This is a genomic window from Rugamonas apoptosis (genome assembly GCF_014042355.1).
Taxonomy (GTDB): Bacteria; Pseudomonadota; Gammaproteobacteria; order Burkholderiales; family Burkholderiaceae_D; genus Rugamonas; species Rugamonas apoptosis.
The window spans coordinates 280,205-509,237 of sequence record NZ_JACEZU010000003.1; the positions used below are offsets into that span (position 1 = coordinate 280,205).

Below are 229,033 nucleotides of genomic sequence, written 5' to 3' on the forward strand. Positions count from 1 at the left end.
TGCGGCTTGTGCTGCTGTCGTCGGGCCGGCCGTGCGCCGTGCTGCTGGACTGGTGCCGCCCTTGATGCGCGCGCCCAACTTGGCGATTGCCTGGTCGAAGGTGCAAACGCCATCGATCAGGCCAGCCTTCAATGCCTCGTCAGCCAGCAGGCAACGCCCTTGACCATAACCGGCCTTGACTGCAGCCGTCGTGGTGCCGCGCCCGCGCGCTACGTCGCCCGTGAACGCGTTGTAGAAGCTGTCAATTTGGCCTTGGATGTGGGCGCGACCTTCGGGATTCAGCGGGCCGTTTGAATTGCCCTCGGTCTTGTACTTGCCGGCGCTGATGAACTCCTGCGCGAGCCCAGCCTTTTCCATCGCCTTACTGGCGTCGGTGTGGGTGCAGTACACGCCGATGCTGCCGGCGCTGCCGCTGGGCGTCGAGTAGATGGCCTCGCAGGAGCTGGCCACCCAGTAGCATGCCGATGCGGCCAGGCCGTTCACAAACGCATACACGGGCTTGACGCCGCGCGCCTTCATAACCTCGGCCGCCAGTTCGGGCGTGCCGGTGACGGAGCCGCCCGGGCTGTCACAGTCGATGAGGATGCCGGCCACTGAGGGATCGGCCATCGCGTCACGGAACGCTTGCGTGAAGGCTTGTGTTGATGTGCCGCCGCCACCGGAGATTTCATTCACCAGGTTGGCCTTCTGAGTCATCACGCCCCAGAGGTTCAGCACCTGGATATTGCCGGTGGCCTTGGCCGGCGTTGCCGCCTTGCGCGCCGCACGGGCTTCCTGTGCCGCCTGTACATCGGCCATGACATCGGCGCCAGCCGATTCACCAGCAGACCAGCGCTGCAGCACTGCGGCGAGGTTGGTCAGATAATCGGGATGCATCGCCCATGCCTGGCTGGCCAGATGGCCGAGTAGGATTTGCTTTTTCATGGTCAAGTCCTCACGGCGTCAGAGTGGCGATTTGTTTCGAGCGGCGGACATTGGCGCGGTGCGCAGCAGCCTCCACTTTGTCGTCCTTGTCCTTTGGCTTGCGGCGCTCGGTCCATTCCTGCTTCGAAACACCCAGCGCGAATGCTTGCGCTTTCGCGGCTTCAACCAACCTCTCCGTCTCGGCTTGGCTTTCCTCGAACGGCGCGGACTCCAACATCATCGCCAGCAGGCGCTTCTGCGCGTCGGCAATGGTGGTCCGGCAGGCCAACATCGCGTCGCCGTTGCTGGTGGTGACGGTGCGGCGTCCACCGAACCAACCGTCGGCGACCGACTCATGCTCGTAACGGAATTGACCCTGCACATGCCCGTCGAGAATCGCCAAGTCTTCGTACGCGTCCCGCATGAATTGCGGCGACAGTTCGCGAGCCCGTAGTTCCAGGCTGTTGCGGGCGCCGTCGAATTTCAGCTGCGCACCGTACACCTGCATGGAGCTTTCCTTGTACGCACGGTCGGCCGCCATGTATGCTTCCTGTGCCAGTTCGAGCGCACGGCGGGCCTTGGTGGCGGCCTCAGTCAACGCTGGCAGACCGGCTTGTTCGGCGCTTGGTAATGAGGCCAGTTCAGCGATGACGGCCAAGCGTTCTTCGTTTTTGCGCAGTTCCAATTCGCGGTCCATCTCTTCGATCAGGCCGAACTCACGAGCCTTGCGCATGAATTCTTCGGTGTCGTGGCGAAGCATGTTTTTTCCTTTGTCGGGTTGGGTGAAAATGGTTTTCAAGTAAGCCCATCATGGAGCACTTGCGTCCGTTTTTTTTCGCGCTTCCCGGACAGTTGTAGCGCGGCCTCGATGGCGCTGTAGGCGACGGATCGGCAGATGTCGAAGCGCACCATCAGGCGGTCACGGATGGTCGACCTGGGCTCGCCGGCATCGAGCAAGCGTCGCGCGAACTGGACACGTGCCGCTCGGTCAACGGCTTTGATGCCGGCCGCCTGGCATTGCTCGGTGATGAAGCGGGCGAGTGCATAGCGGGCATGCTGCGGCGCTTCCATGGATTCGACAGCGGCCAGGATGTTAAGGACCAGCGCAGCGGTTTGACGGCTCATGATGCCTCCGCTGGTTCGTGGTCGCAGTCGGCATTGCCCTGGTCTGCGGATTTAAGTTCACCGGCACATGGTGAAGCTAGAAGGAATCTCTGAGAGAGAGTAGAGGCCGAATCAAAAGTGGCCTTGATAGCTCTCTCTCCGAGAGTAGACGGTACGTCTTCTACTCCTTCTGAGAGAGCTATGCACCGTTCGCCTACTCCCTCGGAGGGAGTAAGGGGCTCAATTTTTTCTGGCTTGAAATTGCGATATTCGCCACGTATGAAGGCAGCTTTCACACCTGGGTCATATGCCGGATTTGGAGAGAGCGCGTACCAGGTCACGGCGAACCATGATGCTTTGTTCGGCCGATGGCCCTGCACAGTCTGGAAGACAAGTCCTTTCGCCAGCAGGTCTTTCTTCGCGCGGTCAATCACTCCATCCGAATTCCATCCACGCTTGGCTAAGTAGGCGCTGGACAATAGCAACCGCCCGTTGTTGTCCTTGCCTAACTGACGCCCGAGCTCCCACAACAGACTGCGCGCCGGATGCGACAGGGACCGAAAGGCTAGGCTATCAAGCACTGACCAAGGGAGCGCGACGAAGCCGCCGCCGTCGCGCCCTGAGTCGCCTTTTTTGCGCTTGCTGGCGTGGTCGATGCCCATACTATTCGACCGCCTTCCGGTCGCGCATGCGCAGCCACACCATGACAGCGCGACGGCCGGCGTTGGTCAGGCTATAAACGCCACGCTTGATCTTGCGGCCGTCGCGGTCGGTGTCATCGATCAACGTGCACGCGAGTCCGGCCTTGCCCAAGCCCAGCTCACGGATGTTCAGCACTAAGTCGGGACCGTTGGCGCAGCCGGCTACCTCGTCGAGGTGGGAACGGGACATCGGGCGCGTCAGCAGTGCTTGCAGAGCGCGCAGGTAGCGCGGATTGTCGGTACCGAAAAACCGGGCGGAAGGTGTAGAATGCGGCTCAGATATAGCATTCCCGAAAAGGTCAGGGCGCTCCCCAGCATCCCCTGACTTTTTCTTTTTTGAGTCCTGTGGTGGGCGCTTCATTATGCACCGCCGTTCAGAACTTGGGCGATGCCAGCCACCGGCCACAACAAGAACTTGCCCCGTTTGACGGGGCGGATGCCGTAGCATTCGCCAGTGAGGCAGTGATTCTTCAGGATGGTCTGAGTGGCCAGGCTGACAGCATGGGCGAACTCAGAAGTTTTGATGTGGTCGCGACCTTGGGCGACTGCTGCCAAAGCGGGTGGAATAGCAACGGACGCTGCTATCTGCAGTTTCGGAACGTTTTGCATCATCTTTCCTTTCATGGATTTGATGATGCAGAAATCTACGCACGGCAACCATGCAACCTGGTTGCAGCAACCGCGCAACCCAGCAACCATGCGGGTTTCAGGCCGGTTTATGCAACCATGCAACGCAACCTATTTTTTTCTGCTGGGCGTTCCAAGAGCGGCAAAAGGATCTGCCTTCTTAGGCCCGAATTCCTCTTTTGCCTTTTTTAACGATTTTTCAATAGACTGACGAGTAATGCCGTATTGGTCGGATAGATTTTTGATACTCGCGCCAGGTGCCAGGCTCTCGTCCCATAATTTTCGAAGGGCGTGCTTATCCCAAGTATACGGTTGACGCTTCTGTGGCATTGCCGTCGTGGTGGCCGGGGCGGAATTGTGGTCAGGGAGTGGTATCACGGTCTGCTTGCTTGATGTAGCATCCCTAATTGTCTCCTCAAAGGCTTCAATATCCTCCCGCCGGAAGACGACTTCATGCCTTTTTGGGAAATGGAAGAAGTCCGAAATCCCTTTGCTTGCTTCGTCATATAGTTCCCATGTCACGCCCTCTTCATCGATGACAAGGGGGCCGCACATGTCGCCACCTTCACCACCCAGCCCAATAAAGGTAAGTATCCACCAGCCCCAGGACGGACACCAATCGACGGGAAGCGAATAGATTCCCGCCAACGATTCACCCCATGATTCACCGTTTGCGTCATACACAGGTTCAGAATAGATAAGAAAGCGCGGATTACGAGGATAGGCACAATAGGCTGTTGCGCGCCGCGCAAAATGAGCGCCGTTAAGAAGCCAGCCGCACTTAAGTTTTCCTTCTGCGGCAAGTTGAATGACGTCCTTGTCGGTAACGACTTCGCCTAGTGTCTGCGAAAGCCGTGCCGCAGTCTCCTCGAACGAGTACCAGCTCTTAAGTTGATGCAACTTGCTCACGTTGCGCTCCTTCAAGCGCCTTCATAAATTGGGGCGCCAGCCAGGCGGGTGAAGGTCTCCCGCTCTTCGGTTCGCGGGCCTAGGCTGACGCTTTGAACTAGTTATTCAGCATGCGATGCGGGGCTTGCTCCTGCATCTAGTCGAGCGGTGCTTATACTTCACCCGCTTTTTTCAGCGTGTCGAAGGCAAGCGCCGGTATCCGTTTTCCTTGCGCTGTGGCTGAAATTGTCCGCAGCGCTAGGATCATTTCTCCGTATGAATTGACAGCATTGACAAGGTATTCAGCGGTCCTGACGCCGTTGGCACACAAAGGGCTATTGTGTGCGTCTGCGACTGATATTCCTGTGACGATTCCAAACAGTTCACCAATGATTTCGCCGCGCGCGTCCACGAGCAAATGCGCATTGCTACCGTCGGTCATGCCGAATCGTATTGGAAGAGCCGGCGGTGCATTATTTGTCGATTTTTTCATGTGTTGGCCACCACGTGCAATACTGCTGGCGCTGGTTGAAATTCGATGCCGGCCTGTTCTAGCATCCATGCCTCAATCTGATCATGGAACTTTCGGAGTAGGTCCAGCGGCCGGCGCCGGTAGTGCTTTTCAGCCAGAGCGCTGGGTTTGTGGCCCATGATCTGCGCGGACACGCCGCTCGGTACCTCGACCCACTCGCACAGTGTACCGAACGACCGACGCAGGCCATGTAGCGACACGTGCGGCAGGCCGGCCGCGATCAGTGCATCGGTGTGGGCTATGCGCGGCTCGGTAATGTGGCCGCTTTCCGACGTGGTGCTCCCGAAGACCCAAGGGGAGGGCGCCCATTCGCGACCGGTTTTCTCCAGCGTGCGCAGCCGGCGGACCTTGGGTGGCGTGTCGTTGATGCCCTTCAGTTCCAGCAGCAGGCTGGCCAGGTATGGAGTCAGCGGGATGATGCGCGTACCCTCAACCTTGTCCCGGATTTTCATACTACGCCACTGGAAATCCACATCTTCCCAGCGAAGCGCGGCTAGTTCTTCCCGGCGCGCGCCGGTCAACAGTAGGCCTTGCAGGTAGTTGCGAATGGTCGGATTGGCTATCTTGTGCATGGCGTCAAACCAGTCCTTCAACTGCTCGCGCTGCAGGCAGTCGCCATCTTTGGCCCGGCTCTTTGGCACCACGTCGCGCACGCGACTGGCGCTGTATGACTGGGCGGGGAATAATCCGCGATACGCCGACTGGTCGTCCGCCCAGCGGATGAACGCGCGCAAGATGCGATAGCTTTGCGCCGCGTTGGTGGGACGGGCCGCCGCCTCGCGCTCAAGCCACTCGGCAATCTTGGTGGCCGTGAGCTCTGATAGCAGCAGTTTCATCAGCGGCGCAAGCGGGCCGGCGACCGTCTCTCCCTTGCCGCGTTTCTTCGCCTGGCCACCTTCGGCCGCCAAGTTAATGTGATTCTGGTAGTGGCGTTCGCCCCAGCGTGCGCGCCGCGCCTCAAGGTATAGGGGCCAGACGTCGCCAAGCTTAAGATCCTGGCGCTTTGCTTCTGCGCGCGCTGCCTCTGCCTCGGCGGCTTGGTCAACGCGCAACTGGCGCGGGTCAATGCCTTGGTCGGTTAGCGCCTTGTAACGGGTGGCTTCTGCTTGAGCTTTTGCCACTGTCCATGTCAGGTGATTGCCGATGGTGATGCGGATGGTCTTGCCATTTAACCGCGACTCGAAGATGTAGGATCGAACGCCCCCGGCTGTCACGCGCAGCCCCAAGCCGGGCGCCTTGGCGTCCCAGAATATGGATTGCTGCTTGCCGGCTTCGCACTGGAAGCTTGCCACGCGGTCCGCCGTGAAGTTGAGCTTTGCCACTGTCTGCCTCTCCCGTGTAGGCACCGTGTAGGCACCATGTAGGCAAATTTTAGCAAATTAAGGGTAACCATGGGAAAACGTCGAGGCGGAAAAGAGGGCGTAAAACGTGATTTCTCCTATGAGAGCGCGCGTTTTTGGCATCAAAGGGAAACTATCGAAAATCGTTTTTGGTCAGCCTTCTAAGCTGAGGGTCGCAGGTTCGATTCCTGCTGGGCAGGCCAATAAAATCAAACACCTACCATCGTCGGCTCGTGCCGATTTTTCTACCGGGTTATGCCTGGCTTGCACCAGGTTTGACGCACGCATTGCACCGCGCATGGACCAGCGCCGGCAGGGGGCTGGCATGAAGACGGGGGCGCGCGCGCTGGGCCAGGACGATCTCGTTTGCCCGTCCTTGTACGTCAGCTCCAGCAAGCCCGCTGGGCAGGGGGCTGATGCACGCTGTGAGGGGCGTGCCCCTGTGTTGTTAAAGCCGGGGTTTGACGGGCCTGCCGACGGCCCGATCCACCATTGTGACAATGTGTGAGTATTTCAGTTTTCGTGAAATGTTATTGTGTCCACTCAATTGTTGAAAAGCACGACACGGAGTGGCGATGATTCCGCCGCACTGCGCCATGTGACCAAGATGGGCCTCACCCCGCCTCCGGATGTTCAGCGCGGTGAATATCGGATTGTTCCCTAAGCTGCGAGAGGAATGGCCATGCCGCAACAAGTGATCGTGCTCGACGGTGAACTGACCATCCAGTACGCCGGCAGCGTCAAGCCGCTGCTGGCCCAGGCCTTCAGTAGCGCCGCCCCGGCAGCGCCGGTGCTCGACCTGTCCGGCGTCACCGACATGGATGGCGCCGGCCTGCAGTTGCTGCTCGCTTTTGCCCAGGCCGTCGCGCGCGCTGGCGGCCAGCTGACGCTGCAGGGCGTACCGGCGGTGGTGGCGGCCGTGCTGGAGCGCTACCGGGTGGCGGACCAGTTTGCGGGAGTGGCGCCATGAGTGGCCTGGATGCCCGTTTCGACGACGCTTTGCTGCTATTCTATAGCGAGGCACGCGACCTGCTGCAGCAAATCGAGGACGCGCTGCTCTGGCTCGAGGAGAGCCCGGGTGACAGCGAGGCCATCAATGCGCTGTTCCGCGCGGCCCACACCATCAAGGGGACGGCCGGGGTGTTCAACATCGGACCGGTGGTCAGCTTTACCCATCAGGTCGAGAGTGTGCTTGAGCGCGTGCGCCAGGGCCAGGTGCCGTTCGATGCCACGCTCGGCGCGCTGATGCTCACCTGTTGCGACCAGATCGCGGCCCTGCTGGCCGATGCCGAGCAGGGGGGCAGCGCGGCGCCGCCGGCCGAGGACCTGCTGGCCCGGCTGGCCGCTTACCTGGAGCAGCAACCGCCGGCGCCGCCGGCCGCCGACCCCAGGATAGGCACTTGGCACTTGTCGCTGCGCTTTCGCGACGACACCTTCCGCAACGGCTTCGATCCGCTCAGCGTGATCGACTACCTGGCCACCCTGGGCCGCGTCACCATCCTCGCCACCATCGTCGAACGGCTGCCAGCCTGGGACGCGTTCGACCCCGAAAGCTGCTTTCTGGGCTTTGAGCTGCGCCTTGAGACCGAGGCGATGCGCGCCGACATCGAGGCCGCGTTTGAATTCCTGACCGACGACTGCGTCGTGCATATCCTCGCCCCGACCCGGCGCGCGGCCGACTTTATCGCCCTGATCGAAGAACTGGACCATGAGCAGCGGCTCGGTGAGATCCTGGTCGGTTGCGGCGCGCTCAGCGCGGAAGCATTGGCCGCCGCGCTGGCCCGGCAGCAACAAACTACGCACCCCGCGCCCATGCTCGGCGAGATCCTGGTGGACCAGAACCACGTGGCCCCGGAAGTGCTCGACGCCGCCCTCAAGCGCCAGGCCCGCGCGCCCGTCCCGCAAGGCAGGCCGGACGCCGGCCTGTTCGTCCGGGTCGCCGCCGACAAGCTCGACGACCTGATCAACCTGGTTGGCGAACTGGTCATCTGCGGCGCCAGCGCGACGCTCCAGGCCCAGGGTTCGCGCAACCCGGACCTGATCGGCACCACCGCTCACCTGGGCCGCCTGGTCGATGAGATCCGCAATGGCGCGCTGGCCCTGCGCATGGTCAGGATAGGCGAAACCTTCGTGCGCTACCGGCGCGTGGTGCATGACATTTCGACCGAACTGGGCAAGGAAGTGCGGCTGGAAATCGACGGCGCCGACACCGAGTTGGACAAGTCGGTGGTCGAACGCATCGGCGATCCCCTGATGCACCTGGTGCGCAATGCCCTGGACCATGGCATCGAGCCGGCGGCGCAACGCGAGGCCAGGGGCAAGAGCGCGGTCGGCACCATCACCCTGGCGGCGCGCCACGACTCGGGCAGCATCGTCATCGAGGTCGGCGACGATGGCCGCGGCCTGGACGGCGAAGTGCTGCTGGCCAAGGCGCGCGAACGGGGCCAGGTGGCGCCGGGCCAGGTGTTGAGCGAGGCGGAAAAACTGGAGCTGATCTTCGCGCCCGGCTTTTCGACGGCGGCCGAAGTGACCAATTTGTCCGGACGCGGAGTCGGCATGGATGTGGTGCGCCAGAACATCGAGGCGCTGCGCGGCTCGATCAAGCTGAGCAGTGTGGTCGGACTCGGCACCCGGGTCGAGATCCGCTTGCCGCTGACGCTGGCCATCATCGATGGTTTCCTGGTCAAGGTCGGCGACGGCGCCTTTGTCATCCCCCTGCAGGCGGTGACCGAGTGCCTCGACGCGAACGGTACCCGCTTGCAGGGCATGGCGGGCGCGGCCGGCTACATCGACTTGCGCGGCGATGTGCTGGCGGTGCTCGACCTGCGCGCCGTGTTCGACGTGCCGGGCCCGGCGCCGTCACGCCGGCGTATTGTCGTGGTGCGGACCGGCGGCGGCGCGATGGCCGGTCTGATGGTCGATGAACTGCTGGGCGAATACCAGACCGTGATCAAGCCGCTCGGCAAGCTGTTCCGGCAGCTGCGCGGCATCAGCGGTTCGACCGTGCTCGGATCGGGTGATGTCGCCCTGATCCTCGACGTGGGGGTGTTGGTCAAGATGACGGCGGGACAGGCACGGGATGGATGGCGTCCGCAGATCGCGGGCATGGGAACAGGCGCAACTTCACAGGAGATGAGCAATGGGTAATCGGCTCGGCATGGCGCAACAAACAGGTTTGGTGATCGCAGCGCTGGTGGCAATTGGCCTGCTGTTGCCGTCGATGGCACAGGCGGGGCTGGCATCGCCCCTGCCCCAGTTGTTGTTCGTGGCGGCCGGTGCGCTGCTCGGCTACTGGTTGTGCGCGGCGGGCCAGGCGCGCGCGCTGGCGTACGCGGGTCAGGCCCGGGCGCTGGCGCGGGGCGAGTTCGACGCTGCCGCGGGCGGCGACGACGCGCTGGGCAGTGCGCTGGGCGAGCTGGGTAAGCAGTTACGCCAGTTCCACGCGGCCCACACCGAGATGGCCAACAAGCACACGGAAGGCTGGATCGACGAGGGCATCGACGCCAGCCGTTTTGGCGGCAGCCTGGCCGAACTGGCGACCGGCATCAACCAGCTGGTGCGCGCGCACATCGCCGTCAAGATGCAGATCGTCGAGCTGGTGACGGCCTACGCGGGCGGCGACTTCTCGCGCGCCATTGATCGCCTGCCGGGCAAGAAGGCCGCCATCACCACCGCCATCGACCTGGTGCGTGAGCGCCTGCAACAGGCGGCCCAGGCGGCTGTCGCCAACGAGATCGTCAAGCAAGCCCTGAGCGCGACCTCGACCTCGGTGATGATCGCCGACGCCGATGGCACCATCACCTATATGAACCAGTCGGTCAAGACCCTGCTGCAGGAGGCCGAGAGCGACATCCGCAAGGACTTGCCGCAGTTCAAGGCCGACGACATCATCGGCGGCAGCTTTGACCGCTTCCACAAGAACGTGGCGCACCAGCGCAACCTGCTCGGCGCGCTGCGCAACACCTACCGTGCCGACATCCAGGTCGGCGGGCGCGCTTTCGGGCTGGTCGCCACGCCCATGTTCGGCGGCGCCGGCGAGCGCCTGGGCACCGTGGTCGAGTGGAAGGACCGCATGGCCGAACTGCAAGCCGAACAGGTGGCGCGCGCCAACGCCCGCCTGAAGCAAGCGCTGGACCGCTGCTCGACCTCGGTGATGATCGCCGATGTCGACGGCCAGATCATTTACCTCAACGAGTCGGTGAGCAAGATGATGGCGGCGGCCGAGGCCGACCTGCGCAAGGACTTGCCGCACTTCCGCGCCCATGACATCCTGGGCAAGAACTTCGACAGCTTCCACAAAAACCCGTCGCACCAGCGCAACCTGCTCGGTAGCCTGAACTCGACCTATCGCACCCAGATCAAGGTGGGCGGCCGCACCATGTCGCTGTTGGCCAGCCCCGTGTCGGACGAACAAGGCGCGCGCCTGGGCACGGTGGTGGAGTGGAATGACCGCACCGCCGAGGTGGCGATCGAGGCCGAGATCGCGGACATCGTGTCCGGCGCCAGCGAGGGCGACTTCACGCGCCGCATCGACCCGAGCGGCAAGACCGATTTCTTCGGCACCCTGGCCGGCGGCATGAACCGCCTGCTCGACACCAGCGAGACCGGCTTGAACGAAGTGGTGCGCATGCTCAAGGCGCTGTCCACGGGCGACCTGACCCAGCGTATCACCAACGAGTACCAGGGCACTTTCGGCGTGCTCAAGCAATACTCCAATTCGACCAGCGAACAGCTGGCCAACATCATCGGCGAGGTGCGCGGCGCCGCCAACGCGCTGACCTCGGCCTCGCAGCAGGTCAGTTCGACCGCGCAGAGCCTGTCGCAGGCGGCGTCCGAGCAAGCCAGCGGCGTCGAGCGCACCAGCGAGGCCCTCGAGCAGCTGTCCGGCTCGGTGGCCCAGAACGCGGAAAACGCCCGCGTCACCGACACCATGGCCGCCAAGTCGGCCACCGACGCGGGCCAGGGGGGCGACGCCGTCAACCGTACGGCCGAAGCGATGAAGCAGATCGCCGGCAAGATCGGCATCATCGACGACATCGCCGACCAGACCAACTTGCTGGCCCTGAACGCGGCCATCGAGGCGGCCCGCGCCGGCGCCTCCGGCAAGGGCTTCGCCGTGGTCGCGGCCGAGGTGCGCAAGCTGGCCGAACGCAGCCAGATCGCCTCCAAGGAAATCAGCGAACTGGCCAGCAGCAGCGTGAGTACGTCCGAACTGGCCGGCAAGCTGCTCGACATGATGATCCCCTCGATCCGCAAGACCTCCGACCTGGTGCAGGAAATCACGGCCGCGTCGGAAGAGCAGACCTCGGGCCTGGCCCAGATCAGTACGGCCATGGGGCAGTTGAACCAGGCCACCCAGCAGAACGCGGCCGCTTCCGAAGAACTGGCCGCGACGGCCGAGGAAATGTCGGGCCAGGCCGGCTCCTTGCAGGAATTGATGGCTTACTTCACCGTCGAGACCACAACGGACGAGCATGAAGGCGTGCCGCACAAGGTCGCCATCAAGCGGGCGCTGGGCGGTCCGCGCAAGGTGGTCGGGGCCGTGCCCGACGAGAGCTATTTCAAACGCTTCTGAGGAGGACGCATGCAAGCCGATCTGACGCATGGCGGGCGCGGTGCCGACGAGGAGGATGCCGAAAGCCACCAGTTCCTGACCTTTTCGCTGGCCCAGGATTGCTTTGCGCTGGGCATCGCCAACATCCGCGAGATCATCCGCAACGCCAGCCTGGCCAACGTGCCCCTGATGCCGCAGCACATCAGGGGCGTGCTGAACCTGCGCGGGGCGGTGGTGCCGGTGATCGACCTGGCCGTGCTGTTCGAGCGGGCCCCGATCGCGATCAACAAGCGCACCTCGATCATCGTCATCGAAATCGTCGATGCGGGTGAACCGATGGAGATCGGGATCATGGTCGAAGCGGTGGCCGCCGTGATCGATATCGCGCCCGAGCGGATCGAGGCGGCGCCCAGTTTCGGCACCCCGGTGCGGGCCGAATTCATCGATGGCATCGGCAAGCTCGATGATGGCTTCGTGATCATCCTGAACGCCCAGGCCACGTTTTCACTGAGCAGGATGGCGCCGGCCGAAGACACGGCCGGGGTGGCTTGATGCTATGGAGCTGCACGGCATTTCCGACTATGAGTTTGTGTCGATCCGGGACTGGTTGTTCAAACAGACCGGCATCAGCCTGACGCCAGCCAAGAAGACCCTGGTCTGCAGCCGCCTGCACAAGCGGCTGCGGGCGCTCAGCCTGTCTTCCTACGGCGATTATTTCTCGCTGCTCAGTTCCAACCGCGACCAGGATGAAGCGCAGACGGCGATCGATTTGTTGACTACCAATGAAACCTATTTCTTTCGCGAAGCCGAGCATTTCCAGCTGCTCGGTGAGCTGGCCCAGAAGGCGCGCCGCGACCAGCCGTTCCGGGTCTGGAGCGCGGCCTGTTCCAGCGGCGAAGAAGTGTATACGATCGCCATGACGCTGGCCGAACACGAGCGCAGAGGGGCCGGTCCGGCCTGGGAGGTGCGTGGCTCGGACGTGAGCGCCCGCGTGCTCGACATGGCGCGCTCGGCCCATTATCCGATGGACCGCGCCACCGACATCCCGCCCGCGCTGCTCAAACGCTACTGCCTGAGCGGAACCGGACCGTACCATGACACGCTGCTCGTCGAGCGCAGCCTGCGCGAGAAGATCGAATTTGCCCAGATCAACCTGATCGAGCCGCTGCCGGAGCTGGTGCCGTTCGATGCGATCTTCCTGCGCAATGTGCTGATCTACTTCGACCCGCCCGTCAAGCGCAAGGTGGTGGGCCAGCTGCTGTCGCGGCTGACCGGCGATGGCGTGCTGTTCGTCAGCATGGCCGAATCGCTGCACGGCCTGTTCGACAAACTGGTGAGCGTCGCCCCCGGCGCCTACCGCTTCGACCGACGCCGATGAAACACGATTATGTCCATGAATTGGCCGCGCGCGAGATCCTGCTCCATCCGGGCGATCTGGGCAGTGGCGAAGCGGGCCAGGTGTTCGGTACCGTGCTCGGTTCCTGCGTGGCCATCACGCTGTGGCACCCGCAGCGGCAGTTCGGCTGCATCTGCCACTTCCTGCTGCCGATGCAGCCCGCCTCGGGCGGCGACGGGCGCTATGCGCCGACCGCCTTCGCCATGATGCAGCGCGAGCTGGCGGCGCGCCAGGTGCCGCTGCGGCAGTGCGTCGCCAAAGTGTTCGGCGGCGGACGCATGTTTGACCAATCGCCGGTGCTCGACATTGGCGCGCGCAATGTCGCGGCGGCCCGCGCGCTGCTGGCGCAGGCCGGCCTCGTGCCGGCGGCCACGCATGTGGGCGGTGGTTACCGGCACCTGTATTTCGACGTGGACAGCGGCGATGTGTGGGTCAAGGGCGATGGCAACGGCGACGATGAGGGGGACAGCTTCCTGTGAGCGCACCGATCAAGGTCTTGATCGTCGACGACTCGGCCGTGGTGCGCCAGGTGCTGTCGGTCATGCTGGGCGCCGACCCGGCGCTGCAGGTGATCGGTGTCGCGCCCGACCCCATCGTCGCCTGGGACCGGATGGCCAACGACTGGCCGGACGTGATCGTGCTCGACATTGAAATGCCGCGCATGGATGGCCTGACCTTCCTGCGCAAGATCATGGCCGAGCGCCCGACCCGGGTGCTGATCTGCTCCACCCTGGCCGGGCAAGGCGCCGAAGTGACGATGCAAGCCCTGGCGGCCGGCGCCATCGGCTATGTGACCAAGCCCACGCTGGGCTTGAAGGACTTCCTGTCCGCCTCGGCCCAGGAGATGATCAAGACCATCAAACAGGCGGCCCGGGCCACGCCGCGCCGTATTGCGGCCGCCGCCGCGCAGGCCGTTGCCGCCTCGCCGGTGCCGCTCGCCGCGCGCTCCGACAAGGTGATCGCGATCGGCACCTCGACCGGCGGCACCCAGGCGCTCGAGGCCTTGCTCACAAGCCTGCCGCGCTCCACACCCGGGATCGTGATCGTCCAGCACATGCCGGAAAAATTTACCGCCATGTTCGCCCAGCGGTTGAACGGCCTGTGCGGTATGGAGGTCCGCGAAGCGCGCCACGGCGACCGGGTGCTGCTGGGACGGGTGCTGATCGCACCGGGCGGCAAGCACATGCGCCTGGCCAGCGACGGCGCCTACTACACGGTCGAGGTGCTCGACGGCCCGCCCGTCAACTGCCACAAGCCCTCGGTGGACGTGCTGTTCAAGTCCGTGGCCCAGGTGGCACGCGATGCGGCGCTGGGCATCATCCTGACCGGCATGGGCGATGACGGCGCGCGCGGCCTGCGCGACATGCACCGGATGGGCGCGCGTACCCTGGCCCAGGACGAAGCCACCTGCGTGGTGTATGGCATGCCCAAGGAGGCGGTCAAGCTGGGCGCGGTCGACCGCGAGTTGCCGCTCGAACAGATCGGCCCGGAACTGCTGCGCTATTGCGGGAACGCCTAGCGCCGGTTGGCTGGCCATACGGTATGTTGTTGGCGACAAACAAGTATTTCCTGTATTACTATAGTGCCCATGGACATCAATCTGGCACGTACTTTTCTGCAAGTGGCCGCCAACGGCAGTTTTATCGAGACGGCGCAGCGCATGCATTTGACCCAAACGGCCGTCAGCGCCCGCATCCGCACGCTGGAGGAGCAACTGGGTCAGCGCCTGTTCGTGCGCAACAAGGCCGGCGCCCGGCTGACCGCGGCGGGTGAGCAATTCATGAGCCACGCCCATGCGCTGGTGCAAGTGTGGGAGCGGGCCCGGCGCCAGATCGCTTTGCCGGCCGGCAGGGCAGTGGGGATCAGCGTGGGCACGGAACTGAGCTTGTGGCATCCCTTCCTGGCCGACTGGCTGGTCTGGATGAACCGCAACCATCCGGAAGTGTCGATCCGCTCCGAAGTGGCCATGGCCGGGCGCCTGCTGGACCGGGTGCAGGATGGTTCGCTCGACATCGCCGTGCTGTACAACCCGCGCCCCCGCGCCGGCCTCGTGTCGGAGCTGCTGCTGGAAGAAAAGCTGATCATGGTCACCACGGCAGCGGATGGCGCGGTTGATCCCGAGCGCTACATCTACGTTGACTGGGGGCCGCAGTTCTCCATCAACCATGAGGCGGCCCACCCGGAATTGAGCATGCCGCCCATGTCGATCTCGCTGGGGCCGTTGGCCATGACGTATATGCTGAGCGTGGGTGGGGCAGGGTATTTCCGTGCCAGTACGGCGCAGCAGTTCATCGCCGATGGCCGCCTGCGCCGGGTCCAGGACACGCCGGAGTTCTCCCACTCGGCCTATGTCGTGTACGCCACCCAGCGGGGCAGCGCCACGCTCGACCGGGTGCGCCAGGCAATGCGCACCGTGGCCGAGAGCACGGATCGCTCCAGTCTCCAGCACAGCATCGCCGCGCGCCCGGCGTCGCTCCCTTCCGGCGACACCCTGGACGACGCCTGAGCAGGGCCGCCCGCGCCAGGCGGGCCGGTGGCACCCGGCGCCGGCAATTTCAAACACATTTTTTTGCTATGAATTGCCAGAATTTTTCATTGGCCATGCCACAGCGCGGGATGCGACACTGGTTCCTCCTGTTCTGGCTGGTTCGTGATGCGGCCAGTGTGCTCACGTAAAGGTCTTGCTGTGTCCCTGGTTAGAAATTGCTTACGCCGATTTGCCCCCGCCGCCATCCATCTCAACAACAAGGAACGCCTGCGCAGCTGTCTCGGCGCGCTGATCGGCATCGCCCTGACGGCCGGCCTGACCCGGCTGGCCGTCGGTTCCAACAGCAGCCTGCCCTTGCTGCTGGCCCCCATGGGCGCCTCGGCCGTGCTGCTGTTCGCCGTGCCGGCCAGCCCGCTGTCCCAGCCCTGGTCCATCATTGGCGGCAATCTGGTATCGGCGCTGGTGGGCGTGGCGTGCGTGCGCGCGGTCGGCGATTCCATGGTCGCGGCCACGATGGCCGTGCCGCTCGCGATCGCGGCCATGTTTTACCTGCGCTGCGTGCATCCGCCATCGGGCGCCGTCGCGCTCACGGCGGTGCTGGGCGGGACCACCGTCCATGGCTTGGGCTATGGTTTCGTGCTGGCGCCGGTCGGCCTCAATACCGTGGCCTTGCTGGCCAGTGCCCTGGTGTATCACCGCCTGACTGGCCACCGCTATCCCCATCGGGCCGCCGCCAGCGCGGCGCCGGCGCGCCGCACCGGCTTCACGCGGGCCGACCTGGAGGAAGCCTTGGCGCAGCACGGCGAGATGCTCGACGTGGAGGCGGAGGACTTGCAGGCGCTGTTCAGCGAAGTGGAGATCCGCGCCTATCGCCGCCACATGGAAAACCTGTTCTGCGCCGACGTCATGTCGGCGGCGGTGCGCACGGTGCGGCCGGATATGACGGCCGACGCGGCCTGGAACCTGTTGCGCGAACACCAGATCAAGGCGCTGCCCGTCGTCGACGATGCGCAGCGCGTGATCGGCATCGTCACCCAGATGGACTTCGTGGTGCATGCCCACGCCCAAGTCCAGGCCAATGCCGGCGCCGAGTTGCCGGGCACGGTGCGGCTGCGGCCCCGCGTGCTGGTGCGCGATATCATGAGCGGCGAGGTCAAGACGGCCCGGCTGCTGCAACCGATTTCCGAACTGGTGCCCATGTTCGCCAGCTATGGACACCACCACCTGCCCGTGGTCGACACGGCCAACCGGCTGCGGGGCATGGTCACCCAGGCCAACCTGGTGGCCGGCCTGTATCAGAAATCGCTGGACCAGATAACCGCCCGCGCCGCTTAGTCAGAGTGAGTTTTCGCCGCCGGGCTGGTACAGTGTGGGATACCGCGCGGCGGTGTTCTGGGTCTGGATAAGGGTAGGCAGGTGGTGCAAGAAGAGCAGGGATTTGTGTTGACCCGGCACTGGCGCGATACGGCGGCCGGTACCGAGGTGGAATTTTGGCTGGCCACCGACCAGGGTCCGCGCCAGTTGCGCCTGCCCGTGCAGCGGGCGGTGGCGTTCGTGCCGGCCGAGCAGCGCGCGCAGGCCGAATTGCTGCTGCAGGCTGAACGCGGCTGCGAACTGCGCGAATTAGCCCTGAACGATTTCCACAGCCGTCCGGTGCTGGGCCTGTACTGCCGCCAGTACCGGCAACTGCTTAAGGTGGAAAAGCGCTTGCGCGCGCACGGCGTGGACGTGTACGAGGCCGATATCCGGCCGCCGGAACGCTACCTGATGGAGCGCTTCATCACGGCGCCCGTCGCCTTCAGCGGCCAGCCCGGTCCCGCCGATGCCGGCGCCGGGCCGCTGCTTGACTGTATATTGAAACCGGTGCCCGGCTACCGTCCCACATTACGGTTGGTGTCGCTCGATATCGAAACGACGGCGCGCGGCGACCTGTATTCCATCGCGCTGGAAGGCTGTGGCCAGCGCCAGGTCTACATGCTGGGGCCACCGAACGGAGACGCAGCCGCGGTCGATTTCGCATTGGAATACTGCGACAGCCGCGCCCAGATGCTGGAACGCCTGAACACCTGGCTGGCCGTGCACGACCCGGACGCCATCATCGGCTGGAACCTGGTGCAGTTCGACTTGCGCGTGCTGCGCGAGCACGCGGAGCGCTTGCAGGTGCCGCTGCTGTTCGGGCGCGACGGCAGTGCCATGGAGTGGCGTGAACATGGCGGCGGCCAGCAGCACTATTTCGCGGCGGCGGCTGGCCGCCTCATCATCGACGGCATCGAGGCGCTCAAGTCGGCCACCTGGAGTTTCCCGTCCTTCAGCCTGGAATACGTGGCGCAAACGCTGCTGGGCGAAGGCAAGGATATCGACAATCCTTACCAGCGCATGGCAGAAATCGAGCGCCGCTTCGCCGAGGACAAGCCGGCCCTGGCCCGCTACAACCTGCACGACTGCGAACTGGTCACGCGCATCTTCGCCCACACCGAGCTGCTCACCTTCCTGCTGGAGCGGGCCAGCGTGACGGGGCTGGCGGCCGACCGCAGCGGCGGTTCCGTGGCCGCCTTCGAGCACCTGTACCTGCCCATGATGCACCGCCAGGGCTACGTGGCGCCCAACCTGGGCGACGTGGTGGGCGAGAACAGCCCCGGTGGTTTCGTCATGGATTCCCAGTCCGGCCTGTACGACTCGGTGCTGGTGCTCGACTACAAAAGCCTGTATCCCTCCATCATCCGCACTTTCCTGATCGATCCGGTGGGACTGGTGGAGGGCATGCGCGCGCCGGCAGACGCGGACACCGTGCCCGGCTTTCGCGGCGCCCGCTTCGCGCGCGAACGGCACTGCCTGCCGGCCATCGTCAGCCAGATCTGGCAGGGCAGGGAGGCCGCCAAGCGCGAGCACAATAAGCCCTTGTCGCAGGCGCTCAAGATCATCATGAACGCCTTCTACGGCGTGCTCGGTTCCAGCGGCTGCCGCTTCTTCGATCCGCGCCTGGCCTCGTCGATCACCTTGCGGGGCCACGAGATCATGCACCGCACCCGCCAGCTGATTGAGGCGCAGGGCTACCAGGTCATCTACGGCGACACGGATTCCACCTTCGTCTGGCTGGGCAAGGCCCACGACGACGCGCGCGCGGGCGAGATCGGGCGCGCCCTCGTCAGCCACGTCAACCAGTGGTGGAGCGCCCACTTGCGGGAGCAGTTCGGCCTGGACAGCGCGCTGGAGCTGCAGTTCGAAACCCATTACCGGCGCTTCCTCATGCCCACCATCCGCGGCTCCGACCTGGGCAGCAAGAAACGCTACGCCGGCCTGGTGACGGACGCCGGCGGCGACGACAAGATGGTCTACAAGGGCCTGGAGACGGTGCGCACGGACTGGACCCCGCTGGCGCAGCAATTCCAGCAGGGACTGTACGAGCGCATCTTCAAGGGCCAGCCTTACCGCGACTACGTGCGCGATTACGCGCGCCGCACCGCCAGCGGCGAATACGACCACCTGCTGGTGTATCGCAAGCGTTTGCGCCGCCCGCTGGAGGACTACCAGCGCAACGTGCCGCCCCACGTGCGCGCGGCCCGCAGCGCCGACGATTACAACCGCCGGCACGGCCGCCCGCTGCAATACCAGCGCGGCGGCTGGATCCGTTACGTGATGACGGTGGCCGGCCCGGAACCGCTGGAGGCGCGGCGCGCGGCCATCGATTACGAGCATTATCTGACGCGCCAGTTGCAGCCGGTGGCCGACGCCATCCTGCCTTTCCTCGACGACGATTTCAGCGCCCTGACCAGCCGCCAGCAAACCCTGTTCTGAGGCGGCGCGGTTGACGCGGCGCCGGCCGGCGCGGATACTGCCGGACATCGGCGCCCGCCGGGGCGCGCCACGCCAACCCGCCAGCAGGAGAACACCATGCCATCACCGATACGCCGCATCGCCATCAACACCGGCGGTGGCGACGCGCCCGGCCTGAACGCCGTGATCCGCGCCACCGTGCTGGCGGCGCTGGAGCGGGGCTGGGAATGCTACGGCATCCGCGACGGCTACAACGGCATCCTGTGCCCGGAACGCTATCGCGACGGCGGCGTGCTGCGCCTGACGGCCGAGCACGTGCGCGGCATCGCCCACCTGGGCGGCACCATGCTGGGCACCACCAACCGCGGCAATCCGCTCAGCTTCCCCACCACCCAGGCCGATGGCAGCGTGCGCGACGTGGACCGCAGCGACGAGTTGCTGGCCTGGTTCGCGCGCGAGGGCATCGACGCGTTGGTGGCCGTGGGCGGCGACGGTTCGCTCACCATCGCCGACGCGCTGGCGCGCAAGGGCTTGCGCGTGGTGGGCGTGCCCAAGACCATCGACAACGATCTGGACCAGACCACCACCACCTTCGGCTTCGACACCGCCGTCGCCTTCGCCACGGAATGCGTGGACCGGCTGCACAGCACGGCCGAGAGCCACCAGCGCGTGATGGTGGTGGAGGTGATGGGGCGTTACGCCGGCTGGATCGCGCTGCACACCGGCATCGCCGGCGGCGCGCACGCCATCCTGCTGCCCGAGATTCCGTACGACCTGGAGAAGGTGGCGGCCGCCATCACGGCCCGCGAACAGGCTGGCCACAGTTACTCGATCGTGGTGGTGGCCGAGGGCGCGCTGGCGGCCGGCGGCGCGCGCGACGTGCTGGCGCCGGCCGCCGGCGGCCATGTGGAACGGCTGGGCGGGGCCGGCGAGCACGTGGCGCGCGAACTGGCGGCGCGCACCGGCAAGGACGCGCGGGCCGTGGTGCTGGGGCATCTGCTGCGCGGCGGCAGTCCCAGCGCGTTCGACCGGCTGGCGGCGCTGCGCTTCGGCGCGGCGGCCGTGCGGGCGCTGGACGCGGGGCAGTCCGGCGTGATGGTGTCGCTGGCTTATCCCAACATGCAATACGTGCCGCTGGCGCAGGTGGCCGGCCGCATGAAGAACGTGGCGCTCGACGGCGACACGGTGCGCACCGCGCGCGACCTGGGCATCTGCCTGGGCGATTAAGGGGCGTATCGGGGATCAGGGCTGGTTCGTATGCGAAAATGCGATAGTTTGCTTCCTCGATCCTATCCCCATCACCGATGACGCCTCCGGATTCCCCTCATTTTTACCAGCCCGCACTGGGCCACGGCCTGCCGCACGACCCCTTCAACGCCATCGTGGGCCCCCGTCCGATCGGCTGGATCGCCAGCCAGAGCGCCAGCGGCCAGCGCAACCTGGCGCCTTACAGCTTTTTCAACGCCTTCAACTACACGCCGCCCATCATCGGTTTCGCCAGCATCGGGCGCAAGGACACGTTGCGCAATATTGAGCAGACGGGCGAATTCGTGTGGAACCTGGCCACGCGGCCCCTGGCCGAGGCCATGAACGCCAGTTGCGCGCCGGCGCCGGCGGAAGTGGACGAATTCGGACTGGCGGGCCTGACGCCGGCCCCGTCGCGGCTGGTGCAAGTGCCGCGCGTGGCGCAAAGCCCGGTGGCGTTCGAGTGCCGCAAGACGCAGATCATCCAGCTGCAAGGGGCCGATGGCGGCGCCGTGCCAACCTGGCTGGTACTGGGGGAGGTGGTGGGCGTGCATATCGCGCGCCACCTGCTGGTCGATGGCGTCTACGATACGGCCGCGGCGCGGCCTATCCTGCGTGGCGGTGGTCCCGCCGATTACTTTGAAATTGGCGCCGATGCGTTGTTCCGCATGGCGCGTCCGGCCTGGCCTTGAAGCATCAAGGCACTCAGGCCTTGAGCGGTAGGGGCGCCGCGAGACGGCGCCCCGGGCGCGATCAGTAGGTGTAGAAGATGCGCTGGATTTCCTTGCTGTCGGTGGTGCGCGTCAGGGCCAGCATCAGCAGGATGCGTGCCTTCTGCGGGTTCAGCGTGTCGGACACCACGAAGTCCAGTTCATCGTCGTTGGCTTCGCCGTTGCGGGCCACGATGCCCTGGCCTACGCGGCTGGAGCGCACGATCAGCACGCCCTGCTTGCGGGCCGCCACCAGGGATGGCTTGACCTTGTTGGCCAGGCTGCCGTCGCCCACGCCGGCGTGGACGATGCCCTTGGCGCCGCCGGCCACGAAGGCGTTCAGCGCGGCAGGACCCATGTTGGCGTAGCCGTAGACGATGTCCACTTGCGGGAGGCTTTGCAGTTGGCTGATGTCAAATTCCGTATCGGCCGTGTGCTTGCGCATGGCGCGGTGGTAGAAGTAGGGATGGTTGCCCTGGATGTAGCCCAGCATGCCCAGTTCCGTGGTCTTGAAGGTGTCCAGCGTCGAGGTGTTGGTCTTGCTGACGTCGCGCGCGGCCTGGATCTGGTCATTCAAGGCCACCAGTACGCCCTGGCCTACGGCTTCACGGCTGGCTGCCAGCAGCACGGCGTTGTACAGGTTGATGGGGCCGTCGGCCGACAGGGCCGTGCTGGGACGCATGGCGCCCACCACTACCACCGGCTTGCGGCTCTTGACCACCAGGTCGAGGAAGTAGGCCGTCTCTTCCAGGGTGTCGGTGCCGTGGGTGATGACGATGCCGTCCACATCCGAGCGTGCCAGCAGTTCGTTGACGCGCTTGCCCAGCGTGAGCCAGTGCTCGTTGCTCATGTTCTCGCTGGCGATCTGGAATACCTGTTCGCCCGTCACGTGGGCCACCTTGGCCAGTTCCGGTACCGCCTGGATCAGGCTGTTCACGCCCACGGTGGCGGCCGTATAGCCGATGGTGGTGGTGCTGCTGCTGCCCGAGCCGGCGATGGTGCCGCCGGTGGCGAGGATGGTGACGTTGGCCAGCTTGGGCGCGGCGGTGTCAGCCTGGGCGTTGCCGGCCAGCAGGACGACAAAGGCGAAGATGGCGGTAATAAAGGGGGCAGGTTTGCGATACAGCATTCGATCTCCAATTTGTAGTAGATGGTAACAAATTCACATTCTGGGAAGCGATTTCGTTCATGTCAACAACGCGCGTCGCTGGCGCGTTATGGACAGGCCGGGGAAACGCCACCGTATGTTTTTTGCTATCGGCCGGTGGCATGGCGCCCCGGACCGGTTGTCTAGTTAGCAAACGGCGTGCCCGTTATGGGCTGAATGACAACTCCCTGTAATTAAACGGTTTTATCGGGTCGCTGGTGGCCAGTGTCGCACAGATAGTCCAATTTGTTGGATGTGGCCGCGCGTGCGCGTCTGAATAATTGGATGGGTGAGGTGTGGTGCTTGTGTATTCAATCAGGATTACAATTTGATAATTAATTCATGCAAGCGACGCGGTTTTGACCGATAATGGCTAAAAGCAACACATCAGGATGGAAGATTATGAACAAGCTATCGGCCCTGTGGCTGGCCGTGCTCGTGTGTGCGACCCTGGCCGCTTGCGGCAAGTCTGAAGCGCAACGTCAGCGGGAATCGGCGGCGACGCTGACCAGTCTGGGCGAGAAATATGTAAAGGAAAAGATACTGGAGCCTTCGTCGGCCCAGTTCCGCAACCAGTTCATCGGCAAGAAAGGCGCGCCCTGTGGCGAAGTGAATGCCAAGGATGCGTTTGGCGCTTATATCGGTTTCCAGCGCTATATCTCCGTCGCGCGCGACCTGACCTTGCTGGCCCAGGATGTGGCGCCGGCTGAATTCGAGGCGTCCTGGGTACAGTTGTGCCGCTGAGGCGGCGCCGTGCCAATTCATCAAAATAGAAAGGCGCCAAGCCCGATTTATCGACAATCGCGATAAATGGGCGTGGCGCCTGATGCCGCTGGCGGCGCTTACGCTTGTTTCTTGCGGCGCGCGACGAAGGCCAGCAGGCCCAGGCCGGCGGCCAGCATGGCGTAGCTTTCCGGTTCCGGCACGGGTGGCGGGGTGGCGCTGTCAACGCCGCTCAGGTGCACGCTCCAATTCGGGCCCATGCCAACGTGGTTGGCCGGTTGGTCCCAGCTGGCCAATGGGATGGCGGCCTGGCTGTCATAGCGGAAACCGTCGTTCAGATGGGTGCCGTTGGCGAAGTTGTTGAAGGTCGCGATGGTGAACAGGTAATTGCCGGCCGACAGATTGGCGAAGCGCAGGCCGGAGTCGTAGTAGGTCTGGCCCAATGCGATGGTGCTGTCGTCGTCGTTCTCGCCGACGATCACGCCGTTTTTCCAGACCGCCGTGATCGGGTCGAAATTGCCGCCGCTGTGGAACGAGTCGGTCCACACGCGCACGTCGGTGGCGTCCTGCAGCAGCGTGAACGGAATCTTGATCACATCTTTCTGGTACTGGATGGTGCCGCTGAAGCTGAAGTCGGCGGCGTGGCTGGGGGCTGCGGCCACGGCGGCCAGCAGGGCGCTGCCCAGCAGAATCTTAAATTTCCTCATGTCATATCCCTAAAATTAATTTTAAAACAATGTCAAAATGACAGCGCATTATGGCAAAAAATGACGATATTGTCATGCCTTTTTGATATTGTTTTATATGGGTCGTGGGATAGGGCGGGACTTCAGGCGCCGCGCCGCGCCTCCGTGTGGCGGTTGCTGCGGCGGAAAGCCGTTGGCGCGCCGGGCGGCCGGGCATAGGCCTCCATGGCGCGCTCATAGCCGTATTGCCATTGGTCGTTCATATGCTGGACGAAGGTCGCGTAGTCGCGCGGCATGACGAGGCGAATGCGGTTGCGGCGCCAATCGAGTTTTTTCTGCATCTGCTGGCGCGCCAGCACCCGCGACACGTCCGAGGCGTCGATGCGCACGTCGGCCGGATGGCTGTTGGCGTAGCGCAGCCGCTCGTTGCCGTCCAGGCCCAGCACGGCGCGCCAGGCGGGAATGGCGAACGCCTGGTCGAACGCTTCCTTGTATTCGATGGTCACATGGCCGGCCAGGCGGCGCGCGAGTTCGATCGGGAACAGGTCCAGCACGCCGCCGATGTAGTGGTGCCCGCCGTGCTGCTGGCAGCGGAAATAGACCATGTCGGCGATCGACAGCCGGGCCGCCTCCGTCAACGGCACCGTGCTGTCCGTTTGCAGCGTGTCGGCCACGGCATGTTCGCCCCAGCGCGGGTCGCTCAGGGGCGAGGCCATGCCGGCCAGCAGGGCCGCCGCGCGCGGGCCGCAGAACACGGTTTCGGCGAACAGCTTGCGCTGGCCGCGCGGCTGGCCCACGTCCTCGGGGCCGAACAACAGGCGCCCGCCGATGATGGCCACGTCCACCTCGGGCGTGCCGGTGACGGGCGGGAAGGGTAGCGCGGGCGGGATTTCGAACAGGTAATCACGGAACAGGTCGGGAATGACGGGCGCCCGGGCCGGCGACAGCTTGCGCCTGGCCGCGTCCAGCAGCGTGCCCACCATGCCCGCGTGCTGGGCCGACCTGAGCTCGCACCAGAAACGGTACATGGCGCGCGAGGTGAGCCAGGCGCGCCGGGCGGTGTCGTCCGGCAACTGGTGAATGATGGTGGCGGCGATCGAGCCGCCGCAACTGGCCAGCAGCAGGTCGGGTGCGCGGCCGGCCTGGCGCGCGGCCGCGTACATGCCCAGGTAGATACCGAAACGGAAACCGCCGCCGGCCATCACCATGCAGCGCTGATAGGGAGTCGCTTGCGTCATGGGAGCACCATATCATATCGTCCAGGCGCAATGATTTTTTTATATTGTCGATAAAGTTGTAACATTTCTTCTCGCCAACAAAGTGCTGTGCTAGGATTGCGTTTTTACCAATGTTCGTCCTGGTATTGTGCGGGTAGTGGAGGGCCACTAAAGCGGGCTTGAACCTACATCATGTCAAGGCGGCGCGGCGGGCGGCGGGCTAGAATGTCCGTTGTCGCCGCACGCCTTGCGGCCCTCGTCCGCATTGGAACCGGTTCATGTACTACGGAGAACGCTTCAACAGCATCACCCACAGCGTGGGCACCGCGCTGGCCGTGATCGGCGGCACGCTGCTGATCGTCATGGCGGTGCGCGGCGGCGATCCCTGGAAGGTGGTCAGCTTCAGCGTGTATGCGGCCTCGCTGGTGACGCTGTACCTGGCTTCGACCCTGTACCACAGTGTACGCGGTCCGGCCAAGCAATGGCTGCGCCGGCTCGACCACTGCGCCATCTACCTGCTGATCGCGGGCAGCTACACGCCGTTCACGCTGGTGAGTTTGCGCGGGCCGTGGGGCTGGTGGTTGTTCGGCGCCGTGTGGGCGCTGGCCGCGATCGGCATCGTGCAGGAGCTGTGGTTCGCGCGCGGGGCGCGGGTGCTGTCGCTGGTGATCTACGTGCTGATGGGCTGGCTGAGCGTGCTCGGCGTGCGGCCGCTGATTGCCGCGCTGGGCTGGCACGGTTTCCTGTGGCTGGCCGCCGGCGGCCTGCTGTACACGGGCGGCATTGGATTTTATGCCACCGACCACAAGCTGCGCCATGGGCACGGCGTCTGGCACCTGTTCGTGCTGGGCGGCAGCATCTGTCACTTCGGCGCGGTGCTGCTGTATGTAGCGTGACGGCGGTTTGTTTTACGAATTTACCACGCGGGACTATTTTGGATATCCATTCCGACGATTTGAAAACCTTCGTCGCCGTGATCGACAGCGGCACCCTGAGCGCCGCCTCGGTTCACCTGGGGCAGACCACCTCCGGCGTCAGCCGCGCGCTGTCGCGCCTCGAAGATAAACTGGCCACCTCGCTGCTCACGCGCACCACGCGCCGCATGGAGCTGACGGAGGAGGGCGAGCTGTTCCTGAACCGGGCGCGCCACATCCTGGCCGCCATGGAGGAGGCGGAGGAGGCGATCCGCATCCGCCAGCAAAAGCCGGCCGGGCGCCTGTGCGTGGACGCCGCTTCGCCGTTCATGCTCCATTGCGTGGTGCCGCACGTGGCCGAATTTCGCGCCATGTACCCGGAGATCCGGCTGCAATTGAGCAGCAACGACCAGATCGAGGACGTGATCGAGCAGCGCACCGACATCGCCATTCGCGTCGGCGCCGTGACCGATTCTACGCTGCACGCCCATGCGCTCGGTTCCAGTCCGCTGCACCTGCTGGCCAGCCCGGCCTACCTGAACGCGCATGGCATTCCGTCCACGCCCGAGGAACTGGCCCGCCACGTGCTGCTGGGCTATGCGCATGACGAGGCCGGCAACCATTGGCCGCTGCGCCACGCTGGCGGTAACAGCCTGGCCATCACGCCCACCATGACGGCCACCAGCGGCGAGACGCTGCGCCAGCTGGCGCTGGCCGGCCAGGGCATCGCCTGCCTGGCCGAGTTCATGACCCGCGCCGACATCGAGGCCGGGCGCCTGGTCAAGGTGCTGGTGGGCAGCAGCACGGGGAGCCGCCAGCAGATCCACGCCGTCTACTACCGCAACACCCGGTTGTCGCAGCGCATACGCTGCTTCCTCGACTTCCTGCAGCAAAAACTGTGATGGCCGCGTGCGCTGTGGCGTATGTGCGTGAGCGTACAGTGTGCGGGCGGGGCGCGGGCATATGATGGATTTGCCTGATGGGGCCATGTCCGAACAAGACCAGGCACCACCGGCGGGTAGGCCGGGCGCCCCGAGTTCCCGGCACCAACAGCAATGCTAGCTATGCGAGGGCATCATGGTCCATTCCAACCATCCATCCAAATACCTCGTACGGGCCTATCTGGAGCGCCGCTCCCATGACGTCAAGCCACCGCCTTCGCCGGACGAAATCCGGCGCCAGCTTGGCTGGGGGCTGCTCCTGTGCGGCTGGCCATACGGGAGCGCCGCCCGCTCCTAGGCGTGACGCATACCACTCCTGGCGCTGCATGTTCGCAGCGCATCCACGGCGCACTCAGTGCGCCGCCCATGCTTTCCTCCCCCCTTCGATGTGCCACCAGCCAGGCAGCAGGGCCTGGATTTCCGGCCGGCCGAAGCGGTCGTCGATCAGGAATACGGTGCCCTGGTCGGTCTGGGTGCGGATCACACGTCCGGCCGCCTGCACCACTTTCTGGATGCCGGGGTAAAGATAGGTGTAGTCGTAGCCGGCACCGAAAATGGTTTGCATGCGCGCGCGTATCTGCTCGTTGACGGGATTGATCTGCGGCAGGCCCAGGGTGGCGATGAAGGCGCCGATCAGGCGCGCGCCCGGCAAGTCCACCCCTTCGCCGAACGCGCCGCCCAGCACGGCGAAACCGATGCCCACGCTGTCGGGCGTGAAGCGCGCCAGGAACTGCGCCCGTTCCGCTTCGTCCATGCGGCGCGCCTGGCGCCATTGCGGCACCTCCGGACAGCGTTGCGCGAACAGCGTGGCCGCCTGCTCCATGTAGTCGAAGCTGCTGAAAAAGGCCAGGTAGTTGCCGGGCTGGCGCCGGTATTGTGCCTCCATCAGTGCCGCGATGGGGGCCAGCGACTGGTGCCGGTGCTGGTAGCGGGTGGAGATGTGGCCGGCCACCTGCACCGACAACTGCTCGGCCGCGAACGGTGATTCCACGTCCACCCAGGCCGTGTTGGCGGGCATCCCCAGCATGTCGCTGAAATAGTTCCAGGGGCTGAGCGTGGCCGAAAACAGGGCCACGGTGTGGGCCGCCTCGAAGCGCGGCTTGAGGAAGGGCGCCGGGACGATGTTGCGGATGCAGAGCTGGGAATTGCTGTGGCTCGCGTTGCGGCCGGCAGGGCCGCTTTGGTCGATGTCGAACAGCGAATGGTCGCCGAAGCTGTCGGCCAGCCGCGTGAATTGCAGCAGGTCGAAGTAGAACGCCTGCAGCTCCGGGTCCACCTGGCCGGGGTGCTCGGCCATGTAGTCGGTGATGGCGCCGGCCGCGCCTTGCAGGGCCGCCATGAATTTGTCGGGCAGGGCGGGATAGGCCTGGTAGCCGGCCTGCTGCTCCTTCTCCAGCGCGTTCCACTGGCGGTGCACGCGGTCCAGCGGCTTTTTCAGTTGCTCCGGTGCGAACTTGCGCAGGATACGCAGGGACGCGTGTTCCAGTTCGGCCGAATACATGGACCGGGCACGCGACACCATGTTGTGCGCCTCGTCCACCAGCACGTTGACCTTCCAGTCGTGCATTTGCGCGAGCCCGTGCAGCATGGCGCCGGCGTCGAAATAGTAGTTGTAGTCGCCCACGACCAGGTCGGCCCAGCGCGCCATTTCCGTGCCCAGGTAGTAGGGGCAGACCTGATGCGCCAGTCCCACTTCGCGCAGCGCGGCCCGGTCCAGCGTGGCCGCTTGCAGTGCGGCGGCGCGGGCGGCGGGCAGGCGGTCGTAGAAGCCGCGCGCCAGCGGACATGATTCGCCATGGCAGGCCAGCTCCGGATGCTCGCAGGCCGTATTGCGGGCCGCCAGTTCCAGCGTGCGCAATGGCAGCAAAGGCGCCGCGCGCCGCAGCACGGCCGCCGCGTCCAGCGCCATCTGGCGGCCCGGCGTTTTGGCGGCCAGGAAGAACACCTTGTCCAAGCCATGTTCGGCGCTCGCCTTGAGCATGGGGAACAGGCTGCCCACGGTCTTGCCGATACCGGTGGGTGCTTGCGCCAGCAGGCAGCAGGCGCGGTTGCTGGCCTTGTACATGGCTTCGGCCAGTTGCCGCTGGCCGGGGCGGAAGGTGGCGTGGGGGAAGGGCATGGCCTTGAGCTGGGCGTCGCGCGCGGCGCGGTGCGCCAGTTCCTGCCGCGCCCATTGCAGGAACAGGCCGCACTGTTGCTCGAAAAATTCCTGCAATGCGTCGGCCGTGTGCTCCTCGTGCAGCACGGTTTCCTTCTGGCTGGCGATGTCGAAATAGACCAGCGCCAGGCGCACCCGCTCCATCTCCCGTTCGCGGCACAGCAGGTGGCCGTAGATTTTCAGCTGGGCCCAGTGCAGTTGGCGGTGGTTGTCCGGCATGCGCGCCAGGTCGCCGCGGTAGGTTTTTACTTCCTCCAGCTGGCGGCGGGCCGGGTCGTAGCCGTCGGCCCGGCCGCGCACGTGCAGCGGGCCGTAGTCGCCCGCCAGCGGCAGCTCGCGCTGGTAATCATCGTCGCGGCGCGCGGCCACCACGGCGTGGCCGGCGATGCCTTCCTGCGCCGTGGGCGCAGGCGTGAAGCGCAGGTCGAGGTCGCCCACCTTGGCCGTGAACTCGCACAGCGCGCGCACGGCCACCGTGTAGCGCTGCTCGCCCGGTTCGTCCGTCATGCTGATGGTGCCCATTGCAGGTAGCACACGGCCACCGGCATGTCGTGCGCGGCGCAGTAATCGATCCATCGCTGCTGGCTGTCCTGCAGGCGGTCGCCGGGGCCTTTGACTTCGATCATCGCGTAGCGCCGTTCGGCCGGCCAGAACTGGATCAGGTCGGGGAAACCGCTGCGGTTGGCCTTGACGTCCTGCAGGATGCGTTCGAACGCATGCCGCAGATGGTGGGGCGGAATGCAGTCCAGCGCCAGTGCCAGCAACTGTTCGTCCAGTACTTCCCAAAACACGAAGGGCGACTGGATGCCCTGCTTGGCAGTGAAATTGCGCATGATGGAGGCGCGGTAGCTGTCATCGTCGAGCTGCGCCAGGCAGGCTGCGAACTGGGGTGCGCGGCGGCGCTGGAAGTCGGCGCTGTGCAGGTCGGCCGGCCCACGGTGGAAGGGGTGGAAGAAGGCGCCGGGGATGGCGCTGAACACGGCGTCCCAGCACAGCAGGCCGAACAGGGAGTTGATCAGCCCGTTTTCCACGTAGTAGACGGGGGCGTCGTCGCGGGTGAGGTAATCGCGCACCACCAGTTCCACGTAGCTCGCTTGCTCCGGCGGCGGCAGGCTCAAATCGATGCGCTCAGCCTGCGCGGGTGCGGCGCCGGCCGGCTTGGCGTGGCCCAGGCTGCGCGCCAGGCGCGGCGCCATGCGCAGCAGTTGCAGGCGTTCGGCCTCGCTTTCCGGCTGCGCCCACGCCGTTTGCAGCAGCGCGTAGGCCGCCGCGTGGCGCGCATCTTTTTCCAGCACGCGGATGGCGCGGGCGCGGGCGCCGGGGTAGGCGCAGTCGGCGTACAGCGCGTGGGCGGCGGCCCAGTCCCGCTGCTTTTCCAGCTGCTGGGCGAATTGGAACACGAGCCGGTCGCGCCGGCTGCGCAGCCATTCATTGTCCGGCGCGCACGGCGGCAGGTCGGCCAGCACGGCCGCGATCTCCTCGCCAGCCTGGAAGCGTTCGCGGCACTGGTGCAGTTGCAAATAGTTGTCGATGTCGTGGCGGGTGCGGAAACCGCGCGCGGCCGGCGAGAACGCCACTTTTTCGTACTGGTAGATGCCCAGGTCCGACAGCACGAACTCGGTCCAGTCCTGGTGGTAGTTACCGAAGAAGATCAGGCGCAAGCGGTCGCACAGCGGCTGGGTGACGATGTGGTAGACCTGGTCGCCCGCGTCCGGATACCAGGCCGAGAAGCGGTGGGCGCCTTCGTGGCGCGGGCGCAGCGCTTCCAGTTGCTCCGCCTTGCGCAGGGTCTTTTCCTGCGCCGACAGCGGGAACAGACGGCCGATTTCCGGCTTTTGCAGCAGCTCGAATAGTTGGTCCAGCGTGAGCACGGGGTCGGCCGTGATCCAGCCCTGGTCGGCCAGCGGCGCGGCGGCGGCCATGCTGTTGCCGATCTCGGCGTAGCTCAGCTTGCTGGCGCGGAACAGTTCGCCCTTGCGCATCACCATGCGCACGAACAGGGCGCGGGCGGTCTGGGGCAGGGTGGGGAAGGCCTGCAGGAAGGCCCGTTCGTCGGCCGTCAGCAGGTCGTCGTAGCGTTCGCCTATCCAGGTCAGGACGAGCTGAAAGTTGTCCAGATAGTAAAACGGGTTTTCCAGGACTTTGATCATTGCGGCGGACGGACGGCGGGATAACTGTATTTATGTACAGTCTATCGCGTCCGGCGCCGCTTGCCCAGCACATTCGTGCCGGGCGGGGGAGACGTGCTTACTTCCTGGCGGCCTTGGCGGCCTTGGTGCTGCCCTGTTCCACGACGGCCGAGGCCTTGGCGATCTGGGTTTCGACCGCCGCCACGGCTTCCTTGGTGGCCTTGGTCACCTGCTCATAGCCGGCGAAGGCGTTGTCGATGGCCGTTTTGACGATCTGCACGGCGTTCTCCGAGCCGGGGCGCACGTTCTTGGTCACGTCGTAGATCAGCGCGCTCAGGTTGCTCTTCGCTTCGGCCATGTGGGCGTCGGCGGCGCGCGTGAATTCCTCGCGGATCTCGGCGATGATGTCGCCCAGTTGCTGGTTGTAGGCGGCCGCGCCGGCCATGCCTGGCTGCACGTGGGAGGCGGCCAGTTCCATGGCGGCCTTCGCATCCTGGGCCTGGCTGATGGCCTTGCCGGCGGCCAGGCTGTCTTCGACGTTCGATTTGGCGGTGGCCATGTTGAGCGCCACCACTTGCTCCACGCCCTGGACGGCCCGGTTGGTCAGGGTGCTGAAGGTTTCAAGCTGAAATTCGAACAGGGCTTTGGTGGCGTTGGCAAATTGTTCGGGATTCGTAAACATAGGTTCTCCTCGTTGTGATGGGATGTGGCTATCGTTTGTGTGAAACCGGTGTTGCGGAATCGTCGGGCTGTCCCGTGCGCTTGCTCCCCATTATTTAGCAAGTGAAGGCTTTTCGCAACGGCTATCGCGGTAGGGGCCGCCGGCCCGCTCCCAGCCCGGCCCCAGCGGCGTTTGCGAACAGGTGGTGGCGCCATCGAGCTTGCTGCGCCATTTGTACCAGGGCGCCGGCGCGGCCCACAGGGCGGCGCTGGCCAGCAGCAGGGTGGTTGCCAGCGTGCTGGCCAGGGCGGCCGCCAGCGGGGCCGGCAGCGGGCGGCGGCGCGACGGAGCGGGCGTCATGGCGTTCTCGCGAGGTGATTCAAGGCAGTTGCAGGGCGCACACCTGGTTGCGCCCACCTTCCTTGGCCGCGTACAGCAGCTTGTCGGCCGTGGCGATCATGGTTTGCTGGGCCGCGATGCTCTCCGGTTCGGAAAAATCGATGCTGGCCACGCCGAAGCTGGCCGTGGCGCGGATCATGTGCTCGCCGTGCGGCACGGGGTTGGAGGCCAGCGCCTGGCGCAGCCGCTCGGCCAGTTGCACCCCGCCGCGTAAATCCGTCTCCGGCAAGATCAACAGGAATTCCTCGCCGCCGTAGCGCACCACGCTGTCGATGCTGTCGCGCGTCATCGATTGCATCAGGCCGGCGAAGGTCAGCAGCACGGCGTCGCCGCCGTGGTGGCCGAAGTTGTCGTTGACGCTCTTGAAGTGGTCCAGGTCGCACATGATGACGGTCAGGCTCAGGCGGTAGCGCTGGGCGCGCGACAGTTCCGTTTCCAGCAGTTGGTCGTGCAGGTGGCGGCGGTTGAAACAGCCCGTGAGCGGGTCGCGCACGGACAGGTTCTTGAGCACGGTCTGGGCCCGGAATTCGTCGCGCCACAGCAGCTGGTAGCGGCGCGCGGCCACGTAGCCAAATACATTGGCCAGCACCAGCAGGGTGGCCATGGTGGCCAGCTCCACCTCGCGCATGTTGCCCAGCAGCCGGGCCAGTACCACGAAGCCGATGGTGGCCGTGACGGCCACCGCCAGCGCATACAGCAGCCGGTTCGGAATATAAATGTAGAGCACAATGATCAGGATGGTCATCGAGATCGCGTGCAGCGAAAACTCGGACGAACGCCACGCCGAGATCAGCAGGAAGCCGGCGCAGGCCGCCACCTCCGTGATGGTAGCCACGATGCGGGCCATGCGCAGCGAACGGGGATAGCGCCGCAACAGCATCAGGCTGGTGAGCGCGATGCCCACCACCAGCAGGCGCGCGCCCACCAGCAGCGCGCTGTGGGCCGTGTAGCCCATCCACATCACGTCGGTGATGGCGAAGCCCAGGTAGAACACGGAGCAGAACAGGAACGTCACGCGCAACTGGGCCTGGGTGTCGCCCAGGTGGTGCAGCTGGAAGCGGCGCTCGGCGTCGGCGTTGCGGAATTCGCTGCGGATGGGCGCGATGTCGAGCGCCAGGGGAGCGGGGCGGGGTCGCATCGGTTCAGCGCGGCGCCACGGCCGGTAACAGTAGCGTGAAGCAGGTACCCTGGCCCGCCGTGCTGGCCGCCTCGATACGCCCGCCCAGCACGCCGGTGATGATGTTGTGGGTGATGTACAGCCCCAGTCCGCTGCTGCCGTGGCCCAGGCGCGTGGTGTAGAACGGGTCGTAGATCCGCGCCAGCGGCGCCGCCGCGATACCCACGCCATCGTCGGCCAGCGTCAGCTCCACCTCGCCGGACGCCGTGGGGCGGGCGCGGATGGTGATGGTGCCGGCCGTGCGGCCGTCGAAGCCATGCAGCACGCTGTTGTCGAACAAATGGGTCAGGGCCTGGTCCAGCGGGCCGGGGTAGCTGTCGAGCTCCAGGTTGGGGGCGATATCTTCGATTACGGTCAGCTCGCAGTGCTTGACGGCCGCCTGCAACGGCACCACCAGTTCCGCCACCAGGCGGTCGAGCAGGAAGCGGCGCCGTTGCGAGCTGGCCGCGTCCACGGCGATGCGCTTGAAGCTGTCGACCAGGCCGGCCGCGCGCTTGAGGTTGCGCACCACCACTTCGTCCGCCTCGGCCGCCTGCGCCAGGAATTGCTCTAGCGCTGAACGGCGCAAGCCGCCTTCCACGTCCTGGCGCAGCACGCGCAGGCGCTCGCTCATGGTGGTGGTCATGATCAGGCTGTTGCCGATGGGCGTATTCAGTTCGTGCGCCACGCCCGCCACCAGCGTGCCCAGCGCGGCCAGCTTGTCGCGCCGCACCAGCTCGTCCTGGGTCATGCTCAGATTGACGAGCGCCGTGCTCAATTCTTCGTTGGCCATTTCCGCCTGTTCCTTGGCCTTGCGCAGTTCGGCCGTGCGGCTTGCCACCTGTTCCTCCAGCCGTTCCTGGTGGCGCGCCAGTTCTTCCTCGCGCCGGGCGCGCACGATGGCGATGCCGGCCAAGTGGGCGGCCACGCTGATCAGGCGCTGGTCTTCGGCGGCGGGCGAGCGCACTTCGCGGTAGTACATGGCGAACGAGCCCAGCACCTTGTCGCCGTCCAGCAGGATGGGTATCGACCAGCAAGCCCGCAAGCCATGGGGGGCGGCCAGTTGTTTGTACGGCGCCCACAGCGGATCGACCTGGATGTCGGACACGATCACCATCTCCTTGCGGAACATGGCCGTGCCGCAGGAGCCCACGCCGGGGCCGATGGCGAGGCCGTCCAGCGCGCGCAGGTAGTCGGGCGGCAGGCTGGGGCCGGCCGCCGCGGTGACGGTGCGCCCGTCCGCTTGCAGCAGCATCATCGAGCACAGCACGCCGTCGGCCTGGGACTCGATCAGCAGCATCAATTGGTCCAGTGTGGCTTGCAGCGGCGCGCCGCCGGCCACCATTTCCAGCAATTTGTTCTGGCCTTCGCGCAGCGCCTCGGCGCGCTTGCGCTGCGTGACGTCCGCCAGCCGGATGTGCATCAGGCGCCGGCCCGGCACGTCCAGCGCCACCATGCGCAGTTCGCAATCGATGGGGCGGCCGCTGCCGTGGCTGAAACGGGCTTCGAACACGCGGATATCGCCAGCCGTCACCATGGCCATCTGCTCGGCCAGCCGGTCGGCCGAACTCTTGCCGTCCGCCTGTAACGGTGGGCACAGGGCCAGCAGGCTCGATTGCAGCAGCACGCTTTCCGTGCGGCCCAACAACTGGCAGGTGCAGCGGTTCACGTTGAGCAGGCGGTTGTGTTCCAGGTCCAGCAGCAGCACCGCGTCGGGCGAGGCGGCCAGCATGGTGTGGTAATTGACTTCGAGGTCGTCCAGCCGTGGCATGGCTGGCGCGGCGTCGCGGCCCAGCTGGGCCACGATCTGCTCGGCCAATGCCGCGGCCTGGAACGGCAGGGCCAGGTAGTGGCTGGCACCGGCCGCCATGGCGCGTACGCGCTCGTCCTCGCTGGGGATGGCCGACAGCAGGAACACGGGGGCATGGACGCGCGCGCCTTGGCTGAGGCGCTGGCACAGTTCGAAACTGGCGCTGCCGGCCAGCGTCACATCCAGCAGCACCAGCGCGATGTCGCCCTGGCTGGCGGCGCTGAGTACGCTGTCACCCTTGCTGACCGAGTGCAGCACCAGGCCATGTTGCGACAGCAGGCGCTGCAGCTCGGACAGGTCCGGCGCCGAACTGGTGGCGATCAGCACAGTGTGCGCGAGGCCGGAAGGGGGCAGCTGGGTCATTGATTAAACGGATCGTTGCACTCGGGTAAGGCAAGTGTAGTACAAGATGGCGGGCGGGAGGCGGTTCGCGGCGGTGGCGGTGTCAATTTAGCCGCGTATGGCGCCTGCAATGTTGCGCAAAATGAAAAAAGCCGCGAACTCGTGAAAGTTCGCGGCTGTTTCGCGTATCCGGTAGAGTGGTGCCCACGGAGGGACTCGAACCCCCACACCTTGCGGCACATGGACCTGAACCATGCGCGTCTACCAATTCCGCCACGTGGGCACTGTTACTGCTTGCTGCTGACTGTCGCCGCATGTGCTGCAACAGAGGCACGCATCATAATGGACGACTCGGCGTCCGTCAATAGCGATGTGCGACGTTTTACGTACTTCCCGTGCGATCAGCACGGATGCGGCGCGAATGCGGCGTGGGCGGCGGCCTGGAATGAAAAAAGCCGCGGACTCGTGAAAGTCCGCGGCTTTTTCGCGTATCCGGTAGAGTGGTGCCCACGGAGGGACTCGAACCCCCACACCTTGCGGCACATGGACCTGAACCATGCGCGTCTACCAATTCCGCCACGTGGGCACTGCGTTTTACTCTTGCTCCGCCGCGTGTTCTGCGGCAGAGGCAAGATAATGAGGCATGCGCGCCGCGCCGTCAAGGGCGGCGCCGCACTTTAATTGAAATACATGGCGTTGACCTTGCCGGCCGCGTCCAGTTGCAGCAGCAGCAGGGCGCTGTCGGTGTGCGACTTGAGCAGGTAGCGGTAGACGGTGCTGCCGTTGTCGGTGCGGCTGTCGACCAGGCCGAACTGTTCCAGCGGGCCGAAACTGGCCGCCACGCTGGCGTAGGCGTCGAACGCGCCGCCAGCCAGGCGGGCCGCCTCGCTGGCCGTGTAACGTTCCGGGTGGAAGGTGTTGTTGAGTACGTCGTCCACCAGGCTGCGCGCCAGCGCCCCCACTTGCGGTTGCGGGTCGGGTACGGTCTGCCATGCCAGCGTGGGATTGATGCGGGCCACGATGCCGGCCGAGATGCGTTCGGGCAGGGCGTCGCCCTGGTTGGTGAACACGATCACGGTCAAGCCTTCGCGGTAGTGGCGTTCGAACTGCGTGTGGAAGCCTTGCACATGGCCGTTGTGCCACACGTAAGGATGGCCGTTGATGGCGTCCGGCACCCAGCCCATGCCGTACTGGGCCACGCTGCCGTCGTTCAGCACGGCGGGCGTCCACATGATGTCGCGCGACTGGCGGGTGAGGATGCGCTCGCCGTACAGGGCCGCGTCCCATTTGGCCAGGTCGGGCGCGCTCATGCGCAGGCCGCCGGCCGCGTCATCGTCGCCGGGGAACAGGGCGTTCTCCGGTTGCCAGCCGTTGTCCCACAGGTAGCCCGACGCTTCCGTGCCCGGCGCGGAAGGCGCGGTGACGAGCGCGGCCGTGCTCATGCCCAGCGGCGTGAAGATGCGGCGCTGGAGGAAATCGAAGTAGGGCAGGCCGCTGATTTTCTCGATCACCATGCCCGCCATGAAGTACCCCATGTTGCTGTAGCTGTGGGTGCTGCCGGGCGGCGTGTCGAGCGCAATCGTGCCCATCAGGCTGATCAATTCGTCTTGCGTGTAGTGGTGCTGCGGGTCGTACAGCGGCGCCAGTTGCTGCTGGAAGTCGCGCGGGAAGCCGGCCGTGTGCTGCAGCAGCTGGCGCACGGTGATGTCCTTCCAGCTGGCCGGCGCAGTGGGGAACAGCTGCGCGATGTGCTGGTCCAGCGACAGTTTGCCGTCCTGTACCAGCAGCATGACGCCGGCCGCAGCGAACTGCTTGGTGACGGAGCCGATGTGGTAGATGGTGTCCGGCGCGGCGGCCTGCTTCAGTTCGATGTTGGCCAGGCCGTAGCCTTTTTGCAGGATGGGGGTGCCGTTGCTGGCCACCAGCACGGTCAGGCCGGGAATGTGCTGCTTGCTCATCTGCGCCTGCACGTAGCTGTCGATGTCGGCCAGGGTGGCGTTGCTGATGACGGTGGTGGCGGCCGTCACGTCCGGCGCGGTGGCCGATTTTTCGTTGGAGCCGCAGGCGCACAGCGCGGCGGCCAGGACGGCGGCGGTAAGGCATTGCTTGATCATGGTGGGAGCCTCTTGCGGTTGGCCCGATGCCTCGCATGGGATCGGTATGGCCGGCAGTGTCGGGCTTGCTTGCTGTATTGGCAATGGCCGATGGCGAAGGCGTGCGCGGCGGCACTGGTGGTATCGCGCCATGACACCGGCTGGCGCGCGGGCGGGGCAGAAATGAAAAAAGCCGCAGACTCGTGAAAGTCTGCGGCTTGTTCCTGTATCCGGTAGATGGTGCCCACGGAGGGACTCGAACCCCCACACCTTGCGGCACATGGACCTGAACCATGCGCGTCTACCAATTCCGCCACGTGGGCACTGCGGGCTGTAGCTGTTCGCTACAACGTTGCAACGGGGCGTATCTTACTGGAGTGCAAGCGTCGTGGTCAATGGCGAAATAGGGCTTAATATGAAATATTTTCAGTGCGCAGTTTCGACATTTCACGTTCGGAAATGAAAAAAGCCGCAGACTCGTGAAAGTCTGCGGCTTTTTTGCGTATCCGGTAGAGTGGTGCCCACGGAGGGACTCGAACCCCCACACCTTGCGGCACATGGACCTGAACCATGCGCGTCTACCAATTCCGCCACGTGGGCACTGATGCTTCTCAACAACTTCTGCTATTATAGCGATCGGGAGAGTTTTGCGCCAGATGAACTTTCATTCCTTACTGCACATCAACTCTGTCTTACGCTTCCCGCTTTGCCGCTGTCCGTAGACGTTGTCGCCGCGAGAGACCAGAATTATAGAGCAAACTTGTGGGATGTCAAAGGTGGTCGCGTAAAAATTTTCCAAAAATTTCTGAGCCCGGACGGCCCCATGTTAGGTAAAGCGGGCCGATACGAAGTACACTACGCGCTATCACCGTGTCAATATAGGTGGCCGGTCGCAGTCGTCGGGCAACCACTTGGTCCCCAGTGAACACTGTCAATAATAAAACTATAGAAATACTTTTGAGCCAAATTACCCATATCCCTAGCCGGGAGGAAATCCTCGGCATCTTCCGTGGCGCCAAGGCGCCGCTCGATCTGCGCGCCCTCGCCAAATCGTTGAAAGTCGGCACGGAGGCGCAAGCCATCCTGACGCGCCGCCTGAACGCCATGGTGCGCGATGGCCAATTGATGGCCGACCAGGACACGGGCTGCTTCGTGCTGGCCGACCTGAGCGGCTTCATCGCCGGCCGCGTTACCAGCCACCGCGACGGTTTCGGCTTCGTCATTCCGGACGAACCGGGCGACGATCTGTTCCTGCCTGAAAAGGAAATGCAGAAAGTGCTGCATGGCGACCGCGTGCTGGCCAAGGTGGTCGGCGTGGATCGCCGCGGCCGTCCGGAAGGCACCATCGTGGAAGTGGTGCAGCGCGCCAATACCCACATCATCGGCCGCCTGCACAACGAGAACGGCGCCTGGATCGTGGCGCCGGAAGACCAGCGCATCTCGCAGGACATCCTGGTGGCCGGCGGCGTCGGCAAGGCCAAGTCCGGCCAGGTGGTCAGCGTGGAGCTGACGGAACAACCGATGCGCTTCAAGCAGCCGGTGGGCAAGATCGTCGAAGTGCTGGGCGAACTGGACGACCCCGGCATGGAAATCGAAATCGCCGTGCGCAAGTTCGGCGTGCCCCACATCTTCTCGGACGGCGCCCTCAAGCAGGCCGCCAAGCTGCCCGACGTGGTGCGTCCGGCCGACCTGGCCGACCGCGTCGATTTGCGCGACGTGCCGCTGGTGACCATCGACGGCGAAGATGCGCGCGACTTCGACGATGCCGTCTACTGCGAACCGGTCAAGATCGGCCGCACCAAGGCCTATCGCCTGATCGTGGCCATCGCCGACGTCAGCCACTACGTCAAGCCGAACGATGCGCTGGACCTGGATGCGCTGGAGCGCAGCACCTCGGTCTACTTCCCGCGCCGCGTGATTCCCATGCTGCCCGAGAAGCTGTCGAACGGTTTGTGCTCGCTGAACCCGGCCGTGGATCGCCTGACCCTGGTGTGCGACGCCGTCGTCACGGCCAAGGGCGAGATCAAGGCTTACCAGTTCTACCCGGCCGTGATCCACTCGGCCGCGCGCCTGACCTATACGCAAGTGGCCGATATCCTGGGCAATACCAAGGGGCCGGAGGCGGCGCGCCGTCCCGGCATCGTGCCGCATTTGCTGAACCTGTACGAGGTGTACCAGGCACTGCTCAAGGCGCGCCTGGAACGCGGCGCGATCGACTTCGAGACGACGGAAACCTACATCGTCTGCAACCCGTCGGGCAAGATCGAGAAGATCATTCCGCGCACCCGCAACGATGCGCACCGCCTGATCGAGGAATGCATGTTGACGGCCAACGTGTGCGCGGCCGACCTGCTGATCCGCCACAAGCACCCCGGCACCTACCGCATCCACGCCAGCCCGACGGCCGAAAAGCTCAAGCAGGTACGCACCTTCCTCAAGCAGGCCGGCCTGCATCTGGACGGCGGCGACAAGCCGACGGCGGCCCACTACGCGGAACTGATGCGCGAAGTGAAGCTGCGGCCCGACGCGTCGCTGCTGCAGACCATGCTGCTGCGCTCCATGCAGCAAGCCGTCTACAGCCCGGACAACATCGGCCACTTCGGCCTGGCCTATGAGGCGTATGCCCACTTCACCAGCCCGATCCGCCGCTATCCTGACTTGCTGACCCACCGCGCCATCAAGGCTATTTTGCTGGGCAAGAAGTACGAGCCCAAGCTGACGGAAAAGAGCGTGTTGAACACCAACGTGTCGAACGCCACCCGCAAGCAGCAGGCCAAGGACAAGGCGGAAGGGCGCGAGAAGAAAGCGGCCGACCTGACCGTGTGGGACGCGCTGGGCGTGCACTGCTCGGCCAACGAACGCCGCGCCGACGAAGCGTCGCGCGACGTGGAAGCATGGCTCAAGTGCTACTTCATGCAGGACAAGCTGGGCGAGGAATTCACGGGCCTGATCACGGGCGTGACCACGTTCGGCATCTTCGTCCAGCTGGACCAGTTGTTCGTCGAAGGCCTGGTGCATGTGACCGACCTGGGCGCCGACTACTTCCAGTACGACGAAGCGCGCCATGAACTGCGCGGCGAACGTACGGGCCAGCGTTACCAGCTGACCGACCGCGTCACCGTGCAGGTGGTGCGGGTGGACCTGGAGGCGCGCAAGGTGGACCTGCGCCTGGCCGGTGTGCCGGAACGCGAAACGGCGCCCGCCAAGGGTGGCCGTGGCGCGCCTTCGCCGGCGCCGGGCAAGGCCAACGTCAAGCCGGGCCCGCGCACGGAACGCCAGCCGCGCTTCGAAGCGGCCAGCGCCGGCAAGGCCAAGGCCAGCAAGACCAAGGCGACGGCCAGCAAGGCCAAGCCGAAACGCAAGACCAATGCCGCGGCGAGTGCCGCGGTAGCACCCCGGGCAGCCAAGCCTGCCTCAAAAAGTAAGAAGAAGCGATAGACAATGAAGAATAAAATGATTTTTGGTTTCCATGCGGTGACCTCGCGCCTGCGTCACGAGGCTAGCTCCGTGGAAGAGATCTTCATCGACGCCGGCCGCACCGACCGTCGCATGCAGGATCTGGTGGCCGCCGCCAAGGCCGCCGGCGTACGTGTGATGCCGGTCGATTCGTCGCGCCTGGACAAGATCGTCGGCACCCGCCGCCACCAGGGCGTGATCGCCTTCGCGTCCCAGCTGGCGCTGGCGCGCAACCTCGATGAACTGCTGGACGCCATCGACGGCCCGCCGCTGCTGCTGATCCTGGACGGCATCACCGATCCCCACAACCTGGGCGCCTGCCTGCGCGTGGCCGATGGCGTGGGTGCCCATGCCGTGATCGTGCCCAAGGACCGTGCCGTGGGCTTGAACGCCACGGCCGCCAAGGTGGCCAGCGGCGCGGCCGAGACCGTGCCTTACATCACCGTGACCAACCTGGCGCGCACCATGCGCGAGCTGAAGGAACGCGATATCTGGCTGATCGGCACCTCTGACGACGGCGAAAAAGGCTTGTACGAAGGCGACTTCACCGGCCCCACGGCACTCGTCATGGGCTCGGAAGGCGAGGGCATGCGCCGCCTCACGCGCGAAACCTGCGACGTGTTGGTGAGCATTCCCATGTTTGGTTCCGTCGAGAGCCTGAACGTGTCCGTGGCCTCGGGCGTCTGTCTGTACGAAGCCCGCCGCCAGCGCATGGCCAAGGAAGGCTGACCTTCCTGCCCATTCTGGCGGCGCCGCAACGGGGCCGCCGGCTGTTCACCCGCCGTCCCCGCCGTTCCCCCGCCAGCAATTCCGGACCGGATACGCTACCATAGCTATCCGGTCACCTTGTTTCCCCGTCACTAAAGTCCGCACCATGTTCCGTCACTTGCGCCAAGACATCAACAGCATCATCGAACGCGACCCCGCCGCCCGCAACGCCTGGGAGGTGCTGACGTGTTATCCGGGCCTGCAGGCCATCGTGATGCACCGCTGGGCGCACTGGTGCTGGACCCATGGCCTGAAGTGGTTCGGCCGCTTCATTTCCTACCTGGCCCGCATCATCACCGGCATCGAGATCCACCCCGGCGCCACCATCGGCCGGCGCGTGTTCATCGACCACGGCTTTGGCGTGGTGATCGGTGAAACGGCCGAGGTAGGCGACGATTGCACCATCTACCAGGGCGTGACCCTGGGCGGCACCTCGCTGCACACGGGCAGCAAGCGCCACCCCACGCTGGAGCGGGGCGTGATCGTCGGCGCCGGCGCCAAGGTGCTGGGCGCCTTCACCGTGGGCGAATACGCCAAGGTGGGTTCTAACGCCGTGCTGCTCAAACCCGTGCCGCCCGGCGCCACGGCGGTCGGCAATCCGGCCCATATCGTGCAGAAGGAGGCGGCCCACTCGAGCGCCAGCGCGGCGGCCAACCTGTTCACGGCATATGGTGTGACGGCCAACGGCGACGATCCGCTGTCGAAGGCGCTGCACGCGCTGATTAACCACGCCGTGACGCAGGAGAAGCAGATCGAGCGCGTGGTGGCCGTGATGAAGGCGGCCGGCCTGAGCTGCCCAAGCGTGCCTGAGTGTGATAAATTCGATTCGGCCCAACTGAACAAGCTTGTCGATTAAGGAAGCAGATGAACATGGCATCGTCGCCGGAAGGCACTGAAGTACTGGACCCGTTTGAAATCCGCGTGCTGGCCGTGCTGGCCGAGAAGGAAGGACTGACGCCGGATAACTATCCGATGTCGCTGAACGCCATCACCAACGGCTGCAACCAGTTGTCGAGCCGCGATCCCGTGATGTCGATCTCGGAGGAGACCGTGGCCGACGTGCTGCAGCGGCTGATGCAGCGCAAGCTGGTGAACGGCATCACGCAGGCGGGCGCGCGCGTGACCAAGTACGAACACCGCATGCGCATCAAGTGGTCGCTGGAGCAGGACAAGCTGGCCGTGCTCACCATCCTGATGCTGCGCGGTTTGCAGACGGCGGGCGAGATCCGTACGCGTAGCGGGCGGCTGCATGACTTCAAGAGCGTGGCCGACGTGGAACATGCGCTGCAGTTCCTGATCGATAAATATCCGCCTATCGTGGCACGACTGGCGCTGGCGCCTGGCACCAAGGAGCCGCGCTACGGCCAACTGCTGGGCGGTGAGGATGCGCTGGCGCGCGAGGAAACGGCGGCCGGTTATGCCGGCGCCGTGAGCGCGCCCCAGCAGGGCAGCCGCGTGGCGCAGCTGGAGCAGGAAGTGCAGCAGTTGCGGCGCGACTTCGACGACCTGTCGGCCCAGTTCGCGGAGTTTCGCAAGCAGTTTGAGTGAATCACGGCGGCGCTTGCCGCCGCAAATCGAATAAATGCACGCGGTGCCTGGCGCCGCGTGTTCTCTCGCTGTTCTCGTTTTCTTAACCTTCCTCGCGCCGGCGCCGCATCCACACGGCCACGGCGATCATCGCCACGCCAGCGGCCACGCCCAGCCACAGGCCGGGCTGGCTCAAGGTGGCCCACGACGATCCATACACGCTGTCGCCGCGCAGCAGCTGATGGTCTTCCACGTTGGTATGCAGGAACCACGATCCCGGCGCCACGCCCAGCAGGATGCGGGCCACGATGGCGTGCATGAACCAGCCGGAATCGACACCCAGGTGCAGCACCTTGTCGGCCCAGCCCATCAGCATGGCCGCCAGCAGCGGCCCGCCCACGGCCCACAGGAACACCTTGGAGCGCGCCATGCTCGACACCATCAGCAGCCAGCCCACCGTGGGCAGCGCCCACAGCACGTAGACCGGCAGCAGCGACACCACGCGCAGCGGCGCCAGGTACAGGTCGGGCGTGGCCAGCACGGCGCCAAACAGGTTGGAGCCATGCATTAACAGCATGCCGCAGGCGGCCAGCAGCAACAGCAGCGATTCCACGGTGCCGATGGCGATCACGATCAATGGCGCGACCATCAACGCCAGCGCGACCTTGGACAGCACGGTGGCGCGGTCCGAGATGGGCAGCGACTTCCAGAACAGGATGCTGCGGTCGCGCCGCTCGTCGTGCAGCGCGCCCAGGCAGTAGAAGAACACCAGCACGCCCAGCATCATGAACAGGGGCAGGGCGGCGGCCATGTAGTGCCGGGTCATGGTGGCCGCCACGCCGGCGCGCGCGTGGCCTTGCACGACGATGTCGCCGATGGGGCCACCCACGCCATCCACCTCGTAGGTAAAGTTATGCCCCAACAGCAGGGCGGTGCCGGCCAGCAGCGCGATCAGGACGGCCGCCGCCAGCGGCGCCCACAGCAGCATCCCCTTGTGTTCCCAGATTTCGCGCCGGATCAGCCATTTCATCGTGTTCATGCGTAGGTTCCTTTCATCGTCGCCACGAACAGGTCGGCCACGCTGGGGGTGCGGGTTTCGCCGAAGTTGTCGAGCTGGGTGCGGGCCACGCCGTCGAACAGCATCACGGCCTTGCCGAATACGTTGCGCTGGCTCAGTGGCTGCAGCGCGTTGGCGGCGGCCACGAACTGCGGTTCCACCATCACTTCCGTGAAGCGGTCGCCCACTTCATCCATCGAGGCGGACAGCGTGATCTTGCCTTCGCGGATGAACATCAGGTCGGTCAGGATGTGCTCCACTTCCTCGATCTGGTGGGTGGTGATGAGGATGGTCTTGTTCTCGTCGAAGTAGTCCTCCAGCAGGTTCTGGTAGAACTGCTTGCGGTACAGGATGTCCAGCCCCAGCGTGGGTTCGTCCAGCACCAGCAGGCGCGCGTCGATCGCCATTACCAGCGCCAAGTGCAGTTGCACCACCATGCCCTTGGACATGGCCTTGACCTTCATGTCCATGGACAGCTTGGTGCTGGCCAGGTAGCGTTCGGCCTTGGCGCGGTCGAAGCGCGGGTGCACGCCTTGCACGAAGTCGAGCGCCTCGCGCACCCGCAGCCAGCGCGGCAGGATGGCCACGTCGGCGATGAAGCACACCTGGTTCATCAGTTCTTCGCGCTGGGTGCGCGGATCCAGCCCCAGCACGGACAGTTCGCCGTCGAACGGCGTCAAGCCCAGCATGGCTTTCAGGGTGGTGGTCTTGCCGGAGCCATTGGGGCCGATCAGGCCCACCACGCGGCCGGGCTGGATCTCGAAGCTGGCGTCGTCCAGCGCCGTCTGTTTGCCGTAGCGCTTGACGAGGTGGCGGGCCGTGACGATGGCGCTCATGATGGCGCTCCCGGTTGGGCCGCTTTCAGCAGCTGCTCCAGGTCCAGGCCCAGGCGGCGGATGCGCGCCACCATGGCCGGCCATTCCTCGCGCACGAAGCGCTCCCGTTCCGTAGCCAGCAATTTGTCGCGGGCGCCGTCGATGACATACATGCCTAGTCCCCTTCGTTTTTCTACGAGCGATTCGTCCACCAGCTCCTGGTAGGCGCGTGAGACAGTGATCGGATTGAGTTGATAATCGGCCGCCACCTGGCGCACCGAGGGCAGGGCGTCGCCCGGTTTGAGCAGTCCGTCCAGCATCATGCCCACTACGCGCTCCTTGAGCTGGCGGTAGATGGGCGTGTGTTCGTTCCAGCCTATGTTCATGGCGGTTTCCGGGGTTGTGGTGGTGTTGTAGTGAACTATAACACTGAATGTTAAAAAGGCAAGCTAATTTACCATGCGTGCCGCGTACCCGCCAGCGGATGTGGAATAATGGCGCACTTTACTCAGCCAGGAATTTGAAAGCATCCACCATGACCATCCTCACCAAACACGGCGCCCTGCGGCGCTGGATCACCGTGCGCGGCACGCCGCTGCTGCTGGCTGGCCTGCTGGGTGCCTGCGCCACCCTGATCGGTCCGCGCCAGGTCGAGCTGCCGCAAGAGCGTTTGCAGCACAGCATGGAGCGCCGCTTCCCCATGCACCAGCGGGCGCTGGGCATCCTGGAGGTGGAACTGAGCCACCCACAATTGACTATCCTGGACCAGAACGACCGCGTGTCGCTGTCGCTGGACGCCAGCGTGGCACCGCTGCTGGCGCGCCAGTCGTGGAACGGCAGCATGGCCATTTCCGGCCGGCTTACCGTGGACCGGGCCCGCAACGCTGTCTATCTGGCCGATGCCCATGTGGACCGTTTTGTGTTCGATGGCCTGGATGAAGGCCGCCAGCGCCAGGTGGCCAGCATCGCCAACCTGCTGAGTGAAAAGGTGGTGCGCGAGATGCCGATCTACACCTTCCGTCCGGAAGACTTGCGCTACGCGGGCGTGCAGTTCGCGCTGACAGGCATCGGCACCCGTCCCGGCGCGCTGGTGGCTACGGTGGAACCGGCCCAGTAAGCACCATGGCGCAAGCATCGGATACACTGGGCGAGGGCTTGTTGCAACAGGGTGTGGCCAGTCGCAGCGCGCTGGCCGTGGCCATGCTGCGCGCCGCCCACCAGTTGCTGGACCAGCCGCCGTTGTTCAACGATCCGGTGGCGCTGTCCATCCTTGGTCCGGAACATGAGGCCGCGGTGCGTGCCGGCCCCAATCAGTTCGATGTGGGCATACGGCGCATGGTGCGCATGGCCATGGCCGTGCGCAGCCGGCTGGCCGAGGACGAGCTGGCGCAGGCCGTCGCGCGCGGCGTCACGCAATACGTGGTGCTGGGCGCGGGCCTGGACAGCTACGGCTGGCGTTCCCACCCGCCGGGCTTGCAGGTGTTCGAAGTGGACCATCCGGCCACCCAGGCCTGGAAGCGCGGCCTGTTGCAACAGGCGGGATTGGCCACGCCCGCCAACGTGCGGTTCGTCCCCGTCGATTTCGAGCGCGACCGCCTGACCGATGCGCTGCGGACGGCCGGCTGCCGGCTCGATCAGCCGGTCTTCTTTTCCTGGCTGGGCGTGACGCTGTACCTGACCCGTGTAGCCATCTTCGATACGCTGGACATGGTGGCCCAACTGCCCGCCGGTAGCGCCATCGTGTTCGATTATGGGATCACGCCGTCCATGCTGGAACCCGTGGAGCAGTGGGGCGTGAACCAGTTGGTGCGCAAGTACGCGGCCGAGGGCGAGCCGTGGATTTCCTTTTTCGCCCCCGAGGCACTGGCCGGCGAGCTGCGCACGCTGGGCTTCAGTGCCGTTGCCGATTTCGGCCCCGCCGCACTGGCGGCCCGCTACCTGGCCGGCTGCCCCTACCTCACCCGTTTCGGCGGCGCCACGCATTTAATGCTGGCCACCGTATAAATTCCTTCCCTTCACACCTGCATTTCGCGCCGCGTGGCTGCATTTGGCGCCGCGGCGGCGCCGTTTTATCGCTTCGCCACCGCCGTTTGGGCTGGACGCGGCATAGTGGTGACACTTCTTCAACAAACCAACGGAGTCCACCATGTTGCAGCAAATCGTCAGCCACACCCCGATCTATGTCTGGTTCATCCTGGCCTTCCTGATTTCGCGCGGCGTGGCCGCCAGCGCCGATCGCGACGTCACCATGCGTAACCTGGTCGTCATTCCCGCCGTAATGCTGGTGCTGTCCTGGCTCGATATCAACAACAAGTTCGGTTTCGACGGCCTGGTGGCAGCCGGCTGGGTGGCGGGTGCGTCGATCGGCGCCGGCCTTGTATGGCGCAATTTCGACAGCAGCAGCATCGCCTGCGATCCGGCCAGCGGCGCGATCCGCCTGCGCGGCAGCTGGCTGCCGCTGGCGCTGATGATGGCGATCTTCTGCACCAAATACGTGGTGGCCGTGCTGGTGGCGATGCAGCCCGCCGCCCGCGAGAACTCCCTGTTCGTGGCGGCCGTGTGCATCGTGTTCGGTATGTTCAACGGTGCCTTCCTGGGCCGCCTGGCATGCCAGATGGCCGTCTGGCAGCGTGCCGCCGGCCCGGTGCGGGCTTGAGCGGAAGCGGATTTCCCAGCCCGGCGGCGATGCAGGTTGTCGGCGCCGGGCTTAGGTCCTACAATCGGCCCCATCGAATTTTCTGATTGGGCAGTCATGGCGATTTTTGGCATAGGTTTGCATGTGCTGGTGGCGTTGTTCTTCGCCGTGCACGTGATCCGCAGCGGGCAGCAGATGTACTGGCTGCTGATCCTGTTCTCGTTCCCCATGTTGGGCAGCATCGTCTATTTCATCGCGATCTACCTGCCCAATTCGCGGCTCGACCATGGCGCCCGCAAGGTGGTGGCCGCCGCCGCCCGCTCGCTGGACCCCACGCGTGAACTGCGCGAGGCGCGCGCCGCGTTTGATTACACCCCCACCGCGCAAAACCAGATGCGCCTGGCCGCCGCCCAGCTGGCGGCGGGCGATGCCGATGGCGCCACCGCCAGCTACGAGGCATGCCTGCAAGGCCCGTTCTCTGGCGACCTGGAGATCCGCTACGGCGCCGCGTGCGCCAACGTGGCCGGCAAGCGGGCGCAGGCCGCCATCGCCCACCTGGAACTGATACGCCAGCGCGACCCCAATTTCCGCGCCGAGCCAGTATCGCTGCTGCTGGCGCAGGCGCTGGCCGGCGCGGGGCGCCAGGATGAGGCCAAGGCGGAGTTTGAATTCGCGCTGGCGCGTTTCGGCAGCTTCGCCGCCCGCGCCGAATTCGCCATCTGGGCCGCCGCCACGGGCGACGCGGCGCTGGCGCGCCAGCTCTATCCCGAACTGGAACGCACCATGGCACGCTGGAACGGCGCCACCCGCGATATGAACGCGGCGCTGATCCGCCGTCTGAACTCGGCCATGGGCGGCATCCGCTAAGGCGCTTTAGCGTTCCACAGCCCGTTCGATCACCAGCACGCGCGCTTCGCCGCGCGGATGGGCCACGTGGGCGCAGCCTTCGCCGGCGAAGAACACGTCGCCCGCATGCAGCAGGGCGCTGCCTTCCTCACCCGCCTCGCGGTACAGCATCTCGACCGTGCCATCGAGCACGGCGAACACTTCCTCGCCGTCGTTGACGTGCCATTCGAACGGCTGATCGGTCCAGTGCAGGCGGCTGGAAATGCCGTTCATGGTGGCGATGTCGATCGCGCCCCAGGCGCGGCTGGCCGTGAATTCGCGGCTTCGGATGACTTTCATGCATATTCCCTTTCCGTGAGGCGGGCCGCGCGCACCATGCGGCGACCCATGGCGGTAGTGTGGCCGCATGCGCCGCGCGCCAACAGTGGCCCGAATACACATCTTCGATATAATCGGGCCATTCATTTATCTGGCCGGGAGCGGCATGCAAACCCACACCATCGCCGTGCTGGCATTCGACGGCATCAGTCCATTCCATCTGTCCGTGCCGTGCAATGTGTTCGGCGCCGACTGCAACGAAGGCAGCCAGCGCCGCATCGCCTTGCTGGTGTGCGCCCAGCAGCGTGGCCTGCTGCGCACCAGCGCCGGTTTCGATATCCAGGTCCATCACGGCCTGACGGCGCTGGCCCGGGCCGACACGGTGATCGTACCCAGCTGGACCAGCCCGGACGACGTGCCGCCGCCGGCGCTGCTGCGGGCCTTGCGCGCGGCCCATGCGCGCGGCGCGCGCGTGGTGGGGCTGTGCCTGGGCGCGTTCGTGCTGGCGGCGGCCGGTCTGCTGGATGACCGTCCCGCCACCACGCACTGGCAAGGCGCGGACGCGCTGGCGCGCCGCTACCCGCGCGTGCGCGTGCAGCCGGACGTGCTGTATGTGGACGATGGCGATGTGCTGACCTCGGCCGGCACGGCGGCCGGTATCGATTGCTGCCTGCACCTGCTGCGCTCCTTGAGCGGGAGCGCCGTGGCCAGCCATGTGGCGCGCTGCATGGTGGTGCCACCGCACCGGCAGGGCGGCCAGGCCCAGTACGTGGAGCGGCCGATGGCCGATGCGGCCGGTGGCGAGCGCTTCCTGGCATTGCTGGACTGGCTGGGCCGCCATCTGCACCAGCAACATGACCTGGACGCGCTGGCCGGGCGCGCGTTGATGAGCCGCCGCAGTTTCACGCGCCGTTTCCGGCAGGTGACGGGAACCACTGTGGTGCAGTGGCTGTTGGTGCAGCGGCTGGCGCTGGCGCGGCAACTGCTGGAGACGAGCGAACACTCGGTAGAGCGGGTGGCGGAGCTGGCCGGATTCGGCTCGGCGCTGTCGCTGCGCCAGCATTTCGGCAAAACGCTGGGCACCACGCCCAGCCGCTACCGGCGCGAATTCGGCGGCGCGTGAGCACGTGTGTATGCGTGCCTGAGCGCTAGGGGCGCTGATGCGCCTTGCGCTCCTCCTCGGTCCCATGGGAACTGCGGACGGCGCCGCCGGTGGCCGTGATAGCCTGGTTGATCTTGTCCATCACCAGCGGCGAGATGTCGCGGCTGCACACAATATAGCGTTTCAGGCCAGGCGGCATGTCGGGAAAATCGAGCCGGGTGGTCGACTGCAGGATCGGTTCGTGCCGGTGCACGTATTCCCAGTCTTCGCGGTCGACCAGCATGATCGAGGCCCGGCCCACGCTCAGCATGCGCATCATGGACGTGGTGTCGACCGTGCGGCGCATCATCTGGTTGGCGCTGTGGGCGATCATGGCGTCCAGTTCCGGGCCGTAGGACACGCCATCGACCACCCCCAGCGTCAGTTCCTGGTCCGCCAGCAGCGCGGCCAGCGTGGCATGGGTCTTCACGCGCGCCAGCGCGGCGCCGGACACCAGCACGCTGTGCGGTGGATCGATGGAGATCGGCAGCGTGTATTGTCCCACCGCTTCCCGCTCCGGCAGGCGGTACCAGCTGAACGAGCAGTAGTTGGTGGCGCCGTGGCTGAAATTGGCCCAGATCCGCTTCTGCGGTTCGGGCGCCAGGCGGGTGGCGATGCCGGCGGCGGCGAAGATGGCTTGCGTGCGTTCCAGCAGAAAGCCTTTGGGCACGCCGTTATCGAGGTAGTGGTAGGGCGGCTTGTCGCGCCAGCTGACGGTGATGGTGGGCGAGGCCGCCGCGGCGACGCTTCCGCCCAGCAGCATGAATACTGCCAGCATGGCGGGGCGTGGGTTGTTCAGGGCGGTCAGCATATGCCGCCGATTATAGGCAGCGCGCCGGGGAAAGTCACGCCGGTAGCGAACCTGCAACGCTGGCGCAGGTTCAGGCGGCCAGCGTGCCGTCCAGGTTGTGGCGCGTGATGGCGCCTTGCGCGTCGATGGCGATCCAGCCGCCGCGCGGCGGACTGGCGTCCGGCTCCCAGTCCGGCAGCACGTAACGGCGCGTGTCGCCCACCGTGTGCAGGGCGGGGCGGTGGGTGTGGCCGTGGATCATGACGCGCGCGCCCGTGTCCGCGAACACGGCGGCGATGGCGGGCGGCGCCACGTCCATGATCTCGTACGATTTGCTGCCCTGGTCCTCGCGGCTGCGCGCGCGCATGCCAGCGATGATGGCCTTGCGCTGAGCCAGCGGCATGGCCACGAACTGCTGCTGCCATTGGGGCTGGCGCACCATGGCGCGGAATTCCATGTACTTGCTGTCGTCCGTGCACTGGGCGTCGCCGTGCAGCAGCGCCACGCGCTGGCCGCCGATGTCGGCCACGTGGATTTCCGGCAGCAGGGTCAGTCCAGCCGCTTGCGCGAAGCCGGCGCCGGCCAGGAAATCGCGGTTGCCGGCGATCCAGTACACGGCCACGCCGGCATCGGCCACGCGGCGCAGCGCCGCGATGATTTGCTGGTGATAGGGATCGTGCAGGTCGTCGTCGCCGGCCCAGTATTCGAACAGGTCGCCCAGCAGGTACAGTTGCCGCGCATGGCGCGCATGCTGGTCCAGGAAGGCCAAGAAAGCGTTGGTGGTATGCGGGGGGGACGCTTGCAGGTGCAGGTCGGAGATAAATAAGGCGAGTGGGGGCGATGTGGGCATTGCTGAAATCCAGAAAGACCGCCGCAGCGGGTACGGCGGCCTTGTACTAAATGCCGATTAAGCGGCGGCTTCCACTTTTTCGATGATCACATCTTCCGCTGGCACGTCGGCGAACATGCCGCTGCGGGTGGTCTTGACCTTACGGATCGCGTCCACCACGTCGGTGCCGTCGGTCACTTTACCGAACACGGCGTAGCCCCAGCCGTCCTGGCCTGGGTAGTCCAGGAAGCTGTTGTTTTTTACGTTGATGAAGAACTGTGCCGAAGCCGAGTGTGGCGCCGAGGTGCGGGCCATGGCCAGGGTGTAGGGCTCGTTCTTCAGGCCGTTCTTGGCTTCGTTTTCGACCGTGGTGTCGGCTGGCTTCTGCTTCATGCCTGGCTCGAAACCGCCGCCCTGGATCATGAAACCGTCGATCACGCGGTGGAAGATGGTGTTGTCGTAGTGGCCGGCGGTCATGTAGGCGAGGAAGTTGGCGACCGTCTTCGGTGCTTTTTCAGCGTCCAGTTCGGCGGTGATCTTGCCCATGTTGGTGGTGATGATAACGGTGGTCATAATGCATCCTGTGTTGATTGAGTTGTTATTTAAGAAGTCATTTTGAAACAACTTCCAAGTACTGTCCCGGCGGGCGCCAAGCGCGTGACCGGGGGCAAACCGCTATTTTACAGTTTTGGCTGCACGGGAGTCTTCAAAATCGTGGCCGAGGTGATCACGACCGGTACCACGGGCACATTCTGGAACATGCCTTTGTCGTCCACCAGCACGCCCTTGATCTTGTCGACCACTTCCTGGCCCTTCACCACCTTGCCGAACACGGTATAGCCGAAGCCGTCGCGGCCGGGGTAGTTGAGCGGCTCGTTGTCGGCCACGTTGATGAAGAACTGGGCCGTGGCCGAGTGCGGGTCGGCCGTGCGGGCCATGGCGATGGTGTAGGGGGCGTTGGTCAAACCGTTGTTGGCTTCGTTCTGCACCGGCTTTTTGGTGGGCTTTTGCTTGAGATTGGTGTCGAAACCGCCGCCCTGGATCATGAAACCGTCGATCACGCGGTGGAAGATGGTGCCCTTGTAGTGGCCGCTTTTTACGTATTGCAGGAAGTTGTCCACCGTCTTGGGCGCCTTGTCGTGGTCCAGTTCGACGACGATCTCGCCCATGGAGGTTTTCATCGACACTTGCGGCGTGGCGTCGGCCGCCAGCACGGCGCCGGACAGGGCCACGCCCGCGAACAGGCTCATGAATTTGCCGACGGTGGGCAGGCGTTGTTGCAGGGTGGAAAGCATGTTGGGTTCCTGGTCAGAAGGGATGTGCTTAAAAGTAAAGTAATTGAATATTCGCAGGGTGCTGCAAAAAACCTAAGGTAGATCGGGCCAGCCGGGATTTTATCAATGCTATACTTGACGACGACGTTCCATTCTAACCCGACAAGGTTGGAAAAAAGAACAATAACGAGGACCCCGTCAGTTTCCAAGGTGATAACACGCGTGCCGGCGCCGCACCCTCCAGTGTGGGCGCCACGGCGTCGTATTGCCAACTGGCCGGTGCCTGCATAACAGCAAGAGTGCGATGAGTAATTTAAAGATTTACAACACGCTGGCGCGTGACAAGCAGACTTTCGTTCCCATGGTGGCCGGTAAAGTGGGCATGTATGTCTGCGGCATGACCATCTACGATTACTGCCACATCGGCCACGCCCGCATGATGATGGCGTTCGACGTGATCTACCGCTGGCTGCGCGCCAGTGGCTACGACGTCAACTACGTGCGCAACATCACCGATATCGACGACAAGATCATCAAACGCGCCGTGGAGAACGGCGAGTCGATCTCCCAGTTGACGGCCCGCTTCACCCGGTACATGGATGAGGACACCACGGCGCTGGGCATCCTGCCGCCCACCCAGGTGCCGCGCGCCACTCAGTACGTGCCGCAGATGCTGGCCCTGATCGAACAACTGGAAAGCAAGCAACTGGCCTACCAGGGCGCCGATGGCGACGTCAATTACGCCGTGCGCAACTTTCCCCAATATGGCCGCCTGTCCGGCAAGTCGCTGGACGATCTGCGCGCCGGCGAACGGGTGGACGTCAACACGGGCAAGCGCGATCCGCTCGACTTCGTGCTGTGGAAGTCGTCCAAGGAATCGGAACCGGAAGAAGTGAAATGGGACTCCAAGTGGGGCAAGGGCCGTCCGGGCTGGCACATCGAGTGCTCGGCCATGTCGTGCGCGCTGCTGGGCGAACAGTTCGACCTCCACGGCGGCGGCGCCGACCTGCAGTTCCCGCACCATGAGAACGAGATCGCCCAGTCCGAAGGCGCGTTCGGCCACACCATGGTCAACTACTGGATCCACAACGGCTTCGTGCGGGTCGATAACGAGAAGATGTCCAAATCGCTGGGCAACTTCTTCACCATCCGCGACGTGCTGAAGAAATACGACGCCGAAGTGGTGCGTTTCTTCATCCTGCGCGCCCACTACCGCAGCCCGCTGAACTACTCGGACGCCCACCTGGACGACGCCCGCGGCGCCCTCACGCGCCTGTACACGGCGCTCGATGGCGTGGACGGCGACGGCCAACCGCTGGACTGGAACGAGGAACATGCCAAGCGCTTCGCGGACGCCATGGACGACGACTTCAACACCCCGCTGGCCGTGGCCGCGCTGTTCGACCTGGCCACGGAACTGAACAAGTCCAAATCGCCCGTGCTGGCGCGCCAGCTCAAGGGCCTGGCCGGCGTGATCGGCCTGCTGGAGCGCACGCCGCAGCAGTTCCGCCAAGCCAGCGTGGGCGAGGCCGCCGGGCTGGACGAAGCGGCCATCGCCGACGCCATCGCGCGCCGCAAGGCCGCCAAGCAGGCGCGCGATTTTGCCGAGTCGGACCGCATCCGCGCCGGGTTGCTGGCGGCCGGCGTGATCCTCGAAGACAAGCCTGACGGCAGCACCAACTGGCGCCGCGCATAATGGTCCCCGCCAAGGAGATGAACGTGGGCGGCGCCGCCGCCACTGCGACGGCGGCCGTGCCGCCGTACTGGGAAGAGGCCAAGATCGAGCTGATGAAGCGGGACCGCATCATGAAGAAGCTGATCCCGCAATTTGGCGACCTGCACCTGGTCGGCCATGACGACCCGTTCACCACCCTGGCCCGTTCCATCGTGGGACAGCAAGTGAGCACCAAGGCGGCCGACACGGCCTGGCGCAAGCTGCTGCTGGCTTGCCCCAAGTGCACCCCGGCGCAAGTGCTCAAGGCCGGCGCCGAGCAATTGGCGGCCTGCGGCCTGTCCAAGCGCAAGACGGAATACATACTCGACCTGGCTGACCACTTCAAGGCGCGCCGCGTGCACGCCAGCCAGTGGGACCAGATGGACGACGAGGCCGTGATCGCGGAACTGGTGCAGATCCGCGGCATCACCCGCTGGACGGCCGAGATGTTCCTGATCTTTAACCTGCTGCGCCCCAACGTCTTGCCGCTGGACGACCCTGGCCTGATCCAGGGCATCAGCGTCAATTATTTTTCCGGCGAACCCGTCTCGCGCAGCGATGCGCGCGAGGTTTCGGCCAATTGGGAACCCTGGCGCACGGTGGCCACCTGGTACTTATGGCGTAGTCTGGACCCGGTTCCTGTAGAATAATGACTCTAATCGCCAGGTGCGGCATTTTTGAGCCTGCCTGGCTGAGCAAAAACACGGAGGTACAATGACTAAAACGACTTTCCTCAACTTCGAGCAACCGATCGCGGAACTCGATTCCAAGATCGAAGAGTTGCGCTTCGTCCAGGACGATTCGGCGGTCGACATCTCGGAGGAGATCGATCGCCTGGCCAAGAAGAGCCAGCAGCTGACCAAGGATATCTACGCCAAGCTGACCCCTTGGCAGGTCGCGCAGATCGCGCGCCACCCGCAGCGCCCCTACACCATGGACTACGTGAACGAAATCTTCACCGACTTCCATGAACTGCACGGCGACCGCAGCTACGCGGACGACCTGTCCGTGGTGGGCGGCCTGGCCCGCTTCAACGGCCAGGCCTGCATGGTGATCGGCCACCAGAAAGGCCGCGACACCAAAGAGCGCGCCATGCGTAACTTCGGCATGCCCAAGCCGGAAGGCTACCGCAAGGCCATGCGCCTGATGAAGCTGGCCGAAAAATTCGGCATCCCGATTTTCACCTTCGTCGACACCCCGGGCGCCTTCCCCGGTATCGACGCGGAAGAGCGCGGCCAGTCGGAAGCGATCGGCCACAACCTGTACGTGATGGCGGAACTGAAAGTGCCGCTGATCGCCACCATCATCGGTGAAGGCGGTTCCGGCGGCGCGCTGGCCATCGCCGTGGGCGACGCCGTGCTGATGCTGCAATACGCCACCTATTCCGTGATCTCGCCGGAAGGCTGCGCCTCCATCCTGTGGAAGACCTCCGAGCGTGCCGCCGACGCGGCCGAAGCGCTGGGCCTGACGGCGCACCGCCTGAAAGCCATGGGCCTGATCGACAAGATCGTCACCGAACCGCTGGGCGGCGCCCACCGCGATCCCAAGCAGATGGCCACGCTGCTCAAGCGCGCGCTGGCCGACTCGCTGCGCCAGTTCCACGGCATGAAGACCAAGGACCTGCTGTCGGCACGCCATGAGAAGCTGATGAGCTACGGTAAGTTCAAGGAAACGACGCCGCAGGAATAAGCACGGGGCGAGCGCCCCTGGCATGAACACGAACCGGGGACGGGCCACCGCGCGGGGAAGCGATTCCCCGGCGCGCGGCCCGTCCCCGGTTTTATCTTTTTGGAGCACTGATTGAAGAAGCAACAACTCCCCACGCTGGCCTCCACCTTCGCCCATGCGCTGGACGCGATGGGGCAGGGCGTCACGGCCCGCATGGCCGTCGCCCTCAGCGGCGGTCTCGATTCGTCCGCGCTGCTGCACCTGGCGCACGCCTGGGCGCGTGAACATGGCGCCGCGCTGCACGCCTTCCACGTTCACCACGGCCTGAGTCCCAATGCCGACGCCTGGCAGGCGCATTGCGAGCAGGCTTGCGCCGCGCTGGGCGTACCGTTCGCCGCACGCCGCGTGCAGCTGGACCAGCGCGACGGCACCGGCACGGAAGCGGCGGCCCGCAAGGCCCGCTACGCCGCGCTGGGCGGCATGTGCCGCGAGCACGGCGCGACGCTGCTGCTGACGGCCCACCATCTGGACGACCAGGCCGAAACGGTGCTGCTGCAACTGCTGCGCGGCTCCGGCCCGGCCGGCCTGTCCGGCATGGACGCGGCCAACGTCGCCCCCGGCCTGCTGGATCACGAGGCGCTGGTGATGGCCCGTCCGCTGCTGTCGGCCTCGCGCCCGCAACTGGAAGCCTATGTAGCCGGGCATGGCATCGCCTACGTGACCGATGAATCGAACAGCGACCCCCGCTTTGCCCGCAACGCCTTGCGGCACCAGGTGATGCCGGCGCTGGAGCAAGCCTTCCCCGGCTTCCAGCAGCGCTTCGCCCGCAGCGCCGCGCACGCGCAATCGGCCCAGCGCCTGCTGACGGAAATCGCGCAGCAAGACCTGGCCGCCTGCCTCGATGGCGACTGCCTCGATATCGGCAAGCTGCGTCTGTTGAGCCAGGACCGCAGCTACAACCTGCTGCGCCACTGGTTCGGCACGCGCCAGTTGCGCATGCCCAGCGCGGCCTGGTTGTCTGAAATGCTGACCCAGCTGCTGGAAGCGCGCTACGACGCCCAGTTGCTGGTCACCCATCCCGACTGCCACGTGCGGCGCCACCGCGACCGTCTGTACCTGACGCCCAAGCTGGCCGATCTGGCCGGCAGCCGCGAAGACCGGTTCGACCAAAGCCCGGGCCAGGACTTCGTGTGGCAAGGCGAGGCCTCGCTGGCGTTCCCGGCCTACGGCGGCGTGCTGCATTTCGACGTGGCCGACACGGGTTTCGCACCCGACTGGCTGCGTGGCCAGGCGCTGGTGATCGAGTTTCGCCGCGGCGGCGAACGCCTCAAGCTGGCCGCCAACCGTTCCACCCGCTCGCTGAAATACCACTACCAAGAGTGTGGGATTCCCGCCTGGGAGCGCGGCCGCCTGCCCGTGGTGCGCACGGCAGCCGACGTGTTGTTCGCGGCCGGGCTGGGCATGGATTGCAGGCATGTCAGCGCGGGGACGGGGGAGCGCATCGCCTTGCGCTGGGAGTCTGTATAGACAAGCTTCCATTCGCGCAATTTTGCATGTAGATATGCCGATACTGTATGATTTTATGCGGTTTTTGACTTGTTATTTTGCAGTGCGGCATGTACAGTGAAGGGCTCCATTTACTCCTTATTTGAGCGGAAAACTCACTGTTATGGCTTTAATCGTGCACAAATATGGCGGTACGTCGATGGGTTCGACGGACCGTATCAAGAACGTCGCGCGTCGCGTTGCCAAGTGGCACGACGCTGGACACCAGATCGTCGTGGTCCCGTCGGCAATGTCGGGCGAGACCAACCGCCTGATTGGGCTGGCGAAGGAAATTCAAGCCCAGCCTGATCCCCGCGAACTCGACATGATCGCCTCCACCGGCGAGCAAGTGTCGGTCGGCCTGCTGTCGATGGCCCTGCTGGCGATCGGCAAGCAAGCCGTGTCCTACGCCGGCTGGCAAGTGGCGATTAAAACCGATTCCGCTTTCACCAAGGCCCGCATTCAATCCATCGACGACGAAAAAGTACGGCGCGACCTCGACGCCGGCAAGATCGTCATCATCACCGGTTTCCAGGGTGTGGATGAGCACGGCAACATCTCGACCCTGGGTCGTGGCGGTTCGGACACCTCGGCCGTGGCCATCGCCGCCGCCATGAAGGCGTCCGAATGCCTGATCTTCACGGACGTGGATGGCGTGTACACCACCGACCCGCGCGTGGTATCGGAAGCGCGCCGCCTGAAAGCCATCACCTTTGAGGAAATGCTGGAACTGGCGTCGCTGGGCTCGAAAGTGCTGCAGACCCGTTCGGTGGAGTTCGCCGGCAACTACCGCGTGCCCACGCGCGTGCTGTCGTCGCTGACCGACCCTATGCTGGACCTGGAAGAAGAAGCCAACTCGGGCACCCTGATTTCGTTTGAGGAAGATACACACATGGAACAAGCAGTCATCTCCGGCATCGCATTCAACCGTGACGAAGCCAAAATCACCGTGCTGGGCGTGCCGGACCGTCCAGGCGTGGCCTACCACATCCTGGGCCCAGTGGCGGACGCCAACATCGAAGTGGACATGATCATCCAGAACCAATCGGTGGATGGCAAGACCGACTTCACCTTCACCGTATCGCGCAACGACTACGCCAAGGCGATGGACGTGCTGACGGCGGCCAAGGAAGAACTGGGTGCGGCCAGCTTCACGGGCGACGCCAAAGTGTCGAAGATCTCCGTGGTCGGTGTGGGCATGCGCAGCCACGTTGGCGTGGCATCGCAGATGTTCCGCACGCTGTCGGAAGAGGGCATCAACATCATGATGATCTCCACTTCCGAGATCAAGATTTCCGTGCTGATCGACGAGAAATACATGGAGTTGGCCGTACGCGCGCTGCACAAAGCGTTCGAACTGGAAAAAGCGTAAATATTTCGAAAAAAAATCACCGTCAACCTTGACCAAACAGACGGCGGTCTATACTATGACGGTCGTCTGCTCTAGCGCAGTTTGCTAAGGAAGACATAGTTGAGAAATCGACTAGGAGACGTGGCCGAGTGGCCGAAGGCACATCCCTGCTAAGGATGCATACGGCTTATACCTGTATCGTGGGTTCGAATCCCACCGTCTCCGCCAGAACAAAACAAAAAGCCTCCCCTGCGGGAGGCTTTTTGTTTTGCTCTGGACAGAACGGTGGGATTCGAAGGGTTGGGCCGTGCCGGCCCAACCCTTTCCGAATCGCCCAACTGCTGCCGCTGCGCGGCAGCCCGGTGCGCCGTGGGCGCGCGCTTGGGGCGATACGCGCATGCGTACGATGGCGTCGAGTTGGTCGTGGCAATGACCAGCCGCCCGGCACAAAATTGTATTGATGCATGTTTTGTTTTCAATTGTTGCGACGCCGGGCTAGAATGGCCGGGGGCGATCAGGGGAGGGGTGCCTGTGGCCGGAAATTGTATCTCGCGCTGGGGAGTTTATGTTGTTGACGCAAACGCTGGCGCGCCGCTTATTCCATACCATGTTGCCGTGGTATGTGTTGTCGGCGCTGTTCCTGACGCTGTTGCAGCTGGGCATACAATATGCGTCCGCCAGCAAAGCCATCGGCGACGACCTCACGACGCTGGCCAGGACCATCACCCCGGGCGTGACGCAGGCCGTGTGGGAGCTCGACAGCGCGCGCCTGGCGGCCATCGTCGACGGCGTGCGCCAGAATGCGATTGTCACCGGTGTGCGGATCAGCAATGGCGCCGGCGTGGCGCTGGCCGGCGGCGGCGACACCTTGCGTCCGTTCAGGCAAGCGCGGCTGATGCTGGTGCACGGCCAGCGCGAAGGCCGCCAAACGGCGATTGGGCAACTGGAACTGTTCGCCAACCACGGTATTCTGTGGGAACGCATCAAATACAGCCTGTTCGTCACCGTGTTCAGTTCGGTACTCGGCTTCACGCTGCTGTGGCTGATCTTTTACTGGACGATACGTTTTCGCCTGTCCAACAGCGTGACCGATATTGCGCGTGCGCTGGCCAGCTGGCGCGCCGGCGACAGTTCGGCGCAGATCGCCAGCCTCCACTACCCCTACCAGGATGAGCTGGGCCGTCTGGTGACGGCGCTGAACGACAGTCACGTGCAGCTGTATGCGTCCATGAACGCGCTGCGCGACGTCAACCATAATCTGGAGCGCATCGTGGCGGAGCGGACCGCCCAACTGCGGCTGGCCAAGGATGCCGCCGAATCGGCCAACCTGGCGAAAGGCCAGTTCCTGGCCAACATGAGCCACGAAATCCGCACCCCGATGAACGCCATCCTCGGCATGCTGTTCCTGGCCATGCGGACCGATCTGCCGCCGGCCGTCAGGAACTACCTCGGCAAGGCGCAAAGCGCCAGCATGTCCCTGCTGGCCATCATCAACGACATTCTCGACTTCGCCAAGATCGAGGCCGGCAAGCTCGACATTGAGGCGATCCCGTTCGCGCTCGATACGGTGCTGGAGCAGTTGGCGAGCACGGTCGCGTTCCAGGCCGAACCCAAGGGCGTGGAATTTTTGATCCGCTATGACCCGGCCATACCGCCCACGCTGATCGGTGATCCCTTGCGCCTGGGCCAGATTCTGCTCAACCTGTGCGGCAATGCCATCAAGTTCACCGAGCAGGGCGAGGTTGAATTGCGGTTTCGCGCGCTCGCCAGCGACGCCCACGGCATCACCATCGAAATGGCGATACGCGACACCGGGATCGGCATGGTTGACGAGGTGCGGCGTCGCCTGTTCGAGAAATTCACGCAAGCGGACCAAAGCACCACGCGCCGCTTTGGCGGTACCGGGCTGGGGCTGGCCATCAGCCGCCAACTGGCCGAAATGATGGGCGGGCGGATCTGGGTCGAGCGCTCGGCGCCTGGCCAGGGCAGCACGTTTTGCTGCACACTCACATTCGGCCTGCCCGCGGCCACGCCGACGGCCGACGCGCCATTGGTCGATCCTGTCGGCCCGCTGCTCAAGGGCATCCGTGCGCTGGTGGTGGACGACAGTCCCTCGGCCGGCGAAATTCTGGGGGACATGCTGCGCTTCCTGCATCTCGATGTGGCCGTCGCCACCAGTGGCGCGCAGGCGCTGGCCATGCTGGCGTCGGCGGGCGACCATCCGTTCGACCTTGTGATGATGGATTGGCGTATGCCGGGCATGAATGGCGATGAAGTGACCCGTCGCTTGCGGGCGGACCAGCGCATCCGCCCGACGCCCAAGGTCATGATGGTCACCGCCTATGGCCGTGAAGACGTGTTCCGGCTGGCGCAGGAAGCCGCGGTCGATGGTTTTCTCGTCAAGCCGGTGTCGCCCTCGACGCTGCTCGATTCCATCCTGTCGGTGCTGGGACGCAAGCGCATCCTGGGCGACGAGGAACCGCACCGGCCCGTGGCGGACGCGGCGGCCGGCGAGCTGGCGGGCGCCCGCGTGCTGCTGGTGGAAGACAACGACATCAACCGTGAATTTGCGCGCGAGCTGTTGCGCGGCGAAGGCATGCTGGTCGACGAAGCCGTCAATGGTCGCCAGGCGGTGGATCTGGTGCGCCAGGGACAATACGACGCGGTGCTGATGGACGTGCAGATGCCGGTGATGGATGGGCTGGAGGCGGCGCGCCAGATCCGGGCGTTGCCCGGCGAGCGCTACGCGGCGTTGCCCATCATCGCCATGACGGCGCTGGCGATGGCCCATGACGCCGAGCAGAGCCAGGCAGCCGGCATGAATGACCACGTGACCAAGCCGATCGCGCCGGCACGCCTGCTGGCCACGCTGGCGCGCTGGACCGGCACGCGCCAGGCTGGCGCCAGCACCGGCGCGGTGGCGGCGCCGGCCAGTGGGCCCTGTCCGCCCGATCTGTTGGGCCTGGCCAGCCTGGACGTGCGCGAGGGCCTGCGGCGCATCGGCGGCAAGGCGGCCGCTTACCGCAAGCAATTGCAGCGTTTCAGCGCACACTATGGCCACGCCGGCCGCACCCTGTGCGACATGCTGGCGCGGCAGGAACGCGAGCAGGCCGAAAGCCTGTGCCACGCGCTGACCGGCGTCAGCGGCAATATCGGGGCCAGCGCCCTGTTCGAGCATCTGTCCCGCATCCACACCGCGCTGAGACAGGGGCAGACGCCGGACGCCGGCGCGCTGGCATCGATGTGCGCCGCGCTGGACGCCGTGGTGGCCGACATCGCCCGCCTCGACGTCGACATGGATAGCGGTGGGCCGGCGTCCGGCGCCGGCGCGATCAATCCCGCGCTACTGAACCGTGCCACGGAACTGGTCACGGCGCTCGACTTCGACCTGGGCCGGGCCACGACCCTGCTCACCGAATTGCGCGCCGCCCTGGTGGGGACGGCCTGGGCGGGCAGCATCGCTGACATCGCCGCGCGTGCCGACGGGTTCGAGATCGACGCCGCCGTGGCGTTGGCGAAGGCCCTGGTCGATCAATGGGCCGCCGCGGCCGCCTCCCCGCAACAAGTCAACCTACCGCCAACATGAGCCTACCCCAACCGTATCGCCCCCGTATCCTGCTGGTCGACGATGTCCACGAAAACCTGCATTTGCTGATGCACCTGCTGGGCGCCCATTATGCGCTGACGGCCGCCACCTCGGGCGAGAAGGCGCTGGAGCTGGCGCGCCGTTTTCCGCAGCCCGATTTGATCCTGCTCGACATCAAGATGCCCGGCATGGATGGTTATACGGTGCTGTCGCACCTGAAAGCCGATCCGGCCACGGCCCGGATTCCCGTCATCTTCGTCACCAGCCTGGCCGATGCCGCCGATGTCAGCAGCGGCCTGGAGTTGGGCGTCGCCGATTACATCACCAAACCGATCGATCCGGACCTGTTGCTGCTGCGCCTCAATACCCAGCTGACGCTGCGCCGCTACCGGGAAGACACGGTGCTGTTCAAGACCGAGCTGGGGCAGGCGCCGATGGACGTGCCCACCGTGCTGCTGGTCGATGACGTGCCGGAAAACATCCACTGCTTGCTTGAACTGCTGCGCGACGACTACCGCGTGCTGGTCGCCAGCAACGGCGGCAAGGCGATGGAACTGGTGCGATCGTCGCCACCGCCGGACTTGGTGTTGCTGGACATTATGATGCCCGGCGTCGGCGGCCACGAAGTGTGCCAGCACATCAAGAGCTTGCCGGAGCGTCAGCGCATCCCGGTGATCTTCGTGACGGTGGCCGCCAGCAAGCAAGACAAGCTCAAAGGATTCGAACTGGGCGCGGCCGATTACATCACCAAGCCGTTCGACGTCGACGAAGTGCGCGCGCGCGTGCGCACCCACCTGGAGTTGAACCGGCTGTACCGTTTCCTGGAAGGGCAGGTCGGCCAGCGCACCGCCATGCTGCAAAAGAGCGAGGAAAAATACCGCATCCTGGCCGACTATTCGCCCAACTGGGAGTATTGGCTGTCGGCCGATGGCATTTATCTGTACGCGTCCCCGGCCTGCGCCGACGTGTCCGGTTATGCGCCGGCGGACTTCTTCGCGGACGCCGGTTTGATGGAGAAGATCATCGAACCGGCCGATCTGCCGGCCTGGGCCCAGTTCGGCCCCGGCGCGCCGCGGCAGGATGGTATGCCGCTGGCCGTGCGGATCCGCCATCGCGACGGCGGCGAACGCTGGGTCGAGCATGTCGCCAGGCGCGTGCGCGATGCCAACGGCCAGGACCTGGGCCTGCGCGGCTCCTACGCCAATATCACGCTGCGGCGCCAGGCTGAATTGCGGCTGGAGTTTTTCACCCACCGTGATCCGCTGACGGGCCTGTTCAACCGGGCGCTGCTGAGCGAACTGTTGTTGCGCGCGATACGCCAGGGTGAGCACGGCCAGACGGAATTCGCGCTGCTGCACATCAACCTGGACAACTTCAAGATCGTCAACGAGAGCCTGGGCCACAGCGCCGGCGACCGCCTGCTGACCGAGGTGGCGCAGCGGCTGCGCGAGCTGCTGCCGTCCTGCGAGGCGATCGCGCGTGTCAGCGGCGATGAGTTCAGCGTGATCCTGGAGCCGCAGCAACGGGCGATCGGGACCGATCTGCTGGCGCAGCGCATCATCGACACGCTGGCGCGTCCCTACCTGCTGGACCAGCGGCAGGTCTATGTGGATGCCTGTGTCGGCATCGCCCTGTACCCGCTGGACGGGCGCGACGTCGAAGCCTTGCAAATGAGCGCCGACGCGGCGCTGCACCAGGCCAAGGGCAAGGGGCCCGGTCAGCTGTGCTACCACTCGCCCGAGATGAGCGGCCGCGCGCGCGAACGGCTGGCGCTGGAGGCGGACTTGCGCGGCGCGCTGGCCAAGGGCGAATTATCGCTGCACTATCAGCCCCAGGTGGCGTTGGATAGTGGTGCGCTGGCGGGCATGGAGGCGCTGTTGCGCTGGACCCATCCAACGCGCGGCAGCGTGCCCCCGAACGCCTTTATTCCACTGGCGGAAGAGTGCGGCCTGATCGTGGAGATGGGGGACTGGATACTGGAAACCGTCTGCCGGCAAATCCGCCAGTGGAGCGAGGCGGGCATCGCGCCGCGGCACACGGCGGTCAATATTTCCGCCGTCCAGCTCAGCCGCGGCAATCTGTTCGATTCCGTGCGGCGCGCGCTCGATGTGTCCGGCGTGGCGCCGGGACAGCTGGAACTGGAGATCACGGAAAGCTGCGTGATGCTTGAGCGCGAGCTCTCGTTCAAGACCCTGGCCGACCTGCACGCGCTGGGGGTGCGCTTGTCCATCGACGATTTCGGCACGGGCTATTCCTCGTTGTCCTACCTGCAGCAGTTGGCGGTGCACAAGCTCAAGATCGACATGTCCTTCGTGCGCGGCATGATGGACAATAGCGGCAATGCCGCCATTGTCCGGGCCGTGATCGCGCTCGGCAAGAGCATGGGGCTGGAAATTATTGCCGAAGGCGTGGAGCAGCCGGAACAGGCGCGCTATCTGCGCGCGCAGGGATGCGATGTGATCCAGGGATATTTGCTCAGCAAGCCGATGCCGGCTGTCGCGGCCGGCGAGTATTTGGGCCGCTATGCGCAGCAGCCGCCTATTTTTTGAATGACGCCCCGGACAGGATACTGAGTCTGGCTCTGAGCCGCGCCACATCGCCGGACTTGATCAGGAGCTCGACGATGGCATCCATCTCCGCCACGGAAATGGGGCCGTCTTTCCTGACCAGGTTGGACAGTTCGACATGGGAGTCGAATTGTTCGTGCACGATGAGCTGTTCGCGCAGCCGTGGTTCGTCGAGATATTTGGCGACGATCACCTCGGGCACGATGCCCAGGTCGGCGCGGCCGGCCAGCACCATTTTCATGACGGCCTCATTGTTCGGCACGAGATCAGCATGGTAGTGCGTACGGATGTGGTTTTCGTCCGGATTGTTACCAAAGAGTTCGTAGTGATAGCCGCGCACGCCCGCGATCTGCCTGGTCTTCATGTCGGCGAACACTTTATGCCCGCCATAAGCGTTGTCGCGCCGGGCGACATAGACGTCGCCGGTGGCGAGGATGGTGCGGGTCGCCAGCAGGTTGAGCGCCGGGGCGGTCCAGACCGTGGTGCGCAAGGGATAGACGTCGGCTTCCTTGTTAATGAACACTTGGTCGAGCCGTACACGCGGGTAAATATTCAGTTCGAAGCGGAATTTATCCTGGACTTGGTTCATGCGGGCGATGAATTCGGCAAAAATACCGCGTGGCTCGTTCTTTGCATCAAGATAGAGCAATCGGTCCCACGTCTCGCTGGCGACGACGATGCGGGTCTGGGCGTGCGCGGTACCGGTCAGCAGGCACAGGCTGGCCGCGATCAGGCAAAGTGTCTTCCTCATGTATCCAACCAACAGCATGGCAACCTCCAGACGGTGTATCGCGCGATGGGACGCCATCGCCGGCTACCACACTATTGTAAGGGGTGCGATTGACTGTCTGTCAAGCATGCCGGTGTTGGGCCGCCCCACGCGGTGCCGGGGCGGCACGCCTCAGTCGGATGTGTACTGCATAGAATCTACTTCATTGGTCGCCGGACGGCATTGGGTTGGTGGACGTCGCCAACTCGCAGTGCCTCAATATGGCATGATATTGCAAATGACTTATAATAAATAAGCGATTTGCATAAAACGGGAGGAATCATGCAGCGATATAACGTAGGTCTGATCGGTTATGGCTTAGGCGGCGCCATTTTCCACGCCCCGATGATCGTGGCCACGCCAGGTTTGACGCTGGCCCGCATTTCCAGCCGCAGCGCCAACCGGGACCAGGTGGCGCGCGCTTACCCAGGCGTGTCGCTGGACGACACGCCGCAAGCGATGCTGGACGACCCCGCCATCGCCCTGGTAGTGGTCTGCACGCCCAACGCCAGCCACTATGCGCTGGCCAAGGCCGCGCTGCAGGCCGGCAAGCATGTGGTGGTGGACAAGCCATTCGTGCTGTCCTCCGCCGAGGGCGACGAGCTGGTGGCGCTGGCCAGGGAAAACGGCCTGCTGCTGAGCGTCTATCAAAACCGGCGCTGGGATGGCGACTTCCTCACGCTGCGCCAAACGGTCGCAGCGGGCGAGCTTGGCCCTATCCACACCTATCGCGCCCACTTCGACCGTTATTCGCCGCAAGTGAAGCCCGGCTGGAAGGGGCTGGCGCAGCCCGGATCGGGCGTGCTGTGGGACTTGGGCTCGCACCTGATCGACCAGGCTTTGCATTTGTTCGGCCTGCCGCGCGCCGTCACGGCGCAGGTAGCCATCCAGCGCGAAGGCGCGCAAGTGGAGGACGCGTTCGAACTGGTGCTGGACTATGGCGACCGCAAGGCCGTGCTGCACGCAAGTGCGCTGGTGCGCGCGCCCGGCCCGCGCTATGAAGTCCATGGCACGCTGGGCAGCTTTATCAAATACGGCGTCGATACCCAGGAGGATGCGCTGAAGGGCGGCGCCCGGCCCGGCGACGCGGGCTGGGGCCACGACCTGCCAGCCAACTACGCCACCGTCACCAGCGCCGATGGCGCCAGCCGCACGGTGGCCTCCATCCCCGGCGATTACCGGCTCTATTATGGCGGCATCCATCAGGCACTCGCCGAAGGAAAACCGGCGCCGGTGGCGGCCGAAGATGCGGTGGCCGTGGTGCGCGTGATCGAATGCGCCTACCGTAGCCACCTGGAACGCCGCACCATCGATTTCGCTTAAGGAGAGGACGACATGCAGGTAGATTACAGCGACACGCTGGCGGCGCTGGTGCGCGAGGAAGAGGAATTGCAGTTCTCCGCGTTCTCGAACGGCGACGCGCTGGCCCTGGGTTTGAAGCTGGTGGAGCGCGCCCATGAACTGGGCAAGGCGATCACGGTGGACATCACCCGTCACGGCCACCAGCTGTTCCACCACGCGATGGCCGGCACCACGCCTGACAACGGTCACTGGGTGCGCCGCAAGAACAACGTGGTGCAGCGTTATGGCCGGAGCTCCTGGCACGTGGGCACGCAATACCGCAGCAAGGGCAAGACCTTCGAGGCCGACAGCGGCGTCGATCCGGCCGATTTCGCCGCGCATGGCGGCGCGTTCCCGCTGGCCCTGCGCGGCACCGGCGTGATCGGCACGGTCACCGTGTCCGGCTTGCCGCAGCAGGAAGATCACGAACTGGTGACGTCCGTCCTGCGCGCCTATCTGGGTTCGCGCCCATGAACAGGCAAGGCACGCTGCCCCAGGCGGAACGGCTCGATGCGATCCGCTCTTACCTGGATCAGCACTACCGCATCGGCATCGAGGATATCTGCAAGCTGTTCGGGGTGACGCGCGATACGGCCCGGCGCGACGTGGTGCGGCTGGATGCGGCCGGCCGCGCGCTGCGCGTGCGCGGCGGCGCGGTGCTGCCGCCGCAAAGCCGGCAGGTGGAGCAATACGCCCAGCGCACGGGCGCGTCCATCGCCAAGCAGGCCATCGGCCACGCGGCCGCCGGGCTGCTGTGCGATGGCGAGCGCGTTTTGTTCGATACGTCCACCACGGTGCTGGCGGTGGCCCGCGCGACCACGGCGGCGTCGTTGAACGTGGTGACCAATTCGATCGACGTGGCCGAGGCATTTGGCCAGACGGAGGGCGTGGAACTGCATGTGCTGGGTGGCCGCTTCAATGCCTGGCAGCGCAGCCTGGAAGGGGCGCAAACGCGACAGGGCGTGGCGCAGTTCCAGTTCGATAAGCTGATCCTCGGCGCCTGCGCCATCGACCTGCTGGGATTGACCTGTCCATCGGACGAGGAAGCGTCGCTCAAGCAAGCCATGATGGGCCAAGCCAGCCAGGTGATCGTGGTGGCCGACAGTTCCAAGTTCAGCAAGGCGTTCATGCATCGCCTGTGCGCGTTTGACGCCATCGACGTGCTGGTGACGGACCAGCCGCCGCCGGCCGCCATCGTCGCGGCGCTGGCCGAGGTCGGCGTCCAGCTTATCGTCGCGGGACACGACCTGGCGCAGTAACCTGTGTCCGCGCCGCATGGCGGGCGAGGACACGTGGCAGCGCGCCGGGGCGGCCGCTATTGCGTGGCCGCCGTCAGGTCCAGCCGGACTTTCCATGCGTCGGGCTGGGCCTTGGGCACGCCGTCGGCGTCGAAGTTCATCAGCGTGTCCTGGTGCGCGTCGTAGCGCGGCCATTCGGGCAAGCCTGCCGCATTCGGATTGCCCGTCTTGGCGAAATTGGCCCAGTAGCGGTTGACCTGGCTGGCGACGTCCGCGTCCCGGTCGGTGAGGGCGCCGGCGTATTTTGCTGTCACCGTGTTCATCACGTAGGGAATCTCGGTCGCATGCGGGGCGCCAGTGGGCCATTGCGTGCGCATCGAGTCGGCGACGTACGAGAAGCGGTAGGCATACACTGGCAAGCCCTGTTTCGAGACGGTGGCGGCCACGAAGCGGGCCGGCTCCACCATCATCCGGTCGGCTCCGATCACCATGTTGAGCGATGCGAGATCGGCGCTGCCATCGGGGTCATACGCGGCCCGTGCGGCTGTGGCATGGTCGCCGAATGCGGCGAACGCCTCGTCCTTGCTGCGGGCATCGCCAAAGCCGATGTCGGCGCTATTGGCGCCTATCATGAGCGGTATCCTGGCCTGGCTGCCCGCCAGGCAGGCTTCCTGTGGCGACGTGCGCACGATGCGTCCGTCGATCATGGGGCCGCCGTAATCGTCGGCCTCCCACATTGTCGCCATGTTCAGTCCATTGGTCAGCGCCTGCGCCGGCAAGGCCCGCAGGCGCGCCAGGGCGGCGGGGCCCGTGCCTGTGATCCCGTGCTTCCTGGCCAGCACGAGGCCCAGTGTTTCGGACGAAGGCAGTTCCGGCTGGTCATGCCGCAGGTCGCGCTTGCCCATCAAGTTGTCGCGGCCACCGCCGGACTGGATGATGGCCCTGGCGAACAGGCCTTTGGCCATGGGGGAGGTCGTCAACATATGCACCGAGCCGCCGCCGGCCGATTCGCCAAACAGCGTGACATTGGCTGGGTCACCGCCGAACGCGGCTACGTTCTTCTGCACCCATTGCAGGGCCGCGATCTGGTCCATGTAGCCGTAATTGCCGAGCAGTCCATGATCGGCATCGGCCTTGCTCAAAGCGGGGAAGCCGAAGAATCCAAAGCGCCCCAGGCGGTAGTTGAAGCTGACGAATATCACGTCCTGCCTGGCGAATGCATCGCCGGCATAGGTGGATGGCGACGCGCCGCCGTTCACGAAGCCGCCGCCATGGATCCACACCATCACTGGCAATGGTCGCGCGCTGGCCGCCAGCGGGCGCCAGACGTTGAGCACCAGGCAGTCCTCGGCCGGGGTGGTGCCCAGCGGTGCGGCGTCGCCGTCGAAGGGCTGTTGCATGCAGTCGTGGCCGTAGTGCTCCGCCCGCCGGACGCCGCGCCAGGCCGGTGCCGGCTGGGGCTTGCGCCAGCGCAGGTTGCCTACCGGCGGCGCGGCATACGGGATGCCTTTGTAGGAGACCACGCCATTGGCGGCCACGCCCTGTAGTTTGCCGCTCTCGATCGCGACGGTGGCCGTGGCGGCGGCCCAGCTGTCGCCGCCCATGCTGAAGGCGGCGACGGCGCACGCGCTAAGCGTCAGGCGCAGCAAGGTGCGGCGGTTGCCTGCTTGTGCAGTTGATGTCATGTGTATTCCTGTCTCGAAGATGTGTGGGAGGGATCGTGGTTCAGGGTTTGATGGTCATCGCGGCCAGCCTGGCCGTGCCTTCCAGCGACGCATCGCTGGCGGAGGTGCCGACCATCACGCGGTAGTCGCCGGCGGCAAGCTGCCAGCGGTTCGCGCGCGGATCGAAGCGTGCCAGCAGGCGGGGATCGACCTCGATGCTCACCCGCCGGTGTTCGCCGGGCGCCAGCGCCACCTTGTCCCAGCCGATCAGCCGGCGCATGGGCTGGTTGCCCACTGCGCTCAGGTAGACCTGCGGTACGTCGGCGCCCGCCACGCTGCCTGTGTTGGCCACGTCCAGGCTGACGGTGAGCGTGCGGCCGCCCCGCACCTGCAGGCCGGAGTGGGCGAACGTCGTGTAGGACAGACCAAAGCCGAACGGATACAGAGGCTGTTCGCCGGTCCTGGCGAACCAGCGGTAGCCGACGTCGGCGCCTTCGTTGAACGCGATATCGAAGGCGGCATCGCTGCTGGCCTGGCCCGGGCCGGGCAGCGCGGGACGCGGCAACTGGCGCACGGACCTGGGGAAGGTCATCGGCAGTCGGCCCGACGGCGTGACGACGCCAAACAGGACGTCGGCGATGGCCTCGCCACCTTCCTGCCCCGGATACCATGCCTGCAGCACGGCCGCGCTGGCGGCCAGCCATGGCATGTCGACCGGGTTGCCCGTCTCCAGTACCACCACGGTGCGCGGATTGGCGGCCGTCACGGCGGCCACCAGCGCATCCTGGCCTTGCGGCAGGCTCAGGTCCGGCACGTCCTCGGCTTCGCCGCACCACTGCGTGCCAAAGACAATGGCGACGTCGGCGCCGCGCGCCAGTTCGGCTGCCCGGGCCGGGTAGCGCCCGTCGTCAAAGACCACTTCGGCGCCGGGCGCGCGGGCGCGGATCGCCTGCAGCGGGGGCGAGGCGAACCAGGTGGCGCGGCGGAACAGGGTGTCCAGCACCGTGTTGCCGCCCAGCGCGATGGTCAGCGGTGCCTCGCCCGTTGGCGTCACCTGCGACGAGCCGCCGCCGCTCAGCACCCCCAGGCTGGCATTGCCGCCGATGACGGCCACGCGCCTGACCTGGCGCGACAGCGGCAAGGTGGCGCGTTCGTTGCGCAGCAGGACGATGCCCTCGGCCGCCACCTGGCGGGCCAGCCCGGCATGGGCCGGGTAGTCAACCTTGGCGGGCGCCGGCGGATGGTCGAACAGGCCGGCGGCGAACATGGAACGCAGGATGCGGCGCACCATGTCGCTGATGCGTTGCGGCGCGATGGCGCTGGCGGCCACCGCCTGCTTGAGCGGTTCGCCGAAAAACACCTGCGTGTCGAGCTGCTCGCCGGACTCATGATCCAGCACCCTGGCGGCGGCGGTCGAGTGGACGGCGCCCCAGTCGGACATGACCCAGCCCGGATAAGCCCAGTCGCGCTTGAGGACGTCGCCCAGCAGGTAGTCGTTTTCGCACGCGTGCGCGCCGTTCACTTTGTTGTAGGCGCACATGACGGCGCCCGGCTGGCCCCGTTCGATGGCCAGCTCGAAGGCCAGCAGGTCGCTCTCGCGCAGGGCCGCCGCGTCGATGTTGGCGCTGTAATGGTCGCGCCCTGTCTCGTAGGGATTGAGGGCGAAGTGCTTGACGGTCGATACCACGTGCGCGCTCTGGATGCCGGCGATCGAGGTGCCGGCCATCACGCCGGCCAGCCACGGGTCTTCGCCCAGGTATTCGAAATTGCGCCCGCCGCGCGGGTCGCGCGCGAGGTTGGCGCCGCCGGCCAGCAGCACGTTGAAGCCCTTGGCGTGCGCCTCCCGGCCGATGGCCGCGCCGCTGGCGCGGGCCAGTTGCGGGTTCCAGCTGGCCGCCAGCGCCAGGCCGGAGGGCAGTGCCGTGGCCGTGTCGCCGGGGCGCACGTTGTCCGGGTTGGTGACGCCCAGGCTGGCGTCGGTCTCGTTCAACGCCGGCAGGCCCAGGCGCGCCACGCCGGCCACGTAGCCGGCCGAGCCCAGCGAGCCCGGTGGACGCGGCGTGCCGTCGAACTCCGTGGCCATCGGGCTGTGCAGCAAGGCCAGCCGCTCGTCCGGTGTGAGCGCCTGTTCCAGTAGCTGGGCGCGGGCGTCGGCCGGCAGGGCGGTGTTCATCCATGGCCGTTCCGGTGGCGCGGCGCCGGCCGCCGCGCAGGCGCCCACCGAGAGCGCCAGCGCCAGTGTGCGCGCGGCCGCAGCCGCGCGTGTGCGTGTCAATTGCATGGTGTCCTCGATGCGCCGCCGTTACTGGAAATAGGCGGTCAGGCGCACGCCGGCCGTGCGGGGCGCGGCCAGGCTCACCGTGGCGGCATAGCCGGAGGAGGCGGCCGCGTAGTCGGTGATGACGGTCTTGTTCGTGATGTTGCGCACGTAAGCCTGCAGCATCCACTTGTCGCTGGCCGGCGCGTAACTGAGGTTGGCGTCGCTCAGGTGGTAGGCGGGCTGGGTGATCTGCTCGGCATTCACGTAGTCGTTCAGCACATACGAGGACGAGTAGTGCGTCCCAATCGTACCGCTGAGCGAGGCGCCGCTTTCCAGGTAGAGCTGGTGCGAGTAGCTTAAGCCCAGCGTGGCCTTGGGCGACTTGGCCAGCCGCAAGCCGGCCCAGTTGCTGGTGGCGTTCGGCATGTAGTTCTTGAAGTGGGCATCCAGGTAAGTGGCCGAGAAATTGAGCCGGCCCGACTCGCTCACCACGAATTTGCCTTCCAGTTCGGCGCCGGTGACGCTGGCCTTGGCGGCGTTCAGGGTCTGCGAGAGCGGGGCGCCGGTGAGGGGATCGTTGATCACCGTCGTCAATTGCAGGTCCTTGTAGTCGTAGGCGAAGATGTTGGCGTTGACTTGCAGGCGGTTGTTGAGGAAGCGGCCCTTGATGCCCGCTTCGAGCGCTGTCAGGTGCTCGGGGTCGTATTGCAGGTAGGGGTTGGTGGCGGTGGTGCCATCGTTGAAGCCGCCCGCCTTGTAGCCCGTCGACAGGGTGGTGTACAGCATGGTGTCCTTGGCCAGCAGGTAGTCGATGCCGACCCGGCCCGTGGTCTGTGCGTAGGAGACGCTGGCGTCGTTGGTGCTGCTGTAGAACGGCGGGTCGCCGATGATGGTCTGCCCCAGCCGCGATTTGTCGTCGAAGGTGCGGCGCAGGCCGGCCATCACGTGCAGGCCGGGAGCGATGCTCAGGGTTGCTTCGCCAAACGCGGCCCTGGATTTGGAGATGGTCGGGTCTTGCGCGAAGACCAGCAAGCCCACGTCCGGGAAATGGCGCAGGCGGGCGTCGATGGCCGAGCGTTCCTTGAACAGATACAGGCCGCCTATGGTCTTCCACGCGCCGAACGCTGAAGCGAGCCGCAGTTCGTGCGAGGTTTGCGTATAGCTGCCAACGGTCGTGCTATCGGCGCTGACGACGCCGGCCACTTCCTCGCCGATCGGGGCGATTTCATCGCGATCGTAGTTGCGGTGCGCCACCTGGTAGGTCAGTTCGCCCACGGCCAGGTTGGCTTTGAGTTCGGCGCTGGTGCCGCGCGCGCGGTTGTTGTAGGTGCCGGGTACCGATGGCGTGTCGGTGCGCTGTGCGCTACCTGTCCGGTGCAGCACGGTGTCGTACAGCACAGTGCCGGGGCCCGCGCCTTTGAGCGTGCTGGCATCGGCGCTGAGGAGCAAGGCCAGGTCGGGCGTGAATTTCAGGCTGGCCTGCAGGCGGCCGGACAGGCTGTCGTCATCGTCATAATCGTGGGCGAAGTGCTGGGTCGAGCGGATGTAGCCATCGTGCTGGCTTTTCGCGACGGCGGCGCGGATCGCCAGCACGCTATTGACCTTGCTGTTGACCATGCCGTCGAACTTCCTGTCCGCATAGTTGCCCAGCTCGATGGCGGCGCTGCTTTCGAACTTGTCGGCCGGCTTGTTGGTGATCAGGTTGATGGCGCCGGCCGTGGCGTTGCGGCCATACAGCGTGCCTTGCGGACCGCGCAGCACTTCCACCCGCTCCAGGTCGTAGAACGCCAGTCCGGCCGACTGGGGGCGGGCCAGGTTGACGCCATCGATGTTGAAGGCGGCCGAGGGATCGCCTTTTTCCGTGGTGTCGGCGCTGCTCACGCCGCGGATCGAGATCACGGTCGCGCCACCGTTGTTCGAAATTTGCACGTTGGGCACCAATTCCGTCAAGTTCGAGGCATTGACCGCGCCGGCGGCCTTGAGTTCGTCGCCCGACACCACGCTCAGCGCGATCGGTGTCTTGGATGCCGGCTGGGCCACGCGCTGGGCGGTGACGATGACTTCCTGGATTTGGCCGTTGGTGGACGGCGCCTGGGCCGCCGCGCCGCCTGCCTGCGCGAGCAGGACGGCGGTGGTGATGGCGGTCTTCTTGAAGCTGGTGTGGTCTGGCATGGTGGTCTCCTGGGCTTTTGTAGTTTCTGGTGTGACGAGGTTTTGCGCATTTACCGACTATTCTTTCGGTTTTTCGTTGTGAAATGTATATTTGCGATCAATCAAAGTCAAGCACTTTTGTTGTAAAACTACGCGGGTAATGTACGTGGGTGTGGAGGTTTTCTCCATGATTCCTTGGCGGTTTTGCGTGGTTTGCAGGGGCGTGGAGCCGGATTCGCTGGCTAGCGGCGGGTGTGGCGGCTACTTGGCGGTGGCCGTGTTGTAATCTGACTAAAACGTCGGTACTTTGGGTGATGGTGTCCGAGAGGATGCGTGCGTACAACCAGCGCGGCGCGATACCGGTTCGACCGCGTGGGCCAAATGGCAAGACCCGTCCCGCGCGGTCTGTACTCTCGCGCCTGCCGTCCGACTGTGCCCCCATCGCGCGTACGCCGTGCTTACCATGCAAGTTGCCAGAATCAATCTCCTGAGGTGTACATGCGACCCGATCTCTCCCCCCAACCCAGCGGCTGCCAGCAGCGGACGGTCATGCGCCATCGCGGCCTGGTGCCCGCCCGCGTAACGGACCACGTGGCCGAGGAAGTGCCGGTGGCACTGGTTTTCAACGGCATCTCCCATGCCGTGATGATGGCCACACCCCGCGACCTGGAAGCGCTGGCCGTGGGCTTTGCGCTCACCGAAGGCATCGTGCCCGACCAGTCCGACATCCATGACGTGGCCGTGCACCAGTTGCCGGCGGCGGCCGAAGTGCAGCTCACCATCGGCCAGGGCGCCTTCATGCAGCTCAAGCAGCGGCGCCGCGCGCTGTCCGGCCGCACCGGCTGCGGCATTTGCGGCATCGAGAGTCTGGCGTTGCTGGACCTGGAACCGGCGCCCATGCCACCGGCCCCGTTGCCCGCGCCGCTGGCGCCTGCGCTCGCGCGCGCGGCGCGCGGGCTGGGCCAGCACCAGGTATTGATGCGCGCGACAGGCGGCGTCCACGCGGCGGCCTGGTGCGGGCTCGATGGCACGGTGCAGGCGGTGTTCGAGGATGTGGGCCGGCATAACGGCCTCGATAAGCTGATCGGGCACCTGGTCATGCAGGGCGCCGATCTGCGCGCCGGCTTCGTCTTCCTGTCCAGCCGCGCCAGCTATGAACTGGTGCGCAAGGCGGCGCGGGTCGGCATCCCCATGCTCGCCACCATCTCCGCGCCCACCAGCCTGGCCATCGACATCGCCGGACAGGCCGGATTGAAACTGGTGAGCTTCTGCCGCGCCGACGGCTTTGTCGACTATACCAACAGCGCCGATATCGTGAGCGCCGCTCCTTGACGCGCACCTGGCGCGCCATGCCCTGGGGGGCTGGCAATCGGTAATGTCTTCCGCTTGCCAGCCCCCGACACTACACCTCCCGTTCAATCGATCTGATAGCCTTTGCCGACCGGCGCGTCCGGCGGCAGCGGCTGGCCGCACAGCTCCAGCACCGACCGCTCGATGGTGCGGCTCATGGCGTCCAGCGCCAGGCAGTTCGGTGCGGTGCCGAACGGCTCGCCGATTTCCTGGGCTATGGCTTCCAGTGCCACCAGGGTGTAGGCGACAAATACGGCGATCAGCGGCGTCGCCGCGCCGATCGCGTGCACCAGGCCAAACGGCAGCAGGAAGCAATAGGCGTAGATGGTCCGGTGCAGCAGCACGCCGTAGGGATAGGGGATGGGCGTGCCGGCGATCCGTTCACAGCCGGCCACCGCATCGGCCAGGTTGTTGAGCTGGACGTCGAGCATCCACACGGTTTGCGCGCCGCCGGGCAAGCCGGCGCACGCTTCTTGCAAGGCGCGGCGCATGTCGTTGAGCGCCATGATCGGGCGGTAGGTGCGCGCGCGTGCCAGGGCCACCGCCTCCGGACCCTGCAGCCGCTCCAGGTCGCGGCCGGCATCCGTGCCGCGCAGCTGGTGCCGCAGCAGGTGCACGAAGGCGACCAGCTGGCGCGCGAAGCGGGCATGGTCCAGCCGCTCCGCCGGCAGGTAGGCCAGTGTCTGCGAAGTCAGGGTGCGCGCCGCGGCCAGGATGTGACCCCACAGCTGGCGCGCTTCCAGGTAGCGCTGGTAGCTGGCGTTGTTGCGAAAGCCGAGGAAGATCGCCAGGCTGATACCGAGCAGGGGGAACGGCGCGGTATCGAGCGGCACGCGCTCGCCCAGGATGCGCCCGTGGCCGAGCAGCGCCGCCACGCTGATGGCCAGTATCAGCGCCAGTTGCGGCAGAATCGAGGGCAGCACGGAGCCGTTCCACACCAGCAGCATGCGGAACCAGTTGCTTGGAGGGCGGATGATCAAGGCGCCTCCTTAATGCTGCAACGGGACGCGGCCACGGAACACGTGGTACTGGTACAGGTTGTAGCCGACCATGATGGGGAACACGACGGCGATCCCGCACAACATGAAGGCCATCGTGGCGCCGTCCGCGGCCGCCGCCGCGATGGTCAGCTTGCCGGGCACGAGGTCGGGGAACAGGCTGACCGCCAAGCCGGCGAACGACGCGGCAAACAAGCCGATGGCGCCGCGGAACGGGCCATGGCTGGAGCCCACGTACAGCGCATAGAGCACATAGCCACCGGCGCAGGCGGCCAGCAGCGCGAGCGGCGCCAGTAACGCCAGCACGGCCGGCTGCATCCACCGGTCATGGCCTATTTCGCTGAACAGCATGGTGCCGGCCGACAGCAGCACGGCCGCGGCCATCGTCGCCATCAGCGTACCGGTCGCCTGGCGGCGTGCCGTTTCCACCAGTTCGCCATGCACCTTCTTGACCAGGTAGGTCGCGCCCAGCAGGGCATAGCCGGCGATCACACCCAGCGCGCACAGGGCCGTGAACGTGCCCGCCAGCGCGCCCGGCGCCAGGCCGGTGATGACCTTGCCCAGCACCACGCCCTGGCAGGCGGACGCGCCCAGGCTGCCCAGGCCGAACATCAGGTCCCAGCCGCGCTTGCGCACGGCCGCGTGGCGGAACTCGATGGCCGCGCCACGGGCGATCAGCGAACCGACCAGCAGCATGACGGGTACGTACAGCTGTTCCATCAACATGGCGTAGGCGAGCGGGAAGGCGCCGAACATGGCGCCGCCCAGCACCACCAGCCAGGTTTCGTTGGCGTCCCACACGTGGCCGATGGACGAGAAGATCTGGTCGCGGTCCTGCTCGCGCGGGGTGACGAGGGTGAGGATGCCGACCCCGAGGTCGAATCCGTCGGTAATGACGTAGAACACCAGCATCAGGCCCATGAGGCCGAACCAGGCATTGGTCAGTATGGTATGCATGATGACTCCTTAGATGGCAGGTGGTTGTTGCGCCAGGTCCGGGCCTTCGCGCAGCCATTTGCGGGAATAGATGGCGAACGCGGTCAGCAGCAGGGCGTAAAAGGCGATGAACATGGCGGTGCTGGACCAGACGGCGCCAGCCGCGACGGAGGACGCCGCTTCGCTGGTGCGCAGCAGCCCGTACACGGACCACGGCTGGCGTCCCACCTCGCGCACGATCCAGCCGCACTCGACGGCCACATAGGGCAGCGGAATGCACAGCGTCCAGGCCAGCAGCAGCTTGCGCCGGGCCAGCAGCGCGCTCAACTGGCCGCGTGCGCGGCGCATGGCCCACACGGTCCACAAGGCCAGCGCCGCGAACAGCACGCCGATGCCGGCCATGACGCGGAACGCGTAGTACAGCAAGGGCAGGGCCGGCGGCTGGTCCGCCACGGCGATGTCGCGCAGGCCGGTTACCTTGCCGTCCATGCGGTGGGTGGCCAGCATGCTCAGGGCGTTGGGTACTTCGATGGACCAGTCGTTGCGTTGTTCGGTCTTGTTCGGCCATGCCAGCAGCGACCAGGCGGCGCCATGGCCGGGCCCATTGGTCTCCCAGTGGCCCTCGATGGCCGCGCCCTTGGCCGGCTGCTGTTCGAACAGGGCGGCGCCGCTGGCGTCACCCACGGCCACCTGCAATGGCGCCACCACGGCCAGCATGCCCAGCGCGAGCCGGAATGAACGGACGAAGAAGGGCGCCTGGCGGTTGCGATACAGGTGCCAGGCGGAGATGCCGGCCACCACGCACAGGCCCGTTTCCATGGCCGCCAGCCACATGTGGGCAACGCCGTGCGCCATGCCGGGATTGAAGATGGCGGCCAGGTAGTCGGTCACCACCAGGCGCCCGTCCACCACGGCCACGCCGGCCGGGGTTTGCATCCACGAGTTGGCTACCATGATCCAGAACGCGGAAATGGTGGAGCCCAGCGCCACCATCGCCGTGGCGAACAGGTGCACCGTGCGCGGCACGCGGCCCCAGCCCCACAGCATCACGCCGATGAAACCGGCTTCCAGCATGAAGGCCATGGCGCCCTCAAAGCCGAGGATATTGCCGATGAAGGAGCCGGTATAGCGCGAGAACGGCGCCCAGTTGGTACCGAACTGGAATTCCATCGGGATGCCGCTCACCACGCCGACGGCGAAATTAAGCACCAGCAGCTTGCTCCAGTAGCGCACGTGCTGGTAGTAGAGCACTTCGCCGCGCCGTATCCACAGCGCTTCCATCAGCAGGATGAAGGCCGACAGGCTGATCGTGAGGATCGGCCACAGGATGTGAAAGATGGCCGTCAGCGCGAACTGTGCGCGCGACAGCATCAGCGTTGCATCATGCATGATGGTCTCCTTGTGATGGATGCAGCAGGACGGGAATGGACTTGGAGGTGGGCGTGCCGGCGCCCACGGCAACGCTGGCCAGCGGCACCAGCGGATTGGTTTCGGGGTAGTAGGCGGCCACGCAGCCGCGCGGGATGTCGTATTCGACCAGCAGGAAGCCGTCCGCGCGGCGTTCCACGCCATCGTCCCAGACGCTGGTGATGTCGACCCGGTCGCCGGCCCGCATGCCCAGCATGCGCAGGTCGTCGCGGTGGATGAAGACCACCCGGCGCAGGCCGAACACGCCCCGGTAACGGTCGTCCAGGCCGTAGATGGTAGTGTTGTACTGGTCGTGCGAGCGGGTGCTCATCAGCGTCAGCAGGCGCTCGCCGTGAAGGGCGCGGGCGCGGTGGATGGGCGTGTCGCGGACGATGGCGTTGACGATGAATTGCGCTTTCTCGCTGTCCGTGGCCCACTCGCGCAGGCGCGACGCGACCTTCAGGTGGAAACCGCCAGGCTTGGCCACGCGCGCGTTGTAGTCGTGGAAGTCGTCGAACACTTGCTCGATATCGTCGCGGATCAGGGCGTAGTTGGCGGCGCGCCCGAGCCAGTCGACGCTGGCGTCGCCCAGCGTGGCGTGGGCCATGCGGGCCACGATGGCAATCTCCGACAGCAGCGCCGGCGAGGCGGGCTGGTTGATGCCGAACGAGATGTGTACCATGCTCATCGAGTCCTCCACGGTCACGCCCTGGGCCACGCCCTGTTGCAGGTCGACTTCGGTGCGGCCCAGCGTGGGCAGGATCAGCGCGTCCCGGCCGTGGACCAGGTGGCTGCGATTGAGCTTGGTGGCCACATGCACCGTCAGCGCGCACTGGCGCAGGCCTTGCCAGGTCAGCGGCGTGTCGGGCGTGGCGCTGGCAAAATTGCCGCCCAGGCCGACGAAGACCTTGACGCGGCCATCGATCATGGCGGCGATGGTGGAGACGACATCCAGGCCGTGCCGGCGCGGCGGTTCGAAGCTGAACACCTGTCCCAGCCGGTCGAGGAATCCGGCGCCCGGCTGTTCCTCGATGCCCACCGTGCGGTTACCCTGCACGTTGGAGTGGCCGCGCACGGGGCACAGGCCGGCGCCGGGCCGGCCGATATTCCCGCGCATCATCATCAGGTTCGACAGCATCTGGATCGTCGCCACGGAATTCTGGTGCTGGGTCAGGCCCATGCCCCAGCAGGCGATCACGCGCTCGCTGTTGACGTAGAGGCGCGCCAGGCGTTCGATCTGCTCGCGCTCCACGCCCGATTCCTCCAGCAGCAGGTGCCAGCTTTCGCTGCGCAGGTCGCGCGCGAACGCATGGAAGCCGACCGTGTGGCTGGCGATGAAGTCCGTGTCCAGGATGCGGCAGCGGCCGGCGGCCAGCGCCTCGTCGTCCAGTTCCAGCACGCGCTTGGCGATGGCCTTGACCAGGGCGAAGTCGCCGCTCAGGCGCGGCTGGACAAACATGCTGCTGATGCGGGTGGCCGAATTGAGCAGCATCTCGCCCGGGCTTTGCGGGTCCTGGAAGCGTTCCAGCCCCCGTTCCTTGAGCGGGTTGATGGAGACGACGGCCGCGCCGCGCCGCGCGCATTCGCGCAGTTCGCCCATCATGCGCGGATGGTTGGTGGCCGGGTTCTGGCCGAAGATCAGGATCGCGTCGGCCAGCTCGAAGTCGTCCAGCGTGACCGTGCCCTTGCCGATGCCCACCGTGTGCGGCAGGCCGCGGCTGGTGGCCTCGTGGCACATGTTGGAGCAATCGGGGAAGTTGTTGGTGCCGTACATGCGCACGAACAGCTGGTACAGGAAGGCCGCTTCGTTGCTGGCCCGGCCCGAGGTATAGAACGCCGCCTGGTCCGGGGTGTCCAGCGCGTTCAGGTGGCGGGCGATCAGGCCGAATGCGTCGTCCCAGGCGATGGGCACGTACTTGTCGCTGGCGCTGTCGTACACCATCGGGTCGGTGAGCCGGCCATGCTGTTCGAGCTGGTAGTCCGATTGCTCCATCAGTTGCGTCACCGTGTGGCGGGCGAAGAAATCGGGCCGCACGCGCTTGCTGGTCGCTTCGGCCGCCACGGCCTTCGCGCCGTTCTCGCAGAACTCGAAGGTGGACGTGTGCGCGCGGTCCGGCCAGGCACAGCCGGGGCAGTCAAAGCCATCGGGCTGGTTCTGCGACAGCAGGGTGTTGAGGTTGCCCGCGCTGACCCGCTCGCGGAACAGGTTCAGCGCCACGTACTTCAGCGCCCCCCAGCCGCCGGCGGGGTTGTTGTAAGGGGCGATGCGGCCCGTGTTGTCCTTGTTATCCATGTCGATAGACTCCGTTCGGTTGGTACTGCCAGTGTCGGCGCGATGGGCCCGGGGCGGGGCGTACAGAAATGCGCGGGCCGGAGGGGTACAGCGCTACGGCCGGTCCGGCGGCCCGGTTGCTGCGATATACTCATTCGCATGAACCTGTACGAGTCCCTTGTTGCCGATATCGAGAGCCAGGTCGCCCGTGGCGTGCTGCGCGAGGGCGACAAACTGCCGTCCGTGCGCCAGACCAGCCAGCACCGTGGCCTGAGCATCAGCACCGTGCTGCGCGCCTTTTCGATGCTCGAAAGCCGCGGCGTGATCGAGAGCCGTCCCCAATCGGGCTACTTCGTTCGCCCCCGGCCGGGCGCCGCGCCGCGTCCGGCCCCTGCGCCGGCGGCGCCGGCGCTGGTGCTGTCGTCGGAGGTGGACGTGAGCCGGCTGGTGCTGTCGACCCTGCGCACGATACGGACCCAGGGCGCCGTGCCGCTCGGTTCACCGTACCCGGACCCGTCGCCGTTCCCCTGGCCCCGCATCAGCCAGTACGCCAACGCGCTGGCGCGCCGCGCCCAGCACTGGAGCGTGATGGACGACCTGCCGCCCGGGAATCCGGAGCTGATACGCCAGATCGCGCGGCGTCACATGGAGAACGGGCTGGCCGTCGATCCGTCGGAAATCATCGTCACCGTGGGCGCCACCGAGGCCATCAACCTGTGCCTGCAGGCCGTGGCGCGGCCAGGCGACACGGTGGCCGTGGAATCGCCGACGTTCTATGCCATGCTGCACGCGATAGAACGCATGGGCATGCGGGCGCTGGAAGTGCCGACCGATCCGCGCGAGGGCATCAGCGTGGAGGCGCTGCGTTCCATCCTCACGCAGCAGCGCGTGGCGGCCTGCATGGTGATGCCGAACTTCCAGAATCCGATGGGCTTCCAGATGTCGGACGTGCGCAAGCGCGAACTGGTGGCGCTGTTATCGAGCCATGACATTCCCGTGATCGAGAACGACGTCTACCACGAGCTGTATTACGGCGACAGCCACCCGACCTCGCTCAAGGCCTACGACACCAAGGGCCTGGTGCTGCACTGCTGTTCGTTTTCCAAGAGCCTGACGGCCAATTACCGCATCGGCTGGGCGCTGCCGGGGCGCTATACGGCGCAGGTGGAGAAGCTCAAGTTCCTCAACACGCTCACCACCCCCACGCTGCCGCAGATGGCCATCGCCGAGTATTTGCTGAACGATGGTTACGACCGCCATTTGCGCAAGGTACGCAAGGGTTATGAACAGCGCGCCCGCATGATGGCGGCCGCCGTGCTGCGCTTTTTCCCGCCTGGTACGCGGGTGAGCGAGCCGCAGGGCGGGTATGTGCTGTGGGTGGAACTGCCGGCTGGCGTCGACGCGATGAAGCTGTATGCGCTGGCGCTGGAGCGCAAGATCACGGTGGGGCCCGGCCACATGTTTTCCGCGCGCGGCAGCTATGCCAATTACATCCGGCTCAATTACAGCTACGAATGGTCGAAGGAGATCGAGGATGCGCTGCGCATGCTGGGGCGCCTGGTGGCGCAGCTGGCATAAGCCGGCGGACCTGGGCCGCGCCCGGCGCCGCCGCGCTCACCCGCCCACCAGCGACATGCGTACGATGCGGTGCGTAACGGGCGCGCTGGCCGTGCTGTCGCGCAGTTCGGAGTAGCGGTCCGCGCGCGCCTGCCACAACGCCGTTATTTGTTCGGCCAGCGCGGCTTCCTGGCCCGCGCCCAGCCAGGGACGCAAGTCCGTGCCGTGCCGGGCGAACAGGCACAGGTAGACCTTGCCGTCGGCCGCCACGCGCGCCCGCACGCAGCTGCCGCAGAACGGATGGGACATGCTGGAAATGAAGCCGATGGCGCCGGCGCCGTCGGCGTGCTGCCACAGTTCGGCCGTATCGTGGCCCTGTGCGGCGCTGTCGGGCACCAGCCGGTAATGTTCCCCGACGATGGCGCGCATGGCGTCCGCTTCCAGCACCTGGGCGGGGTTCCAGCGGCTGGCGCCGCCCACGTCCATGTATTCGATGAAGCGCAACTGCACGCCGCTGTGGCGGAAATGGCGCACCAGCGGCAGGATCTGGCTGTCGTTCACGCCGCGCTCGATCACCGTGTTGACCTTCACGGGCGCCAGTCCCACGCGCTGGGCCGCGGCGATGCCTTCCAATATGCGCGCGACGGGAAAGCCGACGCCGTTCATGCGGCCGCCCAGCGCCTCGTCCAGGCTATCGAGGCTGACCGTCACGCGCCGTAGCCCCGCATCTTTCAACGACTGGGCCCTGGCCGCCAGCAGGGAACCGTTGGTGGTCAGCGCGATATCGAGCGGGCGGCCATCGAGCGTGCGCATGGCCGCCAGGCTTTCGATCAGGCGCGGCAGGTCCTTGCGCAGCAATGGCTCCCCACCCGTGATGCGGATCTTCTCGACACCGAGGCTGACGAAAGTGCGCGCCAGCCGGGTCAGCTGTTCGAACGACAGCCGTTCGCTGGATGGCATGAAGGGAAAGTCGGGGCCGTAGCGTTCTTTCGGCATGCAGTAGGGGCAGCGGAAATTGCACTGGTCGATCACGGACAGGCGCAAGTCCTTCAGCGGGCGGCCACGGGTATCGCGGAGGTCGGATGGCGTATTCATGCAACCAGCATAGCGCCGCGGCGGCGGGGCGCAGGAGTACAGTGGCCGCCCCGATCATGGAGCACAGCGGGCGCGCAGCGGGAGCACAGCGGGAACGGCGCGCGGCTGTACTGGCCCGGATTGGCTGAAGCTGTGCTCTCCGGCGCCGCCCTGGCCGCCGTATTCTTCGGCCATGTTGTTCACGCGGCAGACAGCATCATCCAGCCTCACGCCGCCTACCTCACTGGAGAGTCTCCATCATGAATACTACCCGCTTCAAGGTCGCGACCTTGCTCATGGCCGGCTTCGGCACCGTCTGCGTTTTCCTGGCCGCCGTGATCGCGCTCGGCCTGAGCGAACAAGGCAAGCTCAATGCCGTTGCCGCCAGCATGGCGGGCGACCGCTGGCCCCGGATCGAACTGGCCACACACGTGCGCCTGCGGGTCACCGATATCGCGGTCGCACTGCGCAATGTGATGCTGACCGATGACCCGGCCGTGCGGCGCCGCCAGATCGACGATATCGCCACCTTCCGCGGCGAGATCGATGCCAATACGGCGGAGCTGGATCGGCGCGTGGTCAGCGCCGGCGGGCGGGCCGCCCTGCAGCAGGTGGTGGCCAGCCTGCAAGCGTATGCCGTCGGTCAAGAGCAGTTGATCGCCATGGTGCAGTCCGGGCGCGATGCGGCAGCGCGCGCCTACCTGAACGAGTCCGTCAAACCCATGTTGCAGGCTTGCCGCGATGCCATGGCCGCCCAGATCAGCAACGAGGTGGCGCTGATGAACGCCTCGCGCGAGGAAGCGGTGCAAGCCTATGCGGCCACGCGCTTCAAGATGCTGGGGCTGGGCGCGCTGGCGCTGTTGTGCTCCACCGCGGTGGCGGCACTCATCATCGGCCGCCTGCGGCGCGAACTCGGTGGCGAGCCTGGCTGGGCGGCCACGGTGGCGGCCCGCGTCGCCGAGGGCGACCTGACGGGCGCCATCGCCTTGCGCCCCGGCGACCGTAGCAGCATGATGTATGAAATGGAGCACATGCGCGACCACCTGGGCCGGCTGGTGGGGCTGGTGCGGCGCGACGCCGACCAGATCGCCTCCGCTTCAGCCCAGATCGCGGCGGGCAACCTGGATTTGTCGGCGCGCACGGAGCAGCAAGCGGCCAGCCTGGAAGAAACGGCGGCCGCCATGGAGCAGTTGAGCGTCACGGTGGAGCAGAACAGCGCCAGCGCGGAGGCGGCCAACCAGCTGGCGCGGCAGGCGTCGGCGGCGGCAGAACGGGGCGGGGAGGCGGTGGCTGCCGTCACGGAGCGCATGGACGATATCACCCGTTCTGCCAGGCAGATGGCCGAGATCATCGGCCTGATCGACGGCATTGCGTTCCAGACCAATATCCTGTCGCTCAACGCCGCCGTGGAGGCGGCGCGCGCCGGCGACGCGGGACGCGGCTTCGCCGTGGTAGCGTCGGAAGTACGCCAGCTGGCGCAGCGTTCGGCCGCCGCCGCCCAGCAGATCGGCCAGCTCATCGCCACCGCGACCGGCCAGGCCCATGCCGGCGCGGCGATGGTGGCGCAGACCGGCGGCGCCATGCGCGACATCATCGACAGCGTGGCCCGGGTCGAGGCGATCATGGCGCAGATCCGCCACGCCAGCGCCGAACAGCACAGCGGCATCGTCGCCTGCAGCCGCGCCGTGGTCGACATGGACCAGGGCACGCAGCAGAACGCCGCGCTGGTTGAGCAGGTGGCGGCGGCCGCCCAATCCATGCAGGAGCAGGCGGGCCAGCTGGCGCTCGCCGTGAGCCGCTTCCGTATCGATGACGCCGCGCCGCCGGCCCACGTGCAAGGCCGTTCCGCAGCGCCGCACCAGCGCGAAGCACGGCCGCAGGGCAGGGCCGTCCGGCCCGCCCGCGCGCTGGCCCTGGCCGAAGCGGCTTGATAGCCGTCCGCTGTTGCAGCCCTCAAGGAGCGAGATCATGAACGCCTTTTGTCATTCGCCGCCACGCACCGTCATCATCGTGGGCGACGAGCACGAACGTGGCCGTGCGGTGGCGGCCAGCCGCCAGCTTGGTTGCGTGCTGGACGGCTGGTGCGGCACGGGCCATGCCGGGATTGCGCTGATCGCATCGCTGGCCGTCCGGCCCGACCTGGTCATCATCGACCTGGATTTGCCCGACATGGACGGCGCCGACCTGCTGCGCGCGCTGGCCGCCACGGGGCACGACTTGCGCCTGGTGCTGTGCGGGGCCAGCTGTCCGCGCATCCAGGACACGGCACTGGCGCTGGCGTCCGCGCTCGGCTTGCGTGCCGGCGCGGCTGTCGTCGGCCCGCTGACGGCGACCGCGCTGCGTGCCGCCATGGCCGACTGCGCGGCCACCCATGCCAGCCTGGTTGCCGTACCCGATCCGGCGCCGCGCGTGCAGCCGGCGCTGGACGTGCCCGACATCCGCACCGGTTTGCTGCGCGACGAGTTCGAGCTGTATTACCAGCCCAAGATCGCGCTGGGCAGCGGTGAGCGTTGCGGCGCCGAGGCCTTGCTGCGCTGGCGCCATCCCCGTCATGGCGTGCTGGCGCCGGCCGCCTTCCTGCCGCAAGCGGAAGCGGCGGGCCTGATCGACCTGCTGACCATGAAGGTGCTGCGTATGGCGCTTGGCCACGGCCTGGAGCTGCGGGCGGCCGGTTGCCCGCTGCCGATTTCGGTCAACCTGTCGCCGGTCTCGCTGACCAATCCGGACCTGGCCGACCAGATCGCGCGCGCGCTGCGGCGCTCCGGCCTGCCGCCTTCGGCCATCGTGTTCGAGGTGACGGAGCATGAGGAAGTGGCCGACCTGGGCGTGGCGCTGCGGGTGCTGCTCAAGCTGCGCCTGCAAGGACATCAGCTGTCGCTGGACGATTATGGCGCCGGCCACGCGTCCATCCTGCAGATGTCGCGCATCCCGTTCAGCGAACTGAAGCTCGACTGCCGGCTCGTGCATGACGCCTGGAAGCGGCCGCACCTGGAACCGCTGCTGCGCCAGGCCATCGCCTCGGCGCAGCAGCTGGGCATGACGTCGGTGGCCGAAGGCATCGAAACGCCGGAGGATTGGGCCTTCATGCGCGCGCTGGGCTGCGACCAGGCGCAAGGCTACCTGATCGCGCGGCCGATGCCATTCGCCGAGTTGTCGGCGTGGCGCCCGGACGCCCGCCTGCTGGCCGAACCGGCCCAGCGGCAGCAGGCCGCGGCCTGACGAGCGGCGCGGCTCCGGCCTGGCACGCGGGCGGGCCAGCGCTGCGCGCCGCCTGGCTGGGCATCAGCCCTGCTGCGCGCCGCCATCCACGCCATGCACCGCCAGCAGGCACTGGCGGAACGCCTGCGCCACGCGCGACGGCAGGGGCGAGCCGCGCAGGATGGCGACGAAATCGCAGTGGTAGTGGAACAGCGCGGGACGCACGGCCCGCATCTTGCCGTCTTCAACGAAGCCGCGCGCGTAGTGGTCCGGTAAGAAGCCCAGGAAGCGGCCCGACAGGATCAGCGTGGCGATCGACTCCTGGTCAAAGCCGGTGGCCTTGCGCGGCAGCCGCACCTGCTGGCTCAGCTCCATGTTGGGCGAGTGGTAGCCCAGCCCGGCGAATTGATAAGCGCGGATGCTGTTCCAGTCCAGGTCCGTATCGTCGCCATCGAACAGGGGATGGCCGGCGCCGCAATACAGCTGCATGGTTTCGTCGAACAGGGTGTCGTAACTGAGGCTGTCCGAACTGCGGTGGGCGGGGATGATCCCCACCTGGAACTGGCCATCGATGACGCCGCGCTCGATCATGTTGATGGTGGCGACATGAAAATTCAACGCCACTTCCGGCGCCTGCTCGGCGAACAGCGCGATCGCCGCGCTGATCCTGCAGGCCGGATTGCTGGCCGTCTTGTCGAATACGGCCACGTGCAATTGCCCGCCCATGCGGCGGTGGATGTCGTCCACGCCGGCGCGGAAGGCGTCCGCGCTGGCCAGCAGGCGCTGGGTCTCCTCGTAGATGCGCTCCCCTTCGGCCGTCAGCGCGAAACCGGCGCGGCCACGGCTGCACAAGGTCAGCTTGAGCCGCTGTTCCAGATCCTTCACATGGCGGCTCACGGTGGAAATGCCGATATTGAGCTCCAGCCCGGCCGCGGCCATGCCGCCGCAATCGACCACGCTGCGGAACACCTGCAACAGACGGAAATCCATGTCGCTCAACTGGCCCAGCACGGCCTTGGTTTTTACTTTCATAAATCGCTAACTGAACAGTGATAAATATATAAATATGAAAGTGAAATACTACCCTAGAATCAGCGTCACCGTAATCTGTCTGACAGGAGAAACACATGAAACATGGCGAATCGCGCACCGACGCCGCCTGGCTGGAAGCACACTGGATGCCGTTTTCCGGCAACCGCAATTTCAAGGCCGACCCGCGCATCATCGTCGGTGGCCAGGGCTGCTACTACACCGACAACGATGGCCGCCAGATATTCGACGGCCTGTCCGGCCTGTGGTGCAGTGGCCTGGGCCATGGTCATCCCAAGGTCACGGAAGCGGTCAGCCGCCAGGTCGCCACGCTGGACTACGCGCCTGCGTTCCAGTTCGGCCACCCGCAATCGTTCGCGCTGGCCAACCGCCTCAAGGAATTGACGCCGGATGGACTCGATTACGTGTTCTTCACCGGCTCCGGTTCCGAGTCGGCCGATACCTCGCTCAAGATGGCCCGTGCCTACTGGCGCGCCAAGGGCCAGGCCAGCAAGACGCTGCTGATCGGCCGCGAGAAGGGCTACCACGGCGTCAACTTCGGCGGCATCTCGGTGGGTGGCATCGCCGGCAACCGCAAGCTGTTCGGCCAGGGCATCCAGGCCGACCACCTGTCGCACACGCTGCGCAAGGAGAACGCTTTTACGCGCGGCATGCCGCAGCAGGGCGCTGAACTGGCCGACGAACTGCTGGACCTGATCGCGCTGCACGACGCCTCCAACATCGCGGCTGTGATCGTGGAACCGTTCTCCGGTTCGGCCGGCGTGGTGATCCCGCCGCAGGGCTATCTGCAGCGCCTGCGCGAGATCTGCACCGCGTACAATATCCTGCTGATCTTCGACGAAGTGATCACCGGCTTTGGCCGGGTCGGGTCCTACACGGCCGCCGAAGCCTTCGGCGTCACGCCGGACATCATGAACGTGGCCAAGCAGGTGACCAACGGCGCCCAGCCGCTGGGCGCCGTGCTGGCGTCGAAGGAGATCTACGACACCTTCATGGCCCAGGGCGGTCCGGAATACATGGTCGAATTCGCGCACGGCTACACCTACTCGGCGCACCCCGTCGCTTGCGCCGCCGGCCTGGCCGCGCTCGACGTGCTGGTAAGTGAGAACATGCTCGATCGCGTGAACGCGCTGGCGCCCCATTTCGAGCGGGCCGTGCACAGCCTCAAAGGCGAGCCACATATCACCGACATCCGCAATATAGGCCTGGCCGCCGGCCTGACCATCGCCGCAGTGCCGGGCGAACCAGCGCGCCGGCCCTACGAGATCGCCATGCATTGCTGGAAGAAGGGCTTCTACGTGCGCTACGGCGGCGACACCATCCAACTGGCCCCGCCGTTCATTTCCACCCCGGCCGAGATCGACCTGCTGGTCAATGCGCTGGGCGAAGCGATTCGTGCCACCGCCTGATCGCGCCACCATCACCATCACAGGAATATCGCATATGCAAGCTAAGCACACCATCGGCCACCTGATCGACGGCCAGACCGTTCTTACCGGCGAGCGCGCGCAAGCCGTCTACAACCCCGCCACCGGCGTGGCGGAAAAGCGCGTGCTGCTGGCTGACCAGCAGACCGTGGCGGCCGCCGTCGCCTCGGCCCAGGCTGCGTTCCCGGCCTGGCGCGCCACGCCGCCGCTCAAGCGCGCGCGCGTGATGAGCAAGCTGAAACAACTGCTGGAGGAGCATGCCGACGCCATTTGCCAGCTCATCACGGCCGAACACGGCAAGGTGCTGAGCGATGCCATGGGCGAACTGCAGCGCGGTATCGAGAACATCGAATATGCCAGCTACGCGCCCGAGCTGCTCAAGGGCGAGCACAGTAAGAACGCCGGTCCGGCCATCGACTCGTGGAGCGAAATGCAGCCGCTGGGCGTGGTGGCCGGTATCACCCCGTTCAACTTCCCGGCCATGGTGCCGCTGTGGATGTGGCCACTGGCCATCGCCTGCGGCAATACCTTCGTGCTCAAACCGTCCGAGCGCGACCCCTCGTCCACGCTGCTGATCGCCCAACTGGCGCTGCAGGCCGGCCTGCCGCCGGGCGTGCTGAACGTCGTCAACGGCGACAAGGAGGCGGTCGACGCTCTGCTGATGGACAAGCGGGTACAAGCCGTCAGCTTCGTCGGCTCGACCCCGATCGCTGAATACATCTACGCCACCGGCACCGCGCAGGGCAAGCGCATGCAGGCGCTGGGCGGGGCCAAGAACCACGCCATCGTCATGCCCGACGCCGACATCGGGCAAGCCGTGAGCGCGCTGATGGGGGCGGCCTACGGTTCGTGCGGCGAACGCTGCATGGCCATTCCGCTGCTGGTGGCGGTGGGCGATGCCACCGCCGATGCCTTGATCGAAGGCCTCAAGATGGAGATCGCCAAGATGCAGGTCGGCCCCGGTACGGACGCCCGCAGCGACATGGGGCCGCTGGTCACGCGCCAGCATTGGGAAAAGGTGCGCGGCTACGTGGCGCAGGGCGTGGCGGAGGGCGCTACGCTGCTGGTCGATGGCCGCAAGGTGGCGCCGCCCAAGGGTTATGAGGATGGCTATTACCTGGGCCCATGCCTGTTCGATCATGTCACGCCGGCCATGCGCATCTACCAGGAGGAGATTTTCGGGCCGGTACTGGGCGTGGTGCGCGCCAACTCGCTGCAGGAGGCGATGGACTTGATCGACGCGCATGAATACGGCAACGGAACCTGCATCTTCACCCGCGACGGCGAGGCGGCGCGCTACTTCACCGACAGCATCCAGGTCGGCATGGTGGGCGTGAACGTGCCGCTGCCGGTACCGGTGGCTTACCACTCGTTCGGCGGCTGGAAGCGTTCGCTGTTCGGCGACCTGGGCGCCTACGGGCCCGATGGCGTGCGGTTCTACACCCGCCGCAAGACGATCACGCAGCGCTGGCCGTCGGCTGGCGTGCGCGAGGGCGCCGTGTTCAGCTTCCCCTCGAATCAGTAAGCAGTCAGCAATCCGCAAGTCTTCCGCCCTGGCTCCCCGCCAGGGCGTGCTGTCTGGCAGTCGTCGCCGCGCATGGCGAGGGCTGCCCACGCGTGTTTGGCGCACGGTTACCGCCGTCGCTAAAACGCGAATAAAAGTTCGCAAATTCCCATAAATTTCCTCGCTTTTTGAAAATTATGGGTTATTATTTTTCAAATACCGACGAATTGTTCGGTTTAATTGGTGAGGGGCAAATATGACGAAGAAAGTAATCATCTCCATCCTGGGCGGCGCCGGCATGATGGGGCAGGGCATCATCCGCGACTTGCTGTCCAAGCGCAGCATCATCGAGATCGGTGAGCTGCGCATGTTCGACAGCGACCGTAGCCGCATGGCGGCCCTGCGCGCGGAGCTGGACGACGCGCGCCTGACGGCGCATGACCTGGACGTGGCCGACCCGCAAGCGCTGGCGCGCGCGCTGGCCGGATCCGACGTTTGCATCAACTCCGTGCCGACACTGGCCGGCTTCCAGATGGCCATCTTTGAAGCGGCGCTGAGCGCCGGCGTGGACTACGTGGACCTGGGCGGCCTGGGCACCTACACCGTCAAGCAGCTGGAATGGCAGGAGCGCTTCCGCGCCGCCGGCGTGGTGGCGGTGCTGGGCGTGGGCGCCGATCCCGGCATGTCGAACGTGATCTGCCGCGCCGTGGCCGATGAACTGGATGAAATCGACAGCATCAACCTGTACTGGGCCGCCACCCTGAGCGGTCCGGAGAATCCCGTGCTGGTGCCGCCGTACAGCGTGTCGACCGTGCTGGCCGAATATGCCCATCCCTGCCTGCAGTTCCTGGACGGCCGCCATGTGGAATGCGCGCCGCAGACGGGCGTGGAAACCATCGCCCTGCCGGAGCCATGGGGCCGCTGCGAATTCATGTACTCGATCCACTCCGAGCAGCTGACCGTGCCGCTGGCCGACGGCATTCGCGAAAAAGGCATCAAGGAATTTACCTGGAAGCTGCACCTGCCGCACCGCGAGCATGAGGCTTGGGTGGGCCTGGTCAAGGCTGGTTTTGGCGAGTACGACCGCACGGTGGAAGTCAATGGCGTGGCGGTGCGTCCGCTGGACGTGCTGAACGCCGTCATCCAGCGTAACATCGCCGAGAACCAGGACCGTATTCCTAGCCAGCAAAGCCACGAGATCCACTTCGCCATCGGCCGCGGCCGGGTTGGCGGCAAGCCTGCCACGGCGCGCTGCCAGGTGATCGTGCGTCCCAACGCCATGTACGCGGGTTACGTGGACGCGGCCACCTCGATGAACGCCTCGATCGCCGTGCAACTGATGCTGACCGAGCCGCGCCGGCCCGGCGTGTACGCGCCCGAAGCGTACTTCAACGCGACCAGCTATTTCCGCGAGGCCGAGAAGCGCCACTTCGACATCACCATGACGCGCGACATCGGCTGAATGGACGAGGGGGGAACCATGCGCACTTTGCTCTACATCGATGGCGCTTTCGTCGAGCCGGCCCTGGGGGACTTCCTGCCGGTGATCGACCCGGCGACGGAGGAGAGCTTCGCCAGGGCCGCCGCCGGCACGCAGGCCGACGTGGAGGCGGCGGTGGCCGCCGCGCGCCGCGCCTTCGACCATGGCCCTTGGCCACGCATGCCGGCCACGCAGCGCGCCGCCATCCTGCGCCGGGTGGCGCAAGCCATCCGCGACGAACTGGAACCGCTGGCCTGGCTGGAAATGCGCGACAACGGCAAGCCGCTCAAGGAAGCGCGCCTGGATATCAGCGACGCCGCCTTTTGTTTCGACTACTACGCCGACATGGCCGAACAGGTGGAGGCGGAGGGCGATGCGGTGCAGGATGTGGGCGACGACCGCTTCCAGTGCCGCATCCGCAAGGAGCCGCTGGGAGTGGTGGGCGCCATCACGCCGTGGAACTTCCCGCTGTTGATGGCGGCGTGGAAGGTGGCGCCGGCGCTGGCGGCCGGCTGCTGCGTGGTGCTCAAGCCGTCCGAACTGTGTCCGCTGACCTGTGTCGAACTGGCGCGCCACCTGCACCAGGCCGCACTGCCGCCGGGTGTGTTCAACCTGGTCACGGGGTTGGGGCAGACGGCCGGCGCGGCGCTCAGCGCCCATCCCGGTGTCGACAAGCTGGCCTTCACCGGCTCGCAGGCGACCGGCACGCTCGTGATGCAGGCAGCGGCGCGCGATATCCGTAACGTCAGCCTGGAGCTGGGCGGCAAATCGCCATTCATCGTGTTCGCCGATTGCGACCTGGATAAGGCGGTTGAATGGATACAGTTCGGCGTGTTCTGGAACCAGGGCCAGATCTGTTCGGCCACTTCGCGCCTGCTGGTGGAGCGGCCCATCTACGAAGCCTTGCTGGAAAAGCTGAAGTTGGCCGCGCAACAGCTGGTGATCGGGCCGGGCGAGCGTGATGGGGTGCAGATGGGGCCTATCGTCTCGGCGGGGCAGAAGCGGCGCGTGCTGGAGGGGATCGAGCAGGGCAAGGCTTGCGGCGCGCGCCTGGTGACGGGGGGCGGCACGCCGGCCAACCGGACGCGCGGCTATTTCGTGCAGCCCACCGTGTTCGCCGATGTGCCGCTGGACAGCTGGATCTGGCGCGAGGAAGTATTTGGCCCGGTGCTGGCCGTGCGCCCGTTCGACAGCGAGGCAGAGGCGATCGACGTGGCCAACGACAGCCGTTTCGGCCTGGCCGGGGCGGTGATGTCGGCCGACCTGGAACGCTGCGACCGGGTGGCTGGCGCGCTGCGGGCCGGGGTGGTGTGGATCAACTGCTCCCAGCCCACGTTCACCCAGCTGCCCTGGGGCGGCTACAAGGCTTCCGGCATCGGCCGCGAGCTGGGACGCCATGGCTACGAGGCCTACCTGGAAGTGAAGCAGATCACCCGCTTCGATGCCGGCAGCCACTGGAATTGGTATCGCTCGCCACGCGCATCCGCGCTCTGATTTCGACTGTTTGATCAATTTTACAACGGAGCAAAAACAAATCAAAAAACCGATCCTTTGTTCAGGTATAGTGAGTAAAGGCGTCGTCGCATCAAGTGGAAGAAGCATAAATCAACAAATTGTCGATTGAACGCTCGATAAAAAATAGACGGAGACCAAAGCAATGACAAACGCAAAACATCAGTTCCTGCTCGTGACCGCAGCCTGCCTGGCCATGGCCGGCGGTGCGGCACGGGCCTCGGACGCCAGCCAGCTGGGCACCACCTTGACCCCGCTGGGCGGCGAAATGGCCGCCAGCAAGGATGGCCGCATCCCGGCCTGGAAAGAGGAAGCGCAAGCCAGCGACGGCTGGAGCTGGGGCAAGCTGCGCAAGGACTTCTGGAAGTACAAGAACGATAAGGCGCAGTACACCATCAACGCCGCCAACATGGCCCAGCATGCGAGCGTGCTGACGCCGGGCCAGCTGGCGCTGTTGAAGCAGAACCCCGGCTTTCAGATGGAGGTCTACCCGACCCGCCGCAGCTGCGGTGTGCCGGAATTCGTGGCCGAGAACACCCGCAAGAACGTCAGCACGGCCAAGCTGGGCGCCGACGGCTGGAGCCTGAAGTCGGCCGTGGTGCCGGGCACGCCGTTCCCCATGCCCGCCAGCGGCGCGCAAGCCATGATGAACATGAAGATGCGCTACCGTGGCGCGGGCGTGGAATACCAGAACGGCTACACCATGGTGTCGCCGCGCCGTGGCAGCGAGGACTGGATCATGGCCGGCTTCGAACAGAACTACTACTTCCCGGCCGGTAAAAAAGGCTCGAACAACCTGAGCGAGACGGGCAACGTGGAGTACTACACCTACTTTACCTACAAGTCGCCGGCCGCGCTGGCGGGCCAGGCCTTGGCCGCCGACGTGTTCCTGGATAACCCGAACAGCGAAACGTTCTACTACTTCCCCGGCCAGCGCCGCGTGCGCCGCATGCCGGCCTACGCCTACGATGCGCCGCAGATCGGCTTCGAGAACCAGTACCTGCTCGACGAAACCAATATGTTCACCGGCACGCTCGACCGCTTCGACTGGAAGATCGTCGGCAAGAAGGAATTGCTGGTGCCGTACAACGTGCTGGGCGTGTATGACTTCAAGGCCAAGATCCAGGACGTGGTGGGCCGCAACGCGCTGGCCGCCAGCACCCGCCGCTACGAGCTGCACCGGGTGTGGGTGGTGGAGGGCACGGTCAAGCAGGGCGCGCGCCACGTGTCGCCCAAGCGTACCTACTACCTCGACGAGGACAGCTGGAACGCCGTGCTGGCGGAGGACTACGACGTGCAGGGCGCGCTGTGGAAGGTGCGCGAAGGCTATGTGGTGCCGGTCTACGAGACGGGCACCTGCGATGTGCTGGCTTTCGGCCAGTACAACCTGCCGGAAGGGCGCTACGTGTTCGACTTCAGCACCGTCGGCGCTGGCGTGGACGTGAAGTGGCTCACCGAGAGCAAGGGCGAACGCACCAAGGCCGCGTTCTATACCTCGGAAAACCTGCGCGCCATCAGCGACCGCTAAGAGACCGTTTCAAAAAACCGTGGCTTCGTTTTCGCTGCGCCTCGCGGCGCGGCCGCCTCGCCACGGTCAATTTGAACCAGCCTCTAAACCAGCCTCCAAGTCACTCACCGTCTTCAGGAGTACCACATGAACAAGCCATTCATCATGGCCTGCGCGATCGGCTCGTCCATCGCCGGCCTGGACGCGCACGCCGCGACCTTCAATACCGACTATTTTTCGGGCAGTTTCGATTCCACCGTCAGCGTGGGCACCGGCATCCGCACCCGCGGACCCAACCCGACCTTGATCAACGAAGGCAACAGCGGCGGCCCTGCCGGCCAGTTGTCGCCCACCAGCGGCCTGGGCGACCAGGGCGACCTCAATTACGCCAACGGCGACGCCTTCACCCGCTACCTGAAAGGCTCGCACGAACTGCTGCTCAAGTTCCCGGACGACGTGACGGCGATGGCCCGCGTCAGCTGGCTGCGCGACTTCGCCGCCACCAAGACCACGGGCTGGACCAGCGTTGGCACGCCGCCCGGCCTGCCGGACAACCTGTCCGACGAGGCGCGCAAGGACTTGCGTTTCAAGGCCCGTGTGCTCGACCTGTGGGTCAGCAAGAAGTTTGACGTGGACGGCCACATGCTGCGCATCCGCGCCGGCAACCAGGTCATCAGCTGGGGTGAAAGCCTGTTCATCCCCGGTGGCATCAACGTCACCAACGCGAGCGACCTGATGCGCCTGTCGCAGCCGGGCACCCAGCTCAAGGAAGCGATCCTGCCGGCGCCTATCGTCAGCGCGGCGGCGGGCCTGGGCGCCGGCTTCAACGCGGAAGCCTATGTGCAGCTGGGCTGGAATGCCAACTACATGCCGCCCACGGGCAGCTACTGGTCGACCTTCAACGGCATCGGCGCCGGCCATGACGCCTATGGCCTGCAGGAGACCAAGGCCCGCAACGGCGGCCAGTGGGGCTTGTCGCTGCGCTACCAGCCGCCCGGAACGCAGCTCAACCTGGGCGCCTACGCCATCAACTACCACGACAAGTCGCCTTCGTTCACCTTCAACAATCCGAACGGCGTGATGGGCTGGGTGTATGGCGAGGACCGCAAGCTGTATGGCCTGTCGGCCAACTTCCCGGTCGGCGACTGGGCCATCGGCGGCGAATTTTCGTACCGGCCGAAGGACGCCGTGACGATCAACGCGGCCACCACCGGTTGCGCCGCGCAGAACGGCAACTGCTGGGTCGACACCACCCGCATGCAGGCGGCCGTGACCAGCATGTTCAGCCTGACGCCGGACACGGCGCCCGGCCTGCTGCGCCTGTTGCACGCCGATTCCGGCACGCTGCTGGCCGAGGCGGTCGCGATCCGTTTCCCCGACCTGCAGAACGAATATGGCGGCGCGCCCATCTCGGCCGGCGGCTGGGGCTGGGGCCAGGAGTATTCGCCCGCCGGTATCCCACGCGCGGTGGGCACCCGCAATTCATCGGGCATCAATTTCGACTTCAGCTGGGTGTATGACGGCACGCTGATCCCGGGCTGGCAGGTGGTGCCGGAAGTGTTCTACTTCCGCGCGCTCAATGGCCGCACGCCCAACAGCGCCGCCACCTTCATGAAGGGGGCGCAGTCGGTCAACTTCACGCTGGGCTTCATCCAGAACCCGGCCAACTGGCAGGTGGCCGTCAATTACGCGCGCTTCATGGGCGGCGACACGGTGTTCGACCAGCCGTACCGCGACCGCAGCTTCGTCGGCGTGACCGTTTCCCGCAACTTCTGACCGGATAGCAGAGATGACACGTTCACCCGCCCGATTATTGGCGCGCTTTGAAACGGTCTGTTTCGAGCGGCGCAACTGGCTGATGCTGGCGCTGCTCGGCCTGACCCTGGTGATGGGCTACCTGGGATGGCAGTTGCGGATGGAGGCCGGCTTCGAGAAGCAGATGCCGGCCAACCACCCGTATATCGAGACGTTCCACACTTACCGTAACGATGTGATGGGCGCCAACCGCCTCAACATCGTGGTCCGCGCGCGCAAGGGCACGATCTGGAGCGCCGCGGGTCTCAAACGCCTGTATGAGGTGACCCAGGCCGTAACCTTTCTGCCGAACGTGGAGCGGCTCGGCGTGCAATCGCTGTGGACGCCCAACACCTTCGTCAACGAGATCACGGAGGAGGGCTTCCGCGCCGATCCGCTGATCGACGGCAGCATCAATCCCGAGCGGCTGGACGGCGCCACCATCGCCCGCATCGAACGGGCGGCAGCGCAGGGCGGCTTCGTCGGCACCCTGGTGTCGCGCGGGCAGGACAGCGCCATGGTCAGCGCGGAACTGCTGGAGCGCGACGCCGATGGCAAGAAGCTGGACTACGTGGCCTACAACGCCATCCTGGAACAGCTGCGCCAGCGTTATGAAGACCAGGCGTTCAGCATCGAGATCATCGGCTTCGCCAAGCAGATCGGCGAGATCGCCGATTCAGCCAAGTCGGTACTGCGCTTCTTCGCGCTGGCACTGTTGCTGACGGCGGGCGCCGTGTACTGGTACTGCCGTTCGGTGCTGTTCACGGTGCTGCCGATCGCCTGTTCGCTGACGTCGCTGGTGTGGCAGTTCGGCGCCTTGCACCTGCTGGGCTTCGGCCTCGATCCGCTGGCCGTGCTGGTGCCGTTCCTGGTGTTCGCGATCGGCGTGTCGCACGGGGTCCAGCAGATCAACTACATCGTGCGTGAAGTCTCGCTGGGCAAAACCTGCCTGGCCGCTTGCCGCGCCAGCTTCTCCGGCCTGCTGATCCCCGGCACGCTGGCGCTGGTGACGGCCTTCGTGTCGTTCGTGACGCTGCTGCTGATTCCGATCCCGATGGTGCGCGAACTGGCCATCGCCGCCTCGCTGGGCGTGGCCTTCAAGATCGTCACCAACCTGGTGATGCTGCCGGTGGCGGCTTCGTTCTGCCGTATCGACAAGTCCTACGCCGACGGCGCCATGGCGCTGCGTGAACAGCGGGCCGGCTGGCTGCGGCTGCTGGCGCGCATCGCGCGGCCGGGCAACGCGGCTGTCTGCCTGGCGGTGGTGGCTCTGATCTTTGGCCTGGCCGTGTGGCAGAGCAAGGGGCGGGTGATCGGCACGCTGGAACCGGGTGCGCCGGAACTGCGGCCGGATGCGCGCTTCAACCTGGACGCCGTCTCCATCGCCAGCAACTACGACACGGGCCTGGACTGGCTGACCATCATCTTCGAAGCCAAGGGCGTGCAGAACGGTGCTGACAACGGGCAGGGCGTAGGCTTTTGCGGCAACGCCAACATCGGCCTGTTCCAGGATCGCTTCACGTGGGCCATGCAGCCGGTGCCGGGCGTGCTGTCGATCGCCTCGTTCGTGGACCAGATCAAACAGTACAACCGTGGCTACAACGAGGGCAATCCCAAGATGGAGGCGGTGCCACTGGATGCGGCCAACTTCGCCGCGCTGGCCACCGAGATCGCCCGCACCCGCGGCACCATGCGCAAGGATTGCAGCATGACGGCCGTGCACCTGTACCTGACTGACCACAAGGCCGTCACCATCAACCGGGTGATCGCCGCCGCCGAAGCATTCGCGGCCAGCCAGTCGGAGCCGGGCATCACGATCCGCCTGGCCACCGGCAACGCCGGCGTGCTGGCGGCCGTGAACGAGGCGCTGGAACGCAGCGAACTACCGATGATGCTGTGGGTGTATGCGGCCATCGTGCTGCTGGTGCTGGTCACCTACCGCGACTTCCGCGCCGTGCTGGCCTGCTGCCTGCCGCTCACGGTGGGCACTTTCATCGGCTACTGGTTCATGAAGGAGCTGAGCATCGGCCTGACCGTGGCGACCTTGCCGGTGATGGTGCTGGCGGTCGGGATAGGCGTCGACTACAGCTTCTACATCTACAACCGGCTGCAACTGCACCTGGCGCATGGCCAGCCCATCGTCAAGGCGCTCGAGCACGCGATCCTGGAGGTGGGCACCGCCACCATCTTCACGGCCGTCACGCTGGCCGTCGGCGTGGCCACCTGGTCGTTCTCGGCGCTCAAGTTCCAGGCCGACATGGGCAAGCTGCTGGGCTTTATGTTCATGGTGAACATGGTGATGGCCATGACGGCCTTGCCGGCCCTGGCCGTGTGGCTGGAACGGCTGTTCCCGCGCCGGAAGCCGGCCCGCGTGCCTGGCCTGCTGCAGCATTGAACCGGGAGAGAAAAGCATGAATCGCAATGTGAAAAAAGTAGTGGGCCTGTGCCTGGGCACCGCCGCGTTGGCGCTGGCGCCGGCCGCCTGGGGCGCCAGTTCGGCCGCATTGGCCGCCCCGGTCCCTGCGGCCAATTCGGCCAACTCGGCCACCCCGGGCGAGGGCGGTGCCTGGCCCGTCGTGCTGCGCCCGGCCGTCAAGGTGGCCCATGCCAGCCAGGCCGGCATGCTGGCCACCACCTGGGCCGGGCCGCGCGCGGTGGCCGTGGGTGCGCACGGCGTGGTGCTGCTGTCGGACGACCAGGGCAAGCACTGGCGCCAGGCCGCCAGCGTGCCACTGGATGCCACGCTGACCGGCGTCTCCTTTGTCGACGACAAGGAAGGCTGGGCGGTGGGGCAGGCCGGCGTGGTGCTGCACTCCCGTGACGGCGGCGAGCGATGGGAAGTCCAGCGCAGCACGCCGGACCAGGACCGGCCCCTGTTCGCGGTGCACTTCTTCGACCGTGCCAACGGCGTGGCGGTCGGCCTGTGGTCGCTGGTGCTGACCACCAGCGACGGTGGCCAGCACTGGACCAGCCGCCAGCTGGAAGCGCCGGCCGGCGCCAAGCGGGCCGACCTGAACCTGTTCGGCCTGTTTTCCGGGCCGGGCAACGCGCTGTACGCGGCGGCCGAAAAAGGCTATGTGCTGCACTCGGCCGACAAGGGGCAGAGCTGGCATTACCTGGCCACGGGCTATGCCGGCTCGTTCTGGACCGGCGCCGCCTTGCCGGACGGCGCGTTGCTGGTGGGCGGCCTGCGCGGCGCGCTGTACCGCAGCGCCGACGCCGGCCAGAGTTGGACGCGCATCGACACCGGCAGCACGGCCTCGATCACGGGCCTGGTCCGCACCGGCGGTGAGCGTGGTGTGCTGGCCGTGGGCCAGGACGGCCTGACCCTGCGCAGCGTGGACGACGGCGCCACCTTCCAGGCCAGTTATCGCCATGACCGGCTGCCCCTGAACGCGGTCTTGCCGAACGCCGGTTTCGCGCCGCCGCTGATGTCGGCGCGCGGCCCGGTGCCGGCCGAAGTCCAGTAAATCGAATCCATCAAATTAAGGAAAACCATGTCCAAGTCGCACCCATCCGACGAACTTTGCCACCTGTCCGCCACCGAGGCCCTGCGGCTGTTCCGCAGCCACGACCTGTCGCCGGTGGAACTGCTGCAAGCCTGCCAGGCCCGCGCCGACCGGCTTGAGCCGCAACTGAACTGCTTCAGCGCCCAGCGCCGCGACGCCGCGCTGGCGGCCGCGCGCGAGGCCGAGCAGACCTATGCCCGCCGCAGCGGCAGCCCGCGCCCGCTGGAAGGCTTGCCGACGGCGCTGAAAAATGAACACACGCTGATCGGCTGGACCACCACCAAGGGTTCCTGGCTGGTGGGCGACACGCCCGACACCGTCAACGCGCCCATCACCCAGCGCCTGCTCGACGCCGGCGCCGTGATCCACGCGCAGACCAACGTGCCGGAGTTCTACATGGCCGGCTTCACCCGGTCGGCGCGCCACGGCGTGACCCGCAACCCGTGGAATCCGGCCATGACGCCGGGCGGCTCGAGCGGCGGCAGCGGCGCCGCGCTGGCGGCCGGCCTGGCCACGCTCGCTTCCGGTTCCGATATCGGGGGCTCGATCCGGATCCCGGCCAGCTATTGCGGCGTGGTGGGCCTGAAGCCCAGCTACGGCCGGGTGCCCGTCACCCCGATCGCCTACGCGCTCAACACCATGAACCACATCGGCCCCATGGCGCGCACGGTGGCCGATTGCGCGCTGATGTTCAACGCCATCAACGGCCCGCACAACGCCGATCCGGCCGCCATCAGCCCCAGGCTGGAACTGCCGCTGGCGTTTGAACCGGTACGCGGCATGCGCATCGCCTTGTCCTATGACCTGGGCTACTGCCAGGTGCACCCGGAAGTACGCACCGCGCTGGACGAGGTGGTGCTGGCCTTGCGCACACAGGGGGCCGTGGTGGAGGAAGTGGCGCTGGGCTGGGGCAGCTGGGTGGCCGAGGCGCTGGACCACAGGCTGGGCTTCGAGACGGGGCGCGAATTCGCGGCCCGCATCCTGAACCAGGAACGGGAAACGAGCGACTACATCCGCGCCTTCGCCGCCGCCGGCCTGCAGGTGACGGGTGAGCAGTACCTGGCTTCGCAGACGGCTATCGGCCGCATGTACGACACCATGGCCGGCGTCATGGACCGTTTCGACGCGCTGATCTGCCCCACCATGGCCGGCACCGGCAGCGCCGCCGAAGGGCAGGCCGACAGCACCGCCTTGCTGCACCAGGATGCGATGACCTATCCGTTCAACCTGCTCAGCCGCCATCCCGTGCTGAACGTGCCGTCCGGGGTGGCCAGCAACGGTGTGCCGACCGGGGTCCAGATCGTGGGCCGCCCCTATGACGAAACCACGGCCTTCCGCGTCGGCGCCGCGCTGGAACGCGCGCTGTGGCAGGACTGCCGTCCGGCGCTGGCCGCCATCGACCACCAGGGAGCACACTGACATGAGCACAGCCAGCACCAACGGCGCCTTGAAGCGCTCGCTCAGCTACCGGGATCTGGTGTTCTATGGCCTGGCCTACACGGCGCCGGTGGCGCCGCTGACCATGGCCGGATTTGTGTGGACCGTATCGGGCGGCTTGCCGGTGCTGGCCTACCTGCTGGGCGCCCTGTGCGTCTATTTCACGGCCAGCAGCTATGCCGTGATGACGTCGGCGCTGCCCAGCGCCGGTTCCGTGTACGGTTTCGCCAGCCAGACGCTGGGGCCGTTCGCCGGCTTCATCTCCGGCTGGATGATCCTGCTGGACTACCTGCTGGTGCCGGCGTTCACCTACGCGCTGTGCGCGGTCAGCATCGAAACGCTGATTCCGCACGGCGACCGCGCCACCTGGATCGTGCTGACCGTGGCCGCCACCTTCGCCGTCAACTGGTTCGGCATCAGCGTCACGTCGCGCGTCAGCCTGGTGTCCGTGGTGCTGCAACTGCTGCTGGTGGCCGCCGTGGTGGGCGTGTGCGGGTACGCGCTGGCGGGCGGCGCGGGCAGCGGGGCGCTGACGCTGGCGCCGGTGTACCAGCCGGGCACCTTCAATGGCGGCCATGTGCTTGCCGCCACGTCGATCTGCGTGATGGCCTACCTGGGCTTCGATGCCGTGTCCACCCTGGCCGAGGAGGTGAAGGACAACGACACGCGCGTGGTGGGCCGCGCCATCATGACCAACCTGGCCATCACCAGCAGCATCTTCGTGCTGACGACCTGGGTGCTTGGTAACCTGATGGCTGGCTTCCCCATCCACGATCCGGCCGCCGTGATCTACGACCTGCTGACGGCGATTTCGGGCAAAGGGGCGGCCATCGCGCTGGCCTGGTTCCTGACGCTGGTGGTGGGCGTGCCCAACGTGCTGCCGATGCAGGCCGGGGTGGCGCGCGTGCTGTTCGCCATGGGGCGCGACCGTACCTTGCCGGCCGTGCTGGCCAAGGTGCATCGCCGCCACGGCAATCCCTACGTGGCCATGATCGTCTCGACCGCCGTGTCGCTGTCGATCGCGCTGCTGATGCGCAACCGCATCGACGACCTGGCCATTTTCATCAGCGTGGGCGCGCTGTCGGGCTTCGTGTTCGTGCACCTGTCGGTGCTGGTGCGCTATGGCCGCCAGCCGGGCCGGCGCTGGTGGTCCCATGTGGCGGTGCCCATCTGCGGCATCGGCGCCGTGCTGACCATTTTGAGCCACCTGAGCGCCACCGCGCTGGCCGTGGGCGGAGGCTGGCTGCTGGCCGGCCTGGCATACCGGACATTTTCCAACCGGACCAGTCGCGGGTCCAACAGTCAACGCGACGCCGTTACAAGCAACCCATAACTAACACAAAGAGACAACATGGCACACTCACCCTTGAAGCGATTCCTGGCGTCCGTGATGGACGTCGCCCGTCTGCGCAATGAACTCGGCATTTCGAACGAAGAGGCGCGCGAACTTTACCAACAGCGGCTCCAGCAGCGGCAACAGCAGCGGCAACAGCAGCGGCGCACGCTGCTCAAGCTGTCGGCCGCAACCCCGGTCGCGCTGCTGGGCGCGAGCCCGCTGATGGCGGCTGCCGCGGCCGTGACAAGCCGCGCGGGCGTCAGCGCGCGCATCGCCATCGTCGGCGCCGGGCTCGGTGGCCTCACTTGCGCCTATCAGCTCAAGCGGGCCGGCGTGCATGCCACCGTGTACGAGGCGTCCGACCGGCTGGGCGGGCGCTGCTGGTCCAACACCACCACCTTCCCGGGGCAGGTATCGGAGAACGGCGGCGAGTTGATCGACACCGACCACCTGGAACTGCGCGGCCTGGCGGCCGACCTGGGCCTGACGCTGGATGACCTGGCGGCCTACGACACGGATGCCGGCGGCGAGCTGACCTTCTGGATCGACGGTGCGCGCTATACCTGGGACGAGCAGGTGGCCGATTTCGCCGCCTTCAGCAACCAGATCGACGCCGACAACCGCGCCGCGCCATGGCCACAAACGTTCGACAACTATACCCGGCGCGGCTACGAGTTGGACCAGATGTCGGCCACCGACTACATCACCCAATACGTGCCCGGCGGCCTCGATAGCCGCCAGGGCAAGCTGCTCAAACTGCTGATGGATGCTTCGGCTGGCATCGCGGCCACCCAGACCAGCGCGCTGGACCTGGTGGGTTTCTTCGCCAAGCACGGTTCGGACGAGCGCTTCCACATCCGCGGCGGCAACGACCAACTGGTCACGCGCATGGCCGCCACGCTGGACAGCAACCAGATCGTCAAGGGCCATGCGCTGACCCGCATCGTGCGCAACGCCGACCAGAGCTACACCCTGAGCTTCAGCACCAGCCAGGGCGCGGTGCAGGTGACGGCCGACCATGTGGTGCTGGCGCTGCCGTTCGCCATCCTGCAAAGTTCGGTCGATTACAGCCAGGCGGGCTTCGACAGCCGTAAGGTCGCCACCATCCAGAAATTCAAGATGGGCATGCACGCCAAGTTCCAGATGCAGTTCAACCGCCGCATCTGGCGCGAGCAGGGCTACACGGGCCTGAGTGACGGCGATACGGGCTACCAGATCAGCTGGGAGGTGACGCGCGCCCAACCGGGCACGGACGGCATCCTGACCTGCTTCACCGGCGACCAGGTGGCCGTCTCGATGAACAACAAGCCCTTGAACCAGAAGGCCAACGACCTGCTGGACGGCTTGAACCTGACCTTCCCCGGCCTCAAGCCCCTGTGGAATGGCCGCGCCATCCTGAACTACTGGCCCGGTAACCCATGGAGCAAGGGCGCCTATTCCGCACATCCGGTCGGCAGCTACACCTCGTACTACGGCTACGAAGGTGTACGCCAGGGGAACTGCCACTTCGCGGGCGAACATGCCTCGGTCCAGCACTCGGGCTTCCTGAACGGCGCCGTGGAAACGGGCCAGAAGTGCGCCAAGGCCATCGTGCTGGCGTTGAAAGGGCACTGACACATGACGACGCAAGCTTGTAATTTCACGCCACTGCGCCCGCAAGTCTATCTGCAGGGCGAATACGCGGCGCCGTTCAGCGCGCGGCACAAGGAGGCGGTCAACCCGGCCACGCTGGCCGTGGTGGGCCACTATCCCGTGTGCGACGAGGCCGACGTGCGGCGCGCCGTGGATGCGGCCAACCTCGCGCAGCGCCAGTGGCGCGCGACCGATACCCAGTCGCGCGCCGCCGTGCTGCACCGGATCGCAGACACGCTGGAACACTCGCCAGCCCGCGGCGAAGTGGCGCAGCTGATCTGCCGCGAAATGGGCAAGCCCTATCCGGATGCGATGGGCGAGCTGGCGATCTGCGCCTCCGTGTTCCGTTACTACGCGGAGATGGCGCGTAACGATGGCGGCAAGGTGGCCGGCACCAACCTGGCCGGTTCGTTCCAGCACATGCGTTACGAACCGTATGGGGTGAGCGTGCATATCCTGCCGTTCAACTATCCGATCCTGCTGTTGTGCTGGACGGTGGCCGCCTCGCTGGCAGCCGGTAACGCCTGCATCGTCAAACCGGCCGAATCCACCTCGCTGTGTACGCTGCGTTTCATGGACTCCTTCGCCGCGCTGCCGGCCGGCCTGATGGCCTGCCTGCCCGGCGACGCCGCCACCGCGCAGGCGCTGATCCAGTCGCCCGGCACCCACGCCGTGGCCTTCACCGGCAGCGTGGCCGCCGCGCAAGCCGTGGGTGCGGCCTGCGCCCAGCGCATGAAGCCCTGCGTGCTGGAGGCGGGCGGCAGCGATCCCATGATCATCTCGCGCCACGCGCCGCTGGACGTGGCGGCCGCCGGCTGCGTCAACTCGGCCTTCCTGCTCAGTGGCCAGGTGTGCACGTCGTCGGAACGCTTCTTCGTGGAGGACGCGGTGCACGACGCCTTCGTGGCCGAATTCGCCCACCGCACCCGCCAGCTGCGCGTGGGCGACGGCATGGGCATGGCCGAAATCGGCCCGCTGGTAAGCAAGGCGGCGCGCGACAAGGTGGCGCGGCTGGTCGGGCAGGCGGTGGAGCAGGGCGCCACCGTGGTATGCGGTGGCCGCATTCCGCCCGGCTGCGGGCCGGGCTGGTTCTACGAGCCCACCATCCTGACCGGTGTCACGCCGGACATGGCCATCATGCGCGAGGAGTGCTTCGGGCCGGTGGCGGCGATCTGCCGCGTGGCCGACTTCGATGAAGCGCTGCGGCTGGCCAACGACAGCCAATTCGGGCTGGGCGCGTCCGTGTTCACCACCAACCTAGCGGAAGCGATGGAGGCGGCCGACCGGCTGGAGTCGGGCATGGTCTGGATTAATAACCCGCTCATCGACAACGACGCGCTGCCGTTCAGCGGCGCCAAGATGTCCGGCCTGGGCTGCGAATTGGGCAGCCAGGGGCTGGACGCCTTCCGCCGTACCAAGATGGTGATCCTGGACCACCAGCCGCGCATCCACGACTGGTGGCTGCCGCGCCCGGACGAGGCGTTCTACCCATCGCAGACCACCGGCGCTGTTTAACCCATATCACAACGGAATCATCATGACTAACATTTCCTATACTCCCGCTACCGAACTGCTGGCCCGCTTCCGCGCCGGCACCCTGGACCCGGTCGCCGTGCTCGACTCCCTGATCGAAACGGCGCAAGCGCAGCAAGCCACCGTCAACAGCGCCGCCAGCCTGCAACTGGTGCAGGCGCGCGCCATGGCGCTGGAGGCGCGCCGCCGCTACGCCGATGGCACGGCCCGTCCGCTGGAAGGGGTGCCCGTGATCGTCAAGGAGGAAACGGCCGTCAAAGGCTGGCCGCGACCATTGGCGTCGCTGGTGTTCAAGGACCGCGTCGCCAGGGAAAACCATCCTATCATCGACAAACTGCTGGACGCGGGCGCGATTCCCTATTTCCAGTCCACCAATCCCGAGTTCTGCGTGCTGGGCCACACCTGGAGCAAGATGTATGGCGTGACCCGCAACCCGTGGGCGCTGGATTATTCCTGCGGCGGTTCCAGCGGTGGCTCCGGCGCGGCGCTGGCGGCCGGCGTGGCGCCGCTGGCCACGGGCAGCGACATGGCGGGCTCGATCCGCCTGCCGTCGTCGCTGTGCGGCGTGTACGGTTTCAAGCCGCCGTTCGGCCGCCTGGCCTGCGCCGCCGGCGACGAATACCTGGTGCAGGCGGTGGAAGGGCCGATGACGCGCACCTTCGACGACCTGGTGCTGATGCAGAACGTGCTGGCCGGCCCCCATCCGTCGTCCTTCACCACGCTGCCGTACACGCCGCTGCCGACCAGCTACGGCGACCTGAAAGGCATGCGCATCGCCTACAGCCCGGCGTTCGGCAACCCCACGCTGGCCGACGATATCCACCGCAACCTGATGCGCGCGCTGGACGGCCTGCGCCGCGCCGGCGCCGTCGTGGAGGAGGTCGAGCTGGACTGGGATCTGGCGGAAATCAACGCCGTGCTGCTGGACGGCCTGCGCGCGGTGTTCGTCGATGAATTCATGCGCGACATCGCCGACGCCGACGCCGACCAGTTGTGCGGCTACGCCGATGCGATCCGGGTGCAAGGCAAGGGCGGGCCCGCGTCCCTGATCCCCAGCGCGGTACTGGGCCGCCAGCTGCACCGCGACATGCACGACAAGGTCTGGGGCAAGGGATACCAGGCTTTCATCTGCGCCTCCATGCTCACCACCGACCTGCCGGCCGACCAGAACCCGGTGGCCGAGCCCACCATCGAATCGCGCGGCCACCAGTACGAGGCCAACCTGGGCTGGTGCCTGACGCCACCGTTCAACCTGTTGAACCGCTATCCCGTGCTGGCCGCGCCGACCGGCCTGTCCGACCATGGCGTGCCGACCGGGATGCAGATCGTAGCCAATGCGTTCGACGACGAAACCGTGTTCCGGGTCGCCGCCAACCACGCCAAGGCCGGCAGCTCGGCGCTGTTCGTCGAACAATTCCCACCCGTGTACCAGCAGGCGCAAGCTGCTGTGGCATAATCGGCGTTAGCATCCAATTCACAGTACCAACATAGTGCCTGAACCGCATGCATAAAGAAGACACTCCCATGCTGCCATCCGGGGCCGACCAGGCCCGGCCCGCGCGCAAGTCCGCCGGCAAACGGCGCATTCCGCAACAGGAACGTGGCATCAAGACGATCGAAGTGATCCTGCGGGCCGCCGGCGAGGAAATCGCGCGCGGCGGCCTGGCCAAGCTGACCACCAAGCGCATCGCCGAGGCGGCCGGCCTGTCAGTGGGCGGCCTGTACGAATACTTCCCCAACAAGGAATCGGTGGTGCACGCGCTGGCCAGCCAGTGGCTGGAGCGGGTCAAGGATGCGGTGGACGCGATCCACCCATCCCGGACCGGTTGCGTCGACCTGATACGCTACCTGAACATGGTGTACGACGCGGTGCGGCCCCTGTACCAGGACGTGCCGGGCGTGAGCGTGCTGATTTCGCTGCTGGCGTCGGTGCCGGCGCTGACGGCGCTGGAAGAGCAGATCGACCTGCAGGTGAACGCCTTGCTGACCGATGCCATCTGCCGGCTGGTGCCGTACGTGAGCAAGGAACAGTGCAGCGCCACCGCGCGCACCATCACCATCCTCGATCACCACCTGTTGATCGAGATGTCGGTGCGCGGCCCGGCCAGCACCGCCGTCTACGATATCAACCACCGCATCTGCCGCCACGCGCTGGCCAGCCATCTGATGCTGTTGAATGAACAAGCCCAGCCCGCGTCGTGGGCACCGCCCCGGCCGGAAGCCCCGCCGGACGTCACCTGACGGGCTAGACCCGTCCCCGGTGGCCGGCCCGTGAGCGGGCCGCGCCACCCATCCCAACCCCATTCGAACCACACCCGCGCACTGGCACGCCCGCGATCACCCGCGTCGTCCAGCCGGTGGCGCGACCCTGCGTATCCGCAGGCAACAGGGAGGTCACATCATGAATAGCACCTTTAGCAAAGAACTGCTGGCGGGAGAACCGTACGCCCGCTTCCTCGTCACCGACATCGACGGCGTCGCCCGCGGCAAACACCTGTCGGCCGAAAAAATCGCCAGCATGCTCGATGGCGGCGGCACCATCGCCAGCGCCGTCTTCGGCTGGGATATCCAGGACCAGTTATACCAGCAGGTCAGCTTCACCGGCTTCCACACCGGCTTCCCCGACGTGGGCCTGGTGCTGGACCCGAGCACGGCGCGCCGCCTGCCGTGGGACGGCAACCGCTGGCTGATCCTGGGCGAACACACGCGCGCCGACGGCTCGCCGCTGCCGATCTGCCCGCGCCAGTTGCTGAAACAGGTGCTGGCCAAGGCCGACGCCATGGGTTACTCGGCCCAGGTGGGCACGGAATTCGAATGGTTCGTGCTGGACGAGACGGAGGTGTCGGTGCGCGCCAAGGGCTATCGCCAGTTGCAGACGGCGACCCATGGCCTGACCAATTATTCGCCGTTCCGCATCGACGCCCAACACGCCTTCGTGCAGGACCTGTTCACCAACCTGAACGCCATCGACGTGCCGCTGGAAGCGCTGCACACGGAGGCCGGCCCCGGCAACTTCGAGGCCGCCATCCGCTACGGCGAGGCGCTGCGCAGCGCCGACCGGGCCGTGTTGTTCAAGCAGGCCGTGCGCGAGATTGGCCGCCGCCATGGCTTGCTCAACACCTTCATGGCCAAGTATTCGACCGACTATGCCGGTTGCGGCCAGCACCTGCACCAGAGCCTGTGGCGCGATGGCCGCAACTGTTTCCACGACGCGCACGGCGAACACCAGATGAGCGACACCATGCGCCACTTTATCGCCGGCCAGTTGCATTGTCTGCCGCACCTGCTGCCGATGCTGGCGCCGTTCATCAACAGCTACAAGCGGCTGGTGGACCACAACCTGGCGCCGGTCAAGCCCACCTGGGCGGTGGACAACCGCAACGCGGCGCTGCGGGTGATCCCGGGCAGCCCGCACAGCATGCGGTTGGAGACGCGCACGGCCGGCGCGGACGCCAATCCGTATCTGGCGATGGCAGCGGCGCTGGCGTCCGGCTTGTACGGCATCGAGCACCGGCTGGCGCTGGAACTGCCGCCGGTGGCGGGCGCCAACAGCGGCGCGGAAGCCGTCGAGCGGCTGCCGCGCACACTGGCCGAGGCCACGGCCGCCATGGACCGTTCGCCGCTGGCGCGCGAACTGCTGGGGGCGGAATTCGTCCAGCACTTCGTCCAGACCCGCCAGTGGGAAGTGGCGCAATTCAACCAGAGTGTGACGGACTGGGAATTGCAGCGCTACCTGGAACTGGTGTGAGGAGGGCGGCATGAGTAGCGAACGTATCGCATCCTATTACAACGCCAGCGCCAACAGCGCCGTGCGCTATCCCCGGCTGGAAAGGGAGGTCAGGGCCGACGTGGCCGTGATCGGCGGCGGCTTCACGGGCCTGGCCAGCGCGCTGGAACTGGCCGAGCAGGGCAAGCGGGTGGTGCTCTTGGAGGCCAACCGCATCGGCTGGGGACAGTCCGGCCGCAACGGCGGGCAGGTGACGGGCAGCCTGTCGGGCGACGCCGCCATGGAAAAGCAGCTGGCGCGCCGCATCGGCCAGCAGGCGGCCGAGCAATTCATCTGGTATCTGCGCTGGCGCGGGCAGGACATCATCCGGCGCCGTGTGGAGCGCTATGGCATCGCCTGCGACCTCAAGGCCGGGCATCTGCACGCGGCCTACAAGCCCAGCCACCTGCCGGCCATGCGCGCGGCCTACGACGACATGGTCCGGCGCGGCATGGGGGATAAGGTGCGCTGGCTGGAGCGGGACGATATCCACGACCTGCTTGATACGCCGCTGTACCACGGTGGTATCCACAACAGTAACAACCTGCACCTGCATCCGCTCAACCTGTGCCTGGGCGAGGCGCAGGCGCTGGCCGGGCTGGGTGGCCGGATATTCGAACAGTCGCCGGTGCTGGAGATCGTCCATGGCGCCACGCCCTCGCTGCGGCTGGAGCATGGCACTGTGTTCGCCGACCAGATCCTGCTGGCTGGTGACGTGAGCCACAAGCTGGAACGGCGCAAATTAAGCGGCACCATCTTCCCCGCGCCGGGCGGCATCGTTACCACCGCGCCGCTGGGGGAACTGGCGCGCCAGCTCAATCCGCACGACGTGGCGGTGTACGACAGCCGCTTCGTGCTCGATTACTACCGCATGACGGCCGACGGCCGGTTGCTGTTCGGCGGTGGCGCCAATTACTCGGGCCAGACCACACGCGACATCGCGGCCGAACTGCGGCCCTGCATCGAGCGCACCTTCCCGCAGTTGCGCGGGGTGGAGATCGCATTCCAGTGGAGCTGCGACATGGGCATCGTGTTCAACCGCATACCGCAACTGGGCAAACTGGCGCCCAACGTCTGGTACGCGCAAGGGTATTCGGGACACGGCCTGGCCACGTCGCATATCGTGGGCGAGGTGATGGCCAACGCGATCTGCGGCACCATGGACCGTTTCGACGTGTTCCACGGCTTCCGCCACGTGCGGGCGCCCGTGGGCGACTGGATGGGGCGCCAGATCCTGGCGCTGGGCATGTGGTACTTCCAGGCGCTGGAACGCTGGCGTTGACGGCGGCGGGTCGAAGCCGCCGCAAGCCTGCATGAGGCGAAAGATCCGTGGATAACCACGAACTGTTGTTCTATTTTAGTGGGTATCCACCGAAATTCATCCGCGCCAAGGCTTTATTTACTCGAAGAGTGTGGCGACTTTTGCCAACACGTCATCCATGAGCGGCGCCGGCACCGTGTCCACCTTGCGGCCGTGGCGCGCGGCCAGGTCGATCACGCTCGGCTGGTCACAACGCACGATGCCGGTGGTCTTGATGCCGCTCAGGACCACGGCGAAGCCCAGCCGGCGGGCGAAGTCGCCACCGGTGGTGATCGGCAGCACCACCGGCAGCCCGGTGGCTTGGTTGAACTCGACGGGGGACACGATCAGTACGGGGCGGCTGCCGCTTTGTTCATGCCCGGCGGTCGGATCGAGCGACACGAGATAGATGTCGCCGCGCTTCATAACAGCTCGCGGCCCACGGCGGGCGCATCGACCCATTCCCGTTCAGCGGCCGGTTGCGGCTGCGCATAGTCGGATGCGGCCAGCAGCTCGGCGAGCGTGTAATGAGGCCGCGGATTTGGATTGATGACAAGGCAACCATTTTCCACGGCAAGGCCGACCGTCGCACCGGCTTGCAGTTGCAACTGGTCAAGGAAGGCAGGCGGTACGGCGAGCATGATCGAGCCGCCTACCTTGCGGAGATTGGTGGTGTGCATGGCGCCTCCAGATATAAGTTATATTAAAGTATAACTTCAAAACACGTTGAGCTTCAAACCTTTGGCACGCGCGGCGCCGCCCCGCAAATCGCTTGCTTTTACATTCAATGGCTGCCACGCCAGCACACACTTCCCAGCCGAACCCGACATTGATGCGCGATGGTGATCGGTTTCAAGCCCGTCAGGCAGCGATATCGCAAAATTAGATAACTGATAGATTGCTATGCTCATTGGTTGCGGTTCGCCGCCGTCGCACAATGTGTTCATGCAAACCCCAATCAAAACCCTCTTCATGCGCGGCGGCACCTCACGGGGGCCGTTCTTCCTCGAATCGGACTTGCCGGCCGACCTGGCGCAGCGCGACAAGGTGCTGCTGGCCGTGATGGGTTCGCCCGATCCGCGCCAGATCGACGGCCTGGGAGGCGGCCATCCGCTCACCAGCAAGGTCGGCATCGTGCGCAAGAGCGCGGTGCCGGGCGTGGACCTGGATTTCCTGTTCGCGCAACTCCAACCGAACAAGGATACCGTGGACACCACGCCCAACTGCGGCAATATGCTGGCCGCCGTGGTACCGTTCGCGCTGGAGACGGGCCTGGTGAGCGCCCAGGGCGAGCAGACCACGCTGCGGGTGCTGACCCTGAACACGGATATGCAGTGCGACATCACCGTGTCCACCCCCGGCGGCCAGGTGGCTTATGAAGGCGAGGCCCGTATCGACGGCGTGCCCGGCACCAGCGCCCCCATCACCATCAACTTCCTCGACACGGCCGGTTCGGTCTGCGCCGGCCTGCTGCCGACCGGGCAGGTGCGCGACGTGATCGACGGTATCGACGTGACCTGCATCGACAACGGCATGCCGCTGGTGCTGTTCAAGGCGCAAGCCGTCGGCCGCACCGGCTACGAGACGGTGGAGGCGCTGAACGCGGACACTGAACTGAAGGAACGCCTTGAGCGCCTGCGCATCGCCTGCGGCCACGCCATGGGCCTGGGCGACGTCACCACCAAGAATTATCCGAAGATGACCCTGATCGCCGCGCCCCGCGACGGCGGCAATATCAGCACCCGCAGCTTCATTCCCCACGTGTGCCACGACGCCATCGGCGTGCTGGCCGCCGTCACCGTGGCCACGGCCTGCGTGCTGCGCGGCTCCGTCGCCGACGGCCTGGCCATCGTGCCGGAAGGGGAGGCCAAGGTCATCTCGGTGGAACACCCGACGGGTGAATTCAGCGTCGAACTGGCGCTCGATCCGGCCGATCCACAGAAAGTCGTGCGCGCGGCCCTGCTGCGCACGGCGCGCCTGATCATGCGTGGCGAAGTGATGGTCCCGCAATCCCTCCTGGAGAAATAATGAAAAACCCTCTGATTATCGACATCCACGGCCACTACACGACGGCGCCCAAGGCGCTGGAGCAATGGCGCAACCGCCAGATCGCCGGCATCAAGGACCCGTCGGCCAAGCCCAAGGTGTCGGAACTGCGCATCAGCGACGATGAGCTGCGCGACACGATCGAAACCAACCAGCTGCGCCTGATGCGCGAGCGCGGTTCCGACCTCACCATCTTCTCGCCGCGCGCCAGCTTCATGGCGCACCACATCGGCGACTTCGAAGTGTCCGCCACCTGGGCCGCCATCTGCAATGAGCTGTGCCACCGCGTGAGCCAGCTGTTCCCGGACCACTTCATCCCGGCCGCCATGCTGCCCCAGTCGCCGGGCGTGGACCCCGCCACCTGCGTGGCCGAACTGGAAAAGTGCGTCAAGGAGTATGGCGCCGTCGCCATCAACCTCAATCCGGACCCCAGCGGCGGCCACTGGACCTCGCCATCGCTGACGGACGAACACTGGTTCCCCATCTACGAGAAGATGGTGGAGTACGACCTGCCGGCCATGATCCACGTGAGCACCAGCTGCAACAGCTGCTTCCACACCACGGGCGCGCACTACATCAACGCCGACACCACGGCCTTCATGCAATGCCTGACGGGTGACCTGTTCAGCCGCTTCCCCACGCTCAAGTTCATCATCCCGCACGGCGGCGGCGCCGCACCGTACCACTGGGGCCGCTACCGCGGCCTGGCGCAGGAACTGAAAAAGCCGCTGTTGCAGGACCACTTGCTCAACAACGTGTTCTTCGACACCTGCGTCTACCACCAGCCCGGCATCGACCTGCTGACCAAGGTGATCCCGGTCGACAACGTGCTGTTCGCCTCCGAAATGATCGGCGCCGTGCGCGGCATCGATCCGGAAACGGGCCACTACTACGACGACACCCGGCGCTATATCGAAGGCGCCGCGCTGAGCGACGACGACCGCTACAAGATTTTCGAAGGTAATGCCCGCCGCGTGTATCCGCGCCTGGATGCCGCCCTCAAACAGAAAGGACGCTGATCATGACTACGCCCGCCTACAACCAGCTTGGCATCGTCAAGCGCAACATCGAGCGCGCCCCGCGCGAAGCGGTGGAACTGCTGGGCCGTCTCGGCAGCGCCACCGTGCATGAGGCCATGGGCCGCATGGGCCTGATGAAACCGTATATGCGCCCCATCTACAGCGGCGCGCAAGTGGCCGGCACCGCCGTGACGGTGCTGCTGCACCCCGGCGACAACTGGATGATGCACGTGGCGGCCGAACAGATCCAGCCCGGCGACATCGTGGTGGCGGCGCTGACGGCCGAATGCACCGACGGCTACTTCGGCGACCTGCTGGCCACCAGCTTCCAGGCCCGCGGCGCGCGCGCCCTGGTGATCGACGCCGGCGTGCGCGACGTGAAGACGCTGACCGAGATGAATTTCCCTGTGTGGAGCAAGGCGATCAGCTCCAAAGGCACCATCAAGGCGACGCTCGGTTCCGTCAACATTCCCGTGCTGTGCGCCGGCGCCTTCGTTAATCCCGGCGATGTGATCGTGGCCGATGACGACGGCGTGGCCGTGGTCCCGGCGGCGGACGCCACCCGGGTGGCGCTGGCCGCCGAAAAGCGCGAGGCGCTGGAAGGCGAGAAGCGCGCCAAGCTGGCCTCCGGCGTGCTGGGGCTGGACATGTACAACATGCGCGGCCCGCTGCAGGCGGCCGGCCTGACCTACATCGACTGAGCCATGGCCGCCGATCCGAAAACCTGGTCCATCGGCCTGCTCGGCTACGGCGAGGTGGGACGCATCCTGGCGGAAGACCTGTGCGCGCAGGGCATGACGGTGCGCGCCCACGACCTTCGCCAGCGTGACGACGGCGCCATGCTGACCCACGCGGACACGCACGGCGTGGCGCTGGCGGACAGCCATGCCGCGCTGGCGGCGGCCTCCGACCTGGTGATTTCGGCCGTCACCGCCGGCCAGACCGTGGCGGTGGCGCAGGCCGCCGCGCCGGGCATGCGTGCCGGCGCCGTGTTCCTGGACCTGAATTCGGCATCGCCCGGCGCCAAACTGCGCGCCGCCCTGGCGATTGAAGCGGCTGGCGCGTGCTACCTGGAAGGGGCGGTGATGACGTCGGTGCCGCCTTACCGCCTGCGGGTACCGCTGCTGGTGGGCGGGCCGCATGCCGCGCGGCTGGCGCCAGCGCTGCGCGAGCTGGGTTTCTCGGCGCGGCCAGTGGCGGACAAAGTGGACCAACTCGGCGTGGCCTCGGCCACCAAGATGTGCCGCTCCATCATGATCAAGGGCCTGGAGGCGCTGGTCATCGAAAGCTTCACGGCCGCCCGCGCTTACGGTGTGGAGGATGCGGTACTGGCTTCGCTGCACGAGACCTTCCCCAGCATCGACTGGGAACAGCAGGGCGCCTATTTCTTCCAGCGCGTGATCGAGCACGGACGCCGGCGGGCCGAGGAGGTGTTCGAAGTGGCGCAGACCGTGCGCGAAGCGGGTCTCGATCCGCTGGGCGCGACGGCGATCGCGCAGCGCCAGGCCTGGGTGGCGCAACTGGCCGATGCGGGCACCTTCGGCCAACGCGGCACCCCAGGTTTCGCCCGTAGCGCCGACTGGCGCACGGAGGCGGACCGACTCCTCGCAACCATCAAGGAACAACAACCATGAAGCAGGAATCCATTTTCTCCAAATCGCCCGGCTGGCTGGACTGGTACACGGGCCCCAGCAAACCGGTCTTCAAGCTGCCGCCCGGCGCGGTGGACGCGCATTGCCACGTATTCGGCCCCGGCGCCGAATTCCCCTACGCGCCGGAGCGCAAATACACGCCGTGCGATGCCAGCAAGGCGCAGTTGTACGCGCTGCGCGAGCAGCTCGGTTTCAGCCGCAACGTGATCGTGCAGGCCACCTGCCACGGCGCCGACAACCGCGCCATGGTCGATGCCTGCCTGTCCTCGGGCGGCAAGGCGCGCGGCGTGGCGACGGTGCGCCGCACGGTCAGCGACGAGGAACTGCAAGCCTTGCATGACGCCGGCGTGCGCGGGGTGCGCTTCAACTTCGTCAAGCGCCTGGTCGACTTTACGCCACGCGAGGAATTGCTGGAAATCGCCGGCCGCGTGGCCAAGCTGGGCTGGCATATCGTGGTCTATTTCGAATCGCAGGATCTGCCGGAACTGTGGGACTTCTTCAGCGCGCTGCCCACCATCGTGGTGGTCGACCACATGGGACGGCCGGACGTGAGCAAGGATATCGATGGCCCGGAGTTCGCCCTGTTCCTGAAGTTCATGCGCGAGCATCCGAACGTGTGGAGCAAGGTGAGCTGCCCGGAACGGCTGTCCGTGAGCGGCCCGAAGGCGCTCGATGGCGAGCGCATGGCCTACCGCGACGTGATTCCGTTCGCCCGCCGCGTGGTGGAATCATTCCCCGACCGCGTGTTGTGGGGCACCGACTGGCCGCATCCGAACCTGAAAGACCACATGCCGGATGACGGCCTGCTGGTGGAACTGCTGCCCCAGATCGCCCCAACGGCCGAACTTCAGCATAAACTACTGGTGGATAACCCGATGCGGCTGTACTGGCCGGAGGAGACAAGCAATGGCGCTCGATAAGCCCTACCTGGATGTGCCAGGCACCATCATTTTCGACGCGGACCAGTCGCGCAAAGGCTACTGGCTCAATCAATTCTGCATGTCCTTGATGAAGGCGGAGAACCGCGCCCGCTTCAAGGCTGATGAAAAAGCCTATCTGGACGAATGGCCGATGAGCGAGGAGCAGAAGCGGGCCGTCCAGGCCCGTGACCTGAACTGGTGCATGCGCACCGGCGGCAATATCTATTTCCTGGCCAAGCTGGGCGCCACGGATGGCCTGAGTTTCCAGCAAATGGCTGGCAGCATGACCGGCATGACGGAAGAGGAGTACCGCAACATGATGATCAACGGAGGCCGCGCTATCGACGGCAACCGCTACGTCGGCGAAGATGGCGACGCGCAGGAACACCGTCAACCGCAGGGAGGGAAGTGAGATGGCACGTATCACCGCATCCGTCTATACCTCGCACGTGCCGGCCATCGGCGCCGCGCTGGACCTGGGCAAGTCCGGCGACGACTATTGGAAACCGCTGTTCGCCGGCTACGACTATTCCCGCCAGTGGATGAAGGATAACCGGCCGGACGTGATCTTCCTGGTCTATAACGACCATGCGACGGCGTTCAGCCTGGACATGATCCCCACGTTCGCCATCGGCACGGGCGCCGAATTCGCCATCGCCGACGAGGGCTGGGGCCAGCGCCCCGTACCCAAGGTGGTCGGCCACCCCGAGCTGGCCTCGCATATCGCGCAAAGCGTGATCCAGGACGATTTCGACCTGACCATCGTCAACCGCATGGAAGTGGATCATGGCTTGACGGTGCCGCTGTCGCTGATGTGCGGCCAACCGGACGCCTGGCCATGCCCCGTGATTCCGTTCGCCGTGAACGTGGTGCAGTATCCCGCACCGTCGGGCCGGCGCTGCTTCCAGCTGGGGCAGGCCATCCGGCGCGCGGTGGAATCGTTCGATCGCGACATCAACGTGCAGATCTGGGGCACGGGCGGCATGAGCCACCAGTTGCAAGGCCCGCGCGCGGGCCTCATCAACCGCGAGTGGGATAATGCCTTCCTGGACCAGTTGATCGCCGACCCGGCCGCCGCCGCCGCCATTCCGCACATCGATTACGTGCGCGAGGCCGGCTCCGAAGGCATCGAACTGGTCATGTGGCTGATCGCCCGCGGCGCCATGGCGGACGTGAACGGCGGCGCCGCGCCCACGCTCAAGCACCGCTTTTACCATGTGCCGGCGTCCAATACCGCCGTCGGCCATCTGATTTTGGAGAACTCCTGAATGAAAACCATTAAAGTGGCGCTGGTTGGCGCCGGTGCCTTCGGCATCAAGCACCTGGACGCGATCGCCCAGATCGAAGGCGTGGAAGTGGTCTCGCTGGTCAGCCGTGACCTGGACGCGACCAAGGCGGTGGCGGCGAAATACGCCATTCCCCATGTGACGACGGAGCTGGACGACGCGCTGGCCTTGCCGGCGGTGGACGCCGTGATCCTGTGCACGCCGACCCAGATGCACGCCAGCCAGGCCATCGCCTGCATGAAGGCGGGCAAGCACGTGCAGGTCGAGATTCCGCTGTGCGACGTGTTCGCGGACGGCGAGGAAGTATTGCGCGTGCAGAAGGAAACAGGCAAGGTGGCCATGTGCGGCCACACCCGCCGCTTCAACCCCAGCCACCAGTGGGTGCACCGCAAGATCGAAGCGGGCGAGTTCAATATCCAGCAGATGGATGTGCAGACTTACTTCTTCCGCCGCTCCAACATCAACGCGCTGGGCCAGCCGCGCAGCTGGACCGACCACCTGCTGTGGCACCACGCTGCGCACACGGTCGACCTGTTCGCCTACCAGTGCGGCAGCCCGGTGGTGAAAGCCAACGCGATCCAGGGCCCGATCCACCCAACGCTGGGCATCGCGATGGACATGTCGATCCAGCTGAAGGCCGCCAACGGCGCGATCTGCACGCTGTCGCTGTCGTTCAACAACGACGGGCCGCTGGGCACCTTTTTCCGCTACATCGGCGATACCGGCACCTACATCGCCCGCTATGACGACCTGGTGGACGGCAAGGAACAGAAGATCGACGTGTCGCAAGTGGACGTGTCGATGAATGGCATCGAGCTGCAGGACCGCGAATTCTTCGCCGCCATCCGCGAAGGCCGCGAGCCCAATGGCAGCGTGGCCCAGGTGCTGCCGTGCTACGCCGTGCTGCACCAGCTCGAACAGCAATTGAAGGACTGAGATGGAAACGCGCGCGCTGGGACCATTCCAGGTCGGGGCGATCGGCCTCGGATGCATGAACCTGTGCCATGCCTATGGCGAGCCGCTGTCCGCACCGGATGCGGAGCGGCTGCTGCTGGCGGCGCTGGACATGGGCGTCACCCATTTCGACACGGCCGCGCTGTATGGCTTTGGTGTCAGCGAAACGCTGGTGGGGCGGGCCTTGGCGCCACACCGCTCGCGCTTCACGCTGGCCAGCAAGTGCGGCATGGATGGCGTGACCGGCGAGGATGGCGTCAAGCGCCGCGTGATCGATGGCCGGCCTGAGGCCATACGCAAGACTTGCGAGGAAGCGCTGCGGCGCTTGCGCACGGACGTGATCGACCTGTACTACCTGCATCGCTGGGACCGCAACGTGCCCATCGAGGATAGCGTGGGCGCGCTGGCGGAGCTGGTGCGGGAAGGGAAGATCCGCGCCATCGGCCTGTCCGAAGTATCGGCCGACACGCTGCGCCGGGCGCACGCCATGCATCCGGTGGCGGCGGTGCAGTCCGAGTATTCGCTGTGGACCCGTAATCCCGAGATCGCGGTGCTGGAAGCGTGCCGCGAGCTGGGTGCCGCGCTGGTCGCCTTCAGCCCGTTGGGCCGGGGCTTCCTGGCCGGCGCCGTGCCGGATGTGGCCACGGCGGAAGCGTTCGTGGCCAAGGACTTGCGCCGGGCCATGCCGCGCTTCCAGGGTGCGCATCTGGCATCGAACCTGCGCTGGCTGGCGGACTACACGGCCCTGGCGCGCGAAGCGGAGTGCACCCCGGCACAGTTGGCGCTGGCGTGGCTGCTGCACAAGGCGCCTCATATCCTGCCCATTCCCGGTACTCGTACGGTCGGGCACTTGCAGGAGAATATGGCGGCGGCGTCGTTGCGCCTGTCTGAGGACATCGTGGCGCGGCTGGAAGCGCTGGTCAACCCCGGCACCGTGGCCGGCGCGCGCTACAACGCGGCCACCCAGACGGAAATCGATACGGAAGAATTCAGCGCGTGACAGCCGGCGCCTGGCCGGTTCAGGTGCGGCGGAATTCCTTGGGGCTGAGGCCCATGCGTTTCTTGAACAAGCGGCTGAAATAGGCCGGGTCCTGGAAGCCCAGTTCGTAGGCGATGCTGGCGATGCTGGCCGGGAGGTAGGTGAGTTTGCGGCAGGCTTCCAGCATCAGCCGGTCCTGCGTGAGGTCGAAGGCGGACTTGCCGGCCAGCTTGAGGCACAGGCGGTTCAGCCGGGTTGGCGTCACGCGCAGCGCGTCGGCATATTGGGCCAGCTGCCACTGTTCCTTGAAGCGGCGCTCCACCTCGTCGCGGAAGCGGCTGAACAGTTCAAACTCGCCGCGCCCGGACTGGTCGGAGAAACGGCGCTCGGCGTGGGCGCGCACCAGCAGCAGCAGGGCGCTGCGGGCCAGCCATTCGAGCATCAGCGTGTGGCCGATTTCGGGCCACGCCGCTTCGGCGATCAGGTGTTGCAGCAACTGGTCGAGTTTGGCCAGCATCTCCGGCTGTCCCGCCAGGTCGATGGCCAGCGGCGCGACGAACAGCGATGAGAACAGATTCGCGCGGCTTTCGGCCGCCGAGAACACGACGTTCTGGTCCACGGTCAGCACATAACCGTGCGCTTCAGGCGAAAAATCGAAGCCATGCGCCACCGACGGATGGATGGTGATGGCCACCGGCGCGCCGCATTCCCACAGCGCGCCGCTGACGTTCGCCCGGACTTCCCCGCCAAATAAAAAAAGTACCTGAAATAATCCCGCATGCGTATGTGGCGCGATGTGCCATTGATGCACGCGGCTGCGCGTTTCGATCAGCTCTATGTGCACCAGCTCGGCGTTTTCCGCCCGTTGTTGCTCGCCATATAGGGCGAAGGTGGGAATATCCGTGGCGGAGGGGAAGGGTGATTTCGGCATGCTGGTGGATTCACGATGGATGTACAAATAGTACAAGTTTTAGCGGCTTTCATCCATTCTTTTCGTCCCTCTCCAACGCTACGATGAAGGCCTGTTCAAACCATATTGGAGACAAATCATGCGCACTCAAGTCGCGATTATTGGCGCCGGTCCGGCCGGCCTGCTGTTATCCCACCTGCTGCACCTGCGGGGCATTGAATCGATCGTGCTCGAATCGCGCTCGCGCGAGGACATCGAGGCCACCATCCGCGCCGGCGTGCTGGAACAAGGCACGATGGACATCCTCGACGAGGCGGGCGTGGGTGAGCGCATGCACCGCGAGGGCGCGCTGCACCGTGGTATCGAACTGGCCCTTGGTGGCCAGCGCCACCGCATCGACCTGACGGAATTGACGGGTAAGGCCATCATGGTTTATCCCCAGCATGAGGTGATCAAGGATCTGGTGGCCGCGCGCCTGGCGGCGCAGGGGCAGGTGCTGTTCGAGGTGAGTGAGGTGGCGGTGCATGACGTGGAAACGGCAACGCCTTCGGTGACGTTTACCCATCGCGGCGAATCGGCACGGATCTCGGCCGACTTCATCGTCGGTGCGGACGGCTTCCATGGCGTGTCGCGTCCCTCCATGCCGCAGCAGGAGCAGCGCCAGGACTTCCAGCGCATTTATCCGTTCGGCTGGTTCGGCATCCTGGTGGAATCGGCGCCTTCGTCCGATGAATTGATCTACGCCCAGCACGAACGGGGCTTCGCTTTGATCAGCACCCGCACCCCGACCGTGCAGCGCCTGTACTTCCAATGCGATCCCACGGATCGCGTGGACAACTGGAGCGACGATCGCATCTGGGCCGAGCTGCATGCGCGCACCGAAACCAACGACGGCTGGCGCCTCAATGAGGGCAAGATCTTCCAGAAGGGGATCATCGGCATGCGCAGTTTCGTCTCCACGCCGATGCAGGGCGGGCGCTTGTTCCTGGCCGGCGACGCGGCCCACATCGTTCCACCGACCGGCGCCAAGGGCTTGAACCTGGCCGCCTCCGACGTGGCATTGCTGGCGCGCGGACTGGAGCAGTTCTATCGCAAGGGTAGCGAAGAGCGCCTGCAGAGCTACACGGCCGATGCGCTGAAGCGGGTCTGGCGCGCCGAGTACTTCTCGTGGACCATGACGCGCCTGATGCACACCTTCGCGGACGCCACGCCGTTCGAGCGGGAAATGCAGCGCGCGGAGCTGGACAATATCGTGGCCTCGCGCGCACTGGCCACGGCGCTGGCGGAAAACTACGTGGGTGCGTTCTAAGGCGCGGCGAGCGGCGGGCGTCCGGCCGTGGCCACCTCAATGCTCGTGACGGTGGTGGATGTCCGGGTAATGGGCATGACTATGCGTGATCGGCGCGTGCCGGTGCGGGTGGCTATGCCTGGTGCCCAGCGCCACCGGGAAATCGTGCGCATGCTGGTGGTGCTCGTCGTGCACGTGTTCATGCTCGTGCTCCAGCTCCTCGTGGGTATGCACGTGCGCGTGGTGTTCCGTCAGGTGCAGCCAGATGCCGAGCGCCATGAGGGCGCCCGCGACCAGCATGGTCACCGTGACCGGCTCGCCCAATAAGACGGCCAGCAGCGCGCCGATGAAGGGCGCGATCGAGAAATAGGCGCCGGTGCGCGCGGTGCCCAGGTGGCGCAAGCCGACCACGAACAAGGCCAGGCTCACGCCATAGGCCAGCAAACCCACGAGCATGGCGCCGGCCACGTTCGGCCAGGCCGGCACGGCGGCACCCATCGACAGCGCCAGCGCCAGGTTCACCACGCCGGCCGATAAACCTTTCACGGAGGCGATCCAGGTGGCGTCCGACAGTGACACCTTGCGGGTCAGGTTGTTGTCGATGCCCCAGGCCAGGCAGGCGCCCAGCACGGCCAGGGCGGGCCACAGGCCGGAGAACTCCGCCTGCCCGGGCCAGCTCAGCGCCAGCGCGCCCGCCACGATCGCCACCATGCCCAGCGCGATGCGGTGATCGACATTCTCCTTGAATGCGAACCACGCCAACAGCGCCGTGAACACGCCTTCGGCATTGAGCAGCAGGGAGGCGCCGGAGGCTGGCATGGCCGACAGGCCCAGCATCAGCAGCACGGGGCCGATGACGCCCCCGCTGGCAATGGCGCCGGCCAGCCACCACGCTTCGCCAGGCGCGAGCCGGGCCGGTTGCGCGCGGCTGATCAGGCGATACAGCGTCAAGCCGATGCCCGAGCCGAGATACAGCAAGCCCGCCAGCATCCAGGGATGAACCCCGGCCAGCAGCAGTTTGGCCAGCGGCGTGCCGGCGCCAAACAGCACGGCCGCGCCAATGGCGGCGGCGATGCCGGAGCGATGTGGTTGGGGTGTGGTCATGGGGCGCAAGCGAAATAACAAAACGGACAATAGCCAAGGCAGGTCGCCATTGTAGGCCGCGCGACGGCGTTTGTCGGTGAAGATTAGGAATTGAGTAGCGAATGTAACGTTAATGTAGTAATGTTTACTCATGAACATGCTGCTACTGATCCTTTCCCTGCCAACCGAGAACGCGGCCACGCGGATGCGCGCGTGGCGCGCCCTGCGTGCGTGTGGTGCCGCTGTTCTGCGTGACGGGGTGTACCTGATGCCGGCGCGGCCGGATTGCCGCGCCGCGCTCGACGCCATCGCCGCCGACGTGACCGAGAGCGGCGGCATGGCCTATGTCATGGACGTCACCCCGCCGCCGGCACTGGACGTGGCGGCGCTGTTCGACCGTGGCGCCGAGCACGCGGCCCTGATGGCCGATATCGGCACGGCCCGCGCGCGGCTGGATGAAAGCTGCCTGCCGGAGGTGCTGAAGCTGGCGCGCAAGCTGCGCAAGGCGTTCGCCGCCATCGTTGACATCGATTACTTCCCAGCCGGGGCGCAGGCGCGCACGGCTCTTGCGCTGGGCGAGCTGGAACTGGCCTGTGCCAGGCTGTCGTCGCCCGACGAGCCGCAGGCCAGCGAATGCATGATCGCGCGGCTGGCCGTCGCCGACTACCAGGGCCGCACCTGGGCCACCCGGCGCCGTCCCTGGGTGGACCGGCTGGCGTGCGCATGGCTGATCCGTCGCCATATCGACCCGCAAGCGGTCATCCTTTGGATCGCCGCGCCGGCCGATTGCCCGCCGGACGCGCTGGGATTCGACTTCGACGGCGCCGCCTTCACTCATGTGGCCGATCGTGTCAGCTTCGAGGTGCTGCAAGCCAGTTTTTCGTTGGACTCGCCCGCGCTGCGGCGTTTGGGGCAACTGGTGCATTACCTGGACGTGGGCGGGGTGCAGCCGCCAGAAGCGGCCGGAGTCGAAAGCGTGCTGGCCGGGCTGCGCAAATCCATCGGGGATGACGACCAATTACTGCAAGCGGCATGCGCCGTGTTCGACGGCCTGCTGTTGTCGTTCCAGGGCGATACGGCGGTACAGATTGAGGAGACAACATGAATACATCCGTGACGAAGCAGCCGTCATATAGTTTGTGGCAACTGATGTGCTATTTCCTGCGGCTGGGCACCTTGGGCTTTGGTGGCCCGGTGGCGCTGGTCGGCTACATGCAGCGTGACCTGGTCGAGCGGCGCGGCTGGATCTCCGAGGCCGACTACAAGGAAGGGCTGGCCCTGTCGCAGATCGCGCCCGGGCCGCTGGCGGCGCAACTGGGCATCTATCTCGGTTACGTCCATTACCGCGTGATAGGCGCCACCGTCGCCGGATTCGCCTTCGTGCTGCCGTCGTTTCTCATGGTGGTGGCGCTGGGCTGGGCCTACCGTCTGTACGGCGGGCTGGCCTGGATGCAGGCCGTGTTTTACGGCGTGGGCGCCGCCGTGATCGGCATCATGGCCATCAGCGCGCACAAGCTTGCGACAAAAAATGTGGGCAAGGACCGGCTGCTGTGGGCCATCTTCGCCGCGCTGGCGGCGATCACCATCATCACCCAATCCGAAATCGCGTGGCTGTTTATCGGTGCCGGTGTATTGGTCTGGCTGGTCCGCATCAAGCCCGGCTTCCATTCCACGGCGCTGGGCCTGGCGCCCGTGCTGCCGCCGTTGCAGGTGTTCGCCGGCGCCGACGGCAATCTGCTGCTGCAGCTCACGCTGTTCTTCGCCAAGGCCGGCGCGTTCGTATTCGGCTCCGGGCTGGCGGTGGTGCCGTTCCTGTATGCGGGCGTGGTGACCGAATTCCACTGGTTGAACGACAAGCAGTTCGTCGATGCGGTGGCGGTCGCGATGATCACGCCGGGGCCGGTGGTCATCACGACCGGCTTCATCGGCTACCTGGTGGCGGGACTGCCCGGCGCCATGCTCGCCGCCGGCGCCACCTTCGTGCCGTGCTACCTGGTGACCGTGATCGCCGCGCCGCACTTCAAAAAGTACGGCAAGCGCCCGGCGTTGCTGGCCTTCGTCGATGGCATCACGGCGGCGGCGGTGGGGGCCATCGCCGGATCGGTGGTGGTGCTGGCCATGCGTTCGATCGTCGATATTCCGACGGCCGCGCTGGCGATCGTGACGGCGGGCGTGCTGTTGAAGTTCAAGAAGACACCCGAGCCGCTCATCGTCGCGGCGGCCGCTTTGATCGGACTGGCCATCTACCCGTTGATGCACACCTAGCGCCGCTAGGCGCCGCGCGTCATGATTCAGCGCGCCGCTTGTAGCGGGCAGGCCGCCATCGTTTCATCGAGCCTGCGCGCCAGGCCGGCGCGCAGGGCGCCTAAACCGTCGATGCGGCGGTCGATCTCTTCCAGTTTGCGCGCCAGCGCGGCGCGCAACTGCGGCGCCGATGCTTCCGGCGCGGCCAGCAGCGGCAGGTCGGCTTCGATTTCCTTGAGCGTGAACCCGAGTGACTGGGCCATGCGGATGTAGCGCAGCCAGTCCACGGCTTCGGGCGGATATTGGCGATAGCCGTTCTCGCTCCGGTGCGCCTGCAGCAGGCCGCGTTTTTCATAAAAGCGCAGGGCGTCGCGGCTCAGGCCCGTGGCGCTGGCGATTTCTCCGATACGCATGGTGGGAATTCCAAAAAAGGGTTGACCTTGGAGTGTACTCCAGGCTTTAGGATGGCCGCATCTACTTTTTTAGGGAGCGGGCATGGCATTTCCATCTTCAACCACATTTCGGCGCATCGTCTTCGGCAGCGCCCTGTACGACCTGCTGGTGACGGCGCCTTTCGCCACGCCGTGGAGCTTCGCGCTGGCGCACGATCAGCTGTCAACCATCAACCAGGCTTTGGGTGGTGCGGCCTTGCCGGCGTTCGGGCCGTTTCACGTGCTGTTCGCCTGCCTGCTGGGCAGCGTGGTGCTGGTATGGTCGGTATTGCGGCTGACGGACCCGCAGCGGCGCTTCGGCCGCTACGATGGCACGGCGCGCATGCTGTTTGCGACATGGATGGCGTGGGCGCTGGTAAATACCGGGGCGCCGCTGCTTTGGCTGTTCATTGTGCCGGAATTCGCCTGGGGCGTGGCGCAGTGGCTGCCGGTGGCATCCTATCAGGGGGAAGGCCGCTGACGGCCCGCCGTCACGCCGCCTTCAGCAGCTGCGGTGGCGCGCTCCAGACCTGCTGTGCCACCCGCATCATGTTGCGGCCCAGGACCATCTCGATTTCCGCGTTGTTCATGCCGGTGCGGCGCAGGGCCGGCGCCAGCTCGCGCCATACGGATGGCGGCGTGAAGGTGGGCGGCCGGCTGGCGTCGTAGCCGGCCGACGCGGGCCACCAGTGGCCAGGATCGAAGGCGCCGGGCGGGGTGTCGTCCAGGCCGGGTTGCTGGAAGCAGATATCGAGGCCGATACCCGCGTGCGCCGGGCCTACCAGTTCGGCGATGTAGGCCACATGGCGCGCCACGTCGTCCGCGCAAGGGCGTTCGCTGCCCAGGAACCACGACAGGCCGGACACGCACACCACGCCGCCCGTGGTGGCGCAGGCCTGGATCTGTTCATCGCTCACGTTGCGGCCGTGCTGCACCAGCGTCAGCGGATTGGCGTGGCTGAAGATGACGGGCTTGGAGGAGGCGGCCATGATCTCCAGGCTGCAGCGGCGGCCCGTGTGCGAGCAATCCATCAGGATGCCGGCATCGTTGACGGCGGCCACCATGCGGTGCCCCAGTCCCGTCAGGCCGCGCGCCACGTCGTGGCAGCCGTCGGCCACGCTGTTGTTGCGGTTGTAGGCGAAGTGGATCTGGCGCACGCCCAGTTGGGCATACAGGGCCACCATCTCGGGTTGCTCCAGCAGCGGCATGGCGCCTTCCAGGTCGAAGCTGAGGGCCATACGGCCGTCGGCGGCGGCCTGGATGATGTCGTCCACGCTCGATACCAGCACGTAGCGTTCCGGGTGGGCGGCGATGGTGGCGCGGTAGCCGGCGATCACGGACATGACCTGCGACAGCGGGTTCATATCCGCGCCCACGTTGAGCGAGACGTAATTCACCCCGGCCGCGTGCAACTGGTCCACCGGCGTGAAGTCGGCTTGCGGGTGTTGTGGCAAACAGGCGTGGGCATCCCAGTTGATCATCAGCGTGGTCTCAAATCGTTATTGTTATGCGTTTTATAACCGCAGGTGCCTATATTCCCATGAAAAGGCTGTCCAGGGCAATCGAGGATGCCCTCGGTCGGCCGTGCGCTGTATACTTGCGGATTATTTATTGCAGAATCAACGCTCAAAGGCCGTCATGTCATTTACCTCGCTGGGCCTCGCTCCCTCGCTTATCAACGCCGTGGCCGAAATCGGCTACCAGGAGCCGACCGCGATCCAGCGCGCCGCCATCCCCGCCATTTTGCGCGGCGAAGACGTGCTGGGCGCGGCGCAGACCGGCTCGGGCAAGACGGCCGCCTTCGCGCTGCCGCTGCTGCAGTCGCTGCTCGACAACCGCAGTGGTCCCCGTCAGTTGCATGGCCTGGTGCTGGTGCCCACGCGTGAACTGGCGGCCCAGGTGGGTGAATCGATCCGCAAGCTGGCGCAGCACCTGCCGATGCAGGTCAAAGTCTCCATCGTGTTCGGCGGGGTGTCGATCAACCCGCAGATGATGGCGCTGCGCGGCGGCGCCGATATCGTGGTGGCCACGCCGGGCCGGCTGCTGGATCTGCTCGACCACAACGCGCTGAAGATCTCGCGCACCGCCATGCTGGTGCTGGACGAAGCCGACCGCCTGCTGGACCTGGGCTTCAGCGAGGAACTGGCGCGCATCCTGGAGCTGCTGCCCAAGCAGCGCCAGAACCTGTTTTTCTCGGCCACCTTCCCGCCGGAAGTGCAGGCGCTGGCCGATGGCATGCTGCACCAACCGGCCCGTATCGAAGTGCTGTCCGAACCGGTCAGCAAGCCCGATATCGCGCAGCGCGCCATCCTCGTCGACGCACCGCGCCGCACGCAGCTGCTCAAGCACCTGATCGTGGAGCACAAGTGGCCCCGCGTGCTGGTGTTCGTGGCCACCAAGTACGCGGCCGAACATGTGGCGGACAAACTGCAGCGCAACGGCATCCGGGCGGCGGCCTTCCACGGAGAATTCAGCCAGGGCGCGCGTACCGAGGTGCTGGCCGACTTCAAGGCCAGCCGCTTGCAGGTGCTGGTGGCGACCGATGTGGCGGCGCGCGGCATTGACATCGCGCGCCTGCCGGCGGTGGTCAATTACGATCTGCCCCGTTCGGCCGTCGATTACACGCACCGCATTGGCCGCACCGGCCGCGCCGGCGAGAGCGGGGTGGCGGTCAGCTTCGTGAGCGCCGACACGGAAGCCCATTTCCGCCTGATCGAAAACCGTAACGACATCCTGCTGCCACGCGAACAGGTGGAAGGCTTCGAGCCGAAGGAGACGGCGCCGGTCGTCGCGCCGGCTTCGGTGACGGACACCATCAACGGCGGCATCAAGGGCAAGCGCAAGAGCAAGAAGGACAAGCTGCGCGAAGCGGCGGCGCGCGCCGCCGAATAAGCGGCTGAAGGAGCGGGGCGCCTCAGCGCTTTTCCAGCACCAGATCGATGCGGCGCTGGATACGCTGCTGTTCGCCCGTGTCGCCGGCCTGTTGCGCGCGCAAGGCTTGCGCGCCCAGCCACGCCAGCAGGGGCCGGCGCCAGCCCTGGGCCGACGCCGCATCGACGGCGCCCGCCAGCACGGCCGGCGTGGCCCGTCCTGTCTTCAGCAGCACACCTGACGCCACCAGCCGCGCCAGGGGATCGTTGATGGCTTGCGCCGCCGCAGCAGCCGCCGCATCCGTTTGCGCGCTGGCGACGGCGCGGTGCTGTTCCGGCAGCAGGGCCGCATCCTGCGCGCGCAAGGTGCCGGCCAGATAGGCCGCGTAGGCCAGGTCGGCCGGGCCGGCGTCCTGCCGCAGTTGATCGAAACCGGGGCAGGGGTCGAACACCAGCGACGCCACGCGGGCCGCGCAACGCACCAGTTCCGCCCGTATCACCAGTTCCGGTTTGCCGGTGCTGGCCAGCTGTTCGCGGGCGCGCCTGAATTCAGCCGTTTCCACCAGCGCGTTGCCTTCCATGTAGGCCGACACGCCCCGCTCGATGGCGTTGTGGGCGTTCATTTGCCAGTCGGGCTGGGGCGGGTTGTTGCCGCATGCGGCCAGCAGTGTCAGGGCGGCCGCCCATGCCGTGGTGTGCGCTTTCATGGCAGCTTGATCTCCGTGTCCCGTTTGAACGGCCATTTGCGGTTGATTTCATTGACCAGTTGTTCCACCCGCCGCAAGCTCGTTTCCACTTCGGCGCGCAGCGTGCCCAGGTCGGCCGAGGCGACGCGGGCATTGCCGCTGATGACTTGCGCGTCGGCCAGCACGGCGTCCGCCTTTTTCAGGCTGGTGCGCGCGTCGGCCAGCAGCGCGTTGAGCTGGCGTACCGTGTCCTGGGCGTCGTTCACCATGCCGTTCTTGTCGAACAGGCGGCTGTCGGCATGGGCCATCAGCTGGTCGGCCTTGTGCGTTGCCGCGTCCACCGTGACCAGCAGCTCGCTGGCCCGCTGCAGCAACAGTTGCGCCTTCTTGTCGTCGCCCGCCACCAGGCTCATGGCGCCGCCGGGACCATTGAGTTTGTCCGTCATGCCCTTGACGTTGCGCAGGCTCGCTTCCAGCGCCGAACCGTCAGCCGTCAGCTGGTTCAGGTTTTGCAGCACGTCCTTCACGGCCGACAGGATGCGGGGGATTTCGGCCGTCGCGTCGCCCACCAGCAGCGGTCGCTGGGCGCCGTCCTCCAGCGGCGGATCGGTGGGCACGCCGCTGTAGGCGCGCAGCTTGGCGCCGCCCACCACGGCCCGTTCCAGCGTGAAGACGCTGGAGCTGCGCAGCCAGTGCGCGTCTTTTTGCGGCACGTCGAGCACGACGCGGGCCTTGCCGTCCGGCGCCAGTTCGATCCGGCGCACCCGGCCAATGGGGAAGCCGGCGTAGGTCAGGTCCATGCCCACCACCACGCCTTCCGAATCGTCCGCTTGCAGCAGCAGGCGCTGGGTCGCTTCGAACGCGCCGCGCGCATACATCAGGTACAGGGCGGTGGCGGCCACCAGCAGCACCATCAGCGCCAACAGCAGGCCGGCCTTCAGTTCGGCGTTGCGTACTGGCGCGGGGTCCGGCGGCGGGAGGGAGGTGTCGGTCATGACGGTTTCTTTCAGTAGTAATTGCCCATCAGCGAGGCGATTTCGACCAGCAGCAGCACGGCGAACAGGCGCACCATGTCGGACAGGCCGTGCGTGAGCTTGCCCCGGTAGCTCTCGTCATAAAACGAGGACGCCATCGGGATCAGGCCCACCGCGAAGCTGAAGAACACGATCTTGAGCACCAGGATCAGGGACACGGCGGGCGTGAAGATCTGCCCGACGGCGCGGGTGTAGGCGGGCAGGGCCCACGGGGTGAAGCCGTAGATGGACAGGTAGGCCAGGGCCAGCGTCAGCACGCAGCTCATGGCCGCCAGCAGCCAGACGGCGAAGATGCCAGCGGCCACGCGGGGGAAGAACGCCGTGCGCAACTGATCCGCGTCGGGAGCGGCCGCGTGATTGTGCTGGCGACGCTGGGAAAATTCCAGCCCGGCCGGCAGGGTGGCGCGCAGGGCGACGAAACCGGCCGCCGTCAACGGGATCAATTCCAGCACCAGCACCCGCACCACCAGCGCGAGCGCGTAGCGCGTGAGGCCGTAGCTTTGCGAGGTGACGACCACGATGCGGATCAGGACGATGCTCACCAACGCCGACAGTACCGTGAACCACAGCAGGTTGGGCGCGGTGGCTTGCACCACCTGTCGCGCCAGCGCCGGGCGGTTGGCGCTGTTGTAGCTCGATGGCGATAGCGCCATGCCCCACATGCGCACGGCGAAATGCAGCAAACGCCACCAGCTGGCCAGCCAGGAGCGGCCGGCCGCTTCCAGGCGCCGCGCGGCGGCGAGGGTGGAGGTGGATGGGTTCATATTATCAGTCTAACATTTCCGATTTGACCATGGCGCGCGGCGCGGCGGTGAGAAGTGAACCGGTACGCACCGCCGGACAGTGATGTAGTGCAACCTCAACTGCGCGATTCGGTGTACTGTAACTGCCTTGTTAACTGAATTGCATCCATGATGATTTCACCATCTTCGCGCGCCGCCATCGCCGCCGTGCTGCTGGCCTGTTCCGCGCTGGTTCATGCCGCCGGGGCCCCGCTGGCCCTGTCCGACGCGCTGCCTATCGGGCCGCAGGTCAAGGTGGGCAAGCTGGCCAACGGCCTGACTTACTACATCCAGAAAAATGCACGGCCCGAGCAAAAGCTGGAACTGCGGCTGGTGATCAAGGCCGGCTCCATCCTGGAAGACGAGGACCAGCAAGGGCTGGCCCACTTCACCGAGCACATGGCGTTCAACGGTTCCACCCATTTCAAGCGCAATGCGCTGGTGTCCTACCTGCAGGGCATAGGCGTGAAGTTCGGCGCCGATTTGAATGCCTACACCAGCTTCGATGAGACGGTGTACATCCTGCCCATCCCCACCGAGCGGCCGGAGGTGGTGGAGCAGGGTTTCCAGGTGCTGGAGGATTGGGCCCACGGCCTGTCGTTCAACGACGCCGATATCGACAGCGAGCGCGGTATCGTGCTGGAGGAACTGCGGTTGGGCAAAGGGCTGGAGGACCGCATGAACAAGGTGCTGATGCCCAAGCTGATGAACGGATCGCGTTATGCGCAGCGCATGCCGATCGGGAAGGAGGACATCATCAAGACCTTCCGTCCCGAGGCGATCCGGCGCTTTTACCATGACTGGTACCGGCCCGACCTGATGGCCGTAGTGGTAGTGGGCGACGTGGACCCGGCCGCGGCGCAGCGCATGGTGGAGCGCCACTTCGGCGCGCTGGCCAATCCGGTCCATGAGCGCCGACGCGACTATGCCGTCATCCCGCAACGCCAGGCGTCCGAAGGCGTGGTGGTGACGGACAAGGAAGCCAACAGCAACAGTGTCCTGATCCGCTACGGGGTCGAACCGGAACCGGCCCACCGTACCGTGGGCGATTACCGCGCCAGCCTGATCGAGGGCCTGTACGGCGCCATGCTGGGGCAGCGCATGGCGGAATTGACGCAGCAGGCCGACCCGCCGTTCATCCAGGGCGGCAGCAGCATGAGCAAGGTGGCACATGGTTATCGCTCGTTCCGGGCCGGCGCCGTGCTGGGCAAGGGCGGCGCGGCGCCGGCCATCGCCGCGCTGGTGCGGGAGGACGAGCGGGCGCGCCAGTTCGGCTTCACGGAGTCCGAGCTGGAGCGGGCCAGGAAGAATATGCTGCGCAGTTTTGAACGCGGCTACAACGAGCGCGATAAATCCAATTCGGCCGGCTATGCGGCGGAGTACATCCGCCATTTCCTGGAGCAGGAACCGATACCTGGCATCGCCAACGAATACGATTACGCGCGCCAGCTGGTGCCGGGCATCACGCTGGCCGAAGTCAACGCGGCCGCGCGGGCCGGGATTCCTACCGGTGGCGACAAGCTGGTGATTTATGCCGGCAGCGACCAGGGCGGGATGCCCGTTCCCGTCCAGGCCGAGCTGCTGGCGGCGGTGGCGGCGGCCGAGCGCGCACCTGTGCAGGCCCAGGCCGAGAAGGTGTACGCCAGCACGCTGATGGCGCATCCGCCCAAGGCTGGCGCCATCGTCAGCCAAAGCGTGGACGCGGCGCTGGGGCTGACCCGGCTCACGCTGAGCAATGGCGTCAAGGTGGTGCTCAAGCCGACCGACTTCAATAACGACCAGGTGCTGCTGTCGGCGCTGCGCTTTGGCGGCCAGTCGCTGTTCGGCGAACAGGATCTCGTCAGCGCGCGCTACGCCAGCGCCATCGTCGGGCAAATGGGGCTGCAGGATTATTCGCCCTCGGATCTGGGCAAGGTGTTGGCAGGGAAGGCCGCCAGCACCAGCGCCACCGTCAGCAACCTGAGTGAGGTGCTCGGTGGGCAGTCCGGCAAGGAGGACGTGGAAACCATGCTGCAACTGGCATACTTGCAGATGACGCAACCGCGCCGCGACCGGGCCATCTTTGATTCCTTCGTGGGCAAGCAGAAGGAACTGGCGCGCAACAGCCTGTCGCGTCCCGAATCGGTCTTCGGCGACACCATCGTCGGCACCCTGTACGACAACAATGTACGGGTGGCGCGCGCGCCGCGGCCGGAAGACTTCGACCGGCTCGACCTGGACCGGGTGTTCGACATCTACCGCAGCCGCCTGTCCAGCGCCAAGGACTTCACCTTCTTCATCGTCGGCAGCTTCGATGTGGAGCGCATCAAGCCGCTGGTGGCCACCTACCTGGGCGGCCTGCCCGCGCCGGACGTACCGGTACAGTATAAGGACTGGGGTGTGCGGCCGATCAAGGGCGTCGTCAAGAAGGAAGTGCGGATGGGCGCGGAGTCCAAGAGCACCATCTCGCTCACCTTCACAGGCACGGCGGAGTATTCGGAAGATGAGCAGATGCGGCTGCAGGCGCTGCTGGAGGCGCTCAACATCAAGCTGCTGGAAGTGCTGCGCGAGCAGCAGGGGCTGATCTACGGTGGCGGCATGTCCGGTGCGCTGACCAAGGTGCCATATGGCGGCTACGCCATCAGCATCAACCTGCCGTGCGGCCCGGAGAACGTGGACAAGGTGATCGCCGCCACCTTCGCGGAAATCGCCAAGGTCAAGGAACAGGGTGTCACGCAGGAGGACCTGGACAAGGTGCGCGCCGGCTGGTCCCGCAACTACCACAAGGGCTTGCGCGAGAATGGTTACTGGCTGGGGCAGTTGCAGCTGGCCCTGGTCAACGGCACCGATCCGGCCGCGCTGCTCACGTACGAACAGCGGGCCGGCGCCATCCGCGCGGCGGACTTGAAACAGACGGCGCGCCGCTACTTCGACATGGATAACTACCTGCAGGTGGTGCTGTACCCCGCCCGGTGAAGCGTCACCCCGCCCATTCGAGGACCAGCCCTAATCGGCGGGGTGGTGCGGCGAAACTGCTACACTGTCGGCTGACATTCACCCCGTAGCACAAAAGGCAACATCATGGCGAAGAAGAAAGAAGAGCTGGACCCGGAAACGATGGCACTGATCCAGTGGTGCATCGAAGTGGAAGGTTTCCTGGTGGCCGGCGGCGCCACCCAGGAGCAAGCGCAAGAACACATCGAGGAACAGGTGGAGTGGTTCACCGACCAGTTCTACGACGGACTGACCCCGGAGGAAGCGGCCAAGGAAGCGCTGGCCTGATTAATAGCGGTCATTCCCATGCCCCGCCGCGCACGATCGCGCGGGGCCGCCGCATCCAATTCATGAAGTCCGACCCGCACCGCAATCTGTCGACACCGGCTTTTCGCCCGGACCTGGTCCGCTGGCGCCAGCTCGTCACGCCCGCCTGGCTGGCCGCCGTGCTGGCCGGCGAGCCCGTGGCCGAAGCGCCGCCGCCGGACTGGCGCCTGTTCGAAGTGGGTTGCGACGGCGTAGCGCCGTTCGAGCAGGCCCACATCCCCGGCGCCGGCTATATCGACACCAACCAGCTGGAGCAGGCGCCCCTGTGGAACAAGGTGTGCGACCAGGCCTTGCTGCGCCAGCTGCTCGCCTGCGGCATCCGGCACGACAGCACGGTGGTGCTGTACGGCCGTAACAACCTGGCCGCCGCCCGCGCCGCCCACCTGATGCTGTACGCGGGCGTGCGCGACGTGCGCCTGCTCGACGGCGGCTATGCCCTGTGGCAGGCGGGCGGCTATTCATCGGTGGCGGGCGCGCCGCGGCGCTACCCCGGCGTGGCCCACTTCGGCGTGCCGTTCCCGGCCCGCCCCGATTACCTGATCGGCATCAGCCAGGCGCGCGCCTTGCTCCAACAGCCGGATGGGGCGCTGGTCAGCATTCGTACCTGGAATGAGTATATTGGCAAGATTTCAGGGTATAGTTATATCGCCGCGCGCGGTGATATTCCCGGCGCCCTGTGGGGGCGGGCCGGCAATGACGACGATGTGAACAGCATGAGCGATTTCCATCAGCCCGACGGCAGCATGAAGCCAGCCAGCGAGATTTGCCAGTTGTGGCGCGAAGCGGGCATAGACCGGCAGCGGCGCATGGCCTTCTATTGCGGCACCGGCTGGCGCGCGTCGCTGGCCTTCTTTTATGCCTGGCTGATGGATTGGCCGCATATCAGCGTGTATGACGGCGGCTGGTGCGAATGGAGCGGCGACCCGGCCAATGCCGTCGTCTGCCGCACAGGAACAAGTTAAGGCGCTGGCGGACATCATGCCGGCGCCAAGGGACATCTTGGGGAGACATGATGGACAAGGGCAGCATGGACATATCACAAGGCGCACACGGCGCGGCCGCGCTGGCGCCACCGCCGGCGCCGCTGCGGCGCATCGCCGACCTGCCGGGGCCGAAGGGCCGCCTGTTCACGGGCAGTATCGCGGCCATCAACCAGCGGCCGTTCCACCAGGTGCTGGAAGACTGGGGCCGCCAGTACGGCCCGCTGTACCGCTTCAGCATCATGCGCAAGCCGTTCCTGGTCACCTCCGACCGCGACGTGATCGCCGGCCTGCTGCGCGACCGGCCGGACGTGATGCGCCGTTCCGCGCGCACGGCGCAGATGCTGGAGGAGGTGGGCACGCGTGGCCTGTTCACGGCCGAAAGCGACGAGTGGCGCCGCCAGCGCAAGCTGGTGATGCGGGCCTTGACGCCAGAAGTGATCCACGGCTTCTTTCCCACCCTGGCCATGATGACGGAGCGTCTGCGACTGCGCTGGAGCGCGGCCATCGCGGCCGGGCGCCCCATCGACGTGCTGCGCGACCTGAAAGCCTATACGCTGGATGTGACGATAGGACTGGCCATGGGCCAGGACATCAACACGCTGGAGCTGGAGGACAACCCGCTGCAGCGTGATATCGAATTCCTGTTCAACCGCGTGGCGCGGCGGTTGACGACCGCGTTCGCGTACTGGCGGGTGCCGCTGCTCAAGCGCGCGCCCGACCGCGAGGCCGACGCCGCCGCCGCCCGCATCCAGCGTGCCGTCACCGGCTTCATCGCCCAGACCCGGCGCCGGCTGGACGAGCAGCCGGCGCTGCGCCAGAAGCCGTCCAACATGCTGGAGGCGCTGGTGGTGGCCTGCGACGAACCGGGTTCCGGCTTCACCGATGCGGCCGTGGTGGGCAACGCCATCACCATGGTGTTCGCGGGCGAGGACACCACCTCCAACACGACGGCCTGGCTGATCGATTTCCTGGCGCGCGACCCGCAGGCGGCCGGCGCGCTGGCGGACGAGGCGGACCGGGTGCTGGGCGCCGATCCGGTGCTGCGCGACTATCACCTGCTGGAAAAGCTCCATTACGTGGACGCGGCCACCCGCGAAGCCATGCGCCTCAAGCCGGTGGCGCCATTCCTGGCTGTGGAGCCCACGCGCGATGTGGTGCTGGGCGACTTGGCGGTGCCGGCCGGTACCGTCATCTTCACCATGACGCGGCTGGCCGCGCAACGCGACAGCGAACTGGCGCGGCCGGAGGCGTTTTTGCCCCAGCGCTGGCTGGATGGCGCCAGTGAGCGGGGCGATGATCCGGGCCGCAAGCTGTTCCCGTTCGGTGGCGGGCCCCGGTTCTGTCCGGGGCGCTATCTGGCCATGGCCGAGATCAAGATGGTGATGTCCATGCTGGCGCGCCATTTCACGATCGCCCCCGTGCCCGGCGCGGCGCCGGCCGAGGAAACCTTCACCTTCACCAATTCGCCCAGCGCCTTGCCCGTTACTCTGCAGGCGCGCCGGACGTGACCATAAAAAGGTGCTAGGCTAAGGTATGCGAATCTGGACTATGAAGCTGGACTATGTGTGCGGAGGCCGTCATGCTCAAGAAAATCGTTCCTGGCGTCGTGGCCGCCGCCCTGTACGCGCTCGCGGCCGCCGCCGGGCAGGCTGCGCCGTTGCGTCACGACCATCCGCTGATCGGCACCTGGCAGATCACCCTGGCCGATGGCTCCTGCAGCGAGACCTACCGCATCCGCGATGACGGCAGCAGCCTCGTGACCAGTAGCGAGGAAGTGGCCGAATCGGCCTTCGACGTGGCCGACCAGCCCGACGCGCTGGGCTTCTACAAGCACGTCGACACCATCGTCAAGGACAACGGCAAGCCCGATTGTTCGGGCGAGGTGACGCAAGTGGGCCATGTGGCCACCAGCTACATCCTGTTCCACCCCGGCGGCGACATGTTCTTGATGTGCTTCGAGCGCGACACCCATAGCTGCATCGGCCCCTTTATCCGGGTGCGCGGCAACACCACCTGAGGCCGAGGCGCGGCGGGTGTCAACCGCGCTCGCGGAACGCGCCCGGATTGATGCCCGCCCATTCCTTGAAGGCATGGTTGAAGGCGCTTTGCTCCTGGTACCCGAGCAGGAAGGCGATATCGACCAGACTCAGTTCCGGCTGGCGCAGATAGTCGCGCGCCAGCGTGAAGCGGGCCTGGTCCAGCACCTGCTGGAAGGTGGCGCCGGCGTCGCTCAGTTTGCGCTGCAGCGTGCGCGGCGACAGTTTCAGTTCATCCGCGATCGACGCCAGCCGCACCTGGCCCTGGGCCAAATTGCGCACGATGGCTTCCTGCACCTGCTGGCTGATACCGGCCTTGGCTTCGGCGCTGGCCCGCTCCCGCAATTGCAACAACTGCTCGGCGTGCTGCCGCAGCACGGGATACAGGCCCGTGTCGGCGTTCGGCACCGGCCAGGCCAGCAACTGGGCGTCGAAGCTGGCCGTGTTGGCCGGCGCATCGAAGCGGGGCAGGGCGCCGAACACGCGCAGGTATTCGGGGTGGCCGGCCGGGTCGCCGCCGTCGTGGCTGAGCGCCAGGTCGGCCGGCGGCAGCGTCACGCCGGCCAGCCAGTTGCCGAACACGCGGATGCCGGCGAACACGCTGTCGGTCAGGTGGCGCCGCCCCGGCCCGTAGTGGCAATGCCAGGTGTAATGGGCCAGGCCGTCGCTCACCCTCAGGGCCGAGCGCCCCAGGTCGTGCGCCAGCTGCTCGTAGCGCATGGTTTGTTCGAACGCCTGGCCGAAGTCGCGGCAGCTCAGCAAAATCAGGCCATACACATTGTAGGTGCCCAGTTTGAAGCGCTCCCCCACATGCAGGCCGAAGTGGGGATCGGCGGCCAGCGTGGCGGCCACGTCGAGCAGGCGCACGTAATCGTCGGCCGCCAGCGATTCTGGCAGCGGCCACAGGGCGCCGGCGGCCAGGCCGGCGGCCCGTTCCAGCGCGGCCGCCTGCACGCCGCGCGCGGCGGCCGCCTCCAGCAGCGGCTGCAGATAGGAGCCGGCCACGCGGCCACCGCGCGGGGCGCGGGCGTCAGGCGTGGGGCTTGGCATGATCGAACAAAGCGGATGTCATGAATACGCAATACCTTGAATGGGTTCTGTCTTATTCTGTTGCCATGATTAGCCAGGTGCGCGCCAGTATAACAATTGCTGCCAGCGCGCCGCAACGTGGACAGGAAAACGATGAGACGCTGGAACGGTTGGGGTGACGACACCATAGAATTCGCGCTGGGCGAGGACGCGCTGGGCTTTCTGGCGCAGCGTATCGGGAGCGGCACGCCGTTTCCCGACGCCGCCTTCGAGACGGCTTGCGCCCAATTGCGCCCCTCGCGGCTGGCGCCCCACCGGTTGATCGACACCGAGCCCGCCGTCCGCCTGCGCAACGCGCTGGGCCAAAGCCTGCCGGACTGGCTGCGCCTGCGCTACGGCGCCATCGACACGGCGCCCGACGGCGTGGCCTACCCGGACAGCCCGGAACAGGTGCGTGAACTGCTGGAATACGCGGCCGAACACCATGTGGCGCTGATCCCGCAGGGCGGCGGCACCAGCGTGGCCGGCCACCTGACGGCGCCGGGCGGCCCGCGCCCCGTGCTGACCATGAACCTGACCCGCTTGCGCAACCTGCTCAGCCTCGACACCCAGTCGCAACTGGCGACCTTCGGCGCCGGCGTGTTCGGCCCGGACCTGGAGGCCCAACTGCGGGCCCACGGCTACACCCTGGGCCATTTCCCCCAATCGTTCGAATACTCGACCCTGGGCGGTTGGGTGGTCACGCGTTCCTCGGGCCAGCAATCGCTGCGCTACGGCCGCATCGAGCAGCTGTTCAGGGGCGGCAAGGTGGAAACGCCGGCCGGCACGTTGGACATTCCCACTTTCCCCGCCTCGGCCGCCGGCACCGACCTGCGCGAAGTGGTGCTCGGTTCCGAAGGCCGGCTCGGCATCCTGACGGAAGCGACCGTGCGTGTGACGCCACTGCCCGACTACGAAGCCTTCCATGCCGTGTTCTTCCCCAGCTGGGATCTGGCCGAGCAGGCCGTGCGCGCCGTGGTGCAGGCCGGCCTGTCGCTGTCGATGCTGCGCCTGTCCAATCCGTTGGAGACGGTCACCATGCTGGCACTGGCCGGCCACAAGACCCTGATCGGCGCGCTGGAAACGTGGCTGCGCCTGCGCGGCTGCGGCGAAGGAAAATGTATGCTGATGATAGGCGTGAGCGGGCGCAAGGGCCCCGCCAGGGCGGCCCTGAAGGATGCGCTGGCCCTCACGCGCGTGCGCGGCGGTGTGCATATCGGCCGCTATATGGGCGACAAGTGGAAGCAGAACCGCTTCCGCAACGTCTACCTGCGCAACGCAGCCTGGCAGCACGGCTACGCCATCGACACGGTGGAAACGGCGGTCGACTGGCCGCGCGTGGCCGGCATGATGCAGGCCGTGGAGGCGGCCGCCACGGCGGCGCTGGGCCAGCATGGTGAAAAAGTCCACACCTACACGCACCTGTCACACCTGTATACGCAGGGCGCCAGCGTGTACACCACCTTCGTCTACCGCCTGGCCGGCAATTTCGAGCAGGACCTGGCGCGCTGGCGCACGCTCAAGCAGGCCGTGAGCGAGGCTATCGTGGCCAACGGCGGCACCATCAGCCACCAGCACGGCGTGGGCAGCGATCACGCGGCTTACCTGCCGGCCGAAAAAGGGGAACTGGGCCTGAGCGCCATGGGTGCGCTGTTCCGCCACTTCGACCCGCAGCAGATCATGAACCCCGGCAAACTGCTGCCGTCCGAGGCCGCGCCGTCATGAGCGCGCACTGGAACAGCGGTGGCCGGTCCGAGGCGGCGCATCTGCTGGCGCGCGATTGGGACTTGATCGTGATCGGCGGCGGCATCACCGGCGCCGGCATCCTGCTGGAAGCGGCGCGGCGCGGCCTGAAGACGCTGTTGGTGGAGCGGCGCGATTTCGCGTGGGGCACCTCCAGCCGTTCGTCCAAGCTGGTGCACGGCGGCCTGCGCTACCTGAAGGAAGGCAAATTTGGCCTGACGCGCGAATCCGTGCACGAACGCCAGCAACTGCTGCGCGACGCGGCCGGGCTGGTGGAACCGCAAAGCTTCGCGTTTGGCGACTACCTGGGCCGCAAGCCGGGCCGCCGCATGTTCCTGCTTGGCCTGGCCATTTACGATTTCATGGCGGGCCAGCGCGCCCGCCACTACTTCGGCCATGACGACTTCCTGGCGCTGGCGCCCAATATCGCCAACACCGGCCTGCAAGGCGGCATGTGCTACACGGACGCCAAGACGGACGACGCGCGCCTGGTGCTGCGGGTGCTGCGCGAGGCGCAACAGCACGGCGGCGTGGCGCTCAACTATATGGCGGTGGAATCGCTGCTGCGCTCGGCGGATCATGGCGGCAAGGTACACGGCGCGCGTGTGCGCGACGGCGTGACGGGCCAGTCGCACGAGGTGCGGGCGCGGCTCGTGATCAGCGCCACCGGCGCCTGGGCCGACGGCCTGCGGGCGCAAGGCGGGGCGGCGCCACGGCTGCGGCCACTGCGCGGCAGCCATCTGGTGTTGCCGGCCTGGCGTTTGCCGCTGGCGCAGGCCGTGAGCCTGATGCATCCGGCCGACGGCCGCCCCGTGTTCGCCTTCCCGTGGGAGGGCGTGACGCTGGTGGGCACCACCGACGTCGACCATAAGGGCGATATGGCGCGCGAGGCGGCCATCACCCGGGCCGAAGTGGATTACCTGATGGCGGCGCTGCACGACCAGTTCCCGCAACTGGGGCTGCAAGAGAGCGACATCGTGGCCAGCTACGCGGGCGTGCGGCCCGTGATCGACAGCGGCAAGAGCGACCCGTCCAAGGAGGGGCGCGACCATGCGCTATGGCTGGAGGATGGCCTGTTGACCGTCACCGGCGGCAAGATGACCACCTTCCGCGTGATCGCGCTCGACGCGCTGCGCAAGGCCGCCACGCTGCTGCCGGACTGGCGCGACAAGCTGGAACCCCGGCCCATCTTCGCGCCGGCCGCGCCGCTGCGCTACGACCGCCGCTTGTCCGTCACGCAGGCGGCGCGGCTGCAAGGCCGCTACGGCGCCCAGGCGCAGCAACTGGTGAATGGCGCCCAGCCGGGTGAGCTGGATACCATCGCCGGCACGGAAACCCTGTGGGTGCAACTGCGCTGGGCGGCTCGCTGTGAATCCGTGCAGAAGCTGGACGACCTGCTGCTGCGCCGCAGCCGCATCGGTATCCAGTTGCGCGGTGGCGGGGTGGCGATCCTGCCGCGCGTGCGCGCCATCTGCCAACAGGAATTGGGCTGGAGCGACCAGCGCTGGGATGACGAACAGCGTGCCTATCTGGCATTATGGGCCACGCATTACAGCCTGCCCGCGTAGCGCGCCGCCAATCACCAGAACAACGACAAGAACAACTAAAACAACCAGAACAACATGGCCGAACAATATCTCCTCTCCATCGACAACGGCACCCAGAGCGTGCGCGCGCTGCTGTTCGATTTGCAGGGCAACCTGGCGGCCAAGACCCAGGTGCATCTGCAACCGTATTTCTCGGACAACCCCGGTTGGGCCGAACACAGCGCGGACGGCTACTGGAAGGCGGTCTGCGTGGCCTGCCAGCGGCTGTGGGCGGAAACGGACATCCCCAAATCGGCCGTCAAGGGCGTGGCCGTCACCACCCAGCGCGGCACCGTCATCAACCTGGACCGGGATGGCAACCCGCTGCGCCCGGCCATCACCTGGCTGGACCAGCGCCGCACGGAGCAGGTGCCGCCGCTGAACGCATTGTGGCGCACGGCCTTCAAGGTGGCCGGTGTGAGCAGCACCATCGAGTACTTCCGGCGCGAAGCGGAAATCAACTGGATCGCGGCCCACCAGCCCGACATCTGGGCCAAAACCGACAAGTTCCTGCTGCTGTCCGGCTTCCTCAACTACCGCCTGTGCGGGCGCATGGTCGATTCCATCGGCTCGCAAGTGGCCTATTTGCCGTTCGACTACAAGGGCCACAAGTGGGCCGGCAAGCGTGACTGGAAATGGCAGGCGCTGGCCATCAAGCCGGACATGCTGCCGGAACTGGTGGAGCCGGGCACGGTGATCGGCGCCATCACGGCCGCCGCCGCCGAAGCCACCGGCATCCCGCATGGCACGCCACTGGTGGCCGCCGCCGCCGACAAGGCGTGCGAGGTGATCGGTGCCGGCGGGCTGGCGCCGCACATCGGCTGTCTCAGTTACGGCACCACGGCCACCATCAACACCACCACCAAAAAATATGTGGAGGTCACGCCCTTCATCCCGCCGTATCCGGCCGCCATCCCCGGCGCCTACAGCACCGAAGTGCAGATCTTCCGCGGCTACTGGATGGTGAACTGGTTCAAGGAGCAGTTCGGCCACCTGGAACAGGCTACGGCCACGCAACAGGGCACGGCGCCGGAAGCCATGTTCGACCAGCTGGTGGAGCAGGTGCCGCCCGGTTCCATGGGCCTGATGCTGCAACCGTACTGGAGTCCCGGTATCCGCGTGCCGGGGCCGGAAGCGAAAGGCGCCATGATCGGCTTTGGCGATGTGCACACGCGCGCCCACATGTACCGCGCCATCCTGGAAGGACTGGCGTATGCGCTGCGCGAGGGCAAGGAGCGCATCGAGAAGCGCAGCGGCCTGGCCGTGACGGAGTTGCGCGTGGCCGGCGGCGGCTCGCAGAGCGACGCGGCGATGCAGCTGACGGCCGATATCTTCGGCCTGCCGGCCGCGCGCGCCCACGTGTACGAAACGTCGGGCCTGGGCGCGGCGATCGCGATCGCGGCTGGATTGGGACTGCACCAGGATTTCGACAGCGCCATCCGCGCCATGACGCGTACTGGCCGCGTGTTCCAGCCCATTGCGGCCCACCAGAAGATGTACGACCGCCTGTACCGGCGCGTCTACCTGAAGATGTACGAACGGCTACAGCCCATGTACGCCGAAATCGCGGACATCACGGGCTATCCGGAACAACTGTAAGCGGGGTGGCGCTTAGCGCGCGGCGAGCGCCTTGATGGCGTCCATGGCCGCGTTGCCGGGCAGGGTGGCCTGCACCTGGTTGCGGCCACTTTCCTTGGCCACGTACATGGCGCGGTCGGCCGCCACGAACAGCGATTCCGTGCTGTCGAGCTGGTGGGGCAGGATGGTCGACACGCCGATGCTGACCGTGATCCACGGCGAGGTGAGCGAACGGGGATGGGGCAGTTGCAGCGATTCCACGTGGGCGCGGATCGATTCGGCCAGCAGGTAGGCCGAGTCGGCGTCCGTTTCAGCGAACAGCAGCACGAATTCCTCGCCGCCGTAGCGGGCCGCCAGGTCGGTGGGGCGCAGCGCATGCGAAGCGATGGCCTGCGCCACCTGCTGCAAACAGGCGTCGCCGGCCGCATGGCCCAGGGTGTCGTTGTACAGCTTGAAGTGGTCCACGTCCAGCACCACCAGCGACAGCGGCAGGCCGCTGCGCAGGGCGCGCTGCCATTCTTTTTCCAGGAAGGCGTCGAAGTGGCGGCGGTTGGCGATCATGGTCAGCGGATCGACCATGGCGGCGCGCTGCAGCGCATCCTCCGATTGCTTGTGGTGGGTGATGTCGTGCAGCAGGCCGATGAACAGGGGCTGGCGCAGATACATGGGGGTAAGCGTCAGGTCCATGCACACGGAGTCGCCATTGTGGTGGCGGATGATCACTTCGCGCGTGCCGTGGTTGTGGGCCGTTTGCGGCGCGGCCGCGTAGCGCGCGAAGTAGTCCAGGTATTCCTGCGCCACCATGGGGTTGAGCAGCTCGGCGATGGAGCGCCCGGCCAGTTCGTTTTCCTGGTAGCCCAGGTATTTGTCGCAAGCCGGGTTGGTGAACTGGATGCGGCCGTCCGCCTCGATGATCAGCAAGCCCTCGGCCATGTTGTTGACGATGGTGCGCAGGCGTTCGGCCTGTTCTTCCTGGTTCTCGCTGTTGCTGCGGATTTGCAGCTGGGTGCGCACACGGGCGCACACTTCGGCCATGCGCAGCGGCTTGCCGATGTAGTCCACGGCGCCGATGTCGAAGCCGGCCACCACGTCCTCCGTCTCCGTGCGCGCGCTCATGAAGATGACGGGAATGCGCTGGGTGGCGGTGTTGCTCTTGAGCTGGCGGCAGGTCTCGAAACCATCCATGCCCGGCATGACCACGTCCAGCAGGATCAGGTCCGGATGCACCCGGCGCGCGATCTGCAGCGCCCGTTCGCCGGAGGTGGCGACAAACGTCTGGTAACCCTGCTGCACCATCATCTTGCGCAACGTGCTCAGATTATCCGGCGCATCGTCCACGATCAGGATGGCGGCGTCGCGCCGCGCCGCAAAGCTCAGGCCTGCTGGATTCATTGGTCCGTATCCTGACAGGGACGGCCGCCGGCGACACCATGCGGCAAGGCCGTGGCGACGGGACGGAGGGCGGATGGAAGTGCGCTTGGGTACAAAGGCTGGCCTGACAGTGAAGTGACTATCCGTCCAAATAATACCGCTTTGCAATGTGTAATTGTGAAAATAAATGCAGGGATATTCGAGGAAAACTTCAGAATTTATGCGTGACGGCCGCAGATACGGGGAATTGCATGACTTTTTATCATGTTCTCCGTTTCCCTTGGGAATATTTGTTACTTTTGGTGGCAAGGCTGCGGCGCGCGATGGCGTGCAGCGGCCGCCGCACGCCATCGCCGGCGGTGCCGGCGGCGTGGGCGGAGGCGGGGGCGCTTACACCTTGGCGGCGATCAGCTTGCCCAGGGTGGCGATGCCGGTGCGGATGCGCTCCGGCGGCACGGTCACGAACGACAGGCGGAAAGTGTTGGTTTCCGGCTCGTTGGCGTAGAAAGGTGCACCCGGCACGAAGGCGACCTGGTTGGCGATCGCTTCGTCCAGCAGTTCCATGGCGTTGACGTGCTTGGGCAGGGTGACCCAGATGAACATGCCGCCTTCAGGTTTGGTCCACTGGACGCTGGCGGGGAAGTGTTCGGCCATCGCGTCCAGCATCACCTGGCACTGGTCGCCGTACAGGTGGCGGATCTGCGGGATGTGGCGTTCCAGGAAGCCGTCCTTGATCACGCGGTGCACCACCATCTGGGTCAACTGCGAGGTGTGCAGGTCGGCCGCCTGCTTGGCCAGTTCCAGGCGGCGCACCAGCGGCAGCGGAGCCACCACGTAACCGAGGCGGATACCGGGCGTCAGCACCTTGGAGAAGGAACCCATGTAGATCACGCCGTCCGGGTTCATGGCCACCATCTTCGGCAGCGGCTCGCCCTTGTAGCTCAGGGCGCCGTACGGATCATCCTCGATCAGCGGCAGGCCGAGGCGGGCGCAGGTTTCCACCAGTTGCTGGCGGCGTTCCACCGACAGCGTGCGGCCGGTGGGGTTCTGGAAGTTGGGTAGCGCGTACAGCAGGCGCGCGCCTTGCGCCACCTTGTCCAGCGAGGACGGCACCAGGCCGTGGTCGTCCGTTTCCACCGACACGAATTCAGGGCGGTACACGGAGAACGCTTGCAGCGCGCCCAGGTAGGACGGGGTTTCCACCAGCACCCGGCTGCCTTCGTCGATCAGCACTTTGCCCAGCAGGTCCAGCGCCTGCTGCGAACCGGACGTCATCAGCACCTGTTCCGGCACGATTTTCACGCCGTTGGTGGAGAGCGAGTCGGCGATCCACTGGCGCAGCGGCAGGTAGCCATCGGTGGGGCCATATTGCAGCGCCACGTTGCCCGAGTCGGTCAGCACCTGGTCGAACGCTTCCTTCATCTCGGCCACGGGGAAGGTGGCGGGCGAGGGCAGGCCGCCGGCGAACGAGGTGATCTCGGGACGCTGGGTGATCTTCAGGATCTCGCGGATGAAGGAACTTTGCATCTGTTGCGCGCGCTCGGAGAAGCGCCACGGCATCGGATTCGGGTTTTCAATTTTCATACATGTCTCACTGAGTTAGAAGCCGGGCATGGCCCGGACTTGTAGCCAGGCGCGCTTGTGGCGGCCTGCGAATGAGCGGCGCCGGGTAGGCGCCGCCCGGGAATTACGCGACTTCCACCACCAGGTCGATCTCGACGCAGCAGCCGAGTGGAATCTGGGCCACGCCGAAAGCGGCGCGGGCGTGCTTGCCGGCGTCGCCGAACACTTCGCCCAGCAGCTCGGAGGCGCCGTTGGTGACCAGGTGGTGTTCCGTGAAGTCTGGGGTGGAGTTCACCAGGCTGGTGAGCTTGACGATGCGGCGCACGCGCGCCAGGTCACCGCCCACGGCTTCCTGCAAGGTGCCCATCAGGGCCACGGCCACGCCGCGCGCGGCGGCTTTGCCCTCTTCGGTGCTGATGTTCTTGCCCAGTTGACCCACCCATGGCGAGCCGTCCGCCTTGCGCGCGATATGACCGGACAGGAATACCAGGTTGCCGCTCTGGACGTACATGACGTAGGCGGCTACCGGCGCGGCGGGCGCGGTCAGGGTGATGTCGAGGGCTTTCAGTTTTTCGTAGACGGACATGAGGGTTCCAATAAGTGAAAATGGGTGAAGTCGAACGAGCGACGGGTTTATTTATCGTGCGGTTTTATCGCTTTTTTTGGCCGTGGGTGTGCGGTTGGGTGCATCTGGCATGGCGGGCGCGTTGTGCGCGGCAGACCGTTATTGTACGTCGTGCCGGGGGCGCTGCCCACAAAGGAGGCAAAATCAGAATTCTCTACGGTTTTAACCCCGCTTCACCTGCATTTTGCGGCCCGCACCCACCACAACGATCACCGCCAGTGCAAATAACAGGGTAGTCCATTCCAGCGCTTCGCCCAGTAACAGGGCCGCGCCCAGCATGGTCAGGAACGGTTGCACCAGCTGCACCTGGCCGACCCGGGCCACGCCGCCCAGCGCCATGCCGCGATACCAGAAGAAGAAAGCGATGAACATGGAGAACAGCGATATGTAGGCGAATCCGGCCCAGGCGCGGGCGCCGGCGGCGGCGATGTGGGCCGCGTCGTGCCAGAGCAGCCAGGCCACGACCGGCGCCAGCACGGGCGCCGCCAGCAGCAGCGCCCAGCAGATCACTTGCGGCGCGCCCAGGCGCTGGGCCAGCTTGCCGCCTTCCGCATAGCCCATCGCCGCCAACAGTACGGCCGCCAGCAGCGCCAGGTCGGCCGGGCGCAGGCTGCCGCCGCTGCCGTGCAGGGCGAAGCCGGCCACCAGCGCCGTGCCCAGCACGGCCATGCACCAGAATCCGGCCGAGGGGCGCTCGCCGCCGCGCAGCGCGGCCCACACGGCCGTGGCCAGCGGCAGCATGCCCACCAGTACCGCGCCGTGGGTGGCCGGCACGGACCGCATGGCGATCGACGTCAGCCACGGAAAACCGATGATGCAGCCCCCAGCCACACAGGCCAAGGGGATAAGGGCCGAGCGCGGTGGCCACGGCGCCTTGTTCCAGCCCAGCCACAGGGCGGCGCAGCAGGCTGCCGTCACGGCGCGGCCCAGCGCCACGAAGGCGGGATCGAGGTCGGCCACGGCCATCCGGGTGAAAGGCAGGGTGAGACTGAACATGGCCACGCCGATCAGCCCGAGCAGCATGCCGACGGCATCGTCGCTCAGGCGGGTGGTGGTGGCCAGGGGCCGGGGAATGGTGGCTGGTGTTTGCATGGTGGATTGCTTCCTGTTCCTGTCCTTGTTCCTGTTGTGTACCTGGTTTGGGATGGTCAGTGCCGGTACAGTCGATAGCCGTGTGCGGGCGCCGCTCAGGCGCCTTGCAGCACGCCGGCCAGCATGGCGGTGTCCACATTGCCGCCCGTCAGGGCCAGGCCGATGCTGCGCCCGCGCCAGGCCGGGTCTTGTTGCAAGGCCAGGGCGGCGGCCAGCGCGGCGGCCCCGGCACCCTCGGCCACGTTGTGCGTGGCGCGGTGGTACAGGCGCATGGCGGCGGCCACCTGCTCGTCGCTGACGGCCACCACGTCGCCCACATGCGCCAGGATCATGGCCAGCGATTGCGGGTCGGGCACGCGGCAGGCCAGGCCGTCGGCCAGTACGGTGGTGACGGGCGATTCGACGCTGCGCCGGGCCCGGAACGACAGCTGGTAGGCCAGCGCGTGCTGCGACACGACGCCGATGATGGGCATGTGCAGCCCCAGCGCGTTGCGTGCGGCGACGGCGGCGCAGATGCCGGAGCCCTGGCCGATGGGGGCCAGCAGCAGTTCCAGCCCCGGCTGGGCGCGCAGCAGCTCCATCCAGCCCGTGGCCACGCCGGCCATCAGGTCGGGATGGTAGGACGGCACCATGTGCAGCCCGTCACGCTCGGCCAGCATCAGCGCGTGTTCGCGGCTGGCCTGGTAGTCGGCGCCATGTTCGATCAGCTGCGCGCCCAGCGCGCGCATGCCGGCGTTTTTCTCCGTGCTGTTCCCACGCGGGACCACGATGGTCGCTTGCAGGCCGTGGCGGCGCGCCGCGTAGGCCAGCGACAGCCCGTGGTTGCCGCGCGTGGCCAGCACGATCCCTTTGACGCCGGGCAAACGACGTGCAAGTGCTGCTACGTAGACCAGCCCACCGCGTACCTTGAAGGCGCCGGTCGGGGTATGATTTTCGTGCTTGATCCACGTTTCCACGCCCAGTGCTTCGTTCAGCAGGGGCCAGCTGTATTGCGGCGTGGGCGGCATGGCGGCGTAGACGGTGGCGCCGGCGGCGTCGAGGTCGGAACTGGTGGGCAGGTGCATGGCGGTTTCCCCGGTAGGTGGCTTTGTGTAGGCGATGGGTGTATCCTAAGCGACAACACCAGTACAGTCCCAATACACTTTCCCACATAATTTCAGATACTGTGACGGTAATATGACCAATACACTGACCCCGGACGCACCCATACAGCCAGGCAAGGCGCGGCCCGTCGCGCTGGTGGCGCTGTTGTCGCGGGAATCGGGCGAGTCGCTGATCGACCAGATCGTCCGCTCGGTGGCCGCCCGCATCGACGACCGCCTGCTGCGCGGCGGCGCGCGCATGCCATCGATCCGCCAGTTCGCCGCCGCGCATGGCGTGTCCGCCTTCACCGTGGTGGCCAGTTACGACAAGCTGGTGGCGCGCGGCTACCTGGAATCGCGCCGCGGCGCCGGCTTTTATGTGCGTGAACGGCCGGCGCTGGGCCCTGGCGCCGCCGCGCCGGGCACGGGGCAGGTGGCGAGCTTGCCGCAGGAACGTTTCGACGCCAAATCCATCGACGTGGTCTGGCTGGTGCGCAATATGTTCCGCCAGGTGCCGCACCAGCAAATGCCCGGCACGGGCGTGCTGCCGTCGGAATGGCTGGATGGCCCCATGGTGGCCAACGCGCTGCGCGCCGTCAGCCGCCAGCATCCGGGCACGCTGCTCAATTACGGTGTGCCGCATGGTTCGCTGCTGCTGCGCCAGCAGTTGCAGCGCAAGCTGGCGGAACAGGAAATTGGCGCTACGCCGGAGCAGATCGTCACCACCGCCGGCGTGACCCAGGCGCTGGACCTGGTGGCGCGCGAATTCCTGCGCCCCGGCGATACCGTCTTCGTCGACGATCCGGCCTGGTTCCTGATGTTCGGTTCCTTCGCCGCGCTGGGCGCCAAGGTGGTGGGCGTGCCGCGGCTGGCCGATGGCCCCGACATCGCCCAGCTCACCCAATTGGCCGCCATCCACCGGCCCAAGCTGTTCGTCATCAATTCGGTGCTGCACAATCCCAGTTCCACCTCGCTGTCGGCGGCCAAGGCGTTCCAGGTGCTGCGGCTGGCTGAGGAATACGGGTTCGTCATCGTGGAGGACGACATTTATTGCGACCTGCATCCGGGCAGCGCGGTGCAGCCGGCCACCCGCATGGCGGCGCTCGACCAACTGCGCCGCGTGATTTATCTGGGCGGCTTTTCCAAGACCATGGCGGCCAACCTGCGGGTGGGTTACATCGCCACTTCGCACGCATGGGCCGAGCGCCTGGCCGACCGCAAGATGCTGACCACCCTGACCACCAGCGACATCGGCGAGCGGGTGGTGTACAAGGTGCTGTCCGAGGGCGCCTATCGCAAGCACACCGACCGGGTGCGGGCGCGGCTCGATGGCGTGCGCACCAAGACTATCCGCCAGCTGGAGCGGCTGGGCATGACCATTGACCTGGCGCCGACCGCCGGCATGTTCGTGTGGGCCGACGCCGGTTGCGATACCAACGCGCTGACCGAGCGGGCATCGGCGGAAGGGCTGCTGCTGGCGCCCGGTAGCCTGTTCTCGCCGCAGCAGTTGCCGTCGACTCGCATGCGGCTCAACGTGGCCGCCATGCAGGATGCGGCCGTGTGGCGTTTCCTTGAGCGGGAACTGCCGCGTGGCCGCGGCGCACGTTAGGGTAGATCAGTAGTGGAGGCGGTGGCAGCACATTTTTTGCAATACAGCTCACGCATCACAGCTCACGCATTACAGCCAACTTTCTAACTGCACGAGTTGTCCTATGAAGCCGTGCATCGCCGGAGCTTGCGCCCATGGATTCCATCTTCGATTTGCTCGAACACTGGACCTGCCTGCAGCCTGACAAGGTCCTGTTCGAATTTCGCGACCGCCTGGGGCAAACCAGCGCCCGCCACACCTACCGCACTTTTCATGCGCGCACGCTGGCGCTGGCCGCGCGCCTGATGGCCACACCCGGACTGGCGCCGGGCGCGCGCGTGCTGCTGGCCCATCCAGCGGGACTGGAAGGCGTGGCGGCGTTGCTCGCCTGCGCGCGCGCCGGCATGATCGGCGTGCCGGTGGCCTTGCCGCGTACCGCCGGCGACACGGCCATGCGCCGCTTGCGCGCCATCGGCGAGAACTGTGGCGCGGCGGCCTTGCTGACGGATGATGCGCACGCGGCGCGGCTGGCGCAGTTGTTCGCCGCGGCCGGCACGGCGCCGCCGTGGCCATTGCTGGCGCTGGCGCTGGACGACGGCGCGGCGGCCCAGGAGATGCAGGTCAGCGTGCCGCCGGCCCGCCACGAGCCGCTGCTGTTCCTGCAATACACGTCCGGCTCCACCGGCCTGCCGCGTGGGGTCATGGTCAGCCACCAGAACGTGATCGCCAATGCGCGCGCCACGCTCGATCATGTGCCCACGGGCGTCTCATGGCTGCCGCAGCATCACGACATGGGCCTGATCGGCTACTACCTTTTTCCCATCGTCTCGGGCGGCTGCAACTACGGTTTCGCGCCCGTCGACTTCCTGCGCCGGCCAGCACTATGGTTGCGCATGATCTCGGAAGTGGGCGCGACCTACAGCTCGTCGCCCAATTTCGGTTTCGACTACTGCCTGCGCGAGGGCAAAGTGCCGGATGCCGAATTGGATGGCGTGGACCTGTCTTGCCTGCGGGTGCTGATGAACGCCGGCGAGCCCGCGCGGCCGGACACGATACGGCGCTTCCATCATCGCTTCGCCCGCTTCGGACTGGCCCGTGGCGCGTGCACGGTGGCCTACGGACTGGCGGAGAACACGCTGAACGTCACGCACGGTGGCTGCGGCAGCGTCGCTGTGCTGCGCGACGCACGCGCCGGCATGTCCACGCTCGCGTTGGCGAAGGCCGACGACGGCACAGGCATCGTCGAATATGCGAGTTGCGGCAAGCCGGTGGCCGGGGTGGAGGTGCGGATCTGCGCGCCGGACAGCGGCCGGCCGCTGGCGGAGCTGGAAGTAGGCGAAGTCCGTGTCGGCGGCCCGTGCGTCACCAGCGGCTATTGGAACAATGCGGTGGCCACGCGCGCGCTGCTGGGCGAAGCGGTTGACGAGAAGGGCGGCGCCAATCACGCGTGGCCCTTGCGCACGGGCGATCTGGGCTTCCTGCATCAGGGCCAACTGTATGTGTGCGGCCGTAGCAAGGACATGCTGATCATCTGCGGCGCCAACTTCTTCCCGGACGACCTGGAGCAAGCGGTGGCCGCCAGCGGCGCGGCCGTGCGGCCACGCGGCATCTGCGCGTTTCAATGCGATGACGGCGGTGTGACCGTGCTGGCCGAACCGCAGCGCACCGAAGCCTTGCCTGATCCCGCGGCGCTGGCGCTGGCCATCCGCGCCGTCTGTGGCCTGCTGCCCGATCAACTGCATGTGGTGGCGCCCGGCACGGTCGCCATGACCACTTCGGGCAAGATCGCGCGGGCCGAGACGCGCGCGCTGTTCGAGGCTGGCAAGGCCGAAAGGCTGGCGAGTTGGCGCAACGATGCCCCCAGCCTGACGCAGCAGGAGGAGCCCGATGCGGACCAGCGGAACTGGCGCGGCGCCGTACGGCGTGCGTTCGCCCGCCAGGGGATCGCCAGCGACGGCGTGGCGCTGGCCGACCTGGGTATTGATTCGCTGGCGCTGGCGGAAATCCAGATGGAACTGGAACAGGTGTTGCGCGGCTTCGGTTCCGGCGCGCTGGCCGAGGCACTCGACGCGCCGTTGTTGCAGCGCCTGTCGCAGCGCAGCTTGTTGTCGGCATTGGCGCCGCTCGACTACAGTCACGATGGCGGGGCCGATGCTGCCATGGCGGCGCTGGCCCAACTACGCGCTTCACTGGACGACGCCATCGCGGTCCGCATGCAGGAAGACCGCGCGCGTCCGCTGCCCGACACGGACTACCGGGCGCCGCCAACAGGAACGGCCCGGCGCGCCATCCTGTTGACGGGTGTGACGGGTTTCTTCGGACCCTTCCTGCTGGATGAACTGCTGCGCCAGGGCGACGATGAACTGGTGGTGCTGGTGCGCACCGCCGATCCGCTTGCCGCGATGGCGCGCGTAGAGGCAGCCTTGCGCCACGCGCGCCTGCTCACGCCCTCGCTGCAAGCGCAACTGCGCGCCCGCGTGCGCGCCGTGTGCGGCGATCTGGCGCAGCCGTTGTGGGGACTGGAGCTGGCACAGTGGCGGGCGTTGGCGGCCAGCGTGGGCGAGGTGTTCCACAACGGCGCCTGCGTCAACTACGTGATGACGTATGAAGCCATGCGCGCCACCAATGTCGAGGGCACGCGCACGGCCCTGCTGCTGGCCCGCGACAGCGGGGCGCGCTGTTTGCACCTGGTGTCGAGCACTTTTATCTTCGGCTGGAGCGCCAAGGGCGTGCTGCTGGAGCTGGACTGCAACGCGGGCATGGAGGCGCTGGACTTCGGTTACGCGCAAAGCAAATGGGTGGCCGAACAGCAGGCGCTGGCCGCGCGCGCCGGCGGCATGGACGTGCGCATCTACCGGCCCGCGCTGATTTCCGTCTCGACCCAAGGCGCCGGTGACGACAACGACGTGGCGTTGCGCATGCTGGCGTTCATGATACGGCACGGGATCGCCGTCGATACGCCCAACCAGCTCAGCATCGTGGCGGCGGACGTCATCGCCCACAACATCGTCGCCATCGCGCGCCAGGTGCACGCGCCGGCCACGCCGCTGCACGTGACGGCTGACCGCTACTACAGCATGACGGCCCTGACGCGGGTGATAGAGCGCGACTTCGGTTACCGCTTCCGCTACTACGACATACCGCGCTTCATCGACCAGCTCAACCTGCGCTGTTCGGCCAGCGATCCCGTCTATCCGTTGCTCGATTTCTTCAACCGGTCAGCCGGCAAGATCGCCGCCATGCAGCTCAAGCGCTACAGCAGCAGCGCCTATCGCCAGGCCCGCGATAGCCTGCCCGGCGGCCGGGCCGACCCTACGCTGGAGCAGACCGCCAGCTACTTGGTGCGCTATCTGCTGGAGCAGGGCATGATTGCGCCGTTCAGGGCGGCGGTGGGCGCGGAGGCAGGCGCGGTGCGGGATTGAGGCGGCGCGCAACACGATCGCACAACCAGGCCGCCAGCAGGCCGGCGACGGCGTCGGCCACCGTGTGCTGCTTGGACAGGCAGACGGCCGCCACGATCATGGCCAGCACCAGCGTGGCCGGCAGTCGCCAGCGGGTGTCGCTCCGCGCCAGCGCGCAAGTGGCCAACGCCGCCAGCGACACGTGCAATGACGGCAGCAGGTTGCGCGGCGGGTCGATCGCATGCAGACGCTGGAGGGCCCAGGCGGTCAGCGGGTCCAGTCCGGCGCCGCTGGCCTGGCGGCGCAGCTCGGGCGCTTCGGCCGGCAGCAACACAAAACACAGGAGCGAAAAGGCGATCAGCAGCGCATAGCTGCGGGCGGTGTGCCGGAACAGTGCGGGTGACTGTAGCAGTACGGCTGGCATGGCGATCCAGATTATGCCGAACAGATAGGGCCACAGCGCCAGTCCGGCGAACGGGATAGCCGCATCCAGTGCGGTAGACGGATCAAAAATGGGCGCCGGATGCAGCCATGCGCCGGCTGTGAAATAACCGAGCGCCCAAAACCCTGCCAGCCCCATGCTCCAGGCCAGCCGGGTGCCCAAGATTAGTTGCGCTTCATCGATGGTGTCCTCCGCCCGTGAGATGACGTCTGCGCCGTGGAAGCAGTATGCGTGATCGCCTGATTTCAATATAGTCAATAAAGCAAGTTAAAAATACACCAATTGTCACATTTATGGCTGAGTGTTTCACGTTTGGCGGGTCAATTGTTACTCCGGGCTTGAATTCGCTCTTATAATCCCCACCTTCGGAAAATCCGTGCAACAAACCCTGTATCAACCGAGACTAACTAGAGGTAAAAATGGCTGACAACGAAAAGCAAACCTTGGGCTTTCAAGCTGAAGTGAAACAGCTGCTGCAATTGATGATCCACTCGCTGTACTCGAACAAGGAAATCTTCCTGCGCGAGCTGGTGTCGAACGCGTCGGACGCGGCCGACAAGCTGCGCTTCGAGGCGATCAATAACGACGCCCTGTACGGCAACGATCACGAACTGAAGATCAAGGTCAGCTTCGACAAGGAAGCGCGCACCATCACCATTTCCGACAACGGCATCGGCATGAACCGCGAGGAAGCCATCTCGCACCTGGGCACCATCGCCAAATCGGGCACCAAGGAATTCTTCGGCAAACTGTCGGGCGACCAGCAGCAGGACGCGGCCCTGATCGGCCAGTTCGGCGTGGGCTTCTACTCCGGCTTCATCGTGGCCGACAAGATCACGGTCGAAACCCGCCGCGCCGGCGCGGCCGCCAACGAGGCCGTGCGCTGGGAATCGGGCGGCGAGGGCGATTACAGCGTGGAGGCGATCGAGAAGGCCTCGCGCGGCACCGACATCATCCTGCACCTGCGCGAAGGCGAGGACGAGCTGCTGTCGAGCTGGAAGATCAAGTCCATCATCCGCAAATACTCCGACCACATCTCGCTGCCCATCATGATGCGCAAGGAAGAATGGGACGAGGAGAAGAAGGAAACCGTGCTCAAGGACGAGCTGGAAACCATCAACCAGGCCAGCGCCCTGTGGGCCCGCAACAAGTCCGATATCACCGACGAGCAGTACGAGGAGTTCTACAAGCACGTCTCGCACGACTTCCAGGCACCGCTGACCCACACCCACAACCGGGTCGAAGGCCGCAGCGAATACACGCAACTGCTGTACATCCCGGCCAAGGCCCCGTTCGACCTGTGGGACCGCAACAAGCGCAGCGGCATCAAGCTGTACGTCAAGCGCGTGTTCATCATGGACGACGCCGAGCAACTGATGCCGACTTATTTGCGCTTCGTGAAAGGCGTGATCGATTCGGCCGACTTGCCGCTGAACGTGTCGCGCGAAATCCTGCAGGAGTCGCGCGACGTGAAGGTGATCCGCGACGGCTCGACCAAGCGCGTGATCGGCATGCTGGAGGAACTGGCCAACGCCGATGAGCAGGACAAGAAGGACAAGTACACCACCTTCTGGAAGGAATTCGGCCAGGTGCTCAAAGAGGGCATCGGCGAGGACGCCACCAACAAGGAACGCCTGTCCAAGCTGCTGCGCTTCGCGTCCACCCACAACGACAACGACGAGCAGAACGTCTCGTTCGAGCAGTACGTGGCGCGCCTGAAGGAAGGCCAGGACAAGATTTACTACGTCACGGCTGATAACTACAAGGCCGCCAAGAACAGCCCGCATCTGGAAATCTTCCGCAAGAAGGGCGTGGAAGTGCTGCTGCTGACGGACCGCGTGGATGAGTGGATGCTGTCGTTCCTGCAGGACTACGAAGGCAAGGAACTGGTGTCGGTCGCCAAGGGCGGCCTGGACCTGGGCCAGCTGGAGGACGAGGCCGAGAAGAAGGAACACGAGGAAACCGAATCGTCCTACAAGGACCTGGTGGCCAAGATGAAGGAAGCGCTGGGCGAGAAGGCCAAGGACGTGCGCGTCACGTTCCGCCTGACCGATTCGCCGGCCTGCCTGGTGGCGGACGAGCACGAATTGTCCGGCAACCTGCTGCGCATGCTGAAGGCGGCCGGCCAGAGCGCGCCCGATTCCAAGCCCATCCTGGAAATCAACCCCAACCACCCGCTGGTGACGCGCCTGAAGTACCAGGACGCAGGCAGCCAGTTCAATGACTGGGCCCATATCCTGTTCGACCAGGCCATGCTGGCCGAAGGCGGTTCGCTCAGCGATCCGGCCACCTTCGTCAAGCGTTTGAACGAAATGCTGCTCAACAGCGCGGCCAAGTAAGCGCAAGTAGTTGAACCCGGCCGTACGGCCGGGTGCCATGAATGGGCGCCCTGTTCACGTGAGTGAGCGGGGCGCCTTTTTTTGGGCTGGACGGTATGTGCTAGCCGCGCTGCCGCCGCCTGAGCAACAACAAAGGCAGGCCGACAGCCAGCATGGCCAGTCCGCTCGGTTCAGGTACCGGGGCGGCTGGCGTGAAGCCGCGTATCTCGCCGTTCGGATATTTGTCCGAGTGGATGTTGAGATAGGCTTCGCCGCCGCTCAGTCCTGCCATCAGCGCTTTTTCCGCGCCCGTTGTGGTGCCGCCGTGGGCCGTGATGAAGGCCGGGTTCCAGCTGCTCGCTTGCGACGTGTCGAACAGGTGGGTGTAGGCGCCGCCGTGGCCGCCCAGCGGGAAGCCCGTGAAGCTGGGTAGTTCCGTGGCCACCCCCGCGCTGCCGGTGCCTGGTGAGGTGGTGCAGCAGTGGATGTGGGCGGCCGTGGTCACGCCATCCAGTCCGCCATAGGCGACGGTGACCTGCAATTGGTGCATCAGGTCGTCGAAATTGATGACCGCCGCGCCTATGCCTTTGGAGGCGTTGGCTGGGTCCTCGTGCGCCCCGTCGAGCAGGAATGCGTAGCTGGCCGCGTGGGCCGCTGTCATGGTCGAGAGCAGCAGCGTCAATGCTGCCGCGCCATGTCGGATTTGCTTATTCATCTTATCTCCTTTGCTGGTTCTTGAAACGGCGGGCGGACTGTCGCCCGCCACCATTAGACCTGGCCTCGCAAAGAGGAGTTCCTGCTGCTGGGATAAGGGTCTATCTAGCGCTGCAGCTGAGCGCAGAAGTCCAGCAGCAGCTGTTCACCTTCCGGCCACGGGCCGTAGCCGGCGTCGCCATTGATGTGGCCCGCGTCGCCGATGGTCACCAGGCGGCTGCCCCACGCGGCCGCGAACTGCTGCGCGCGCTCGATGCGGACATATGGATCGTCGGTGCTGGCCACCACCAGGCTGGGGAAGGGCAGCGGCGCCAACTGCATGGGCTGGAAGCCGGTGGTGCAGTCGGGGTAGCTGGGCGCATCGACGTCGCTGGGGCCGACCAGGAAGGCGCCGGCCACCCGCGCGCGCGAACCGGAGGCGGCCCAGCGCGTCACCAGGCTGCAACTCAGGCTGTGTGCGGCCAGCACGGGCGGCTGTGCGCAGGCGGCGATGGCCGCATCCAGTTCCGCCACCCATTCGGCGCAGTCGGGAGTGTCCCAATCGCGATGCGGCACACGCAGCCAGCCGGGATGTTTGGCTTCCCACTGGGTTTGCCAGTGCAGCGGTCCCGAATTCCACAATCCGGCCAGCGTCAGTACCTGCGGTTCCATGCGTCGCCCTTTCAATGTTAAATGAAAGGCAATGATAGCCGAAGTGGGCCGCGACTGTGCGCGGCCGTACCGTTACAGCTCCGTACGCAGGGCGAACAGTTCCGGGAACAGCACCACGTCCAGCATCTTGCGCAGGTAGCTCACGCCGGCCGTGCCGCCGGTGCCGGTCTTGAAGCCGATGATGCGCTCGACCGTCGTCACATGGCGGAAGCGCCAGAATCGGAACGCCGTCTCCAGGTCGACCAGCTTCTCGGCCAGCTCGTACAGGGCCCAGTGGTGGTCGGGGTCGCGGTACACTTCCAGCCAGGCAGCCTTGACAGAGGCGTCCGCCACGGTGGGCTGGGTGCAGTCCGCGTTCAGGCGTTCGGGCGAGATGGCCAGGCCGCTACGGGCCAGCAGATGGATGGATTCGTCGTACAGCGACGGTGTGCGCAGCGCCGTATCCAGCAGCGCGAATACTTCCGGCGTGGTGCTGTGCACATTGAGCAGGGCCGCGTTCTTGTTCCCCAGGATGAATTCAATCTCGCGGTACTGATACGACTGGAAGCCGGACGAGGCGCCCAGGTAGGGGCGGATGGCCGTGTATTCGGGCGGCGTCATGGTCGCCAGCACATCCCATGCGTGCACCAGCTGATCCATGATGCGGGCCACGCGGGCCAGCATCTTGAAGGCGGGCGCCAGGTCGTCGGCGCGCAGGTGGGTGCGCACGGCGTGCAGCTCGTGCAGCATCAGCTTCATCCACAGTTCGCTGGTCTGGTGCTGGACGATGAACAGCATTTCATTATGGTTGGGCGACAGTGGATGCTGCGCGTTGAGGATCTGGTTCAGGCCCAGGTAGTCGCCGTAGCTCATCGATTTGCTGAAGTCCATCTGGGCGCCATGCCATTGGGTGGAGTGCGGGCAGCCGCCCGCGCCTTGTTTGTCTTGTTCGCTCATGGAGTGCTCTATATAAAGTGTCAGGTCACGGCGTCGCGCTGGGCGTTCACGTCGTAGGCTTGCCGGTCCAGGATGTCGCGCAGGATCTCGACCGCGTCCCACACGTCGGCATGGCTGGTGTAGAGCGGTGTGAAGCCGAAGCGCATGATGGACGGCTCGCGGTAGTCGCCGATCACGCCGCGCGCGATCAGGGCCGACATCACGGCATAGCCATGCGGATGGGCGAAGCTGACCTGGCTGCCGCGGCGGGCGTGCTCACGCGGCGTCACCAGTTCCAGCGGATGGGCGGCGCAGCGCTGCTCCACCAAGGCGATGAACAGGTCGGTCAGGGCCAGCGACTTGGCGCGGATGACGTCCATGGTGGTTTGCGCGAACACGTCCAGGCCGCATTCGACCATGGCCAGCGATACCACCGGCTGGGTGCCGCACAGGGCGCGGCCGATGCCGTCCGTGGCGCTGAAGTGGGGCGCCATCGCGAACGGCGCCGCATGGCCCCACCAGCCCGACAGCGGTTGCTGGAAGCGGGCCTGGTGGCGGGGGGGGACCCAGATGAAGGCGGGCGCGCCGGGGCCGCCGTTCAGGTATTTATAGGTGCAGCCCACGGCCAGGTCGGCGCCGTCCGCGTGCAGGTCGACCGGCACGGCGCCGGCCGAGTGGGCCAGATCCCACACGATCAGGGCGCCGCGCGCATGGGCCAGGGCGCTGGTGGCGGCCATGTCGTGCTGGTAGCCGGTGCGGTAGTTGACGTGGGTGAGCATGACGACGGCCGTGTCGGCATCGATCGCCTGGGGCAGCTCGTCCACGGTATCGACCAGGCGCACGGTATAGCCCCGCGCCAGCCAGGACGACAGGCCCTGCGCCATATAGATATCAGTGGGGAAGTTGCTGCGTTCGGTGACGATGACGCGGCGGGCGGCCCGTTCCGGGTCGTCGGCCTGCATGCGCAGGGCGGCGGCCAGTGCCTTGAACAGGTTGACGGAGGTGGTGTCGGTCACCACCACTTCGCCGGCGGCGGCGCCGATCAGGGGTGCCAGCCGGTCGCCCAGGCGGCGCGGCAGGTCGAACCAGCCGGCCGTGTTCCAGCTGCGGATCAGGTCGTGGCCCCATTCGCGGGCGATCACATCCTGGGCGCGGGCCAGTGCCGCCTTGGGGCGCGCGCCTAAAGAATTGCCATCCAGATAAATAACGGATGGCGGCAAGTCGAACTGGTCGCGCAGGGCGGCGAGCGGATCACGCGCGTCGCTTTCCTGACAGTCTATGCGAGTAGTCATTCAGTAACTTTCTTCGGGTAGAGGAAATACTTGAGGCCTCAACAATTGAAGCGCTAGCCGCGAGTGTAGCAATTTTTTCTTCGTTTTAGCCAAAAACAGGGCCGATCCGCCCGGTTCCCGGATCACCGCATTGCCCGCAAACCCGCATGAACAGGGGCTTTGCGGCCGATCACCCCATTATTTTCAAAAATTTTCAAAAAAATTCAAAAAAACCCTAAAGTTCCCCAAAACCCTGCCGTTACCAGTTTCATGAGGCGGCTGAAAAGATGCTTCGGACGGTCCCGGCGGGGCGGATGTAAAAAATCGAAAAATTTTTCAATTTTTTTCGTCCAGACCCTAAAGTTCCTGAAAAGGCTGCCGTTACCGGTGTAGATGTGGCAAAAATGAGTCGCTGTAACGCACTATTTTGATGCTAAGGACAGGATGTTGTTGAAGCTTCCCGACCGCTTGAAACCCGCGCCGCAAGGGCGTTGGAGACTGATCTGCGAGTGTTTGTAAGACAAACACCGACAGGTCGCACCCGCTATTTCCCGACGAAAAATACAGAGAGTAGCCTCTACTCCGTTTTTTGTTGCTCCCGCAGAATGTATCTCACTGGAAACGCAATTGTGTTCCGAGCTGAAGATAACGGATCGAGGAGATGGAAATGACTGCTAACGATATGATGGCTGAAATTCGCGACGCAAACCTGAGCTACCTGATGTTGGCGCAGCAGATGATTCGTGCGGACAAGGTGACGGCAATCTTCCGCCTGGGCATCGCCGCTGAAATCGCCGAGCTGATCGAGGGCATGAGCAACGCCCAGATCCTCAAGCTCGCCGGCGGCAACATGATGCTGGCCCGCTTCCGCTTCGACGACAGCGCCATCCTGTCCATGCTGACCAGCCACAACAAGGATCGCTCGCTGGCCCAGTCGCACGCCGCCATCCTGATGGCCGGCCAGCCAGTGGAAGAAATCGTTTAAGATTCCACTTTTCACCAGCAACATCCAGGAGAGCACATCATGGCCACGAAAAGTGTCGTATCGGAAGCCCAGGAAATTCAGCTTGCGATCGAACTGATCCAACTCGGCGCCCGCCTGCAGTTGCTTGAATCGGAAGTGTCGCTGTCGCGCGAGCGTTTGCTCAAGCTGTACAAGGAATTGAAAGGGGTGTCGCCACCCAAGGGCATGCTGCCGTTCTCGACCGACTGGTTCCTCACCTGGCAGCCGAACATCCATTCCTCGCTGTTCATTAATATCTACAAGTTTCTGGTCGACCATGCCGGCGCCACCGGCATCGAAGCCATCATGAAGGCCTACAAGCTGTATCTGGAACAGATGCCGCCGGAACCGGGCCAGGAACCGCTGCTGTCGCTGACGCGCGCCTGGACCCTGGTGCGTTTCTTCAGCAGCAAGATGCTGGAGCTGGCCCCGTGCGGCAAATGCCAGGGCAAGTTCATCGTCGACAGCATGGACTTGAACGGCAGCTATGTCTGCGGCCTGTGCCACATGCCTTCGCGCGCTGGCAAGACCAAGAAATCCCGCGCCGCCGACACCCAGACCGCGTGACGGTCGCCACCCCAGTTTCCCGGCACGGGCCGGGCAGGGCATGAGCCGGCCCACCAAACCCACGCCTCCCACGCGACCCGCGCCTCGCGCCACTGCCACACCAGCCGCGCCGCGCGGCCGCCTGCTGCGTGCCCCCGCCGTGCAAGCCTTGCTGATCCAGTGCGTGGCCGTGCTGCCCACGCTGTTCCTGGTTTACCTGCTCGCCACCGTGCGCCTGCCTGTCACGCTGCTGACCGTGGCCTTGCTGCAGGGCGCGCTGGCGGCGCTGGCCACGTATAAGCTGGGCCTGGCGCCGTGGTGGCGTCCCATCCAATGCCTGTTCCCTGTCGCCTTGTTGGGCGCCAGCGCGCTGCATCTGCCGCCGTCGCTGTTCCTGGGCGCCTTCCTGTTCCTGCTGGTGCTGTACTGGTCCACCTTCCGCACCCAGGTGCCGTACTACCCGTCGCGGCTGGCCGTGTGGCAGGCCGTCGAGCCGTTGCTGCCGGCCGGACCGGTACGCATGATCGATATCGGCAGCGGGCTGGGCGGGCTGGTGCTGTACCTGGCGCGCCGCCGTCCCGATGCCGATTGCGTGGGCATCGAACTGGCACCGTTGCCGTGGGCCGTGAGTGCCGTGCGGGCCAGGCTGGCGGGGAGTGCGGCCCGCTTCCTGCGCGGCGATTATGAATTACTTGATTTCGCTCAATTTGACCTCGTGTTCGCCTACCTGTCGCCGGCCGCCATGGCGGGCCTGTGGCGCAAGGCGTCAGCGGAAATGCGGCCCGGGACCGTCCTGCTCAGTTATGAGTTCGGCATCGCCGCCCGCGCCCCCGACCGCACCCTGGTTCCCATCGTGGGCGGCCCCACTCTGTACGCATGGTACTTTTAAGCATCATTTCGTGTTATTTACTTGCCGGGTAGCCAATCTCACGTTATTGTAGTTCCACGTATAAACTTATTGAATTCAGAGGGCGGCTGAGCGACCATGCCGGCCCTCTTCGCGCAGCCGGCGTCCAGCTTCACCACTGTGACGGAGCCGGCGGCGCGATGCCGCACATTGAGGGGAGTCAGCGCACTTGTTAGTCATCATTGGATATATCGTAGTCTGCGCTGGCGTGTTCGGCGGTTTTGCGCTCAATGGCGGGCATCTGGCCGCGCTGCTGCAGCCGCTGGAACTGGTGATGATCGGTGGCGGCGCGGCGGGCGCCTTCCTGGTCGGTAACAACGGCAAGGCCATCAAGGCCACGCTGGCCGCATTGCCGACCCTGTTCCAGGGGTCGCGCTACACCAAAGACCTGTACATGGAGCTGATGTCGCTGCTGTTCGACATCCTGTCCAAGGTCCGCAAGGAAGGTTTGATGTCGATCGAAGGCGATATTGATTCGCCGCATGAGAGCCCCTTGTTCAGCAAGTATCCTGCCGTACTGCATGACCACCATATTATCGAGTTCATGGCCGATTACCTGCGCCTCATGGTGTCGGGCAATATGGATGCGTTCCAGATTGAAAACCTGATGGATAACGAGATCGATACCCACCACCACGAAGGCATGGTGCCGTCCCACGCGCTGGCCAAGCTGGGCGACGGCATGCCGGCGTTCGGTATCGTGGCGGCCGTGATGGGCGTGGTGCACACCATGGAATCGGTGGGCATTCCGCCGGCCGAGCTGGGCATCCTGATCGCGCACGCGCTGGTCGGTACCTTCCTCGGTATCTTGCTGGCCTACGGTTTCGTCGGTCCGCTGGCCAGTTTGCTGGAACAGAAACTGGAGGAGTCGACCAAGATGTACCAATGCGTCAAAGTGACCTTGCTGGCCAGCCTGAATGGCTACGCGCCGGCGCTGGCGGTGGAATTCGGCCGCAAGGTGCTGTACTCGACCGAGCGTCCTACCTTCGCCGAGTTAGAGGACCATATCAAGAAATCGAAGTCAAAGTAAGTCTGACCGCACGGTATGATCTCGGGTATGACGCACATCACAAGGACAGGACATGGCTGAAGAAGGCTTGCGGCCAATTATCGTCAAGCGTATCAAGAAGAGCGGCGGTGGTCACCACGGCGGCGCGTGGAAGATCGCGTACGCCGACTTCGTGACGGCCATGATGGCCTTCTTCCTGTTGATGTGGCTGCTCGGCTCCACCACCAAGGGCGACTTGAACGGCATCTCCGAATACTTCAAGACCCCGCTCAAGGTGGCCATGCAGGGCGGCGCCGGCAGCGGCGACAGCTCGTCCGTCATCCCCGGCGGCGGCAAGGACTTGACGCGCAAGGAAGGCCAGGTCAAGGCCACCGATGATCCGTCCATGAAGAAAACCTACAACCTGTCGGCCGCCAAGCAGGCGCTCGAGCACGAGGAAACCTTGCGCCTGCAGGCCCTGAAGGACAAGATCGAATCGAAGATCGAATCGAACCCGCTGCTCAAGAAGTACAAGAACCAGCTGCTGCTGGACTTCACCAGCGAAGGCTTGCGGATCCAGATCGTCGACGAGCAGAATCGCCCCATGTTCGCGCTGGCCAAGGCTGAGCTGCAGCCCTACACGCGCGACATTTTGTACGAGATCGGCTTCGTGCTGAACGACGTGCCCAACAAGATCGGCCTGTCCGGCCACACGGACGCCACCCCCTACATGAGCGATGCCGGCTACAGCAACTGGGAATTGTCGGCCGACCGCGCCAACGCCTCGCGCCGCGCCCTGATCGCCGGCGGCATGAACGAGAACAAGATACTGCGTGTGGTGGGGCTGGCCTCGGCCGCCAACCTGGACAAGCAAGACCCGTTCAACCCCATCAACCGCCGCATCAGCATCATTGTGATGAACAAGAAGACGGAAGAAAATGTGATGCGCGACAGCGCCAAAATCGATGTCGGCACCGCCGAACCTGCAACCAGGGCGGCGGCCGCCGCGGCCGGCAAATGACGCTGGCGCGGCGCGCGGAAGGATGAGCAGGAGATTGAGACAGTTATGACGAGAAAAAAAATATTGGGCTCCCATGTGAAGCGCCTGTTGTCCGGCGTGTCCGACCATGGCCGGCGCCACCTGACGGAAGTGGAGACCGACTTGATCCAGACCGGCCTGCTGCTGGAAGAGGCGATCGAGAAGCTGACCTTCAACTTCATGGCCATCCACCAGGCGGTGGAGGCGGAGCAGGAAACCATCCAGCTGCTGCTGGCCGGCGGCACCCCCACGGCCGAGCAAAAGGCCAAGCTGGAGGAGTTGCACGCCCAGGTGGGCAACCACGTCAACGCGGCCATCACCAGCATGCAGTTCCAGGACATGACGAGCCAGCTGATCGACCGCACCCTGAAACGGGTCACCGGCTTGCGCGAGTTTCTGGGCACCCTGGGCGCGCATGGCGCCGAGATGCTGCCCGAGAGCGACAACGAGGAAATCGTGGCGTTGCTGGGCAAGGTCAGCATGGCGCTGGCGATACAGAGTCTGGAACTGCGCAGCGTGCTGCGCAAGGCTGTCAGTCAAAAACACCTGGAGAGCGGCGATATCGAGCTGTTCTAGCCCGGTCCGGCGCATGATCGATTTAAAAAAGAGGGGCGTGGCCCCGGAATTGAAGAGTGAGAGCAAAGATGGCTAAAACAATACTTGCAGTTGATGATTCCAGTTCCCTGCGCCAGATGGTGGCCTTCAGCCTCAAGGCTGCCGGCTACCAGGTGGTGGAGGCGGTCGATGGCCAGGACGGTCTGGAAAAAGCCAAGCTGCAGACGGTGGACCTGGTGCTGACGGACCAGAACATGCCGCGCATGGACGGCCTGCAGCTGATCAAGCTGCTGCGTGAGCTGCCCGCTTACCAGAAAGTGCCGATCCTGATGCTGACCACGGAATCGTCCGACGAAATGAAGTCCAAGGGGCGCGCCGCCGGCGCCAATGGCTGGCTGGTCAAGCCATTCGATCCGCAGCGCCTGATCGAGGTTGTGAAAAAGGTCATCGGCTGATGAAGCGAGTGCACTGATGCAAAGCGAACTTCACGGAGTCTCACCATGACCATCGATATTAGCCAGTTCTTCCAGGTCTTCTTCGATGAGGCCGAGGAACTGCTGGCTGAAATGGAACGGCTGCTGCTGGCCGTCGACATCGACGCGCCCGACGCCGAGGATCTGAACGCGATCTTCCGCACCGCCCATTCCGTCAAGGGCGGCGCCTCCACGTTCGGCGTGACCGACATGACGGAAGTGACCCACATCCTGGAAACCCTGCTCGACCGCGTGCGCAAGGGCGAGATGGCGCTCACCTCCGAGCATGTGGACGCCTTCCTGGCCGCCAAGGACATACTCAAGATGCAGCTGGACGGCCACCGCCACGGCGCCGAGGTGGACCAGGATGCCGTGGCCGACGTGCGCATGATGCTGCAATCGCTGTCGCAGGACGCGCCGGTGGCCGCACTGGCCCATATCGCGCCGTCGTTCCACGGCGCGCCCGAAGCGGCCAGCGTGGACCACAGCGGCGGGCGGCGCTACCGGCTGGAACTGCCGGTCATGGCGCACCGTGAAGTGACGGCGCTGGGCGCGGAGCTGGGCTTGATGGGCCACGTCTCCATCACCCCGCTCGACCACGACCGCAACGCCATGCTGGTCACCACCCATGAAAGCCTGGACGACATCATCGCCATCTGCTCGTTCGTGCTCAATCCGGACCAGATGGTGGTCACTGAATTGCCGGCCCTGACACCCGAACAGGCCAGCCTGGAACAGGCGGAACGGGCCAAGGCGGAGGATGCGCTGGGCTACGGCTTCTTCGATCCCGTGGACTTGACGCCGGCCGCGCCGGCCGCCGGTCCCGCCGCCGGCCAGTCCGGCCAGGGCTACGGCTTCTTCCAGCCGCTCGACGAAATCCGCGCCGCCGCCGCCGAAGGGGCGGACGACGCGCGCGGCTATGGTTTCTTCCAGCCGCTCGAACAGATCCGCAGCGCCGCCGGCCTGCCGGCCGAACCGGCTCCCGTGGTGGTGCAGCAGCACGCCGAGGAACATGAGAAAAAGCCCGGCAAGAAGGAAGAGAAGGGCACGGCCGCGCCGGGCGCCGAATCGTCCTCGATCCGGGTCTCGATCGAGAAAGTCGACCAGCTGATCAACCTGGTGGGCGAACTGGTGATCACCCAGGCCATGATCGAGCAGCGGGTCGACACGCTCGACCCGATGGTGCACGAGCGCCTGCTCAACAGCGTCAGCCAGCTGACCCGCAACACCCGCGACCTGCAGGAAGCGGTGATGTCGATCCGCATGATGCCGATGGACTTCGTGTTCTCGCGCTTCCCGCGCATGGTGCGCGACCTGGCGGCCAAGCTGGGCAAGAAAGTCGATTTCATCACCAATGGCGCCGCCACGGAGCTGGACAAGGGCCTGATCGAACGCATCGTCGATCCGCTCACCCACCTGGTGCGCAACAGCATCGACCACGGCGTCGAGATGCCGGACGTGCGGCGCGCCGCCGGCAAGGCCGACGCGGGCCGGCTGTTCCTGTCGGCCAGCCACCAGGGCGGCAACATCATTATCGAAGTGTCGGACGACGGCGGCGGCTTGAACCGCGAGAAGATCCTGGCCAAGGCCATGCAAAGCGGCCTGGCCGTGAGCGACAGCATGCCCGACGCCGACGTGTGGCAGCTGATCTTCGCGCCCGGCTTTTCCACCGCCGAACAGGTGACGGACGTCTCCGGCCGCGGCGTGGGCATGGATGTCGTCAAGCGCAACATCACGGCCATGGGCGGGGTGGTCGACATCCGCTCGGCCAAGGGCTACGGCACCACCATCTCGATCTCGCTGCCGCTCACGCTGGCGATCCTGGACGGCATGTCGATCCGGGTCGGCGAGGAAGTCTACATCCTGCCGCTGGGCTTCGTGATCGAATCGTTGCAGCCGGCGCCGGAAGACGTCAAGGAAATCAGCGGCAAGGGCAAGGTGGTCAAGGTGCGCGGCGAATACCTGCCGCTGGTGCCGCTGTACCAGATGTTCGACATCACGCCGCGCTTCACCTGCCCGTCCGAGGGCATCGTCGTCATCATCGAGACGGAAGGGCGCAAGGCCGGCCTGTTCATCGACGACCTGGTGGGACAGCAGCAGGTGGTGGTCAAGAACCTGGAATCGAATTACCGCAAGGTGGCCGGCATCTCCGGCGCCACCATCCTGGGCGACGGCGGGGTGTCGCTGATCCTCGATGTGGCGGCCTTGATACGCTCGTCGCGCCAACTGGCCGACGAATCGATCTTTTCATGAATTCATTGATTTACAAATAGGGACGTATTATGGCGGAAGCGCTTACCATAGGAGCAAAAGAGATCGCCGGCCACGAATTCCTGGCTTTCACGCTGGGCAAGGAGGAGTACGGCATCGACATCCTGAAGGTGCAGGAGATCCGCGGCTACGAGGCCGTGACCCGGATCGCCAACGCACCGGAGTTCATCAAGGGTGTGATTAACCTGCGCGGCATCATCATTCCGGTGGTGGACATGCGCATCAAGTTCAACCTGGGCACCCCGGTCTACGACCAATTTACCGTGGTGATCATCCTGAACATCGGCGGACGGATCGTCGGCATGGTGGTCGATTCGGTGTCTGACGTGACCACGTTGACGCCGGAGCAGGTCAAACCGGCGCCTGAAATGGGGACCGCGTTCAGCACCGATTACATGATCGGTCTGGGCACGATCGACGAGCGCATGCTGATCCTGGTGGACATCGATAAATTGATGTCGAGCCCGGAGATGGGATTGATCGAGACGCTGGCCGCCTGAGGCCAGTGCACAGGCGCCGCGCAAGCGGCAACGGATACCACGCCATCGACGCTCCGCAGAGGGCGGCAGTGCGGCGTAGCGCCCAGGCGAGAGCGGGGCGCGGTAACTAGAGCAGGTAAAAGGGGAGAACTGAAATGAATTTGCGTAATTTTAAAATTGGGTCGCGGTTGATGTTGGGCTTCGGCGTCATCCTGCTGATCCTGGTGGCCATGGTGTTGTCGGCCAACTTCCTCAATTACAGCAACAAGGCCAAGCTGACCAAGGGCTTGCAGCTGTCGACCGCCAAGAGTCTGCAGGCGGCCATCATGAAGAGCGCCATGCTGGAAACCGGCATCGCGATGCGCAACATCGGCCTGCAGTCGGACGTGAGCCTGATGCAGAAAGAGGAAGCCAAGGTCAAGGACCAGCGCAAGGTCTATGAGACGGCCACCGGCCAGCTCAAGAGCCTGGGCTTGAACGATGCGGAAAAGAAGATCCTGGGCGATATCGCCACGCTCGATGCCGACACCGACGCCGCCTTCAAGGAAGCCATCGGCCAGGTGCTGGCCTTTAACAGCGAAGGCGCGGCCAAGGTGATCGCCAGCCGCATCGACCCGCTGAACCAGCAGACGCTGGCCCTGATCAACAAGGTGGTCGACATCCAGCAAGCGGCCGCCAAGGAGGTGATGGACAATTCCGTCAGCTCCGATACCCAGCTGATGCTGATGCTGTTCGGCCTGGGCGCCGTGGCCGTGGCGCTGGGTGTGGGCTGCGCGCTGATCATCACCCGTTCCATCACGGTGCCGCTGTCGGGCGCGCTGGTGGTGGCACAGAAAGTGGCGGCCGGCGAGCTGACCTCGCAGGTGACGGTGGAAGGCCATGACGAAACCAGCGAACTGCTGCAGGCGCTGAAAGACATGAACGAGAGCCTGGTCAAGACCGTGGGCGAAGTGCGCATCGGCACCGAGACCATCACCACGGCCTCGCAGGAAATCGCTTCCGGTAACGCCGACCTGTCCTCGCGCACGGAAGCGCAAGCGAGCTCGCTGGAGGAAACGGCCAGCTCGATGGAGGAACTGACCTCCACCGTGAAGCAGAACGCGGACAACGCGCGCCAGGCCAACCAGCTGGCCGTCTCGGCCTCCTCGGTGGCGGAGAAGGGCGGCGCGGTGGTGTCGCAGGTGGTCGATACCATGGGTTCGATCAAGGAATCGTCGCGCAAGATCTTCGACATCATCGGCGTGATCGACGGCATCGCCTTCCAGACCAACATCCTGGCGCTGAACGCGGCCGTGGAAGCGGCCCGCGCGGGCGAGCAGGGCCGCGGCTTCGCCGTGGTGGCATCCGAAGTGCGCAACCTGGCCCAGCGCTCGGCCGGCGCCGCCAAGGAGATCAAGGAACTGATCGGCGACTCGGTGGACAAGGTCGATGCCGGCAGCAAGCTGGTGGACGAGGCGGGCCAGACCATGGACCTGATCGTGACCTCGATCAAGCAGGTGGCCGACATCATGGGCGAAATCACGGCCGCCACCCAGGAACAGAGCAACGGCATCGAGGAAGTGAACCAGGCCATCACCCAGATGGACGAGATGACGCAGCAGAACGCGGCCCTGGTGGAACAAGCCGCGGCGGCCGCCGAGAGCATGCAGGAACAGGCCCACAACCTGGCCGAAGCGGTCAGCATCTTCAAGCTGTCGCATGAAGACCAGGTCCGCCGTCCGGCCCTGCCGGTGCGCGCCGCCGCCCCGGCCGTGGCCGCGCCCCGTCCTGCCCCGGCCCCGGCGCCGGTGCGTCCAACCGTCACGGCCCGTCCGGCCGCGCCCAAGAAGCTGGCCGCCGCCGCGCCTGGCGACGAGTGGGAAGAGTTTTAAGCCGGCCGTTTGGCCGGTATAGCAAGGCAGGCATTGTTGCAGGAATCAGTGAAGGGTATAACAAATGCCGAATGGTAAAGACACCGTCAAAGAGTTTGATTTCAACGCCAAGGACTTCGAACGGGTTCGCGGCCTGATCTACAAACGGGCCGGCATCTCGCTGGCCGACAGCAAGCAGGAGATGGTGTACAGCCGGTTGGCGCGGCGTTTGCGCGCCACCGGCATCGATAGTTTCGGCAAATACCTGGACGACCTGGAAGCGGGTCGGCTGGGCGAGGAGTGGGAGGCGTTCACCAACGCGCTGACCACCAACCTGACGTCGTTCTTCCGCGAGGCGCATCACTTCCCGCTGCTGGCGGAGCATGTGAAGCACTTGCAGGGGCCGATCACCATCTGGTGCTCTGCCAGTTCCACCGGCGAGGAACCCTATTCCATCGCCATGACCATGTGCGAGGCGTTCAACACGCTCACGCCGCCGTGCCAGATCATCGCCACCGACATCGACACCAACGTGCTGGCCACGGGCGCCAATGGCGTCTACACCATCGACCGGATCGAGAAGATGGCGCCCGAGCGCCAGCGCCGCTTTTTCCTGAAGGGCAAGGGCGACCGCGAGGGCATGGTGCGGGTGCGCCCTGAATTGCGCCAGCTGATCACCTTCAAGCAGCTCAACCTGCTGGCCGACAGCTGGCCCATCAGCGGGCAGTTCGACGTCATCTTCTGCCGCAATGTGATGATCTACTTCGACAAGGCCACCCAGCGCAAGATCCTGTCGCGCTTCGTGCCCCTGATGAAGCCGCATGCCCTGCTGTTTGCGGGCCATTCGGAGAACTTCCTCTACGTGTCGGACTCCTTGAAATTGCGCGGCAAGACGGTGTACGAGCTCGATACCCCGCACCAGGGCGCGGTGCACAAGGTTGCGGCCCACCGGACGTGAGAATAGAACATGGACCTCGAACAATTTGCCACGAACGTCTATTACGATAGAACGTTCGACTGCGATGCCGCCAAGATCCTGCCCGGCGAGTATTACTACACCAAGAAGGATATGCTGATCGTGACGGTGCTCGGGTCCTGCGTGTCGGCCTGCATCCGCGACCGCACCACGGGGCTGGGCGGCATGAACCACTTCATGCTGCCCGACGGCGGCGGCGACGGCAGTCCCGTGTCGGCCTCGGCCCGCTACGGCACGTATGCGATGGAGGTGCTGATCAACGACCTGCTCAAGGCCGGCGCCAAGCGCGAGAACCTGGAAGCGAAAGTGTTCGGCGGCGGCGCCGTGCTGAAAGGCTTCACGGCCATCAACGTGGGCGAACGCAACGCGGCCTTCGTGCTCAACTTCCTCAAGGTCGAGCGCATCCGCGTGGTGGCCGAGGATTTGAACGACATCCATCCGCGCAAGGTGTATTTCTTCCCCCGCACCGGCAAGGTGCTGGTCAAGAAGCTGATGCAAACCCATAACGATACGCTGGCGCGGCGCGAGATCGAATACGCCAGCCGGCTCAAGGTGGCGCCGGTGGCCGGCGCGATCGATCTGTTCTGACAAGAAGTGGGCGCTAGCCCGGAAAGACCTGTATGAAGATCAAAGTCCTGATCGTCGATGACTCCGCGCTGATCCGCAGCGTCATGACGGAAATTATCAACAGCCAGCCCGACATGGAAGTGGTGGCGACGGCCCCCGATCCCCTGGTGGCGCGCGAGTTGATCAAGCAGACCAATCCCGACGTCCTGACCCTGGACGTGGAAATGCCGAAGATGGACGGCCTCGATTTCCTGGAAAAGCTGATGCGGCTGCGGCCGATGCCGGTGGTGATGGTGTCGTCGCTGACGGAGCGGGGCTCCGAGATCACCATGCGGGCGCTGGAACTGGGCGCGGTCGATTTTGTCACCAAGCCCAAGATTTCCATCCAGGCCGGCATGCGCGAATACACGGAGCTGATCACGGACAAGATCCGGGCCGCCTCCAAGGCCCGGGTACGGGCGCGCACCCTGCCGCAGCCTGGCGCGGATGGCCATGCGCCGCTGCCCCAATTGCGCAATCCGCTCACCTCGTCGGAAAAGCTGATCATCATCGGCGCCTCCACCGGTGGTACGGAAGCGATCCGCGAATTCCTGATGCAGATGCCGTCCGACTGCCCCGGCATCCTGATCACCCAGCACATGCCGGAAGGGTTTACCCGCTCGTTCGCCAAGCGGCTCGATTCGCTGTGCAAGATCTCCGTGATGGAGGCGGCTGGCAATGAGCGCGTGCTGCCCGGCCACGCCTACATCGCCCCCGGCCATTCGCACCTGCTGCTGACCCGCAGCGGCGCCAACTACATGACCAAGATCGAACAGAGCGAACCGGTCAACCGCCACCGTCCTTCGGTGGACGTGTTGTTCCGCTCGGCCGCCCAGTGCGCGGGCAAGAACGCGGTGGGCGTGATTTTGACGGGCATGGGCAAGGATGGCGCGGCCGGCATGCTGGAGATGAAGACGGCTGGCGCGTATAATTTTGCGCAGGACGAAGCCAGTTGTGTGGTGTTCGGCATGCCGCGCGAAGCCATCGCCATCGGCGCCGCGCACGAGGTGGGCGCGCTGCAGGCCTTGCCTGGCATGGTGCTCGGTTACCTGGCGACCCACGGCATGCGCGCTTTGCGCGTGTAATCCGTGGAAGGATGACGTTTTACTGCGACTTTGTTCGCCTTCAAGCAACGAAAATGCTATCCTACAACTTGCTGGCAATTGTAGTCACTATTAACAACCGCGTAAGAGAATCAACGGAGTAATTCATGGCTGATCCAAAGATGAAATTTTTAGTAGTAGACGATTTTTCGACGATGCGCCGTATCGTCCGGAATCTGTTGAAAGAACTGGGTTATGCCAACGTCGACGAGGCTGAAGACGGCGTGATGGCGCTGGCCAAGTTGCGTGCCGAATCGTTCGACTTCGTGGTGTCGGACTGGAACATGCCCAACATGGACGGCTTGACCATGTTGCAAAACATCCGTGCCGATCCCGCGCTGGCCAAGCTGCCGGTGCTGATGGTGACTGCCGAAGCGAAGAAGGAAAACATCATTGCGGCGGCCCAGGCTGGCGCCAATGGTTATGTGGTCAAGCCATTCACGGCCGCCACGCTGGATGAAAAGCTCAACAAGATCTTCGAGAAACTCGGGGCCTGATGAGATGGGGAGGGCCTGAGTGGGCCTTCCTGGAACATCACCATGCATCAAACCAATTTCCTAGTCCGTGAGCCCTTGCTCGACCCCAAGCAGCGGGTGGTCGGCTATGAGTTGACGTGGCAACAGTCGTCGCTCGATCCGTTCACCGCGCAGGACCTGGAAGAGCTGGTCGGCTTCGTCGCCAGCCAGGTCAACGACGAGGACGGCGGCTGGCGGCTGCGCGACAAGATCCTGTTCCTGCAAGCCGTGCCGGCCATGTTGTCGACCGACGCCTTGTACAACATGCCGCCCGAACATACGGTCCTGTCGATCAAGACCAGCGAGCTGGCCAATCCCAATACGTTACAAGCGGTGCAAGCCTTACGCGCCGGCGGTGTCGGCATCCTGCTGCGCGACGCCGACCTGGCCCGCATCGGCAACCGCCTGCCCACCATCGCCTCCTACGTGGAAGTACGCTTCTCGGGCGCCGACGTGGCATCCCAGGCGCGCAGCTACGCGCTGCTCAAGCAATCGACGGTGCGCATGGTCGGCCGGCCCGTGACCACTTGGGCCGACTTCGACGCCTGCGCCGCGCTGGGGCTGGACGCCTTCGTCGGCAAGCTGCACCTGACGCCCCGTCCCGGCAGCGACGCCAAGGGCATGAACCCGGCCCAGACCATCATCATGCAACTGATGCAGATGGTGAAGCAGGAAGCGGACATTCAACAGATCGAAGCGGTGCTCAAGCGCGACGCCACGCTCTCCTACAAGCTGCTGCGTTTCATCAACTCCGCCGGTTTCGGCGCCGGGCGTGAAGTGCAATCGCTGCGCCAGGCATTGGCCCTGCTCGGTTACACGCCGCTGTACCGCTGGCTCACCTTGCTGTTGGCCACGGCCAGCACCAGCGGCTATTCGCCGGTGCTGCTGGAAACGGCCGTGGTGCGTGGCCGCGTGGCCGAGCTGCTGGGGCAAGCGGCGCTGGGCAAGAGCGAAGCGGAAAACATCTTCGTGGCCGGCATGTTCTCGCTGCTGGACCGGCTGCTGGGCATCCCCATGCAGGAAGTGCTGGAAGCGATCCAGCTGTCGGACGACGTGGTGGCCGCGCTGCTCACGCGCGGCGGCAAGTACGGCCCCTACCTGGCGCTGGCCGAAGCGTGCGAACTCAATTCCGCGCTGGTGGCATCGCTGGCCGCGTCGCTCAACCTGACGCCGCTGGACGTGAACAAGGCCCACCTGTCGGCCCTGGCCTGGGCCCAGAACCTGGCCGGCTGACTTGCGCCGGCGCGTAAGATAATTCGGGACGTAACTCAATTCCCCAATTTGGGACGTAACTCGGTTTTAGATAATTCGGGACGTAACTCAATTCCAGAATTTGGCAGAATTTGGGACGTAACTCGTTTTTACGGGTTTGGCCGGCGCCCGCGCTTACCTGGGGTTACCGCGCGGCCGAGTGTCCTGTTTAACTGCTCAATGAACTGAACGTTGCCGAGCGCGTAATTGCCGCTGGTGGCGCGCCGGATCTGCTCCACGAGTTCAGGCCGCAAGACGTCTGTGAACAACCCCCGATAGGCTTCTTGCCGTTCCGCGTCGTCCTTGCCCAACGCAATATACAGCGGATGTGGCCTCACCAGTGAACTAGGCTCACCCTCGGCATTGGCGCGGTAGCTTGACCAGCGATAGTCGGCCGGATGCGCGACGATGCTTGCCCGCACGGGGTTTAGTTCTATGTACCGCTGACACGTGAAGAAGTAGGTGTCTTCCTGCGTCAGGCAGGAGCGAAACCGGCCTTCCCATAATGTACCTGTTCGCCGATATGTCTTGTTGATGTAGCGGACGTAGCGTTGATTTTGCGTTTTCATCATGGCAGCCAGAGCCGTTGGGTTCGAGGCGGATAAAAGCAGATGTACGTGGTTGCACATCAGTGCATAGGCATGGATCGTGCACTCGGCCTCCTCCGCATGCGTTTGCAACCATGCCAGATAGTTGTCGCAATCTTTGTCGGAAAAGAAGCAGGCCTGTCGGTTGTGGCCACGCTGTATCAGGTGGATAGGGACATTGGCGAGGATGACGCGAGCATGGCGGGGCATGATGGTACTCGATAGTCGTTTTGCACGAGGCTAGCATTGTCCCGATGAATAGATGTTGATACTGCGCTGAGATGGCGCGTCCGGTCGATGGAGGGGGGGGCGGCGAAAATGAGTTACGTCCCGATTTGGAATTGAGTTACGTCCCTCATTTGGCTGGACGACGGGGCGTAAAAAAACCAGCCGAGGCTGGTTTTTTTGTGGGGATGTGGTCCGCGTCAGATTTCCAGGTTGTCGATCAAACGGGTGCCGCCCAGCTTGGCCGCGGCCAGCACCACCAGCGGCGTGCCTTGCGCCAGGTCGCCGGCGCTCGGCGGTTGCAGATCGATGCGCTTGCGGATCGAGATGTAGTCCGGGTTCCAGCCCCGCTTGGCCAGCTCTTCCATGGCCTTGTGTTCCAGCTGGAAGATGTCCAGGTGGCCGGCACGCATTTCGTTGGCCACGAAGTTCAGGCTCTGGAACAGGGCAGGGGCTTCGGCCCGCTCCGCTTCCGACAAATACATATTGCGCGAGGACAGCGCCAGGCCGTCGTCGGCGCGGTAGGTTTCGGCCGCGATGATTTCCGTCGGCAGCGCGAACTGGCGCGCCATGTTGCGGATGATCATGAGCTGCTGGTAATCCTTCTTGCCGAACACGGCCACGCGCGGCTGCACGCAGGCGAACAGCTTCATCACCACCGTCGTCACGCCGGTGAAGAAGCCGGGGCGGAATTCCCCTTCCAGCGTGTTGCCCAGGTCGTCCGGCGGGCGCACGCGGAATTCCTGCGGTTCCGGGTACAAGTCTTTTTCCGTGGGCGCGAACAGCACGTAGACGCCTTCCTTTTCCAGCTTTTCCACGTCGGCCTGGAAGGTGCGCGGGTATTTCTCGAAGTCTTCGTTGGGGCCGAACTGCAGGCGGTTGACGAAGATGGACGCCACCACGGGGTCGCCGTGCTTGCGCGCCAGCCGCATCAGCGACAGATGGCCTTCGTGCAGGTTGCCCATGGTGGGGACGAACGCGGTGCGCAGCTGGCCGCTCAGTTGGTCGCGCAATTCTTCGATGGAGGAGATGATTTTCATGGCTAGGTTGCGATGGGCGTTAAGTGAATGCGGTGGGCTGCCGTCAGGCGGGCGAGTAGGCCAGCCGGACGTAAATGGGCGCGAACGGTTCGGCCTGGGTGATTTCGATCAGGGTTTCCTTGGCCAGTTCCAGCAGGGCGACGAAGTTGACCACCACCACCGGCACGCCGCCGGCGAGGTCGAACAGGTCCGCGAACTCGATGAAGCGGGCGCTTTGCAGCTTGCGCAAGATGCCCGTCATGTGTTCGCGCACGGACAGTTCCTCGCGGCTGATCTTGTGGTGCTGGGTCAGCTTGGCGCGCTTGAGCACGTCCAGCCACGCTTGCTGCAAGTCGACGGCGGCCACTTCGGGCCAGGTCGGCACCAGGCTTTGTTCGATGAAGATCTGGGTACGCACGAAATCGCGTCCCACCTGCGGGATGGTGTTGAGGTCGTAGGCGGCCAGCTTGATCTGTTCGTATTCGAGCAGGCGGCGCACCAGTTCGGCACGCGGGTCGCCGGCCTCGTCCTCGAGCTCGGCCTTCCTCTGCGGCAGCAGCATGCGCGACTTGATCTCGATCAGCATGGCCGCCATCAGCAGGTATTCGGCCGCCAGTTCCAGGTTGGACAGGCGGATCTGGTCGACATATTTCAGGTATTGCAGGGTGACCTGCGCCATCGGGATGTCGAGGATATTGAAATTCTGCTTGCGGATCAGGTACAGCAGCAAGTCCAGCGGGCCTTCGAACGCTTCCAGGAAGATTTCCAGCGCGTCCGGCGGAATGTAGAGGTCGGTCGGCAGGCGCAACAGCGGTTCGCCATACAGACGCGCCAAAGCGGCACCCTCGGCCTGGGCCGGGGCGCCGTCGGCGCCAGTTGCGTCAGCGGCCGCCGCTGCCGTGGCGGCCAGCGCCTCGGCCAACGGTTCAGCCACAGCGAGCGCGGCGTCCCCGTCCGGCGTCAGCGCGCCGGCGCTCGCCGTGTCCTCTGGCAACATGGTGCCCGCCCGGCGTGCTTAGAGTTTGTTCTGGTAGACGTAAGCCTGCTGTTTGACGGCCGAAGCCAGCTGGCGTTGCTGCTCGTCCAGCGACACGGGCGCCTGGTCCCACAGACGGGCACGGCCTTCCTGCTGGCCTTTTTCCATGTCGGGGTTCTTGGCTTTCAGCGCCTTGATGAACAGGGTGTGGTCGGATTCGTACAACTGGTGTTGTTTAGTGAGTTTCATATTAGCTAGTTGGGTGAGTCAGCAGCGCGTATTTTACCGCGCCCGGCGCCAGGGGCGGTAATTCTATCGATGCGGTTGGGCAAGTTTAGGCCCGGGCGTCTAGAATTTGTGGCGTATGCCCAGCGCCGTCGTGTTGCCGTCGCTGGCTGTGCTCAGCTTGTCGTACACGAACACGGCGTAAATGTCGGTGCGCACCGACAGGCTGTAGTCGTAGCCGGCGGTGGCCGTGTCGCGCCGGAATTCAGGCCGGTTCAGCCCGTCTTCGCGCGAGCGGGCCCACGACAACAGGTAGCGGCCGGCGCCGGCCGGCACTTGCAAGCCCAGTTGCGCGGTGCGGGTGCGGCGGCCCGTGAGGTCGGTCCGGTTGCGGTCGTAGCTGGCGTACAGCTTGACGGCGCGCAGGTCGTAGGCCACGCCCGTCAGCCACGTATCCTGGCGCGGTGCGGCGGGGGTGATGCCCAGTCCGGCTTCGACCCGCTGGCCGCCGGCCACCAGCAACAGGGGGCCGATCTCGTAGCGCAGCACGGCGGCCGCGTTGTGGCTGGCCGTGGCCGGGTTTTCACCGGGCGCATACTGGCCCACCAGCGTGACGCCGCCCAAGGTGGGTGAAGTGTAGTGCAGGGCGTTGCTCCAGCCTGTGTCACCCGTGACGGCGCTGCCGTAGGGCGCGCTCCATAACTGGGTCATGAGGGGCGAGAAGCGGGTCGAGAAGGCGTAGGGATTGAGGGCGGCCGAGGCCTGGAACAGGGGATTGGGCACCCGGCCCAGCTTGACGGTGCCGAAGTCGCCGCTCAAGCCCACATAGGCGGCGCGCGAAAACAGGGGATCGTTGGGGAAGCGGCCCGATTCGCCCGTGTCGAGCCGGACCACGCCTTCCAGCGCGAACACCGTCTTCAGCCCCCGTCCCAGTTCCTCGCTGCCGCCGAAGCCGTAGTAGGACGTGGTCATGCCGCCATTGTTGATGGCCCTGGTCGCCACGCTGCCGCTCGTGTTGGAATTGCCGGCGAAAATGTCGAGGATGCCGTAGACCTGCACCCCCGTTTGCTGCGCCTGGCACAGCGCGGGCAGGCACAGCAGTAAGGGCGCCGCCAGGGCGGACAGGGTGGAGCGCATGGCAATTCCTTTCGTCCGGCGGGCGGTGGCGGCGCGTCCTGGGAGCGGCCACATGCAATGTTATGAAAGACTGAACTTTTATTCTACCTTCAATTGCTGTGCTGGACGACGATTACGGGGCCGTTGTGGCGGCGCCGGTACAAGCCAGGGGCGGCGGGTGTCCCGGCGCGATCGTGCGGGATCGGTTATGCTCAAGGGTTCAAGCTTGTCAGATTGACCTTTTCGGATAGCCCGCATGACCCATCGCCTCACGCCCCGGACCGCCCTGTTGTTGACCATACCGCCCCTGCTGTGGGCGGGAAACGCCATCGTCGGGCGCCTGGTGCATGAGATGGTGCCGCCCATCCTGCTCAATTTCCTGCGCTGGCTGATCGCCTTCGCCATCCTGCTGCCGCTGGCCGGCCCCATCTTCCGGCGCGGCAGCAGCCTGTGGCCGCACTGGCGCCGCTTCGCCGTGCTGGGCTTGCTGGGGATCGGCATGTACAACGCGCTGCAATACCTGGCGCTGCAAACCTCCACCCCCATCAACGTGACGCTGGTGGCGTCGGGCATGCCGGTGTGGATGATGCTGACCGGCTGGCTGTGTTTTGGCGCGCGCGTCACGCGGCGCCAGGTGGCCGGGGCCGTGCTGTCGATCGCCGGCGTGCTGCTGGTGCTGGCCCGTGGCGAGTGGGCGCACTTGCTGGCGCTGCGGCTGGTGGCGGGCGACCTGTTCATGATCCTGGCCAGCATCGCCTGGTCGCTCTACAGCTGGCTGCTCACGCGCGCGCATGAGCCGGCCGATCTGCGCGCCAACTGGGCCAGTTTCCTGCTGGCGCAGGTGGCGTTCGGCACCGTGTGGTCGGGCGCGTTCGCGGCCGGCGAATGGGCGCTGGGCAGCGCGCCCGTGCAATGGAGCTGGATGCTGGTGGCGGCCTTGCTGTATGTGGCCGTGTGCCCGGCCGTGATCGCGTTCCGCTGCTGGGGCGAAGGCGTGCGCGAGGCGGGGCCGGCCATTGGGGCGTTCTTTGTCAACCTCACGCCCCTGTTCGCGGCGGTGCTGTCGTCCGCCTTCCTGGGCGAGGCGCCGCACGGTTATCACGTGGCGGCGTTCGCGTTGATCGTGGGCGGCATCGTCGTCTCGTCGCGCCGCTAGGGCAGTCCTATCACCGATGGAACGTCAGCGGTGTAACGTCAGCGGAAACGCTGCGGGATCGCTTCCTGGAACGGGTAGAACCGGAAATACGGCTTGGCTTCCTCCAGCACCCGGCGCACGGAGGGGCGGTCCATGAGACGCGTGAAATAGGCGTGCAGGTGATGGTGGTCGGGCGGGATCGTCACCAGCGTGCTGGCGTAGAACAGGGCCGGCGCCGCCGCGCAGTCGGCCATGCTGAAACCTGGTCCGGCCACCCAGGTGCGCGATCCCAGCCGTCGCTCCAACATGCCGTAGGCCGTGCCCAGCATGGTGCGCTGGGGCGCCAGGTCGGCTTGGGTGTGGTACAGGCGGTCGGCCACGATGCGTTGCATGGGGTCTTGCACATAATCGTCGAAGAAGCGCTCCCACAGCCGCACGTCGAGCGCGTCGTCCCAGTCGGTGGGGATCAGCGGGCGGTGGCCGGGGAAGTGGTGGTCCAGGTATTCGATGATGATGGTGGACTCCGGCACGTCGCGCTGGCGCGTATGGTCGCGCAGCACGGGAAAGCGGACTGGCGGCCAGGCCGCGGCCAGCGTGGCCCGGTCGTCCGCCTGGCCCAGGTCGATCAGGCGCTTCTCGAACGGCGTGCCGTTCTCGTACAGCGCGATCAGCACCTTATGGCAGTAAGATGCCAGCGGGTGATAGTACAGTGTCAGGGACATCGACTTTCTCCTCAAGGGAAGGGGCGGGCGCGACCTGCCCAATCTAACGCAATTTCCCTACCAGCGGCGCACGGGCTTGCCACAATAGAAAATGGGTATTGCGCGCTCTGATATTTGCAGTAACATAAGATTGCTTGCAGTTTGGATGGCATGCCGTCTGGATTGCTTGCCGTTTGCAAAGTTGCCGCTCATTTGATGGGGCGGCCTATTGCTCACTTTCCGCGTAGCGCACATTCGGGAGAATATGATGGGATTGCTGGATCAGCTGGTGGGACAGGTCGCGGCCGCGGCCGGTGGGCAAGGCCAGGATGGCGCGTCGCAGGGCGGCCTGATGGACGGTGTGATGACCATGATCAATAATGCGGGCGGGGTGCCCGCGTTGCTGGAGCAACTCAAGGCCAGCGGCCTGGGCGACCAGGTGGCGTCGTGGGTGGGAACGGGGGATAACCTGCCCGTCTCGGCCAGCCAGTTGGCCGATGCGCTGGGCGCGGGTCACCTGGCGCAGGTGGCGCAGCAGGCGGGCGTGGAACCGCAGCATGCGGCCAGCGGGCTGGCGCAATTGTTGCCGCAGTTGATAGACCAGCTGAGCCCGGGTGGCCAGATGCCGGAAGGCAATTTGCTGTCCCAGGGCTTGAGCATGCTGGCCGGGAAATTCTTGGGATGACCGCGTGGCGCCCTGTGCGCCGCGTGGCGGGTGCTGTGATAACTTTAATTCAATTCAAATAACGAGGATTTTTATGAAAAAAATGATTGCCGTATGTGTCGCCGCCCTGGTATCGACCGCCGCCTTCGCCGCCGCGCCTGAGGCCGCCCCTGCCGCCAAGACGGCCCAGCAGAACAAGATGACCACTTGCAACGCCGACGCCACCGGCAAGAAGGGCGATGAGCGCAAGGCCTTCATGAAGGAGTGCCTGAGCGCCAAGCCGGCCGCGCCTGTGACCCAGCAGAGCAAAATGAAGACCTGCAACGCCGACGCCGGCCCGATGAAAGGTGATGAGCGCAAGGCCTTCATGAAGAAATGCCTGAGCGCCAGTAAATAAGCAGGACGCCCGCCCCAACGTAAGGCAATGTCCAACATGGGGACGTCACGCACGCCGGTAAAGCCCGGAATGTGTGACGTCCCCAATTTGCTTTAGCGCCGCAGCAGGCGGCGCATGACCACCGGGGCGGGTTCCAGCGGGTTGGCGTGCGAGTATTCCAGCTCTTCGGCCAGCTCGAATTCGAAGGCCGTGTAGAAGTCGATCAGCTTGGGCTGGTCGCTGCGCACGGCCAGCCGTACTTCATCCACGCCAGCGGCCAGTGCGTGATGGATCACCGCTTCCAGCAAATGCTGCGACAGGTGATGGCCACGGTGGCCGGGCAGCACACCCATGCGCGCCACTTCCCACACATCGGGCTCCGCGTCGAGCGGCAGCCAGCGCGCGGAACCGACCGGTTCTTCGTCCACCAATAAAACAAAACCGCCGCCGTCGCGCAGGTGTTGCGCGACGAGTACGGCGGTTTCGCGGTGGCCGCTGGAAGTGACGTTGACCTTGCCGGCCCACGCGGCGCGCGTGAGCTCGGCGATCAGTTTTGCATCTTCTGCCGTCGCCTCGCGCACCAGGATGTTCATGCGGCCGCCTTGATCCTTGTCATTAGCTGATGCGCATGCCCGGCGTAGCGCCCGGCCATGGGTTGAGGATGTAGATGCCGGGATTGGCTTTCTCATCGACCGCCGACGCCGCCATCACCATGCCTTCGGAGATGCCGAACTTCATCTTGCGCGGCGCCAGGTTGGCGACCAGCACGGTCAGCTTGCCGATCAGGTCTTCCGGCTGATACATGGATTTGATGCCGGAGAAGACGTTGCGCATGCGGCCTTCACCCGCGTCCAGCGTCAGGCGCAGCAGCTTGTCCGAGCCTTCCACGTGTTCGCAATTGACGATCTTGGCGATGCGCAGGTCGACCTTGAAGAAATCGTCGACCGAGATTTCCGGCGCGATCACTTCGATGCCGGTTTCGGTGACGGCGACCGCAGGCGCCGCCTTGGCCTTGGCCGCCTTCTCAGGCTTCGCGGCGGCGACGGCGCCGGCCGCCGCTGGTGCGGGGGCGTCGAACAGGTCGTCGATCATCTTCGGCTCGACACGCTTCATCAGGTGGTCGTAGGCGCCGATGGTGCGGCCCAGCATGGTGTTCCATACGGCGCCGGTCGACACTTCGGTGTCAGCCCACACCAGCTGCGCATCGTTGAGGAACTTCCGGACGTTGGCGGCCACGCCCGGCAGGACCGGCGACAGCATGATGGTCAGCTGGCGGAACAGGATCAGGGCGGTGGTGCACACATCGTGCAACTCGGCCAGTTTGGCCTCATCCTTGGCCAGTACCCACGGCTTGTTATCGTCCACGTACTGGTTGGTGATGTCGGCCACTTCCATGATCTCGCGCAGGGCCTTGCCGAACTCGCGCGCCTCGAAGTGGGCGGCGATGCTGGCCTGGCGCTCGGCGCCGGCGTCGGTGACCAGGGCGCGCTTGATCCACGCTTGCGCGTTGTCGGACAGCGACGACGCCAGTTTGCCGTCGAACTTCTTGGTGATGAAGCCGGCGCAGCGCGAGGCGATGTTGACGTACTTGCCGATCAAGTCGCTGTTCACGCGGGCCACGAAGTCCTCACCCGTGAAGTCCAGGTCTTCCACTTTCGAATTGAGCTTGAAGGCGATGTAGTAGCGCAGCCATTCCGGATTCATGCCCAGGTTCAGGTAGCGCAGCGGCGAAATGCCGGTGCCGCGCGACTTGGACATTTTTTCGTTGTTGACCGTCAGGTGGCCGTGCACGTTCACTTTCAGCTTGTCGATCACGGGGTGGTCGGCGAACTTGAGCATGGCGGGCCAGAACAGCAGGTGGAAGGAGACGATGTCCTTGCCGATGAAGTGGATCTGTTCCGTGGCCGGGTCGTTGAGCAGGGCGTTGAAGTCCATGCCCTTTTTCTCGCAGTAGTTCTTCAGGCTGGCCAGGTAGCCGACCGGCGCATCCAGCCACACGTAGAAGAATTTGCCCGGTGCGTCTGGAATCGGGATGCCGAAGTAGGGCGCGTCGCGCGAGATGTCCCAGTCGGCCAGCTTTTCGCCGGCCTCGCCCAGCCACTCGCTGACCTTGTTGACCATTTCAGGCTGCAAGCGGCCCGGCGTGTTGAGCCAGTCGCGCAGGAACTGGAAGCAGCGCGGGTCGGACAGCTTGAAGAAATACTGTTCGGAAGGCTTGAGTATCGGCGTGGAGCCGGTGAACACGGAGAACGGGTTCACCAGTTCGGTCGGCTGGTAGGCCGCGCCGCACACTTCGCAGTTGTCGCCATATTGGTCCTTGGCGCCGCACTTGGGGCACTCGCCCTTGATGTTGCGGTCGGCCAGGAACATGCCCTTGACGGGGTCGAAGAAGCGGTCCACCACCTTGGTCGAGATCAGGCCCGTGTCGCGCAGCTTGCGGTAGATGCCCTGCGACAGTTCCACGTTTTCCGGCGAATCGGTGGAATACCAGTTATCGAAGGCGATGTGGAAGCCGTCCAGGTACTGGGCGCGGCCGGCGGCGATCTTGGCCACGAATTCCTGCGGCGTGATGCCTTCCTTTTCGGCGGCGATCATGATCGGCGTGCCGTGGGTATCGTCGGCGCCGACAAAGTGCACTTCGCGCTGGGCATCGCCGTCGCGCTGCATTCGCTGGTAGCGCACCCAGATGTCGGCCTGGATGTATTCCATCATGTGACCGATGTGGAAGGCGGCGTTGGCATAAGGCAGGGCAGTGGTGACGAACAGCTTGCGGGTCATGATTGATGCACTTTGTGGGTGGATAAAAGAAGCATTTTAACAGCGGAAGTGAGGAATGCGCACTTTTGGGGCAGGGGCAATCCTGTAATTTCGGCTATTTTGCGCTAGACTGCTGCATCACTTACGGAGATTTTCATGAGCATCACAGTAGAAGACGTCAAAGCGGCATTGTCAAAAGTGGTAGACCCGAATACAACGAAGGACTTCGTCAGCGGCAAGGCCGTGAAGAACCTGAAGGTCGATGGCGGCGCCATTGCGGTCGATATCGAACTGGGCTACCCGGCCAAAAGCCAGCACGACGCGATCCGCGCCAGCGTGGCTGACGCGCTGCGGGCGCTGCCCGGCGCGGGCGCCGTGACGGTCAACGTGCAGTCGAAGATCATCTCGCACACGGTGCAGCGCGGCCTGAAGCTGCTGCCCAGCGTGAAGAACATCATCGCCGTCGCTTCGGGCAAGGGCGGGGTGGGTAAATCGACCACGGCCGTCAACCTGGCGCTGGCACTGGCCGCCGAGGGCGCGTCCGTTGGCGTGCTGGATGCGGATATCTACGGCCCATCGCAGCCCATGATGCTGGGCGTGAACGGCCGCCCCGAGACGCGCGACGGCAAGACCATGGAGCCGCTGGAGAATTACGGCCTGCAGGTGTCGTCGATCGGCTTCATGATCGATCCGGACGAACCGATGGTGTGGCGCGGCCCAATGGTCACGCAGGCCCTGCAGCAACTGCTGGAACAGACCAACTGGCGCGACCTTGATTACCTGATCGTCGACATGCCGCCGGGTACCGGCGATATCCAGCTCACACTGTCGCAGAAGGTGCCGGTGACGGGCGCCGTGATCGTCACCACGCCGCAGGACATCGCGCTGCTGGACGCGCGCAAGGGCTTGAAGATGTTCGAGAAGGTGGGCATCCCCATCCTGGGCATCGTGGAAAACATGAGCACCCATATCTGCTCCAACTGCGGCCATGCGGAGGAAATTTTCGGTTCCGGCGGCGGCGCCAAGATGTGCAAGGACTTCGGCGTGGAGTTCCTGGGTGCCTTGCCGCTGACCATGGCGATCCGCGAGCAGACCGATTCCGGCAAGCCCACCGTGGTGGCCGAACCTGATGGCCCGGTGGCAGCCATCTACAAGGATATCGCCCGCAAGATCGCGGTGCAGGTGTCCGAGAAGGCCAAGGACATGACCAGCAAGTTCCCCAGCATCGTGATCAAGAACGACTGATGCTGCCGTTGTTGCACCCCGTGGTTTAACCTGGAGACACACCATAATGAAAATTGCTGCAAGCATGATGAGCCGCCTGGCGGCGGCCGTGGTCCTGATGGCCGGCATGGCGGCCGGCGCCCAAGCCGAAGCGCAATCGGTCAAGATCGTCGAACCTGTTGATGGCGCCACCGTCAGCAGCCCGTTCAAGGTCAAGTTCGGCGTCGATGGCATGGATGTGAAACCGGCCGGCGACATGAGCGCCAACACGGGCCACCACCATCTGCTGATCAACGCGGATGCCATCAAGGCCGGCGAATCGGTGCCGTTCGATGAAAGCCATCTGCACTTCGGCAAGGGCCAGACGGAAACGGAAGTGAAACTGCCGCCCGGCAGCTACACGCTGACCCTGCAATTCGCCAACGGCGCGCACCAGTCGTATGGGCCGGAACTGAGCAACAGCATCAAAGTCACTGTGAAGTGATGCCAACCGGCGCAACGTGCCGCGCACGGTGCGCCACTCCTTATCAGGCCGTTATATCGACGGCCTGACCTAGGCTGCAGGGCCGGCATCGGCAGCGCTTTCGAGCGCGTCGATGTCGTCCGCTACCTCGATGTACTCGCCAGTCCTACGCTGAACAGCATGAACGTGATCGCGCCCGTTTTGCTGATGATTTTCCCGCCACGTTCCGATGTAAGCCAAGTCTCCGCACGCTGCGCCAGGACACCATATAGGCAGTGGATAGCCACGACCAGACCGCTATAGGTCAGCACCAGAATCAAAAATTGGCTGGCAAAGCTGACGTGCGCGTCGATGAACTGCGGCAGCACAGACAGGAAAAAGAAGATCGCCTTCGGGTTGGTCAACTGCAGAGAGAGTCCTTCCGCAAAGAAGCGCGCGAAGCGGGCGTTGCCGCTCTCGCGCGCCGTGAAGTGGAAGGCGGGTGAGCGCCACAGGCGTATGCCAAGGTAGAGTAAATACGCCGCACCAAGCAGTTTCATCGCGGTGAATGCGGTTGCGGACGTGGAAAGCAGAATACCCAGGCCGGTCGCGGACAGGCCCGCAACCACCAATGCCCCCGCCGCGATACCGAGGATGCCACCCAATGCACGTCGCAGGCCGTAGCGCAATGTGTTCGTCAGCGTCATCACGACGCCGGGGCCAGGGGTCAATACCGTGATGGTCGCCATCATCAAGAACAACGGGTATAGCTTCAAGATTCCTCCTCCATGCATGTATGCAGTACCAAGATGGGGGAAGTATGCGAACGATTCATACTGACAGCCAAACGAATTATCTTTATTATGTGTTGAGAAAATCTCAACACCGACATCATGACAATTCGTCCTCCTCTCAACGCGCTACACACCTTCTGTATGGTCGTCAGTCATGGCGGCTTTCGTCAGGCCGCGCAGGCGCTGCACGTCACACCAGGTGCGGTCAGCAAGCAAATCCAACTGCTGGAAGCGTATTTGAAAGAGGTGCTGTTTGACCGCTTGGCGGGCAGTCTGGCGACGCCAACGCCCGCCGGTGCGCGACTGTACGCGCGGGTCGCCAATGAGATGACGGTCATCAGTGAAGCATTGGATGGGAAAAATGCCACGGCGAGGCATGCTACTGTCATTGTCGATACCAGCGTGACGCTGGCGATGCATTGGCTGATCCCTCTGCTGCGGCGGTTTAACGAACGTTACCCGGATATCCAAGTTCAGGTGCGAACGACGGACGGTCCCATCAATCCCGCAGCGCCAGTTGATATATTTATCCGTAGGGAGGAAGCCGAACTGCGCGGTTTACCGCAGCACACATTCATGGTTGAACGGTCGGTCCTCGTCGGTGCGCCAGCGTTCATGGCCAGCCTGACGTCGCATGAGGCCCGAGGCGAGGGCTGGATACATAGCGTACCCCGCATTGGCATGCGTTCCAGGACTGACTTATGGCCTAAATGGCAAGCAGCGCAAGGGATTGCGGGGCGCCTGGAGCCTACGATGGAATACGACAATACTGTGTTGTCGATCCAGGCCGCCCTGCAAGGTCTGGGCGTGCTTGTCGTGCCGGAGGTCTTCGTGTCAGCAATGCTGGAAGCGCGCACCCTCGTGTCGCTGGTACCCGAGCGGATCAAGTCGGGGACGTACTCCTATGCCGTGGGAAGGCAGCAGGATTCCGTGCGTACGACGGCATTTACAGACTGGCTTATGGATTGCGGACGTCAAAGTGACTAAAAAGTGATGCCTTCTTGGCCCGCCAGTCCCGTCCAATTGCAATCGTTGACGCAAAGAACATGCCTTGCCTTGCCTTGCCTTGCCGTGTGCCGTTCCGTGCCGTGCCGTGCCTTGGCCGGCCCCTGTCCGTCAGCCAACTTCGCGAGCAGCTGTGAAATTATTGTTTTGGCATTTGATTTTGGCAACGTTGGTGCACTAAAATGTTATGCATATTGAAATGATGATTTGTCACGTATTGCGCCGCAGTACATCCTGCCCACATCCAGACGACAAGGCCTCCCATGCATCTGCTTCCCACCCTCCAATCCGCCGGCGCCGCCGCGTTGTTATTGATCAGCGCGCCATTCGCCCATGCCAGCGTCGTTGCCTATGACTTCAGTGCGACCGTCGGCGACATGACCTATTATGCGCACACGTCGCCGACCGGTCCCGGGCCGGGCGTTGCCGTCACGTCGTCCAACTATGCAGGCAGCCTGATCAGTAGGGGCGATCAAGTGCGTGGCCACTTCTTCTATGACACCACGCTGGGCCAGTTCCTCGCCGCGCCGCCGGCCTTGCCCGACGCCGAATCGGCCCTGTACGGTGGTCCGGGCTATGCCAACACGATGGCCGGCGTCAACTATGAGGTGGGTAATGGTGGCGGCGTGCGTTTCGCGGCGGTCGAGACGCCCGTCATCTCAATCATGAACAACCGTTTTATCGACGCGGTGCACATCGTGGCATGGCGGCAAAATGGCCAATCCGGCCTGCAACAGGAAGTTGGCATCGACTTTATCGATAGCCGTCACGTGGCCCTCAATTCGATTGGTCTGCCGAGTGAGATCAAGCCGGCCGACTATGGCTTGATGGGGATCTACAACAGCTTTATGTATGCCTCGCGCGACGATGCGCTGAACGTGACGATGATGATCGATACGCTGACGCCGTCACTGCCCGGTCCCGGTCCAGGGCCCGGCCCGACGCCACCCGTGCCTGAACCGGAAAGCTATGCCATGCTGCTGGCCGGTTTGGGGTTGCTGGGGGTACTGTCGCGGCGTAAGGCGGCGCGCGAAGTCCCGGTCAAGTAATTTCCGGTGGTGCGCCGGGTGGCGGCGTGGATGTACAGTCGGTGTCACTCATTCGGTGTCAGGTCTGTCAATCGGACACAAAGAAAACACCATTGAGTACCATCAAACGGGTTGAGACTCGCATATGGTAGCTGTTCCCAATTCGGTCGCTTTGAAAGGCCGAAGGTACGTCTTGAGAAAGATCAAAGATGCGTGACGACTGTCCGAATGACAGACCTGACACCGACTGTTCGCACTCGCCCGGCAACGCGGTAAAATAGCTTCTTTTACACACCAGCTTCTTACTTCGATGACCACCGCACCTGCCAAGCCAGTCCGTACCCGTTTCGCTCCCAGCCCAACCGGCTATCTCCACCTGGGCGGCGCCCGCACGGCGCTGTATTCCTGGGCCTTCGCCCGTCACTTCGGCGGCACCTTCGTGCTGCGCATCGAAGACACCGATCTGGAGCGTTCCACGCCGGCGGCCGTGCAGGCCATCATCGACGGCATGCAGTGGCTGGGCCTGAACCACGATGAAGGCCCGTTCTACCAGATGCAGCGCATGGACCGTTATCGTGAAGTGGTGGCGCAGATGCTGGAAGAGGGCACCGCTTACCTGTGCTATTCATCGCCTGACGAAGTGGAAGCGATGCGCGAGCGCATGCGCGCCGCCGGCGAGAAGCCACGTTACGACGGTACCTGGCGTCCGGAACCGGGCAAGACCCTGCCGGCCATTCCGGCTGACCGCAAGCCCGTGGTGCGTTTCAAGAATCCGCTCGATGGCGATGTGACGTGGGACGACGTGGTGAAGGGTACCATCACCATCTCCAACAAGGAGATGGATGACCTGGTGATCGCACGCCCGGATGGCACGCCGACCTATAACTTCTGCGTGGCGGTGGATGACTGGGACATGGGCATCACCCACGTGCTGCGCGGCGATGACCACGTGAACAACACGCCACGCCAGATCAACATCCTGCGCGCGATCGGCGCGCCGCTGCCACTGTATGGCCACCTGCCGATGATCCTGGGCGCGGACGGCGAGAAGCTGTCCAAGCGCCATGGCGCCGTCAGTGTGATGGATTACCCGGCCCAGGGCTATCTGCCGGAAGCGATGCTGAACTACCTGGCGCGCCTGGGCTGGAGCCACGGCGACGATGAAGTGTTCTCGATGGACCAGTTCTGCGAGTGGTTCAACCTCGATCACCTGACCCGCTCGGCCGCCCAGTTCAACAATGAAAAGCTGGCCTGGCTGAACAACCACTATATCAAGCAGGCCGACAACCAGCGCCTGGCCGACCTGGCCATGCCGCACATGGTCGATGACGGCGCTAATTTCGACGGCGCGCCCGCGCTGCCGGTCGTGTTGGGCCTGATGAAGGAGCGCGTCAACACCATCAACGAGCTGGCTGATGCGGCCATGCTGTTCTATCGCGAGCCCAAGCCTGATGCGGCGCTGCTGACCCAGCACCTGACGGATGCGGTGAAGCCGGCGCTGGCGCAATTCGCTGAACGTTGCAAGACGGTGGAGTGGACCAAGGAAGCCTTGTCGGCCATGATGAAGGAAGTGTTGGCGGCCCATGGTTTGAAGATGCCGCAGATGGCTATGCCGCTGCGCCTGATCGTGACGGGGCAATTACAAACGCCGGCCATCGATTCGGTCTTGCAAATTTTCGGCCGAGACGTTATTCTCTCGCGCCTGTCCAAATTTCTCTGAATTTAGTCATTAAAGATTCTGAGAATAAACAGGCAAGGTTGTAAAAGGGTATTTGCATAGAACGACAACCCTGCTATAATCTTGCTTCTGCAGCACACGGGGGTATAGCTCAGCTGGGAGAGCGCTTGCATGGCATGCAAGAGGTCAGCGGTTCGATCCCGCTTACCTCCACCAGCATCAGAATGTAGTCGGTTCTGATCGTGTTGAAGAAGTAGTATTGGTTGTTCGCGGTCCCCATCGTCTAGAGGCCTAGGACATCACCCTTTCACGGTGAGTACGGGGGTTCGAATCCCCCTGGGGACGCCAAGTTGTACAGTAGTTGCAGTAGATGTAGATTGACGTTGTTTGTACTGATTGTTTGACGTTCGGCTTTGCGCTGGATAGCAACAAGTAGTGAAAACAAAAGTCGCCAAGGCGGCTTTTATTATTTCTGCGCCAGAGGGGGTATAGCTCAGCTGGGAGAGCGCTTGCATGGCATGCAAGAGGTCAGCGGTTCGATCCCGCTTACCTCCACCACAAAGCGCGGAAATGATGGGGTCTAAGTTGTTAGCAGTTCCTGGTCCCCATCGTCTAGAGGCCTAGGACATCACCCTTTCACGGTGAGTACGGGGGTTCGAATCCCCCTGGGGACGCCAGCTGATGCTGGTGGTAGTAAAAGTAGTGAGTAGTAAAACGTAGTAAATAGTTTCTGCGCCCGGGGGGTATAGCTCAGCTGGGAGAGCGCTTGCATGGCATGCAAGAGGTCAGCGGTTCGATCCCGCTTACCTCCACCAATCGCGCAGAAATACGAATTCAGGTCCCCATCGTCTAGAGGCCTAGGACATCACCCTTTCACGGTGAGTACGGGGGTTCGAATCCCCCTGGGGACGCCAGATTTTGCGAGTTGTCTGCCATAGCCGGCAACCGCGTGCTGCAAGTTTCACCGATTCGAATGATCAAGCCGCCTAGTGCGGCTTTTTTGTTGTCTGCGTTTTTTCGGATTGTGATCCAGGGTGTGCGTTGGGTTGTGGCCCGTGCCGCGGGTGATTTTGTCACTGTTGTCAAATGGCCATGCTTTCCGTGAAAACAGGGTGATTTACGCGCTAAGCTATTGATTCTGTTGCGTTCGTTGTGCTATGATTCGCGCACGCTTTTTTGAGGGCAACAAGACTCGAAGAAGTTCTGCAAAGTCCCCATCGTCTAGAGGCCTAGGACATCACCCTTTCACGGTGAGTACGGGGGTTCGAATCCCCCTGGGGACGCCAGGATTTTGCAGCAGGTCTGGCCGCGCGAGTGGCCAAGGACAGATTTCTGTCCCCATCGTCTAGAGGCCTAGGACATCACCCTTTCACGGTGAGTACGGGGGTTCGAATCCCCCTGGGGACGCCAGATAACCGCGCCGGCCGCAAGCCGGAAGACGGTCGAATAAGCCGCCTGATGCGGCTTTTTTTGCGTCCATCGCGGACGCGCTTGTTGATGGTGCCCGATGATGGCCTCTCCCTCCGATTTGAATCCAACCGGTACCGGCGTCGGCGCTACTGCGGCGCTGGCCGCGCGGCGCTGGCCGTTCCATTTCAATGCCCACGTTCGCGCCGCCTTCTTCGCCGGGCTTGGCGTGGACATGCTGCGCGTGGCCTACGCGCGCCGGATCTCACTGTGCTGCAACTGCGCGGCGCCCGTACCGCAACTGTTCGCACAATTGCAGGCCGCCGCCACGCCCACGCTGTGCCTGGTGCCTGAAGGTGAGGCGCGCGAGGCGGTGGCTGCGTTTCTTCAGGCCGACGCCGTCGCGGGCGCGCGCGCGCGCGCCACGCGCGGCGGACTGACCGTGCAGGTGCTGCCGGCACTTGATGCGCAGGCTTACGACCATCTGCTGTGGGCTTGCGATTTCAACTTCGTGCGCGGCGACGCGCAACTGGCGCGTGCGCAGCTGGCGGCGCGTCCCTTTATTTGGCAAGCGGAGGAGGGTGTTGGTACTCTTGCAGGTGCAGGTGCAGGTGCAGGTGCAGGTGCTGCTGGTACTGATGCTGCCGCGCAGGCCTTTGTCAGTAGTTACGGCGTGGCGCTGCCCACGCATGCGAGCGCGATATTGGCCGAAGCCTTCCAGGTCTGGAATGGCGCCGGTGAGCGGTACGCGGCACTGGGCGCATGTCTGGCCGGTCCGGTTTCCTGCCTGCTTGCGCCGCACAGTCGCGCCTGGGCGGAGGCCTTGCCTGATTCGTTGGAAGCGCCTGCCCAGGATCACCCAACCACGCTGGCCATTTTCTGCAAGGTGGTCGATAACTACGGCGACGTGGGCATCTGCTGGCGCATGGCGCGGCAGTTGCAGCACGAGCACGGTGTGGCCGTCGAACTGTGGGTGGACAATCTGCACAGCTTCCGCCGCATCTGCCCGGAGGTGCGCACCGATACGGAAGTGCAGCAGGTAAGCGGTGTGACGGTACGCCACTGGCACAGCCAGGACGGCGAGTTCGAGGCTGCCGACGTGGCCGACATCGTGATCGAATTTTTCGGCTGCGATATCCCTGAGGGCTACATCGCCGCCATGGTGCAATGCGAGCCGCGCCCCGTATGGCTCAACCTGGAAGGCTTGACGGCGGAAGAATGGGTGGAGGGCTGCCATACCTTGCCGTCCTCCCATCCGCGCCTGCCGCTGACCAAGCATTTCTTCTTCCCTGGCTTCACGGCCAAGACCGGCGGCTTGCTGGTGGAAGCGGCATTGGATGAGCGGCGCCGCCAGTTCCAGGCTGATCCCGCCGCGATGGCGGCATTCCTCGCGCAACTGGGCCTGTCGGCTGCCGAAATCGCCGCGCGAAAAGTGTCGATGTTCTGCTACCCGCACGCGCCTGTGGCGGCGCTGTTCGCGGCATGGGAGCAGGGCGCGGAGCCAGTCACCTGCCTGGTACCGGAGGGTGTGGCGACCGACGCGGTGCGATCTTTCCTCGGTGTTGATGCGGTGGCCGGCGCGGCCGCTACCAGTGGCGCGCTGACGGTGCGCGTGCTGCCTTTCGTACCGCAGCCTGAGTACGACAAGCTGCTATGGGCGTGTGACCTCAATTTTGTGCGCGGCGAGGATTCCTTCGTGCGCGCGCAATGGGCCGGCAAGCCATTTGTCTGGCACATTTATCCGCAGGAGGAAAACCTGCATCACAAGAAATTGCGCGCTTTCCTGCACCGGTACGCGGCCGGGCTGGATGGCCTGTCAGCCTTCTCGCTGTATTGGAACGGTGCCGGTACGGATGACCAGCACAGTGCCCCCCTGTGGAGCGCACTGCAGGTGGAAATGCCGGCCATCGCCACCCGTGCCGCCGACTGGCAGCGACAAATCCTTGAGAACGGTGATATGACGGGGAATTTGCTGAAGTTTTCCCGAGTACTTCAGTCGGTTAAGCAGGAAAATCGGGTATAATGCCCGGTTACTTTAGAGCGCATTTTTACCCGATCAAACGTGGCTAGCGGCTTCATTGCCATCGGCAGCAGTTGATTTTTTATGCAACTTAATTTTTACGTACAATCCCTATGAAACCTGCAAAAGAAATTCGTGTTGGCAATATCATTATGGTCGACAGCAAGCCTATGATCGTGCTGCGTTCGGATGTCAACGGTTCGAGCCGCACGGGCTTCACCTACAAGTGGAAGATGAAGAATCTTCTGACCAACAGCCCGCTGGAAAACGTGTTCCGTGGCGACGACAAGTTCGACGTCGTGGTGCTGGACAAGAAGCCAGTGACCTACTCGTACTTCGCTGATCCGCTGTACGTGTTCATGGACGCCGAATACAACCAGTACGAAATCGAAGAAGAGAACCTGGGCGACGCGCTGCACTACCTGAAAGACGGTATGGAATGCGAAGCCGTGTTCTACGATGGCAAAGCGATCTCGGTTGAACTGCCAACCACCATCGCCCGTCAAGTGGTGTACTCGGAGCCTGCCGTCAAGGGCAACACTTCGGGCAACGTCCTGAAAGAAGCCAAGATCGAAAACGCGATCGAAGCGCACCGCCACATCGTGCAGGTTCCCCTGTTCGTGAGCCAGGACGACGTGATCGAGATCGACACCCGTACCAACGAGTACAAGCGCGTGGTCCGCAACTAAGTACCGCCCGCTTCACTGAAAAGCACGCCCGGTTCCGCCGGGCGTGCTTTTTTTACGTCTGTGTCGTATTTCTGTGTGAAAGCGTTAAGAAATATTCTATTCTCAACTGCAATTTTTCTGGAATGAAATACTTTCCGCTGCTATGCTAACGCGTGCGGTAAAAGATGGTAGACCCCAGGGAATCAGCACTCACGAGGATGGTATGAATCGCAGGCAGTTCGTTCGGGCCGGTAGCGGCGCCGATGTATGGACAGAGGGTGAACGCGCGGTACGCGCGGCGCCCAGGTTCGGTACCGCCGGCATTCTTGATGCGGGCGTGCGGGAACAGCAGGAGCTGATGCAGGCGGGGAAGCTCACTTCCCATTCGCTGACGTCGCAGTATCTGGCCCGCATCAAGACCATCGCCAACGCCGGCCCCTGCGTCAACGCCATCGTCGAGATCAATCCGGAGGCGCTGAAGATCGCGCTGGAGATGGATCGCGAACGTGGCCTCAAGCGCCTGCGCGGTCCGTTGCACGGTATCCCCGTTCTGTTGAAGGACAATATCGCCACTGGCGACCGCATGCGCACCAGCAGCAGTACCAATGCCAGCACCGGCGCCAGTGCCAACGCGGGGACGCCGGCGCCGGCCGATGCGCGCGCGGCGCGCGATGCGTTCGTCGTGGCCCAGTTGCGGGCGGCTGGCGCCGTCATCATCGGCAAGACCAATCCGCGCGCGTGGGCCAATATGTTGCCGCTCCATGCCGTCGTGGGCGCCAGCCCCGGTTCCGGCGCGGCCATCGCGGCTGGCCTGGCCACGCTGGCCGTGGGCACGGAGACGGATGGTTCCATCGTTTCGCCGGCGTCCATTTGCGGGATGGTCGGCATCAAGCCCACGCTGGGACTGGTGAGCCGTAGTGGCATCACCCCCATTGATCCATCACTGGACACGGCCGGGCCGATGGCGCGCAGCGTGGCCGATGCGGCCCTGATGCTGGCCGCGATGGCCGGCACGGACGCCAATGATCCCGCCACCACAACAGCCAGCGACAAGGCCGCCGACTACCGGGCCGCGCTCGACAAGGCCGGCCTGCGCGGCGCGCGCATCGGCGTGGCCCGCAACTTGTTCGGCAATCACGCTGAACTCGATGTGGTGATCGAAAAAGCGCTGGTGGACCTGAAGGCGCAAGGTGCCGTTCTGGTGGACTCGGAATTGCCCAATGCGGGTGATGCGCGGGAAGCGGGTATCGCCCAGCTGATGCGCGAGCACAGCCTCGATGCGCTGGTGGCGCCTACTGGCGGACCGGTGTGGCGGACTGATAGCATCAACGGCGGTCAGGCGGGCGCCGGTTTCCCGTCGCCTGTCGCCGTCGCCGGCTGTCCTCACATCACGGTGCCGGCCGGGCAGGTGTACGGACAGCCCGTCGGCCTGTCGTTTGTCGGCGCCGCCTTTAGCGAGGCGAAGCTGATCGGCATGGCCTACGCTTTCGAGCAGGCCACCTTGCACCGGCGCGCGCCGCGTTTCCCGGCCAGCCTTGCGCTGGCGGTGCGGTAGCGCCTATTTGATTTGATTGACGGGCAGTGGCCAACGCCTCGCTTCGCCAGGCGTGACAAAGTACGCATATTGGCGGCAGAATCCCTGCCCATCACACTGACCACTTCCTGCCTTTATTCTTTCTTTTTCATCAGACCGGCCAATGCGGCAAACGGATTATGCGTTGCCGGCGCGACCTCGGCCGATTTCAGGCTAAGTCCCCGGTCGGCCTCAAGATAACGCGAGTGTTCGTTATCGTGGCAGTAAAGGCACAGCAATTCCCAGTTGCTGCCATCAGGCGGATTGTTGTCGTGATTGTGGTCACGATGGTGCACTGTAAGTTGCGACACATTGGTATGCGTGAATTCGCGCATGCAGCGCCCGCACACCCACGGATACATTTTCAACGAGCGCTCGCGATAACCTAGCTCGCGCTGGTCGGCCGCGCGTCGTGCGTCGGCCACAATTTTGTCCAGCCGCGCGGCGTCCGGTTTTTTTCCAACGGTCATGCTTATTTCCTTCCCCTGGTGTTATAGATTGGCCTGCAGCGCTTACTGTCGGCCGACCTCGGCCAGTCGTGCGGCCCCGCGTTAGCCAGCTGGAGCGTCGAGGAAGAAGATGGCATACGCCTTGGCCGGCTCTTTCTCGGTGGGCTTTTCGATCTGGATTTGGGCAGCATCTTCGGCCACCAGGCTGCGCCAGTTCGGCACGCCCGCATTGGCAAAGGCGGAGGTCGCTTTCGCGGCCAGGCTGATGTCGATCGCGATGCGGGCATTGCGCTCGCCCGTCTTCGCATAGTTCACGCCGCGCAGCTCGATGCCGTAGGCAGCCATCCATGGCTCCCATAGGCCTGACTCGACGCCGTCCACGATGCGCGCGAACATGACATGCAGGGCCAGGCCCTTCTTGACGACGGTGCGCAGCACGGACAACGAAGGTGCAAGGCGCGCGTCGGTGCTCTTCTTGCCTGCGCCGCGTTCGCCGATCGCCTTCAGCTCTTTCGAAAAGGCGGCGTCGCGCTCGGTGTAGTCGCGCATGCGGGTGTAGAACTCGGCATCGAGGAAGGGATTGCTCGAGTTGCCCTTGGGCGCTTCGGTTACCTCGCTGATGCGGGGCGGTTTCTTGTTTGTCATGATTCTGGTACTTAAGGATGAAGGCCGAAGTTTAGCACTCATCCGCGCCACACTTGGCCAAACGCCGGCATGGCGCGTGAAGAGACGGCGCGCCCTACTTGCTTTGCGCCGCCACGAATTCCGTTATCACCGTCTTGCGCAGCAGCGCAGGCGGTACCCGGCCCTGGGCCAGCACGAAGTCGTTCAACACCCGATGCTTGAACTTCTTGCGCAGCGCCACTTCCGCAGCCTGGCGCTTTTCCATCCGGCGCTGGTAACCGTAGAAGTAGGACGTCTGTGGCGCGCGGAACGTAGCCGCTCACGCACATAAGCGACGGAACCGGGGCGACAAGCGTCGGAGACGGCGGGTGCTACGTAAGCGTCTGCCGAGTACCGCCTAGTCTGAGCAGAGTCATCCATGATCGATTAGGACGGCCACAAGTGGCCGCCACTAGGTATGACTGTTAAGAATGCCCTCAATGATGATGTTCGTTCCAATATGCAGAAAAGCACGCATCAGGAGGCGCGACTGACCGAGCCATCGCTAGCCCAGCATGCCTAGATATAGCGGCGGCACAGCCGTCAGGCCTGCATGCACATTGCGGGTGACCTCATCGGCTAAGAGCTCGGTCTGCCCGGCCTCCAACGCGGTGAGTGACATCCGCGCAACCTCGTCGGGGGATGCCTTGGCACCCGGCACTCCGCGTGCCATGTCGGTGTCCATGAAAGCGACGTGCAGCGACAGCACCTCCGTCCCCTGCGCTGTCAACTCCTGCCGCATTGCATTGCTTAAGGCCCAGGCGGCCGATTTGGAGGCGCTGTAAGTGCCGGTCACGCCCGGCAATGTGGCCCAGCTGAGGGCCGAGATCACATTGATGACGGCGCTTTCACTGCTGGTGGCCAGGGTCGGCGCGAATCCCTGCGCCATGCGCAACGGGCCGACCGCATTGACTTCGAACTGCTGGCGCAGCGCGTCGATGGACCCGGCGGCGAGCACCGGGCCGGATCCGCCGACGCCGGCATTGTTGATCAACAGATTCACATCCGACAGTTCGCGCACGAGTGCGTCAATCTGGTCGGGGCGGGTGACATCCAGGCACACCGGCACCGCGCCTGGTTCTGTAATGTCCGATGGGTTGCGCGCGGCGGCGTAGACCTTGGCCGCGCCGGCGGCCAAGAGCGCGCGCACGAATGCGGCGCCCAGCCCGCGATTGGCGCCAGTGACGAGCGCGATGGAACCTTGAATTTTCATAGTGGTGACTATCTAGAGAGGTGGTTAGGGACGCGAAGACAGATGCAGCATCACGTAGTGTTCATAGTGACCCACGCCATTTATTACAATCGGGTCTAGCGAGGTGAACGACGCGATGTCTTCGTTATCGGCAATCTGGTACAGCGAGACGCCATAGCCTCCGGTGTCATCGATCACAGGACCGTGCGCGACGATCACGTTTTTCGCGAGCAGGTCGTTAAGGAAGTCGCCGTGTTGTTTCATCCAGGTCAGTTCATCGGTCGACATGGTGGTGAGAAAATCGGCGCGCGGCGGTACGAATTTGCAAAGGTAATATTTCATTTCTTAGCCTTTTCATTTGCCTGCAACTTCTTGTTTCCTTCGCCGATGTAATAGCCCATATTGCCTTCGACCTTCTCAAGCCCGACGTCCTGGTACATCTTGCCAAAGACAGGCAGGCGCTGCTGAAGGCCCGGCCACGACAGGGATTTCGTGAATGCGGCGTACGAGGCCATCCGTTCGGACTCCTTGGGGAACACCGTCTCGTTGATGCGCTGCTTGGTAGTCACCAAGGCGGTCTTGTCGAACGAGGCGAGGCGATGGGCCATCCGGTCCACAAAGCCGTCGAGCTGGGAATCAGGCAGTGCGCGGGTAACCCAGCCGTACTTCTCCGCCAGCTCGGCGTTGTACTCGTCGCTGCTCAAAAACGCTTCCAGGGCGCGATCGCGGCCAGCCAGCTGCGTCAACATGTCAGTACCGCCACCACCGGGGAACAAACCGATGCCGACTTCAGGCTGGTCGAAAACGGCTTTCTCTTTGCTGGCGTAACGCAAATCGAACGCCAAGGTCAGTTCATTACCGCCACCCTGGGTTCGTCCGCGAATCGAGGCAATGGTGACGAATGGTGCGTTGGACAGGTTGGTAATCAGTTCAACCCATAGCGGCCGGTTATCGGTGCCGCGTTGGCCGAGGAAGGCGGAAAACTGGCTGGTGTCGAAATGGTTGAAGAAATAGCCCTTCATGTCGCTGACAACAATCACTACCTTGATTTGGTCATCCTTGCTCAACGCCTTCACGGTGTCATTCAAGGAAGCGATGGTTTCGGGAACAATGAAATTGATAGGGGCATTAGAAAAATGCACTTTCGCGATCGACGCCGATAAGCGCTCAACTCGGATGGTGCTTTGGGTCGAGCTTGCCACAGCCGCCGGTGCCGGGTTACTGGCCTGATTGATGTCTTGCGCGTAGGCGGAGTTAAACGACAGTAGACCTGAAACGATCGCCGCAGCAATCAGTTTGATCTGGTTCATAAACGCTTTCTGTTAAGTTTTGGAGTTTGTCTTAGCACTGCTCACGCCGCCGAGGCCTGGCCAGCGGCGAGGCGCTTGCCCGCTTCGGCAGCCAAAACCATCACCGTGTTGGCGGGCCGCATCATGACCATGAAATCGGAGATCTTGCCATCCTGATTGAATTCCACCAGGTCAACCCCGAACAAGACGTCTTCGCCGACGCGCGCACTAAACTCCAGCACATAGCCGGTCTCGCTGCCGAAGTGCCGATGGTAGGTAAAATCCTGCATCACGCCAAAGACCGCTCGCAGGATGGCGACCATCGTGTCCTTGCCATGGTAGGGTTCAATCGCCGCCGGGTTACGGAAAACAACGTCCTCTGTCAGCAGGGCTGGGAGACTGTCCCAATCAGACGCGGCAACAATGCGGTGCCATTCTGTCAGCCCATTCTGCGCCGCCGGATGGGGGATGCCCGTCTTGATACTTGTGGCGGAATGCAAATTAATTTCACTCATTTAAATACTCCAATCATGCGATGGTTTATCGGTGGCGGCAGGTCATCGAGTTATGCCGCCAACTGCCACAGAATTTACGCTGCGGTCTTTACACTCTTGAGAATCGAGCCCTCAAACATTTTTGGGGCGTAGTTCTGCAAGAAGAGAATCATCCCGGTCATCTTGCCCACCGGGTTGCTGAACTTTGGCTCTTGGGCGTCAATAATCTTACTGATGGTGCTGATGACCGCATCGGGCGCTTCGGCTTCGTCGATACCTTTTTGGGTCGCCGCACGCACCTGTTTGCGGTAGGTGTCGTAGTCCGCGATGTTGCCGCCTGTTGACGAGACCGAATTCTCGGCCAGGTTGGTCTTGAACCAGACCGGCTCCACCATGCTCACCTTGATGTTGAAGTCGTGCAACTCAAAACGCAGCGCCTTGAAGTAGCCTTCCACAGCGTGTTTCGACGCCGAGTAATAGGAGAGGTTCGGGGGACCGATCAGGCCGACGATCGAACTGACCGTGACGATCTGGCCACTTTTCTGTTTGCGGAAGTAAGGTAGCAAGGCATTGGTGACCTTCACGGTACCCCAGAAGTTGGTCTCGAACTGTTGGCGGCCCACTTCAATCGGCGTTTCCTCCGCAATCCCCGTTACCATGTAGCCGGCATTGTTGATCAGGACGTCAAGGTGGCGGATATGCGTGAAGAGCTCTTGCGTGAATGACTCGATGGATGTGTCATCGTCAAGATCGAGGCGCAGCAGCTTGAACGGCACGCTACGCGCATATTTTTGCGGCTGGCGGGAAGTGCCGATTACCGTGTAGCCTTCGTTATGGAGTTTATTGGCAAGCATCAAGCCGAAGCCGGAGGATGCGCCGGTGATTAAGACGGTTTTTTTCATTGTGTTACCTCGTATTAGTTGGATGAAGTTGCTTAGCGATTTCGGTATAACCCGGGTGCTAAGTCATTTGTCTGCGCCCCTTACCGTTGCCGTCACTTTGCCTGCAATTCACGCCACCATCACTAGCCGAACACGCCAATTTGACAGCCGAACACGCCAATTGAAAACCCGTGAAATTGGCGCGTTTCGCTGTTGCGGTGGCATATTTGGCCCGCTACACTGTGCTTGTGAACACTAAAACCATTCTTACACCGGTAGGCCGACAGGGCCGGTCACTTGACTATGCGATATGGCCAGGATGGCGCCTGTTGATGCAGGACGCTGGTATTGCGGCGTCGCCCGTTTTGCGGCGTGCGCAGCTTCCGGGGGATTTATTTGCGCGCCAAAATGTCCGTCTGGATCCGGACAATTTCTTTAAGCTTTGGAAAGCGATCGATGACGAGGCTACGTCTATTGATCCAGAGCTACCTACGGCATTGCAGATAGCGAAGGTGATGTCGTCCGACTGGTTCGATCCTGAATTATTTGCCGCGCTATGCAGCGCCAACCTGGCCGGCGCGCTCGAACGGATTTCCAAATATGTCAAACTGATCGCGCCGATGATCATCAAGATCGACCGCAGCGTTACTCACACCACGGTCACCATCGATTTCATGGACCATACCCAGCCGCCACCTGAAGTGTTCCTGACATTCAAGCTGGTGTTCTTCGTCCAGTTGGTGAGGTTGGCTACAAGGAACCATGTGCTCCCCCTGCGCGTGAGCTTGCCCTCAGCGGTTGAGGAGCGCCGTCATGGGCCGGCTTACCAGCGCTATTTCGGCATTGCTGTCACTGACGCTCCGCTGGCAACCTTGGTATTTTCGAATGAAGATATGGCGCGGCCGTTCCTGACAGAAAATCACAAAATGTGGTTATTTTTTGAGCCTTCTCTACGCCAGAGATTGGCGGATCTGGACAAGACGGCAAGTATGGTAGAGCGGGTGCGTGGCGCATTGCTAGAAGCAATACCTGCTGGTGAGGTGTCCATGCAATCGGTCAGTCGAAAGCTCGCGGTAAGTGTACGTACACTCCAGCGCCGGCTTCAAGATGAGGGCACCAGCTTCCAACAGACGCTTGATACGTTGCGACAGTCACTTGCCCAGCACTATCTGCGCAATACAGAAATGTCGAGCGCTGAAATCTCTTTCCTGCTGGGCTTTGAGGACTCTAACTCGTTTGCCAGAGCGTTCCAATCTTGGACAGGCAAGACCCCGCAGACTGTACGCATTAAAGGTAATGTGTAGGGAAGCCATGAGTAAAGCAGCAAGTTGGCCAAGTAACTCATCCACCCACTGGGAAGTGGCGTGATCTCAAAGGGCTGCTGGCAGGTTGCAGTTCCACGGCAAGAAATCATCAACCTGGTTGACGGGATGATCGGCGATCTGCGTCAGGACATGACGTAACCAGGCTTCGGGGTCGACACCGTTCAGCTTGGCCGTGCCGATCAGCGAGTAGATCGCGGCGGCGCGCTCCCCACCGCTGTCTGCGCCGGCAAACAGATAATTACGTCGGCCGATGGCGACGCCGCGCAAGGCGCGTTCGGCCGCCGAGTTATCAATCTCGACAGCCCCGTCTTCGCAGTAGCGCAGCAAGGCCGGCCAGAGTTTGAGCGCGTACAGGATCGCCGCCGCAGTGTCGGACTTGCGCGATAGCGTTTCGAGCGTGGTACGCAGCCAGCGTTCCAGGTCATCGAGTAGCGGACGAGAGCGGGCTTGCCGAACCTGTCTTCGCTCGTCGGGCGGCTTGCCCCGGATCTCGGCCTCAATGACATAGAGCTCGGCAATCCGGCGCAGCGCCTCGGTTGTCAGCGGCGTCACGCGCGCGGCGTGCAGGTCGTGGAATTTGCGCCGCGCGTGCGCCCAGCAGGCCGCTTCGTGGATCGTGCCGTTATCGAACAAGGCGTTGAAGGCGGCGTAGGCATCAGCTTGCAGCACACCTTTGAACCGGGCCAGGTGGGGTCTGCGGATGGATGCCCTTACGGTCAGGAGTATAGGCAAACCAGACCGCTGGCGGCGAGGTGTCGCCGGCTGGCCGGTCATCGCGCACATAGGTCCACAAACGCGCCGTCTTGGTCTTGCCGTTGCCCGGTGCCAGCACAGGAATCGGGGTGTCATCGGCATGCAGTTTCGATACAACCAGCACGTGGCGGCGAATGGCGTTGACCAGCGGACGAAGCAACGCGCTGGCGGCGCCGACCCAACTCGCCAGCAGCGCGCGATCCAGGTCGACGCCTTCGCGGGCGTAGATGACGGCTTGGCGGTACAGCGGTAGATGATCAGCAAACTTGGCCACCAGGATGTGCGCCAGCAGACCGGGGCCGGCGATCCCGCGTTCGATCGGCCGGCTTGGGGCCGGCGCCTGGACGATGGCGTCGCAGCAGGCGCATGCCAGTTTGGGGCGTACATGACGGATCACGCGGAAGCTGGCCGGCACGAATTCCAGCTGCTCCGCCACGTCCTCGCCCAGCGGCCGCAGCCCGCCTCCACAAGCAGGACAAGCATCGGCCGTCGGCGCATAGACCTTCTCATCTCGTGGCAAATGATCGGGCAAAGGCCGCCGCACCGATTTCTTGCGCGGCTCCTGGTCGGGGGCCGGCATCTCGCGTGCCGCCTCGGCTTCGTCGGCCTGCAGGTCTTCCAGTTGCAGCTCTAATTGTTCGATCTGATGGTCCAGCTTTTCCGACTTGCGGCCGAACTGCATGCGCCGCAGTTTGGCGATCTGCAGCTTGAGGTGTTCGATCTCGACGGCGCGCGTGTTCAGTTGCTCGCGCAAACCCTCCACCACCTCGTCTTGGGCGAGCAGCAGCGCCTTCAAGGCGGCGATGTCGTTGGGCAGGTCGGCAAGGCTGAGCATACGCCAAGTTTACGCGAGCCTTGTAACGTTTACAAGGCAGACGTTGGTTTCCAGGTCCGTTCCGGCCGCCGCCAGTCTATGCCTTCGAGCAGCATCGACAGCTGCGCTTGCGTCAGCGCTACCGAGCCGTTGGTAGCTTGCGGCCAGACGAAGCGCCCGCGCTCCAGCCGCTTGGCCAACAGGCACAGGCCATCGCCGCTCCACCACAGTAATTTGATGAGGTCGCCGCGTCGGCCACGAAATACAAACACGTGGCCGCTGAACGGATCCTCCTCCAGGGCCGTTTGCACTTTCGCAGCCAGGCCATTGAAGCCGGAGCGCATGTCGGTGGTGCCGGCGGCGAGCCAGACCTTGGTGCCAGTGGGCAGCCCGATCATCGCAGAACCCGGTCTAGCACCTGCGCCAATATGGCTGTATTAGGCTGCCCTTCGATCCGCACGCGGACCTCGCCCAACTCAAGCACGATAATGCCGTCGGCATCGGAGCAATTATTACTTGGTGCCGGCGCCGTTGGCGCCAGCATCAGCGGCAACAGGCAATCGTCTCGCATCAATGCAGGTACGCCAAGGCGTCCTTGTTGATACATCCGGCGCCAGCTGAAGACTTGGTTGGCATTGACGCCGTGCTCACGCGCGATGCGCGCGACCGAAGCGCCAGGCTCCAGCGACAGCGCCACCAGGGCGCGTTTGAACTCCAATGGATGCTGGCGATATTGGCCACGTGCATTGGTGGAAATGATCGGTTGAAAATTTGTGTCCATAATCGAGAATTGTGGGCACAAATACTGTGCCGAAATTCGATCATGGATGACGCTGGCCAGGCAGTCCAGACGGCGCTGGGAAGACGCTTACGCTTGTCCGACGTTTCCATCTTGAAAAAGTCGCGCCGACCCATCCGCTATATCAAGCGGCTCGTCAATTCGGCCCAGTATCAGAAGGCGATTGCCGACCTAAAAAAAATACGAGGGCCGTGCCGTAGGGCGTGTTAATTCGTCGGTTATCGGAAAATGAACCGGTAATAGGCGGCTACGGCGATAAGGACCAAGCCCGGCGAGCCGTCAAGCCGCCGGGCCAGGTTACATGAAGTTGCGGGTGTGGAGCGCCGACAGCTGTTGCGCCGCGTCCTTGCCAAAGCCCAGCTTTTCCAGCCGGGCCTGGCGTCCCTCGGCCATGTCCACCATCAGTTCCTGCACGCGCTGGTAGCCGGTGGCGATGGCGGCGGGCGTGAATTCGCCGGCCGCCAGCAGGATCAGGGCGTCGAACACTTCCTCGTTCAAGCCAGAAGTGCCGGACAGCGCGTCGTTGCGCGACTGGACCGCGTTGGCCAGCCGGGTGCGGAACGCCGGTTCCTGCTCCAGCCGCGAGGCCAGGTGCGTCATGCCGAAGGCGACGTGGCGCGCTTCGTCGCGCGCGGCCAGGCGCGCGATCTGGCGCGTGACGGGATCGGGCGCGTGGGTGTGCAGGAACTGCAGCAGGCTGACGAAAGTGCCTTCGCCCAGCACGGACAGCAGGAATTCAGCCACCGAAAAGTCGGCCTCGTCGAGCAGGGTCTTGAGCGAATTCTGGCCGCCGGCCGTCGACAGCGCCGGTTCCTTGCCCTTTAATCGCACGCGCCGCGTGAACACGTCGATGTGGCGCGCCTCGTCGGCGCACTGGATCGCCAGCACGGCCTGCACTTCGCGGAAGTGCGGATGCAACTGGCCCAGGAAGCGGGCCGGCACCACCAGCGCCGCCACTTCGTTCTCGATCATGTAGGTCAGTACCTGGACCACGGCGTCTTCCACGATGTCGGGCAGTTCGAACGGCGCGTTCCAGTCGATGGCGGTTTCGGGATCCCATTGCGCGGCGGCGGCCTGCGCGTACAGGTCGGCGGCGCGGCCGGCCCACACTTCGCTCTTTTGATCGAGCCGGAAGTGCATGGCGGGCGAACCGGCTTCCACCGTCGCGCCGCGCGCGGCCAGGCCCCAGCGCGGTTGCGCGTGGTCGGCCACGGCGCCTTCCAGCGCGGGATCGGCATGGCCCGTATGCATGGCGCCGCGCCAGCGGCCGGCCTGCACATGGCCGCGCGTGACGTGGGCCACCATCTGCCCGTCCTGTTCAACGATCTGGCAGGAGTGGCCCTGGCTGCGGCACCAGGCCGCGAGCTGGCTGTCCCAGCCCGCGCTGGCGCCGGTCACGGCGATCTCGCCGCCGGGCGCCACGTCCAGCAGCGCGTGCTTGACCAGCAGGTGGGCGCCGGCGTCGAAGCCCAGCGCCTCAATATCGATAGTCGGTCGCAAGGATATTCCCTTCGGCGTCATAGAAACGCTCATCGTCGGTGGCGCGGATCAGGGCGTCGTAGCCGCTGGTACGGCCGGGCAGCCAGGTCTTGAGGCCTTCCAGTTCCAGCAGCGGGCGCACTTCCGGATCGTCCCAGCGCATGGCCAGCAGCAGCTCCGTGAAGCGGGTGATGGCCGCTTCCGGCGCGCCGGGGCTGACCGTGAAATTGCAGTGGTCGAACGGGCTGGTGCGGGTCAGGATGCGGGTGGCGCTGGCCGGCAGGATGCCTTCGCGCGAGAAAGCCATATGGTTACTGTCGATCATCCAGGCCGCGTCGATCTGGCCCGCCATCAGGGCCAGCGCCGCGTCGCGCTCGCCGCCGATATGGTCGCCATGCTTGCCGCCCAGGACGTCGAAACGCTGGGCCGTGAAGTCGCGGCCGGCCAGCAGGCCGTGCTGGCGCAGGTGGTCGAGCGGGATCAGGCGGGCTTGTGGCGAGTCGATGGCGCCGAAACCGATCCTCTTGCCGGCCAGCGCGTCCAGCGTGGCGGGGGCGCTCGCGTCGTCGCGCGTCACCAGCACCGAGGTCAGGTCGCAATCGCTGTCGCGCATGGCGATGGCGCGCACCTGCTGGCCGCGCGCGCGGGCCATGCGCTCGGCCCGCACCCATGCCAGCGGCGAGTTCCACGCCAGCGCGATGCTGCCGTCGAACTGCGCTTCCACCTGGCGTTCGTAGTTGGAATAGAGGATGTAATCGAACTCAAAGCCGTTGCGGCGGAAGTACTCCTTGAAGCCTTCCCAGATCGTCACGACTTTCGGCGCGTAGGCGACGGCGCCCATCATCAATGGTTGGGTCATCGCGCGCTCCTTAACCGAACACCGGCATGCCGCACACGGCCTTACCGATAAAGTCGAACAACACATCGGAGGTCGGCGCCATGACGGATGCGGCACGGGCATCGCGGAAGTAGCGTTCCACGCCCAGGTCCTTGCGGAAGGCGGCGCCGCCGCAGACGCGCATGGCGGTGTCGCTCACTTCCAGCGCCGCTTCGGCCGCCGCCGCTTTCACTTGCATCACGCGCAGCATGGCGTCCGGCCGGCCTTGGGCCAGCGCGCTCACGGTGTCGTCGCGCAGGGTACGCACCATGTCGGCCTGGATGCGGGCGCGGGCGATGTAGGCGCGGATGGTGGGTAGGTCGGCCAGCGCGCTGTTGATGTGTTCCAGCTTGCTGGCGCCGACGTGGGCACAGGCCGTTTCCAGCACGGCGTCCATCAGGCCGACCGAGCAGGTGGCGATCAGGGTGGCGAATACGGGCAGCACGGCGCCGATCATCACGTCGAAACCGCCGCCGTCCACGCCCAGCAGGGCCGAGCGCGGCACGCGCACGCCTTTGGCCGTCAGCGGCGAGGAACGGTTGCCGCGCAGGCCCAGGCCGTCGAATTGTTTGACTTCGCTCAGGCCAGCGGCCTTGCTGTCGACCAGCCACAGGGAGCTGGCGCCTTCCGCCGCCATCGGGCCGGTGGACCAGACGTAGGAATCGGCTTCGCCGGCCGAAGTGACCATGGTCTTGCTGCTGTCGATGATCACGTGGTCGCCGTCGGCGCGGGCCGTGCCCACGGGCGCCCAGAAGTGGCTGCGCGAACCGGTGTCGGACCAGGCCAGGGTGCTCAGGTGGCGGCCGGCGGCGATGTCGCGCCGCACGGCATCACTGCCCGATTTTTCCAGCACGGTGGTGGCGCAGTAGTGCATGCACACCACCATGGCTGTCGAGGGGCAGGCCTTGGCGATGCGCTCGATCACCTGTGCCGCCTCGGCCAGGCCCAGGCCCATGCCGCCGACGGTGGTGGCGCTGATCAGGCCGAGCAGGCCGGATTCGCCCAGCGCACGGATGGCGGCGCGGGGAAAGGCCGCGTCACGGTCGGTCGCTTGCGCCGCCGGGGCGATGGTGTTCTGGACGATGGTGTCGAGTTTTTGCAGGTAGGTCATGGCATCCCTTGTTTGAAATCGATGGGACGCTGCCTCGCGCAGTGGTGAACAACAGGGAGCGGCGACGGGCTGTCGCCGGCGCGAATGCGGATGGGCGGACGGAATCCGCGCATGGGATGGCGCACCTCTCTATGTCCTGCTCGACCTGCGTGCTGGCAGCGCTTGGAAACGGTACATGCCATCGTGTTCGTCGCTCGCACCAGCCACGCACGGGCCGTCAGACCCGGTACAGTTCAGGTGAACCTGTACTCGGCGTTACGGCGGACCGGTTTGAAACAAACCTGATGGTGGGCGCAGTGTAGCAGAGGCGGGGCGCCCGCTGCAAAGATGATACGCTTGCAGCGGGTTGTGAAATCAAGGACGTTACACTTCGCGCAGTTATGCCTCGCGCAGTTATACCTCGCGCAGTTATACCTCGATAAAGCGCATCTTGAAGTTGCGGCCCTTGATGGCGCCGAAATCGCCGCCCAGCGGGTTGTTCTTGTTGAGCCGTTCGAAGGCCTGGTAGGCGATGCGGCGATCCAGCGCCACATAGGTCTGGAACTCGAATACGTTGATCTTGCCCACCTGTTCCTTGAGCAGGCCGGCGTCGCCCGTCAGCGCGCCCAGCAGGTCGCCCGGACGCAGCTTGTCCTTCTTGCCGCCATGGACCACCAGCGTCATCATGGGCGCCGGCTCGGCCACCGCGTACTCGTCTTCGTTCAGCTCATCGAGCTTGTGCCATTCGACGGGCGCGTTCTGGTATTGCTCGATCAGCTTGACCCATTTCTTTTCGTTGGGGGCGCACAGCGACAGGGCCAGGCCCTTTTCGCCGCCGCGGCCCGTGCGGCCGATGCGGTGAATGTGCACTTCCGTGTCCTTGGAGACGTCGACGTTGATCACGGCTTCCAGGTTGGGAATGTCGAGGCCGCGTGCCGCCACGTCGGTGGCCACCAGTACAGAGCAACTACGGTTGGCGAACAGTACCAGTATCTCGTCGCGCTCACGTTGTTCCAGTTCGCCGTACAGCGCGAGCGCGGAGAAACCCTGGGCGCGCAGCGCGTCGGCCAGTTCGCGGCACTGCACCTTGGTGTTGCAGAAGGCGATGGTGGAGACGGGCTGGAAGTGGTTGAGCAGGCGGCCCACGGCGCTGTTGCGCTGATCGAAGCCGATCTCGTAGAAGCGTTGTTCGATCTTGTCGTTGTCGTGCTGGGCCTCGACCGTCACTTCCAGCGGATCGATCAGGAACGAGGCGGTGGCGTGGCGGATGTCGTCCGGATAGGTGGCCGAGAACAGCAAGGTCTGGCGCCGGGTGGGGCAGGCGCTGACGATGTTGGCGATCTCGTCGTAGAAGCCCATGTCGGTCATACGGTCCGCCTCGTCCAGCACCAGCGTCTGCACCTTGGACAGGTCCAGCGTGGCGCGGCCCAGGTGGTCGCGGATGCGGCCGGGCGTGCCCACCACGATGTGGGCGCCATGTTCGAGCGAGGCGATCTGCGGGCGCATGGGCGCGCCGCCCGTCAGCACCAGCACCTTGACGTTGCCCACGCTGCGCGCCAGGCGGCGCAGTTCATTGGCCACCTGGTCCGCCAGTTCGCGCGTGGGGCACAGCACCAGCGCCTGGGTGGCGAACCACGCCGGGTTGAGCTTTTGCAGGATGCCGATGCCGAAGGCCGCCGTCTTGCCGCTGCCGGTCTTGGCCTGGGCGATCAAATCGCGGCCCTCCAGCACGGACGGCAGGCTCTGGGCCTGGATCGTCGTCATCTGGTGGTAGCCCAGGGTGTCGAGGTTGGACAGCAGGGCGGGCGTCAGCGGCAGGCTGGAAAAGGAAGTCGAAGTCATGGTGGTGGAACGGTAAGGATGGCGGGGGTGGGCACAGTCTAACAGGCTAACGCAGCGTTGAGCCATTGTGCGATGCATGCATCCGCGCGTGGGCGGATGCACAGGAATACGTGGCAGTTTGCTTAATCCGGCGCCCAGATGGGCAGGCCGGTCAGGTCCAGCTTGTCGTCGCGGGTCCACAGGGGCAGGCCGGTGGTGTCGGTCGGTTCCAGCAGTTCCAGTTGCTCTTGCTGGAGCGTGTTGCGCCTGGCGCGCGGACCGGGCGGGCGCTTGGGCTCCGGTTCGAGCGGCGCGGCGGGACTGAAGCCGGGCAGGTCGAGCGTCGCGTTGTCTTTTTTGTCTCTCATTTCAAAACCTCATGCCCATCACGCGCGCCGGCGCGGGCGATGGAGCGGTCCTGGCTGCGAACCGCTTGAACGGCGCGGCGCCGGAAAAAGCGCCGCTAAAAATAAAAGCCCGGCTGCGGCAGTCGGGCTCAGTGAACTTATTGAATAGCGCGTGCAGTGTATCACAAACCGGTTTGGCCGTGCCTGCGCCTGCGCCTGAGCCTGAGCCTGAGCCCAGGCCGGGAATCAACGGAAGCTGAGCGCCGCCGTCAGATCGCCTGGCGGCAGCGCGCCGCGCGCCTTGAACGCGGCATTGCGGGTGGCCAGGCCTTCCAGCAGCGGCAAGTCGTGCAGGCGTGTGATCAGGCGCAGGATGGAGGTGGTGTCGTAGAAGCTGTGATCGACCTGGCCCTTTTTCGCGTAGGGCGAGACGACGATGGCCGGCACCCTCGAACCGGGGCCCCAGCGGTCGCCCTTGGGCGGCGCCACATGGTCCCACCAGCCACCGTTCTCGTCGAAGGTGATCACCACCACCATGTCCTTCCATTGCGGCGACTTCTTCAGGTGCTCGATCACGTTGGCGATGTGCTGGTCGCCCGATTCCACGTCCGAATAGCCGGCATGCAGGTTCAGGTTACCTTGTGGCTTGTAGAAGGTCACCGCCGGCAGTTTGCCGGCCACCACGTCGGCCAGGAATTTGTTCGAGATGGGGCTGTCGCCCAGGCCACCATCGCGCAGGTGCGCGGCGCGCGCGGCGGTGCCGGGCGCGAACTGCTTGAAGTAGTTGAACGGCTGGTGGTGATATTGGAAGTTCGGCTTGGCGCCGCCGCCGCGCGCGTCCAGCGCGGCCTGGAATGCGCCGCCATACCATGCCCAGCTCACCGACTTGGCCGACAGCAGGTCGCCGATGGTCCGGTAGGTTTGCGGCGGCAGGGTGTTGGCATCGGCCGGATCGGCCAGCAGCGGATCGCCACCGGGCGCGGGACGGATGTAGCTGGGCTGGTAGGGCGGGGCCATGGTGTTGACGGCGTAACCGTCGGGCGTGATGGCACCGTCGTTGACGAATTTGGGCGGGCCTTCCAGCGCGCCGGGGCAGTCCGGCGCCACGGCCAGGCGCACGCCTTGCGGGCCGTCTTCCAGTACCGCGATCTTCTTCTTCGCGGCGGTATCAGCCGCGTTGAAGTACTCCGGCGTGCGGCCGCTGATCAGGAACTGGTGATTCAGATAGGAGCCGCCGAAAGCGGCCATGAAGAAGTTGTCGCACAGGGTGTACTGTTCCGCGATCTTCCACAGGCCCAGGTTCTTGCTCGTTTCGCCGTAATAGCCCATCACCAGGCCGCCGGCATTGCCCCAGGCCGCGAAGCCGTCGTTCCTGCCGCCGTTGATCTGCATCTGATTGTGATAGAACAGGTGCCACAGGTCGCGCGTGATGACGGCTTCCGGCAGCGGCTTGCCTTCCGTGTCCACCAGCTTGAACGGGCCGTTGGGCAGGTCTTTGATCTGGTCTTCCTTGATCGCGTACTGCTTGCCGCCGATGTCCTGGGGGTTGGGCACCATGCCGCCCCAGACCTTGGGCAGGACTGGCAGCACACTGCCGTTACGGTCTTTTTGCAGGCAGGCTTCCGGCGCCACGGCCGACAGCGGCGCCTGGGTGCCGGGGAAGTTGGCGAACAGGTTGTTGAAGCTGCGGTTTTCCAGATAGATCACCACCACGTTCTTGACGTGGGCCTTCAGCTTGGCGTCCAGCGAGCCTTTTACCGCCTTGTGGGCGGGCGCCGCTTCCGTCAGTTCGGGCAGGGCGGTGGCCAGGCCGACCGCTGTTGCAGCCTGGAAGATACGCCGGCGCGCGGGATTGGCCGGAAGGTCGTCGTCTGGGTGCAGTTGGTCTTCTGGTTTGTCGTTCACGCGCTGCTCCTTGGTGATGGCCGGATCAAAAATTACAGTAGACGCAATTGTGACAGTTTGCCCAGAAAGTGCAAAGCGGGCGGCCTCGTGGTTGCCGCTATTTCGTCGGCGGCGGGCTGAATTCGAGCAGGCCGCGCTGGTAGGTCTCGCGCACTTCCGAAAACGGCAGGTGGTCGGCCGTGTACAGCACGGCGTTGTGTTCGAACAGGGCGGCGGGAATGTCCAACGTGGCGCCGGCTGCCGCGGAGGGCATGGGCGGCTGGCCGTTTTCCCACTGGTCTGGCAGCGGCGACCATATCAATTTGGCCCCGAGGGTGCGGCGGTAGGGCGCCAGCGGCAGCACCGCCTTGCCGAACGGGGTGTCGGTTTCCTCCAGCAGTCGATTCATGGCGGGCGACAGGCGCTCCGGCACATACCAATTGTCGGCCTCGGACAGCAGGTGCCCGCCGCAGGTCAGCTGGACCCGGCGATATTTGATGGGCGTATCGGCGGTCACCTGCAAGCGCTCGCGCTGTGCGGGGCTGGCGGGTTTGGCTATGCCCCCTTGCAGCTGGGCTGTGACCTTGGGTGTGGTGCTCATGGCATGGTCGCCGCACCATTTTTCCAATGTCAGCGTGGCGCTGGTGCTGGCGAGGATGTTGGCGTTGATGGTCTGGACCAGGGCCAGCACCTGCAGCCTGGCCTGGTAGTTGTCCGGCCAGGCGGGGACTTCAGCGCATTGGGCCGCGCCGGCGACGGCGAATGCCAGTGCCGCGAGCCAGGGCGCGCGTGGGGAAGGGGAGTGCTTCACGGTCAAACGCATGGGATGCTCCATCGACGGCCAGAAACGGAAAAGCCGCTGATTCTTTCGCAAGAATCAACGGCTTCGAATTTGGTTGCGGGGACAGGATTTGAACCTGTGACCTTCGGGTTATGAGCCCGACGAGCTGCCAGACTGCTCCACCCCGCGTCTGTGTGCCCGAATTATATAGAGGCTTGCTGCATTGCGCAAGTGCTCAAATAAGATGGGCTTATGGGACCGGTATGTTCTTAAGTGGCGCTTATATTTACCGGGGCCGGCGCAGGAATACGCGGCCCCCAGCGAAGGATCAGGCGGCGTCCTTGCGCCGGGTCAAGCGGCGCCCATGAGTGGGATCAAGCGGTGCCCTGGCGCGGGATCAGGCGGCGCCCAGGCGCCATAGCGACGTCACTTCGGCCGCGCGGGCCGCGTGCAGCGGATCACTGGCGTCGGACGCGCGCGGGTGCACGGGCTTGACGTCCTGGCGGCCCAACACCTTCAGGCCGGCGGCGGCGATCCAGTCCAGCAGTTGCTGGCGTGGCCGCAGGCCCAGGTGTTCGGCCAGGTCGGACAGGATCAGCCAACCTTCGCCGCCGGGCGTGAGGTGGGCCGCCAGCCCGTCCAGGAAACCACGCAGCATGCGGCTGTCCGGGTCATAGACGGCGTATTCGATGGCGGAACTGGGGCGTGCCGGCACCCAGGGCGGATTGCACACCACCAGCGGCGCGCGGCCTTCGGGGAACAGGTCAGCGTCGATCAGTTCGACCCGCTGCTCCAGGTCCAGCCGCGCCAGGTTCTCGCGTGCGCAGCTCAGCGCGCGGCGGTCCTGGTCCGTGGCGAGCACGCGGGCCACGCCCCGCTTGGCCAGCACGGCCGACAGCACGCCCGTGCCGGCGCCGATGTCGAACGCCAGGCTGGCGCCGGCAGGCAGCGGCGTGTCGGCCACCAGTTGTACATATTCACCCCGTACCGGCGAAAACACGCCGTAGTGCGGATGGATGCGCGCGCCCAGCGCCGCGATCTCGACGCCGGTGCGGCGCCATTCGTGGGCGCCGATCAGACCAAGCAGTTCACGCAGCGAGGCGACGAACGGCTCGTCACTACGGCCATAGGCTTCGTTGCAGGCCAGTTTGACGTCCGGCGCGCGGCGCAGCGGGATGGTGTAGTCGGCATCGAATGGAATCAGCAACATGGCCAGGGTGCGGGCCCGCTGCGATTGGGCCTGGCGGTGCAAGTGGAAAGCCTCGGTCGGGGAGGCGGGGGCTTTCGGCGCTTTGGCTTTCTTGCCGCTTTTGCCGTGCTTGTGATCGGCGCGCCGCGCCAGCGCCTGCAGTAATTGGCGTGCGTTCTGGAAGTCGCCGCGCCACAGCAGGGCGGTGCCTTCGCACGCCAGGCGGTAGGCCACGTCGGCATTGGTGCGGTCATCGGCGATGACGACGCGCTTGGGCGGCGGCATGCCCGCTTCCGAACGCCAGCGGGCCGTCTGGTCGGCGCCGTTTTCCTGCCAGTGGATGTGCTGGATCGGGGCCGTCATGGCGCCACCTGCTGGCGTTGCGGGGAGCTGGGAGCGGATAAATACACGGGCATGTTGAGGCAATCGATAGGGTGAATAAGGGGCTGGCGCCACGCGGCGTTGACCATGGGCGCCGCCGCGATACGCGGCCGGCAGAAAGACGGGACGGCGGCGGCGGCGGCGAGGCGTGAACGTGGTCGCTATTATACGTGGCGAGGGGGAGTGCTGGTCCGGCGCGTGCCCGCGTGCGCCGCGCCCGCGGGTTGGGCGTGGCGACGCGGCTTCACTTGCCGGCTCGCGCCGGCGGTGGGGGACGGGATCAGGCGGCCAGCGCGCTGGTGCTTGTGTCGGCTTTCGCCGCGTCGGCGGCAGCGGTACTGGTGCTGTCGGCGGTGGCTGGGGCGCTGGTCGTATCGACGCTGGTGCCGGTGCCGGTGCTGCCAGCGGATGCCGCCGGTCCGGCCGGCGCCGTGCCATAGGCGTCCGCGACGGACTTGGCGCGTGCCTCGGCGCCGTTGGGCGCCGCATAGGTATCTTTGTGCTTGCTGTCGACCAGGCTCAGCAGGCGCAACGAGAGACTGCGCAAGGTGGTGCGGTCGATATTGCTGCCATTGCCATTGTCGCCGGCGCCAGGATTGACGGACAGGCTCGATTGCAGGTTGCGCCCGATCAGCTGGAACAGGTCGGCCAACGTGCCAGGGAAGTCAACATTGGGGAACTGTACCGTCGGCAGGCCGCTGGTGTCCGCGCCACTGTTTTGACCGGTGCCGTTCGCTGTGCCGGCAGTGCCCTGGCCGCGCCCTGCGCCCTGTGCGGCAGTTGTATTTGAACTGTGCTGGCCAGCCAGCGCAGTGTATTGATCGCTGTACTGGACTTCGATCTCGAAGTCGAACTTGCGGCCATCGGCGGTGGTGATGCTGCCTTTGCCCAGGAAGTGGGTGCTGTCAGTCAGTTGTACGCCGGCCGCATCGGTGGTGCCATTGGGGCCGTTGCTATGCTGCACGGCGGCGCTCAGGCTCGATTGGGCGTCCAGGCTGACCGAGTCGAACGAGATGTCCGCACCTTTGCCTGCATCGCCAAACAGATTCTGGGCGAAGCTGCCTAACAGGCTTTGGGCCAGGTCCACCGTCGAGTTGCCGAGCGAGGACAGGCGCTTTTCCAGGTCGACGCCACTGTTGGACAGGGAAATGGCGTTGTCGCCGCTCGCCGCCTTGGACGCGTGAACGTTGGACGGCCGGGCATCCGCCTGCGCCAGGGCGGCAGGATATGCTTGCGCCGGCAACGTGCGGGCGCCGAGTGCGGAGATGGTAGACATGGTGATTTCCTGAGAGTGATACTCAGATAACGGCCTCGGCCGGTAAAACTTGAGGGCTTTTTGACAATTAGTGATGGTGGGACCAGCTACCGTCGGGCGAAGCCAGATAGGACTGCACCGCGTCCTTCTGGCCGGTGGCGTGGCGTTTGACTTCGCCGCACTGGCAAATGCCCTGGTAGGGCTGGATATGGGAGCAGGTCGACACTTTCTGCAGAAAAACCTGGACAGATTTGCCACATTTGGCGCATTTGAACGTGAGGGTACGTGGGGCTTTAAGCATGATCTGTATAAATCGCGGTCAAAGGCGCGATTCTATCATCAGGCCACCACGTCGAGCCGGGGCCGGGCCAGCGGACCGGCCTCGTAGGCGCGCCGCACTGATTCGGCCGACGGTGGCTGTTGCAGCGGCGCCACTTGCGCGCCGTCGGTCACGCCGGGCGCCAATGGCCGGCCTGCCACTGGTGGTGCCCCCTTGTCCTGGCCCGCGCCCTTGGCCGGCCGCGCGCTGTCCGCCGGTTCGTGCCCGGCCACCGCCTGCTGCGCAGCCTGGACGGCCAGTTCGGCCCTGGCCTGCTGTTCCAGTTGCTGCGCCTGCGCGGCCACGGCCCGGTCAGGGCCGGACGGGTCGGCCGGCGCCAGCGCGGCGGCCTGGATGGTGCGGGCGCGGGCGATGGTTTCCTCGGGCGTGCGGCCGGGCGAAGTGTCGATATGGACTTCGCCGCCGATGGCGTAATCGACCCCGTTCGGGCCGCGCTGGTAAGTGTAGGCGGCGCCGGAGACGGCCAGCCCGCCAGCGGCGGCCAGGTGGGCCAGTTCGTGCTGGCGCACCTCGGTGTCGCGCGCTTTGAGCCGGTCGATCAGGGCCAGCGCCTGCGGCGTCAGCGTGGTGCTGCTTGAGGCGGCGGTGGTGGTGGCGGCGCTGGTGCTGGGGGCGGAGGACGGGGCGGCTGCCGCACCATCGCCTTGCGCATGGTCACCGGCCGCACCAGCGCGCATGCCCGCGCCAGCCCGTGCGCCGGGAGCGCCCTGGCCAACAGCGTTGGACGTGGCCGGTGGCGCTGGGACGCGTGCACTGGCAGGGATGGCGGCTGTGCTCATGGCGGTGTGGCGGGTTCAAACTTGGCTGCGAACTTATTTGCCCACTTGCTTACGAACCTGTTTGCAAACCTGTTTGCGAACTTATCTGCGAATTTTGCTGCGAACTTGTCTGAATAATAGCAAATCCGCTGCCGCCTGGCTGTAGCAATTGGTTGCAAATGAAGCACGCTGGCGGCGCGCTGCGCGTCAACTGAAGCCACGGCGTCGCGTTGAAGGTGTGTCCGGCGACGATCTATGCGTCGCCGCCCCGGTCCCACACAGGAGAGGTCACGCCATGGAGCAGTCCAAGCAACCGAGCAAGGAATCCGTCCGACAGTGGTTGCAAAACCAGATCGTGGCGCGCCGTCCACCGCCCGACCCGCAGCAAATCCGGCGCGAACTGGGGTGGGAGCTGATCAGGATGTCGCGCCCCGCCACCGCCCGCGAGCGTTGATCGGGTGGACCGCCGCCGGCGCGGCCCTTATTCCACGGCGATGGTGCTCTTGCCGCCGGCCGAGGGCTGGACCAGGATCTTGGTGGCGATACGGTCCGTCATTTCCTGCACGTGGGAGATGACGCCGACCTTGCGCCCCATCGATTGCAGGCCGTCCAGCGCATCCATGGCCACCCGCAGCGTTTCCGCGTCCAGGCTGCCGAAGCCTTCGTCGATGAACAGCGACTCCACCCGCACCCGGTTGGACGACAGCGACGCCAGTCCCAGCGCCAGCGCCAGCGACACCAGGAACGATTCGCCACCCGACAGCGAATGCACGGAACGCATTTCGCCGCCCATGTCCTGGTCGCGCACGAGCAGGCCGAGCGACGGATTGGCCGGGTTGACGATGCGTTCCAGCTGGTAGCGGCGCGCCAGCTGCTTCAGGTGGGCGTTGGCGTAGCCCAGTAGCACGTCCAGCGTGAATTGCTGCGCGTAGTTACGGAATTTCTTGCCGTCCGCCGAACCAATCAACTCGCTCATGCGCGCCCAGCGCTGTTCGATGGCTTCCTGTTGTTCGATTTCGGCCAGCATGGCCTGGGCCTGGCGGCGTTTCGCATTGTCCTGCTCCAGCGCGAACCGCAGTGCGACGGCCCCGTCGTCGGCCTCGGCGCGGCGGACAGCCAATGCCCGCAACCGCCGCGCGACGTGCGCCGCCGGATCGTCGCCAGGCGCTTCAGCGGCAGTGGCCTGACTATCTTCCTGTCCCTGTTCCTGTTCCTCGTCATCCTCGCGTTCCAGCGCCGGTGGCGCGCCGCGCAGGTGTTGCGCGTGCTGCGCCTGGCGTTCACGCAGTACGGCCGCCGCATTGCCGGCCGCATTGTCCAGCGCCTGCAAGGCATCGCGTTCGCCGCTGATGTACTCCGCCGTGTGATCGAGCAACCCCCGCAGTTGCGCCGTGTCGGCCAGCGGTGTGTCGGGCTGGCGCAGGTTGTAGGCATGCAGCCAGTCCGCGAAGCGCTCGGCGGCGGCCTGCGCGGCCTGGTGCAGCGCGGCCAGGCTGGCCTGCGCTTGCGCCAGCGCCTCATCCAGGCGCGCCGCGTTGTGCGCCGCCTGTTGTCCGTTGGCTTGCTGGGCCGTGGCGCTGTCGCGGGCGGTATCGATGGCCGCCTGCAGCGTGCGTTCAACGTCGCGCACTTCCTTGCCGTCCCATAGCGCCATGCGCGCATCCTGCGCCGCGCGCAACGCGGCATCCGCCTGGCTGAAGGCCTGGCGGGCCGCTGCCGCATCAAGGGCGGTCTTGTCTTGCGCCGCCGCCAGCGCTTGCAGCTCGACGTCGGCGGTGGACAGCGCCACGGCGCGCTGTTCGCTCGCCTCGTGCTGGGCCAGCCAGCTCCGGCTCTCGGCCTTGCGCGCTTCATAAAAACGGGCCGGGCCGCTGCGCCAGTCGTCGCGCCAGTCCTCCACGGGAATGTCGCCGCCGTTGAAGGCCGGGTTCAAGTCGTCGAGCAGCGCCGCCAGTTGCAGCGCCACGTCGATACGCTGTTCGTCCAGCGCCTTGAGTTCGGCCGCCATGCCAGCCAGCGCTGTTTGCGCGGCGCCAGCCTGTTCCAGCAGTTGCGCGTGGGCCGTGCCAGCCTGGTCGCAGGCCAGTTGCACCTGGTCGCGTGCGGCGGCCGCAGTGCGCATGGCGGCTTCCTGCCGTTCGATGCGCTGCAATTCGCCACGCGCGGCGGCCAGTTGTGCTTCGAACCATGCATGGCGTTGGTCCTCTTCTGGCAGAGCGCTTTCCGCCCCAGTGTCGGCGACCAGTGCGTGGCTGTGCCAGGCCGCCTCGGCCAACCGCAGCGCTTCATGCACGGTGCGGCTTTCGGCTGCGATCGCCCCCAGTTGCTCGATGCACGATTGCACGGCGGCGCGCTGGCTGGTCTGCTGGTCCGCGTTGGCCATCATCCGCTCGCGGCAATGCACCACTTCCTGGCGCAGCCCCGCCAGCATGGCTTGCAGGGCGCCATCCTCATGGCGGTAGGGATGCTCGAGCGCGCCGCAGACGGGGCAGGGCGTGTCATCCTCCAGCGTGGCGCGCAGTTTTTCCACGCTTTCCGCGCACGCCGCTTCGGCCAGTTTCAACGACCGTTCGGCTTGCGCGAACGCGGCCATGATGCCCACGTGTTCCTGCTGCGCCTGCGCCAGCTGCACTTCCGCCGTGACCTTGGCCTGATGCAGTTGGGCCGATTGTGCGTCCAGTTGCTTACCGCGGCGTTGGCGCGCGTCGAGCTCCAGCCACAGCCTCTCCGCGCCGGCCAGCAAATCGCGCCGCTGTTCCCACTGGCTGCGCTGCTGCGGCAGGCGGTCCTCCGAGCAGGCCGCCAGCGCGCGGAGCGCTTCCTGGCGCCGGGCTTCCAGCGCCTGCATGGCGGTGGCCGATGCGGCCAGGCGCGCCCCGGCCTGTTCTTGCTGTTCGCGCTGCGCCTGGGCGGCACGCTGTGCCCGCGCCAGTTCGCGCGCCAGCTTTTCGGCCTGCGATGCGGCCTGTCCGGCCTGCACAAACAGCACGTCCCAACGTTCCCATGACGTGGCCAGCGTTTGCCACTGCTGGTGCTGTTGCAGCCATGCGGCCGCGCTGTCCTGCGCCGCCCGCAGTTTGTCGCGCTGTTCCCGTTTTTCGCGCAGCGCATTGCTGGCCTGCGTGTCCGCCAGCACGGCCACGTCGCGCTGGCCGAGAGCCTGGCGGTAGGCCGGCATCATCGTTTCGATGCGGGCGTCCAGTGCCTTGGCCTGGTCCAGTTGCGGCGTGGCGGCGCGCTGCGCCTGTTCAGCCTCCTGCAGTTGCGTGGCCGCCCGCGCCAGCGCGTCGTTGGCCTGCTGCTGCGCCAGCCGCGCCTGGGCCGCTTGCTCCTTGCGGGCGGCGATGGCCGTTTCGGTGCGGACGATCTCACCGGCGATGCGGGTCAAGTCGTCGGCCAGTGGGCGTGCCGCCTGCACGGCCTCGATCCGGGCCAGCGCGGCCCGGCGCGGCGCCGCCGCCTCGGCTTCGGCGGCGCTGGCCTGCCAGGCCTGCGACGCCTGTTGTTCGGCGCTGCGCAGTTGCGCGGCTTGTTGGTGCCAGCGCAGTTGCTGCTCCAGTATGGCCTTGCGCTCGTCCAGCTGCGCCAGCGCGGCCTGGGCGCCGGCGTATTGCTGTTCGTTGGTGGCCCGCTCCTCGGCGCTGAGCGGCTTCTGGTCCGCCAGCCGCAGGTTCAGTTGCTGCAGCCTGGCTTGTTCCAGCTTGGCCCGTTCGAACGCGCGAATCGAGATATCGCTGTAGATGGTGCTGCCGGTGAGTGTTTCCAGCAGTTCGCCCCGTTCATTGTCCTCCGCCTTCAGGAAGGTGGAAAACTCGTTTTGCGCCAGCAGCACGGCGCGCGTGAACTGGTCGAACGACAGGCCGATGCGCTGTTCGATCGCGGCCTTGACTTCGGTCTTGGTGCCGCCCACGGGCTGCAGGGCCGGCAGCAGGTGCAAGCTCATGGCCGTCGGTTGCAGCGCGCCTTCGGCCTTGGTGCGCGAGCGCCGCACGCTCCAGCGCGCACGGTAGCTGGCGCCGTCGTTACCGACGAAATCGACTTCCGCATAGCCTTCGGCCGTGCCGCGCCGCAGCAGGTTGCGCGGGTCCAGGGTCGAGATGGTTTCCGCGCCCACGTCCGGCAGCACGCTGCGGCCCAGGGCCTTGAGCAGGCGCGGGGTGGCGTCGTACAGGGCCAGGCACAGGGCGTCGAGCAGGGTGCTTTTGCCGGCGCCGGTGGGGCCGCTGATGGCGAACAGGCCGGAGGAGGCCAGTGGTTCCGTTTCGAAATCGACCTGGAATTCGCCGGCCAGCGAGGCCAGGTTCTTGCCGCGGATGTTCAGTATCTTCATGGTGTTGTTGGGTAGGTCAGGCGCCGGGCAGCATCAGTTCAGCGAACGCGCTCAATTGGTCGGCGGGAGCGTCGTTGCCGAATTTTTGCGCATACAAACGCTTGAAAATGTCGTCCGGCTTCAACTGGTCCAGCTGGTCCAGCGTCATGGCCTGGTCTTGCTGGCCGTGGTCGCGGGCCGCGCTGGACGTTTCGATCTTGGCCAGCCGCACCGGCTTGCCGTCGATCGCCGCTTCGATGCGCGCCCGCAGCCCCGGTTCGGGGCCGTCCAGCCGCACCCGCACTTCCAGCAAGGGCTGGGCGTGCGGTTCGGCGGGCGCGGGCGCCAGCGCGGCCAGCTCCTCCAGCACCTGCGCCAGCGGCGCCGGTTTGGCCGGCACCCGCAGCAGCGGCACGGCGCGCGGCGCGGGCAGCGGCGTGATCGCGCTCACCTGATCCCCATCCACGTCGATCAGCAGCACCTGATGCTGGTAGTCCACCTCGGCGAACGACAGCGGAATCGGGCTGCCGCAATAACGGATATGCCGCTGCTTGCCGACCGCCTGCGCCAGGTGCAGGTGTCCCAGCGCAGCATAGGCGATGGCGGGGCCGAAGATCCCGGCCGGCAGCATTTCCGTGCCGCCGATGACGATGCGCCGTTCGGAGTCGTTCGACATCTGGCCGTCGACCATGTGGCAGTGGCCCATGGCGATGATGGCCTGTCCCGGCTGGCGGCGGGCCTCGGCCAGCGCCAGCGCTTGCCGGTACAGCAGGGCGATGCCGGCCAGGTAGGGATCGCCGGCCGGTTCGTCGCGCACGGCGTCGGCGTCCGCCGCCGCCGCTTCTTCCACGCTTTCCGCCACAGCTGCCGGTCCGTTCTTCGCCCCGTTTTCCGCCACCGGCCTCGCGCGCGGAACGTCGCCCGGGCGCAGGAACGGGATGGCCAGGCACCAGGCCCGCACCGCGCCGTCGCGGTCGGTGAGCGGCAGCACCAACTGTTCGAGGTCGATTTCGCCGTCCGCGCCGCGCCGTACATTGCCCACCACCCGCGTGCCGTGCGCCGCAAGCAAGGGGCCGGGCGCCTCCAGCCGTCCCGGCGAGTCGTGGTTGCCGGCGATGACGATCAGGTTCAGGTGCGGCGCCCGTTCGCTGGCCTGGCGCAGGAAGCGGTACAACTGGTGCTGCGAGGCGGCCGACGGGTTGGCGTTGTCGAATACGTCGCCGGCGATCAGCAGCGCGTCGACCCGCCGCGCGACGATGGTGTCGAGCAGCCAGTCCAGGAAACACTGGTGTTCGTAGGCGCGGTCGAAATTGTGGAGCGACTGGCCCAGGTGCCAGTCGGAGGTGTGCAGCAGACGCATGAAGATAGAGGGGGCGCGGGCGGTAAAGCGCACAATATAGCGCAAGATGGGGCGCCGCGGTTTGACGCAGTCGTTATCGCGAATATGCCGGCCGCGCCGGCCGCGCCGCGCCTTGTCCTCAGGCCGCGTGCACCACCGGCTGCGGCGGTCCGGCGCGGAAGGTGTTGCGGCCGGCCTGCTTGGCTTCGTACAGCAACACGTCGGCCCGGTTCAGCAGTTCGGCGGGCGTCATGTCCTCGTCGCTGTAGAAGGTCAGGCCAATGCTGGCCGACACGTTCACCACCGTGCCATCGAGGTTGAACGGGGCCTGCATCGCGCTGACGATTTTCCCGGCCAGCATGGCCGCGTCGTCAGTGCGGCTGACGCGCTCCATGATGATGGTGAATTCATCACCGCCCAGCCGGGCGATGGTGTCGCTGGCCCGCATGGCGTGGGTCAGGCGGGTCGAGAACGATTTGAGCAGGGCGTCGCCCACGCTGTGGCCGAAGGTGTCGTTGACGGGCTTGAAGCGGTCGATATCCATGTACATCACGGCCATCATGCTGGCGTTCTCGCGGCAGGCGGCCATGGCGTCGTGCAGCTTTTGCAGGAAGCCGGCACGGTTGGTGAGGCCCGTCAGGGCATCGATCTGCGACAGCTTGAGCAGGCGCTGCTTCTCGCGCTTTTGCGCCGTGACGTCCTGGCGCATGACGTGGAAGCCGACCACGGTGATGCCGTCCACGTCATGCTGCGGAATGTAGACCACCTCGAAGGTGCGTTCATAGCCCTGGCTGTCATCCTCCTCCTCGAACGACAGGGTTTCGCCACACAGCACGCGGCGGATGTAGGGCGCCAGGAAGGCGTAGCGTTCCTCGCCCACGGTCTCGCGCACGCTCTTGCCCTGCACATGCAGGCCGCTGCGGTTGAATTCGCGTTCGTAGGCGATGTTGTGGAAGCGGTAGATTTCCTCGAAGTCGATGTAGGCGATCATGGCCGGCAGCGTGTCGGCGATGGTGCGCAGCCGCGCCTCGCTCTCGCGCAGCGCCATCACGGATTTGCGTATCAGCGTGATGTCGTCGAGCGTGCCGACGTAGCCATACAGCTTCCCGTCCACCATCATGGCCGCCACCTTGAACGAAACCCAGGTCACTTCGCCGTCCGGGCGCAGGCAGCGCACCGTGTCCTGCAGCGGCTCGCGCGTCTCGACCATGCGCTGCAGCGAGGCCTTCACTTCCTGGCGGTCGTTGGGGTGCACGGCGTCCAGCCAGGCGTCGCCCAGCGCCTGCTCACGGGTCAGGCCGGTGATGGTTTCGAAGGTGCGATTGACGTAGGTGCAATGGCCGGCCCGGTCGGCCCGGATCAGTCCCAGTGGCGAGGCGTCATTGACGGCCGCCAGTTCGGCCTGTTTCTTGCGCATCGCCAGTTCGCCTTCCTTGCGGGCCGTGATGTCGCGCGTGGTCAAGGCCACGCCATTGTCGATGGCGACGATCTGCTGGCGCAGCCAACGCGGTGGGCCGGGCAGGTAGTCGGCTTCGAACTCCTCCTCCAGCGGCTGCCCCGTTTGCAGCACATGCTGGTACTTATCGAGGAAACCCCGATCGCGCAGCGCCGGCAGGATGTGGAGCACCTGGCGGCCCAGCAGCTCGTCGCGGCTGTGGCCCAGCATCTGGGCACCGCGCTCGTTGAGGTCGGCGAACGTGAAGTCGACCACGGGATGCGGTTTTTGGTGGGCGCGGCAGGCGCGCAGCAGATAGACCGCGTCCAGGCTGGCGTTGGCGGCCGCGCGCAGCATCAGCTGGGCCTCGCTCACCTGGCGCGCGCTGCGGCGCAGGCGCTGCGCCTGCTGCATCAGCAAGCCGACGAACAGCAGCACCAGCAGCGAAGCCACCGTGACGGCGCCGAAATACACATTGCGCTGGCGGGCAAAGCGCGCCAGCGCGCCGCGCGTCGTGATGCCGACCACCGCCGTCAAGCCGTAGCGGGGCATGTCGCGGTAGCTGTAGATGCGCTCCACCTGGTCGAACGGATGCTTGAGCAGCAGTTCATCGGCAACGTCGGGCGCCGGGGCGAAATCGAGCGTATCGCTGATGATCAGGCGTTCGTCCACCCGGCCCGTGGTCAGGCCGCTGTCGCGGCTCAGCAGCAGCACGGCGCCCTGGTCTTCCACGTTGAGGCGGTCGTAATCCTCCACGAAGATGGCCGGGTCGATCATGATCAGGAACACGCCGGCGAAGCTGCCGTCGCGCGCGTTCAGGCGGCGCGACAGCTGGATCTGCCATTTCTTGTTGGCCTGCTCCACCACCGGCGTGGCCACCAGGGTGGTGTCCTCGGGACTGCCGGCGTGGCTGCGGAAGAACGCTTGCTGGCCGATGTCGGGCGCGAAATAGCCATGCATGCTGTCGACCACATTGCCGCGCGCGTCGAGCAGGGCCATGGGCAGTTCCAGCCGGGTCGGCAGCAGCGATTCGAGCAGGCCATTGCGGCGGCTGAACTCCGCCAGCCGCAGGGCGCCGCCGGTTTCCTCGTATTTGAGCTTGAACAGCTGGGTGGCGTGGTCCGTCTGGCGCAGCAGGTGGTTGGCGTGTTCGGCCAGCGTACGCGCCAGCGACTGGCTGTGCAACACCGCCTCGGCATGGGCGTTCTGGCGTTCCTGGCCCACCTGGTACACCACGGCCGTCCACATGATCGCCAGCAGCGCCAGCGCAAACGCCGGCAGCAGTATCCAACGATACAGGCGGCGCAGGAAGCGCAGGGCAGGGCTGGTGGCGATCCGTGTCATGAGTGTTCTGCGTTCCCCGCATCGGAGGCGGCATGCCGGGGACGGGCCGTCTCAAGGATGATTTCGCTTATTCTGCACGGATTTACCCGCCTTGGGTGGCGCGCGCGGGAAAATAATGTGTCGTAAGGCATCACTTTGGTGGCACAAAAAATACAGGCAATGTTGATTTCTTTATTAGAATAGGCGTTTCGCCCGCCGCCTACCCGCGCCGGCCCACAGCAGAGGAAGCAGGATTTGACCGTACCGACTTTGACACTGGCGGCCGCCCGTGCGCTGCATCTGGCTGCCCAGGGCTTGTTGCAGCCGCGCCGCCGCAAGGCCGTCCAGGCTGACGTGCTGGCCGCCATCCGCCAGATGGGCGTGCTGCAGATCGACACCATCCACGTGGTCGCGCGCAGTCCCTACCTGGTGCTGTGGAGCCGGCTGGGCGACTATCCGCCCGCGTGGCTGGAGCAGGCGCTGGAGCGGGGCGCCCTGTTCGAATACTGGGCCCACGAGGCGTGTTTTGTACCGGTGGAGGACTATGGACTGTACCGGCACAGGATGATAGACCCCGGTTCCATGGGCTGGAAGTACTCCGAGACATGGATGCGCGAGCGGCGCGCCGACGTCGACGCCGTGCTGGACCATATCCGCACCCACGGGCCGGTGCGCTCTGCCGACTTTGAACGCACCGACGGCCAGGCTGGCGGCTGGTGGGGCTGGAAGCCGGAAAAACGGTCGCTGGAAGTGCTGTTCACGGCCGGGGTGCTGATGATCGCCCGCCGCCACAATTTCCAGCGCGTGTACGACCTGGCCGAACGGGTGCTGCCGGACTGGGACGACAGCCGCATGCCGCCCATGGACCAGACCCGGCGCGCCTTGGTGCTGAAGGCCGTCAAGGCGCTGGGCCTGGCCCGCGGCGGCTGGATCAGCGACTATTTCCGCACCCGGCCGCCGCGGCTGGACCCGCAAGTGCTGGTGGCCGAAGGCGCGCTGCTGGAGGCGCGCGTGGCCGGCTGGGACGACCCCGTGTACGTGCATCCTGACCATGCCGGCTTGCTGGAGGCGGCCGCCGCCGGCGCGCTGGCGCCCACCCTGACCACCATCCTGTCGCCGTTCGATCCGGTGGTGTGGGACCGGCGCCGCGCCCAGGAACTGTTCGGCTTCGATTACCGGCTGGAGTGCTACACCCCGGCCGAACAGCGCCGCTACGGTTATTTCACGCTGCCCATCCTGCGCCGGGGCGCGCTGGTGGGACGGGTGGACGCCAAGGCGCACCGCCGCGCCGGCATCTTTGAACTGAAATCGCTGGCGCTGGAGCCGGGCACACGCCTCAGCGAGCGCTTCGTGCGCGACGTGGCGGCCGCCCTGCAGCGCTGTGCGCACTGGCATGGCTGCCCGTGCGTGCAGGTGAACGCCACTGTACCGTCACACTTCGCGCCACTGTTACAGGCCCAACTCAACCTCGCACACCAAGAGCAGAAAGAAGCTTCCGCATGATATTGCCCGCCGCCCCCGCCAGCCTGATCGGCCCCGACGGCCA

201 protein-coding genes, 14 tRNA genes and 2 pseudogenes (2 of these 217 cut by a window edge) are annotated in these 229,033 nt (G+C 65.2%); 120 read left to right on the forward strand and 97 right to left on the reverse strand.

Annotated features, from left to right (window positions below; genetic code table 11):
• The 9 genes from H3H39_RS07860 to H3H39_RS07900 all read right to left on the reverse strand — a co-directional run.
• Positions 1–924: the 5' portion of a S49 family peptidase gene (locus tag H3H39_RS07860; protein ID WP_182152812.1), read on the reverse strand. The gene continues 141 nt to the left of window position 1, outside the view; 924 of the gene's 1,065 nt are visible here — the first part of the coding sequence; its start codon is at positions 922–924; its stop codon lies off the left edge, out of view.
• Positions 925–934: 10 nt separating this feature from the next.
• Entirely contained in the window at positions 935–1,702 is a 768-nt protein-coding gene (locus H3H39_RS07865) for a hypothetical protein (protein WP_182152813.1), read from the reverse strand.
• Complete coding sequence (locus H3H39_RS07870; protein ID WP_182152814.1) at positions 1,699–2,028, reverse strand: hypothetical protein; 330 nt, start codon at positions 2,026–2,028, stop codon at positions 1,699–1,701. The genes H3H39_RS07865 and H3H39_RS07870 overlap by 4 nt, the downstream gene beginning before the upstream one ends.
• Positions 2,025–2,669, reverse strand: a complete 645-nt coding sequence (locus H3H39_RS07875; protein ID WP_182152815.1) for a hypothetical protein — start codon at positions 2,667–2,669, stop codon at positions 2,025–2,027. The genes H3H39_RS07870 and H3H39_RS07875 overlap by 4 nt, the downstream gene beginning before the upstream one ends.
• Position 2,670: 1 nt before the next feature.
• Entirely contained in the window at positions 2,671–3,069 is a 399-nt protein-coding gene (locus H3H39_RS07880) for a hypothetical protein (protein WP_220461465.1), read from the reverse strand.
• Complete coding sequence (locus H3H39_RS07885; RefSeq protein ID WP_229217923.1) at positions 3,069–3,407, reverse strand: hypothetical protein; 339 nt, start codon at positions 3,405–3,407, stop codon at positions 3,069–3,071. The genes H3H39_RS07880 and H3H39_RS07885 overlap by 1 nt, the downstream gene beginning before the upstream one ends.
• 39 nt (positions 3,408–3,446) lie before the next feature.
• Complete coding sequence (locus H3H39_RS07890) at positions 3,447–4,244, reverse strand: hypothetical protein (protein WP_182152816.1); 798 nt, start codon at positions 4,242–4,244, stop codon at positions 3,447–3,449.
• A 151-nt stretch (positions 4,245–4,395) separates the two neighbouring features.
• Positions 4,396–4,716: a hypothetical protein gene (locus H3H39_RS07895; RefSeq protein ID WP_182152817.1), complete on the reverse strand. Its 321-nt coding sequence runs from the start codon at positions 4,714–4,716 to the stop codon at positions 4,396–4,398.
• Complete coding sequence (locus H3H39_RS07900) at positions 4,713–6,077, reverse strand: tyrosine-type recombinase/integrase (RefSeq protein ID WP_182152818.1); 1,365 nt, start codon at positions 6,075–6,077, stop codon at positions 4,713–4,715. Before H3H39_RS07900 ends, H3H39_RS07895 begins: the two co-directional genes overlap by 4 nt.
• 700 nt (positions 6,078–6,777) lie before the next feature.
• On the opposite strand from H3H39_RS07900, the gene H3H39_RS07905 reads away from it, so the two are divergent.
• The 12 genes from H3H39_RS07905 (at position 6,778) to H3H39_RS07960 (ending at position 21,244) form a co-directional block, all read left to right on the forward strand.
• Positions 6,778–7,065, forward strand: coding sequence for an STAS domain-containing protein (locus tag H3H39_RS07905; protein ID WP_220461466.1), 288 nt, complete (start codon positions 6,778–6,780; stop codon positions 7,063–7,065).
• Positions 7,062–9,242 carry a chemotaxis protein CheA gene (locus tag H3H39_RS07910; protein WP_182152820.1) on the forward strand — a complete coding sequence of 727 codons (2,181 nt, stop codon included), beginning with the start codon at positions 7,062–7,064 and terminating at the stop codon, positions 9,240–9,242. Before H3H39_RS07905 ends, H3H39_RS07910 begins: the two co-directional genes overlap by 4 nt.
• Complete coding sequence (locus tag H3H39_RS07915; protein WP_182152821.1) at positions 9,235–11,670, forward strand: methyl-accepting chemotaxis protein; 2,436 nt, start codon at positions 9,235–9,237, stop codon at positions 11,668–11,670. The genes H3H39_RS07910 and H3H39_RS07915 overlap by 8 nt, the downstream gene beginning before the upstream one ends.
• A 9-nt stretch (positions 11,671–11,679) precedes the next feature.
• Positions 11,680–12,201 (forward strand): chemotaxis protein CheW, encoded by a 522-nt coding sequence (locus H3H39_RS07920; protein WP_182152822.1) that lies wholly within the window; start codon positions 11,680–11,682, stop codon positions 12,199–12,201.
• 4 nt (positions 12,202–12,205) lie between these two features.
• Positions 12,206–13,027, forward strand: a complete 822-nt coding sequence (locus H3H39_RS07925) for a CheR family methyltransferase (RefSeq protein ID WP_182152823.1) — start codon at positions 12,206–12,208, stop codon at positions 13,025–13,027.
• On the forward strand, positions 13,024–13,524 hold the full coding sequence (locus tag H3H39_RS07930; RefSeq protein ID WP_182152824.1) for a chemotaxis protein CheD: 501 nt from the start codon (positions 13,024–13,026) through the stop codon (positions 13,522–13,524). The genes H3H39_RS07925 and H3H39_RS07930 overlap by 4 nt, the downstream gene beginning before the upstream one ends.
• Positions 13,521–14,564 carry a protein-glutamate methylesterase/protein-glutamine glutaminase gene (locus H3H39_RS07935; protein ID WP_182152825.1) on the forward strand — a complete coding sequence of 348 codons (1,044 nt, stop codon included), beginning with the start codon at positions 13,521–13,523 and terminating at the stop codon, positions 14,562–14,564. The genes H3H39_RS07930 and H3H39_RS07935 overlap by 4 nt, the downstream gene beginning before the upstream one ends.
• 69 nt (positions 14,565–14,633) lie before the next feature.
• The gene (locus tag H3H39_RS07940) at positions 14,634–15,551 is read left to right on the forward strand and encodes a LysR family transcriptional regulator (RefSeq protein WP_182152826.1); all 918 of its coding nucleotides are present in this window, start codon (positions 14,634–14,636) and stop codon (positions 15,549–15,551) included.
• A 147-nt stretch (positions 15,552–15,698) separates the two neighbouring features.
• Positions 15,699–16,868, forward strand: coding sequence for an HPP family protein (locus H3H39_RS07945; RefSeq protein ID WP_182153080.1), 1,170 nt, complete (start codon positions 15,699–15,701; stop codon positions 16,866–16,868).
• An 81-nt stretch (positions 16,869–16,949) separates the two neighbouring features.
• Complete coding sequence (locus H3H39_RS07950) at positions 16,950–19,328, forward strand: DNA polymerase II (protein WP_311196875.1); 2,379 nt, start codon at positions 16,950–16,952, stop codon at positions 19,326–19,328.
• Positions 19,329–19,424: 96 nt separating this feature from the next.
• Positions 19,425–20,534 carry a 6-phosphofructokinase gene (locus H3H39_RS07955; protein ID WP_182152827.1) on the forward strand — a complete coding sequence of 370 codons (1,110 nt, stop codon included), beginning with the start codon at positions 19,425–19,427 and terminating at the stop codon, positions 20,532–20,534.
• Between the two features lie 77 nt (positions 20,535–20,611).
• The gene (locus tag H3H39_RS07960) at positions 20,612–21,244 is read left to right on the forward strand and encodes a flavin reductase family protein (protein WP_182152828.1); all 633 of its coding nucleotides are present in this window, start codon (positions 20,612–20,614) and stop codon (positions 21,242–21,244) included.
• A 61-nt stretch (positions 21,245–21,305) separates the two neighbouring features.
• Here the strand turns inward: H3H39_RS07960 and H3H39_RS07965 are convergent, their stop codons facing one another.
• A complete protein-coding gene (locus tag H3H39_RS07965) occupies positions 21,306–22,391 on the reverse strand; it encodes a type II asparaginase (RefSeq protein WP_182152829.1) in 1,086 nt (361 codons plus the stop codon).
• Between the two features lie 420 nt (positions 22,392–22,811).
• Between H3H39_RS07965 and H3H39_RS07970 the strand changes: the two genes are divergently transcribed.
• The gene (locus tag H3H39_RS07970; protein ID WP_182152830.1) at positions 22,812–23,153 is read left to right on the forward strand and encodes a hypothetical protein; all 342 of its coding nucleotides are present in this window, start codon (positions 22,812–22,814) and stop codon (positions 23,151–23,153) included.
• Positions 23,154–23,251: 98 nt separating this feature from the next.
• Here H3H39_RS07970 and H3H39_RS07975 read toward each other — a convergent pair whose 3' ends face one another.
• A complete protein-coding gene (locus H3H39_RS07975) occupies positions 23,252–23,839 on the reverse strand; it encodes a DVUA0089 family protein (protein WP_182152831.1) in 588 nt (195 codons plus the stop codon).
• A gap of 122 nt (positions 23,840–23,961) precedes the next feature.
• Positions 23,962–25,056, reverse strand: a complete 1,095-nt coding sequence (locus tag H3H39_RS07980; RefSeq protein ID WP_229217924.1) for a patatin-like phospholipase family protein — start codon at positions 25,054–25,056, stop codon at positions 23,962–23,964.
• A 257-nt stretch (positions 25,057–25,313) separates the two neighbouring features.
• Between H3H39_RS07980 and trhA the strand changes: the two genes are divergently transcribed.
• Both trhA and H3H39_RS07990 read left to right on the forward strand, forming a co-directional pair.
• Positions 25,314–25,931, forward strand: a complete 618-nt coding sequence (gene trhA / locus H3H39_RS07985) for a PAQR family membrane homeostasis protein TrhA (RefSeq protein WP_182152832.1) — start codon at positions 25,314–25,316, stop codon at positions 25,929–25,931.
• 38 nt (positions 25,932–25,969) lie between these two features.
• Positions 25,970–26,851: a LysR family transcriptional regulator gene (locus H3H39_RS07990; protein ID WP_182152833.1), complete on the forward strand. Its 882-nt coding sequence runs from the start codon at positions 25,970–25,972 to the stop codon at positions 26,849–26,851.
• Positions 26,852–27,242: 391 nt separating this feature from the next.
• Here the strand turns inward: H3H39_RS07990 and H3H39_RS07995 are convergent, their stop codons facing one another.
• The 11 genes from H3H39_RS07995 to H3H39_RS08045 form a co-directional block, all read right to left on the reverse strand.
• On the reverse strand, positions 27,243–29,555 hold the full coding sequence (locus tag H3H39_RS07995; protein WP_375540416.1) for a helicase C-terminal domain-containing protein: 2,313 nt from the start codon (positions 29,553–29,555) through the stop codon (positions 27,243–27,245).
• Positions 29,552–31,198: a VRR-NUC domain-containing protein gene (locus tag H3H39_RS08000; RefSeq protein ID WP_182152834.1), complete on the reverse strand. Its 1,647-nt coding sequence runs from the start codon at positions 31,196–31,198 to the stop codon at positions 29,552–29,554. The genes H3H39_RS07995 and H3H39_RS08000 overlap by 4 nt, the downstream gene beginning before the upstream one ends.
• 97 nt (positions 31,199–31,295) lie before the next feature.
• Entirely contained in the window at positions 31,296–31,859 is a 564-nt protein-coding gene (locus H3H39_RS08005) for a phasin family protein (protein WP_182152835.1), read from the reverse strand.
• A gap of 90 nt (positions 31,860–31,949) precedes the next feature.
• Positions 31,950–32,198: a hypothetical protein gene (locus H3H39_RS08010; protein ID WP_229217925.1), complete on the reverse strand. Its 249-nt coding sequence runs from the start codon at positions 32,196–32,198 to the stop codon at positions 31,950–31,952.
• A 19-nt stretch (positions 32,199–32,217) separates the two neighbouring features.
• Positions 32,218–33,375 (reverse strand): GGDEF domain-containing protein, encoded by a 1,158-nt coding sequence (locus H3H39_RS08015; RefSeq protein ID WP_220461467.1) that lies wholly within the window; start codon positions 33,373–33,375, stop codon positions 32,218–32,220.
• A 4-nt stretch (positions 33,376–33,379) separates the two neighbouring features.
• Positions 33,380–35,566 (reverse strand): ATP-binding protein, encoded by a 2,187-nt coding sequence (locus H3H39_RS08020; protein ID WP_182152836.1) that lies wholly within the window; start codon positions 35,564–35,566, stop codon positions 33,380–33,382.
• A gap of 177 nt (positions 35,567–35,743) precedes the next feature.
• Positions 35,744–35,828, reverse strand: a tRNA-Leu gene (locus H3H39_RS08025).
• A 218-nt stretch (positions 35,829–36,046) separates the two neighbouring features.
• A tRNA-Leu gene (locus H3H39_RS08030) sits at positions 36,047–36,131 on the reverse strand.
• Between the two features lie 91 nt (positions 36,132–36,222).
• On the reverse strand, positions 36,223–37,659 hold the full coding sequence (locus H3H39_RS08035) for a serine hydrolase domain-containing protein (RefSeq protein ID WP_182152837.1): 1,437 nt from the start codon (positions 37,657–37,659) through the stop codon (positions 36,223–36,225).
• 217 nt (positions 37,660–37,876) lie between these two features.
• A tRNA-Leu gene (locus H3H39_RS08040) sits at positions 37,877–37,961 on the reverse strand.
• Between the two features lie 192 nt (positions 37,962–38,153).
• Positions 38,154–38,238 (reverse strand) — tRNA-Leu (locus H3H39_RS08045).
• Between the two features lie 357 nt (positions 38,239–38,595).
• Between H3H39_RS08045 and rnr the strand changes: the two genes are divergently transcribed.
• The 4 genes from rnr (at position 38,596) to H3H39_RS08065 (ending at position 43,410) form a co-directional block, all read left to right on the forward strand.
• On the forward strand, positions 38,596–41,076 hold the full coding sequence (rnr, locus tag H3H39_RS08050) for a ribonuclease R (protein WP_182152838.1): 2,481 nt from the start codon (positions 38,596–38,598) through the stop codon (positions 41,074–41,076).
• A gap of 3 nt (positions 41,077–41,079) precedes the next feature.
• Entirely contained in the window at positions 41,080–41,823 is a 744-nt protein-coding gene (gene rlmB / locus H3H39_RS08055) for a 23S rRNA (guanosine(2251)-2'-O)-methyltransferase RlmB (RefSeq protein ID WP_182152839.1), read from the forward strand.
• A 145-nt stretch (positions 41,824–41,968) separates the two neighbouring features.
• Positions 41,969–42,718, forward strand: coding sequence for a serine O-acetyltransferase (gene cysE / locus H3H39_RS08060; protein WP_182152840.1), 750 nt, complete (start codon positions 41,969–41,971; stop codon positions 42,716–42,718).
• 14 nt (positions 42,719–42,732) lie between these two features.
• Positions 42,733–43,410 (forward strand): YceH family protein, encoded by a 678-nt coding sequence (locus H3H39_RS08065; RefSeq protein ID WP_182152841.1) that lies wholly within the window; start codon positions 42,733–42,735, stop codon positions 43,408–43,410.
• Between the two features lie 82 nt (positions 43,411–43,492).
• On the opposite strand, the gene H3H39_RS08070 is transcribed toward H3H39_RS08065, so the two are convergent.
• From H3H39_RS08070 to H3H39_RS08080, 3 genes are read right to left on the reverse strand one after another with little or no spacing between them, the layout of a single operon-like run.
• Complete coding sequence (locus tag H3H39_RS08070) at positions 43,493–44,428, reverse strand: hypothetical protein (protein ID WP_182152842.1); 936 nt, start codon at positions 44,426–44,428, stop codon at positions 43,493–43,495.
• On the reverse strand, positions 44,425–45,282 hold the full coding sequence (locus H3H39_RS08075; RefSeq protein ID WP_182152843.1) for an ABC transporter ATP-binding protein: 858 nt from the start codon (positions 45,280–45,282) through the stop codon (positions 44,425–44,427). The genes H3H39_RS08070 and H3H39_RS08075 overlap by 4 nt, the downstream gene beginning before the upstream one ends.
• Positions 45,279–45,647: a GntR family transcriptional regulator gene (locus H3H39_RS08080; RefSeq protein ID WP_182152844.1), complete on the reverse strand. Its 369-nt coding sequence runs from the start codon at positions 45,645–45,647 to the stop codon at positions 45,279–45,281. Before H3H39_RS08080 ends, H3H39_RS08075 begins: the two co-directional genes overlap by 4 nt.
• A gap of 149 nt (positions 45,648–45,796) precedes the next feature.
• Here H3H39_RS08080 and H3H39_RS08085 point away from each other — a divergent pair, with 149 nt between their 5' ends.
• From H3H39_RS08085 to H3H39_RS08100, 4 genes are all read left to right on the forward strand, one after another.
• On the forward strand, positions 45,797–46,378 hold the full coding sequence (locus tag H3H39_RS08085) for a DUF1439 domain-containing protein (protein WP_182152845.1): 582 nt from the start codon (positions 45,797–45,799) through the stop codon (positions 46,376–46,378).
• A 5-nt stretch (positions 46,379–46,383) separates the two neighbouring features.
• Complete coding sequence (locus H3H39_RS08090) at positions 46,384–47,265, forward strand: class I SAM-dependent methyltransferase (protein ID WP_182152846.1); 882 nt, start codon at positions 46,384–46,386, stop codon at positions 47,263–47,265.
• A 142-nt stretch (positions 47,266–47,407) separates the two neighbouring features.
• Positions 47,408–47,917, forward strand: coding sequence for a DUF6622 family protein (locus H3H39_RS08095; protein ID WP_182152847.1), 510 nt, complete (start codon positions 47,408–47,410; stop codon positions 47,915–47,917).
• A 96-nt stretch (positions 47,918–48,013) separates the two neighbouring features.
• Complete coding sequence (locus H3H39_RS08100) at positions 48,014–48,763, forward strand: hypothetical protein (RefSeq protein WP_182152848.1); 750 nt, start codon at positions 48,014–48,016, stop codon at positions 48,761–48,763.
• Between the two features lie 6 nt (positions 48,764–48,769).
• Here the strand turns inward: H3H39_RS08100 and H3H39_RS08105 are convergent, their stop codons facing one another.
• On the reverse strand, positions 48,770–49,081 hold the full coding sequence (locus tag H3H39_RS08105; RefSeq protein WP_182152849.1) for a cupin domain-containing protein: 312 nt from the start codon (positions 49,079–49,081) through the stop codon (positions 48,770–48,772).
• Positions 49,082–49,226: 145 nt separating this feature from the next.
• On the opposite strand from H3H39_RS08105, the gene H3H39_RS08110 reads away from it, so the two are divergent.
• Complete coding sequence (locus tag H3H39_RS08110; protein ID WP_182152850.1) at positions 49,227–50,183, forward strand: helix-turn-helix domain-containing protein; 957 nt, start codon at positions 49,227–49,229, stop codon at positions 50,181–50,183.
• 25 nt (positions 50,184–50,208) lie between these two features.
• Here the strand turns inward: H3H39_RS08110 and H3H39_RS08115 are convergent, their stop codons facing one another.
• The 4 genes from H3H39_RS08115 to H3H39_RS08130 all read right to left on the reverse strand — a co-directional run bounded on the left by H3H39_RS08115 (position 50,209) and on the right by H3H39_RS08130 (position 53,115).
• Positions 50,209–51,012, reverse strand: a complete 804-nt coding sequence (locus H3H39_RS08115) for a transporter substrate-binding domain-containing protein (protein ID WP_182152851.1) — start codon at positions 51,010–51,012, stop codon at positions 50,209–50,211.
• A gap of 70 nt (positions 51,013–51,082) precedes the next feature.
• Complete coding sequence (locus H3H39_RS08120) at positions 51,083–51,841, reverse strand: UDP-2,3-diacylglucosamine diphosphatase (RefSeq protein WP_182152852.1); 759 nt, start codon at positions 51,839–51,841, stop codon at positions 51,083–51,085.
• A 57-nt stretch (positions 51,842–51,898) separates the two neighbouring features.
• Positions 51,899–52,393, reverse strand: a complete 495-nt coding sequence (locus H3H39_RS08125; RefSeq protein ID WP_182152853.1) for a peptidylprolyl isomerase — start codon at positions 52,391–52,393, stop codon at positions 51,899–51,901.
• A gap of 107 nt (positions 52,394–52,500) precedes the next feature.
• Positions 52,501–53,115, reverse strand: a complete 615-nt coding sequence (locus H3H39_RS08130) for a peptidylprolyl isomerase (RefSeq protein ID WP_182152854.1) — start codon at positions 53,113–53,115, stop codon at positions 52,501–52,503.
• Positions 53,116–53,398: 283 nt separating this feature from the next.
• On the opposite strand from H3H39_RS08130, the gene cysS reads away from it, so the two are divergent.
• The 8 genes from cysS to H3H39_RS08170 all read left to right on the forward strand — a co-directional run bounded on the left by cysS (position 53,399) and on the right by H3H39_RS08170 (position 65,507).
• The gene (cysS, locus tag H3H39_RS08135; protein ID WP_182152855.1) at positions 53,399–54,790 is read left to right on the forward strand and encodes a cysteine--tRNA ligase; all 1,392 of its coding nucleotides are present in this window, start codon (positions 53,399–53,401) and stop codon (positions 54,788–54,790) included.
• Positions 54,790–55,458, forward strand: a complete 669-nt coding sequence (locus tag H3H39_RS08140) for a DNA-3-methyladenine glycosylase family protein (protein ID WP_182152856.1) — start codon at positions 54,790–54,792, stop codon at positions 55,456–55,458. The genes cysS and H3H39_RS08140 overlap by 1 nt, the downstream gene beginning before the upstream one ends.
• Positions 55,459–55,522: 64 nt before the next feature.
• Positions 55,523–56,497: an acetyl-CoA carboxylase carboxyltransferase subunit alpha gene (locus H3H39_RS08145; RefSeq protein WP_182152857.1), complete on the forward strand. Its 975-nt coding sequence runs from the start codon at positions 55,523–55,525 to the stop codon at positions 56,495–56,497.
• 111 nt (positions 56,498–56,608) lie between these two features.
• On the forward strand, positions 56,609–58,003 hold the full coding sequence (tilS, locus tag H3H39_RS08150; RefSeq protein ID WP_229217926.1) for a tRNA lysidine(34) synthetase TilS: 1,395 nt from the start codon (positions 56,609–56,611) through the stop codon (positions 58,001–58,003).
• Positions 58,004–58,145: 142 nt separating this feature from the next.
• Positions 58,146–59,393 (forward strand): aspartate kinase, encoded by a 1,248-nt coding sequence (locus H3H39_RS08155; RefSeq protein ID WP_182152858.1) that lies wholly within the window; start codon positions 58,146–58,148, stop codon positions 59,391–59,393.
• A 114-nt stretch (positions 59,394–59,507) separates the two neighbouring features.
• Positions 59,508–59,600, forward strand: a tRNA-Ser gene (locus H3H39_RS08160).
• A gap of 337 nt (positions 59,601–59,937) precedes the next feature.
• On the forward strand, positions 59,938–62,958 hold the full coding sequence (locus H3H39_RS08165; protein WP_182152859.1) for a response regulator: 3,021 nt from the start codon (positions 59,938–59,940) through the stop codon (positions 62,956–62,958).
• Positions 62,955–65,507, forward strand: a complete 2,553-nt coding sequence (locus H3H39_RS08170; protein ID WP_182152860.1) for an EAL domain-containing protein — start codon at positions 62,955–62,957, stop codon at positions 65,505–65,507. Before H3H39_RS08165 ends, H3H39_RS08170 begins: the two co-directional genes overlap by 4 nt.
• Here the strand turns inward: H3H39_RS08170 and H3H39_RS08175 are convergent.
• The gene (locus H3H39_RS08175; RefSeq protein ID WP_182152861.1) at positions 65,497–66,294 is read right to left on the reverse strand and encodes a substrate-binding periplasmic protein; all 798 of its coding nucleotides are present in this window, start codon (positions 66,292–66,294) and stop codon (positions 65,497–65,499) included. The genes H3H39_RS08170 and H3H39_RS08175 overlap by 11 nt on opposite strands.
• Before the next feature lie 282 nt (positions 66,295–66,576).
• Here H3H39_RS08175 and H3H39_RS08180 point away from each other — a divergent pair, with 282 nt between their 5' ends.
• The 3 genes from H3H39_RS08180 to H3H39_RS08190 are packed head-to-tail and all read left to right on the forward strand — an operon-like array spanning position 66,577 to position 68,894.
• On the forward strand, positions 66,577–67,617 hold the full coding sequence (locus H3H39_RS08180) for an oxidoreductase (RefSeq protein WP_182152862.1): 1,041 nt from the start codon (positions 66,577–66,579) through the stop codon (positions 67,615–67,617).
• A 12-nt stretch (positions 67,618–67,629) separates the two neighbouring features.
• Positions 67,630–68,109: a heme-degrading domain-containing protein gene (locus H3H39_RS08185; RefSeq protein ID WP_182152863.1), complete on the forward strand. Its 480-nt coding sequence runs from the start codon at positions 67,630–67,632 to the stop codon at positions 68,107–68,109.
• A complete protein-coding gene (locus H3H39_RS08190) occupies positions 68,106–68,894 on the forward strand; it encodes a DeoR/GlpR family DNA-binding transcription regulator (protein WP_182152864.1) in 789 nt (262 codons plus the stop codon). Before H3H39_RS08185 ends, H3H39_RS08190 begins: the two co-directional genes overlap by 4 nt.
• 56 nt (positions 68,895–68,950) lie before the next feature.
• Here H3H39_RS08190 and H3H39_RS08195 read toward each other — a convergent pair whose 3' ends face one another.
• Genes H3H39_RS08195 through H3H39_RS08205 form a run of 3 tightly spaced genes read right to left on the reverse strand, consistent with a single transcriptional unit; the run spans position 68,951 to position 74,969 of the window.
• The gene (locus H3H39_RS08195; RefSeq protein ID WP_220461468.1) at positions 68,951–70,558 is read right to left on the reverse strand and encodes a carboxylesterase/lipase family protein; all 1,608 of its coding nucleotides are present in this window, start codon (positions 70,556–70,558) and stop codon (positions 68,951–68,953) included.
• 40 nt (positions 70,559–70,598) lie between these two features.
• A complete protein-coding gene (locus tag H3H39_RS08200) occupies positions 70,599–72,818 on the reverse strand; it encodes a beta-glucosidase family protein (protein WP_182152865.1) in 2,220 nt (739 codons plus the stop codon).
• Between the two features lie 21 nt (positions 72,819–72,839).
• Complete coding sequence (locus H3H39_RS08205; RefSeq protein WP_182152866.1) at positions 72,840–74,969, reverse strand: TonB-dependent receptor; 2,130 nt, start codon at positions 74,967–74,969, stop codon at positions 72,840–72,842.
• Positions 74,970–75,446: 477 nt separating this feature from the next.
• Between H3H39_RS08205 and fdhD the strand changes: the two genes are divergently transcribed.
• Positions 75,447–76,280: a formate dehydrogenase accessory sulfurtransferase FdhD gene (gene fdhD / locus H3H39_RS08210; protein ID WP_182152867.1), complete on the forward strand. Its 834-nt coding sequence runs from the start codon at positions 75,447–75,449 to the stop codon at positions 76,278–76,280.
• Between the two features lie 83 nt (positions 76,281–76,363).
• Here fdhD and H3H39_RS08215 read toward each other — a convergent pair whose 3' ends face one another.
• From H3H39_RS08215 to H3H39_RS08230, 4 genes are read right to left on the reverse strand one after another with little or no spacing between them, the layout of a single operon-like run.
• Positions 76,364–77,278 carry a bestrophin family protein gene (locus tag H3H39_RS08215; protein ID WP_182152868.1) on the reverse strand — a complete coding sequence of 305 codons (915 nt, stop codon included), beginning with the start codon at positions 77,276–77,278 and terminating at the stop codon, positions 76,364–76,366.
• 9 nt (positions 77,279–77,287) lie between these two features.
• The gene (locus H3H39_RS08220; RefSeq protein WP_182152869.1) at positions 77,288–78,253 is read right to left on the reverse strand and encodes a cytochrome d ubiquinol oxidase subunit II; all 966 of its coding nucleotides are present in this window, start codon (positions 78,251–78,253) and stop codon (positions 77,288–77,290) included.
• A 9-nt stretch (positions 78,254–78,262) separates the two neighbouring features.
• Positions 78,263–79,621, reverse strand: a complete 1,359-nt coding sequence (locus tag H3H39_RS08225; RefSeq protein ID WP_182152870.1) for a cytochrome ubiquinol oxidase subunit I — start codon at positions 79,619–79,621, stop codon at positions 78,263–78,265.
• Entirely contained in the window at positions 79,614–81,932 is a 2,319-nt protein-coding gene (locus H3H39_RS08230; RefSeq protein ID WP_182152871.1) for an FdhF/YdeP family oxidoreductase, read from the reverse strand. Before H3H39_RS08230 ends, H3H39_RS08225 begins: the two co-directional genes overlap by 8 nt.
• 138 nt (positions 81,933–82,070) lie before the next feature.
• Here H3H39_RS08230 and H3H39_RS08235 point away from each other — a divergent pair, with 138 nt between their 5' ends.
• Positions 82,071–83,489: an aminotransferase-like domain-containing protein gene (locus H3H39_RS08235; RefSeq protein ID WP_182152872.1), complete on the forward strand. Its 1,419-nt coding sequence runs from the start codon at positions 82,071–82,073 to the stop codon at positions 83,487–83,489.
• Between the two features lie 36 nt (positions 83,490–83,525).
• Here the strand turns inward: H3H39_RS08235 and moaA are convergent, their stop codons facing one another.
• Entirely contained in the window at positions 83,526–84,563 is a 1,038-nt protein-coding gene (gene moaA / locus H3H39_RS08240) for a GTP 3',8-cyclase MoaA (protein WP_182152873.1), read from the reverse strand.
• A gap of 239 nt (positions 84,564–84,802) precedes the next feature.
• On the opposite strand from moaA, the gene H3H39_RS08245 reads away from it, so the two are divergent.
• Together H3H39_RS08245 and H3H39_RS08250 are read left to right on the forward strand one after the other, a co-directional pair.
• Positions 84,803–86,473 carry a methyl-accepting chemotaxis protein gene (locus H3H39_RS08245; protein ID WP_182152874.1) on the forward strand — a complete coding sequence of 557 codons (1,671 nt, stop codon included), beginning with the start codon at positions 84,803–84,805 and terminating at the stop codon, positions 86,471–86,473.
• A 37-nt stretch (positions 86,474–86,510) separates the two neighbouring features.
• Positions 86,511–87,761 (forward strand): EAL domain-containing response regulator, encoded by a 1,251-nt coding sequence (locus H3H39_RS08250; RefSeq protein ID WP_182152875.1) that lies wholly within the window; start codon positions 86,511–86,513, stop codon positions 87,759–87,761.
• Between the two features lie 63 nt (positions 87,762–87,824).
• Here H3H39_RS08250 and H3H39_RS08255 read toward each other — a convergent pair whose 3' ends face one another.
• Positions 87,825–88,772, reverse strand: a complete 948-nt coding sequence (locus tag H3H39_RS08255; protein WP_182152876.1) for a LysR family transcriptional regulator — start codon at positions 88,770–88,772, stop codon at positions 87,825–87,827.
• A gap of 95 nt (positions 88,773–88,867) precedes the next feature.
• Here H3H39_RS08255 and aptA point away from each other — a divergent pair, with 95 nt between their 5' ends.
• From aptA to H3H39_RS08335, 16 genes are all read left to right on the forward strand, one after another.
• Complete coding sequence (gene aptA, locus H3H39_RS08260) at positions 88,868–90,199, forward strand: omega-aminotransferase AptA (protein ID WP_182152877.1); 1,332 nt, start codon at positions 88,868–88,870, stop codon at positions 90,197–90,199.
• A gap of 34 nt (positions 90,200–90,233) precedes the next feature.
• On the forward strand, positions 90,234–91,742 hold the full coding sequence (locus tag H3H39_RS08265; protein ID WP_182152878.1) for a CoA-acylating methylmalonate-semialdehyde dehydrogenase: 1,509 nt from the start codon (positions 90,234–90,236) through the stop codon (positions 91,740–91,742).
• A 235-nt stretch (positions 91,743–91,977) separates the two neighbouring features.
• A complete protein-coding gene (locus H3H39_RS08270; RefSeq protein WP_182152879.1) occupies positions 91,978–93,183 on the forward strand; it encodes a saccharopine dehydrogenase family protein in 1,206 nt (401 codons plus the stop codon).
• An 18-nt stretch (positions 93,184–93,201) separates the two neighbouring features.
• Positions 93,202–94,695: an aldehyde dehydrogenase family protein gene (locus tag H3H39_RS08275; RefSeq protein WP_182152880.1), complete on the forward strand. Its 1,494-nt coding sequence runs from the start codon at positions 93,202–93,204 to the stop codon at positions 94,693–94,695.
• Between the two features lie 163 nt (positions 94,696–94,858).
• On the forward strand, positions 94,859–96,241 hold the full coding sequence (locus H3H39_RS08280; RefSeq protein ID WP_182152881.1) for a DUF1329 domain-containing protein: 1,383 nt from the start codon (positions 94,859–94,861) through the stop codon (positions 96,239–96,241).
• A 126-nt stretch (positions 96,242–96,367) separates the two neighbouring features.
• Entirely contained in the window at positions 96,368–97,996 is a 1,629-nt protein-coding gene (locus H3H39_RS08285) for a DUF1302 domain-containing protein (protein WP_182152882.1), read from the forward strand.
• Between the two features lie 13 nt (positions 97,997–98,009).
• Complete coding sequence (locus H3H39_RS08290; RefSeq protein WP_182152883.1) at positions 98,010–100,409, forward strand: efflux RND transporter permease subunit; 2,400 nt, start codon at positions 98,010–98,012, stop codon at positions 100,407–100,409.
• A 16-nt stretch (positions 100,410–100,425) separates the two neighbouring features.
• Complete coding sequence (locus tag H3H39_RS08295; RefSeq protein ID WP_182152884.1) at positions 100,426–101,484, forward strand: YCF48-related protein; 1,059 nt, start codon at positions 100,426–100,428, stop codon at positions 101,482–101,484.
• 27 nt (positions 101,485–101,511) lie between these two features.
• A complete protein-coding gene (locus H3H39_RS08300) occupies positions 101,512–102,942 on the forward strand; it encodes an amidase (protein WP_182152885.1) in 1,431 nt (476 codons plus the stop codon).
• Between the two features lies 1 nt (position 102,943).
• Positions 102,944–104,293: an APC family permease gene (locus tag H3H39_RS08305; protein ID WP_182152886.1), complete on the forward strand. Its 1,350-nt coding sequence runs from the start codon at positions 102,944–102,946 to the stop codon at positions 104,291–104,293.
• An 18-nt stretch (positions 104,294–104,311) separates the two neighbouring features.
• Positions 104,312–105,910 (forward strand): flavin monoamine oxidase family protein, encoded by a 1,599-nt coding sequence (locus H3H39_RS08310; RefSeq protein WP_182152887.1) that lies wholly within the window; start codon positions 104,312–104,314, stop codon positions 105,908–105,910.
• Positions 105,911–105,913: 3 nt separating this feature from the next.
• Entirely contained in the window at positions 105,914–107,443 is a 1,530-nt protein-coding gene (locus H3H39_RS08315; RefSeq protein ID WP_182152888.1) for an aldehyde dehydrogenase family protein, read from the forward strand.
• 22 nt (positions 107,444–107,465) lie between these two features.
• Positions 107,466–108,917 carry an amidase gene (locus H3H39_RS08320; protein ID WP_182152889.1) on the forward strand — a complete coding sequence of 484 codons (1,452 nt, stop codon included), beginning with the start codon at positions 107,466–107,468 and terminating at the stop codon, positions 108,915–108,917.
• A 68-nt stretch (positions 108,918–108,985) separates the two neighbouring features.
• On the forward strand, positions 108,986–109,702 hold the full coding sequence (locus H3H39_RS08325; RefSeq protein ID WP_182152890.1) for a TetR/AcrR family transcriptional regulator: 717 nt from the start codon (positions 108,986–108,988) through the stop codon (positions 109,700–109,702).
• Between the two features lie 160 nt (positions 109,703–109,862).
• Positions 109,863–111,209 (forward strand): glutamine synthetase family protein, encoded by a 1,347-nt coding sequence (locus tag H3H39_RS08330; RefSeq protein ID WP_182152891.1) that lies wholly within the window; start codon positions 109,863–109,865, stop codon positions 111,207–111,209.
• Between the two features lie 10 nt (positions 111,210–111,219).
• Positions 111,220–112,509, forward strand: a complete 1,290-nt coding sequence (locus tag H3H39_RS08335; RefSeq protein ID WP_182152892.1) for an NAD(P)/FAD-dependent oxidoreductase — start codon at positions 111,220–111,222, stop codon at positions 112,507–112,509.
• 117 nt (positions 112,510–112,626) lie between these two features.
• Here the strand turns inward: H3H39_RS08335 and H3H39_RS08340 are convergent, their stop codons facing one another.
• Genes H3H39_RS08340 through H3H39_RS08350 form a run of 3 tightly spaced genes read right to left on the reverse strand, consistent with a single transcriptional unit; the run spans position 112,627 to position 113,474 of the window.
• On the reverse strand, positions 112,627–112,953 hold the full coding sequence (locus H3H39_RS08340; RefSeq protein ID WP_182152893.1) for a type II toxin-antitoxin system PemK/MazF family toxin: 327 nt from the start codon (positions 112,951–112,953) through the stop codon (positions 112,627–112,629).
• Positions 112,950–113,207 carry an AbrB/MazE/SpoVT family DNA-binding domain-containing protein gene (locus H3H39_RS08345; RefSeq protein ID WP_182152894.1) on the reverse strand — a complete coding sequence of 86 codons (258 nt, stop codon included), beginning with the start codon at positions 113,205–113,207 and terminating at the stop codon, positions 112,950–112,952. The genes H3H39_RS08340 and H3H39_RS08345 overlap by 4 nt, the downstream gene beginning before the upstream one ends.
• A 36-nt stretch (positions 113,208–113,243) precedes the next feature.
• Positions 113,244–113,474 (reverse strand): hypothetical protein, encoded by a 231-nt coding sequence (locus tag H3H39_RS08350; protein ID WP_182152895.1) that lies wholly within the window; start codon positions 113,472–113,474, stop codon positions 113,244–113,246.
• Here H3H39_RS08350 and H3H39_RS08355 point away from each other — a divergent pair.
• From H3H39_RS08355 to H3H39_RS08395, 9 genes are read left to right on the forward strand one after another with little or no spacing between them, the layout of a single operon-like run.
• Positions 113,473–114,555, forward strand: a complete 1,083-nt coding sequence (locus tag H3H39_RS08355) for a 4-oxalomesaconate tautomerase (protein ID WP_182152896.1) — start codon at positions 113,473–113,475, stop codon at positions 114,553–114,555. The two genes, H3H39_RS08350 and H3H39_RS08355, sit on opposite strands and share 2 nt — an antisense overlap.
• Before the next feature lie 11 nt (positions 114,556–114,566).
• A complete protein-coding gene (locus H3H39_RS08360; protein WP_182153088.1) occupies positions 114,567–115,592 on the forward strand; it encodes an amidohydrolase family protein in 1,026 nt (341 codons plus the stop codon).
• 2 nt (positions 115,593–115,594) lie between these two features.
• Complete coding sequence (gene ligK, locus H3H39_RS08365) at positions 115,595–116,293, forward strand: 4-carboxy-4-hydroxy-2-oxoadipate aldolase/oxaloacetate decarboxylase (protein ID WP_182152897.1); 699 nt, start codon at positions 115,595–115,597, stop codon at positions 116,291–116,293.
• A gap of 3 nt (positions 116,294–116,296) precedes the next feature.
• Positions 116,297–117,226, forward strand: a complete 930-nt coding sequence (locus H3H39_RS08370; RefSeq protein ID WP_182152898.1) for an NAD(P)-dependent oxidoreductase — start codon at positions 116,297–116,299, stop codon at positions 117,224–117,226.
• Positions 117,223–118,164 carry an amidohydrolase family protein gene (locus tag H3H39_RS08375; protein WP_182152899.1) on the forward strand — a complete coding sequence of 314 codons (942 nt, stop codon included), beginning with the start codon at positions 117,223–117,225 and terminating at the stop codon, positions 118,162–118,164. The genes H3H39_RS08370 and H3H39_RS08375 overlap by 4 nt, the downstream gene beginning before the upstream one ends.
• A complete protein-coding gene (ligA, locus tag H3H39_RS08380) occupies positions 118,151–118,576 on the forward strand; it encodes a protocatechuate 4,5-dioxygenase subunit alpha (RefSeq protein WP_182152900.1) in 426 nt (141 codons plus the stop codon). Before H3H39_RS08375 ends, ligA begins: the two co-directional genes overlap by 14 nt.
• A gap of 1 nt (position 118,577) precedes the next feature.
• On the forward strand, positions 118,578–119,432 hold the full coding sequence (locus H3H39_RS08385) for a class III extradiol dioxygenase subunit beta (RefSeq protein WP_182152901.1): 855 nt from the start codon (positions 118,578–118,580) through the stop codon (positions 119,430–119,432).
• Entirely contained in the window at positions 119,433–120,386 is a 954-nt protein-coding gene (locus H3H39_RS08390) for a Gfo/Idh/MocA family oxidoreductase (RefSeq protein ID WP_182152902.1), read from the forward strand. It abuts the gene before it with no gap.
• Between the two features lies 1 nt (position 120,387).
• Positions 120,388–121,404 (forward strand): aldo/keto reductase, encoded by a 1,017-nt coding sequence (locus H3H39_RS08395; RefSeq protein WP_182152903.1) that lies wholly within the window; start codon positions 120,388–120,390, stop codon positions 121,402–121,404.
• A 19-nt stretch (positions 121,405–121,423) separates the two neighbouring features.
• Here the strand turns inward: H3H39_RS08395 and H3H39_RS08400 are convergent, their stop codons facing one another.
• Positions 121,424–122,314: a helix-turn-helix domain-containing protein gene (locus tag H3H39_RS08400; RefSeq protein WP_182152904.1), complete on the reverse strand. Its 891-nt coding sequence runs from the start codon at positions 122,312–122,314 to the stop codon at positions 121,424–121,426.
• A 118-nt stretch (positions 122,315–122,432) separates the two neighbouring features.
• Between H3H39_RS08400 and H3H39_RS08405 the strand changes: the two genes are divergently transcribed.
• A complete protein-coding gene (locus H3H39_RS08405; protein WP_182152905.1) occupies positions 122,433–123,602 on the forward strand; it encodes a 4-hydroxybenzoate 3-monooxygenase in 1,170 nt (389 codons plus the stop codon).
• 36 nt (positions 123,603–123,638) lie between these two features.
• Here the strand turns inward: H3H39_RS08405 and H3H39_RS08410 are convergent, their stop codons facing one another.
• Complete coding sequence (locus H3H39_RS08410) at positions 123,639–124,685, reverse strand: DMT family transporter (RefSeq protein WP_182152906.1); 1,047 nt, start codon at positions 124,683–124,685, stop codon at positions 123,639–123,641.
• 130 nt (positions 124,686–124,815) lie between these two features.
• Here H3H39_RS08410 and H3H39_RS08415 point away from each other — a divergent pair, with 130 nt between their 5' ends.
• On the forward strand, positions 124,816–125,769 hold the full coding sequence (locus tag H3H39_RS08415) for a chromate resistance protein ChrB domain-containing protein (protein WP_182152907.1): 954 nt from the start codon (positions 124,816–124,818) through the stop codon (positions 125,767–125,769).
• Entirely contained in the window at positions 125,766–126,929 is a 1,164-nt protein-coding gene (locus tag H3H39_RS08420) for a chromate transporter (RefSeq protein WP_182152908.1), read from the forward strand. The genes H3H39_RS08415 and H3H39_RS08420 overlap by 4 nt, the downstream gene beginning before the upstream one ends.
• 26 nt (positions 126,930–126,955) lie before the next feature.
• Here H3H39_RS08420 and H3H39_RS08425 read toward each other — a convergent pair whose 3' ends face one another.
• Positions 126,956–127,321, reverse strand: coding sequence for a MerR family transcriptional regulator (locus H3H39_RS08425; RefSeq protein WP_182152909.1), 366 nt, complete (start codon positions 127,319–127,321; stop codon positions 126,956–126,958).
• An 82-nt stretch (positions 127,322–127,403) separates the two neighbouring features.
• On the opposite strand from H3H39_RS08425, the gene H3H39_RS08430 reads away from it, so the two are divergent.
• Complete coding sequence (locus H3H39_RS08430; protein ID WP_182152910.1) at positions 127,404–127,820, forward strand: hypothetical protein; 417 nt, start codon at positions 127,404–127,406, stop codon at positions 127,818–127,820.
• A 10-nt stretch (positions 127,821–127,830) separates the two neighbouring features.
• Here H3H39_RS08430 and H3H39_RS08435 read toward each other — a convergent pair whose 3' ends face one another.
• Entirely contained in the window at positions 127,831–128,820 is a 990-nt protein-coding gene (locus tag H3H39_RS08435; RefSeq protein ID WP_182152911.1) for a dipeptidase, read from the reverse strand.
• A 157-nt stretch (positions 128,821–128,977) separates the two neighbouring features.
• On the opposite strand from H3H39_RS08435, the gene H3H39_RS08440 reads away from it, so the two are divergent.
• On the forward strand, positions 128,978–130,231 hold the full coding sequence (locus tag H3H39_RS08440) for a DEAD/DEAH box helicase (protein ID WP_182152912.1): 1,254 nt from the start codon (positions 128,978–128,980) through the stop codon (positions 130,229–130,231).
• Positions 130,232–130,253: 22 nt separating this feature from the next.
• On the opposite strand, the gene H3H39_RS08445 is transcribed toward H3H39_RS08440, so the two are convergent.
• Genes H3H39_RS08445 through H3H39_RS08455 form a run of 3 tightly spaced genes read right to left on the reverse strand, consistent with a single transcriptional unit; the run spans position 130,254 to position 132,693 of the window.
• On the reverse strand, positions 130,254–130,916 hold the full coding sequence (locus H3H39_RS08445; protein WP_182152913.1) for a hypothetical protein: 663 nt from the start codon (positions 130,914–130,916) through the stop codon (positions 130,254–130,256).
• Positions 130,913–131,890: an MlaD family protein gene (locus H3H39_RS08450; RefSeq protein ID WP_182152914.1), complete on the reverse strand. Its 978-nt coding sequence runs from the start codon at positions 131,888–131,890 to the stop codon at positions 130,913–130,915. Before H3H39_RS08450 ends, H3H39_RS08445 begins: the two co-directional genes overlap by 4 nt.
• Positions 131,891–131,901: 11 nt before the next feature.
• Complete coding sequence (locus H3H39_RS08455; RefSeq protein WP_182152915.1) at positions 131,902–132,693, reverse strand: MlaE family ABC transporter permease; 792 nt, start codon at positions 132,691–132,693, stop codon at positions 131,902–131,904.
• Between the two features lie 147 nt (positions 132,694–132,840).
• Here H3H39_RS08455 and H3H39_RS08460 point away from each other — a divergent pair, with 147 nt between their 5' ends.
• From H3H39_RS08460 to H3H39_RS08480, 5 genes are all read left to right on the forward strand, one after another.
• A complete protein-coding gene (locus H3H39_RS08460; RefSeq protein ID WP_311196876.1) occupies positions 132,841–135,666 on the forward strand; it encodes a M16 family metallopeptidase in 2,826 nt (941 codons plus the stop codon).
• A 105-nt stretch (positions 135,667–135,771) separates the two neighbouring features.
• The gene (locus H3H39_RS08465) at positions 135,772–135,972 is read left to right on the forward strand and encodes a hypothetical protein (protein ID WP_182152916.1); all 201 of its coding nucleotides are present in this window, start codon (positions 135,772–135,774) and stop codon (positions 135,970–135,972) included.
• A gap of 62 nt (positions 135,973–136,034) precedes the next feature.
• On the forward strand, positions 136,035–136,973 hold the full coding sequence (locus tag H3H39_RS08470) for a sulfurtransferase (RefSeq protein ID WP_182152917.1): 939 nt from the start codon (positions 136,035–136,037) through the stop codon (positions 136,971–136,973).
• Between the two features lie 65 nt (positions 136,974–137,038).
• Positions 137,039–138,502 (forward strand): cytochrome P450, encoded by a 1,464-nt coding sequence (locus tag H3H39_RS08475; RefSeq protein ID WP_182152918.1) that lies wholly within the window; start codon positions 137,039–137,041, stop codon positions 138,500–138,502.
• 71 nt (positions 138,503–138,573) lie between these two features.
• Positions 138,574–139,011, forward strand: coding sequence for a hypothetical protein (locus tag H3H39_RS08480; protein ID WP_182152919.1), 438 nt, complete (start codon positions 138,574–138,576; stop codon positions 139,009–139,011).
• Positions 139,012–139,030: 19 nt separating this feature from the next.
• Here the strand turns inward: H3H39_RS08480 and H3H39_RS08485 are convergent, their stop codons facing one another.
• Positions 139,031–140,080, reverse strand: a complete 1,050-nt coding sequence (locus H3H39_RS08485) for an AraC family transcriptional regulator (RefSeq protein WP_182152920.1) — start codon at positions 140,078–140,080, stop codon at positions 139,031–139,033.
• 20 nt (positions 140,081–140,100) lie between these two features.
• Here H3H39_RS08485 and H3H39_RS08490 point away from each other — a divergent pair, with 20 nt between their 5' ends.
• From H3H39_RS08490 to H3H39_RS08505, 4 genes are read left to right on the forward strand one after another with little or no spacing between them, the layout of a single operon-like run.
• On the forward strand, positions 140,101–140,238 hold the full coding sequence (locus H3H39_RS08490; RefSeq protein WP_182152921.1) for a hypothetical protein: 138 nt from the start codon (positions 140,101–140,103) through the stop codon (positions 140,236–140,238).
• Positions 140,213–141,823, forward strand: coding sequence for an FAD-binding oxidoreductase (locus H3H39_RS08495; protein WP_182152922.1), 1,611 nt, complete (start codon positions 140,213–140,215; stop codon positions 141,821–141,823). The genes H3H39_RS08490 and H3H39_RS08495 overlap by 26 nt, the downstream gene beginning before the upstream one ends.
• Entirely contained in the window at positions 141,820–143,409 is a 1,590-nt protein-coding gene (locus tag H3H39_RS08500; protein WP_182152923.1) for a glycerol-3-phosphate dehydrogenase/oxidase, read from the forward strand. Before H3H39_RS08495 ends, H3H39_RS08500 begins: the two co-directional genes overlap by 4 nt.
• Before the next feature lie 54 nt (positions 143,410–143,463).
• A complete protein-coding gene (locus tag H3H39_RS08505) occupies positions 143,464–145,026 on the forward strand; it encodes an FGGY-family carbohydrate kinase (protein ID WP_182152924.1) in 1,563 nt (520 codons plus the stop codon).
• Positions 145,027–145,038: 12 nt separating this feature from the next.
• Here H3H39_RS08505 and H3H39_RS08510 read toward each other — a convergent pair whose 3' ends face one another.
• From H3H39_RS08510 to H3H39_RS08530, 5 genes are all read right to left on the reverse strand, one after another.
• Positions 145,039–146,397 (reverse strand): diguanylate cyclase, encoded by a 1,359-nt coding sequence (locus H3H39_RS08510; RefSeq protein ID WP_182152925.1) that lies wholly within the window; start codon positions 146,395–146,397, stop codon positions 145,039–145,041.
• Between the two features lie 369 nt (positions 146,398–146,766).
• Positions 146,767–147,960, reverse strand: coding sequence for an aminotransferase-like domain-containing protein (locus tag H3H39_RS08515; RefSeq protein ID WP_182152926.1), 1,194 nt, complete (start codon positions 147,958–147,960; stop codon positions 146,767–146,769).
• A gap of 103 nt (positions 147,961–148,063) precedes the next feature.
• The gene (locus tag H3H39_RS08520; protein WP_182152927.1) at positions 148,064–148,525 is read right to left on the reverse strand and encodes a RidA family protein; all 462 of its coding nucleotides are present in this window, start codon (positions 148,523–148,525) and stop codon (positions 148,064–148,066) included.
• A 201-nt stretch (positions 148,526–148,726) separates the two neighbouring features.
• Complete coding sequence (locus H3H39_RS08525; RefSeq protein ID WP_229217927.1) at positions 148,727–149,656, reverse strand: DMT family transporter; 930 nt, start codon at positions 149,654–149,656, stop codon at positions 148,727–148,729.
• A 95-nt stretch (positions 149,657–149,751) separates the two neighbouring features.
• Positions 149,752–150,720, reverse strand: a complete 969-nt coding sequence (locus H3H39_RS08530) for a threonine dehydratase (protein WP_182152928.1) — start codon at positions 150,718–150,720, stop codon at positions 149,752–149,754.
• 112 nt (positions 150,721–150,832) lie between these two features.
• On the opposite strand from H3H39_RS08530, the gene H3H39_RS08535 reads away from it, so the two are divergent.
• Positions 150,833–152,347 carry an aminotransferase-like domain-containing protein gene (locus H3H39_RS08535; RefSeq protein ID WP_182152929.1) on the forward strand — a complete coding sequence of 505 codons (1,515 nt, stop codon included), beginning with the start codon at positions 150,833–150,835 and terminating at the stop codon, positions 152,345–152,347.
• Between the two features lie 134 nt (positions 152,348–152,481).
• Complete coding sequence (locus H3H39_RS08540) at positions 152,482–155,748, forward strand: thioester reductase domain-containing protein (RefSeq protein WP_182152930.1); 3,267 nt, start codon at positions 152,482–152,484, stop codon at positions 155,746–155,748.
• On the opposite strand, the gene H3H39_RS08545 is transcribed toward H3H39_RS08540, so the two are convergent.
• Complete coding sequence (locus H3H39_RS08545; RefSeq protein ID WP_182152931.1) at positions 155,705–156,331, reverse strand: phosphatase PAP2 family protein; 627 nt, start codon at positions 156,329–156,331, stop codon at positions 155,705–155,707. The genes H3H39_RS08540 and H3H39_RS08545 overlap by 44 nt on opposite strands.
• 257 nt (positions 156,332–156,588) lie before the next feature.
• Here H3H39_RS08545 and htpG point away from each other — a divergent pair, with 257 nt between their 5' ends.
• On the forward strand, positions 156,589–158,508 hold the full coding sequence (gene htpG, locus H3H39_RS08550) for a molecular chaperone HtpG (protein WP_182152932.1): 1,920 nt from the start codon (positions 156,589–156,591) through the stop codon (positions 158,506–158,508).
• Between the two features lie 100 nt (positions 158,509–158,608).
• Here htpG and H3H39_RS08555 read toward each other — a convergent pair whose 3' ends face one another.
• The 4 genes from H3H39_RS08555 to kynU all read right to left on the reverse strand — a co-directional run bounded on the left by H3H39_RS08555 (position 158,609) and on the right by kynU (position 162,059).
• A complete protein-coding gene (locus H3H39_RS08555) occupies positions 158,609–159,202 on the reverse strand; it encodes a CHRD domain-containing protein (RefSeq protein ID WP_182152933.1) in 594 nt (197 codons plus the stop codon).
• Positions 159,203–159,306: 104 nt separating this feature from the next.
• Entirely contained in the window at positions 159,307–159,852 is a 546-nt protein-coding gene (locus H3H39_RS08560) for an RBBP9/YdeN family alpha/beta hydrolase (protein ID WP_182152934.1), read from the reverse strand.
• A gap of 72 nt (positions 159,853–159,924) precedes the next feature.
• Positions 159,925–160,788 (reverse strand): tryptophan 2,3-dioxygenase, encoded by an 864-nt coding sequence (gene kynA / locus H3H39_RS08565; protein ID WP_182152935.1) that lies wholly within the window; start codon positions 160,786–160,788, stop codon positions 159,925–159,927.
• A 20-nt stretch (positions 160,789–160,808) separates the two neighbouring features.
• Positions 160,809–162,059 (reverse strand): kynureninase, encoded by a 1,251-nt coding sequence (gene kynU, locus H3H39_RS08570; protein WP_182152936.1) that lies wholly within the window; start codon positions 162,057–162,059, stop codon positions 160,809–160,811.
• Positions 162,060–162,705: 646 nt separating this feature from the next.
• Between kynU and flhD the strand changes: the two genes are divergently transcribed.
• The 15 genes from flhD (at position 162,706) to H3H39_RS08645 (ending at position 176,582) form a co-directional block, all read left to right on the forward strand.
• Entirely contained in the window at positions 162,706–163,023 is a 318-nt protein-coding gene (flhD, locus tag H3H39_RS08575) for a flagellar transcriptional regulator FlhD (protein ID WP_182152937.1), read from the forward strand.
• Between the two features lie 39 nt (positions 163,024–163,062).
• Complete coding sequence (gene flhC / locus H3H39_RS08580) at positions 163,063–163,608, forward strand: flagellar transcriptional regulator FlhC (protein ID WP_182152938.1); 546 nt, start codon at positions 163,063–163,065, stop codon at positions 163,606–163,608.
• 40 nt (positions 163,609–163,648) lie between these two features.
• Entirely contained in the window at positions 163,649–164,476 is an 828-nt protein-coding gene (locus H3H39_RS08585) for a class I SAM-dependent methyltransferase (protein ID WP_229217928.1), read from the forward strand.
• Between the two features lie 187 nt (positions 164,477–164,663).
• A complete protein-coding gene (motA, locus tag H3H39_RS08590) occupies positions 164,664–165,524 on the forward strand; it encodes a flagellar motor stator protein MotA (protein ID WP_182152939.1) in 861 nt (286 codons plus the stop codon).
• 52 nt (positions 165,525–165,576) lie between these two features.
• A complete protein-coding gene (gene motB, locus H3H39_RS08595) occupies positions 165,577–166,503 on the forward strand; it encodes a flagellar motor protein MotB (protein ID WP_182152940.1) in 927 nt (308 codons plus the stop codon).
• Positions 166,504–166,548: 45 nt separating this feature from the next.
• Entirely contained in the window at positions 166,549–167,097 is a 549-nt protein-coding gene (locus H3H39_RS08600) for a chemotaxis protein (protein WP_182152941.1), read from the forward strand.
• Positions 167,098–167,165: 68 nt separating this feature from the next.
• Positions 167,166–167,531: a response regulator gene (locus H3H39_RS08605; protein WP_182152942.1), complete on the forward strand. Its 366-nt coding sequence runs from the start codon at positions 167,166–167,168 to the stop codon at positions 167,529–167,531.
• 45 nt (positions 167,532–167,576) lie between these two features.
• Positions 167,577–169,802 (forward strand): chemotaxis protein CheA, encoded by a 2,226-nt coding sequence (cheA, locus tag H3H39_RS08610; RefSeq protein WP_182152943.1) that lies wholly within the window; start codon positions 167,577–167,579, stop codon positions 169,800–169,802.
• 29 nt (positions 169,803–169,831) lie between these two features.
• Positions 169,832–170,320: a chemotaxis protein CheW gene (locus H3H39_RS08615; protein ID WP_182152944.1), complete on the forward strand. Its 489-nt coding sequence runs from the start codon at positions 169,832–169,834 to the stop codon at positions 170,318–170,320.
• Between the two features lie 134 nt (positions 170,321–170,454).
• Complete coding sequence (locus H3H39_RS08620) at positions 170,455–172,170, forward strand: methyl-accepting chemotaxis protein (protein ID WP_182152945.1); 1,716 nt, start codon at positions 170,455–170,457, stop codon at positions 172,168–172,170.
• A gap of 64 nt (positions 172,171–172,234) precedes the next feature.
• Complete coding sequence (locus H3H39_RS08625) at positions 172,235–173,107, forward strand: CheR family methyltransferase (protein ID WP_182152946.1); 873 nt, start codon at positions 172,235–172,237, stop codon at positions 173,105–173,107.
• Positions 173,108–173,116: 9 nt separating this feature from the next.
• Positions 173,117–173,713 carry a chemoreceptor glutamine deamidase CheD gene (cheD, locus tag H3H39_RS08630; RefSeq protein ID WP_182152947.1) on the forward strand — a complete coding sequence of 199 codons (597 nt, stop codon included), beginning with the start codon at positions 173,117–173,119 and terminating at the stop codon, positions 173,711–173,713.
• Positions 173,714–173,745: 32 nt separating this feature from the next.
• Positions 173,746–174,816, forward strand: a complete 1,071-nt coding sequence (locus H3H39_RS08635) for a protein-glutamate methylesterase/protein-glutamine glutaminase (protein WP_182152948.1) — start codon at positions 173,746–173,748, stop codon at positions 174,814–174,816.
• A 125-nt stretch (positions 174,817–174,941) separates the two neighbouring features.
• Positions 174,942–175,331: a chemotaxis response regulator CheY gene (gene cheY, locus H3H39_RS08640; protein WP_008450066.1), complete on the forward strand. Its 390-nt coding sequence runs from the start codon at positions 174,942–174,944 to the stop codon at positions 175,329–175,331.
• Positions 175,332–175,373: 42 nt separating this feature from the next.
• A complete protein-coding gene (locus tag H3H39_RS08645; RefSeq protein WP_182152949.1) occupies positions 175,374–176,582 on the forward strand; it encodes an EAL and HDOD domain-containing protein in 1,209 nt (402 codons plus the stop codon).
• 128 nt (positions 176,583–176,710) lie between these two features.
• On the opposite strand, the gene H3H39_RS08650 is transcribed toward H3H39_RS08645, so the two are convergent.
• From H3H39_RS08650 to H3H39_RS08670, 5 genes are all read right to left on the reverse strand, one after another.
• Positions 176,711–177,397: a transposase gene (locus H3H39_RS08650; RefSeq protein ID WP_182152950.1), complete on the reverse strand. Its 687-nt coding sequence runs from the start codon at positions 177,395–177,397 to the stop codon at positions 176,711–176,713.
• A 215-nt stretch (positions 177,398–177,612) separates the two neighbouring features.
• A complete protein-coding gene (gene panC, locus H3H39_RS08655) occupies positions 177,613–178,452 on the reverse strand; it encodes a pantoate--beta-alanine ligase (RefSeq protein ID WP_182152951.1) in 840 nt (279 codons plus the stop codon).
• A 43-nt stretch (positions 178,453–178,495) separates the two neighbouring features.
• Positions 178,496–179,428 (reverse strand): segregation and condensation protein A, encoded by a 933-nt coding sequence (locus H3H39_RS08660; RefSeq protein WP_182152952.1) that lies wholly within the window; start codon positions 179,426–179,428, stop codon positions 178,496–178,498.
• A gap of 18 nt (positions 179,429–179,446) precedes the next feature.
• The gene (locus H3H39_RS08665) at positions 179,447–179,656 is read right to left on the reverse strand and encodes a DUF3460 family protein (protein WP_182152953.1); all 210 of its coding nucleotides are present in this window, start codon (positions 179,654–179,656) and stop codon (positions 179,447–179,449) included.
• A gap of 99 nt (positions 179,657–179,755) precedes the next feature.
• Positions 179,756–180,769 (reverse strand): porin, encoded by a 1,014-nt coding sequence (locus tag H3H39_RS08670; RefSeq protein WP_182152954.1) that lies wholly within the window; start codon positions 180,767–180,769, stop codon positions 179,756–179,758.
• Positions 180,770–181,004: 235 nt separating this feature from the next.
• On the opposite strand from H3H39_RS08670, the gene H3H39_RS08675 reads away from it, so the two are divergent.
• The gene (locus H3H39_RS08675; protein ID WP_182152955.1) at positions 181,005–181,904 is read left to right on the forward strand and encodes a DMT family transporter; all 900 of its coding nucleotides are present in this window, start codon (positions 181,005–181,007) and stop codon (positions 181,902–181,904) included.
• A gap of 38 nt (positions 181,905–181,942) precedes the next feature.
• Here the strand turns inward: H3H39_RS08675 and H3H39_RS08680 are convergent, their stop codons facing one another.
• The gene (locus H3H39_RS08680; RefSeq protein WP_182152956.1) at positions 181,943–182,605 is read right to left on the reverse strand and encodes a glutathione S-transferase family protein; all 663 of its coding nucleotides are present in this window, start codon (positions 182,603–182,605) and stop codon (positions 181,943–181,945) included.
• A 244-nt stretch (positions 182,606–182,849) separates the two neighbouring features.
• Between H3H39_RS08680 and H3H39_RS08685 the strand changes: the two genes are divergently transcribed.
• Together H3H39_RS08685 and H3H39_RS08690 are read left to right on the forward strand one after the other, a co-directional pair.
• Positions 182,850–183,269: a YidB family protein gene (locus tag H3H39_RS08685; RefSeq protein ID WP_229217929.1), complete on the forward strand. Its 420-nt coding sequence runs from the start codon at positions 182,850–182,852 to the stop codon at positions 183,267–183,269.
• A gap of 73 nt (positions 183,270–183,342) precedes the next feature.
• Positions 183,343–183,645, forward strand: a complete 303-nt coding sequence (locus H3H39_RS08690) for a PsiF family protein (RefSeq protein ID WP_182152957.1) — start codon at positions 183,343–183,345, stop codon at positions 183,643–183,645.
• Positions 183,646–183,737: 92 nt separating this feature from the next.
• Here the strand turns inward: H3H39_RS08690 and H3H39_RS08695 are convergent, their stop codons facing one another.
• Positions 183,738–184,217 (reverse strand): GNAT family N-acetyltransferase, encoded by a 480-nt coding sequence (locus tag H3H39_RS08695; RefSeq protein ID WP_182152958.1) that lies wholly within the window; start codon positions 184,215–184,217, stop codon positions 183,738–183,740.
• Between the two features lie 22 nt (positions 184,218–184,239).
• Positions 184,240–186,402, reverse strand: coding sequence for a methionine--tRNA ligase (gene metG / locus H3H39_RS08700; RefSeq protein ID WP_182152959.1), 2,163 nt, complete (start codon positions 186,400–186,402; stop codon positions 184,240–184,242).
• Between the two features lie 135 nt (positions 186,403–186,537).
• On the opposite strand from metG, the gene apbC reads away from it, so the two are divergent.
• Both apbC and H3H39_RS08710 read left to right on the forward strand, forming a co-directional pair.
• A complete protein-coding gene (gene apbC / locus H3H39_RS08705) occupies positions 186,538–187,626 on the forward strand; it encodes an iron-sulfur cluster carrier protein ApbC (protein ID WP_182152960.1) in 1,089 nt (362 codons plus the stop codon).
• Between the two features lie 46 nt (positions 187,627–187,672).
• Positions 187,673–188,089 carry a DUF4399 domain-containing protein gene (locus H3H39_RS08710; protein ID WP_375540412.1) on the forward strand — a complete coding sequence of 139 codons (417 nt, stop codon included), beginning with the start codon at positions 187,673–187,675 and terminating at the stop codon, positions 188,087–188,089.
• Between the two features lie 122 nt (positions 188,090–188,211).
• On the opposite strand, the gene H3H39_RS08715 is transcribed toward H3H39_RS08710, so the two are convergent.
• Positions 188,212–188,823 (reverse strand): LysE family translocator, encoded by a 612-nt coding sequence (locus H3H39_RS08715; protein ID WP_182152961.1) that lies wholly within the window; start codon positions 188,821–188,823, stop codon positions 188,212–188,214.
• A gap of 117 nt (positions 188,824–188,940) precedes the next feature.
• On the opposite strand from H3H39_RS08715, the gene H3H39_RS08720 reads away from it, so the two are divergent.
• From H3H39_RS08720 to H3H39_RS08785, 15 genes and pseudogenes are all read left to right on the forward strand, one after another.
• Positions 188,941–189,828: a LysR substrate-binding domain-containing protein gene (locus H3H39_RS08720; RefSeq protein WP_182152962.1), complete on the forward strand. Its 888-nt coding sequence runs from the start codon at positions 188,941–188,943 to the stop codon at positions 189,826–189,828.
• Positions 189,829–190,109: 281 nt separating this feature from the next.
• On the forward strand, positions 190,110–190,895 hold the full coding sequence (locus H3H39_RS27800) for a PEP-CTERM sorting domain-containing protein (protein WP_182152963.1): 786 nt from the start codon (positions 190,110–190,112) through the stop codon (positions 190,893–190,895).
• A gap of 289 nt (positions 190,896–191,184) precedes the next feature.
• Complete coding sequence (gene gltX, locus H3H39_RS08730) at positions 191,185–192,594, forward strand: glutamate--tRNA ligase (protein ID WP_182152964.1); 1,410 nt, start codon at positions 191,185–191,187, stop codon at positions 192,592–192,594.
• Between the two features lie 98 nt (positions 192,595–192,692).
• Positions 192,693–192,768: transfer RNA gene (locus H3H39_RS08735), tRNA-Ala, on the forward strand.
• Between the two features lie 56 nt (positions 192,769–192,824).
• Positions 192,825–192,900: transfer RNA gene (locus H3H39_RS08740), tRNA-Glu, on the forward strand.
• Between the two features lie 134 nt (positions 192,901–193,034).
• A tRNA-Ala gene (locus tag H3H39_RS08745) sits at positions 193,035–193,110 on the forward strand.
• A gap of 43 nt (positions 193,111–193,153) precedes the next feature.
• A tRNA-Glu gene (locus H3H39_RS08750) sits at positions 193,154–193,229 on the forward strand.
• Between the two features lie 62 nt (positions 193,230–193,291).
• Positions 193,292–193,367, forward strand: a tRNA-Ala gene (locus tag H3H39_RS08755).
• Between the two features lie 23 nt (positions 193,368–193,390).
• Positions 193,391–193,466, forward strand: a tRNA-Glu gene (locus H3H39_RS08760).
• A 296-nt stretch (positions 193,467–193,762) separates the two neighbouring features.
• Positions 193,763–193,838, forward strand: a tRNA-Glu gene (locus H3H39_RS08765).
• A 48-nt stretch (positions 193,839–193,886) separates the two neighbouring features.
• A tRNA-Glu gene (locus H3H39_RS08770) sits at positions 193,887–193,962 on the forward strand.
• Between the two features lie 100 nt (positions 193,963–194,062).
• A pseudogene (earP, locus tag H3H39_RS27805) lies at positions 194,063–194,521 on the forward strand (elongation factor P maturation arginine rhamnosyltransferase EarP); the annotation flags it as partial.
• A 363-nt stretch (positions 194,522–194,884) separates the two neighbouring features.
• Entirely contained in the window at positions 194,885–195,982 is a 1,098-nt protein-coding gene (gene earP / locus H3H39_RS27810; protein ID WP_375540417.1) for an elongation factor P maturation arginine rhamnosyltransferase EarP, read from the forward strand.
• 110 nt (positions 195,983–196,092) lie between these two features.
• Positions 196,093–196,668 carry an elongation factor P gene (locus tag H3H39_RS08780; RefSeq protein ID WP_182152966.1) on the forward strand — a complete coding sequence of 192 codons (576 nt, stop codon included), beginning with the start codon at positions 196,093–196,095 and terminating at the stop codon, positions 196,666–196,668.
• A gap of 202 nt (positions 196,669–196,870) precedes the next feature.
• Positions 196,871–198,202, forward strand: coding sequence for an amidase family protein (locus H3H39_RS08785; RefSeq protein WP_182152967.1), 1,332 nt, complete (start codon positions 196,871–196,873; stop codon positions 198,200–198,202).
• A gap of 113 nt (positions 198,203–198,315) precedes the next feature.
• On the opposite strand, the gene H3H39_RS08790 is transcribed toward H3H39_RS08785, so the two are convergent.
• The 8 genes from H3H39_RS08790 to H3H39_RS08825 form a co-directional block, all read right to left on the reverse strand.
• Positions 198,316–198,690, reverse strand: a complete 375-nt coding sequence (locus H3H39_RS08790; protein WP_182152968.1) for a YajD family HNH nuclease — start codon at positions 198,688–198,690, stop codon at positions 198,316–198,318.
• Positions 198,691–198,771: 81 nt separating this feature from the next.
• Positions 198,772–199,314: a hypothetical protein gene (locus tag H3H39_RS08795; protein ID WP_229217930.1), complete on the reverse strand. Its 543-nt coding sequence runs from the start codon at positions 199,312–199,314 to the stop codon at positions 198,772–198,774.
• Between the two features lie 94 nt (positions 199,315–199,408).
• Positions 199,409–199,558 carry a hypothetical protein gene (locus H3H39_RS08800; RefSeq protein WP_182152969.1) on the reverse strand — a complete coding sequence of 50 codons (150 nt, stop codon included), beginning with the start codon at positions 199,556–199,558 and terminating at the stop codon, positions 199,409–199,411.
• Positions 199,559–199,837: 279 nt separating this feature from the next.
• Entirely contained in the window at positions 199,838–200,545 is a 708-nt protein-coding gene (locus tag H3H39_RS08805; RefSeq protein ID WP_182152970.1) for an SDR family oxidoreductase, read from the reverse strand.
• Between the two features lie 24 nt (positions 200,546–200,569).
• Positions 200,570–200,866, reverse strand: coding sequence for a YciI family protein (locus H3H39_RS08810; protein ID WP_182152971.1), 297 nt, complete (start codon positions 200,864–200,866; stop codon positions 200,570–200,572).
• On the reverse strand, positions 200,863–201,834 hold the full coding sequence (locus H3H39_RS08815; RefSeq protein ID WP_182152972.1) for an enoyl-CoA hydratase/isomerase family protein: 972 nt from the start codon (positions 201,832–201,834) through the stop codon (positions 200,863–200,865). The genes H3H39_RS08810 and H3H39_RS08815 overlap by 4 nt, the downstream gene beginning before the upstream one ends.
• Before the next feature lie 41 nt (positions 201,835–201,875).
• Positions 201,876–202,328 carry a nuclear transport factor 2 family protein gene (locus H3H39_RS08820; protein ID WP_182152973.1) on the reverse strand — a complete coding sequence of 151 codons (453 nt, stop codon included), beginning with the start codon at positions 202,326–202,328 and terminating at the stop codon, positions 201,876–201,878.
• Between the two features lie 74 nt (positions 202,329–202,402).
• Complete coding sequence (locus tag H3H39_RS08825) at positions 202,403–203,209, reverse strand: SDR family NAD(P)-dependent oxidoreductase (protein ID WP_182152974.1); 807 nt, start codon at positions 203,207–203,209, stop codon at positions 202,403–202,405.
• 170 nt (positions 203,210–203,379) lie between these two features.
• Between H3H39_RS08825 and H3H39_RS08830 the strand changes: the two genes are divergently transcribed.
• Entirely contained in the window at positions 203,380–204,492 is a 1,113-nt protein-coding gene (locus tag H3H39_RS08830) for an AraC family transcriptional regulator (protein WP_311196877.1), read from the forward strand.
• 66 nt (positions 204,493–204,558) lie between these two features.
• Here the strand turns inward: H3H39_RS08830 and tnpC are convergent.
• From tnpC to H3H39_RS27820, 15 genes and pseudogenes are all read right to left on the reverse strand, one after another.
• Positions 204,559–206,101, reverse strand: a pseudogene (gene tnpC, locus H3H39_RS08835) (IS66 family transposase).
• 29 nt (positions 206,102–206,130) lie between these two features.
• Positions 206,131–206,478 carry an IS66 family insertion sequence element accessory protein TnpB gene (gene tnpB / locus H3H39_RS08840; RefSeq protein ID WP_182152975.1) on the reverse strand — a complete coding sequence of 116 codons (348 nt, stop codon included), beginning with the start codon at positions 206,476–206,478 and terminating at the stop codon, positions 206,131–206,133.
• On the reverse strand, positions 206,475–206,861 hold the full coding sequence (tnpA, locus tag H3H39_RS28505) for an IS66-like element accessory protein TnpA (protein WP_182152976.1): 387 nt from the start codon (positions 206,859–206,861) through the stop codon (positions 206,475–206,477). The genes tnpB and tnpA overlap by 4 nt, the downstream gene beginning before the upstream one ends.
• Positions 206,862–207,176: 315 nt before the next feature.
• A complete protein-coding gene (locus tag H3H39_RS08850; RefSeq protein ID WP_229217931.1) occupies positions 207,177–208,379 on the reverse strand; it encodes a ferritin-like domain-containing protein in 1,203 nt (400 codons plus the stop codon).
• On the reverse strand, positions 208,357–209,217 hold the full coding sequence (locus H3H39_RS08855) for a phosphate/phosphite/phosphonate ABC transporter substrate-binding protein (RefSeq protein WP_182152978.1): 861 nt from the start codon (positions 209,215–209,217) through the stop codon (positions 208,357–208,359). The genes H3H39_RS08850 and H3H39_RS08855 overlap by 23 nt, the downstream gene beginning before the upstream one ends.
• Before the next feature lie 10 nt (positions 209,218–209,227).
• A complete protein-coding gene (locus tag H3H39_RS08860) occupies positions 209,228–210,346 on the reverse strand; it encodes an acyl-CoA dehydrogenase family protein (protein WP_182152979.1) in 1,119 nt (372 codons plus the stop codon).
• 408 nt (positions 210,347–210,754) lie between these two features.
• Positions 210,755–212,167, reverse strand: coding sequence for an ATP-dependent RNA helicase DbpA (dbpA, locus tag H3H39_RS08865; RefSeq protein WP_182152980.1), 1,413 nt, complete (start codon positions 212,165–212,167; stop codon positions 210,755–210,757).
• A gap of 122 nt (positions 212,168–212,289) precedes the next feature.
• Positions 212,290–212,514, reverse strand: coding sequence for a hypothetical protein (locus H3H39_RS08870; RefSeq protein ID WP_182152981.1), 225 nt, complete (start codon positions 212,512–212,514; stop codon positions 212,290–212,292).
• A gap of 225 nt (positions 212,515–212,739) precedes the next feature.
• Positions 212,740–214,398, reverse strand: coding sequence for an acid phosphatase (locus tag H3H39_RS08875; RefSeq protein ID WP_182152982.1), 1,659 nt, complete (start codon positions 214,396–214,398; stop codon positions 212,740–212,742).
• 97 nt (positions 214,399–214,495) lie between these two features.
• Complete coding sequence (locus H3H39_RS08880) at positions 214,496–215,200, reverse strand: hypothetical protein (protein WP_220461469.1); 705 nt, start codon at positions 215,198–215,200, stop codon at positions 214,496–214,498.
• A gap of 70 nt (positions 215,201–215,270) precedes the next feature.
• Positions 215,271–215,347 (reverse strand) — tRNA-Met (locus H3H39_RS08885).
• 208 nt (positions 215,348–215,555) lie between these two features.
• Positions 215,556–216,710, reverse strand: coding sequence for a methyltransferase (locus H3H39_RS08890; protein WP_182152983.1), 1,155 nt, complete (start codon positions 216,708–216,710; stop codon positions 215,556–215,558).
• A 298-nt stretch (positions 216,711–217,008) separates the two neighbouring features.
• Positions 217,009–218,004, reverse strand: a complete 996-nt coding sequence (locus tag H3H39_RS08895) for a hypothetical protein (RefSeq protein ID WP_182152984.1) — start codon at positions 218,002–218,004, stop codon at positions 217,009–217,011.
• A gap of 67 nt (positions 218,005–218,071) precedes the next feature.
• Positions 218,072–218,284: a hypothetical protein gene (locus H3H39_RS08900; protein ID WP_182152985.1), complete on the reverse strand. Its 213-nt coding sequence runs from the start codon at positions 218,282–218,284 to the stop codon at positions 218,072–218,074.
• Between the two features lie 38 nt (positions 218,285–218,322).
• Entirely contained in the window at positions 218,323–219,102 is a 780-nt protein-coding gene (locus H3H39_RS27820; RefSeq protein WP_229217932.1) for a putative metalloprotease CJM1_0395 family protein, read from the reverse strand.
• A 274-nt stretch (positions 219,103–219,376) separates the two neighbouring features.
• Between H3H39_RS27820 and H3H39_RS08910 the strand changes: the two genes are divergently transcribed.
• Entirely contained in the window at positions 219,377–219,535 is a 159-nt protein-coding gene (locus tag H3H39_RS08910) for a hypothetical protein (protein ID WP_182152986.1), read from the forward strand.
• 27 nt (positions 219,536–219,562) lie between these two features.
• Here the strand turns inward: H3H39_RS08910 and H3H39_RS08915 are convergent, their stop codons facing one another.
• The 3 genes from H3H39_RS08915 to H3H39_RS08925 form a co-directional block, all read right to left on the reverse strand.
• Positions 219,563–223,411, reverse strand: a complete 3,849-nt coding sequence (locus H3H39_RS08915) for an AAA family ATPase (RefSeq protein ID WP_182152987.1) — start codon at positions 223,409–223,411, stop codon at positions 219,563–219,565.
• A gap of 16 nt (positions 223,412–223,427) precedes the next feature.
• Positions 223,428–224,750, reverse strand: coding sequence for an exonuclease SbcCD subunit D C-terminal domain-containing protein (locus H3H39_RS08920; protein WP_182153097.1), 1,323 nt, complete (start codon positions 224,748–224,750; stop codon positions 223,428–223,430).
• A gap of 118 nt (positions 224,751–224,868) precedes the next feature.
• The gene (locus H3H39_RS08925; protein WP_182152988.1) at positions 224,869–227,508 is read right to left on the reverse strand and encodes a sensor domain-containing diguanylate cyclase; all 2,640 of its coding nucleotides are present in this window, start codon (positions 227,506–227,508) and stop codon (positions 224,869–224,871) included.
• A 234-nt stretch (positions 227,509–227,742) separates the two neighbouring features.
• Between H3H39_RS08925 and H3H39_RS08930 the strand changes: the two genes are divergently transcribed.
• Positions 227,743–228,990 carry a winged helix-turn-helix domain-containing protein gene (locus H3H39_RS08930; RefSeq protein ID WP_182152989.1) on the forward strand — a complete coding sequence of 416 codons (1,248 nt, stop codon included), beginning with the start codon at positions 227,743–227,745 and terminating at the stop codon, positions 228,988–228,990.
• Positions 228,987–229,033, forward strand: partial view of a DUF2804 domain-containing protein gene (locus H3H39_RS08935; protein WP_182152990.1) — the start only. Its footprint extends 943 nt past the window's final position; only the first 47 of its 990 coding nucleotides appear in the window; its start codon is at positions 228,987–228,989; the stop codon falls past the right edge of the window. The genes H3H39_RS08930 and H3H39_RS08935 overlap by 4 nt, the downstream gene beginning before the upstream one ends.

Excerpts from the sequence above, each read along its gene's own strand:
- H3H39_RS07870 (WP_182152814.1), bottom strand. The coding sequence starts at position 2,028 with ATGAGCCGTCAAACCGCTGCGCTGGTCCTTAACATCCTGGCCGCTGTC.
- H3H39_RS07875 (WP_182152815.1), bottom strand. The coding sequence starts at position 2,669 with ATGGGCATCGACCACGCCAGCAAGCGCAAAAAAGGCGACTCAGGGCGC.
- H3H39_RS07880 (WP_220461465.1), bottom strand. The coding sequence starts at position 3,069 with ATGAAGCGCCCACCACAGGACTCAAAAAAGAAAAAGTCAGGGGATGCT.
- H3H39_RS07885 (WP_229217923.1), bottom strand. The coding sequence starts at position 3,407 with ATGGTTGCTGGGTTGCGCGGTTGCTGCAACCAGGTTGCATGGTTGCCG.
- H3H39_RS07895 (WP_182152817.1), bottom strand. The coding sequence starts at position 4,716 with ATGAAAAAATCGACAAATAATGCACCGCCGGCTCTTCCAATACGATTC.
- H3H39_RS07905 (WP_220461466.1), top strand. The coding sequence starts at position 6,778 with ATGCCGCAACAAGTGATCGTGCTCGACGGTGAACTGACCATCCAGTAC.
- H3H39_RS07910 (WP_182152820.1), top strand. The coding sequence starts at position 7,062 with ATGAGTGGCCTGGATGCCCGTTTCGACGACGCTTTGCTGCTATTCTAT.
- H3H39_RS07915 (WP_182152821.1), top strand. The coding sequence starts at position 9,235 with ATGGGTAATCGGCTCGGCATGGCGCAACAAACAGGTTTGGTGATCGCA.
- H3H39_RS07920 (WP_182152822.1), top strand. The coding sequence starts at position 11,680 with ATGCAAGCCGATCTGACGCATGGCGGGCGCGGTGCCGACGAGGAGGAT.
- H3H39_RS07925 (WP_182152823.1), top strand. The coding sequence starts at position 12,206 with ATGGAGCTGCACGGCATTTCCGACTATGAGTTTGTGTCGATCCGGGAC.
- H3H39_RS07930 (WP_182152824.1), top strand. The coding sequence starts at position 13,024 with ATGAAACACGATTATGTCCATGAATTGGCCGCGCGCGAGATCCTGCTC.
- H3H39_RS07940 (WP_182152826.1), top strand. The coding sequence starts at position 14,634 with ATGGACATCAATCTGGCACGTACTTTTCTGCAAGTGGCCGCCAACGGC.
- H3H39_RS07945 (WP_182153080.1), top strand. The coding sequence starts at position 15,699 with ATGCGGCCAGTGTGCTCACGTAAAGGTCTTGCTGTGTCCCTGGTTAGA.
- H3H39_RS07955 (WP_182152827.1), top strand. The coding sequence starts at position 19,425 with ATGCCATCACCGATACGCCGCATCGCCATCAACACCGGCGGTGGCGAC.
- H3H39_RS07960 (WP_182152828.1), top strand. The coding sequence starts at position 20,612 with ATGACGCCTCCGGATTCCCCTCATTTTTACCAGCCCGCACTGGGCCAC.
- H3H39_RS07965 (WP_182152829.1), bottom strand. The coding sequence starts at position 22,391 with ATGCTGTATCGCAAACCTGCCCCCTTTATTACCGCCATCTTCGCCTTT.
- H3H39_RS07970 (WP_182152830.1), top strand. The coding sequence starts at position 22,812 with ATGAACAAGCTATCGGCCCTGTGGCTGGCCGTGCTCGTGTGTGCGACC.
- H3H39_RS07975 (WP_182152831.1), bottom strand. The coding sequence starts at position 23,839 with ATGAGGAAATTTAAGATTCTGCTGGGCAGCGCCCTGCTGGCCGCCGTG.
- H3H39_RS07980 (WP_229217924.1), bottom strand. The coding sequence starts at position 25,056 with ATGACGCAAGCGACTCCCTATCAGCGCTGCATGGTGATGGCCGGCGGC.
- trhA (WP_182152832.1), top strand. The coding sequence starts at position 25,314 with ATGTACTACGGAGAACGCTTCAACAGCATCACCCACAGCGTGGGCACC.
- H3H39_RS07995 (WP_375540416.1), bottom strand. The coding sequence starts at position 29,555 with ATGACGGACGAACCGGGCGAGCAGCGCTACACGGTGGCCGTGCGCGCG.
- H3H39_RS08000 (WP_182152834.1), bottom strand. The coding sequence starts at position 31,198 with ATGATCAAAGTCCTGGAAAACCCGTTTTACTATCTGGACAACTTTCAG.
- H3H39_RS08005 (WP_182152835.1), bottom strand. The coding sequence starts at position 31,859 with ATGTTTACGAATCCCGAACAATTTGCCAACGCCACCAAAGCCCTGTTC.
- H3H39_RS08010 (WP_229217925.1), bottom strand. The coding sequence starts at position 32,198 with ATGACGCCCGCTCCGTCGCGCCGCCGCCCGCTGCCGGCCCCGCTGGCG.
- H3H39_RS08015 (WP_220461467.1), bottom strand. The coding sequence starts at position 33,375 with ATGCGACCCCGCCCCGCTCCCCTGGCGCTCGACATCGCGCCCATCCGC.
- H3H39_RS08020 (WP_182152836.1), bottom strand. The coding sequence starts at position 35,566 with ATGACCCAGCTGCCCCCTTCCGGCCTCGCGCACACTGTGCTGATCGCC.
- H3H39_RS08035 (WP_182152837.1), bottom strand. The coding sequence starts at position 37,659 with ATGATCAAGCAATGCCTTACCGCCGCCGTCCTGGCCGCCGCGCTGTGC.
- rlmB (WP_182152839.1), top strand. The coding sequence starts at position 41,080 with ATGAAGAATAAAATGATTTTTGGTTTCCATGCGGTGACCTCGCGCCTG.
- cysE (WP_182152840.1), top strand. The coding sequence starts at position 41,969 with ATGTTCCGTCACTTGCGCCAAGACATCAACAGCATCATCGAACGCGAC.
- H3H39_RS08065 (WP_182152841.1), top strand. The coding sequence starts at position 42,733 with ATGGCATCGTCGCCGGAAGGCACTGAAGTACTGGACCCGTTTGAAATC.
- H3H39_RS08070 (WP_182152842.1), bottom strand. The coding sequence starts at position 44,428 with ATGAACACGATGAAATGGCTGATCCGGCGCGAAATCTGGGAACACAAG.
- H3H39_RS08075 (WP_182152843.1), bottom strand. The coding sequence starts at position 45,282 with ATGAGCGCCATCGTCACGGCCCGCCACCTCGTCAAGCGCTACGGCAAA.
- H3H39_RS08080 (WP_182152844.1), bottom strand. The coding sequence starts at position 45,647 with ATGAACATAGGCTGGAACGAACACACGCCCATCTACCGCCAGCTCAAG.
- H3H39_RS08085 (WP_182152845.1), top strand. The coding sequence starts at position 45,797 with ATGACCATCCTCACCAAACACGGCGCCCTGCGGCGCTGGATCACCGTG.
- H3H39_RS08090 (WP_182152846.1), top strand. The coding sequence starts at position 46,384 with ATGGCGCAAGCATCGGATACACTGGGCGAGGGCTTGTTGCAACAGGGT.
- H3H39_RS08095 (WP_182152847.1), top strand. The coding sequence starts at position 47,408 with ATGTTGCAGCAAATCGTCAGCCACACCCCGATCTATGTCTGGTTCATC.
- H3H39_RS08100 (WP_182152848.1), top strand. The coding sequence starts at position 48,014 with ATGGCGATTTTTGGCATAGGTTTGCATGTGCTGGTGGCGTTGTTCTTC.
- H3H39_RS08105 (WP_182152849.1), bottom strand. The coding sequence starts at position 49,081 with ATGAAAGTCATCCGAAGCCGCGAATTCACGGCCAGCCGCGCCTGGGGC.
- H3H39_RS08110 (WP_182152850.1), top strand. The coding sequence starts at position 49,227 with ATGCAAACCCACACCATCGCCGTGCTGGCATTCGACGGCATCAGTCCA.
- H3H39_RS08115 (WP_182152851.1), bottom strand. The coding sequence starts at position 51,012 with ATGCTGACCGCCCTGAACAACCCACGCCCCGCCATGCTGGCAGTATTC.
- H3H39_RS08120 (WP_182152852.1), bottom strand. The coding sequence starts at position 51,841 with ATGCCCACATCGCCCCCACTCGCCTTATTTATCTCCGACCTGCACCTG.
- H3H39_RS08125 (WP_182152853.1), bottom strand. The coding sequence starts at position 52,393 with ATGACCACCGTTATCATCACCACCAACATGGGCAAGATCACCGCCGAA.
- H3H39_RS08130 (WP_182152854.1), bottom strand. The coding sequence starts at position 53,115 with ATGCTTTCCACCCTGCAACAACGCCTGCCCACCGTCGGCAAATTCATG.
- cysS (WP_182152855.1), top strand. The coding sequence starts at position 53,399 with ATGAGTAATTTAAAGATTTACAACACGCTGGCGCGTGACAAGCAGACT.
- H3H39_RS08140 (WP_182152856.1), top strand. The coding sequence starts at position 54,790 with ATGGTCCCCGCCAAGGAGATGAACGTGGGCGGCGCCGCCGCCACTGCG.
- H3H39_RS08145 (WP_182152857.1), top strand. The coding sequence starts at position 55,523 with ATGACTAAAACGACTTTCCTCAACTTCGAGCAACCGATCGCGGAACTC.
- H3H39_RS08155 (WP_182152858.1), top strand. The coding sequence starts at position 58,146 with ATGGCTTTAATCGTGCACAAATATGGCGGTACGTCGATGGGTTCGACG.
- H3H39_RS08165 (WP_182152859.1), top strand. The coding sequence starts at position 59,938 with ATGTTGTTGACGCAAACGCTGGCGCGCCGCTTATTCCATACCATGTTG.
- H3H39_RS08170 (WP_182152860.1), top strand. The coding sequence starts at position 62,955 with ATGAGCCTACCCCAACCGTATCGCCCCCGTATCCTGCTGGTCGACGAT.
- H3H39_RS08175 (WP_182152861.1), bottom strand. The coding sequence starts at position 66,294 with ATGCTGTTGGTTGGATACATGAGGAAGACACTTTGCCTGATCGCGGCC.
- H3H39_RS08180 (WP_182152862.1), top strand. The coding sequence starts at position 66,577 with ATGCAGCGATATAACGTAGGTCTGATCGGTTATGGCTTAGGCGGCGCC.
- H3H39_RS08185 (WP_182152863.1), top strand. The coding sequence starts at position 67,630 with ATGCAGGTAGATTACAGCGACACGCTGGCGGCGCTGGTGCGCGAGGAA.
- H3H39_RS08190 (WP_182152864.1), top strand. The coding sequence starts at position 68,106 with ATGAACAGGCAAGGCACGCTGCCCCAGGCGGAACGGCTCGATGCGATC.
- H3H39_RS08195 (WP_220461468.1), bottom strand. The coding sequence starts at position 70,558 with ATGACATCAACTGCACAAGCAGGCAACCGCCGCACCTTGCTGCGCCTG.
- H3H39_RS08200 (WP_182152865.1), bottom strand. The coding sequence starts at position 72,818 with ATGCAATTGACACGCACACGCGCGGCTGCGGCCGCGCGCACACTGGCG.
- H3H39_RS08205 (WP_182152866.1), bottom strand. The coding sequence starts at position 74,969 with ATGCCAGACCACACCAGCTTCAAGAAGACCGCCATCACCACCGCCGTC.
- fdhD (WP_182152867.1), top strand. The coding sequence starts at position 75,447 with ATGCGACCCGATCTCTCCCCCCAACCCAGCGGCTGCCAGCAGCGGACG.
- H3H39_RS08220 (WP_182152869.1), bottom strand. The coding sequence starts at position 78,253 with ATGCATACCATACTGACCAATGCCTGGTTCGGCCTCATGGGCCTGATG.
- H3H39_RS08225 (WP_182152870.1), bottom strand. The coding sequence starts at position 79,621 with ATGCATGATGCAACGCTGATGCTGTCGCGCGCACAGTTCGCGCTGACG.
- H3H39_RS08230 (WP_182152871.1), bottom strand. The coding sequence starts at position 81,932 with ATGGATAACAAGGACAACACGGGCCGCATCGCCCCTTACAACAACCCC.
- H3H39_RS08235 (WP_182152872.1), top strand. The coding sequence starts at position 82,071 with ATGAACCTGTACGAGTCCCTTGTTGCCGATATCGAGAGCCAGGTCGCC.
- moaA (WP_182152873.1), bottom strand. The coding sequence starts at position 84,563 with ATGAATACGCCATCCGACCTCCGCGATACCCGTGGCCGCCCGCTGAAG.
- H3H39_RS08245 (WP_182152874.1), top strand. The coding sequence starts at position 84,803 with ATGAATACTACCCGCTTCAAGGTCGCGACCTTGCTCATGGCCGGCTTC.
- H3H39_RS08250 (WP_182152875.1), top strand. The coding sequence starts at position 86,511 with ATGAACGCCTTTTGTCATTCGCCGCCACGCACCGTCATCATCGTGGGC.
- H3H39_RS08255 (WP_182152876.1), bottom strand. The coding sequence starts at position 88,772 with ATGAAAGTAAAAACCAAGGCCGTGCTGGGCCAGTTGAGCGACATGGAT.
- aptA (WP_182152877.1), top strand. The coding sequence starts at position 88,868 with ATGAAACATGGCGAATCGCGCACCGACGCCGCCTGGCTGGAAGCACAC.
- H3H39_RS08265 (WP_182152878.1), top strand. The coding sequence starts at position 90,234 with ATGCAAGCTAAGCACACCATCGGCCACCTGATCGACGGCCAGACCGTT.
- H3H39_RS08270 (WP_182152879.1), top strand. The coding sequence starts at position 91,978 with ATGACGAAGAAAGTAATCATCTCCATCCTGGGCGGCGCCGGCATGATG.
- H3H39_RS08275 (WP_182152880.1), top strand. The coding sequence starts at position 93,202 with ATGCGCACTTTGCTCTACATCGATGGCGCTTTCGTCGAGCCGGCCCTG.
- H3H39_RS08280 (WP_182152881.1), top strand. The coding sequence starts at position 94,859 with ATGACAAACGCAAAACATCAGTTCCTGCTCGTGACCGCAGCCTGCCTG.
- H3H39_RS08285 (WP_182152882.1), top strand. The coding sequence starts at position 96,368 with ATGAACAAGCCATTCATCATGGCCTGCGCGATCGGCTCGTCCATCGCC.
- H3H39_RS08290 (WP_182152883.1), top strand. The coding sequence starts at position 98,010 with ATGACACGTTCACCCGCCCGATTATTGGCGCGCTTTGAAACGGTCTGT.
- H3H39_RS08295 (WP_182152884.1), top strand. The coding sequence starts at position 100,426 with ATGAATCGCAATGTGAAAAAAGTAGTGGGCCTGTGCCTGGGCACCGCC.
- H3H39_RS08300 (WP_182152885.1), top strand. The coding sequence starts at position 101,512 with ATGTCCAAGTCGCACCCATCCGACGAACTTTGCCACCTGTCCGCCACC.
- H3H39_RS08305 (WP_182152886.1), top strand. The coding sequence starts at position 102,944 with ATGAGCACAGCCAGCACCAACGGCGCCTTGAAGCGCTCGCTCAGCTAC.
- H3H39_RS08310 (WP_182152887.1), top strand. The coding sequence starts at position 104,312 with ATGGCACACTCACCCTTGAAGCGATTCCTGGCGTCCGTGATGGACGTC.
- H3H39_RS08315 (WP_182152888.1), top strand. The coding sequence starts at position 105,914 with ATGACGACGCAAGCTTGTAATTTCACGCCACTGCGCCCGCAAGTCTAT.
- H3H39_RS08320 (WP_182152889.1), top strand. The coding sequence starts at position 107,466 with ATGACTAACATTTCCTATACTCCCGCTACCGAACTGCTGGCCCGCTTC.
- H3H39_RS08325 (WP_182152890.1), top strand. The coding sequence starts at position 108,986 with ATGCTGCCATCCGGGGCCGACCAGGCCCGGCCCGCGCGCAAGTCCGCC.
- H3H39_RS08330 (WP_182152891.1), top strand. The coding sequence starts at position 109,863 with ATGAATAGCACCTTTAGCAAAGAACTGCTGGCGGGAGAACCGTACGCC.
- H3H39_RS08335 (WP_182152892.1), top strand. The coding sequence starts at position 111,220 with ATGAGTAGCGAACGTATCGCATCCTATTACAACGCCAGCGCCAACAGC.
- H3H39_RS08340 (WP_182152893.1), bottom strand. The coding sequence starts at position 112,953 with ATGAAGCGCGGCGACATCTATCTCGTGTCGCTCGATCCGACCGCCGGG.
- H3H39_RS08345 (WP_182152894.1), bottom strand. The coding sequence starts at position 113,207 with ATGCACACCACCAATCTCCGCAAGGTAGGCGGCTCGATCATGCTCGCC.
- H3H39_RS08355 (WP_182152896.1), top strand. The coding sequence starts at position 113,473 with ATGCAAACCCCAATCAAAACCCTCTTCATGCGCGGCGGCACCTCACGG.
- H3H39_RS08350 (WP_182152895.1), bottom strand. The coding sequence starts at position 113,474 with ATGAACACATTGTGCGACGGCGGCGAACCGCAACCAATGAGCATAGCA.
- ligK (WP_182152897.1), top strand. The coding sequence starts at position 115,595 with ATGACTACGCCCGCCTACAACCAGCTTGGCATCGTCAAGCGCAACATC.
- H3H39_RS08370 (WP_182152898.1), top strand. The coding sequence starts at position 116,297 with ATGGCCGCCGATCCGAAAACCTGGTCCATCGGCCTGCTCGGCTACGGC.
- H3H39_RS08375 (WP_182152899.1), top strand. The coding sequence starts at position 117,223 with ATGAAGCAGGAATCCATTTTCTCCAAATCGCCCGGCTGGCTGGACTGG.
- ligA (WP_182152900.1), top strand. The coding sequence starts at position 118,151 with ATGGCGCTCGATAAGCCCTACCTGGATGTGCCAGGCACCATCATTTTC.
- H3H39_RS08385 (WP_182152901.1), top strand. The coding sequence starts at position 118,578 with ATGGCACGTATCACCGCATCCGTCTATACCTCGCACGTGCCGGCCATC.
- H3H39_RS08390 (WP_182152902.1), top strand. The coding sequence starts at position 119,433 with ATGAAAACCATTAAAGTGGCGCTGGTTGGCGCCGGTGCCTTCGGCATC.
- H3H39_RS08395 (WP_182152903.1), top strand. The coding sequence starts at position 120,388 with ATGGAAACGCGCGCGCTGGGACCATTCCAGGTCGGGGCGATCGGCCTC.
- H3H39_RS08400 (WP_182152904.1), bottom strand. The coding sequence starts at position 122,314 with ATGCCGAAATCACCCTTCCCCTCCGCCACGGATATTCCCACCTTCGCC.
- H3H39_RS08405 (WP_182152905.1), top strand. The coding sequence starts at position 122,433 with ATGCGCACTCAAGTCGCGATTATTGGCGCCGGTCCGGCCGGCCTGCTG.
- H3H39_RS08410 (WP_182152906.1), bottom strand. The coding sequence starts at position 124,685 with ATGACCACACCCCAACCACATCGCTCCGGCATCGCCGCCGCCATTGGC.
- H3H39_RS08415 (WP_182152907.1), top strand. The coding sequence starts at position 124,816 with ATGAACATGCTGCTACTGATCCTTTCCCTGCCAACCGAGAACGCGGCC.
- H3H39_RS08420 (WP_182152908.1), top strand. The coding sequence starts at position 125,766 with ATGAATACATCCGTGACGAAGCAGCCGTCATATAGTTTGTGGCAACTG.
- H3H39_RS08425 (WP_182152909.1), bottom strand. The coding sequence starts at position 127,321 with ATGCGTATCGGAGAAATCGCCAGCGCCACGGGCCTGAGCCGCGACGCC.
- H3H39_RS08430 (WP_182152910.1), top strand. The coding sequence starts at position 127,404 with ATGGCATTTCCATCTTCAACCACATTTCGGCGCATCGTCTTCGGCAGC.
- H3H39_RS08435 (WP_182152911.1), bottom strand. The coding sequence starts at position 128,820 with ATGATCAACTGGGATGCCCACGCCTGTTTGCCACAACACCCGCAAGCC.
- H3H39_RS08440 (WP_182152912.1), top strand. The coding sequence starts at position 128,978 with ATGTCATTTACCTCGCTGGGCCTCGCTCCCTCGCTTATCAACGCCGTG.
- H3H39_RS08445 (WP_182152913.1), bottom strand. The coding sequence starts at position 130,916 with ATGAAAGCGCACACCACGGCATGGGCGGCCGCCCTGACACTGCTGGCC.
- H3H39_RS08450 (WP_182152914.1), bottom strand. The coding sequence starts at position 131,890 with ATGACCGACACCTCCCTCCCGCCGCCGGACCCCGCGCCAGTACGCAAC.
- H3H39_RS08455 (WP_182152915.1), bottom strand. The coding sequence starts at position 132,693 with ATGAACCCATCCACCTCCACCCTCGCCGCCGCGCGGCGCCTGGAAGCG.
- H3H39_RS08460 (WP_311196876.1), top strand. The coding sequence starts at position 132,841 with ATGATGATTTCACCATCTTCGCGCGCCGCCATCGCCGCCGTGCTGCTG.
- H3H39_RS08465 (WP_182152916.1), top strand. The coding sequence starts at position 135,772 with ATGGCGAAGAAGAAAGAAGAGCTGGACCCGGAAACGATGGCACTGATC.
- H3H39_RS08470 (WP_182152917.1), top strand. The coding sequence starts at position 136,035 with ATGAAGTCCGACCCGCACCGCAATCTGTCGACACCGGCTTTTCGCCCG.
- H3H39_RS08475 (WP_182152918.1), top strand. The coding sequence starts at position 137,039 with ATGGACATATCACAAGGCGCACACGGCGCGGCCGCGCTGGCGCCACCG.
- H3H39_RS08480 (WP_182152919.1), top strand. The coding sequence starts at position 138,574 with ATGCTCAAGAAAATCGTTCCTGGCGTCGTGGCCGCCGCCCTGTACGCG.
- H3H39_RS08485 (WP_182152920.1), bottom strand. The coding sequence starts at position 140,080 with ATGCCAAGCCCCACGCCTGACGCCCGCGCCCCGCGCGGTGGCCGCGTG.
- H3H39_RS08490 (WP_182152921.1), top strand. The coding sequence starts at position 140,101 with ATGAATACGCAATACCTTGAATGGGTTCTGTCTTATTCTGTTGCCATG.
- H3H39_RS08495 (WP_182152922.1), top strand. The coding sequence starts at position 140,213 with ATGAGACGCTGGAACGGTTGGGGTGACGACACCATAGAATTCGCGCTG.
- H3H39_RS08500 (WP_182152923.1), top strand. The coding sequence starts at position 141,820 with ATGAGCGCGCACTGGAACAGCGGTGGCCGGTCCGAGGCGGCGCATCTG.
- H3H39_RS08505 (WP_182152924.1), top strand. The coding sequence starts at position 143,464 with ATGGCCGAACAATATCTCCTCTCCATCGACAACGGCACCCAGAGCGTG.
- H3H39_RS08510 (WP_182152925.1), bottom strand. The coding sequence starts at position 146,397 with ATGAATCCAGCAGGCCTGAGCTTTGCGGCGCGGCGCGACGCCGCCATC.
- H3H39_RS08515 (WP_182152926.1), bottom strand. The coding sequence starts at position 147,960 with ATGAAAATTGAAAACCCGAATCCGATGCCGTGGCGCTTCTCCGAGCGC.
- H3H39_RS08520 (WP_182152927.1), bottom strand. The coding sequence starts at position 148,525 with ATGTCCGTCTACGAAAAACTGAAAGCCCTCGACATCACCCTGACCGCG.
- H3H39_RS08525 (WP_229217927.1), bottom strand. The coding sequence starts at position 149,656 with ATGCAAACACCAGCCACCATTCCCCGGCCCCTGGCCACCACCACCCGC.
- H3H39_RS08530 (WP_182152928.1), bottom strand. The coding sequence starts at position 150,720 with ATGCACCTGCCCACCAGTTCCGACCTCGACGCCGCCGGCGCCACCGTC.
- H3H39_RS08535 (WP_182152929.1), top strand. The coding sequence starts at position 150,833 with ATGACCAATACACTGACCCCGGACGCACCCATACAGCCAGGCAAGGCG.
- H3H39_RS08540 (WP_182152930.1), top strand. The coding sequence starts at position 152,482 with ATGGATTCCATCTTCGATTTGCTCGAACACTGGACCTGCCTGCAGCCT.
- htpG (WP_182152932.1), top strand. The coding sequence starts at position 156,589 with ATGGCTGACAACGAAAAGCAAACCTTGGGCTTTCAAGCTGAAGTGAAA.
- H3H39_RS08555 (WP_182152933.1), bottom strand. The coding sequence starts at position 159,202 with ATGAATAAGCAAATCCGACATGGCGCGGCAGCATTGACGCTGCTGCTC.
- H3H39_RS08560 (WP_182152934.1), bottom strand. The coding sequence starts at position 159,852 with ATGGAACCGCAGGTACTGACGCTGGCCGGATTGTGGAATTCGGGACCG.
- kynA (WP_182152935.1), bottom strand. The coding sequence starts at position 160,788 with ATGAGCGAACAAGACAAACAAGGCGCGGGCGGCTGCCCGCACTCCACC.
- kynU (WP_182152936.1), bottom strand. The coding sequence starts at position 162,059 with ATGACTACTCGCATAGACTGTCAGGAAAGCGACGCGCGTGATCCGCTC.
- flhD (WP_182152937.1), top strand. The coding sequence starts at position 162,706 with ATGACTGCTAACGATATGATGGCTGAAATTCGCGACGCAAACCTGAGC.
- flhC (WP_182152938.1), top strand. The coding sequence starts at position 163,063 with ATGGCCACGAAAAGTGTCGTATCGGAAGCCCAGGAAATTCAGCTTGCG.
- H3H39_RS08585 (WP_229217928.1), top strand. The coding sequence starts at position 163,649 with ATGAGCCGGCCCACCAAACCCACGCCTCCCACGCGACCCGCGCCTCGC.
- motB (WP_182152940.1), top strand. The coding sequence starts at position 165,577 with ATGGCTGAAGAAGGCTTGCGGCCAATTATCGTCAAGCGTATCAAGAAG.
- H3H39_RS08600 (WP_182152941.1), top strand. The coding sequence starts at position 166,549 with ATGACGAGAAAAAAAATATTGGGCTCCCATGTGAAGCGCCTGTTGTCC.
- H3H39_RS08605 (WP_182152942.1), top strand. The coding sequence starts at position 167,166 with ATGGCTAAAACAATACTTGCAGTTGATGATTCCAGTTCCCTGCGCCAG.
- cheA (WP_182152943.1), top strand. The coding sequence starts at position 167,577 with ATGACCATCGATATTAGCCAGTTCTTCCAGGTCTTCTTCGATGAGGCC.
- H3H39_RS08615 (WP_182152944.1), top strand. The coding sequence starts at position 169,832 with ATGGCGGAAGCGCTTACCATAGGAGCAAAAGAGATCGCCGGCCACGAA.
- H3H39_RS08620 (WP_182152945.1), top strand. The coding sequence starts at position 170,455 with ATGAATTTGCGTAATTTTAAAATTGGGTCGCGGTTGATGTTGGGCTTC.
- H3H39_RS08625 (WP_182152946.1), top strand. The coding sequence starts at position 172,235 with ATGCCGAATGGTAAAGACACCGTCAAAGAGTTTGATTTCAACGCCAAG.
- cheD (WP_182152947.1), top strand. The coding sequence starts at position 173,117 with ATGGACCTCGAACAATTTGCCACGAACGTCTATTACGATAGAACGTTC.
- H3H39_RS08635 (WP_182152948.1), top strand. The coding sequence starts at position 173,746 with ATGAAGATCAAAGTCCTGATCGTCGATGACTCCGCGCTGATCCGCAGC.
- cheY (WP_008450066.1), top strand. The coding sequence starts at position 174,942 with ATGGCTGATCCAAAGATGAAATTTTTAGTAGTAGACGATTTTTCGACG.
- H3H39_RS08645 (WP_182152949.1), top strand. The coding sequence starts at position 175,374 with ATGCATCAAACCAATTTCCTAGTCCGTGAGCCCTTGCTCGACCCCAAG.
- H3H39_RS08650 (WP_182152950.1), bottom strand. The coding sequence starts at position 177,397 with ATGCCCCGCCATGCTCGCGTCATCCTCGCCAATGTCCCTATCCACCTG.
- panC (WP_182152951.1), bottom strand. The coding sequence starts at position 178,452 with ATGAAAATCATCTCCTCCATCGAAGAATTGCGCGACCAACTGAGCGGC.
- H3H39_RS08660 (WP_182152952.1), bottom strand. The coding sequence starts at position 179,428 with ATGTTGCCAGAGGACACGGCGAGCGCCGGCGCGCTGACGCCGGACGGG.
- H3H39_RS08665 (WP_182152953.1), bottom strand. The coding sequence starts at position 179,656 with ATGAAACTCACTAAACAACACCAGTTGTACGAATCCGACCACACCCTG.
- H3H39_RS08670 (WP_182152954.1), bottom strand. The coding sequence starts at position 180,769 with ATGCGCTCCACCCTGTCCGCCCTGGCGGCGCCCTTACTGCTGTGCCTG.
- H3H39_RS08675 (WP_182152955.1), top strand. The coding sequence starts at position 181,005 with ATGACCCATCGCCTCACGCCCCGGACCGCCCTGTTGTTGACCATACCG.
- H3H39_RS08680 (WP_182152956.1), bottom strand. The coding sequence starts at position 182,605 with ATGTCCCTGACACTGTACTATCACCCGCTGGCATCTTACTGCCATAAG.
- H3H39_RS08685 (WP_229217929.1), top strand. The coding sequence starts at position 182,850 with ATGATGGGATTGCTGGATCAGCTGGTGGGACAGGTCGCGGCCGCGGCC.
- H3H39_RS08690 (WP_182152957.1), top strand. The coding sequence starts at position 183,343 with ATGAAAAAAATGATTGCCGTATGTGTCGCCGCCCTGGTATCGACCGCC.
- H3H39_RS08695 (WP_182152958.1), bottom strand. The coding sequence starts at position 184,217 with ATGAACATCCTGGTGCGCGAGGCGACGGCAGAAGATGCAAAACTGATC.
- metG (WP_182152959.1), bottom strand. The coding sequence starts at position 186,402 with ATGACCCGCAAGCTGTTCGTCACCACTGCCCTGCCTTATGCCAACGCC.
- apbC (WP_182152960.1), top strand. The coding sequence starts at position 186,538 with ATGAGCATCACAGTAGAAGACGTCAAAGCGGCATTGTCAAAAGTGGTA.
- H3H39_RS08710 (WP_375540412.1), top strand. The coding sequence starts at position 187,673 with ATGAAAATTGCTGCAAGCATGATGAGCCGCCTGGCGGCGGCCGTGGTC.
- H3H39_RS08720 (WP_182152962.1), top strand. The coding sequence starts at position 188,941 with ATGACAATTCGTCCTCCTCTCAACGCGCTACACACCTTCTGTATGGTC.
- H3H39_RS27800 (WP_182152963.1), top strand. The coding sequence starts at position 190,110 with ATGCATCTGCTTCCCACCCTCCAATCCGCCGGCGCCGCCGCGTTGTTA.
- gltX (WP_182152964.1), top strand. The coding sequence starts at position 191,185 with ATGACCACCGCACCTGCCAAGCCAGTCCGTACCCGTTTCGCTCCCAGC.
- earP (WP_375540417.1), top strand. The coding sequence starts at position 194,885 with ATGGCGCGGCAGTTGCAGCACGAGCACGGTGTGGCCGTCGAACTGTGG.
- H3H39_RS08780 (WP_182152966.1), top strand. The coding sequence starts at position 196,093 with ATGAAACCTGCAAAAGAAATTCGTGTTGGCAATATCATTATGGTCGAC.
- H3H39_RS08785 (WP_182152967.1), top strand. The coding sequence starts at position 196,871 with ATGAATCGCAGGCAGTTCGTTCGGGCCGGTAGCGGCGCCGATGTATGG.
- H3H39_RS08790 (WP_182152968.1), bottom strand. The coding sequence starts at position 198,690 with ATGACCGTTGGAAAAAAACCGGACGCCGCGCGGCTGGACAAAATTGTG.
- H3H39_RS08795 (WP_229217930.1), bottom strand. The coding sequence starts at position 199,314 with ATGACAAACAAGAAACCGCCCCGCATCAGCGAGGTAACCGAAGCGCCC.
- H3H39_RS08800 (WP_182152969.1), bottom strand. The coding sequence starts at position 199,558 with ATGGAAAAGCGCCAGGCTGCGGAAGTGGCGCTGCGCAAGAAGTTCAAG.
- H3H39_RS08805 (WP_182152970.1), bottom strand. The coding sequence starts at position 200,545 with ATGAAAATTCAAGGTTCCATCGCGCTCGTCACTGGCGCCAATCGCGGG.
- H3H39_RS08810 (WP_182152971.1), bottom strand. The coding sequence starts at position 200,866 with ATGAAATATTACCTTTGCAAATTCGTACCGCCGCGCGCCGATTTTCTC.
- H3H39_RS08815 (WP_182152972.1), bottom strand. The coding sequence starts at position 201,834 with ATGAACCAGATCAAACTGATTGCTGCGGCGATCGTTTCAGGTCTACTG.
- H3H39_RS08820 (WP_182152973.1), bottom strand. The coding sequence starts at position 202,328 with ATGAGTGAAATTAATTTGCATTCCGCCACAAGTATCAAGACGGGCATC.
- H3H39_RS08825 (WP_182152974.1), bottom strand. The coding sequence starts at position 203,209 with ATGAAAAAAACCGTCTTAATCACCGGCGCATCCTCCGGCTTCGGCTTG.
- tnpB (WP_182152975.1), bottom strand. The coding sequence starts at position 206,478 with ATGATCGGGCTGCCCACTGGCACCAAGGTCTGGCTCGCCGCCGGCACC.
- tnpA (WP_182152976.1), bottom strand. The coding sequence starts at position 206,861 with ATGGACACAAATTTTCAACCGATCATTTCCACCAATGCACGTGGCCAA.
- H3H39_RS08855 (WP_182152978.1), bottom strand. The coding sequence starts at position 209,217 with ATGACCCAACCATTGATGATGGGCGCCGTCGCCTACGCGCCGAAAGTC.
- H3H39_RS08860 (WP_182152979.1), bottom strand. The coding sequence starts at position 210,346 with ATGACCTACCTGCAAAAACTCGACACCATCGTCCAGAACACCATCGCC.
- dbpA (WP_182152980.1), bottom strand. The coding sequence starts at position 212,167 with ATGACTTCGACTTCCTTTTCCAGCCTGCCGCTGACGCCCGCCCTGCTG.
- H3H39_RS08870 (WP_182152981.1), bottom strand. The coding sequence starts at position 212,514 with ATGAGAGACAAAAAAGACAACGCGACGCTCGACCTGCCCGGCTTCAGT.
- H3H39_RS08880 (WP_220461469.1), bottom strand. The coding sequence starts at position 215,200 with ATGCGTTTGACCGTGAAGCACTCCCCTTCCCCACGCGCGCCCTGGCTC.
- H3H39_RS08890 (WP_182152983.1), bottom strand. The coding sequence starts at position 216,710 with ATGACGGCCCCGATCCAGCACATCCACTGGCAGGAAAACGGCGCCGAC.
- H3H39_RS08895 (WP_182152984.1), bottom strand. The coding sequence starts at position 218,004 with ATGTCTACCATCTCCGCACTCGGCGCCCGCACGTTGCCGGCGCAAGCA.
- H3H39_RS08900 (WP_182152985.1), bottom strand. The coding sequence starts at position 218,284 with ATGCTTAAAGCCCCACGTACCCTCACGTTCAAATGCGCCAAATGTGGC.
- H3H39_RS27820 (WP_229217932.1), bottom strand. The coding sequence starts at position 219,102 with ATGAGCACAGCCGCCATCCCTGCCAGTGCACGCGTCCCAGCGCCACCG.
- H3H39_RS08910 (WP_182152986.1), top strand. The coding sequence starts at position 219,377 with ATGGAGCAGTCCAAGCAACCGAGCAAGGAATCCGTCCGACAGTGGTTG.
- H3H39_RS08915 (WP_182152987.1), bottom strand. The coding sequence starts at position 223,411 with ATGAAGATACTGAACATCCGCGGCAAGAACCTGGCCTCGCTGGCCGGC.
- H3H39_RS08920 (WP_182153097.1), bottom strand. The coding sequence starts at position 224,750 with ATGCGTCTGCTGCACACCTCCGACTGGCACCTGGGCCAGTCGCTCCAC.
- H3H39_RS08925 (WP_182152988.1), bottom strand. The coding sequence starts at position 227,508 with ATGACACGGATCGCCACCAGCCCTGCCCTGCGCTTCCTGCGCCGCCTG.